Origin of the sequence: Bradyrhizobium sp. 191, from assembly GCF_023100985.1 — a bacterium.
In the GTDB taxonomy this organism is placed as follows: Bacteria; Pseudomonadota; Alphaproteobacteria; order Rhizobiales; family Xanthobacteraceae; genus Bradyrhizobium; species Bradyrhizobium diversitatis.
In genome coordinates this window covers 3,760,001-3,985,443 of sequence record NZ_CP064692.1, presented here as the reverse complement: position 1 = coordinate 3,985,443, position 225,443 = coordinate 3,760,001, and the positions used below count along the sequence as shown (strand labels likewise).

Annotated in this window: 206 protein-coding genes, 3 tRNA genes, 1 rRNA gene, 1 pseudogene and 1 riboswitch (1 of these 212 cut by a window edge); of the genes and pseudogenes, 100 read left to right on the top strand and 111 right to left on the bottom strand. The window is 64.9% G+C overall.

What is annotated here, in order from left to right; all coding sequences use genetic code 11:
• Both IVB23_RS18495 and IVB23_RS18490 read left to right on the top strand, forming a co-directional pair.
• A protein-coding gene (locus IVB23_RS18495; RefSeq protein WP_194391116.1) for a ferredoxin--NADP reductase crosses the window boundary here: on the top strand, window positions 1-633 show its 3' portion. The gene continues 141 nt to the left of window position 1, outside the view; only the last 633 of its 774 coding nucleotides appear in the window; its start codon lies beyond the left edge, outside the window; the stop codon is at window positions 631-633.
• A gap of 410 nt (window positions 634-1,043) precedes the next feature.
• The gene (locus IVB23_RS18490; protein ID WP_247804572.1) at window positions 1,044-2,756 is read left to right on the top strand and encodes an FMN-binding glutamate synthase family protein; all 1,713 of its coding nucleotides are present in this window, start codon (window positions 1,044-1,046) and stop codon (window positions 2,754-2,756) included.
• 279 nt (window positions 2,757-3,035) lie between these two features.
• Here the strand turns inward: IVB23_RS18490 and IVB23_RS18485 are convergent, their stop codons facing one another.
• A complete protein-coding gene (locus tag IVB23_RS18485; RefSeq protein WP_061882551.1) occupies window positions 3,036-4,331 on the bottom strand; it encodes a hemolysin family protein in 1,296 nt (431 codons plus the stop codon).
• 244 nt (window positions 4,332-4,575) lie between these two features.
• On the opposite strand from IVB23_RS18485, the gene IVB23_RS18480 reads away from it, so the two are divergent.
• Window positions 4,576-6,651 carry a HAMP domain-containing methyl-accepting chemotaxis protein gene (locus IVB23_RS18480; protein ID WP_247804570.1) on the top strand — a complete coding sequence of 692 codons (2,076 nt, stop codon included), beginning with the start codon at window positions 4,576-4,578 and terminating at the stop codon, window positions 6,649-6,651.
• 183 nt (window positions 6,652-6,834) lie between these two features.
• Here IVB23_RS18480 and IVB23_RS18475 read toward each other — a convergent pair whose 3' ends face one another.
• The 4 genes from IVB23_RS18475 to IVB23_RS18460 all read right to left on the bottom strand — a co-directional run bounded on the left by IVB23_RS18475 (window position 6,835) and on the right by IVB23_RS18460 (window position 10,665).
• Window positions 6,835-8,757: a carbohydrate porin gene (locus IVB23_RS18475; RefSeq protein ID WP_247804569.1), complete on the bottom strand. Its 1,923-nt coding sequence runs from the start codon at window positions 8,755-8,757 to the stop codon at window positions 6,835-6,837.
• A gap of 409 nt (window positions 8,758-9,166) precedes the next feature.
• Entirely contained in the window at window positions 9,167-9,340 is a 174-nt protein-coding gene (locus IVB23_RS18470) for a hypothetical protein (RefSeq protein ID WP_247804567.1), read from the bottom strand.
• Between the two features lie 112 nt (window positions 9,341-9,452).
• Window positions 9,453-9,716 (bottom strand): hypothetical protein, encoded by a 264-nt coding sequence (locus IVB23_RS18465; protein WP_165936273.1) that lies wholly within the window; start codon window positions 9,714-9,716, stop codon window positions 9,453-9,455.
• Between the two features lie 139 nt (window positions 9,717-9,855).
• The gene (locus IVB23_RS18460) at window positions 9,856-10,665 is read right to left on the bottom strand and encodes a creatininase family protein (RefSeq protein ID WP_247804565.1); all 810 of its coding nucleotides are present in this window, start codon (window positions 10,663-10,665) and stop codon (window positions 9,856-9,858) included.
• 150 nt (window positions 10,666-10,815) lie between these two features.
• Between IVB23_RS18460 and IVB23_RS18455 the strand changes: the two genes are divergently transcribed.
• The 5 genes from IVB23_RS18455 (at window position 10,816) to IVB23_RS18435 (ending at window position 15,485) form a co-directional block, all read left to right on the top strand.
• Window positions 10,816-11,838, top strand: a complete 1,023-nt coding sequence (locus IVB23_RS18455; protein ID WP_247804564.1) for an ABC transporter substrate-binding protein — start codon at window positions 10,816-10,818, stop codon at window positions 11,836-11,838.
• 275 nt (window positions 11,839-12,113) lie between these two features.
• A complete protein-coding gene (locus tag IVB23_RS18450; RefSeq protein ID WP_247804563.1) occupies window positions 12,114-12,959 on the top strand; it encodes an ABC transporter ATP-binding protein in 846 nt (281 codons plus the stop codon).
• On the top strand, window positions 12,956-13,774 hold the full coding sequence (locus IVB23_RS18445; RefSeq protein WP_247804561.1) for an ABC transporter permease: 819 nt from the start codon (window positions 12,956-12,958) through the stop codon (window positions 13,772-13,774). The genes IVB23_RS18450 and IVB23_RS18445 overlap by 4 nt, the downstream gene beginning before the upstream one ends.
• Window positions 13,774-14,763 (top strand): 2-hydroxyacid dehydrogenase, encoded by a 990-nt coding sequence (locus IVB23_RS18440; protein WP_197969030.1) that lies wholly within the window; start codon window positions 13,774-13,776, stop codon window positions 14,761-14,763. The genes IVB23_RS18445 and IVB23_RS18440 overlap by 1 nt, the downstream gene beginning before the upstream one ends.
• Window positions 14,763-15,485, top strand: a complete 723-nt coding sequence (locus IVB23_RS18435) for an AprI/Inh family metalloprotease inhibitor (RefSeq protein WP_061882540.1) — start codon at window positions 14,763-14,765, stop codon at window positions 15,483-15,485. The genes IVB23_RS18440 and IVB23_RS18435 overlap by 1 nt, the downstream gene beginning before the upstream one ends.
• A gap of 201 nt (window positions 15,486-15,686) precedes the next feature.
• Here IVB23_RS18435 and IVB23_RS18430 read toward each other — a convergent pair whose 3' ends face one another.
• Window positions 15,687-17,078 (bottom strand): peptidoglycan-binding protein, encoded by a 1,392-nt coding sequence (locus IVB23_RS18430; protein ID WP_247804560.1) that lies wholly within the window; start codon window positions 17,076-17,078, stop codon window positions 15,687-15,689.
• Between the two features lie 249 nt (window positions 17,079-17,327).
• Between IVB23_RS18430 and IVB23_RS18425 the strand changes: the two genes are divergently transcribed.
• Window positions 17,328-17,702, top strand: a complete 375-nt coding sequence (locus tag IVB23_RS18425) for a hypothetical protein (protein WP_247804558.1) — start codon at window positions 17,328-17,330, stop codon at window positions 17,700-17,702.
• Between the two features lie 12 nt (window positions 17,703-17,714).
• Here the strand turns inward: IVB23_RS18425 and IVB23_RS18420 are convergent, their stop codons facing one another.
• From IVB23_RS18420 to IVB23_RS18410, 3 genes are read right to left on the bottom strand one after another with little or no spacing between them, the layout of a single operon-like run.
• Complete coding sequence (locus IVB23_RS18420; RefSeq protein WP_061882537.1) at window positions 17,715-18,191, bottom strand: hypothetical protein; 477 nt, start codon at window positions 18,189-18,191, stop codon at window positions 17,715-17,717.
• Between the two features lie 29 nt (window positions 18,192-18,220).
• Entirely contained in the window at window positions 18,221-18,934 is a 714-nt protein-coding gene (gene radC / locus IVB23_RS18415) for a DNA repair protein RadC (RefSeq protein WP_061882536.1), read from the bottom strand.
• Between the two features lie 55 nt (window positions 18,935-18,989).
• Window positions 18,990-19,910, bottom strand: a complete 921-nt coding sequence (locus IVB23_RS18410) for an EamA family transporter (RefSeq protein WP_061882710.1) — start codon at window positions 19,908-19,910, stop codon at window positions 18,990-18,992.
• A gap of 131 nt (window positions 19,911-20,041) precedes the next feature.
• On the opposite strand from IVB23_RS18410, the gene IVB23_RS18405 reads away from it, so the two are divergent.
• Window positions 20,042-20,635, top strand: coding sequence for an Ada metal-binding domain-containing protein (locus tag IVB23_RS18405; protein WP_247804556.1), 594 nt, complete (start codon window positions 20,042-20,044; stop codon window positions 20,633-20,635).
• Window positions 20,636-20,948: 313 nt separating this feature from the next.
• Here the strand turns inward: IVB23_RS18405 and map are convergent, their stop codons facing one another.
• Window positions 20,949-21,767, bottom strand: coding sequence for a type I methionyl aminopeptidase (gene map, locus IVB23_RS18400; protein ID WP_061882709.1), 819 nt, complete (start codon window positions 21,765-21,767; stop codon window positions 20,949-20,951).
• Between the two features lie 110 nt (window positions 21,768-21,877).
• Window positions 21,878-23,194, bottom strand: a complete 1,317-nt coding sequence (locus tag IVB23_RS18395) for a mechanosensitive ion channel domain-containing protein (RefSeq protein ID WP_247804554.1) — start codon at window positions 23,192-23,194, stop codon at window positions 21,878-21,880.
• 437 nt (window positions 23,195-23,631) lie between these two features.
• Between IVB23_RS18395 and IVB23_RS18390 the strand changes: the two genes are divergently transcribed.
• Entirely contained in the window at window positions 23,632-25,425 is a 1,794-nt protein-coding gene (locus IVB23_RS18390; RefSeq protein WP_061882533.1) for a potassium/proton antiporter, read from the top strand.
• Window positions 25,426-25,670: 245 nt separating this feature from the next.
• A complete protein-coding gene (locus IVB23_RS18385) occupies window positions 25,671-25,931 on the top strand; it encodes a PepSY domain-containing protein (RefSeq protein ID WP_061882532.1) in 261 nt (86 codons plus the stop codon).
• A 60-nt stretch (window positions 25,932-25,991) separates the two neighbouring features.
• Here IVB23_RS18385 and modC read toward each other — a convergent pair whose 3' ends face one another.
• From modC to mepA, 5 genes are all read right to left on the bottom strand, one after another.
• The gene (gene modC / locus IVB23_RS18380; protein ID WP_061882531.1) at window positions 25,992-26,654 is read right to left on the bottom strand and encodes a molybdenum ABC transporter ATP-binding protein; all 663 of its coding nucleotides are present in this window, start codon (window positions 26,652-26,654) and stop codon (window positions 25,992-25,994) included.
• Window positions 26,655-26,656: 2 nt separating this feature from the next.
• Window positions 26,657-27,352: a molybdate ABC transporter permease subunit gene (modB, locus tag IVB23_RS18375; RefSeq protein WP_061882530.1), complete on the bottom strand. Its 696-nt coding sequence runs from the start codon at window positions 27,350-27,352 to the stop codon at window positions 26,657-26,659.
• A gap of 13 nt (window positions 27,353-27,365) precedes the next feature.
• Window positions 27,366-28,151 carry a molybdate ABC transporter substrate-binding protein gene (gene modA / locus IVB23_RS18370; RefSeq protein ID WP_061882529.1) on the bottom strand — a complete coding sequence of 262 codons (786 nt, stop codon included), beginning with the start codon at window positions 28,149-28,151 and terminating at the stop codon, window positions 27,366-27,368.
• 250 nt (window positions 28,152-28,401) lie between these two features.
• A complete protein-coding gene (locus IVB23_RS18365; protein WP_247804552.1) occupies window positions 28,402-28,905 on the bottom strand; it encodes a hypothetical protein in 504 nt (167 codons plus the stop codon).
• 383 nt (window positions 28,906-29,288) lie between these two features.
• Entirely contained in the window at window positions 29,289-30,233 is a 945-nt protein-coding gene (gene mepA / locus IVB23_RS18360; RefSeq protein WP_247804550.1) for a penicillin-insensitive murein endopeptidase, read from the bottom strand.
• A 414-nt stretch (window positions 30,234-30,647) separates the two neighbouring features.
• Between mepA and IVB23_RS18355 the strand changes: the two genes are divergently transcribed.
• Window positions 30,648-32,846 carry an EAL domain-containing protein gene (locus IVB23_RS18355; protein ID WP_247804549.1) on the top strand — a complete coding sequence of 733 codons (2,199 nt, stop codon included), beginning with the start codon at window positions 30,648-30,650 and terminating at the stop codon, window positions 32,844-32,846.
• 217 nt (window positions 32,847-33,063) lie between these two features.
• On the opposite strand, the gene IVB23_RS18350 is transcribed toward IVB23_RS18355, so the two are convergent.
• Window positions 33,064-34,215, bottom strand: a complete 1,152-nt coding sequence (locus IVB23_RS18350; protein ID WP_247804547.1) for an acyl-CoA dehydrogenase family protein — start codon at window positions 34,213-34,215, stop codon at window positions 33,064-33,066.
• 301 nt (window positions 34,216-34,516) lie between these two features.
• Here IVB23_RS18350 and IVB23_RS18345 point away from each other — a divergent pair, with 301 nt between their 5' ends.
• Window positions 34,517-35,665, top strand: coding sequence for an OpgC domain-containing protein (locus tag IVB23_RS18345; RefSeq protein WP_247804546.1), 1,149 nt, complete (start codon window positions 34,517-34,519; stop codon window positions 35,663-35,665).
• A gap of 36 nt (window positions 35,666-35,701) precedes the next feature.
• On the opposite strand, the gene IVB23_RS18340 is transcribed toward IVB23_RS18345, so the two are convergent.
• From IVB23_RS18340 to IVB23_RS18330, 3 genes are all read right to left on the bottom strand, one after another.
• Window positions 35,702-36,922, bottom strand: coding sequence for an MFS transporter (locus tag IVB23_RS18340; protein ID WP_247804545.1), 1,221 nt, complete (start codon window positions 36,920-36,922; stop codon window positions 35,702-35,704).
• A 146-nt stretch (window positions 36,923-37,068) separates the two neighbouring features.
• A complete protein-coding gene (locus tag IVB23_RS18335; RefSeq protein WP_247804544.1) occupies window positions 37,069-38,181 on the bottom strand; it encodes a winged helix-turn-helix domain-containing protein in 1,113 nt (370 codons plus the stop codon).
• A gap of 111 nt (window positions 38,182-38,292) precedes the next feature.
• Entirely contained in the window at window positions 38,293-39,879 is a 1,587-nt protein-coding gene (locus IVB23_RS18330; protein WP_247804542.1) for a winged helix-turn-helix domain-containing protein, read from the bottom strand.
• A 164-nt stretch (window positions 39,880-40,043) separates the two neighbouring features.
• Between IVB23_RS18330 and IVB23_RS18325 the strand changes: the two genes are divergently transcribed.
• The 3 genes from IVB23_RS18325 to IVB23_RS18315 are packed head-to-tail and all read left to right on the top strand — an operon-like array spanning window position 40,044 to window position 43,015.
• Window positions 40,044-40,961: a DUF1127 domain-containing protein gene (locus tag IVB23_RS18325; protein ID WP_346659150.1), complete on the top strand. Its 918-nt coding sequence runs from the start codon at window positions 40,044-40,046 to the stop codon at window positions 40,959-40,961.
• A 37-nt stretch (window positions 40,962-40,998) separates the two neighbouring features.
• Window positions 40,999-41,973 carry a tripartite tricarboxylate transporter substrate-binding protein gene (locus IVB23_RS18320; protein WP_247804540.1) on the top strand — a complete coding sequence of 325 codons (975 nt, stop codon included), beginning with the start codon at window positions 40,999-41,001 and terminating at the stop codon, window positions 41,971-41,973.
• A 25-nt stretch (window positions 41,974-41,998) separates the two neighbouring features.
• Window positions 41,999-43,015: an acetylserotonin O-methyltransferase gene (locus IVB23_RS18315; protein ID WP_247804538.1), complete on the top strand. Its 1,017-nt coding sequence runs from the start codon at window positions 41,999-42,001 to the stop codon at window positions 43,013-43,015.
• A 225-nt stretch (window positions 43,016-43,240) separates the two neighbouring features.
• Here IVB23_RS18315 and lepA read toward each other — a convergent pair whose 3' ends face one another.
• Complete coding sequence (gene lepA / locus IVB23_RS18310; protein WP_061882520.1) at window positions 43,241-45,052, bottom strand: translation elongation factor 4; 1,812 nt, start codon at window positions 45,050-45,052, stop codon at window positions 43,241-43,243.
• A gap of 114 nt (window positions 45,053-45,166) precedes the next feature.
• Here lepA and IVB23_RS18305 point away from each other — a divergent pair, with 114 nt between their 5' ends.
• Window positions 45,167-46,792: a glycosyltransferase family 39 protein gene (locus IVB23_RS18305; protein ID WP_247804536.1), complete on the top strand. Its 1,626-nt coding sequence runs from the start codon at window positions 45,167-45,169 to the stop codon at window positions 46,790-46,792.
• Window positions 46,793-46,907: 115 nt separating this feature from the next.
• On the opposite strand, the gene IVB23_RS18300 is transcribed toward IVB23_RS18305, so the two are convergent.
• From IVB23_RS18300 to IVB23_RS18280, 5 genes are all read right to left on the bottom strand, one after another.
• A complete protein-coding gene (locus IVB23_RS18300; RefSeq protein ID WP_197968562.1) occupies window positions 46,908-47,225 on the bottom strand; it encodes an HPr family phosphocarrier protein in 318 nt (105 codons plus the stop codon).
• A complete protein-coding gene (locus tag IVB23_RS18295; protein WP_024339151.1) occupies window positions 47,222-47,623 on the bottom strand; it encodes a PTS sugar transporter subunit IIA in 402 nt (133 codons plus the stop codon). The genes IVB23_RS18300 and IVB23_RS18295 overlap by 4 nt, the downstream gene beginning before the upstream one ends.
• A 133-nt stretch (window positions 47,624-47,756) precedes the next feature.
• Complete coding sequence (locus IVB23_RS18290; protein WP_247804535.1) at window positions 47,757-48,281, bottom strand: HPr kinase/phosphatase C-terminal domain-containing protein; 525 nt, start codon at window positions 48,279-48,281, stop codon at window positions 47,757-47,759.
• On the bottom strand, window positions 48,278-50,074 hold the full coding sequence (locus IVB23_RS18285) for a sensor histidine kinase (protein ID WP_247804533.1): 1,797 nt from the start codon (window positions 50,072-50,074) through the stop codon (window positions 48,278-48,280). Before IVB23_RS18285 ends, IVB23_RS18290 begins: the two co-directional genes overlap by 4 nt.
• A gap of 117 nt (window positions 50,075-50,191) precedes the next feature.
• Window positions 50,192-50,893: a response regulator transcription factor gene (locus tag IVB23_RS18280; RefSeq protein WP_008542552.1), complete on the bottom strand. Its 702-nt coding sequence runs from the start codon at window positions 50,891-50,893 to the stop codon at window positions 50,192-50,194.
• Between the two features lie 245 nt (window positions 50,894-51,138).
• On the opposite strand from IVB23_RS18280, the gene IVB23_RS18275 reads away from it, so the two are divergent.
• The 3 genes from IVB23_RS18275 (at window position 51,139) to IVB23_RS18265 (ending at window position 56,449) form a co-directional block, all read left to right on the top strand.
• Complete coding sequence (locus tag IVB23_RS18275; protein WP_197968565.1) at window positions 51,139-51,888, top strand: DUF2470 domain-containing protein; 750 nt, start codon at window positions 51,139-51,141, stop codon at window positions 51,886-51,888.
• A gap of 64 nt (window positions 51,889-51,952) precedes the next feature.
• On the top strand, window positions 51,953-54,547 hold the full coding sequence (locus IVB23_RS18270; protein ID WP_247804531.1) for a tetratricopeptide repeat protein: 2,595 nt from the start codon (window positions 51,953-51,955) through the stop codon (window positions 54,545-54,547).
• Window positions 54,548-54,832: 285 nt separating this feature from the next.
• A complete protein-coding gene (locus tag IVB23_RS18265) occupies window positions 54,833-56,449 on the top strand; it encodes a phosphoenolpyruvate carboxykinase (RefSeq protein ID WP_061882513.1) in 1,617 nt (538 codons plus the stop codon).
• A gap of 234 nt (window positions 56,450-56,683) precedes the next feature.
• Here IVB23_RS18265 and IVB23_RS18260 read toward each other — a convergent pair whose 3' ends face one another.
• Both IVB23_RS18260 and IVB23_RS18255 read right to left on the bottom strand, forming a co-directional pair.
• The gene (locus tag IVB23_RS18260; RefSeq protein WP_197968567.1) at window positions 56,684-57,499 is read right to left on the bottom strand and encodes a thioesterase family protein; all 816 of its coding nucleotides are present in this window, start codon (window positions 57,497-57,499) and stop codon (window positions 56,684-56,686) included.
• A 225-nt stretch (window positions 57,500-57,724) separates the two neighbouring features.
• Complete coding sequence (locus tag IVB23_RS18255; RefSeq protein WP_061882511.1) at window positions 57,725-60,241, bottom strand: glycogen/starch/alpha-glucan phosphorylase; 2,517 nt, start codon at window positions 60,239-60,241, stop codon at window positions 57,725-57,727.
• A gap of 205 nt (window positions 60,242-60,446) precedes the next feature.
• Between IVB23_RS18255 and IVB23_RS18250 the strand changes: the two genes are divergently transcribed.
• Window positions 60,447-60,692, top strand: coding sequence for a hypothetical protein (locus IVB23_RS18250; protein ID WP_061882510.1), 246 nt, complete (start codon window positions 60,447-60,449; stop codon window positions 60,690-60,692).
• Window positions 60,693-60,715: 23 nt separating this feature from the next.
• Here the strand turns inward: IVB23_RS18250 and IVB23_RS18245 are convergent, their stop codons facing one another.
• Window positions 60,716-61,579, bottom strand: coding sequence for a LysR substrate-binding domain-containing protein (locus IVB23_RS18245; RefSeq protein ID WP_247804529.1), 864 nt, complete (start codon window positions 61,577-61,579; stop codon window positions 60,716-60,718).
• 99 nt (window positions 61,580-61,678) lie between these two features.
• Between IVB23_RS18245 and IVB23_RS18240 the strand changes: the two genes are divergently transcribed.
• A complete protein-coding gene (locus IVB23_RS18240) occupies window positions 61,679-62,590 on the top strand; it encodes a DMT family transporter (protein ID WP_247804527.1) in 912 nt (303 codons plus the stop codon).
• Between the two features lie 117 nt (window positions 62,591-62,707).
• Here IVB23_RS18240 and IVB23_RS18235 read toward each other — a convergent pair whose 3' ends face one another.
• The 6 genes from IVB23_RS18235 to IVB23_RS18210 form a co-directional block, all read right to left on the bottom strand.
• Window positions 62,708-63,478, bottom strand: coding sequence for a TIGR02186 family protein (locus tag IVB23_RS18235; protein WP_247804525.1), 771 nt, complete (start codon window positions 63,476-63,478; stop codon window positions 62,708-62,710).
• Window positions 63,475-64,392, bottom strand: coding sequence for a sulfite exporter TauE/SafE family protein (locus IVB23_RS18230; protein ID WP_061882507.1), 918 nt, complete (start codon window positions 64,390-64,392; stop codon window positions 63,475-63,477). The genes IVB23_RS18235 and IVB23_RS18230 overlap by 4 nt, the downstream gene beginning before the upstream one ends.
• 339 nt (window positions 64,393-64,731) lie before the next feature.
• Window positions 64,732-68,142, bottom strand: a complete 3,411-nt coding sequence (locus tag IVB23_RS18225; RefSeq protein WP_247804523.1) for a tetratricopeptide repeat protein — start codon at window positions 68,140-68,142, stop codon at window positions 64,732-64,734.
• 361 nt (window positions 68,143-68,503) lie between these two features.
• Complete coding sequence (locus IVB23_RS18220; protein WP_061882505.1) at window positions 68,504-69,007, bottom strand: RES domain-containing protein; 504 nt, start codon at window positions 69,005-69,007, stop codon at window positions 68,504-68,506.
• Entirely contained in the window at window positions 69,004-69,483 is a 480-nt protein-coding gene (locus tag IVB23_RS18215; protein WP_156505423.1) for an antitoxin Xre/MbcA/ParS toxin-binding domain-containing protein, read from the bottom strand. Before IVB23_RS18215 ends, IVB23_RS18220 begins: the two co-directional genes overlap by 4 nt.
• 88 nt (window positions 69,484-69,571) lie before the next feature.
• The gene (locus tag IVB23_RS18210; protein ID WP_061882704.1) at window positions 69,572-70,162 is read right to left on the bottom strand and encodes a PadR family transcriptional regulator; all 591 of its coding nucleotides are present in this window, start codon (window positions 70,160-70,162) and stop codon (window positions 69,572-69,574) included.
• Between the two features lie 190 nt (window positions 70,163-70,352).
• On the opposite strand from IVB23_RS18210, the gene IVB23_RS18205 reads away from it, so the two are divergent.
• From IVB23_RS18205 to IVB23_RS18190, 4 genes are all read left to right on the top strand, one after another.
• Window positions 70,353-70,739, top strand: a complete 387-nt coding sequence (locus IVB23_RS18205; RefSeq protein WP_197968573.1) for a nuclear transport factor 2 family protein — start codon at window positions 70,353-70,355, stop codon at window positions 70,737-70,739.
• A gap of 40 nt (window positions 70,740-70,779) precedes the next feature.
• On the top strand, window positions 70,780-72,570 hold the full coding sequence (locus IVB23_RS18200; protein WP_247804521.1) for an acyl-CoA dehydrogenase C-terminal domain-containing protein: 1,791 nt from the start codon (window positions 70,780-70,782) through the stop codon (window positions 72,568-72,570).
• 56 nt (window positions 72,571-72,626) lie between these two features.
• Window positions 72,627-73,835 carry an acetyl-CoA C-acetyltransferase gene (locus IVB23_RS18195; protein ID WP_197968575.1) on the top strand — a complete coding sequence of 403 codons (1,209 nt, stop codon included), beginning with the start codon at window positions 72,627-72,629 and terminating at the stop codon, window positions 73,833-73,835.
• Between the two features lie 150 nt (window positions 73,836-73,985).
• Entirely contained in the window at window positions 73,986-76,199 is a 2,214-nt protein-coding gene (locus IVB23_RS18190; protein ID WP_247804519.1) for an FAD-dependent oxidoreductase, read from the top strand.
• Window positions 76,200-76,743: 544 nt separating this feature from the next.
• On the opposite strand, the gene IVB23_RS18185 is transcribed toward IVB23_RS18190, so the two are convergent.
• A complete protein-coding gene (locus IVB23_RS18185; RefSeq protein ID WP_247804516.1) occupies window positions 76,744-77,052 on the bottom strand; it encodes a hypothetical protein in 309 nt (102 codons plus the stop codon).
• Between the two features lie 678 nt (window positions 77,053-77,730).
• Between IVB23_RS18185 and IVB23_RS18180 the strand changes: the two genes are divergently transcribed.
• The 3 genes from IVB23_RS18180 (at window position 77,731) to IVB23_RS18170 (ending at window position 80,427) form a co-directional block, all read left to right on the top strand.
• Complete coding sequence (locus IVB23_RS18180; protein ID WP_061882499.1) at window positions 77,731-78,225, top strand: MarR family winged helix-turn-helix transcriptional regulator; 495 nt, start codon at window positions 77,731-77,733, stop codon at window positions 78,223-78,225.
• Between the two features lie 98 nt (window positions 78,226-78,323).
• Complete coding sequence (locus tag IVB23_RS18175) at window positions 78,324-79,694, top strand: glutamate--cysteine ligase (protein WP_247804515.1); 1,371 nt, start codon at window positions 78,324-78,326, stop codon at window positions 79,692-79,694.
• Between the two features lie 166 nt (window positions 79,695-79,860).
• Entirely contained in the window at window positions 79,861-80,427 is a 567-nt protein-coding gene (locus IVB23_RS18170; RefSeq protein WP_247804513.1) for a PAN domain-containing protein, read from the top strand.
• Between the two features lie 150 nt (window positions 80,428-80,577).
• On the opposite strand, the gene IVB23_RS18165 is transcribed toward IVB23_RS18170, so the two are convergent.
• The 4 genes from IVB23_RS18165 to IVB23_RS18150 form a co-directional block, all read right to left on the bottom strand.
• Entirely contained in the window at window positions 80,578-81,147 is a 570-nt protein-coding gene (locus IVB23_RS18165; protein WP_247804511.1) for a nucleotidyltransferase family protein, read from the bottom strand.
• Window positions 81,148-81,169: 22 nt separating this feature from the next.
• Entirely contained in the window at window positions 81,170-81,949 is a 780-nt protein-coding gene (lepB, locus tag IVB23_RS18160) for a signal peptidase I (RefSeq protein ID WP_061882496.1), read from the bottom strand.
• The gene (gene tldD / locus IVB23_RS18155) at window positions 81,946-83,373 is read right to left on the bottom strand and encodes a metalloprotease TldD (protein ID WP_247804509.1); all 1,428 of its coding nucleotides are present in this window, start codon (window positions 83,371-83,373) and stop codon (window positions 81,946-81,948) included. Before tldD ends, lepB begins: the two co-directional genes overlap by 4 nt.
• A gap of 118 nt (window positions 83,374-83,491) precedes the next feature.
• Window positions 83,492-84,025, bottom strand: coding sequence for an invasion associated locus B family protein (locus IVB23_RS18150; protein ID WP_247804502.1), 534 nt, complete (start codon window positions 84,023-84,025; stop codon window positions 83,492-83,494).
• Window positions 84,026-84,484: 459 nt separating this feature from the next.
• Here IVB23_RS18150 and coxB point away from each other — a divergent pair, with 459 nt between their 5' ends.
• The 9 genes from coxB to IVB23_RS18105 all read left to right on the top strand — a co-directional run bounded on the left by coxB (window position 84,485) and on the right by IVB23_RS18105 (window position 91,606).
• Entirely contained in the window at window positions 84,485-85,339 is an 855-nt protein-coding gene (gene coxB, locus IVB23_RS18145; RefSeq protein ID WP_061882495.1) for a cytochrome c oxidase subunit II, read from the top strand.
• An 81-nt stretch (window positions 85,340-85,420) separates the two neighbouring features.
• Entirely contained in the window at window positions 85,421-87,046 is a 1,626-nt protein-coding gene (gene ctaD / locus IVB23_RS18140) for a cytochrome c oxidase subunit I (protein ID WP_061882494.1), read from the top strand.
• 61 nt (window positions 87,047-87,107) lie between these two features.
• On the top strand, window positions 87,108-88,052 hold the full coding sequence (locus IVB23_RS18135; protein WP_061882493.1) for a heme o synthase: 945 nt from the start codon (window positions 87,108-87,110) through the stop codon (window positions 88,050-88,052).
• A 7-nt stretch (window positions 88,053-88,059) separates the two neighbouring features.
• On the top strand, window positions 88,060-88,224 hold the full coding sequence (locus IVB23_RS18130; RefSeq protein WP_131872116.1) for a CoxF protein: 165 nt from the start codon (window positions 88,060-88,062) through the stop codon (window positions 88,222-88,224).
• Window positions 88,225-88,229: 5 nt separating this feature from the next.
• Window positions 88,230-88,904 carry a cytochrome c oxidase assembly protein gene (locus IVB23_RS18125; RefSeq protein WP_247804500.1) on the top strand — a complete coding sequence of 225 codons (675 nt, stop codon included), beginning with the start codon at window positions 88,230-88,232 and terminating at the stop codon, window positions 88,902-88,904.
• A gap of 77 nt (window positions 88,905-88,981) precedes the next feature.
• On the top strand, window positions 88,982-89,878 hold the full coding sequence (locus IVB23_RS18120; RefSeq protein WP_197968579.1) for a cytochrome c oxidase subunit 3: 897 nt from the start codon (window positions 88,982-88,984) through the stop codon (window positions 89,876-89,878).
• 96 nt (window positions 89,879-89,974) lie between these two features.
• Window positions 89,975-90,376, top strand: coding sequence for a DUF983 domain-containing protein (locus IVB23_RS18115; RefSeq protein ID WP_061882490.1), 402 nt, complete (start codon window positions 89,975-89,977; stop codon window positions 90,374-90,376).
• Window positions 90,373-91,125, top strand: a complete 753-nt coding sequence (locus tag IVB23_RS18110; RefSeq protein ID WP_247804494.1) for an SURF1 family protein — start codon at window positions 90,373-90,375, stop codon at window positions 91,123-91,125. The genes IVB23_RS18115 and IVB23_RS18110 overlap by 4 nt, the downstream gene beginning before the upstream one ends.
• Window positions 91,126-91,240: 115 nt before the next feature.
• Window positions 91,241-91,606 carry a nuclear transport factor 2 family protein gene (locus IVB23_RS18105; RefSeq protein WP_061882488.1) on the top strand — a complete coding sequence of 122 codons (366 nt, stop codon included), beginning with the start codon at window positions 91,241-91,243 and terminating at the stop codon, window positions 91,604-91,606.
• A gap of 1 nt (window position 91,607) precedes the next feature.
• Here IVB23_RS18105 and IVB23_RS18100 read toward each other — a convergent pair whose 3' ends face one another.
• A complete protein-coding gene (locus tag IVB23_RS18100) occupies window positions 91,608-92,948 on the bottom strand; it encodes a histidine kinase (protein ID WP_247804492.1) in 1,341 nt (446 codons plus the stop codon).
• A gap of 86 nt (window positions 92,949-93,034) precedes the next feature.
• Here IVB23_RS18100 and IVB23_RS18095 point away from each other — a divergent pair, with 86 nt between their 5' ends.
• From IVB23_RS18095 to IVB23_RS18075, 5 genes are all read left to right on the top strand, one after another.
• Window positions 93,035-93,679, top strand: a complete 645-nt coding sequence (locus tag IVB23_RS18095; RefSeq protein ID WP_028178165.1) for a response regulator transcription factor — start codon at window positions 93,035-93,037, stop codon at window positions 93,677-93,679.
• Between the two features lie 546 nt (window positions 93,680-94,225).
• Window positions 94,226-95,644, top strand: a complete 1,419-nt coding sequence (thrC, locus tag IVB23_RS18090; protein ID WP_247804490.1) for a threonine synthase — start codon at window positions 94,226-94,228, stop codon at window positions 95,642-95,644.
• A complete protein-coding gene (locus IVB23_RS18085) occupies window positions 95,641-96,930 on the top strand; it encodes a pitrilysin family protein (RefSeq protein ID WP_061882485.1) in 1,290 nt (429 codons plus the stop codon). The genes thrC and IVB23_RS18085 overlap by 4 nt, the downstream gene beginning before the upstream one ends.
• Window positions 96,931-96,968: 38 nt before the next feature.
• Entirely contained in the window at window positions 96,969-97,556 is a 588-nt protein-coding gene (locus IVB23_RS18080) for a GNAT family protein (protein WP_028178162.1), read from the top strand.
• A gap of 133 nt (window positions 97,557-97,689) precedes the next feature.
• Window positions 97,690-98,346, top strand: coding sequence for a hypothetical protein (locus IVB23_RS18075; protein WP_247804927.1), 657 nt, complete (start codon window positions 97,690-97,692; stop codon window positions 98,344-98,346).
• 128 nt (window positions 98,347-98,474) lie between these two features.
• Here the strand turns inward: IVB23_RS18075 and IVB23_RS18070 are convergent, their stop codons facing one another.
• From IVB23_RS18070 to IVB23_RS18050, 5 genes are all read right to left on the bottom strand, one after another.
• Window positions 98,475-98,960 (bottom strand): ATP F0F1 synthase subunit B, encoded by a 486-nt coding sequence (locus IVB23_RS18070; protein WP_061882483.1) that lies wholly within the window; start codon window positions 98,958-98,960, stop codon window positions 98,475-98,477.
• A gap of 5 nt (window positions 98,961-98,965) precedes the next feature.
• On the bottom strand, window positions 98,966-99,532 hold the full coding sequence (locus tag IVB23_RS18065; protein ID WP_061882482.1) for a F0F1 ATP synthase subunit B: 567 nt from the start codon (window positions 99,530-99,532) through the stop codon (window positions 98,966-98,968).
• 65 nt (window positions 99,533-99,597) lie between these two features.
• Complete coding sequence (locus tag IVB23_RS18060; RefSeq protein ID WP_007599451.1) at window positions 99,598-99,828, bottom strand: F0F1 ATP synthase subunit C; 231 nt, start codon at window positions 99,826-99,828, stop codon at window positions 99,598-99,600.
• Window positions 99,829-99,881: 53 nt separating this feature from the next.
• Window positions 99,882-100,631 carry a F0F1 ATP synthase subunit A gene (locus IVB23_RS18055; RefSeq protein WP_061882481.1) on the bottom strand — a complete coding sequence of 250 codons (750 nt, stop codon included), beginning with the start codon at window positions 100,629-100,631 and terminating at the stop codon, window positions 99,882-99,884.
• Between the two features lie 111 nt (window positions 100,632-100,742).
• Complete coding sequence (locus tag IVB23_RS18050) at window positions 100,743-101,117, bottom strand: AtpZ/AtpI family protein (RefSeq protein ID WP_061882480.1); 375 nt, start codon at window positions 101,115-101,117, stop codon at window positions 100,743-100,745.
• A 75-nt stretch (window positions 101,118-101,192) separates the two neighbouring features.
• On the opposite strand from IVB23_RS18050, the gene IVB23_RS18045 reads away from it, so the two are divergent.
• From IVB23_RS18045 to IVB23_RS18035, 3 genes are read left to right on the top strand one after another with little or no spacing between them, the layout of a single operon-like run.
• Complete coding sequence (locus IVB23_RS18045) at window positions 101,193-101,435, top strand: hypothetical protein (RefSeq protein WP_197488799.1); 243 nt, start codon at window positions 101,193-101,195, stop codon at window positions 101,433-101,435.
• 41 nt (window positions 101,436-101,476) lie between these two features.
• Entirely contained in the window at window positions 101,477-101,989 is a 513-nt protein-coding gene (locus tag IVB23_RS18040; RefSeq protein WP_247804488.1) for a hypothetical protein, read from the top strand.
• 8 nt (window positions 101,990-101,997) lie between these two features.
• Window positions 101,998-102,471, top strand: a complete 474-nt coding sequence (locus IVB23_RS18035; protein WP_061882479.1) for a secondary thiamine-phosphate synthase enzyme YjbQ — start codon at window positions 101,998-102,000, stop codon at window positions 102,469-102,471.
• Window positions 102,472-102,635: 164 nt separating this feature from the next.
• Here the strand turns inward: IVB23_RS18035 and IVB23_RS18030 are convergent, their stop codons facing one another.
• The 6 genes from IVB23_RS18030 to IVB23_RS18005 form a co-directional block, all read right to left on the bottom strand.
• Entirely contained in the window at window positions 102,636-104,306 is a 1,671-nt protein-coding gene (locus tag IVB23_RS18030; protein ID WP_061882478.1) for an MFS transporter, read from the bottom strand.
• Between the two features lie 201 nt (window positions 104,307-104,507).
• On the bottom strand, window positions 104,508-104,876 hold the full coding sequence (locus tag IVB23_RS18025) for a hypothetical protein (protein ID WP_247804486.1): 369 nt from the start codon (window positions 104,874-104,876) through the stop codon (window positions 104,508-104,510).
• A gap of 102 nt (window positions 104,877-104,978) precedes the next feature.
• Window positions 104,979-105,302, bottom strand: a complete 324-nt coding sequence (locus IVB23_RS18020; protein WP_061882476.1) for a hypothetical protein — start codon at window positions 105,300-105,302, stop codon at window positions 104,979-104,981.
• A complete protein-coding gene (locus IVB23_RS18015) occupies window positions 105,299-105,619 on the bottom strand; it encodes a YggT family protein (protein ID WP_061882475.1) in 321 nt (106 codons plus the stop codon). Before IVB23_RS18015 ends, IVB23_RS18020 begins: the two co-directional genes overlap by 4 nt.
• Window positions 105,620-105,820: 201 nt before the next feature.
• Window positions 105,821-107,806, bottom strand: a complete 1,986-nt coding sequence (locus IVB23_RS18010) for a sodium:solute symporter family protein (RefSeq protein ID WP_131872152.1) — start codon at window positions 107,804-107,806, stop codon at window positions 105,821-105,823.
• Between the two features lie 2 nt (window positions 107,807-107,808).
• Window positions 107,809-108,096, bottom strand: a complete 288-nt coding sequence (locus tag IVB23_RS18005) for a DUF4212 domain-containing protein (RefSeq protein WP_061882699.1) — start codon at window positions 108,094-108,096, stop codon at window positions 107,809-107,811.
• A 267-nt stretch (window positions 108,097-108,363) separates the two neighbouring features.
• On the opposite strand from IVB23_RS18005, the gene IVB23_RS18000 reads away from it, so the two are divergent.
• From IVB23_RS18000 to IVB23_RS17990, 3 genes are all read left to right on the top strand, one after another.
• Window positions 108,364-108,972 carry a hypothetical protein gene (locus IVB23_RS18000; RefSeq protein WP_247804484.1) on the top strand — a complete coding sequence of 203 codons (609 nt, stop codon included), beginning with the start codon at window positions 108,364-108,366 and terminating at the stop codon, window positions 108,970-108,972.
• A 102-nt stretch (window positions 108,973-109,074) separates the two neighbouring features.
• Complete coding sequence (locus IVB23_RS17995; protein WP_247804482.1) at window positions 109,075-111,183, top strand: DUF294 nucleotidyltransferase-like domain-containing protein; 2,109 nt, start codon at window positions 109,075-109,077, stop codon at window positions 111,181-111,183.
• 182 nt (window positions 111,184-111,365) lie between these two features.
• Window positions 111,366-112,046, top strand: coding sequence for a response regulator transcription factor (locus IVB23_RS17990; protein ID WP_061882471.1), 681 nt, complete (start codon window positions 111,366-111,368; stop codon window positions 112,044-112,046).
• A 5-nt stretch (window positions 112,047-112,051) separates the two neighbouring features.
• On the opposite strand, the gene IVB23_RS17985 is transcribed toward IVB23_RS17990, so the two are convergent.
• Window positions 112,052-114,892: a winged helix-turn-helix domain-containing protein gene (locus IVB23_RS17985; protein WP_247804481.1), complete on the bottom strand. Its 2,841-nt coding sequence runs from the start codon at window positions 114,890-114,892 to the stop codon at window positions 112,052-112,054.
• A 198-nt stretch (window positions 114,893-115,090) separates the two neighbouring features.
• On the opposite strand from IVB23_RS17985, the gene IVB23_RS17980 reads away from it, so the two are divergent.
• The 4 genes from IVB23_RS17980 (at window position 115,091) to IVB23_RS17965 (ending at window position 118,053) form a co-directional block, all read left to right on the top strand.
• Window positions 115,091-115,510, top strand: coding sequence for an organic hydroperoxide resistance protein (locus IVB23_RS17980; protein ID WP_061882698.1), 420 nt, complete (start codon window positions 115,091-115,093; stop codon window positions 115,508-115,510).
• Window positions 115,511-115,545: 35 nt separating this feature from the next.
• The gene (locus IVB23_RS17975) at window positions 115,546-116,574 is read left to right on the top strand and encodes an alpha/beta hydrolase (RefSeq protein ID WP_061882469.1); all 1,029 of its coding nucleotides are present in this window, start codon (window positions 115,546-115,548) and stop codon (window positions 116,572-116,574) included.
• A 72-nt stretch (window positions 116,575-116,646) separates the two neighbouring features.
• Window positions 116,647-117,210, top strand: a complete 564-nt coding sequence (locus IVB23_RS17970; protein WP_156505421.1) for a cytochrome P460 family protein — start codon at window positions 116,647-116,649, stop codon at window positions 117,208-117,210.
• Window positions 117,211-117,228: 18 nt separating this feature from the next.
• Window positions 117,229-118,053, top strand: a complete 825-nt coding sequence (locus IVB23_RS17965) for an SDR family NAD(P)-dependent oxidoreductase (protein WP_061882468.1) — start codon at window positions 117,229-117,231, stop codon at window positions 118,051-118,053.
• A gap of 10 nt (window positions 118,054-118,063) precedes the next feature.
• Here the strand turns inward: IVB23_RS17965 and IVB23_RS17960 are convergent, their stop codons facing one another.
• Window positions 118,064-121,573: a PAS domain-containing hybrid sensor histidine kinase/response regulator gene (locus IVB23_RS17960; protein WP_247804480.1), complete on the bottom strand. Its 3,510-nt coding sequence runs from the start codon at window positions 121,571-121,573 to the stop codon at window positions 118,064-118,066.
• 358 nt (window positions 121,574-121,931) lie between these two features.
• A complete protein-coding gene (gene hemA / locus IVB23_RS17955; protein WP_061882696.1) occupies window positions 121,932-123,161 on the bottom strand; it encodes a 5-aminolevulinate synthase in 1,230 nt (409 codons plus the stop codon).
• Window positions 123,162-123,497: 336 nt separating this feature from the next.
• Here hemA and aroQ point away from each other — a divergent pair, with 336 nt between their 5' ends.
• Window positions 123,498-123,929 (top strand): type II 3-dehydroquinate dehydratase, encoded by a 432-nt coding sequence (gene aroQ / locus IVB23_RS17950; RefSeq protein ID WP_247804479.1) that lies wholly within the window; start codon window positions 123,498-123,500, stop codon window positions 123,927-123,929.
• Window positions 123,930-124,107: 178 nt separating this feature from the next.
• Here aroQ and IVB23_RS17945 read toward each other — a convergent pair whose 3' ends face one another.
• From IVB23_RS17945 to IVB23_RS17895, 11 genes are all read right to left on the bottom strand, one after another.
• Entirely contained in the window at window positions 124,108-125,169 is a 1,062-nt protein-coding gene (locus tag IVB23_RS17945; protein ID WP_061882465.1) for an MBL fold metallo-hydrolase, read from the bottom strand.
• 235 nt (window positions 125,170-125,404) lie between these two features.
• Window positions 125,405-127,561: a methyl-accepting chemotaxis protein gene (locus tag IVB23_RS17940; RefSeq protein WP_061882464.1), complete on the bottom strand. Its 2,157-nt coding sequence runs from the start codon at window positions 127,559-127,561 to the stop codon at window positions 125,405-125,407.
• Window positions 127,562-127,725: 164 nt separating this feature from the next.
• Window positions 127,726-128,451, bottom strand: a complete 726-nt coding sequence (locus IVB23_RS17935) for an outer membrane protein (RefSeq protein WP_061882695.1) — start codon at window positions 128,449-128,451, stop codon at window positions 127,726-127,728.
• Between the two features lie 226 nt (window positions 128,452-128,677).
• Window positions 128,678-128,998 (bottom strand): hypothetical protein, encoded by a 321-nt coding sequence (locus IVB23_RS17930; protein ID WP_131872177.1) that lies wholly within the window; start codon window positions 128,996-128,998, stop codon window positions 128,678-128,680.
• A 182-nt stretch (window positions 128,999-129,180) separates the two neighbouring features.
• Complete coding sequence (locus IVB23_RS17925) at window positions 129,181-130,122, bottom strand: AEC family transporter (protein WP_247804478.1); 942 nt, start codon at window positions 130,120-130,122, stop codon at window positions 129,181-129,183.
• Window positions 130,123-130,399: 277 nt separating this feature from the next.
• A complete protein-coding gene (locus IVB23_RS17920) occupies window positions 130,400-130,609 on the bottom strand; it encodes a hypothetical protein (protein WP_197969085.1) in 210 nt (69 codons plus the stop codon).
• Between the two features lie 6 nt (window positions 130,610-130,615).
• Window positions 130,616-130,783 (bottom strand): hypothetical protein, encoded by a 168-nt coding sequence (locus IVB23_RS17915; protein WP_197488797.1) that lies wholly within the window; start codon window positions 130,781-130,783, stop codon window positions 130,616-130,618.
• Window positions 130,784-131,140: 357 nt separating this feature from the next.
• Window positions 131,141-132,760: an ABC transporter ATP-binding protein gene (locus IVB23_RS17910; RefSeq protein WP_247804477.1), complete on the bottom strand. Its 1,620-nt coding sequence runs from the start codon at window positions 132,758-132,760 to the stop codon at window positions 131,141-131,143.
• 1 nt (window position 132,761) lies between these two features.
• On the bottom strand, window positions 132,762-133,601 hold the full coding sequence (locus tag IVB23_RS17905; protein WP_247804476.1) for an ABC transporter permease: 840 nt from the start codon (window positions 133,599-133,601) through the stop codon (window positions 132,762-132,764).
• On the bottom strand, window positions 133,598-134,569 hold the full coding sequence (locus IVB23_RS17900; protein ID WP_247804475.1) for an ABC transporter permease: 972 nt from the start codon (window positions 134,567-134,569) through the stop codon (window positions 133,598-133,600). Before IVB23_RS17900 ends, IVB23_RS17905 begins: the two co-directional genes overlap by 4 nt.
• Before the next feature lie 205 nt (window positions 134,570-134,774).
• Complete coding sequence (locus tag IVB23_RS17895; protein WP_247804474.1) at window positions 134,775-136,325, bottom strand: ABC transporter substrate-binding protein; 1,551 nt, start codon at window positions 136,323-136,325, stop codon at window positions 134,775-134,777.
• A 511-nt stretch (window positions 136,326-136,836) separates the two neighbouring features.
• On the opposite strand from IVB23_RS17895, the gene irr reads away from it, so the two are divergent.
• Window positions 136,837-137,322: a Fur family transcriptional regulator Irr gene (gene irr / locus IVB23_RS17890; protein WP_247804473.1), complete on the top strand. Its 486-nt coding sequence runs from the start codon at window positions 136,837-136,839 to the stop codon at window positions 137,320-137,322.
• Between the two features lie 9 nt (window positions 137,323-137,331).
• Here irr and IVB23_RS17885 read toward each other — a convergent pair whose 3' ends face one another.
• Complete coding sequence (locus IVB23_RS17885) at window positions 137,332-138,879, bottom strand: winged helix-turn-helix domain-containing tetratricopeptide repeat protein (RefSeq protein ID WP_247804472.1); 1,548 nt, start codon at window positions 138,877-138,879, stop codon at window positions 137,332-137,334.
• A gap of 133 nt (window positions 138,880-139,012) precedes the next feature.
• Here IVB23_RS17885 and mddA point away from each other — a divergent pair, with 133 nt between their 5' ends.
• Together mddA and IVB23_RS17875 are read left to right on the top strand one after the other, a co-directional pair.
• Complete coding sequence (mddA, locus tag IVB23_RS17880; RefSeq protein WP_197969080.1) at window positions 139,013-139,801, top strand: methanethiol S-methyltransferase; 789 nt, start codon at window positions 139,013-139,015, stop codon at window positions 139,799-139,801.
• Window positions 139,802-139,892: 91 nt separating this feature from the next.
• Window positions 139,893-140,315 (top strand): GFA family protein, encoded by a 423-nt coding sequence (locus IVB23_RS17875; protein ID WP_247804471.1) that lies wholly within the window; start codon window positions 139,893-139,895, stop codon window positions 140,313-140,315.
• 241 nt (window positions 140,316-140,556) lie between these two features.
• Here IVB23_RS17875 and IVB23_RS17870 read toward each other — a convergent pair whose 3' ends face one another.
• Window positions 140,557-140,781, bottom strand: coding sequence for a hypothetical protein (locus IVB23_RS17870; RefSeq protein ID WP_247804470.1), 225 nt, complete (start codon window positions 140,779-140,781; stop codon window positions 140,557-140,559).
• Window positions 140,782-141,193: 412 nt separating this feature from the next.
• Between IVB23_RS17870 and IVB23_RS17865 the strand changes: the two genes are divergently transcribed.
• On the top strand, window positions 141,194-141,484 hold the full coding sequence (locus IVB23_RS17865; RefSeq protein ID WP_061882694.1) for a hypothetical protein: 291 nt from the start codon (window positions 141,194-141,196) through the stop codon (window positions 141,482-141,484).
• 259 nt (window positions 141,485-141,743) lie between these two features.
• Here IVB23_RS17865 and IVB23_RS17860 read toward each other — a convergent pair whose 3' ends face one another.
• A complete protein-coding gene (locus IVB23_RS17860; RefSeq protein ID WP_247804469.1) occupies window positions 141,744-143,654 on the bottom strand; it encodes an ATP-binding protein in 1,911 nt (636 codons plus the stop codon).
• A gap of 35 nt (window positions 143,655-143,689) precedes the next feature.
• The gene (locus IVB23_RS17855; protein WP_061882693.1) at window positions 143,690-144,373 is read right to left on the bottom strand and encodes a response regulator transcription factor; all 684 of its coding nucleotides are present in this window, start codon (window positions 144,371-144,373) and stop codon (window positions 143,690-143,692) included.
• A gap of 1,099 nt (window positions 144,374-145,472) precedes the next feature.
• Here IVB23_RS17855 and IVB23_RS17850 point away from each other — a divergent pair.
• Window positions 145,473-145,622 carry a hypothetical protein gene (locus IVB23_RS17850; protein WP_247804468.1) on the top strand — a complete coding sequence of 50 codons (150 nt, stop codon included), beginning with the start codon at window positions 145,473-145,475 and terminating at the stop codon, window positions 145,620-145,622.
• A 226-nt stretch (window positions 145,623-145,848) separates the two neighbouring features.
• Here the strand turns inward: IVB23_RS17850 and IVB23_RS17845 are convergent.
• From IVB23_RS17845 to IVB23_RS17825, 5 genes are all read right to left on the bottom strand, one after another.
• Window positions 145,849-147,002, bottom strand: a protein-coding gene (locus IVB23_RS17845; protein WP_247800703.1) for an IS3 family transposase whose coding sequence is annotated in 2 segments (ribosomal slippage) — window positions 145,849-146,753 and window positions 146,753-147,002 — 1,155 coding nt in all. Because the reading frame shifts where the segments join, the coding sequence is not laid out codon by codon here.
• Window positions 147,003-147,332: 330 nt separating this feature from the next.
• Window positions 147,333-148,772: an IS1182 family transposase gene (locus IVB23_RS17840; protein ID WP_247803554.1), complete on the bottom strand. Its 1,440-nt coding sequence runs from the start codon at window positions 148,770-148,772 to the stop codon at window positions 147,333-147,335.
• Window positions 148,773-148,919: 147 nt separating this feature from the next.
• Complete coding sequence (locus IVB23_RS17835) at window positions 148,920-149,147, bottom strand: hypothetical protein (RefSeq protein WP_197969414.1); 228 nt, start codon at window positions 149,145-149,147, stop codon at window positions 148,920-148,922.
• Window positions 149,148-150,089: 942 nt separating this feature from the next.
• Window positions 150,090-150,392 carry a hypothetical protein gene (locus IVB23_RS17830; RefSeq protein WP_247804467.1) on the bottom strand — a complete coding sequence of 101 codons (303 nt, stop codon included), beginning with the start codon at window positions 150,390-150,392 and terminating at the stop codon, window positions 150,090-150,092.
• A 180-nt stretch (window positions 150,393-150,572) separates the two neighbouring features.
• Window positions 150,573-150,657, bottom strand: a tRNA-Leu gene (locus tag IVB23_RS17825).
• A 154-nt stretch (window positions 150,658-150,811) separates the two neighbouring features.
• Here IVB23_RS17825 and IVB23_RS17820 point away from each other — a divergent pair.
• Window positions 150,812-151,351, top strand: coding sequence for a disulfide bond formation protein B (locus IVB23_RS17820; RefSeq protein WP_247804466.1), 540 nt, complete (start codon window positions 150,812-150,814; stop codon window positions 151,349-151,351).
• Between the two features lie 3 nt (window positions 151,352-151,354).
• Here the strand turns inward: IVB23_RS17820 and IVB23_RS17815 are convergent, their stop codons facing one another.
• A complete protein-coding gene (locus tag IVB23_RS17815) occupies window positions 151,355-152,440 on the bottom strand; it encodes an AbrB family transcriptional regulator (protein ID WP_247804465.1) in 1,086 nt (361 codons plus the stop codon).
• Between the two features lie 100 nt (window positions 152,441-152,540).
• Entirely contained in the window at window positions 152,541-152,843 is a 303-nt protein-coding gene (locus IVB23_RS17810) for a PsiF family protein (protein WP_247804464.1), read from the bottom strand.
• Window positions 152,844-153,042: 199 nt separating this feature from the next.
• Between IVB23_RS17810 and IVB23_RS17805 the strand changes: the two genes are divergently transcribed.
• Window positions 153,043-153,522, top strand: coding sequence for a hypothetical protein (locus IVB23_RS17805; RefSeq protein WP_247804463.1), 480 nt, complete (start codon window positions 153,043-153,045; stop codon window positions 153,520-153,522).
• A gap of 141 nt (window positions 153,523-153,663) precedes the next feature.
• On the opposite strand, the gene IVB23_RS17800 is transcribed toward IVB23_RS17805, so the two are convergent.
• Window positions 153,664-154,212, bottom strand: a complete 549-nt coding sequence (locus IVB23_RS17800) for a TetR/AcrR family transcriptional regulator (RefSeq protein ID WP_247804462.1) — start codon at window positions 154,210-154,212, stop codon at window positions 153,664-153,666.
• A gap of 107 nt (window positions 154,213-154,319) precedes the next feature.
• On the opposite strand from IVB23_RS17800, the gene IVB23_RS17795 reads away from it, so the two are divergent.
• From IVB23_RS17795 to IVB23_RS17775, 5 genes are all read left to right on the top strand, one after another.
• Window positions 154,320-154,748: an acyl-CoA thioesterase gene (locus IVB23_RS17795; protein ID WP_061880660.1), complete on the top strand. Its 429-nt coding sequence runs from the start codon at window positions 154,320-154,322 to the stop codon at window positions 154,746-154,748.
• 3 nt (window positions 154,749-154,751) lie between these two features.
• Entirely contained in the window at window positions 154,752-155,237 is a 486-nt protein-coding gene (locus IVB23_RS17790) for a PaaI family thioesterase (RefSeq protein ID WP_061880661.1), read from the top strand.
• A 34-nt stretch (window positions 155,238-155,271) separates the two neighbouring features.
• Entirely contained in the window at window positions 155,272-155,655 is a 384-nt protein-coding gene (locus IVB23_RS17785; RefSeq protein WP_247804461.1) for a CidA/LrgA family protein, read from the top strand.
• Window positions 155,652-156,374, top strand: coding sequence for an LrgB family protein (locus IVB23_RS17780; RefSeq protein ID WP_028178485.1), 723 nt, complete (start codon window positions 155,652-155,654; stop codon window positions 156,372-156,374). Before IVB23_RS17785 ends, IVB23_RS17780 begins: the two co-directional genes overlap by 4 nt.
• Window positions 156,375-156,460: 86 nt before the next feature.
• Window positions 156,461-157,123 (top strand): DsbA family protein, encoded by a 663-nt coding sequence (locus IVB23_RS17775; RefSeq protein WP_061880662.1) that lies wholly within the window; start codon window positions 156,461-156,463, stop codon window positions 157,121-157,123.
• Between the two features lie 80 nt (window positions 157,124-157,203).
• Here IVB23_RS17775 and IVB23_RS17770 read toward each other — a convergent pair whose 3' ends face one another.
• From IVB23_RS17770 to IVB23_RS17760, 3 genes and pseudogenes are all read right to left on the bottom strand, one after another.
• On the bottom strand, window positions 157,204-157,410 hold the full coding sequence (locus IVB23_RS17770) for a hypothetical protein (RefSeq protein WP_018316294.1): 207 nt from the start codon (window positions 157,408-157,410) through the stop codon (window positions 157,204-157,206).
• Between the two features lie 81 nt (window positions 157,411-157,491).
• Window positions 157,492-158,561: pseudogene (locus IVB23_RS17765) on the bottom strand (phospholipase).
• 50 nt (window positions 158,562-158,611) lie between these two features.
• Window positions 158,612-159,583, bottom strand: a complete 972-nt coding sequence (locus IVB23_RS17760) for a S1C family serine protease (RefSeq protein WP_247804460.1) — start codon at window positions 159,581-159,583, stop codon at window positions 158,612-158,614.
• 278 nt (window positions 159,584-159,861) lie between these two features.
• Between IVB23_RS17760 and IVB23_RS17755 the strand changes: the two genes are divergently transcribed.
• From IVB23_RS17755 to IVB23_RS17730, 6 genes are all read left to right on the top strand, one after another.
• A complete protein-coding gene (locus IVB23_RS17755; protein ID WP_061880665.1) occupies window positions 159,862-161,280 on the top strand; it encodes a M20 family metallopeptidase in 1,419 nt (472 codons plus the stop codon).
• 259 nt (window positions 161,281-161,539) lie between these two features.
• Window positions 161,540-163,330: a peptide ABC transporter substrate-binding protein gene (locus IVB23_RS17750; RefSeq protein ID WP_247804459.1), complete on the top strand. Its 1,791-nt coding sequence runs from the start codon at window positions 161,540-161,542 to the stop codon at window positions 163,328-163,330.
• 29 nt (window positions 163,331-163,359) lie between these two features.
• Window positions 163,360-164,319, top strand: coding sequence for an ABC transporter permease (locus tag IVB23_RS17745; RefSeq protein WP_028178491.1), 960 nt, complete (start codon window positions 163,360-163,362; stop codon window positions 164,317-164,319).
• Window positions 164,285-165,202: an ABC transporter permease gene (locus IVB23_RS17740; protein ID WP_061880667.1), complete on the top strand. Its 918-nt coding sequence runs from the start codon at window positions 164,285-164,287 to the stop codon at window positions 165,200-165,202. Before IVB23_RS17745 ends, IVB23_RS17740 begins: the two co-directional genes overlap by 35 nt.
• Entirely contained in the window at window positions 165,202-166,197 is a 996-nt protein-coding gene (locus IVB23_RS17735) for an ABC transporter ATP-binding protein (protein WP_061880668.1), read from the top strand. Before IVB23_RS17740 ends, IVB23_RS17735 begins: the two co-directional genes overlap by 1 nt.
• Window positions 166,194-167,162, top strand: coding sequence for a dipeptide ABC transporter ATP-binding protein (locus IVB23_RS17730; protein WP_061880669.1), 969 nt, complete (start codon window positions 166,194-166,196; stop codon window positions 167,160-167,162). Before IVB23_RS17735 ends, IVB23_RS17730 begins: the two co-directional genes overlap by 4 nt.
• A gap of 41 nt (window positions 167,163-167,203) precedes the next feature.
• On the opposite strand, the gene IVB23_RS17725 is transcribed toward IVB23_RS17730, so the two are convergent.
• The 7 genes from IVB23_RS17725 to IVB23_RS17695 form a co-directional block, all read right to left on the bottom strand.
• Window positions 167,204-167,377, bottom strand: coding sequence for a hypothetical protein (locus tag IVB23_RS17725; RefSeq protein ID WP_156505161.1), 174 nt, complete (start codon window positions 167,375-167,377; stop codon window positions 167,204-167,206).
• The gene (locus tag IVB23_RS17720) at window positions 167,374-168,774 is read right to left on the bottom strand and encodes an amidase (RefSeq protein ID WP_247804458.1); all 1,401 of its coding nucleotides are present in this window, start codon (window positions 168,772-168,774) and stop codon (window positions 167,374-167,376) included. Before IVB23_RS17720 ends, IVB23_RS17725 begins: the two co-directional genes overlap by 4 nt.
• Window positions 168,775-168,805: 31 nt before the next feature.
• On the bottom strand, window positions 168,806-170,155 hold the full coding sequence (locus tag IVB23_RS17715; RefSeq protein WP_197969406.1) for a TRAP transporter large permease subunit: 1,350 nt from the start codon (window positions 170,153-170,155) through the stop codon (window positions 168,806-168,808).
• Window positions 170,152-170,754, bottom strand: a complete 603-nt coding sequence (locus tag IVB23_RS17710; RefSeq protein WP_194391297.1) for a TRAP transporter small permease subunit — start codon at window positions 170,752-170,754, stop codon at window positions 170,152-170,154. Before IVB23_RS17710 ends, IVB23_RS17715 begins: the two co-directional genes overlap by 4 nt.
• A gap of 117 nt (window positions 170,755-170,871) precedes the next feature.
• The gene (locus tag IVB23_RS17705) at window positions 170,872-171,999 is read right to left on the bottom strand and encodes a TRAP transporter substrate-binding protein (protein WP_061880672.1); all 1,128 of its coding nucleotides are present in this window, start codon (window positions 171,997-171,999) and stop codon (window positions 170,872-170,874) included.
• A gap of 302 nt (window positions 172,000-172,301) precedes the next feature.
• The gene (locus IVB23_RS17700) at window positions 172,302-172,967 is read right to left on the bottom strand and encodes a phosphoribosylanthranilate isomerase (RefSeq protein WP_247804457.1); all 666 of its coding nucleotides are present in this window, start codon (window positions 172,965-172,967) and stop codon (window positions 172,302-172,304) included.
• A gap of 33 nt (window positions 172,968-173,000) precedes the next feature.
• A complete protein-coding gene (locus IVB23_RS17695) occupies window positions 173,001-173,222 on the bottom strand; it encodes a dodecin (protein ID WP_061880674.1) in 222 nt (73 codons plus the stop codon).
• A gap of 147 nt (window positions 173,223-173,369) precedes the next feature.
• Here IVB23_RS17695 and IVB23_RS17690 point away from each other — a divergent pair, with 147 nt between their 5' ends.
• Entirely contained in the window at window positions 173,370-174,251 is an 882-nt protein-coding gene (locus IVB23_RS17690; protein WP_247804456.1) for a DMT family transporter, read from the top strand.
• Between the two features lie 17 nt (window positions 174,252-174,268).
• Here IVB23_RS17690 and IVB23_RS17685 read toward each other — a convergent pair whose 3' ends face one another.
• From IVB23_RS17685 to IVB23_RS17655, 7 genes are all read right to left on the bottom strand, one after another.
• On the bottom strand, window positions 174,269-174,826 hold the full coding sequence (locus IVB23_RS17685) for an HNH endonuclease (RefSeq protein ID WP_061880676.1): 558 nt from the start codon (window positions 174,824-174,826) through the stop codon (window positions 174,269-174,271).
• Window positions 174,827-175,028: 202 nt separating this feature from the next.
• Window positions 175,029-176,006 (bottom strand): peptidyl-alpha-hydroxyglycine alpha-amidating lyase family protein, encoded by a 978-nt coding sequence (locus IVB23_RS17680; RefSeq protein ID WP_061880677.1) that lies wholly within the window; start codon window positions 176,004-176,006, stop codon window positions 175,029-175,031.
• Window positions 176,007-176,156: 150 nt separating this feature from the next.
• Window positions 176,157-177,920 (bottom strand): NAD(P)/FAD-dependent oxidoreductase, encoded by a 1,764-nt coding sequence (locus IVB23_RS17675; RefSeq protein ID WP_247804455.1) that lies wholly within the window; start codon window positions 177,918-177,920, stop codon window positions 176,157-176,159.
• A 79-nt stretch (window positions 177,921-177,999) separates the two neighbouring features.
• Window positions 178,000-179,079, bottom strand: coding sequence for a DUF2855 family protein (locus tag IVB23_RS17670; protein WP_247804454.1), 1,080 nt, complete (start codon window positions 179,077-179,079; stop codon window positions 178,000-178,002).
• Window positions 179,080-179,179: 100 nt separating this feature from the next.
• Entirely contained in the window at window positions 179,180-180,694 is a 1,515-nt protein-coding gene (locus IVB23_RS17665; RefSeq protein ID WP_247804453.1) for an acyl-CoA synthetase, read from the bottom strand.
• A 23-nt stretch (window positions 180,695-180,717) separates the two neighbouring features.
• Window positions 180,718-181,902: an ABC transporter substrate-binding protein gene (locus IVB23_RS17660; protein WP_061880679.1), complete on the bottom strand. Its 1,185-nt coding sequence runs from the start codon at window positions 181,900-181,902 to the stop codon at window positions 180,718-180,720.
• 32 nt (window positions 181,903-181,934) lie between these two features.
• The gene (locus IVB23_RS17655) at window positions 181,935-182,909 is read right to left on the bottom strand and encodes a nitronate monooxygenase family protein (protein WP_061880689.1); all 975 of its coding nucleotides are present in this window, start codon (window positions 182,907-182,909) and stop codon (window positions 181,935-181,937) included.
• Between the two features lie 180 nt (window positions 182,910-183,089).
• Between IVB23_RS17655 and IVB23_RS17650 the strand changes: the two genes are divergently transcribed.
• Window positions 183,090-183,977 carry a LysR family transcriptional regulator gene (locus IVB23_RS17650; RefSeq protein WP_197969705.1) on the top strand — a complete coding sequence of 296 codons (888 nt, stop codon included), beginning with the start codon at window positions 183,090-183,092 and terminating at the stop codon, window positions 183,975-183,977.
• Here IVB23_RS17650 and IVB23_RS17645 read toward each other — a convergent pair.
• Window positions 183,974-184,627 carry a DNA-3-methyladenine glycosylase 2 family protein gene (locus IVB23_RS17645; protein ID WP_247804452.1) on the bottom strand — a complete coding sequence of 218 codons (654 nt, stop codon included), beginning with the start codon at window positions 184,625-184,627 and terminating at the stop codon, window positions 183,974-183,976. The two genes, IVB23_RS17650 and IVB23_RS17645, sit on opposite strands and share 4 nt — an antisense overlap.
• Before the next feature lie 190 nt (window positions 184,628-184,817).
• Between IVB23_RS17645 and gluQRS the strand changes: the two genes are divergently transcribed.
• Both gluQRS and IVB23_RS17635 read left to right on the top strand, forming a co-directional pair.
• Window positions 184,818-185,687, top strand: coding sequence for a tRNA glutamyl-Q(34) synthetase GluQRS (gene gluQRS / locus IVB23_RS17640; RefSeq protein WP_247804451.1), 870 nt, complete (start codon window positions 184,818-184,820; stop codon window positions 185,685-185,687).
• 101 nt (window positions 185,688-185,788) lie between these two features.
• A complete protein-coding gene (locus tag IVB23_RS17635; RefSeq protein WP_247804450.1) occupies window positions 185,789-187,054 on the top strand; it encodes an ATP-binding protein in 1,266 nt (421 codons plus the stop codon).
• Here the strand turns inward: IVB23_RS17635 and IVB23_RS17630 are convergent.
• Window positions 186,981-187,874 (bottom strand): YihY/virulence factor BrkB family protein, encoded by an 894-nt coding sequence (locus tag IVB23_RS17630; protein WP_061880683.1) that lies wholly within the window; start codon window positions 187,872-187,874, stop codon window positions 186,981-186,983. The two genes, IVB23_RS17635 and IVB23_RS17630, sit on opposite strands and share 74 nt — an antisense overlap.
• Window positions 187,875-188,171: 297 nt before the next feature.
• Here IVB23_RS17630 and IVB23_RS17625 point away from each other — a divergent pair, with 297 nt between their 5' ends.
• The 6 genes from IVB23_RS17625 (at window position 188,172) to IVB23_RS17600 (ending at window position 192,101) form a co-directional block, all read left to right on the top strand.
• The gene (locus tag IVB23_RS17625; RefSeq protein WP_035711572.1) at window positions 188,172-188,366 is read left to right on the top strand and encodes a twin transmembrane helix small protein; all 195 of its coding nucleotides are present in this window, start codon (window positions 188,172-188,174) and stop codon (window positions 188,364-188,366) included.
• Window positions 188,367-188,939, top strand: coding sequence for a cob(I)yrinic acid a,c-diamide adenosyltransferase (locus tag IVB23_RS17620; protein ID WP_197969698.1), 573 nt, complete (start codon window positions 188,367-188,369; stop codon window positions 188,937-188,939).
• Between the two features lie 126 nt (window positions 188,940-189,065).
• Entirely contained in the window at window positions 189,066-189,815 is a 750-nt protein-coding gene (locus IVB23_RS17615; protein WP_061877868.1) for an electron transfer flavoprotein subunit beta/FixA family protein, read from the top strand.
• On the top strand, window positions 189,815-190,759 hold the full coding sequence (locus tag IVB23_RS17610; RefSeq protein ID WP_247804449.1) for an FAD-binding protein: 945 nt from the start codon (window positions 189,815-189,817) through the stop codon (window positions 190,757-190,759). The genes IVB23_RS17615 and IVB23_RS17610 overlap by 1 nt, the downstream gene beginning before the upstream one ends.
• Before the next feature lie 194 nt (window positions 190,760-190,953).
• Window positions 190,954-191,835, top strand: a complete 882-nt coding sequence (locus IVB23_RS17605) for a 3-hydroxybutyryl-CoA dehydrogenase (protein ID WP_247804926.1) — start codon at window positions 190,954-190,956, stop codon at window positions 191,833-191,835.
• A gap of 71 nt (window positions 191,836-191,906) precedes the next feature.
• Window positions 191,907-192,101 carry a hypothetical protein gene (locus IVB23_RS17600; RefSeq protein ID WP_028182113.1) on the top strand — a complete coding sequence of 65 codons (195 nt, stop codon included), beginning with the start codon at window positions 191,907-191,909 and terminating at the stop codon, window positions 192,099-192,101.
• Window positions 192,102-192,105: 4 nt separating this feature from the next.
• Here the strand turns inward: IVB23_RS17600 and IVB23_RS17595 are convergent, their stop codons facing one another.
• Window positions 192,106-192,771 carry a TlpA disulfide reductase family protein gene (locus tag IVB23_RS17595; RefSeq protein ID WP_247804925.1) on the bottom strand — a complete coding sequence of 222 codons (666 nt, stop codon included), beginning with the start codon at window positions 192,769-192,771 and terminating at the stop codon, window positions 192,106-192,108.
• 105 nt (window positions 192,772-192,876) lie between these two features.
• Between IVB23_RS17595 and argH the strand changes: the two genes are divergently transcribed.
• The 3 genes from argH to lysA all read left to right on the top strand — a co-directional run bounded on the left by argH (window position 192,877) and on the right by lysA (window position 195,939).
• Entirely contained in the window at window positions 192,877-194,274 is a 1,398-nt protein-coding gene (gene argH / locus IVB23_RS17590; protein ID WP_247804448.1) for an argininosuccinate lyase, read from the top strand.
• Window positions 194,275-194,365: 91 nt separating this feature from the next.
• Window positions 194,366-194,650, top strand: coding sequence for a lipoprotein (locus tag IVB23_RS17585; protein WP_197965983.1), 285 nt, complete (start codon window positions 194,366-194,368; stop codon window positions 194,648-194,650).
• Window positions 194,651-194,673: 23 nt separating this feature from the next.
• Window positions 194,674-195,939: a diaminopimelate decarboxylase gene (lysA, locus tag IVB23_RS17580; RefSeq protein WP_247804447.1), complete on the top strand. Its 1,266-nt coding sequence runs from the start codon at window positions 194,674-194,676 to the stop codon at window positions 195,937-195,939.
• Between the two features lie 4 nt (window positions 195,940-195,943).
• On the opposite strand, the gene IVB23_RS17575 is transcribed toward lysA, so the two are convergent.
• Both IVB23_RS17575 and IVB23_RS17570 read right to left on the bottom strand, forming a co-directional pair.
• Window positions 195,944-196,852, bottom strand: a complete 909-nt coding sequence (locus tag IVB23_RS17575) for an NAD(P)-dependent oxidoreductase (protein ID WP_197965985.1) — start codon at window positions 196,850-196,852, stop codon at window positions 195,944-195,946.
• Window positions 196,853-197,085: 233 nt separating this feature from the next.
• Window positions 197,086-197,469, bottom strand: coding sequence for a carboxymuconolactone decarboxylase family protein (locus IVB23_RS17570; RefSeq protein WP_028134137.1), 384 nt, complete (start codon window positions 197,467-197,469; stop codon window positions 197,086-197,088).
• 169 nt (window positions 197,470-197,638) lie between these two features.
• On the opposite strand from IVB23_RS17570, the gene IVB23_RS17565 reads away from it, so the two are divergent.
• Window positions 197,639-200,299: a TIGR02302 family protein gene (locus IVB23_RS17565; protein ID WP_247804446.1), complete on the top strand. Its 2,661-nt coding sequence runs from the start codon at window positions 197,639-197,641 to the stop codon at window positions 200,297-200,299.
• A gap of 98 nt (window positions 200,300-200,397) precedes the next feature.
• Here IVB23_RS17565 and IVB23_RS17560 read toward each other — a convergent pair whose 3' ends face one another.
• On the bottom strand, window positions 200,398-200,772 hold the full coding sequence (locus tag IVB23_RS17560) for a response regulator (RefSeq protein WP_247804445.1): 375 nt from the start codon (window positions 200,770-200,772) through the stop codon (window positions 200,398-200,400).
• Window positions 200,773-200,879: 107 nt separating this feature from the next.
• Entirely contained in the window at window positions 200,880-201,758 is an 879-nt protein-coding gene (locus tag IVB23_RS17555; protein WP_247804444.1) for an MJ0042-type zinc finger domain-containing protein, read from the bottom strand.
• Between the two features lie 203 nt (window positions 201,759-201,961).
• Here IVB23_RS17555 and ftsE point away from each other — a divergent pair, with 203 nt between their 5' ends.
• The 4 genes from ftsE (at window position 201,962) to IVB23_RS17535 (ending at window position 205,273) form a co-directional block, all read left to right on the top strand.
• A complete protein-coding gene (gene ftsE / locus IVB23_RS17550) occupies window positions 201,962-202,621 on the top strand; it encodes a cell division ATP-binding protein FtsE (protein ID WP_028178893.1) in 660 nt (219 codons plus the stop codon).
• On the top strand, window positions 202,614-203,582 hold the full coding sequence (locus IVB23_RS17545; protein WP_247804443.1) for an ABC transporter permease: 969 nt from the start codon (window positions 202,614-202,616) through the stop codon (window positions 203,580-203,582). The genes ftsE and IVB23_RS17545 overlap by 8 nt, the downstream gene beginning before the upstream one ends.
• A 201-nt stretch (window positions 203,583-203,783) precedes the next feature.
• Window positions 203,784-204,488, top strand: a complete 705-nt coding sequence (locus IVB23_RS17540) for a YdcF family protein (RefSeq protein WP_061881260.1) — start codon at window positions 203,784-203,786, stop codon at window positions 204,486-204,488.
• 11 nt (window positions 204,489-204,499) lie between these two features.
• Complete coding sequence (locus IVB23_RS17535) at window positions 204,500-205,273, top strand: lysophospholipid acyltransferase family protein (RefSeq protein ID WP_061881261.1); 774 nt, start codon at window positions 204,500-204,502, stop codon at window positions 205,271-205,273.
• On the opposite strand, the gene IVB23_RS17530 is transcribed toward IVB23_RS17535, so the two are convergent.
• The gene (locus IVB23_RS17530) at window positions 205,270-205,881 is read right to left on the bottom strand and encodes a gamma-glutamylcyclotransferase (RefSeq protein WP_247804924.1); all 612 of its coding nucleotides are present in this window, start codon (window positions 205,879-205,881) and stop codon (window positions 205,270-205,272) included. The genes IVB23_RS17535 and IVB23_RS17530 overlap by 4 nt on opposite strands.
• Window positions 205,882-205,991: 110 nt before the next feature.
• On the opposite strand from IVB23_RS17530, the gene IVB23_RS17525 reads away from it, so the two are divergent.
• Complete coding sequence (locus IVB23_RS17525; protein ID WP_247804442.1) at window positions 205,992-207,176, top strand: DUF2125 domain-containing protein; 1,185 nt, start codon at window positions 205,992-205,994, stop codon at window positions 207,174-207,176.
• A 120-nt stretch (window positions 207,177-207,296) separates the two neighbouring features.
• Here IVB23_RS17525 and IVB23_RS17520 read toward each other — a convergent pair whose 3' ends face one another.
• The 3 genes from IVB23_RS17520 to IVB23_RS17510 are packed head-to-tail and all read right to left on the bottom strand — an operon-like array spanning window position 207,297 to window position 210,205.
• Window positions 207,297-208,232: a prephenate/arogenate dehydrogenase family protein gene (locus tag IVB23_RS17520; protein ID WP_247804441.1), complete on the bottom strand. Its 936-nt coding sequence runs from the start codon at window positions 208,230-208,232 to the stop codon at window positions 207,297-207,299.
• A complete protein-coding gene (gene hisC, locus IVB23_RS17515; RefSeq protein WP_061881264.1) occupies window positions 208,229-209,326 on the bottom strand; it encodes a histidinol-phosphate transaminase in 1,098 nt (365 codons plus the stop codon). The genes IVB23_RS17520 and hisC overlap by 4 nt, the downstream gene beginning before the upstream one ends.
• 30 nt (window positions 209,327-209,356) lie before the next feature.
• Window positions 209,357-210,205: a chorismate mutase gene (locus IVB23_RS17510; RefSeq protein WP_247804440.1), complete on the bottom strand. Its 849-nt coding sequence runs from the start codon at window positions 210,203-210,205 to the stop codon at window positions 209,357-209,359.
• Between the two features lie 156 nt (window positions 210,206-210,361).
• Window positions 210,362-210,441, top strand: a riboswitch (SAM riboswitch).
• A gap of 85 nt (window positions 210,442-210,526) precedes the next feature.
• Here IVB23_RS17510 and IVB23_RS17505 point away from each other — a divergent pair.
• Both IVB23_RS17505 and metW read left to right on the top strand, forming a co-directional pair.
• The gene (locus tag IVB23_RS17505) at window positions 210,527-211,723 is read left to right on the top strand and encodes a homoserine O-acetyltransferase (RefSeq protein ID WP_247804923.1); all 1,197 of its coding nucleotides are present in this window, start codon (window positions 210,527-210,529) and stop codon (window positions 211,721-211,723) included.
• A gap of 1 nt (window position 211,724) precedes the next feature.
• Window positions 211,725-212,387 carry a methionine biosynthesis protein MetW gene (gene metW, locus IVB23_RS17500; protein WP_061881266.1) on the top strand — a complete coding sequence of 221 codons (663 nt, stop codon included), beginning with the start codon at window positions 211,725-211,727 and terminating at the stop codon, window positions 212,385-212,387.
• Between the two features lie 138 nt (window positions 212,388-212,525).
• On the opposite strand, the gene IVB23_RS17495 is transcribed toward metW, so the two are convergent.
• The gene (locus IVB23_RS17495; protein ID WP_197965993.1) at window positions 212,526-213,389 is read right to left on the bottom strand and encodes an alpha/beta hydrolase; all 864 of its coding nucleotides are present in this window, start codon (window positions 213,387-213,389) and stop codon (window positions 212,526-212,528) included.
• Between the two features lie 214 nt (window positions 213,390-213,603).
• Between IVB23_RS17495 and IVB23_RS17490 the strand changes: the two genes are divergently transcribed.
• A complete protein-coding gene (locus IVB23_RS17490) occupies window positions 213,604-214,248 on the top strand; it encodes a TIGR02594 family protein (RefSeq protein WP_247804439.1) in 645 nt (214 codons plus the stop codon).
• A 211-nt stretch (window positions 214,249-214,459) separates the two neighbouring features.
• Here IVB23_RS17490 and IVB23_RS17485 read toward each other — a convergent pair whose 3' ends face one another.
• The gene (locus IVB23_RS17485; RefSeq protein WP_247804438.1) at window positions 214,460-215,248 is read right to left on the bottom strand and encodes an MOSC domain-containing protein; all 789 of its coding nucleotides are present in this window, start codon (window positions 215,246-215,248) and stop codon (window positions 214,460-214,462) included.
• A 241-nt stretch (window positions 215,249-215,489) separates the two neighbouring features.
• On the opposite strand from IVB23_RS17485, the gene clpB reads away from it, so the two are divergent.
• Window positions 215,490-218,129 (top strand): ATP-dependent chaperone ClpB, encoded by a 2,640-nt coding sequence (gene clpB / locus IVB23_RS17480; protein WP_247804437.1) that lies wholly within the window; start codon window positions 215,490-215,492, stop codon window positions 218,127-218,129.
• A gap of 77 nt (window positions 218,130-218,206) precedes the next feature.
• Here clpB and IVB23_RS17475 read toward each other — a convergent pair whose 3' ends face one another.
• The 3 genes from IVB23_RS17475 to IVB23_RS17465 all read right to left on the bottom strand — a co-directional run bounded on the left by IVB23_RS17475 (window position 218,207) and on the right by IVB23_RS17465 (window position 222,391).
• A complete protein-coding gene (locus IVB23_RS17475; RefSeq protein ID WP_061881270.1) occupies window positions 218,207-218,470 on the bottom strand; it encodes a hypothetical protein in 264 nt (87 codons plus the stop codon).
• Window positions 218,471-218,555: 85 nt separating this feature from the next.
• Complete coding sequence (locus tag IVB23_RS17470; protein ID WP_247804436.1) at window positions 218,556-220,181, bottom strand: hypothetical protein; 1,626 nt, start codon at window positions 220,179-220,181, stop codon at window positions 218,556-218,558.
• A gap of 146 nt (window positions 220,182-220,327) precedes the next feature.
• Window positions 220,328-222,391: a M23 family metallopeptidase gene (locus IVB23_RS17465; protein WP_197965998.1), complete on the bottom strand. Its 2,064-nt coding sequence runs from the start codon at window positions 222,389-222,391 to the stop codon at window positions 220,328-220,330.
• Window positions 222,392-223,022: 631 nt separating this feature from the next.
• Here IVB23_RS17465 and IVB23_RS17460 point away from each other — a divergent pair.
• The 4 genes from IVB23_RS17460 (at window position 223,023) to IVB23_RS17445 (ending at window position 225,243) form a co-directional block, all read left to right on the top strand.
• Window positions 223,023-223,328, top strand: coding sequence for a hypothetical protein (locus tag IVB23_RS17460; protein WP_061881273.1), 306 nt, complete (start codon window positions 223,023-223,025; stop codon window positions 223,326-223,328).
• A 53-nt stretch (window positions 223,329-223,381) separates the two neighbouring features.
• Window positions 223,382-224,870 (top strand): 16S ribosomal RNA (locus IVB23_RS17455).
• A 187-nt stretch (window positions 224,871-225,057) separates the two neighbouring features.
• Window positions 225,058-225,134, top strand: a tRNA-Ile gene (locus IVB23_RS17450).
• Window positions 225,135-225,167: 33 nt separating this feature from the next.
• Window positions 225,168-225,243, top strand: a tRNA-Ala gene (locus tag IVB23_RS17445).
• Window positions 225,244-225,443 lie beyond the last annotated feature (200 nt).

Genomic DNA, 225,443 nt, shown 5'->3' with positions numbered 1-225,443 from the left:
CCGCTGCTGCGCGCCTACAGCATGGCGAGCGCCAACCACGAGGAAGAACTCGAGTTCTTCTCGATCAAGGTTCAGGACGGCCCGCTCACCTCGCGCCTCCAAAAGATCAAGGAAGGCGACACCATCCTGGTCGGCCGCAAGGCGACCGGCACTCTGATCACCGACAATTTGCTTCCCGGCAAGCGGCTGATGCTGCTCTCGACCGGCACGGGCCTCGCGCCCTTCGCGAGCCTGATCAAGGATCCCGAGGTCTACGACCAGTTCGAGTCGATCGTCCTGGTGCACGGCTGCCGCCAGGTCTCCGAGCTCGCCTATGGCGAGAAGCTCGTCGCGACCTTGCGCGAGGATGAGCTGTTCGGCGAGCTGCTCGCGGACAAGCTCGTCTATTATCCGACCGTGACCCGTGAGCCGTTCAAGAACCGCGGCCGCATCACCGACCTCATCAGCTCCGAGCAGATCTTCAACGACATCGGCCAGGGCCCGCTCGATATCGAGACCGACCGCATCATGATGTGCGGCAGCCCGGCGATGCTCGAAGAGCTCAAGGCGATGTTCGAGAGCCGCGACTTCGTCGAGGGAAGCGGCAACAAGCCTGGCCATTTCGTGATCGAGAAGGCCTTCGTCGAGCGGTAAGCTCTGTCGAGGAAGTGGCGTGATCGCGCGCCACACCCAACTCGTCGTCCCGGACAAGCGCGCCTAAGCGCGCGTAGATCCGGGACCCATAACCACAGGCCGTGATTATGCGACGAGTCGGAGCGGACAGCTTTCCCAGCCCCAAAATCTCGTGGTTATGGATCCCGGGTCTGCGCTGACGCTTGCCCGGGACGACGGCTGAGCTTGTGGATCCAGTCTGGCCCGCTCGCGGCCTCCTAGGAGCCTTGCGGCCTGCGGTCTCTTCCTCCCAACCCTTCTGTTGCGGTGCAGCAGCCCGCGATCGAGGCTGATTGATTTGTCTCCGCCGAATTCGCTAGCCTGAAACAAGGGCCACGTCATATCCGTATGACAGGCGCAGGCGTATCGTACCGCCTCATGCTGGCGAGAGGATGGGAATCGTGGCCGACGACAACAAGACGCGGGAATCGCCCGAACACTCATCCCCCAAACGCCTGCCGCTGGCGGAAGAAGGGATCATGGAAACCCTGCTGCTGCCCTTCTCGCCGCGCTACATCGTGCTGACGATTTGCGCGGTGGTCACCGCTCTCCTGATCGGCATCGGCCTCGCGGATCGCAAGATCTTCGACATCATGCTGGTCCCGATCCTGATCTTCGGCGCGCTGACGCTGCTCGGCATCCGCGATCTCCTGCAGAAGAGCCACGCGGTGCTGCGCAACTACCCGATCTCCGCGCATATCCGCTTCCTGCTGGAAGAAATCCGGCCCGAGATGCGGCAATATTTCTTCGAGAGCGAGAAGGACGGCATGCCGTTCTCGCGCGACACCCGCGCGGTGGTCTATCAGCGCGCCAAGATGGAGCTCGACAAGCGTCCTTTCGGCACGCAGGAGGACGTCTACCGCGACGGCTACGAGTGGATGCATCACTCGGTCGCGCCGAAGACGCATGCCACGGAGAAATTCCGCATCACCATCGGCGGCCCCGATTGCACCAAGCCCTATTCGGCTTCGGTGTTCAACATTTCGGCGATGAGCTTTGGCGCGCTCAGCCCGAACGCGGTGCGGGCGCTGAATGCCGGCGCCAGGAAGGGCGGCTTCGCGCACGACACCGGCGAGGGCGGTGTCAGCCCCTATCACCGCGAGATGGGCGGCGACATCATCTGGGAGATCGGCTCCGGCTATTTCGGCTGCCGTCGTCTCGACGGTACGTTTGATCCCGAGGCGTTCGCGCGCGTCGCCGGCGACGACCAGATCAAGATGGTCGAGCTCAAGATCAGCCAGGGCGCCAAGCCCGGCCATGGCGGCGTGCTGCCGGCGGCCAAGGTCTCTGAGGAGATCTCCAAGATCCGCGGCGTCGCCATGGGCGAGGACTGCATCTCGCCGGCCTCGCACCGCGTCTTCTCCACGCCAACAGGCATGATGCAGTTCATCGCCGAGATGCGCCGCTTGTCCGGCGGCAAGCCGGCCGGCTTCAAGCTGTGCATCGGCCATCCCTGGGAATTCCTGGCTATCTGCAAGGCGATGATCGAGACCGGCATCTACCCTGATTTCATCGTCGTCGATGGCAATGAGGGTGGCACGGGCGCGGCCCCGCTGGAGTTCATGGATCATCTGGGCATGCCGATGCGCGAGGGCGTCAATTTCGTCCACAACGCGCTGGTCGGCATCAACGCGCGCGATCGCATCAAGATCGGCGCCTCCGGCAAGATCGCGACCGCCTTCGACATGGCGCGCGCCATGGCGATCGGCGCCGACTGGTGCAATTCGGCACGCGGGTTCATGTTCTCGCTCGGCTGCATCCAGTCGCTGAGCTGCCACACCGACCGCTGCCCGACCGGGGTTGCGACGCAGGACCCGACGCGGGCGCGCGCGCTCTACGTGCCGCTCAAGATCGACCGCGTACAAAATTACCATCATGCGACGCTGCACTCGCTGACGGAGCTCATTGCCGCCGCCGGCCTCGAACATCCGCAGCAGCTGCGCCCGATTCACTTCAGCCAGCGGACGTCGACGACCCAGGTGCAATCCTTTGCGCAGCTCTATCCGGCACTGCGCCCGGGCGAGCTGCTCGAAGGTACGGAAGACCCGCGCTTCCGCGACGCCTGGCGCATGGCGCGCGCCGAGACGTTCCAGCCGGCGCTGTAGGATTCTGGTCGCGTAATTCATCGCGATCGCGGCTGGTGCGGATCGGGGTGAGGTTCGGGTGACGCTCGCTGTGTGACGCGCGCTCGAGCCACAACTCAGCTGTCGTCCCGGACAAGCGCCAGCGCAGATCCGGGACCCATACCGCGTGATCTGGCGAGTGCGGCTGGTGGCAGTACCGAACTGCGGGTCTTCGCCAAACCCCTCCCTGTGGTTATGGGTCCTGGATCGGCGCGCGCTTGAGGCGCGCTTGTCCGGGACGACAGCTTGCTATCGCTCAATTCACCCCGTCTCGACCTCACTCAACCGGCTCGCCAGGATCTTGTCGATCCTCCGCCCGTCGAGATCGACCACCTCGATGTGCCAGCCGCGGAAATCGAAGGCGTCGCCGGGGCTGGGGAGCGCGTTGAACTGTTGCAGCACCAGGCCCGCCACCGTGTTGTAGCGGTGCGGCGGCAGTTCGACGCCGAGCAGCTCGCCGAATTCGTCGGCCGGCATCCAGCCGGAGATCAGGAGCGAGTCGTCGGCGCGCCTGACATAGGCCGGCTCCGGCGGCCCCGCCTCGGAATGGAAGGCGCCGACGATCGACTCGAGGATGTCGGTGGCGGTCACCACGCCTTCGAAGGCACCGTATTCGTCGTAGACGAAGCCGACGTGAACCGGAGCCGCTTTCAGGATGGTCAGCACGTCGCGCGCATCGGCGGACACCGGGATGCCGGGCGCCTCGCGCACGAGCGCGCGCAGATCCGGCGTGCGTTCGTTCATATAGGCCACCAGCAGGTCCTTGGCCTGGAGCACGCCGATCGGCTTGTCGCGGTCGCCGTCGGAAACGGGAAAGCGCGAATGCGGGCTGCCCGCGATGATCTCCCGGATCGCGGCCGGATCGTCGTTCAGGTCGATCTCGTCGACCTCCGTGCGCGGCGTCATGACGGCGCCGACAGGACGATCGCCGAGCCGCATCACGCCCGCGATCATCTCCTTCTCGCCCGGCTCGAGCACGCCAGCGCTCTCGGCCTCGCTGACGAGGTGATGGATCTCGTCCTCCGACACCTTCTCCTCGGCCTTGCCGCCGCGGCCGAGCAGCGTGAGGATCAGCCTTCCGGAGACGTCGAGCAGGAAGACGAGCGGCAGCGATATCTTCGCCAACACATGCATCGCCGGCGCGACGCGGACCGCGATGCTTTCGGGATCGCGCAGCGCCACCTGCTTCGGCACCAGCTCGCCGACGATGAGGGTGGCGTAGGTGATGAGCGTGACCACGAGCCCGACCCCGACGATGTCGGCAATGCCCTTGGAGAGGCCGAGCTCGAGCAGCCATTGCGTCAGCCGCTGCCCGAGCGTCGCGCCCGAGAACGCGCCGGAGAGCACACCGACCAGCGTGATCCCGATCTGCACCGTCGACAGGAACTTGCCGGGATCGGCGGCCAGCGTCAGCGCCCGCTCGGCGCCGCGCACGCCCTTGGCCGCGAGCAGCGACAGCCGCGCCGGACGCGACGAGACCACGGCCAGCTCGGACATGGAGAGCAGGCCGTTGATGACGATCAGGATGACGACGATGACGAGTTCGAGCGAGAGCATTGACCTTCCGGAGGTAAGCAAGTGCGGCGCAGATGACAGCGCAAGCCATCGATATAGGTATTCGGTGAGGAGATGCTGGCGATTCCGCGCATTCGAGCACTGAAGGAACTGGCGTCCGGCAGTGTTCCCGAGGCCGTCCGCGACGACCTGACACTCCGCGGAACTACGGATCGTTGCTTAACGCCCCCTTAGTGGCCGCCCGCTAGATTTTCGACATTGCAGAAATCAATTGGGGGAAATCAGGATGCGGATCGGGAAGCTCTTCGCGCTGTCGATGCTGACGGTGACGGTATTTGCGGTCATCCTTGGCGCCGAGGTGCTGATACCCCAGACGCGCATCTTCGCGAACCGCTCCGACGCGATCAAGACCGTCGATGCCTTTGGTGCGACCCTGATGGCCAGCCAGCACGTCGCCAGCCTTCGCGCACCCTATATCGGACCGATCTTCCAGGAGGGCGCCGCGACCCAGGCGCAGCTCGACGCTGCCACGAAGGCTACGAAAACGGCCGAGGCGGGCTTCGAGGCGGCAAGGCGGGCCGTGATGGTGCTGGATGACGGCGGCGCGATTGCCGAGAATCTCGATCGTGCTGCGCGGCGTCTGAAAGACATCACCGCCGCTGCCGATCGTGCGATGAGTGTTCCCCTCGCCACGCGCGACAGTGCCGCGACAAAGGGCTTCCTGCCCGGTGTTGCCGAGGTCCTCGCCAATCTCGAGCCTGTCATGAACCGGCTCGAGGCGAAGGTGATCAACGCCGATTCCTCGCTTGCGGCGCTGTTGAGCCTGGCGCGAACGGCGCAGGATCTGCGCGTGTCGGCCGGCAGCCGCGCGGCAACGCTGTCGCCTGCGCTCTCCGCGCGCCGCCCACTCACCGCTGCTGAACTGACGCTGATGGACCGGATGCAGGGACGCGTGGAGGCCGACCGCGAGCGTATCGAGGCCGGGATCGACCAGCTCGGAAAGCCCGCCCGTATCGCTGCCGCGTTCAAGGCGGCAATGGACTCCTATTTTGGGCAAGCAGCGGTTGCCGTGGACAAGGAGCTTCCTGCGGCCCGGAGCGACGGCAAATACGTTGCCACCGCCGAAGAACTGGCGAAGGTCATCGTGCCGGCCATCCAGATGTTCTACGGCGTGCGCGATGCCGCGCTGGCGGAAGCCGCCGAGCGTGCCTCGGCCGCGCGCGACGGCGCGCTGGCGATGCTCGCGCTCGCCGGCGTCGCCGTGTTGGCCCTGCTCGGCACGCTGGCTGGCGTGACCATGATGCTGCGCAGGCGCGTGGTGACGCCGCTCGGCCGGATCGCCGACGTGATCGGCGCCCTCGCCGCCGGGCAGCACGAGGTCGAGATTCCGGCGACGGGCCGCAACGACGAGATCGGCCAGGTCGCAGGCTCGCTCCAGCACTTCAAGGATTCGCTGCTTGCCAAGAAGTCCGCCGACGAGGCGGCCGCGATCGAAGCGGAAGCCAAGCTGAAGCGCAGCCAGCGCATGGATCAGATCGCGCGCGAGTTCGAAGCCATGATCGGTGACGTGATCAACACCGTCTCGTCGGCCTCCTCGGAGCTGGAAGCGTCCGCGGGAACGCTGACGAGCACCGCCGCGCAATCCGAAACGGTCACCGCGACCGTCGCGGCCGCCTCCGAACAGGCCTCCACCAACGTGCAGACCGTTGCAGCGGCGGCCGAGGAGATGGCCTCGTCGGTCGACGAGATCAGCCGTCAGGTCCAGGATTCCGCGCGCATCGCCGGCGAGGCGGTGCAGCAGGCCGGGCGCACCAACGACCATGTCGGCGAGCTCGCCAGGGCCGCGGGCCGGATCGGCGACGTCGTCGAGCTCATCAGCCAGATCGCGGGCCAGACCAATCTTCTGGCGCTCAATGCCACCATCGAGGCGGCGCGCGCCGGCGAGGCCGGTCGCGGCTTCGCCGTCGTCGCTTCCGAGGTCAAGGCACTGGCCGAGCAGACCGCCAAGGCCACCGGCGAGATCAGCCAGCAGATCGCAGGGATTCAAGCTGCGACCGAAGACTCCGTCGGCGCCATCAAGGCGATCGGCGACACCATCTCCCGCATGTCCGAGATCGCGTCGGCCATCGCCGCGGCGGTCGAGGAGCAGGGCGCGGCGACGCGGGAGATCTCCCGCAACGTGCAGCAGGCCGCGCGCGGCACCCAGCAGGTCTCCGCCAGCATCGTCGACGTGCAGCGCGGCGCGAGCCAAACCGGGTCGGCCTCCTCCAACGTGCTCGCGTCGGCCAGATCGCTCTCGGGCGAAAGCAGCCGTCTCAAGACCGAGGTCGGAAAATTCCTCGACGCGATCCGGGCCGCTTAGGCGGGATCAGACACCCTCGCCCGGATTCTCCAGGCTGAACGTCTCGGACTGCTCGTCATAGGCGAACAGTTCGCGCGCTGGGCTAAAGCATGATCCGGAAAAGTGTGCAGCGGTTTTCCGAAAAGATCATGCTTAAACAACAACCTAAAGCGCGATGACGATTCATCCTAATCGCATCGCGCTTTAGAACTCGGCGTGCAGGCGGCCCGAGAAGATCGAGACCGGGCCGCGGTCGGCGTTATAGGCCGGGTTCGTGATGAACTGGTAATCGAACGTCATCGTCGTCCAGGAATTGAGCTTCCAGGCATAGTAGGCTTCGAGGATGCGTTCCGGACTGTAGTTGAGCCGCCCGTCGCCGATCAGCAGGCCGGTGCCGCCGGCGGCAAGAAAGTCGCGATGCGCGTCGGAAAGCCCGTTGACGGCGCCGCCGATGCCGATCGTATCGTCCGGCCGCCCCCAATGGCTGCCCTTGATCGACAGGCCGCCCGATACGCTGCGGTCGATGTCGGTGAAGGACAGGATCTGGTTCTGGCCGTCATTCCAGCTTGCGCGCGCGAACAGCCCGACGTCCTTGACGATCTGCTGCTCGAGGTTGACGTAGAAGCCGTACTTCGAACGGTCGCGCTGGTTGGCGATCGTGATGTCATTGATGTCGAGCGCAGGGTTGGCAGCGGCGATCGCGACCACCTCGCGGTAGTTGGCGGTATTGCCGCTGTTGTAGAACGTGCCGACCCGCAGCTTGCCGGGTTGGTCGAAGATCGAATGGCGCTCTTCGAGCTCGACGACGGCGCCGCCGGTCTTGAAGACCAGCACGTCGCTGTTGGGCGCATCGGGGACCTGGAACAGCCCGGCGCGCACCGCCCAGTCCTTGCGGTTGAGCTCGACCACGGCGCCACGGGTGTAGCCGGGCAAATCGGCGGGGAAGTCGTAAGCGGCCGACGACCACATCGCCCAGTTCATGAAGTCGGCGCGCGGGTCCTTGGCGTAGGCATTGCCGTCGAAGAAATCGCCGACGGCGAAGCGGCCGACGATCAGAGTAACGCGGTCGACATCACGCTTGCCGGCAAGCTGGTTCGGAGCGTCGGGCACTTCCTCCTGCTCGCCGCCGAGGCCAAAGGTCTGCCTGAGATAGTAGCGTTGCGCGCGGATTTTCGGGAATGGCGCGCCGGCCTTCTGCGCCTCGCCGTTGGAGAAGCCGGCGAGGCCGAGCGTGCCGTTGAGGCCGGAACCCTGCGCCAGTTCGGGATTGAAGTAGAACTCGCCGCCGTCCCACAGCCGCGCGCCGAGGAAGGCCGTGGTCGTCCATGTCGCCTGAAACTGGCCGCCGCCGGGAAGGCTCAGCGGGCTCGCATAGGGCGAGCGGATCGGCCCGTAGCCCTGCGGCAGCATGGTGGTCTGGGCGTGGACGTTCCAGTCGCCGGACTCCGGGAGCTTCGTCCTGCCGTTGACCGGCGCCATCCAGGGCGTGTCGCCGAAATTGTAGTTGAGGCCGAGCTTGAACAGATGGATGCGCGGATCGACGTCGACGTTGGCCATGCCGAAGGTGCCGAGATCGTAGGTCCGGCGCGACAATGCGACGTAATCGTATTCGGCCTTCGCGCTCCAATTGCCGCTGACGGCGAATTCGAGGCCAAGTCCCGCCGTCCATCCGGTCTGGTAGTGGCCGACCGGAGAAAGCTCGGTGACGCCATCGGCGTCGTTGACGTTGATATGCGTGTGACCCCAGGCGAAACCGCCGGTGACGAAGGGCATGAAGCGATCGAAGGCATAGCCCAGACGGCCGCGCACGGTGCCGACATAGTCGATGGTGGTGTTGAACGGAGCCGGTGCGCGCTCGTGCGCGGGAAAATCGAGCGGACTGGTGAACGTGGCGTCCGCTTCGACGCCGAGAACGACGCGGTTCGCAAGCTGGCGGTTGTAGCCGAGCTGGTAGCCGCCGGTGAGGCCGGTGGCGCTGTGCGGCAGGCCCGCGCCCTGCAAGGGCAGCGGGTTGGTGCCCGGTCCGAAGCCGGCGTCGCCATAGCCGAAATGACCGCCCACATAGAACCCGGTCCAGTCATAGACGGTTTTCGCCGCGCGCGCCTTCAGCGGCAGGTCGGCTGCCAAGCTTGCGCACGGCAGTGCCAGTACGCCCGTGGCAATTGCCGCGGCCGTCCGCAAGTACCGTTGTCGGTAACCCCTCAACGTCAAACGCACGCCCCCAAACGCGAATGTCCAACTCGCCGCACGATCCCTGCCGATTCGCAACGGCTTTGTCTCAGGTCTCGCCTGCTCCCGCGCAAGATGATTTCGATCCCGCGTGACCACTTCCTTATTGCAATTAATTCGCAATAGCAACTAGCATGCTGTCGTTGAGAATAGTTGGCACTGCTCTGTGACGGGACTGTTACATGGCAGGGACGTCTGGAATCCGGAGCAGCCGAGCGGATGCTTGGGACCGATCCAAGGCAGGGACGAGCGCGGGAGGCGGCGGAATCGCGTAAATCGACGGTCGGCTGCCGGCTAGCGGAAGCACTTAGCAGCCGTGGCAGATGCCCTTGATCTTCTTGTTGAGCAACGCGTCATCATCGCTGGCCGCACTGCTCTTGTCCTTGGCTGGCGTGTTGGTTTCCGAGCCTGGACTGTTCGTGGCCTTGGTCGCTGGACTGACCGAGCCCCACCGTTGCTGCCAGAGTTTCTCGCCGATCATGGATGACCCCGCCCGGGGGGACAGCCGGGCGGGGTCGGGGGCACGACACGGGGTGGATGAGGCGCCCGTGTCGGACGCAGGAGCCAGGAGAGATCGGCCTCAGATACCCAGATCAGTAGCAGGTACGAACGCGGCCGACGTACTGGCCGAAGGCGTTGTACTGGGCGACCCAGCCGCAGCGGTGATAGCCGTGGTAATAGGGGTCGTTCGTGGCGGCGATCGCGGAGCCGACGACGGCGGCGGTGGCGATGCCGGCGCCGACGCCCCAGACCCAGCCGGGCTGCTTGGCTTCGGCGGAAGAGGTGGTGGACACGATGCTGCCGGTGACGGCGAGGGCAGCGAGAGCTGCGGCGGCAATCCTGGTCTTGATCGACATGTGAAACTCCATCCGGGTTGAGGCGGTCCGTTGTGGCCTGCGTGCCCAGTTGGACGGAGGTTCTTCGCGTCCGGTTCGAAGATCGCAGATGTGGCCGCGAAGACTCGACCTTTCCCGAGTGAATCCAGGAGGATGCCGGCTAGCCGAGGGGGCCCTTGGCGAGCCTGTTCACGTCGAAGTTATCGACTTCACTCAGCAGCTCGCAGAAGGCGCGCGCACCCTGGTCGATCAGCCGCTCGCCCTTCTCGGCCACGGCCAGCGTCGCATTGCCGACCGCGCCGCTGGGGTTGAGATCCTGCGCCTGCCAGGCGAATGGCGCGGGGCGCTGCGTCGAGAGCCAGCGATACTGCTGCTCCATCGCGACGCTGCTCGCAGGGAAATCCGCGATCGCATCCATGCGCACCTGATCGGGATAGCGCGCCAGCATGATCGAGGTCTCGACCGCACCGCCGTGAATGCCGTGGCGCACTTCCTCGGCCGGGAACAATCCGTCCGCGCCGGAGAGCCGCGACCATGACGTCGTCACCACGAAAAGCTTGTGATGCGCGCGCAGATCTTGCGCGACCAGCATCATGGCCGCGCTGTTGCCGCCATGGCTGGTGACGATGACGAGCTTCTTCACGCCGCGGCGTGCAACGTCCTCGCCGATCCCTGTCCATTTCTTCAGCGCAATTTCGGTCGGCAGCGTCTGCGTGCCCGGATAGTCGATATGCTCGGTGGAAATCCCGACCGGTTCAACCGGCAGAAATCCGGCGGGAATGCTCTCAGGCAGCAGCTCGCGCACGCGCGCGAGATAGGCCTCCGCGATCAGTATGTCGGTCGTGAGCGGCAGATGCGGACCGTGCTGCTCGGTCGCCGCCAGCGGCAGCACCGCGATCCAGCGCGACACCTCCGCAGGACTCGCATCGGGCCAGTTGATATCGATCCAGTCGCGGGAGGGCGTCTTCAAGGTTTCTTTGCCCGAATTTGTCACGTAATTTGGAGTATGAGGGGGCGCGGGCCTGGCCGGTTCGCGTCCCCTCATGTCATGCGGTTCTATCGCGTTGCCTTCCCTTGAGCCAGACACGATTGGGCCAGCCACGATCGACGGAGTGCCATCATGACCCCCTCTCATCTGCGGCGAGCGCTAATTGCGGGCTTGCTGGCCGCTTTCGCCTCCCTTGCACCGGCGCGCGCCGAAACGCTCGACAAGGTCACCTTCGGCACCAACTGGGTCGCCGAGGCCGAGCATGGTGGCTTCTTTCAGGCGGTCGCCGACGGCACCTACAGGAAATACGGGCTCGACGTGACCATCGTCCCCGGCGGTCCCAACGAGAACAACCGCATGCTGCTGATTGCCGGCAAGATCGATTTCTTCATGGCCGCGAACACGCTGATGTCGTTCGACGCCGTCGCCAACAACGTCCCCGTCGTGACCATCGCTGCGATCTTCCAGAAGGATCCGCAGGTGATGCTGACGCATCCCGACGCCAAGGTCACGAAGATCGAGGATCTCAAGCCGCTGACGCTGTTCGTCTCCAAGGAGGGCATGGGCAGCTACTTCCAATGGCTGAAGTCCGAATACGGTTTCAACGAGAAGAACGTCCGCCCCTATAATTTCAATCCGCAGCCCTTCATCGCGAACCCGAAGAGCGCCATGCAGGGCTACGTCACCTCCGAGCCGTTCGCGGTCGAGAAGGCCGCCGGCTTCAAGCCCAACGTGCTGCTGCTCGCCGATTACGGCTTCAACACGTATTCGACGCTGATCGAGACACGCCGCGACATCGTCGAGAAGAAGCCCGATCTGGTCCAGCGCTTCGTCGATGCCTCCATGATCGGCTGGTACAATTACATCTACCGCGACAATTCCGCCGGCAATGCCCTGATCAAGCAGCTCAATCCGGAGATGACCGACGATCTGCTCGCCTATTCCGTCGCCAAGATGAAGGAACACGGCATCGTCGATTCCGGCGACAGCTTGAAGAACGGCATCGGCGCGATGAGCGACGAGCGCTACACCTCCTTCTTCAACAAGATGGTGAAGGCCGGCGTCGTGAAGGCGGATCTCGACTTCCGCAAGTCCTATACGCTGCGCTTCATCAACAAGGGCGTCGGCATCGAGCTGCGCCCGAACAAGCCGTAACGGATGTTGAGATCAGGCACTGCGGTGCGGCTGGGGCCTACCCCCTCTCCCCGTCGGGGACAGGGCTATCGCATATTAGATGTAGCCATGGGCACCGACTGTATCCACGGCGTCATGGCCGGGCTTGACCCGGCCATCCACGCCTTTTCACGCAGCACAAAGAACGTGGATGCCCGGGACAAGCCCGGGCATGACGACCTCTGCAAAATTCAAACGCGATTGCCCTGCCGTCGGGGAGAGATGAAGGGGGCCCGAAACACAGCAGCCCGCTCTCAATGGTAGAGCGCAACACCCCGCCCACCGTCGAGGCCAGCCTGACGGCTCTTGCCGTCAGTCTGCGCGGCGTGACGAAAGCCTATGACAACGGCATCACGGCACTCGGCCCGTTCGACCTCACTGTGCGCAAGGGCGAGTTCATCTCGCTGCTCGGCCCGTCCGGCTGCGGCAAGTCGACCGCGCTGCGCATCATCGCCGGGCTCAGTGCGCCGTCATCGGGCACTGTGCGGGTGGCGCGTCACGAGGGCTCGGTGCAGCCCGGCCATGTTCAACCAGGTCATGTTCAACCAGGTCATGGCATCGGCTTCGTGTTTCAGGAGCCGACCCTGATGCCCTGGACCAGCGTCCGCGAGAACGTGCGGCTGCCCTTGAGGCTCGCACGCGTGCCGAAGGCAGACGCGCGCGCGCGTGCCGACGAGGCGCTGGCGAGCGTCGGGCTCGCCGATTTCGCCGATGCCTATCCGCGCGAGCTCTCCGGCGGCATGAAGATGCGGGTATCGCTGGCGCGCGCGCTCGTCACCGACCCCGAGATCCTCCTGATGGACGAGCCGTTTGCAGCCCTCGACGAGATCACGCGCTTCCGCCTCAACAACGATCTGCTCGCCCTGTGGCGCCGCCTTGGCAAGACCGTCATCTTCGTCACCCATTCGGTGTTCGAGTCCGTCTATCTGTCGCAGCGCGTGGTGGTGATGACGGCCCGGCCCGGCCGCATCCAGGCTGACATCCGCATCGAGACGGTCGAGCCGCGCGGGGAGGAGTTTCGGACCTCAGCCGCCTATTCTGATTACTGCCGAAGAGTGTCAGCCGCGCTGGCGCCGTCGTATTCGGGACAGTCGACGCTATGAGCGCGCAAGCGCCCATCACCGCGGGATCGTCCCGCGCGCAGCGCGCGATGCGCTTCGTGCTTCCCGTCATGGTGTTCGCGGCCGGCCTCGTCGCCTGGGAACTCGTGGTCCGCATCAAGGGGATCCCGCCTTACGTGCTGCCGGCGCCGTCCGTCATCGTCCTGACGCTGATCAGGGACTGGGCGGTTCTGTCACAATCGCTCGCCACCACGCTCCTGACCACGCTCGAGGGGTTCCTAGCGGCGAGTATCGGCGGCATCGCGCTGGCGCTGCTGTTCAACCAGTCGAAATGGGTGGAATATTCGCTGTTCCCCTATGCCGTGGTCCTGCAGGTGACGCCTGTCATCGCGATCGCGCCGCTGCTGCTGATCTATCTGGACCAGCAGACCGCGGTCGTGGTCTGCGCCTTCATCGTCGCCTTCTTTCCGGTGCTGTCCAACACCACGCTCGGGCTGAATTCGGTGGATCGCAATCTCGCCGGCCTGTTCCAGCTCTATGGTGCCTCGCCACAGCAGACGCTGCGCTTTCTCAAGCTGCCCGCGGCACTGCCCTACATTCTCGGGGGCCTGCGCATTGCCGGCGGCCTGTCGCTGATCGGCGCGGTCGTGGCCGAGATCGCGGCGGGAACAGCGGGCGCCGGCTCCGGCCTCGCCTACAGAATCGCCGAGTCCAGCTATCGCCTGAACATACCCCGCATGTTCGCGGCGCTGCTTCTGTTGTCGCTGGCCGGGATTGTCATCTATGGGGTGCTGGCGCTAGTTTCCCACCTCGTTTTACGGCGCTGGCATGAGAGCGCGCTTGGAAAGGAAAACTGATGGCTGCCGGTTCGATTTCGTCCGAAAAGATCGACCTCCTGATCTATGGGCCGGTGCGGCCGATCCTCGAGAACGGCTTTTCCGATCATTTCGTCGTGCACAAGGCGGAGACGCGCGGCGATCTCGAGCGCCTGACGCCGGCGGTTCGCGACAGGATCCGCGGCGTCGCCGTGACCTATCACACCGTGCGTGCGGACAGGGATTCGCTGTCACAGCTGCCGAAGCTGGAGATGGTGGCGAGCTTCGGCGTCGGCTACGACCATGTCGACGCCAAATACGCGGCCGAGAACAATATCGTCGTCACCAATACGCCCGACGTGCTGACCGAGGAGGTCGCCGACGTCGCGATGGGTCTTCTGATCGCGACCTTGCGCGAGTTCGTCAAGGCCGACCGTTACGTCCGCTCCGGCCTCTGGCAGACGCAGAACTATCCGCTCAGCGTCGGCTCGCTGCGCGACCGCAAGGTCGGCATCGTCGGCATGGGCCGGATCGGCCAGGCCATCGCGCGCCGGCTCGACGCCTCGCTGGTGCCGGTGGTGTACCACTCGCGCAATCCGTCCAAGGACGTCTCCTACAAGCACTACCCTGACCTGCTCGAGATGGCGAAGGCGGTGGACACGCTGATGGTGATCGTGCCCGGAGGCGCCGCCACGAACAAGATGATCAATGAAGAGGTGCTGAAGGCGCTCGGTCCGCGCGGCGTGCTGGTCAACGTGGCGCGCGGCTCGGTGGTGGACGAGCCGGCGCTGATCCAGGCGCTGAAATCCGGCACCATCCTCGCCGCCGGCCTCGACGTGTTCGCGGCCGAGCCGAACGTGCCGGACGAGCTCAAGACCATGCAGAACGTCGTGCTGCTGCCGCATATCGGTTCGGCCTCGGTGGTGACGCGCAACGCGATGGACCAGCTCGTGGTCGACAATCTCAAGGCCTGGTTTGCCGGCAAGGCGCCGCTGACGCCGGTTGCGGAAACGCCGGTCAAGGGGCGCTGATGAGAGCTCTTCGGGTCGTTGCATCCGCCGTCGCGGCCTCCTTGGCCGCGATCGGCGCCGTAGCGGCCTCCCTGGCCGCGATCGGCCTTGCGCATGCACAGGATGCGACGAGCCTGAAGAAGCAGATGCCCGGCCAGTGGGAGCTCTCGACCACCGAGCGCAGCAAGACCTGCGTCGTCACGCTCAAGAGCGACGCGGCGGCGCAGGGCTTCAAGCTGGAGCTGGAGCCGGCCTGCAAGACCGCGCTGCCCTTCACGAAAGATATCGTCGCCTGGAACGTCAGGGGCCTCGACATCGTCCGCTTGCAGGACGCGACCGGGGAAGCCGTGATCGACTTCACCGAGGTCGAGGCCGGCATCTTCGAGGGCCTGCGCCAGGGCGAGGGCGTCTATATCCTGCAGGATCTCGCGGCCGCGCGTTCGATGGCCAAGTCGATGGACCAGATGATCGGCGACTGGTCGATGGTGCGCGGCAACGGCCAGCCGGTCTGCGGGCTGACGCTGACCAACACCGAAGCGGACTCGGACAATTTCCAGGTCTTCCTCAAGCCGAAATGCGACGCGACGATCGCGCAGTTCAACCCGACGCAATGGCGCCTCGAACGCGGCCAGATCATCCTGATGTCGAAATCAGGCGAGGCCTGGCAGTTCGAGGCCGACGACCACGCGCAGTGGCGGCGCGTCCCCGACACCGCCGATCCCCTGATCATGCTGCGTCAGTAGGCGCGGGCAGGCCGCGAGCTCTCCGGCCTTCCCCCGCAAGCGCAGGGCAATCGCTTATAAAGACTTACAAGAGGTCGTCATGCCCGGGCTTGTCCCGGGCATCCACGTTCTTTGTGCCGTGTAGCCAGGCGTGGATGGCCGGGACAGGCCCGGCCATGACGCTGTGGAAACTGTCGACGTCCCTCGCGCCTCATCCGTGTTCTACGTCGTCACCCTCGGTGGCGGTGCGGTGCCTTGCGACCATTTCTCCATCTTGCCGAGCACGCCCCAGACGGCGAGCGCGAGCGAGATCGGCATCGCGAACTGGCTGATGCCGGGCACGGCGGTCACGATCGTTCCGAGCAGTCCGGCGAGGCCGCCGGCGTTGGGGCTCGCCGTCACCGACGAGAGCAGCGCGGTGAGCAGCGAGCCGCCGATGCCGAGCGCGGTCTTCTTGCCGTCGAGCAGCTTGCCGACGGTCTCGCCGAGCGCGCCGTTGACCTGGCCCAGCATGGGCTTGCCTCTGCTCGTGTTGAGGAGAGTGCTGAGCAGGTCGACGACCTGCTTCAGCTGATCGACCGGGGCGGGGTTCGCTGGGGCGACCGGTCCCGGCACGGGCGCCGTCCGGTTGATGAGCGAGAAAAGCCGCTCGAACAGGCTGATCGGGTCATTCGTGGCAGGCGAGGTCCTGCTCGGCACGGTCGCCGGCAGCGTCGTGCCGCCGGCTGGCGGTCGCAGCAATTGCGCGAGGTCCTCCAGCCGCTTCAGGATCTGCGACAGGTCGACCGCCTGCACCGGGCCTCCAGGCTGCGTCGCGCGCGTGATCGCGGCGACCGTGGCCGCATCGAGAAGCCCGGTATCCCTCAGGCCGTTCTGTTCCTGAAACTGCGAGACGGCGGCCCTCGTCTTTGGTCCGCTGATGCCGTCCTCGGCGAGCGGCGGATTGGCACCGAGCTTGTTGAGCGCCTGCTGCATGAGAATGACCGTCGAGGCCACGTCGTCCTCGGGCTCGCCGCGGCCGGCGAATTGCGGGTTGCCGTCGAGCGTGATCGAGGAGTCGAGTGACACCATCGCATGCAGGATCACCGCCGTGCCGAGCTGCGAATCGACGTGATCGGAGTCGAACACATGGTCGCGAACGAATTTTCCCGCCCTTGCCTCCGGCGGGCCGTACAGCGTCGAGCCGCCATAGAGATAGGGCGAGTTGACGCCCTTGGCGTGATAGCCGAAGCCGTTGAACGCCTCGAGCCGGAACATCATCCGCGCGATGCTCCAATCGTTCGCGCCAATGAAGTTCTGGATTCTGAACGCGTCCACGGCGCCGTCCACGAACGTGGCAAAGGGGCCGCGCCCTTTCGGAACGAGCTTCGTCACGCGATGAAGCGACTCGCCGTTGCCGAGATACGTGTCGAAATCAAAGTTGGACTCGCGGTAGTGGCAAAGCGCGGTGAAGAACCAGGGGACGCCCGTCAACCGCTCGATCTGCTGATACGTCGCCTTGCCGTTGAGGGCCTTGCGGGCGACTGCATTCGCCTCGGCCAGGCGTCCGGCCCGGATCTCGAGACCGGCCCAATTCCGCTCATACTCGTTTTTCAATCTTTCGAATGAGATCATTTTCCGCTCCCGCAAATGACTGAATGATCGACTCTCCGTGCAAGCCAAAGTGAACCAGGTGCCGTGATCAGCGTGACTCCAGCGTGATCTCCCGAAATCTGGCAGGTCGCCGGCCCAGCGCATGTGAAATGGCTTACAGCTTCGGCGGGAAATCATTGGTAGAACCGGGAGCGTGCGACCACCATTCGGGGGGAACCGGCTCGGCCCTCCACCCGTTAGCGATGAGACGGTCCGGCAAGGGAATCCTGCATGGCCAAGCGCGTCCTCGCGATCGGCATCGAACCCGGCAATGCGGACTACAGCGCGTTTCCGCAGATCACGCCGGAGCTCGTGCGCGGCCATATCGAGGCGCAGCTGTTGCGCCTGCGCGATCTCGGCTTTGAGGTCACGAGCTGCCTGATCGATCTCGACGCGACAGCCGAAGCCGGCGTCACGGCGGCGCTGCAGGACGAGAGTTTCGACTGCATCGTCATCGGCGCCGGCCTGCGTGAGCCGAAGGAGCGCCTGCTGCTGTTCGAGAAGGTGCTCAACCTCGTCCATCGCATGGCGCCGAACGCCGCGATCTGCTTCTACACCACGCCTGCCGACACCGCGGAGGCGGTGCAGCGCTGGGTCGAGCCGTGAAGTCAATCCGCTTTAGGAATAACCCCGCCCGTGCGGCAATCCGTCGAAAACATGGGGAAAGACTATTGAGGCGAGAGCGAGGATAACGGCAGCCCAAAAGGCAGCGTGCTCAACGTAAGTCCAGTACTCGGCCTTCATTTTCCTACACCAGGCGGGTCCGATGGACGAATCCCAGAATTTTTTATAGCTGCTAAAGCCGGGAATGCTGCTAGCAATAATACCTCCAGCGCCGCCCGCTATGCACACCAACACAGCGGAGCACAGGAGAAGTACGGGGCTGAAACGGATTGGGGCTTTGTCACTCGCCGCGAATAGCGCACCAAAAATCGTTGCTATGGTGGTGTACAGCCCGATGTGAAACTTCGTATAGTCAAACAAGAGCTTTAATTGCTCAAACTCGATATTCGCATCGTGAGGTTCCCCATCCGTGTCCACGGTTGCCTCCAGATCATGAGTCGAGTTGCCACTGATTCCGTCGACTGAACCCATCACGTTCGCCTCCGCGTCATGAAAGATCGCTAGATCAACCGCATCCCCCGCAGGCTGGCGTGCCCGTTCTTGCCGACGATGATGTGGTCGTGCACGGAAATGCCGAGCGGCTTGGCGATGTCGATGATCGCCTTCGTCATCTGGATGTCGGCTTGCGATGGCGAGGGATCACCCGAGGGGTGATTGTGCACCAGGATCAGCGCGGTCGCGGAGAGTTCGAGCGCGCGCTTGATCACCTCGCGCGGATAGACCGGGGTGTGGTCGACCGTGCCGGTCTGCTGCACCTCGTCGGCGATCAGCTGGTTGCGCTTGTCGAGGAAGAGCAGGCGGAATTGCTCCTTCTCGGCAAACGCCATGCTGGTCCGGCAATAGTCGATCACCTCGTTCCAGGACGACAGTGCATTGCGGCTGTTGACCCCGCCCTTGGCGACGCGATGCGCCGCTGCGGCGATCAGCTTCAGCTGGTTGATCGCGGACTCGCCGATACCGTCGACCTCGCGCAGCCGCGCCACCGGGGCATGGACAACCTCGGCGAACGAGCCGAACGTCTTGATCAGGATTTTCGCCAGCGGCTTGGTGTCCCGCCGCGGCAGCGCCGGAAACAGCGCCATCTCGAGCAGCTCGTAGTCGCTGAGCGCATCCGCGCCCGCGCTGTAGAAGCGTTCGCGCAGCCGCTCGCGATGGCCGTGATAGTGCGGCACGTCCTCAGGCTTGCTCTTGTCGTGGTCGGACTTGGCGGGCATCGGCCGCCAGCATTGCCCTGTCGGAGGAATTTTTCAATCGGCAATTGTAATCGCTTCAAGGCTTCCGCATGGGTGCAGTCACCGCTATGACCCCAATGACGATGAGCAACATTCCGGCCAGCATCGACCAGGTGAAGCTCTCGCCAAGGAGCGTGGTCCCGAGCGCCACGGCGAAGCCCGCGCGCAGATAGCTGCCGCTCGTCGTGCCGAGCGGGCCCAGTGTGCGGATCAGGTGGAAATAGATCACCATTGCGAGCGCGGTGCAGACGATGGCAAGGCCGAGCACGGCTGCGATCGCCTGGCTCGTCGGTGCCAGCGTCCAGGGCCGGTCGAGGACGGTGGCGATGGGCAGCATCAGGGCGGCGGCGCAGCTCATCGCGCCGGCTGCCGTGACGACCGCGGGAAGCCCCGCGAACCGCTGCCCCCAGATCGGTGCGAGCGCATAGCAGAAGCTCGCAGCCAGGACGGCGGCCTGCGCCAGCGGCGCGGTGGCGCCGATCCCTGAGAACGCGTCAACCCCCATGGTCAGGGCGACGCCCGCGAGGCCCAGCGCAACACCGATGATCTTGCGGCCGCTGATCGTCTCTCGTCCGCGCCCGGTCAACATCGCGATCGCAAGCACGAACATCGGCGGGGTCGCGTTGAGCACGCCGGCGAGACCGCTGGTGATGTGCGTCTCGCCCCAACTGATCAGGGTGAAGGGCAGCGCGCTTTGCAGCAGCCCTTGCACGACGAAAGCCGCCCACACCGGCCCTTGGCGCGGCAGGGCGTGCCCCTGCGCGAGAGCGATCATGATCAAGAGAACAGCGGCGATCGTCACCCGTACGGCGACCATGGTGAAGGGCGGAATCGTCGGGATCGCGACCTTGATCAGCGTGAACGAGCTGCCCCAGATCAGGGACAGCAGCAGCAGCAGCCCGATCTCGAATGCGAGACGGGTTTGCCCTGACGACGTCTGTTGCGCCTGTATGCTCATGCGATCTGCTCCGGGATCCGTCGACACCATGATCGGGAACGGCGATGCAGGCTGGCTGAATTCGGACCTCATCGCCCGGTCGAGTCCGAATTCAGCTACTCGGTGTCGCGCCTTGAAACTATAGTTTCGGCATGACGACAGGCTCTTCGCATCGGCAAACGCTGCCACCGCATCTCGATTGGGAAACCTGCGACCGGGCGCGGCTCGCACGGGCGCGCGCCTTCGACGGCCTGTTCTTCTCCGGCGTCCGTTCGACGCGCATCTATTGCCGGCCGGTGTGTCCGGTTCGGCCGGCCCGCTCCGAGAATGTCACCTTCTATGCGACCGCGGCGGCCGCCGAGCGGGCCGGCTTTCGCCCGTGCCTGCGCTGCCGGCCGGAAGCCGCGCCGGGCTCTCCGGCCTGGATGGGGACGGCCACGACCGTTGCGCGCGGCATGCGGCTGATCCACGACGGTTTTCTGGATCGGGCGTCCATGACGGATCTCGCGGACGCGCTTGGCGTCGGACCGCGCCATCTCCTGCGTCTTTTCATGCGCCATGCCGGGGCGAGCCCCAGCGAGATTGCGGCAACGCGGCGCGTGCAGGAAGCCAAGCGTCTGATCGACCGGACTGACATGACGTTGGCGGAGATCGCCTTCGCCGCGGGCTTCGGCAGCGTTCGGCGATTCAACGATGCGCTTATCGCGACCTACAAGAGGACGCCATCATCCTTCCGCCGCCGGTAGGGGCGCGATGAGTCTTGGTTGAATCGATGCTAGCGCGGGCAGAGGCATCGCGACACACTCCGGTGTCGTCCCGGACAAGCGTAAGCGCAGATCCGGGACCCATATCCTCAGGAGAAAATTGTTCGAGCGAGCTGACAACCACGAGTTTTCGCCAAATCCAATCCTGTGGCTATGGGTCCCGGATCTGCGCGCGCTTAAGAGCGCGCTTGTCCGGGACGACAGCGGAGGGACGGGAACGGCCACCACCCTGGCGCGCGGCATGCGCTTGATCAATGATATCGCAACAGCGCCAGGGGAATTCTGGCGATCGGAATCACCCGATCTGCTTCTCGCCGTGCCGCTCCGACAGCGTGAAGATCTCGACGCCATCAGCGGTGACGCCGACCGAGTGCTCGAACTGCGCCGACAGCGAGCGGTCGCGGGTGACCGCGGTCCAGCCGTCGGAGAGAATCTTCACGTGCGGCTTGCCGAGATTGATCATCGGCTCGATGGTGAAGAACATGCCGGGCTTGAGCTGAACGCCTTCGCCGGGCCGGCCGACATGGATGATGTTCGGCTCGTCGTGGAACATGCGCCCGAGGCCATGGCCGCAGAAATCGCGCACCACGCTCATGCCCTGCGGCTCCACGAAACTCTGGATGGCGTGGCCGATGTCGCCGGTGGTTGCGCCGGGCTTCACGGCGGCGATGCCGCGCATCATCGCTTCATAGGTGACCTCGATCAGCCGCTCGGCCTTGCGCGCGATCGGGCCGATCGCATACATCCGGCTGGAATCGCCATACCAGCCGTCGACGATGAAGGTGACGTCGATGTTGACGATGTCGCCTTCCTTCAGCGGACGGTCGCCCGGCATGCCGTGGCAGACCACGTGGTTGAGCGAGGTGCAGGTCGAGTAGCGGTAGCCGCGATACATCAGCGTCGCCGGATAGGCGCCATGGCTGAAGGCGAAGTCGCGGACGAATTCGTCGATCCTCGATGTCGGCACGCCCGGCCCGACGATGTCGGTGAGCTCGTCGAGGCATTTTGCCACCAGCGCGCCCGCCTTGCGCATGCCGGCAAAGGCGCTCGGCCCATGCAGCTTGATCTGTCCGGTCTTGCGCAGGGAGGTCTCGGTGGCTTCGACGTAGCTCATGCGGATGCGGTCTTCCTCGATGTCGGTGGAAAGGCTTGATTTCAGGCCCCAATTTAATGATTGGCGGCCTTCATGCAAGCCGAGCCTACCGGCCCCGGCCCGAAAGCGTCCTAATTCGGGACTTCCACGGTGGTTTCCACCGGCAGGGCGCCGCCGCGGATGCGGATTTCGCGGACCGGATAGGGAACCCGGATGCCCTCGCGCTTGAACGCCTCCCACAGCTCCAGCATCACGTCGCTCTTGACCTTGTCCATGCCGTCGGGGTCGGCGATCCAGAAGGTCAGCGAGAACTTCATGCCGGCTTCCGCGAACTCGGTCAGGATGCAGGTCGGCGGCTTGCCCTTCTGCGCGCGCGGATGGGCGGCGGCGGTCTCGGCGGCGAGCGTGCAGACGAGGCGCGGGTCGGCATCGTAATTGGTGCCGAAGGCGATCTTCACCAGCGTGTTCTTGTCGGTATAGGTCCAGTTGACGACCTTCTGCGTCACCAGATCCTCGTTCGGCACCAGGAATTCGCGGCCGTCGCCGGCGGCGACGGAAATATAGCGCGTCTTCATCGCGCTGATGCGACCGGTATTGTCGCCGATGGTGACGAGATCGCCGGGCTTCACTGATTTGTCGGCGAGCAGGATGATGCCCGAGATGAAATTGGCCACGATCTTCTGCAGGCCGATACCGATGCCGACGCCGACCGCGCCGGAGAACACCGCGAGCGCCGACAGGTCGATCCCGACGGCGCCGAGCGCGATCACGATCGCGACGGTGAGTAGCCCGATACGGATGATCTTGACCAGCAGCACCTGCACCGACGGCGTTAGGTCGGTGGTCGCGTTGATCCGGCTCTCGGCAAAATTGCTCGCGATGTTGGTGGCCCAGAGTGCGATGAGGAGGAGCGCGCCGGCCTTGAGGGCCAGCAGCGGGGTCAGCCTGAGGCCGCCGAGCACGATTGCGAAGGAATCGAGCGCGTCGACCGTCGCGTCGAGCTGGCCGAGGATGGAGAGCGCAGCGACGAACCACGCCGCGATCGACACCAGCTTGACGATGAAGGCGTTGCGCAGCACCGAGGTCACGAGCCGGATCACGAGCCAGGCGAAGGCCAGCTTGGCTGCGACCATCAGGAGATAGCTGCGGCTCGGCCAGGTCGCGTGGTACATCACCACGCGCGAGATGATCACGAGCAGCGTGAACACCGCCGTCGACACGCTGGAGACCATCACCCGGACGAAATGCCGGAGCGGCAGCGGCAAGCGCATCGCCAGCGAGGTCATGTCGATGCGGCTGCGAATCGTGGTTTCCGCGGCATAGGCGATGCCGGCGGCCGCCAGGATGAGACCGAATTGCAGGTAGAACCAGGGTGAGGAGATTTCCGCCCCGACGCTGCGTGCGGTCGTCTGCACGAACTCCATGAAGTCTTTGAGGTCCATGTCCATCGGTCTCGTCGGCAAGCGGGGGAGGAATTGATTCGAGGGAGCCGCAGAATCCCACAAGGGGCGCGGCCGGACCATCGATACACCGTCAAGTGAAGCGCGTTAAGGCCGCAAAATGCGGGCAGATTGCCGCGAACCGCAGAAAATAGGTTGGCGCGCGAGTCCGCCGACGATAAGGATGCAGGAGCAGGATGATTGTTGGTTGAACAGGTCTGTCGGCAAGCGCGCTCGTCGCCTCTCCCCGCTTGCGGGGAGAGGCCGGATCGCATCGTCAGATGCGATCCGGGTGAGGGGGACTCTCCGCGAGTCCATCCGTCACCACCCCCGTGGAGAGTCCCCCTCACCCCAACCCTCTCCCCGCAGGCGAGGCGAGGGGGCGCGCAGCCGCTGCCTCCCTGACCGATATCGTGTCCGTTTCCCGGAGTAACCGCAGCACCCGCATGGCCTCTCTCGACTCCGTCAGTCTCGCCATATTGCTCGGCGCCGTTCTCGTCATGGCCGGCATCCTCTCCAGCCTGCTTGCGCTGCGCTTCGGTGCGCCGCTGCTGCTGGTGTTCCTTGTCATCGGCATGCTCGCCGGCGATTCCGGCCCCGGCCAGCTCCAGTTCGACGACGTCCGCACCACCTATCTGGTCGGCTCCGTCGCGCTCGCCCTGATTCTGTTCGACGGCGGCCTGCGGACGCGCTTTGCCAGCATCCGCACTGTGCTCGCCCCGTCCGTGATGCTCGCGACCGTCGGCGTGCTGCTGACCGCGCTTGTCACGGCGCCGTTCGCCAAATACGCGCTCGATCTCAACTGGTCGGAATCGCTGCTGGTCGGCGCCGTGGTGGCCTCGACCGATGCGGCCGCGGTGTTTCTGCTGGTGCACACCCAGGGCCTGCGCCTGCGCCCGCGCGTCGGCGCGACGCTGGAGGCGGAATCCGGCACCAACGACCCGTTCGCGATCTTCCTCACGCTCATGCTGGTGGAATACATCTCGGTCGGCTCGAGCTCGCCCGGCCATGTGCTGGTGGAGTTCATTCAGGAGGCGGTCCTGGGCGCCATCGTCGGTGTCATCGGCGGACGCCTGGTCGTGATCGCCCTCAACAAGGTGGCGTTGCCGCAGGGCCTGCATGCCCCGTTCGTGACCACAGCTGCGCTCGTGATCTTCGGCGGTTCGCAGATCATGCACGCCTCCGGCTTCCTCGCGGTTTATCTCGCCGGCATCATCATCGGCAATCGGCCGACGCGCGCGCATAATTCGGTGGTGACGTTCCTCGATGCCGCGACGTGGCTGGCGCAGATCGTGATGTTCGTGCTGCTCGGCCTCTTGGTCTCGCCGAGCCGGCTCGGCACCAGCGTGCTGCCGGCCGTCGCCGTCGCGCTCGTGCTGATGCTGGTGGCGCGGCCGCTCGCGGTGTTCGTGTGCCTTTCTCCGTTCCGCTTCAACTGGCGCGAGAAGATCTTCATCGCCTGGACCGGCCTGCGCGGCGCGGTCGCGATCTTCCTGGCCTCGATCCCGATGCTGGTCGGGCTCTCCAAGGCCTATCTCTATTTCGACGTCGCCTTCGTCGTCGTCATCATCTCGCTCCTGCTGCAGGGCTGGACGCTGGCACCCGCGGCACGCAAGCTGCACGTGGCGCTGCCGCGCGCCGAGCGCGGCCCGCGGCGCGTCGAACTGGATCTGCCCGGCCAGCTCGAGCAGCAGCTGGTCGGCTATCCGGTGCGGCCCAAGAGCCTGTACTTCCGCCGCGGCCTGATCCCGTCCTGGTCCAAGCCGACGCTCGTCATCCGCAACGAGAACATCCTGACGCCGGCGGAAGCCGACCCGATCGCGCCCGGCGACTACATCTATCTGCTGGCCCCGCCGGAAAAGGCCGAGTCGCTCGACCGCTTCTTCGTCGACATGCAGCCGAGCACGGCGCCGGATCCGCATCTGCTCGGCGACTTCATGGTCTCCGGCGACCACACGCTTGCCGAGCTCGCCGAGATCTACGGCGTCAAGGTCGGTGAAGACGAAGGCAAGCTGACCTTGGCCGACTATTTCGACGTCCATCTCGACCGCGCGCCGAAGGAGGGCGCCGAGCTCGCGCTGGACGAAATCGTTCTTGTCGCGCGCTCGATCTCGGGCGGTCGCGTCAATCTCGTCGGCTTGCGTCTGCCGGAAGAAGACGAGACGCCCGAGCCGCTGACGCGCGCGCAGGCGCTGCGGAAGAAACTTGCGGAGCTGTGGACCTCGGTGGCGGGGGTCTAGCCTCCTCTCGTCATTCCGGGGCGCGCGTCGGCGCGAACCCGGAATCCATTTATCCTTTGAACGAGCGGCGAGATGGATTCCGGGCTCGCCCTTCGGGCGCCCCGGAATGACATGATGGGGCAACCGCCACCAAATCGCCGCAACCGCTGAAGATTCGCGCAGCCTCGTGACCGTGGAACCCGGAACGCTCCGCGGCGCCGCTCGTTTTTCGCGTGACAGTCAACGTCTTTGACAGGAGCAGTTCCATGCGCAAGTTCATCTTGCCCGCCATCGTCGCCATCGGTCTCGGCGCAGCGACGCCGGCGATGGCCTATGACACCGGCGATCAGATCTCGATGCAGGTCGCGCTCGATGTCGCGAGCGATCTCGGTGTTGTGACGGTCTCGCACACGAACTTCCTTGGCGATGAATGGGAGATCGAGGGGCGCGACCGCGCCGGTCGCTGGATGCAGGTCGACGTCGATGCCCGAACGGGCGAGGTTCGCAATGTCGACCGCGGCTGGTAGCTGAAAAGGAGCACTGTGGCCCGGATGGAGCCCAGCAGCGAAATCCGGGTTACCGCCGCCTCACGTCAGCACCTTCACCCCGCCGAAACTGGTCACGCGGCCCTGCTTCAGCATCACGATCTGCGTCGCGAGCTGGCGCAGCTCGGCGGCGTCGTGGCTGACATAGACCATCGGCACGTTGGCTTCATCCCGCAGCCGCACCAGATAAGGCAGGATCTCGAGCTTGCGGCCCTCGTCGAGCGCGCCGAGCGGCTCGTCGAGCAGCAGCAGCCGCGGCTTCGACAGCAGCGCGCGTCCGAGCGCGACGCGCTGGCGTTCGCCGCCGGAGAGCTTTCCGGGCCGGCGATCGAGCAGCGCACCGATGTCGAGCAGGTCGACGATGCGCTTGTGCTGGGAGGCATCGGGCGGCAGGCGGTTCATCCGCCGTCCATAGTCGAGATTCTGCGCGACGTTGAGATGCGGAAACAGCCGCGCGTCCTGGAACACATAGCCGATGCGGCGGCGCCAGGCTGGGACATGGATGCCGGCCGCGGTGTCGTCGACGGTTTCGCCGTCGATCACGATGGTGCCGCGGTCCGGCCGCAACAGCCCTGCGATCATGTTGACCAGTGACGTCTTGCCGGCGCCCGAGGCGCCGAACAGGCCAATGGCACGGCCTTCGCTGGCGAAGGATGCATGCAGCGAGAATTCGCCGAGCTGCTTTTCGATGTCGACGCGCAGCATGGTCAGTTTCCGTGCAGCCGCGCGGTGGCGCGGCGGGCGAACCACTCGGCGGCGATCAACGCGCCCAGCGCCAGCACGATCGAGACGATCACCAGCCGTCCCGCCGCGGCATCGCCGTCCGGGGTCTGGATCAGCGAATAGATCGCCGAGGATATCGTCTGGGTCTCGCCGGGAATGTTGGAGACGAAGGTGATCGTCGCGCCGAACTCGCCGATCGCCTTGGCGAAGCCGAGCACCATGCCGGCGAGCACGCCGGGCAGCGCGAGCGGCAGCGTCACCGTGAAGAACACTTTCCAGGGCGCGGCGCCAAGCGTTTCGGCCGCCTGCTCGAGCCGGCGATCGATCGCCTCGATCGACAGCCGCATCGGGCGCACCAGCAGCGGAAATGCCATCACGCCGCAGGCCAGTGCCGCGCCGGTCCAGCGGAATGAAAAGACGATGCCGAGATGGTCGGCGAGGAAGCCGCCGACGAGGCCGCGGCGGCCGAAGGTCAGCAGCAGCAGATAGCCGGTGACGACAGGCGGCAGCACCAGAGGCAGATGCACGACCGCGTCGAGCAGCGACTTGCCCCAGAAATCACGCCGCGCGAGCAGCCACGCCAGCGCGATGCCGAATGGCGTCGCCACCAGCGTTGCGATGATGGCGACCCTGAGCGAGAGCAGGATCGCCGTCCATTCGGCGGGAGAGATGTCGGACATCAAGCCGCAGGCATCAAGTCGTGGGACTGACCAGGAACCTGAAGCCGTACTTTTCAAAAATGGACTTGGCCGCCGAGGAGCGCAGGAAGGCCAGATAGCCGCTGGTTTCACCCTTGGCGGTCATGGTCGCGGCGACGGGATAGACGATCGCGGGATGCGAAGCCGCCGGGAAGGTGCCGATGGTCTTCACGCCGGGCTCGACCTTCGCGTCGGTCGAGTAGACGATGCCGAGGCCGGCTTCGCCGCGGGCGACCAGCGTCAGCGCAGCGCGGACGCTCTCGGCCATGGCGAATTTCGGCTCCGCGGCCTGCCAGGCGCCGAGCTTCTCCAGCGCGGCCTTGGCATATTTGCCTGCTGGCACGGACTTGACGTCGCCGGTCGCGATCCTGCCGTCGCCGGCGAGCTTGGCGAGATCGAAGCCTTGCGCGATGTCGACGTTGTCGATCCTGGCATCCTTCGGCGCGATCAGCACGATGCTGTTGCCGAGCAGATTGACTCTGGAAGGTTCGTTGATGGTCTTCTTGGCGATCGCGTAGTCCATCCAGTCGGTATCGGCCGAGACGAACACGTCGGCCGGCGCGCCCTGCTCGATCTGCTTGGCCAGCACCGAGCTTGCCGCATAGCTGACGCTGAACTTGACGCCGGTCCTGGCGGTGTAGGCGGCGTCGATCTCGTCCAGCGCGTTCTTCATCGAGGCGGCGGCGAACACGGTGATGGTCTTGTCCTCGGCGGCGGCGGGCGAGAGGGCCGCGCCCGCGAGGATCATGAAGGCGGTGAAAAGTCCTGAAATGCGTAACATCGGGAGCGCTCCGTGCAAGTCCGCGCGCGGCAAGATGCACGCGCAAGTCTGGCGTTGGTTGGGTTGATGCGATGGGTGGAAGCGCTGCTCCACGGGGCCCGGCAGCGGCTTACGACCGGCAGGGATATCGCAAATGCGAAGATAGCAGGCTTGCGCCTCCGGTCAAAGGCGACCGTTGGTCTGACCGCATGACCCGGAAGACGCGCAGCGATTTTCCGGAAAGGTCATGCGCAAACAACAACGTACCCGTTTATTGCGCCGGCAGGATCGCAATGGAGACCGAATTTTCCTTGGCACCGCTGACCTGCAGGACGAAAGGCTGTGCCGACAGCTCGTATTTCATGGTCTTGCGGATGCCATCGCAATCGGTCGCGCCGCTGAAGTCCACAGGCTTGAGGGCATGCCCGTCCTGGATCACGTCGACCCAGGCGCCGGCCGACAGGCTGATCGTGTAGAGCCCGGCCTTCGGCGCCTTGATGCTGGTGAAGCCGGCAAAGGTGCCGTCCTTCGGGGCCCGCTCCGGCGGCGCGGGCAATTTCGCTTCGCTCGGGGCGACCAGCCCCAGCGTGATGGCCGATGCGGGCAGCGCAGCCTGCTCGCTTCCCGTGGCGAGCTTGGCGCGATCGGATGCGGTCAGCGCGGTGCGCTCGCGTTCGATCGGCCATTTGAACTTGTCGCAGCCGCTGGGCTCCTCGGCGGCGAAGGCGGAAGTCGCGCTGATTGTGAGCGCAGCGAGGAAGGTAACGGTGCGCATGTGAAATCCCATCGTTGGCCACGCGACGGCGCGAGGCTTGCGGTCAGGCTTGTTGGCAGATGGGATGCACATCCCGGGATGCCGCGGGCTTACGGCTCGGCGGCAAAGTGATCGTAGCGCATATAGGCGTTGCGAACCAATCAACTCGTTCGTCATCCCAGACAAGCGCGCCGCAATCACCGTTGTCCCGGACAAGCGCAGCCCCGAACAACGCGCAGCGTTGTCCGGAGCGGAGCGCCGATCCGGGACCCATAATCACAGGCGGGTGTGGTAACGGAGATTCGGAGTTACCAGCTCGCGCCACAACCACTCCCTGTGGTTATGGATCCCGGGTTCGCTTCGCGCCCCGGGACGACAGCGGTAGGTGAGGCGGCAGCTTTACACTACGGTTTCGCGTCGCCTGCGTGCAGCACCACCTTGCAGGCCGCGGGCATCTGCGCCAGCGTCATCGGCGGCTTCGGCTTTGGCGGCTCCGGCGGCGGCTTGGGGTGCAGCACCGCGTCGGAGAACCAGTAGGCGAGATCGGCGGGTTTGCAGCCTTCGCCGTCGGCCTGTGACGGCTGGCCCTCGCATTCGCCGGCCCCCGGCGGGCAGTGCATGCGGATGTGGAAATGGTAGTCATGGCCCCACCACGGCCGGATCTTCGACAGCCACGCGCGATCGCCCTTGGCCTCGCGGCACAACGCCTTCTTGATCGCGGCGTTGACGAAGATGCGCTGCACGGCGGGCTCCCGCGCGGCATCACGCAGCACCAGCACATGGCCGGGCGTGAACACCTTGGGATCGACGTCGAGCCGGTCCTGGCGCACCATCATCACCGCCGACATGTCCTCGCGCTCCTCGCGCGAGAGCCGGCGGCTGGGCATCGGCGTCAGCCAGATGTCGGCGTCGAGGCCGATCTGGTGGCTGGCATGGCCTGACAGCGCCGGCCCGCCGCGCGGCTGGGCGATGTCGCCGACCAGGATGCCGGGCCAGCCCGCGTCCTTGTGCGCCTTTGCCGCGAGCCGCTTGATCAGCGCGATCATGTCGGGATGGCCGTAGCTGCGATTGCGCGACAGCCGCATCACCTGCCAATGGTCGCCGTTGACCGGAATCTGCTCCGCGCCGCCGATGCAGCCCCTGGCGTAGGAGCCGATGACATGGGCCGGCCCCTTCGACGGCAGCAGCTTTCGCGCGAACAGCTCCTTGGCGGCCAGATCAGGGTCGTTCGGATTGGCGAGCGGCGGCAGCGGCTTCGGATTGGTGCTGCCCTTGTCCTGGGCCAGCGCGCCGCCGGCAGCCAGGAGAGCGAGCGAGAGCAGGAGGAGGGTGATGCTGCGGCGACTCATGCTGACGTCCTTATAGCCCAATGCGCCATCAGGGTTAAGAACGAGGCATTGAGCGGACCGCAACGTCGCGGCGCACGGTCGAAATCGCGTCTAAAATTGCCGCTTTTTAACGGCGCAATAACCGTATCCTGCATTGACCAAAATTCGTGCGTGGAGGGAGGAATATCTGCGGTTCGCATGCAATCGCGGGCAATTTCGGAACGGATTCAGGTGCGCGCGCAGTTTTGCGCCAGATCGCCCGTTGATTGCGATGCCGGACTCGGTCCGAAGGCGCTTGCCGCCGCAGCCGCGCCGCGCAAACAGGCAGCAAGGTGTGCTTCGCGCGGACCGCGGCCGGGCTAAGATTACTTTTTTTTCAGACACTTGCCTCAAGACTGCGGCCGCCGGGCGCGACTGGGACGAGTGAAGTTGAGTTTGGGGTCTCGAAAGACGAAAAAGCGAAAGCAAGACGCGCTTGTCCGCGCCGGCAGGAAGGCGCGCAAGCCGCGTTTCGCGTGCGCGCCGCGAGACCTTGTCGAGCGCGACGAAGTCCTGCGCGGCCGCGCCGAGGCGGAAGCCGCGATTGCGGAAGCGCGCAAATCCCATGAGCGCCTGCGCCAGGCCATCGACATCCTGCCGCAGGGCATCGTGTTCCTCGATGCCGAAGGCCGCTACGTCCTCTGGAACAAGAAATACGCCGAGATCTACAGCAAGACCGCCGATCTGTTCGAGGAAGGCGCGCGCCTCGAAGACACGCTGCGCATCGGCGTCGCCCGCGGCGACTATCCCGAGGCCGCCGGTCATGAGGACGAGTGGATCGCCGAACGTCTGCAAAAGCTCTATCAGCCCGGTGCGCGCCACGAGCAGAAGCTGTCGGACGGCCGCGTCATCCTGATCGACGAGCGCCTGACCGACGACGGCGGCGTCGTCGGCCTGCGCGTCGACATCACCGAATTGAAGCAGCGCGAGGCCTCGTTCCGCCTGCTGTTCGACGGCAATCCCGTGCCCATGATCGTCTGCGCGCTGGATGACGAGCGCATCATCGCCGTCAACGACGCCGCGGTCGCGCATTACGGCTACGGCCGGGCCGAGTTCGAGAGGCTGAAGATCCGCTCCCTGCAGGCCTTCGACAGCGAACCGCCCTGGACCGCCGACGCGGCCGGCGAGGAACAGGCCGGCCGCACCTGGAAGCATGTCAAGGCCGACGGGACGCTGATCGACCTTGCGATCTACTCCCGCGAACTGACCTATGCCGAGCGCCCCGCGGTGCTGCTCGCGCTGATGGACATCACCGAGCGCAAGCGCGCCGAGGCGCGGCTCGCCTTCATGGCCCAGCATGACACCCTGACCGGCCTGCCCAATCGCAGCCTGCTGCGGCAGCAGATGGACGAAATGCTGCTGCACACGCGGCGCGGCGCCGAGAAGGTCGCGCTCCTGATGCTGGGGCTCGACAATTTCAAGGCGGTCAACGATACGCTGGGGCATGCGGTCGGCGACAAGCTCCTGCGCGGTGTCGCCAAGCGGTTGCGCTCGACCCTGCGCGAAGAGGACGCGCTGGCACGGCTCAATTCCGACGAGTTCGCGATCGTGCAAGGCGGACTGACCCGTCCCGAGGACGCGGTGATGCTGGCCAAGCGCCTGCTGGAAGCCATCGCCGATCCCTATCTGCTCGACGGCCATTCCGTGGTGATCGGCGCCTCGATCGGCATCGCCATGTCGCCCGGCGACGGCGACGATTCCGAGAAGCTGCTCAAGAGCGCCGACATGGCACTGTCGCGCGCCAAGCTGGACGCGCGCGGCACCTTCGCCTTCTTCGAGGCCGCTCTGGATGCGAAGGCGCAGAGCCGCCGCAAGACCGAGGTCGAGCTGCGCGACGCGATCCAGAACGACGTGCTCCGTCCCTATTACCAGCCGCTGATCGATCTCCAGAGTGGCCGCATCACCGGCTTCGAGGCGCTGGTGCGCTGGCCGCATGCCGAGCGGGGCATGGTCTCGCCGGCCGAATTCATTCCGGTCGCCGAGGACACCGGCCTGATCAATCCGCTCGGCGGGCAGATGCTGCGCCGCGCCTGCCTCGATGCCGCGGCCTGGCCCGACCAAGTTCGCGTCGCCGTCAATCTGTCGCCGCTCCAGTTCCGCAGCGGCAATCTGCTCTCGGTGGTGACGGACGCGCTGAAACATTCCGGCCTGCCGCCGCGCCGGCTCGAGCTCGAGATCACCGAGACGCTGCTCCTGGAAAAGAGCGCGCAGGTGCTGGCGACGCTGCACGCGCTGCGCGCGCTCGGGGTGCGCATCTCGATGGACGATTTCGGCACCGGCTATTCCAGCCTCAGCTATTTGCGCAGCTTCCCGTTCGACAAGATCAAGATCGACCAGTCCTTCGTGCGTGACCTCGGCGCCAACCGCGAGGCGCAGGCGATCATCCGCTCCATCGTCAGCCTCGGCAAGAGTCTTGGCGTCACCATCACCGCCGAAGGCGTCGAGACCGAAGCCGAGCTGAGCTGTCTTCGTGCCGAAGGCTGCCACGAGGGCCAGGGCTTTCTGTTCAGCAAGGCCCGTCCCAATGCAGAGATCGTCAGCCTGCTCGCGGCACAGCGCGGCATCGACGGTGATCACGCCGCGATGGTGGCGTGAGCGGCGGTACTCCTTCAGAGTCATTCCTTCGCGCTCGCAAATATCTCGTTGTGAGGGACGCGCCGCTCTCTCCGTTAACCTCTCCCGCTTGCGGGAGAGGTCGCGCCGGAGGCGCGGGTGAGGGCTCTCTCCTCTAGGGGCTCGCCCGGAGGAGACACCCTCTCCCCAGCCCTCCCCCGCAAGCGGGGGAGGGAGCGCAGCACCGCTTGGGCTGCCATCAACTTCCCGCCAGGAGCGTCTTCCCCACATCCTCATAGTGCGCGTCGCGCGCCTGGATCTGCTGCGCGATGGCGTGCATGTCGCGGAAGCGGCGCTCGAACGGATTGCTGCGGAACACCGCGGTCGCGCCGGCCATGTGATAGGCCGTGTCGACCACGCGTGCGGATTGATGGATGGTCCAGGTCGCGGCGAGGCGGACCGCGGTCCGATGGGCCGCGCTGAATTCGCCGGTCGCAGCGAGGTCGCGCCACATCGCGTTCGCGGCCGCATAGAGATAGGCGCGGGCGGCACGCAAATCACCCTCGGTGCGGCCGATCAGCCCCTGGACCGCCCCGTTGTCGCGCATCGGGCCGACCGCCAGCGATTGGTGCTTCTCCCGTGCCAGCGTGATAGCGGCATCCAGCGTGGCGCGCGCGACGCCCAGCGACACTGCGGCAAAGCCGAGGCTGAAGGTCGAGCCGGTGCCGATCTTGTAGAGCGGGCCCGGCTCGCGCAGCGCCGACGGCACGTCGCGAAACGCCGTGAAGCGCTCGGGGATGAAGAGGTCGTTGACCTCGTAGGAGTCCGTGCCGGTGCCGGCGAGCCCGATCGCCTGCCAGACGTCGTGCAGGGTCGCGCGCGCAACCGGAAACAGGATGGTGCGCAGCTCCGGCGATCCATCGGCATTCCTGCGCGGCGCGCCGTCAGCGCCGACGATGCGGACATGTGCGCCCAGCCAGCTCGCCTGCCGCGAGCCCGAGGCGAAGTCCCAGCGCGCCGTGACGCGATAGCCGCCCTCGACGATGCGTGCCTCATGCGCGATCGCGCCCCAGGCGAGGATGCCGGGCGGGGTGTTGAAGATTTCCCGCGCGGTGTCCTGGTCGAGCCAGGCCGCGATCATCGCGCAGACACTGCACTGGCCGAGACACCAAGCCGTCGAGGCATCCGCCTTGGCGATTTCCTCCAGCATCTGCATGAAGGCTTCCGGCGCGGCCTGCGCGCCGCCGAGGCTCTGCGGCAACAGCGCCCGGTAGAGGCCGTTCTCGGTCAGCGCGGCCACGACGCCCGGCGTCAGCCGTCGGCTCCGCTCGATCGCGTCGGCTTCGCGAGCCACCAAAGGGGCGATCGCGCGCGCCCGCTCGACCAGGCCAAATCCGGAAAGCTCGGACATTCGCGCTTCTTCGCTCCTTCTGCCGTGAGCGGTAGAAGCCAGATGTTGATCCATTTGGCTGATGGGATCAAGGCGATGCGGTCGGTTGACCGCCGAGACCATCGTTCGGGAATGAGGGCTTCGCCGCTACTCCTGGTGGGCCCCTCGACGACGATGGCACCGCGGCGATGGCGTTCTGGACCATCGCAGCGCCGCAATGTACCTTCACCGGCTGCTTGAATTGACAATACTGCGGCGACCACGGTCACCCGGGCCGATCGGGTCAGCAAGCGCCGACGCGGCGAGACGCTCCGATGACGAAATGCAGTACGCGGAAGTGAAGTGGATGTCGGGCATACCGGCCCCCCTGAAGGAGCGCGATCTTCGGATCGATCTCTTTCGGGGCCTTTCCCTGTGGTGGATCTATATCAATCACATCCCGGAAAGCTATCTGAACCGGTTCACGCCCAAGAATTTCGGCTTCAGCGATGCGGCGGAGATTCTCGTATTCCTGTCCGGCCTTGCGTCCGGCATCGTATACGGCGACCTGATGCGTCAGTCCGGCTTTGCGGCCGCGAGCTTGCGCATGTTGCGGCGTTCGTTCGAAATCTATGTCGCGCAGATCATGACTGTCGTCCTGTTGCTGGCGGAAGTGGCGTACATCGCGGCATGGCAGCCCGACATGTTCGATCACGCCAACCTGGCCATCCTGCTGCAGGAGCCTGCAGAGACACTGCTTCAGGTGGCACTGCTGCGCTATTCCCCGGTCAATCTCGACCCTCTGCTCCTGATGGTCATACTCCACTTCGCGCTCATTCTCATCGTGCCGCTGACGATACGCGCCTGGCCGCTGGCCCTGACCGGATCCGTTGCGCTCTATGTTCTCGCCCATCAGTTCGATTGGTACATCCCGGCCTATCCGAGGGGGCAGCTCTATTTCAATCCGCTGAACTGGCAGCTGCTGTTCGTGATCGGCATCTGCTGGGGAGCAAACCGCGGCGATTGGCAGCTTGCCGTCCTCAATTCCCGGGCTCTTGCCGTTCTAGCGGCGGGCTACGTGCTGTTCTCGTTCGTGATCACCCTGGGCTGGCAGATCCACGCGATCGAAGCCTATGTGCCGGAGTGGCTGTCGCGCCTGATCTATCCGGTCGACAAGACCAATCTCGATATCCTGCGATTGCTGCATTTTGCTGCGCTCGCGCTGCTCTGCTGGCGCCTTCTTCCAAGCAATGCCAGCATCTTGAAAGCCGGAGCACTGCGGCCGCTGATACGATGCGGCGAATATTCGCTCGCGATCTATTGCGCCAGTGTTCTGCTGTCCTTCGCAGCTCATGCCCTGCTTAGCCTGGGCTGGAACAGCCTGGCATGGCAGACGCTGATCACTCTCCTGGGCCTGGGCCTGATGAGCGCGTTGGCGATATTGCTCGCCACCATCGATCGCGGCATGTTTCCCAATCTCAGGCCGTTGTAATTTCGAACACGAATGCGCAGGCGCATTGTTCCGGTGTCAGGCCGCGATGCGGCCGAGATCGAGCGATGGCCGGCGCCTGGTCGGGAAGCTCAGCGCCACCGCGACGGCGGCGAGGCCGATCGCGAACGAGCCGGCGTGCAGCCATGTGTAGCGCTGGAAATTGTCGAACACGAGCCCGCCGGCCCAGGGACCGAGCGCCATGCCGAGACTGGCGAAGGCCGACACGGCGCCGAACACCGTGCCCATGATGCGCGCGCCGAAGAATTCGCGGACCAGCACCGCATAGAGCGGCATCACCCCGCCATAGGCGAGGCCGAACACCACCGAGAGCGCGTAGAATTCGCCGAGCTGCCCCACCGCCAGATAGGCCGCGATGCACATCGCCTGCACCAGCAAGCCGCCGACCAGCACGGGCTTTGCACCGATGCGATCGGCAGCCGCGCCCAGCAGCAGGCGCCCGCCGAGGCCGGAGACGCCGGCCACGCTGTAGACCGTCACCGCCGTGAGCGGAGCGATGCCGCAGACCATCGCATAGGACACCATGTGGAAGATCGGGCCGGAATGCGCGGCGCAGCAGGCGAAATGCGCCGCCGCGAGCGCGATGAACTGCGGCGTGCGCAGCGCCTGCGCCGCGCTCAGCTCCACGTCAGGAGCGGCGTCCGCATTCGTGTTGCCTGCCGCTGCCGGAGCCGGACGCACCAGGAAGCAGGCGGGGATCAAGAGCGCCCAGGCAGCACAGCCGATCACCAGCATCGCGGTCCGCCAGTCATAGGCCGTGATCAGCCAGCTCGCGGCCGGTGCGATCGTCACCGGCGACACGCCCATGCCGGCGGAGACCAGCGCCACCGCAAGGCTGCGGTTCTTCTCGATCCAGGCGCTCGCGAGCGCCATCATCGGCGCGTAGAAGCTGCCGGCGGCAACGCCGATCAGGACGCCGAAGCTCAGCTGGAATTGCCACAGATGTGTGGCCTGGCTCGCGGTGACGAGGCCGAGCCCCAGCAGCAGGCTGCCCGAAAGCACCACGATGCGGGTGCCGAACCGGTCCGACAGCGCGCCCCATAGGAATGCGGCAAATCCCATGCAGAGGAAATCCAGCGTCGCCGCCGCCGACACGCCGGCGCGCGACCAGCCCATCGCCTCCGAGATCGGCTGCAGGAACACCGCCAGCGACAGCATCGTGCCGAACCCGACGCAAGTCATCAGCGCACCCGCGGCGACAACGACCCAGCCATAGTCGAAGCGTGATGCCTTGCTCATGCGTTTCCTCGGCGATCTTGGTTTTGTTGACGGTGCGCGGGAGGGATGGTGGCCTATCCGCAGGCGGAGGGCAAGGTTACTCGCAATACGCGGGCACAGAGCTTGCTATCCTGCAATTGCCATGATCTGGCATTCGGCGCGCCTGGTTAGGATGTGTCCTGTGCCGCGGTTACATGACCTCCGCGTGTCCGTTCCGTTTGCCACGTCCACCCGTAGGCCGAGATCAGACTCATGTAAGCCTGAAAATCCGTGCCGGTCATATTCAGCGAGCGGCTGCACTGTTGGATAGCTTCTTCATATTGACGGAGGTGCAAGTGTGCGACGCACAGAAGCCGCGCTGTGATGGTATCCTGCAAGACGGTCAGATTCGCGAGGTCTCCGTCGAACCGATCCGACCAGATGTCGCGGGCAGTCTGGAGATCGGTCAGAGATACGTTGACTCGCACCTGCTCCCCGTTGCGTCTCACCGCGCCCCGCACGGCCCAACGTATGCCGAGATCCGTCCCGAGCTGCTTCAAATCAATCGACTTCTTCTTGTAGGTCAAAGCGGTCTCGCGTCCAATAACGAGGGTGGCGGGCATTCTCGCCAGATCGGTCGTCAAATCTGTCGAGATAGAGTCGGCAAAGGAATCCTGCGCTTGATCGTCATTGAGGCTGGCGAAGGGCAACACGACGAGAGAGAGGCGAGGCGCGATCTTGGGCCCGACTGTCGGTTGTCCCCGGATATTTTGAGATTCTCGTTGGGCGTCGGCACGGACAGTCTTCCAGGCATTCCAGTATCCGGCAACGCCGCCGGCAATTGCGCCGATGGCGGCGACCGACGCCAACACGCTGCCGACGAGCTTTAAACGACGTCTGAGGTTCTCAAGCCGGCCGGTGAATCGCCGTTCGCCAACAGCGTTTGAAGAGGCAACCGGGACCGTAATGGCGGCGGTTCCCGGCCTCCGATCCTCATCGTACACAGCCCCCACGAAACGAAAGCCCTTTCGTGGAAATGTCTTGATAAGACGTTGTTGCTGACCGGAGTCACCGATCGCGCGTCGGACAGCGTTCAGCCGGGTCGTCAGCGCCGCATCGGATACGATCCGGCCATTCCAAATCGCGTTGACGAGATCGTCCTTGCTGGCGACGCGGTCCTTGTTGCGGATCAGATATTCGAGCAGATCGAGAACCTGGGGTGTCGTGGGCACGACATCGAGGCCGCGCCGCAATTCGCGTCGCTCGGTGTCAAACGCACAGTCCTCGAAGAAATAGCGCATGGCACCATTCCCCAAGCCCGCCCTCTACCCTCCGAGGGCGCGGGAGCAGTTACCTGACGACAATAGGCCTTCGGTACCGAAAATGTAAGCCGCGAACATCGGTCCACCCCCTCACGGGGTGCCGGCACCGTGCTTTTCCGGAAGGCCCGCTTGGCAGAGACCCTTCTCGAAGATTACGAAGTCATCTGCCCGCCGAAACGGTGCCAGATTGCTGAGATTTTCACGAAGATCCGGATTGCATTCGAGCGCTTGCAGCAGAGGGCGTTGCGCTCGCTCACGCCGCCCGGCGAGTGCGTTGCCGGCTGCGGAAATGCAGGTCACGAGAAGAAGGTTTATCTGACCACGCAATGCGCTCTCGGCGCATGATACTGCCGCGTCATACCGGCCCGCCAGAAAATGCGCATACGCCATGGCGCCGTGCGCGTCGTAGTATATGGGCGGATCGAGCGGGCTAAGTCTCACGGCAAGTGCGGAGTGCTCAAGGGCGAGATCAGGCTCTCCCCTCCAAACTCTCAACCAGGCACTCGTGGCCCAGCCCTGAGCGAGATTCGGGTTGTCAGCCAACGCCCGGTCCACGTAGGCCGCTGCGTCGTCGAATTCACGGGCTATGAAGGCGAGTGCATATCCACCCACCGACAGTGCGACCTGATCATTCGTCCCCAGTTCTACAGCCTTCCGGGCCAGCCGAGTGGCTTCCGCAATTTCCTTTGCCGGATCGCTGATCCAGCCATTCGCCTTGCGCCGGACATAGCACCAGGCGGCCATCGCGTAGCCACAAGCCAGCCGAGGGTCGAGTTCGGTCGCCTTGCAGAAAAGCTGCAGCGCCTCGGTGTTTGCGTTGTTGGACCAACGTGATTTCGCCAGCCCACGCAGATAATGGTCATAGGCGTCCAGATTTTCGGGTGGCTTTCGCCTTGCCCGCTTGATCTCCTCACGCTGCAGTTTCGGGGCGATTGCACCTACGACGCAGGACGTCAGATTGTCCTGCAGATCGAGCATGTCCTCGATCGGGCCCTCAAAGCGCTCTGCCCAGAGGTGCGTTCCAGTTTCGGAATCGATCAGCTGTCCCGCGATTCGAATGCGATTTCCGGCTTTGCGCACGCTGCCTTCAAGGACGTAGCGTACACCAAGTTCGCGGCCGACCTGTTTTACGTCAACGACCCGTCCCTTGTATGCAAAGCTCGAATTGCGTGCGATCACGAACAGCCAGCGAAAATGAGCGAGGGCCATCGTGATTTCCTCCACGATGCCATCTGCGAAATACTCCTGTTCGGGATCGGAGCTGAGGCTGACGAAAGGGAGCACGGCGATCGAGGGCTTATCGGGCAGTGGGAGGACCGCTGTCCTCCCGTCTGGCTGGAACGGGGCGGCCGAAGAATCCGGCACCTGTACTTCCTGAACGGCTCCGACGAAACGGAAGCCCTTGCGCGGGATGGTCTTGATCAGTCGCTGCGCTCCCCCGCAATCGCCGACCGCGGTGCGGGCGGCATTCATGCGGGTCGTGAGCGCAGCCTCGGACACGATGCGCCCTTTCCAAATCGCGTTTATGATGTCGTCTTTGCTGACGACGCGCTGCCGGTTGCGGATCAAGTATTCGAGAATGTCGAAGACCTGTGGCGCAACGGAAACGAGATCAGTGCCGCGACGCAGCTCGCGCCGATCTGTGTCGAACACGTGTTCATCAAAGAGATAGCGCAAGTTGCCACTCCTGTAGCCACACTCCGCTGGATGACGCCGCCTCCACAACAATTGGGCCATAAAAATAAGCCGCCGGTAAGGAAAATGTAAGCCGCACGTCAAGCGTGCCCGACGAAGTCCTGACAGCCTGTCACCAGGAGAGTGATTGCCGAGGGAAATCGCCGATGAGCGCCATCTACGGCCCTGCACAGATGCGACGGACTGCCACATCCCTGCAGCAAGCCGTCAGCCTGTTCCTGCAATTCCGGACCGCATGGCGGAAGCGCCGCGCGCGGCAGAGGGTGCGAGCCGCCCTTGGTGCCCTCAGCGATCGGGAACTGATGGATATCGGCGTGACGCGCGGCGAGATTGACTACGTTACCTCGCAACGAAGCATTGCAAGGCCGCATCGTTCGACACTCCGAGACATTGGCGATGCGCTTCAGATCTTGTTGCTCGCCAATCTGTTCAGCTTGATCTCTGTAGATCGCACCGAGGCTCAATGCACTGCGCAGGATGTTCTGCGGCGAGACTTGACGGTCAAGGGAGCTCCGCCAGGTCAAAAAACGGAGATTCCGGTCAACTCCGCAGCAGATGTCCTGGTGTGGAAGACGATCCGGATAGGGACATTCACGGATACTTTTGCGCTTCGCGACGCGTTGAGCGCGATCGGGTGCGGAGTCGGAAACTCGGCCGCTGAGATACTGGCTCGACCGGCCTTTACGCTGAACCACGGGCAGGCGGAGGTTGCGCTCGTCGCCGTGTCGGTTGCCGAGCTCGGTTTTCGAGACGCTGCTTCGCTGCGGGAGACCTATCTGCGTGCACAAGAGCTCGGTTTCGTCCTTGCGCCCGCCGAAATCGCGCCGCAGCTGAGACTTCAATATTTGGACCAGCCGATCGGTGAGTTTCTCACTATTGGCATGGAGCCCATCAGGACATGGGCGGGTGAAGCTATACTTCTCACCGTGGCGAATGGCGGAGCAGGCCTCATCCTGATCGGTCAGGACGGCCGCGATGATGCGCAGATATCTGTGATGTCCCGTTTTGTGTTCGTGCGACCCCACACAGCTCCAGCTGTGGAAGCCGCCGCGATGGTGAGGTAGTTCGCCGTCTTTTCGGGCTGGGTCAGGGAGACAGTCGATGATCACACGTCGCGACGTGTTGTCGGCGGCCGCTGCCGCGCTCTCCGCCACGCAACTTGTGCCGCGGGCGCTCGCACAGCCGATCGGGAGAACCGTGCATATCCTGACGGGATTCACGCCTGGGCTGCAGGACGGATTGGCGCGACTCGTGGCCGGCCAGATGGGCGGGTATGCCGACACCATCGTGGTCGCGAGCCGGCCGGGCGCAGCCGGTCGCATCGCGGTGGAGGCGGTGAAGAACGCCGACGCGGATGGATCGGTCATGCTGTTCGCGCCGCTCGGCTTCATGATGTTCTTTCCGCACGTCTACAAGACGCTGAGATACCAGCCGCGGGATTTCACGCCAGTGTCGACCGTCGCCTCGACCCCGACCTTGCTGACGGTCGGTCCCAAGGTGCCGGCCGACGTCAAGACGCTGGCGGATTTCGTGGCCTGGTGCCGCGTCAATCCGAAGCAAGCCACTTTTGGCACGCCGGGCGCCGGTACCACCTTGCATTTTCTCGGTGCGATGCTGGGCCGCGCCGCCGGCTTCGATTTTCTTCACGTGCCCTATCAGGGCGGTGGCGCGATTCAGGATCTGGTCAAGGGCGTGATTGCTGCGACCGTCATGCCGATCGGCAGCTCGCTCGGGCTCGTTCAGTCCGGTGATCTCCGCGCGCTGGCGACCACCGGACCGCGCCGCTGCCCCTTTGTTCCGGCGGTGCCGACGGCGCGGGAGGCCGGATATCCGTCGCTCGAGGACCTCACATGGTTTGCGTTTTTCGTTCCGGCCAAGACACCGGCGCCGATCGTCGATAAGCTCAACGCCGCGATCCAGGCGGCCTTGCGCACCGACGAAGTCAAGGCCGGCATGGCAAAGCTGGCGGTCGAGCCCGACGCGATCGCCATGGAAGACTTCGCCAGGCTGATCGCATCCGAATCCGACCGGTGGAAGGCGATCGTGGAGGCAACGGGGTTCGTCCCGACCGATTGAACCCGGCATCGACAGGAGGCAACACATGAGCGGGCCGGCATCCGTGCATGATCTCGTGCAGTCGCATCGCATCACCGCGGTGATCTATGCCGCGGCCAAGCTCAATCTCGCCGAGGCCATCGGCGATGAGGCGAAATCGGTGGCCGAACTCGCCCGGCTGGTAAGCGCCGACGAAGATGCGCTGCGCAGGCTGCTCGTCGGCCTGACGACAATTGGCCTGTGCAGGCAGGCCGATCGGGACCGGTTTGCCATGACCGAACTCGGTCGGCAGCTCGACGAGACCGCCGACCCGTCCTTCAAGGATTGGGTTCTCTTCGAGGGCGAGACGCTCGCGCAAGTCTGGAGCGGACTGGTCGAGTCGGTTCGTTCCGGGAAGAGCGCGGGCGCCTTGCGCGGCGATGGCGACGATCGCTATGCCGCGACGAGCAATGCGCCGGAATGGACCCGTCTGTTCAATGCCGCGATGGTCAACCTCACGCGGACCATCGTTCCAAAGATCGTTGTGGCGCACGACTTCACGGCTGCACGCGTTGTCATGGATGTCGGCGGCGGCACCGGCGAATTGATCGGCGGCCTGCTCCAGCACAATCCGCATCTTGGGGGCATCGCCTTCGATCTGGCGCGCTGCGAGGCAGGAGCGCGGGCGCATTTTGATCGGCTTGGCATTGCCGATCGCTGCCGGTTCGTCGCCGGTAGTTTCTTCGAGAAGGTCCCGGGCGGCGCCGACACGATCCTGATGAAGAGCATCCTGCACAATTGGAAAGACGATCGTTGCGAGGTCATTCTGCGGAACTGCCGGGACGCGCTGCCGGCCAGTGGAACGTTGATCGTGATCGAGCGGATCATGCCGGAGCTTGCCACGACTGAGCCACAAGATCACTCCTGCGCCATGAGCGATCTCAATATGCTGAGGGGACCTGGCGGCCGCGAGCGGACGGAAGCCGAGTACCGCAGGCTCGGCGTCCTGGCCGGCTTCGCCTTCGTGGTAACCAGCAATATCGGCTCGTTCAGCCTCGTCCAATTCAGAAAGGTTGGAAACTGACTGCCGCGTGGCTTCCTTGAGCCGGTCACGTCAGCTGCGATGATGCCATCATGCCAGTGTTTTGCCCGACGCTTCAACTGCAATTTGGAAACATCGAAAAATGTAAGGCCTGCAAGCCCCCCTGCTACTGTGCATGGGGTTGTTTTCTACTGTGCATGGGGTTGTTTTCGCATTTTTGTTTGAGGGGGCTCGTGGGGGCAGAGGGAAGCGGGCGACGCCCCCGCCTCAGCTATCCACCTTCAGCGCGGCAATAAAAGCTTCCTGCGGGATGTCGACCTTGCCGAACTGCCGCATCTTCTTCTTGCCTTCCTTCTGCTTCTCCAGAAGCTTGCGCTTGCGCGTGATGTCGCCGCCGTAGCATTTTGCGGTGACGTCCTTGCGCAGCGCGCGCACCGTCTCGCGGGCGATCACCTTGCCGCCGATCGCCGCCTGGATCGGGATCTGGAACATGTGCGGCGGGATCAGCTCCTTCATCTTCTCGACCATGGCGCGGCCGCGGCCCTCCGCGCGGGTGCGGTGGACCAGCATCGAGAGCGCGTCGACCGGCTCGGCATTGACCAGGATCTGCATCTTGACGAGATCGGCCGGCTTGTAGTCGGTCAGGTGATAGTCGAACGAGGCGTAGCCCTTGGACACCGACTTCAGGCGGTCGTAGAAGTCGAACACGACCTCGTTGAGCGGCAGGTCGTATTTCACCATGGCGCGGGAGCCGACATAGGTCAGCTCCTTCTGCGCGCCGCGGCGGTCCTGGCACAGTTTCAGCACGCTGCCGAGATATTCGTCGGGTGTCATGATCGTGGCCTCGATCCAGGGCTCCTGGATCTCGGCGATCTTGACCACGTCGGGCATGTCGACGGGATTGTGGATCTCGAGCTCGCTGCCGTCGGTGAGCTTCATCTTGTAGATGACGCTCGGCGCGGTCGCGATCAGGTTCAGGTCGAATTCGCGCGACAGCCGCTCCTGGATGATCTCGAGGTGCAAGAGGCCGAGGAAGCCGCAGCGGAAGCCGAAGCCGAGCGCGGCGGAAGTCTCCATCTCGAAGGAGAAGCTGGCGTCGTTCAGGCGCAGCTTGCCCATCGCCGCGCGCAGCGTTTCGAAGTCGTCGGCATCGACCGGGAACAGGCCGCAGAACACCACGGGGATCGCCGGCTTGAAGCCCGGCAGCATTTCCGTAACAGGCTTCCTGTCGTCGGTGATGGTGTCGCCGACGCGGGTGTCGGCGACTTCCTTGATCGCGGCGGTGATGAAGCCGATCTCGCCGGGACCGAGCTCGTCGACCTGCTGCATCTTCGGCGTGAAGAAGCCGACGCGCTCGACGTCATAGGCGGCGCCGGTGCCCATCATGCGCACGCGCTGGCCCTTCTTCATGGTGCCGTCGACGATGCGCACCAGGACGACGACGCCGAGATAGACGTCGTACCAGCTGTCGACCAGCAGCGCCTTCAGCGTGGCGTCGCGATCGCCCTTTGGCGGCGGCAGACGCGTGACGATGGCCTCCAGCACGTCGGGGACGCCGAGGCCGGTCTTGGCCGAGATCATCACCGCATCCGAAGCGTCGATGCCGATGACGTCCTCGATCTGCTGCTTGACCTTGTCGGGCTCGGCGGCGGGCAGGTCGACCTTGTTCAGGACCGGGACGATCTCGTGATTGTTGTCGAGCGCCTGGTAGACGTTGGCGAGCGTCTGCGCCTCGACGCCCTGGCTGGCGTCGACCACCAGGAGGGAACCCTCGCACGCCGCCAGCGACCGCGAGACTTCGTAGGCGAAGTCGACATGGCCGGGCGTGTCCATCAGGTTGAAGATGTAATCCTTGCCGTCCTTGGCCCGGTACTGAAGGCGCACCGTCTGCGCCTTGATGGTGATGCCGCGCTCGCGCTCGATGTCCATGGAATCGAGCACCTGCTCCTTGCCCGCCATCTCGCGGTCGGAGAGGCCGCCCGTCATCTGGATCAGGCGGTCGGCCAGCGTCGATTTGCCATGGTCGATATGGGCGACGATGGAGAAATTGCGGATGTTGGAAATGGGGACGGTCGTCATGGGCGCGGGATACCACTCACATCCTCGTGCGGCAACCATATTGCTGTATTTTCAGGGCCTTTCTTCACGCCAAGCTGATTCCACGGCAGGCCAAAACGCGCTACGCAACGGCTCATGTCCACCACCTCGATCCCATCCGCCAGAGCGCGGGCGAAGACCCGCTTGAGTTACAACCGCTTCCGGGCCTGGCTGGTTGCCTGCGCAGTCCGTCCCGAGGCGCGCCTGTGGCTGGTGATCCAGCTCGCCATCCTGCATGCCGTGCTCTGGACCTTCATCCTGATCAATATCAAGGCGGCGCAGGACGTTCACATGGACGTCGCAGAAGCCTATGGCTGGGGCCAGAAATTCCTCTGGGGTTATGGCAAGCACCCGCCGCTGTCGGGCTGGGTGGCCGGCCTCTGGTTCAAGGTGTTCCCGGCGGCAGACTGGGCGACCTATGCGCTCGCGATGGCGACGGTGAGCGTCGGCATGGTGATCTGCTGGCTCGTGAGCTTGCGCGTGGTGGATGCGCGGCGCGCATTCCTCGTCGTGGTGATGATCGCACTCTACCCGATCTTCAATTTCAAGGGCTTCAAGTACAACCCGGACCTGCTCCAGCTCGTCACGCTGCCGCTCCTGGTGCTCGCTTATCTCAACGCATTCGAGAAGCGGACCTGGCAATCCGGACTCCTGCTCGGCCTAGCCGGCGCGATGGCGCTGATGACCAAATATTGGGTGCTGACCATGGTCGGCGCCATCGGCCTCGCCGCGCTGATCCATCCCGACCGGTTGCGATTCCTGTCGTCGCCCGCACCGTGGGTGGCGATCGTGACCATGATCGCGGCGATGATCCCGCACATCGTCTGGCTGGCGGACGCGCATTTCGTGCCGCTGACCTATGCCGGCGACACCTACAGCCTCCAGGACAGCGGTCAGGTGCATCAGCTCGTCGCCGGCTACGTGCTGCATAATCTCGGCCTGCTGGCATTGCCGGTCGCGCTCGCGGCGCTGGCCATGGCGCTGGTGCCGCCCTGGGTCAAGTTGCTGCTGCGCGCGCCCTCGCGCATCGTCACGCGGGCCTGGGCGCGCGGCGGCAATCCCGGCGTCAATCTTTCGCAGGCGCTGAACGTCTGGATGATCCAGATCATCGTCGCGGTCGGCCCGCCGCTCGGCGCGCTGGTCTTCAGCATCTACATGAAGACCGATTGGGGCATCTCGCTGTTCTTCCTGGTCCCGCTCGCGCTGGTCGCGATTCCTGCGCTGCGGGTGCAGAGCGCCGTGCTGTTCAACATCGCCGCGATCTGGCTCGTGCTCAGCGCTGCGACGCTCGCCGCTTCGCCCTGGATCGCCGCGCGCGAGATGGCGGTTAATGGCGGCAACACCGCGACTTATGGCGCGCGCTCGGAGCTGGCGCGCGAGCTGACCCAGGCCTGGCACGCGCGCTTCGCGTCGCGCTGGGCCGTCGTCGCGGGAACGATGGAGACGATACAGCCGATGGTGTTCTACAGCCCCGATCACCCCAGCCCGTTCACGCCGAACGAAGCCTGGGCTTCCGGGCTGACCTCGCTCGACGACATCAAGAGATACGGCTTCATCGGCGTGTTCGATGCGACCGACGAACGCCTGCCCAAGTTCGAGAAATGGGTGTCCGAGACCGCGCCGAACGCCGAGCGCATCGTGATGACGACGCGCCGCTTCACCCACGGCAAGGCGGGCCCGTCGATGACCTGGAACGTCTATATCGCAGCGCCGGGGAAGTGAGGGTTATTGTCGTTCCGGGGCACGCGAAGCGTGAGCTACGGTGCGCATTTGCGCACCTGAGAACCTCGAGATTCCGGGTTCGATGCTGCGCATCGCCCCGGAATGACAATCGGGCCTAAGTCCCTTCCTCGTTGAACTTGCTCTCGACGAGCTCGGTGATCGCCGCGAGCGCGGCTTCGGCATCCGTGCCGGCGGCGGATACCGTGATCGTCGTGCCGGGACCGGCGGCGAGCATCATCAGGCCCATGATCGAGGTGCCGCCGACGGTCTCGCCGCCGCGCGTCACCCACACCTGCGCATCGAAGCGCTCGACCGCCTGGACGAATTTCGCGGAGGCGCGGGCGTGCAGGCCGCGCTTGTTGATGATCAGGAGATCCTTGGAGATCGCGCCCGCGGGCACGCCTGTCCCCGCTTGTGGCGCCTCGCCGCTCATTTGCCGGCGAGCACGCGGCTGGCGATGGTGACGTATTTGCGGCCCGCTTCCTGAGCCATCGCGATCGCGTCGGGCAGCGAACGCTCCTCGCGCACCTTGGCGAGCTTGACCAGCATGGGAAGGTTGATCCCTGCGAGCACTTCGACCTTGGGCCGGCTCATGCAGGATATTGCAAGGTTTGACGGCGTGCCGCCGAACATGTCGGTGAGGATCGCAACGCCGTCGCCGGAATCGACGCGATTGACCGCCTCGATGATGTCGCTTCGGCAGAGATCGGAATCGTCTTCGGCACCGATCGTGATCGCTTCGATTTGCTTTTGTGGACCCATGACATGCTCAAGCGCTGCCTTGAATTCGTCGGCAAGGCGCCCGTGGGTCACAAGTACTAGACCAATCATCGGAAAACTCCTCGCGGGCGCTTTTGGTGCACCGCACGAACGCGCCACTTTGACCATCCAGAGCCCCCGCGCAAGAGGGGATGTTGCGTATCTCCCTGAATATAGACGGATGGATAATGGGAGCTGCGCCGGTCTACTCGGTCGCGATACTGGGGTTCATATGGTTACCATTTCCCTTCGAACAATCGCCGGTAGGGTTAACGGAAGATGAACTCTTGGTAGTGGTCAAGGCCGCAACAACCAGCGGGAGGGGCGAATGGTCGCGGCCGACCGGGACTCGCGGTATTTCGACACCAAAAATGCTGGTTTTCAACGATTCCGCCGCAGGCAGGCGCTCCGCGTCCGCCGCGTCAAGATCGACCACGAGACCGACGGTCGCATGCTCCACGAAGTCGCAGCGACGAATTCCCAAGCCCCGGATCTCGATCAAGCCAGCCAATACCGGCGCGGGGCGCACCTCAATTTCATCGCCGACTGTCGCCAGATGGACACGGTCATCACCGACCAGAACGGCCCTTTCGACCACGCCCGAGCGTCCCGCCATGATCAAATCAAAGGCAAGGCGCGACTTGCCGGAGCCCGACGGCCCGCGGATCAGCACCGCCAGAGATCCGACCTTGACCGCGGAGGCGTGAACGCTTGGCCCGCCGTCGCTCATAGAGCCGGCAGCCTGACCACGAAGCGCGCGCCGGCAACCGTCGGAGCCCCTTCGGCATCCAGCGGGCCAGGGCGGTTCTCCGCCCAGATGCGTCCGCCATGGGCGTCGATGATCTGCTTGGAGATCGACAGGCCGAGGCCGGAGTTTTGGCCGAAACCCTGATGCGGACGGTCGGTGTAGAAGCGCTCGAAGATGCGCTCCAGCGCGTCGTCGCGAATGCCGGGGCCGTCGTCGTCGACCACGATCTCGATCTCGCCGCGGACGCGGCGGCAGGTGAGACGCACCTTGCTGCCGGCTTCCGAGAACGATTGCGCATTGGAGAGCAGGTTGGAGACCACCTGCCCCAACCGTGAATCATGGCCGCTCACGGCGAAGGAGTCGGTCGGGCTGCGGCCCTCGAAGCGCGTCTCGACCGCGACGTCGTGGCCGAGCTTGGTCTCGTTGGCGACGGACACCAGCGTCGTCAGCAGGCGGCGCAGATCGACGGAGATCGCATCCTGGCGCTGCAATTCGGCATCGAGGCGGCTGGCGTCGGAGATGTCGGAGATCAGCCGGTCGAGCCGCTTGACGTCGTGCTCGATCACCTCGAGCAGGCGCGCGCGGCTGGTCTCGTTGCGCGCCAGCGGCAGCGTCTCGACCGCCGAGCGCAGCGAGGTCAGCGGGTTCTTCAATTCATGGGCGACGTCGGCGGCGAACATCTCGATCGCCTCGATGCGGCTGTAGAGCGCGCTGGTCATGTCGCGCAGCGCGCCGGAGAGGTGCCCGATCTCGTCACGGCGGCGCGTGAAGTCGGGAATCTCGATGCGGGCCTTGATGCGGCGGCGGACGCGCTCGGCGCTGTCGGCGAGCCGGCGCACGGGTCCGGCGATCGTGCTCGCGAGCAGCAGCGACAGCATGATCATGACGGCGGCGGCGACGCCGCCGACCTTCAGGATGGCGAGGCGCTCGGCGGTGACCATCTGGTCGATGTCGTCGCCTTGCGTCGACAGCATCAAGGCGCCGTGGATCGCGCGCGAGCGCAGCACCGGGACCGCGACCGACACGATCACCTCGCCGCGTGCATTGACCCGCACCATCGAGCGTTTCTGGCCCTGCAGCGCGTCCCCCACCTCCGCATAGCCATTGCCGTTCTCGGGCCCGAGCTCGCGATAAAGCGGCAGGTCGCCGCGGTTCAGCCAGGTGCGCACCGCGACCATGCCGCGCTCGACGAAACCGGGCTTCTCAGCCGGAGGCGGCAGATCGAAGCGCAGAACGTTTTCGAGGTTGCGGCTGTCGAGCAGCAGGCTGCCGTTCGGATCGTAGATGCGGGCGCGCGTCTTGGTCGGCGAGATCAGCGTGCGCAGCACCGGCGCCACGCGCTCCGGATTGATCGGGAAGTCCAGCGGCGAATATTCGTCCGAGCCGCCATAGGTCTCGCCCGGCTTGAGGTCGAGCAGCCGGTCGGGGTCGATGGTGATGGCGTTGGTCTGCACGGTCGCGGAGGCCGCGATCGCGCCGGCGATGATCTCGGCCTGCACCAAAAGGCTCTGTGCGCGCGCGTCGATCAGCCCGGCACGAAATTGCGACAGGTACAGGATGCTCGCCACCAGCGCGACGAGGCCGGCAAGGTTGAGCGAGACGATGCGGCGGGTCAGGCTCGAGAAGGACAGCGCGAAGAAGAACTGCCCGGCGCGCTTCAGCCAGTTCAGCGGTCGCCAGCCCTGCTGCTTTTCATCAATGACGTGCTCCGGAACGCCGTTGGATGCAAGATCCCCGGCGCTCCGGTCTGAGTCAGGCTGCGTTCGGTCAAGCAATGCTCACGCCCGCGTTAGGACAGCTCGTGCGAAGGTCCCCGCATCCTAGAGCGATCCTGGTCCCGATGGAACGAGAACCGGAGATGACATCGATCTTCGTGAAGGGTGCCAGCCGCTTCAGGCTTCCTTGAAACGGTAGCCGACGCCGTAGAGCGTTTCGATCATCTCGAACTCGTTGTCGACCACCTTGAACTTCTTGCGCAGCCGCTTGATGTGGCTGTCGATGGTGCGGTCGTCGACATAGACCTGGTCGTCATAGGCGGCGTCCATCAGCGCGTTGCGGCTCTTCACCACGCCGGGCCGGGTCGCGAGCGCCTGCAGGATCAGGAATTCGGTGACGGTCAGCGTCACCGGCTCGTTCTTCCAGGTGCAGGTGTGGCGTTCAGGATCCATGCGCAGCAGGCCGCGGTCGAGCGCCTTGGCGTCGTTCTCCTTCGGCGCGACGGTCGGGTCCTTCGGCGCCGAGCGGCGCAGCACGGCCTTGACGCGCTCGACCAGCAGGCGCTGCGAGAACGGTTTGCGGATGAAGTCGTCGGCGCCCATCTTGAGGCCGAACAGCTCGTCGATTTCCTCGTCCTTGGAGGTGAGGAAGATCACGGGCAGGTCGGATTTCTGCCGCAGGCGGCGCAGCGTCTCCATGCCGTCCATGCGCGGCATCTTGATGTCGAGGATGGCGAGATCGGGCTGGGTGGTGCGGAAACCGTCGAGCGCGGAGGCGCCGTCGGTGTAGGTCATGATGCGGTAGCCTTCGGCTTCCAGCGCGATCGAGACAGATGTGAGAATGTTGCGGTCGTCGTCGACCAAAGCGATTGTGGGCATGAGCCTCTGCTTTCTGCTTTCCGTTTGGGTCGTGGCTTGAAACGGCGAGCAATCCAGTGATGCGCCGCATACATACATGGGTGCCGAAGTTGGCGTTCGAACCTTGTCACCGAGCAATGCAAGCTGGGCTGAAGTGTGACCAAGTTCCACGAAACGCGGCAGATTCGCCGCATCTCGACCCATAACCGGACTCTCGTTTACCCGAAAGAAGGCCCTTCATGCAACCACCTGACCCGAGAAAGCCGATGCAGCCGACTCCCGATTTCGACCCCGGAAAGCTCGCCAAATCGCTGCTGCGGCGGTCCCGGCAGGGGGCTCTGGCGACGCTGATGACCGGCAGCGGCGATCCCTATTGTTCCCTGGTCAATCTCGCCAGCCACCCCGATGGATCGCCGATCCTGCTGATCTCGCGCCTCGCCGTGCACACAAGGAACATCCTCGCCGACAACCGGGTCTCGCTGATGCTGGACGAGCGCGTGGCCGGCGATCCCCTAGAAGGCGCCCGGATCATGCTGTCCGGCCGGGCGGAGGAGGCCGATAGCGACAAGGATCTGGTGCGGCGACGGTATCTCAGTGCCCATCCATCGGCGGAGGGCTTTGTTTCGTTTAAGGATTTCGCCTTCTTCCGGATCCGTCCCACGGGGACCCATCTGGTTGCCGGCTTCGGCCGGATCGTCGACCTCAGGCCCGATCAGTTTCTCACGGACCTCACGGGCGCCGACGACCTGCTGGCGGCGGAAGAGGGCGCCGTCGAGCACATGAATGCCGACCATCGCGACACCATGAACCTCTATGCAACGAAGCTCCTCGACGCCGCCGAGGGCGACTGGCGCTGCACCGGCTGCGACCCCGAGGGCCTCGACATGCAGGACGGCCAGACCACACTGCGGCTGGACTTCCCGGAGCGGGTGACGGATGGCACGGGCTTGCGCAAGATGCTGGTCCGCCTCGCTGGCGAAGCGCGCATGAAGATGGACCAGAGCGCAACGACTTGAACGCCGCGACCCGTCGCTGCGACCCATGACCGTGATGGTTTTCGGGCTTGCAGCGAGAGGGGTCATGGCGCGTCATCGTATGGCATGGGCCGTGGGTCTGGCGCTCGCGATCACCATCTTGCTTGCCACCCCGGCCCTCGCCCAGAAGGGCGATCTCGCCGCACAGGGGGCGCGGATCAACGCGCTCAATCAGGCCGGCAGATATGCGGAAGCGTTGCCCCTGGCGCAGGCCATGGTCGCGAGCCTGGAGAAGGCCAACGACGGTCGCGAATTGTCCGCCGCGCTCAACAATCTCGGCCAGGTCCATGCCGGCCAGGGCCGCGACGATCTGGCCGAGCCGGTCTACAAGCGCGCCATCGCGCTGATGGAGAAGTCGCTCGGCCTCGACACCGGCTTGATCGCGCCCGAGCTGAACAATCTCGCCGCGCTGTATCAACGGCAGGGCCGCTTCGCTGAAGCCGAGCCGCTGTTCAAGCGCGCGCTCGCGGTCAGCGAAAAGAGCCTGTCGCGCGAGCATCCCGATGTCGGCCGGGCCCTCAACAATCTCGCCGCGCTCTATGTGAAGCAGGAGCGCTTTGCCGACGCCGAGCCGCTGTTCCGGCGTGCACTTGCGATCTATCAGAAAGCCGCCGGGCCCGAGCATCCCGCGGTCGCGACCGTCCTGAACAACATCGGTCAGGTCGATCGCGACCTCCATCGCGACGCCGATGCCGAAGCTCCGATCAAGCGCTCGCTCGCGATCCGCGAAAAGGTGCTGGGGCCGGAACATCCCGATGTCGCGCGCTCGCTCAACAATCTTGCCGGGCTCTACCAGCACCAGAAGCGCCATGCCGAGGCCGAGCCGCTTTATCGTCGCGCCCTGGCGATCCGCGAGCGTGCACTCGGACCGGATCATCCCGATGTCGCGACTTCCGCGAGCAATCTCGCCCATTTCCTACAGGCGACGGGACGCACTGCGGACGCTCTGCCATTCGCGCAGAAGACGCTCGCCGCCAATCGTGCCCAGCTGCGTGTGGTGTTGCCGATCCTGTTCGCAGCGCGGCAGCAATCGCTACTGACGAACGACAGGGCGCTCGATGACGCGCTCGGTGCGATCCAGCGCGGCACGCAATCGTCCGCCGCCTCCGCCGTGAACAAGCTCGCGGTGCGGCTCGCTGCCGGCAGCGACCGGCTCGCGGAGCTCGTGCGCAAGGATCAGGATCTTGCGGCCGAATCTGACGCGCTCGACAAGGCGATCGTCGCCGCGGTGTCGAAGCCGCCCGCGCAGCGCGACGTCGCGGCCGAGCAGCGCAGCCGCGCGCGGATCGCGGCGATCGCGAGCGCGCGCAATGGATTGCAGAAGACGCTCGCTGTCGAGTTTCCCGACTATGCCTCGCTCTCCAACCCGCTGCCTCTGACGGTGAAGGAGATCCAGCCGCTGCTCTCGGCCGACGAGGCGATGGTGATCTACTCCGTCGTCGACAGTCAGAGCCATGTCGTCGCGATCACGCGCGAGGGCGTCGACTGGAAGGAGATTTCTCTCGGAGCGGATGCGCTGGCGCAGAAGGTGGCCGCCTTCCGCAGCGGCCTGGATGTCGGCAAGGCGCTTGATGCCTCCGGCAAATCGGGACTGTTCGATCTTGCGCTTGCGAGCGAGCTCTATGCCGCGCTGCTCGGCCCGGTCGAGGCGCTGACGAAGGACAAGCGCAGCTTGCTGGTCGTACCGTCGGCCGCGCTGACCGCATTGCCGTTTCATCTGCTGGTCACGGAGAAGCCGCAGGCGGCGATTCCGGACAGGCCCGAAGGCTATCGCGATGCCGCCTGGCTGCTGCGGCGGCAGGCCGTCTCGGTGCTGCCGTCGGTGATCAGCCTGAAATCGCTGCGCGGCTTTGCCCGCAGGGACCACGGCGTCAAGCCGATGACCGGTTTCGGCGATCCCGTGTTCAACCCTGCAGCCGAAGGTCCTGCCGACCGGCGCACCGCGAGCAGCAAGATCGCCGCGCGCAGCATCGCGACGATGGCCTATGCCGAGTTCTGGCGCGGCGCAGGCGTCGATCGCGCGCGGCTGGCGCAGGCGCTGCCGCAGCTGCCCGACACCGCCGACGAGCTGAATGCGGTGGCGAGGGACGTCGGCGCCGCCGCGGCCGATATCCATCTCGGACGCGATGCCAGCGAAACGACGCTGAAGCGTGCAGCGCTTGCCCAATACGGCATCATCTACTTTGCCACCCACGGCCTCGTTGCCGGCGACGTCAAGGGACTGGGCGAGCCCTCGCTTGCACTCTCCATCCCGGATCAGCCGTCGGAGCTCGACGATGGTCTGCTCACCGCGAGTGAAGTGGCCCAGCTCAGGCTCAACGCCGATTGGGTGGTACTGTCGGCCTGCAACACCATTGCGGGCGACAAGCCCGGCGCCGAGGCGCTGTCGGGATTGGCGCGCTCGTTCTTCTATGCAGGTGCCCGCGCGCTGCTGGTTTCGCATTGGGCCGTGGATTCGGAAGCTGCCACCCGCCTGACCACATCGACGTTCGCGCTGCTCAAGAACGAACCAAGGATCGGTCGTGCCGAAGCCTTGCGCCGTGCGATGTTAACCTATCTCGACGACGCCTCGTCGCCGCGCAATGCCTATCCCGCGATGTGGGGGCCGTTCGCACTGATCGGCGAAGGTGAGGTCAGGTGAGATTGCGCCGCGGCGATTGTGCATCGCAATAACCCCGAGTAACGCGCAAATGCACGTTTGGTTGCGCGATCATTCGTACTTTTTTGCCGCGGCTGCTCAGAGCTGACATGCGTGACGTTTGGCGCGGTCCTTGAATAAACCAAATCCTGCGGGATCAGCTTGGCAAGGCCAGCGTTCATGATTATTACGTCGTTCAGCCGAGGCTGAACGGCCCATTGATCAAGGTGACCGTGGTGGCGCCAAACTTGTCGCGCTGAGTGTCGCGGGTTCTAGGAGGATTCTTTCGTGCAAGAGACGGGCGTGCGCAACGGTGCCTTCGGCGCCGACAAATTCGGCTTAAGGAATCTCAAGCAGCTGCACTGGAATCTCCGTGCGCCGCAACTCTATCAATACTCGCTCGCAGCGGGTGAGGCGGTGCTGTCCGCTGACGGTGCGCTCTGCGCCGACACGGGCGAGTTCACCGGCCGCAGCCCGAAGGACAAGTTCACGGTCCGTGACGCCACCACCGACAAGAAGATGTGGTGGGCCGGCAACCAGTCGATCACCGCGGAGCAGTTCGAAACGCTCTACCAGGACTTCCTCAAGCACGCCGAAGGCAAGAAGCTGTTTGCGCAGGATCTCTACGGTGGTGCCGACCCGGCCTACCGGATCAAGACGCGCGTCTTCACCGAGCTCGCCTGGCACTCTCTGTTCATCCGCACCCTGTTGATCCGCCCCGAGGCGATCGAGCTGTCGACCTTCGTGCCGGAGCTCACCATCATCGACATGCCGAGCTTCCGCGCCGATCCTAAACGCCACGGCGTGCGCTCGGAGAACGTGGTCGCGATCGATTTCACCCGCAAGATCGTCCTGATCGGCGGGTCTTATTATGCCGGGGAGATGAAGAAGTCGGTCTTCACCACGCTGAACTACTATCTGCCCGAGCGCGGCGTGATGCCGATGCACTGCTCGGCCAATGTCGGCGCCAAGGGCGACGCCGCGATCTTCTTCGGCCTGTCGGGCACCGGCAAGACCACGCTGTCGGCCGATCCCAACCGCACGCTGATCGGCGACGACGAGCACGGCTGGGGCCCGAACGGCGTCTTCAATTTCGAGGGCGGCTGCTATGCCAAGTGCATCAAGCTCTCGAAGGAGGCCGAGCCGGAGATCTATGCGGCCTCGACCCGCTTCGGCGCGGTGCTCGAGAACTGCGTGCTCGACGAAGACACCCGCGTGGTCGATTTCGACGATGGCTCCAAGACCGAGAACACGCGTTCGGCGTACCCGCTCGAGTTCATCCCGAACGCCTCGCGCACCGGCCGCGCGCCGCAGCCGAAGAACGTGGTGATGCTCGCCGCCGACGCCTTCGGCGTGCTGCCGCCGATCGCAAAGCTGTCGCCGGCGCAGGCGATGTATCACTTCCTCTCCGGCTACACCGCCAAGGTCGCGGGCACCGAGCGCGGTCTCGGCAACGAGCCGCAGCCGGAATTCTCCACCTGCTTCGGCTCGCCCTTCCTGCCGCTCGACCCCAGCGTCTACGGCAACATGCTGCGTGACCTCATCGCCCAGCACAATGTCGATTGCTGGCTGGTCAATACGGGCTGGACCGGCGGCAAGTACGGCACAGGCAGCCGCATGCCGATCAAGGTGACGCGCGCGCTGCTCACCGCCGCGCTCGACGGAAGCTTGCGCAACGTCGAATTCCGCACCGACAAATATTTCGGCTTCGCGGTCCCGACCGCGCTGCCGGGCGTGCCGAGCGAGATCCTCAACCCGGTCAACACCTGGAAGGACAAGGACGAGTTCGACAAGACCGCCCGTGCCCTGGTCGGCATGTTCCAGAAGAACTTTGCCAAGTTCGAAGCCCAGGTCGACGCCGAGGTACGCGCCGCCGCGCCGGAGGTGAAGCTGGCGGCGGAGTAATCGTTGCTCCGTCTTCAATGCAAAAGGGCGGCTGAATGGCCGCCCTTTTTGTTTGGAGTCGCCAGAGCGAACCGCACCCTCGGTGTCGTCCCCGCGAAGGCGGGGACCCATAACCCCAGGGAGAAGTTGTTGCGCGAGCTGGCAACTCCGAGTCTTCGTCAAACCACTTCCTGTGGCTATGGGTCCCGGATCTGCGCTTCGCTTCGCTGCGCTTGTCCGGGACGACGAGTGTGGCTACGCCTTGAAATACGCGATCTGTGTGCTCGTCGCGAGCAACCTGCCGTTCGGCGACCACAGCTCGGCGTTCTGGTCGGCGTAGCTCTTGTGCATGATCTTCGAATCCGCCGTCGCGAGCACGCGCGTGATGTCTTCAGTGGCGAGCTCTGCGCTGTCGGTGTGGAAATAGGTCGTCAGCGACACCGTGCCGAACGGCACCAGCTCGCGGCGCGCGTGGAAGATGCGGCCGAAGAAGGCATCGGACATCGACATCAGCGACAGCATGTCGAGCTTGCGCGGCGTGCGGTCGCTGATCCAGATCTTGGAGTAGGTGCTGGCGAGCTCGGGCTGCGGCGGGCCGATCCGCATCTCGCCCTCGACGAAGCGGAATTCGTACTGGTTGGCCCAGGACGCCGAGATCTTCGGGAACGGCAGCGTCTGCTCGAACGGCCTGGCGTCCGGATATTGCGCCACCCGGTGTTCCCAGGACGGGCGCCGCTCGGCGAACACCGCGGTGGCGAGCGTTGCCACCTCGCCGCCGCCCTGGCTGAGCTCGACGCTCCAGTGCTGGCTGGAGCGGTTGGCCTTCACCAGCCGCACGTCGAGATCGAACGGCCCCTTTGCGATCGGCGCGCAGTAGTTGACGGTGAGTGCGAGCGGATCGCCGGCGGCTTGCGGATGCTCGATCAGCGCGCGCAAGATGGTCGCGGCGGTGGCGCCGCCGAACGGGCCGACGAAGGCCCAGTAGTCATCGCTGGTGTGCCCCTGCCAGCTGCTGTCACCGGCGGTGATGCGCGTGGCGTCGTCGAAGGGGTGGGGAAGCTTGGCGTGCATTGGAATCCTCGGTGTCTCCCCGCCGGTCATTGCGAGCGCAGCGAAGCAATCCAGACTGTCTCCTAGGAAAGATTCTGGATTGCTTCGCTGCGCTCGCAATGACGCTGGTCGAGGTTGCTGCGGCGTGTCACCGGCGCCGCCTTGGGGATGATAACGATCATATCATCATCCCGCGCGAAGGATGCAATAACCTCGCAGGTAAACGCCGTTTCACGCCGCGGAAAATCAGCCCGCGGCGTCGCGCAGATCCGGCAGCAGCGGCGTCGTCGGGTTCACCGGCACGTTCCAGATTTCCTCGGCATATTCGCGGATGGTGCGGTCGGAGGAGAACCACGCCATACGCGCGACGTTGAGGATGGAGGCGCGGGTCCAGGCCGACGAGACCAGCCAGCGCGCATCGACCGCGCGCTGCGCCTCGTAATAGGAATCGAAATCGGCGCTGACCATGTAATGGTCGAGATAGCGCAGCGCATGCGCGATCGATTCGAAGCGGCCGGGGTCGCCGGGCGAGAACTCGCCGGCGCCGACTGCATTGATGGCGCGCTGCAGCTTCGGCGACCGGCGGATCACGTCGGAGGCATCCAGCCCTTGCTTGCGCCGGATCATCACGTCGCCGGCCTCCATGCCGAAGATCGCGATGTTCTCCGCGCCGACATGGTCGCGGATCTCGATATTGGCGCCGTCGAGCGTGCCGATGGTGATGGCGCCGTTCAGCGCCAGCTTCATGTTGCCGGTGCCCGAGGCTTCCATGCCCGCGGTTGAGATCTGCTCGGACAGATCGGCGGCGGGAATGATCACCTCGGCGAGGCTGACATTGTAGTCGGGCAGGAACACGACCTTGAGCTTGCCGCCGATCGCGGGATCGTTGTTGACGATTTCGGCGACGTCGTTGATCAGCTTGATGATCAGCTTGGCGTAGCGGTAGCTCGCCGCCGCCTTGCCGGCGAAGATCTTCACCCGCGGCACCCAATTGCCGTTGGGGTCGTCCTTGATCGCCTGGTACAGCGCGACCGTCTCGATGACGTTGAGCAGCTGGCGCTTGTACTCGTGGATGCGCTTGATCTGCACGTCGAACAGCGCGCTCGGATCGACCTTGATGCCGAGCCGCTCGCCGATCAGGCGGGCGAGCTGAGTCTTGTTGTGGTGCTTGACGCTGCGGAATTTCTTCTGGAACTCGACGTCGCTGGCGCGCGCCTCGATCAGCGAGAGCTGAGTGGGATCGTCGAGCACGGCCTCGCCGCAGGTCTCGCGCAAGAGGTCGGTCAGCTTCGGGTTCGCCAGCATCAGCCAGCGGCGGAAGGTGATGCCGTTGGTCTTGTTGGTGATGCGGCCGGGATAGAGATGGTTGAGATCGTGGAACACGGTCTCGCGCATCAGGTCTGAATGCATCGCCGAGACGCCGTTGATGCGGTGCGAGCCGACGAAGGCGAGCTGGCCCATGCGCACGCGGCGGCCGCTCTTCTCGTCGATCAGCGAGACCGAGGCGCGGAAGTCGATGTCGCCGGGGCAGCGCGCCTCCGCAAGCGCCAGATGCTGCACGTTGATCCGGTAGATGATCTCCAGATGCCGCGGCAACAGCCGCTCGAACAGCTCGACCGGCCAGGTCTCCAGTGCCTCGGGCAGCAGCGTGTGGTTGGTGTAGGAGAGGGTGGCGACGGTGATCTTCCAGGCCTCGTCCCAGCGGAAATTGTGGAGGTCGACCAGGATGCGCATCAGCTCGGTGACGGCAAGGCTCGGATGGGTGTCGTTAAGCTGCACCGCGACCTTGCCTGCGAGGTTGCGCAGCTGGCCGTCGGAGGCGAGATGCCGTTTCACCAGGTCCTGGAGCGAGGCGGAGACGAAGAAATATTCCTGGCGCAGCCGCAGCTCGCGGCCCGCCGGGCTCTCGTCGTTCGGATAGAGGAACTTGCAGATCGCCTCCGCGCGCGACTGCTCGGCGCTGGCGCTGACATAGTCGCCCTTGTTGAAGGCATCGAGCTTCAACGGATCGGGCGAGCGCGCCGACCACAGGCGTAGCGCATTGACGTGATGGCCGCGCCAGCCGACGATCGGCGTGTCATAGGCGATCGCCTGCACGGTCTCGCCCGGATGCCAGATCGCGCGGTCGCGGCCCTTGTCGTCGACATGCTCGACGCCGCCGCCGAAATTGACGTCGTAGATCACCTCGGGCCGCTGCAATTCCCAGGGGTTGCCGAAGCTCAGCCATTCATCGGGATATTCCTGTTGCCAGCCCTGGTTGATGATCTGGCGGAACAGGCCGTAATCGTAGCGGATGCCGTAGCCGATCGCGGGAATCGACAGCGTCGCCATGCTTTCCATGAAGCAGGCGGCGAGGCGGCCGAGGCCGCCATTGCCGAGCGCAGCGTCCGGCTCGCATTTGCGCAGCTCCGGCAGCGAGACGCCGAGATCGCCGAGCGCGACCTCGAAGATCTTCAGCAGCCCCATGTTGTTGAGCGCGTCGGTGAACAGGCGGCCGATCAGGAATTCGAGCGAGAGATAATAGACCCGCTTGCGTCCCGCATCGTAGCTGTGCTTCTCGGCCGTCAGCCAGCGATGCACGATGCGGTCGCGCAGCGCCAGCGCCGCGGCCTGGTACCAGTCGTGTTTCGTCGCCATGCCCGCGTCCTTGCCGATGGCAAGGCGCAGCTTTGCCAGGATCGCGCCCTTGATCTCAGCCAGCGCGAGTTCGTCGATGGGCTGTCCGGGGGCCGGAGAACTGGGTTGGAACGATGAATCCTGCAAAGCCGTCACTTCCTGGGTCGAAAGAACTCTTACCAATCTACGCGTCCTGCCCTTGCACCGGAACTGCCGCCCGTGCGCTGGTGCACTGCGCTGGCGCAAATTTATGCAAGGAACGGGCCGAATTGGGAACCCGGGCGAGCACGGAGAAACCGGGATTTCCGTGCTAGATTACGAAAGATTCAGCCATCAGTGTGGAGAACACCCCATGAGACTGCTGACGCGACTGCCGATCGAAATCGCCGCTGCGGCCCTGCTCGTCGTCTGCATCGGCGCCTCCGGCGCGGCTTTTGCCGCTGGCAAATCCGGTCGCAGCGCCGACGGTCTCAGTTGCGGATTCACGGTCCCGCAGAACGCGTCGCCCGCAGCCCGCTGCGCCGCGATCAAGCGCCAATGCGGCGGCAAGTTCTACGCAAATGCGTGCGGCGACAAGCTGCTGTCCGCGGCGAATTGAAAGCCGTCGGAGGTCCGGCGGACTCAAGCCGCCTTCGTCTGCACCGTGTCGCAAAACTCCGCGAGACGATTCGCAAGCTGCAGCGTTGCCGGGCTCGCATTCGGCGAAGCCATCAGTGCGAGCTCGGTCTTGTTGATCGGCGCAAAGCCTTCCTTCGCCGTCAGCACGCGGTGCTCCGACTGGATCGACATCTCCGACAGGATGCTCAAGCCCATGCCGGCGGCGACGGCGGCCTGGATGCCGGCGAGATTCGATGACGTATAAGCGGTGTGCCAGGCGCGGCCGGCGCTTTCCAGCGCGTGGATGGCGCCGGCACGATAGAGGCAGCCGAGCGGAAAGCCGATCAGCGGCACCGACGACACGGCGACGTCGACCGGATGGCTCTTGCTGGTGACCCAGTGCACGCGCTCGGGCCATACCGCGATCGCGTCCTTTCCGCCGGCCTCGCGCTTGTAGAGCGCAAGATCGAGCTCGCCGCGTTCGAGATCGCGGGCGAGGTGCTTGCTCTGGTCGGCGCGCACGTCGAGCCGCAGCCCCGGATGCGAGCGCGAGAACGCACCCAGCAATCTGGGCAGCCGGTACGCCGCGAAATCCTCGGGGATGCCGAGCCGCATCGCGCCTTCGCTGTCAGGCTGGCGCAGCACGTCGCGCGCCTCCTCGGCGAGCGAGAGCAATCGGCGCGCATAGGAGAGCAGCCGCTCGCCGGCCTCGGTCGGCCGCACGTCCTTGCCGTCGCGGTGCAGCAGCAGCTGGCCGACATCCTCCTCCAGCCGCTTGATCTGCTGGCTCACGGTCGACTGCGTGCGGTGGACGCGGGCGCCGGCGCGGGTGAAGCCGCCGGCCTCGACCACCGAGACGAAGCTGCGCAGGAGCTCCAGATCGAGCATGCCGGCCTCCATTGGAAAATCCACTGATATGGAGTTAATCATTTAATTTCCAAATGACAAGCGGCCTCTCTAGATGAGGGCATTCTGGAGAATGCCCTCATGTCGCTCGCCACCTCGCTTCCCGCAGCCCCCAGCCGTTTCAACACGCTGCCGCTCGCCATCGGCCTGTTCTGCCTGCTCTGGAGCTACGCCTTCGTCGCCGGCAAGATCGGGGTCACCCATTGCCCGCCGCTGCTCCTGCTCGCCGCGCGTTTCTCGCTCGCCGGCATCCTGATCCTGGGCGCCACGCTGATCCGCGGCGAGGCCTGGTCGTTGTCCTGGCGCGACGCCGCCATCTTCGCCGTGATCGGCATCGCCAACAACGCGCTCTATCTCGGCCTCGGCTATACCGGGCTGCAATCGGTCTCCGCCGGTCTCGGCGGCCTGATCGTCTCGGCCAATCCGGTGTTCACGGCGGCGCTCGCCGCGATCCTGCTCGGCGAAGGCATGACCTGGCGCAAGGCGAGCGGCCTCCTGCTCGGCGTGCTCGGCATGACGGCGATCGTCTGGCACCGCCTCTCGGTCGGCACCGATTCCCTGCACGGCATCGTCTTCACGCTGGCCTCGCTGGCCTCGCTCGTGGCCGGCACCATCCTGTTCAAGCTGCTGGCGCCGAAGGGGTCATTGTGGATCGGTAACGGCGTGCAGAACCTCGCCGCGGGCATTGTGCTGACGCCGGTCGCGCTCACCTTCGCCGATATCCATGCGGTCGACTATACGCCGAGCCTGATCGGCGCCTTCGCCTTCCTCGTGCTCGGCGGCTCGATCCTCGCCTATTGGCTCTGGTTTCACCTGCTCAAGGTGTGCGGCGCCACCGCCGCCAGCGCCTATCATTTCCTGATGCCGCCGCTCGGCATGCTGTTCGCCTTCCTCGTGCTCGGCGAGCACGTCGAGGCGCCGGACCTGCTCGGCATCATTCCGGTCGCGCTCGGCATCTATCTGGTGACGCGGCCGGCGAAGGCGGCGTCGTGAGTTGAAGGCTTCGCTATCTCCACAATCGTCATTGCGGGCGCAGCGAAGCAATCCAGAATCTCTCTGTGGAGGCAGCCTGGATTGCTTCGCTGCGCTCGCAATGACGGAGTGTGTGGCTCAATCCTTCCGGAACACGATCGACGCCATCCAGCCCGTCATCAGCGCCATCGCCACTGTGGCAAGACCGTACAGCAACCCGTTGTGCCGCGCCGTGGTGGCCACGAACTGCTCGAATCCGATCTTGACGATCTCGAACGCGGTCTCGGTCTTGCCGATGAATGCGCCGTTCGCAAACAGCTTGATCTCGATCTCATAGGTCCCGATCGGCACCTCACCGGGCAGCGGAATGCCGGTGCGGAACAGCGTCGGCGTCAGGAACGTCACCGCGCTCGGGTCCTCGCGATAGAGGCCGCGCTGGGTGCGCAAGCGAATGAAGGCCGAGCGGAACGCATCGTTCGGCACCACGTCGGCGTAATCGCCGCCGACCCGCTGCGTCAGCAGCACGTTGTTGAGCCCGATCTGCTGCCGCCGGGCGATCTCGGGCGAGGTGATGGCGTCGAAGGGACGGTTGGCGAACAGCGCGAGATAGCTCGGCACCTGCAGGAACTGCCGGTAGTCGGTGTTGATCCAGATGCCGAAGGTGCGCTCCTTGCGCCGTGTCACCATGTCGGCGCGCGGGCCCCTCACGGTGACGACGAGATCGTAAGCCGTGCGGTCGGCGGGCGTCGTGGCGTCCCTCTCGACCGAGCCGAACAGCACCAGCTCCTCGCCGGAATAGTTCGGTGTGACCGTGACGCGGTGGTTGGAGACCGACACGATCAGCCGCTCGGCCCGCGCGGCGCCGCCGAGCAGCAGGACGAGAACGATTGCGAGAAGCGTGCGCGTCATCCGCTCACTCCCAGCTCGCGAATGGTGAAGAGATCCGAGGGCTGGATCACCAGCTCGATCGCAAAGCGGATTCCGACCGAGAGGATCAAAAGGCCGAGCAGCAACCGCAGCTGCTCGCCGCGGATCTTCTGGCCGGCGCGGGCGCCGAACTGTGCGCCGGTGACGCCGCCGACCATCAGGATCAGCGCCAGCACGGCGTCGACGAGGTGATTGGTCACCGCGTGCAACATGGTCGCGAACAACATCGTGACCAGCGTCAGCACCATCGAGGTCCCGATCACCGTCGAGGTCGGCACCCTCAAGAGATAGATCATGATCGGCACCAGGATGAAGCCGCCGCCGATGCCCATGATGGCGCCGATGAAGCCGATCACGATGCCGACCACCACAACCGGAATCACCGAGAGATAGATCTTCGAGCGCTTGAACCGCATCTTTAGCGGCAGGCCGTGGATCCAGTTGTGGCTGCGTCGCGGCGGCAGCGCGCCGCGCCGGGTCCGCATCAAGGCGCGCAGGCCTTCGGAAAACATCAGGCTGCCGACCGTGGTGAGCAGCACGACGTAGGACAGCGCGATCATCAGGTCGAGCTGGCCGAGCGCGCGCAGCTGGGTGAAGGCCCACACGCCGAGCGTGGTGCCGGTGACGCCGCCGCAGAGCAGCACGCTCGCCAGCGCCGGATCGATCGCGCGCCGCCGCCAATATGAGAGCGCGCCGGAAAAGGACGAGGCCGCGATGTGGCTCGCGACGGAAGCGACCGCCACCGCCGGCGTGATGCCGATGAAGATCAGCAGCGGCGTCATCAGGAAGCCGCCGCCGATTCCGAACATGCCCGAGACGAAGCCGACCGCGGCGCCCATGGCGAGCACCAGGAAGACGTTGACCGGAAGATCGGCGATCGGAAGGTAGAGCTGCATTGAACCACGCACCGGCGAGACGGATCGACGAACGCGGAATGCTCGCGGAAAGGACGGAACGATTGCCGCGCCCCTCAATAGCGGACTTTGCCTGCGGGCGGGACCGGGAACTTCGCGCGTGGTGAATGGGCGTGTGCGTGGTGATATCGCGATCGTCAGCACAACCCAGGTGAGCTGCCTCCCCCGCTTGCGGGGGAGGGCTGGGGAGAGGGTATCTCCGCAGTGGGACTCTCCCAGAGGAGAAAACCCTCACCCGGCGCTAAGCGCCGACCTCTCCCGCGTGCGGGCGAGGTGCACCGGGTCCGTGGCTGGCTTGGTTCGATCTCGTTACTATGCGGCTCAATTCGCCGCCGAAGCCGAGCGCTTGGTCGCGACGGCCTTCGGCGCCGGCTTTGCGCTTGCCTGCGGCGCGGTGTCCCAGCCGCCGGCGGGCGCTGCGACATTGACGGCGTCGTCGGGCTGCGGCTCGGCGCTGAAAGTCTGGATCGCGAGCTTAGCGGCGGCGAGCGATTGCGGGTCGAGGCGCTTGGCGACGTCGTCGCGCTTGCCGGCCGCGTCCGCATCGCCCTGAGCGGCCGCCAGGCTGAACCATTTGTAGGATTCGGCGAGGTTCTGCTCGACGCCGATGCCGCGGGCATAGAGGATGCCGAGGTTGAACTGGCTGTCGGCGACGCCGCGATCGGCCGCCTTGCGGAACCACTGCGCAGCGCTCTTGTAATTGGCGCCGCGCCCACCGCCGTCGGCGTCGAGCACCGCGAGATTGTGCATCGCCTTGGCGTTGCCGCGCTCGGCGGCCTGGGTGTAGTAGCGGCGGGCGATGTCGGCGTCCTTCTTCACGCCAAGACCCTTTTCGTAGAGCGTGCCGAGGCGGAAGATCGCGGGCACCACGCCGGCCTGCGCGGCGCGGTCGTACCACTTCGCCGCTTCGTCGTAGTTCGTGGCGACACCCTTTCCTTCGGCAAAGCGCACGCCGATCTCGTAGGCCGCGGTTGCATCGCCCTTCATCGCGGCGGTGCGCAAGGCCGGGCCGCCGATGCCGTCAGGCAGTCTCTCGCTCGGCGGCACCTGGACGAGGCCGAGCCTGGCGCGGCTCGTGCCCGACAGCGCGCCGGTAACGTCGCTGGAGGCCGGCGGCGGCGGGGCCGCGGCAGGCGCCGGCGGGATTTCGACCGAGGCCGAGCTGGCTGGATTGGCGGCGGGCGGCGGCGCGGCATTGTTCTGGGATTGCCGTCCGATCGGCGTCGGCGACGTCATCGACGGCGTAACCTGCTCGGGCGCGGCCGGCCTGGTCTCGACCGGCGGTGGCGCGGCCTGCGGTGCCGGCTCGCTCGGTATATCCTGCATCGCCTGCGGCGCCGGCGGTGCGCTACCGCCTTCGAGCAGGTTCATCGCCATCTTGAAGGTGCCGAGCACGATGACGACCACGCTCGCGCCGACCAGCAGCGAGCGGATCTTCGCGGTGATGGTCGAACCGCCGTCCTTGCCCTTGTCCTTGGACCGGTCAGCCCCTGCCTTGGCGGCGCGGCCGGTCTTTTCCGGCTGCGCGGCGGCGGCTTGCGCGGCGCGACGTGCGGCCGCGATGAAGCTCGACGACGACACCGGCTCTTTCGGCGCGGTGGCGATTCCGCTGATCGCGCTCTCGGAGGCGGCGATGCGCTCCGACGGCGTGGCAAGGCGTCCGCCCGGCCGTGTGCCCGGCTCGAGCGGATGATCCGGTGGCAATTCCGGCGCGAGCGCGGCCCGCGCGGGCGCGGTATGCGGCTCCAGGATTTCGCTGATCGCACGCGGCGGCAAGGGTGGTGCGACTTGCGGTGCCGCCGGCACCGGCGGCGGCGCAACCGGCGCAGCTGCGTGGAATTCGCGCGGCGCGGCGACGAAGGCGGCTTGCGCACCCTGCGCGGCGGCGGGATTGGGCAGCTCGGGCTTTGGATCGTATTTCGGCTGCTGCGGTTGAGGCCGCGGCTCGCGCGCCATCGGCGCCGGCTCCATCGGAGCGGCCATCGACATCGGCTGCGGCGCCGGCACGGTGCGCACCGCGCGCAGATCGCCCTCGATCATCGAGAGGCGATCGACGACGTGGCCGAGCGCGCTGTGGACGGCCTCGAGCGAGTCCTGGGTGTGCCGGTTGGTCTCGGCCTGGCTGAAGCGGATGTCGGAGAGCTCGCGCTTGACGAGATCGACCATGCCGGAATCTGCGGGCGGTGCGGAGTTGCGGCTCTCGGCCAGCGCGGCATAAGTCGCCTGCTGCCGCTCGAGATGCCGCAGGATGTCGTGCAGCCCGTCCTCGACGCGGCTCAGATTGCCGTTGTGCGGATCGGAGGCGGCTTCGATCCGTTCCAGCAGATAGGAGACGCGCTGTTCGAGATGCGCGAAGGTGGACGCGGAATCGCTGCCGACCTGCATGCGGTCGAAACGGTCCGACAGCGCGCGGATCGCGGCTTCGAGGTGCTCGGTGCTCTCGGATGGCTGAGGCCGTTCGCGGGTTTCGAGCGCGGCGGTGAGCGCGGCGATGCGCTGCTCCAGCACCGCGAAGCTGTCGCCGTGGCCAGAGGCGCGGGTGATCTGGTCGACCTTGGACGACAGCAGCTGCACGTCCTCGGAAAGCCGTGCCAGCGCTTCGTTGGAAGCGACGTTGGAGACGATGCCGCGCAGCGCCGAGATCGCGCCTTCGAGCTGCTGCACGGTCGAGGGATCGTCATTGGCGCGCAGGATCAGATCGAGCTTGGCGCCGAGATTGCGGATCGCCTCGTCGTAGCCGGTGAGCTGCTCGGCCGGCGTCAGCGTGCGCAGCACCTGCTTGATGTCGGACAGCGCATGCTCGATGCCGGAGAGGACCTGGCCGTCGGTGCCGTTGGACCGGGTCTCGTCGATGCGACGGTGCAGCGAGCGGATCTCGTTCTCGATCGATTCGATCGCGCGGCGCGGCATCGCCTCGGTGATGGCGGCACGGATTTCGGCAAGCTCGCTGCGGAAGGCGTCGATCGCCTGCTCGGTATTATCGGGACGCTGCAGCGACTCGATCTGGCTCGTGATCTTGAGCAGGTGGCGCTCGAGCGATGAGAAATCCGGCCCCGGCTGCGGTGGCGGCGGCGCGTAGGCAGGCGCCGGCGGGGCCATGGGCGGTGCGTAAGGAGCGGCAGGCGCAAGCGACGGCGCGGCACGCGGCGGCATCTGCCTGGGCGCAAAGCCGTCGAGCTCGCTCTGGCGCGCGGTGATCTCGGCAACCGCGACGTCGAACGAAGCCGGGCTCAGGGGAGGTGAGCTGCGATAGACCTGCGCGGCCGCGCGCTCGACCGCATCGGCCTGGCTCTGGCGCGTGTCGGCCGGGGCGGGGCGCGGAGCCTGCGGCTGCTGCAGTTGCCGCTGCGGGCGGGAGATTTGCGACAGGCGCGCATCGAGCCGCGAGATCGCATCGTTGAGTTGACGCGCGACGCCCTGCTCGCGCGAGACGTCTGGTCTTGAAGAGTCCTGGCGCGGGACGGGCTTGGAAATCCGTTCGATCTGCTGGGTGATCGCATCGAGCCGCTGGTGGATGTCGGCGACTTCGCGGCTCTCCTGACTGGGCCCTTGGCTCGGCATGTGCTGCGGACGCTGGTCGTAGGCTGCGCGAAAGTTCGGCGGGGCTGTCTCGCCGAGCGTGGAGCTCAGCCAATCGTTGAGTGACATGCCGGCTCTGCGCGCAGCAGCTTCGGCCCGCTCCCGGACGGATGGATCGATGCCGTCAACACTCCACGATACGCGCGAATTCATGACTCTGTCCGGTTCCGACTCCGGCGCCCCACCCGGCGCCTCCAGCCTCCCCACGCGCCCCGGTTGCAAAGACAATCGAATTTGGCGCGGGTCGTCTGCCTCGAAAACCGACTTTTTCCTGTTACGGTAAATAACGAGTTAAGGAATGCGGCGCGGGTGTCTTAAAGTTGGGCGGGGGAACCTTCGGTGCTCGTCATGCCCGGGCTTGTCCCGGGCATCCACGTTCTTCTGTGCTGCGCGACAGGTCGTGGATGGCCGGGACAAGCCCGGCCATGACGCTTGGGAGAGAGTTCAGCCCTTCCCTTGCGCTTGCCGTCTTCCGGCGGCAACACCATGGTCTTGCCGCTGATCGCAGACGCACCTACCGGCCCGGCGGATGCAGCCGCGTGTCCAGCGCAAACGGATCCTGCGATCTCAGCTTGTAGGCTCCGGTGGCCTTTGCAGCGATGAAGATCAAATTCCAGCTCGCCGTCGAGACCACGCTCGGAATCACGATGAACCTGTGTTTCGCAAGCAGCTCATCCCCGAATGCCTGCTGGCCGGCGCTCGGTATCCCCGGCCTCAGCCAGTTGGGATTTGGAACGGTATTGGGCTCGACGACGAATACACCCGCTGGATCGATCGCTGCGGCCGTGATCACATGGGACACCATGTCCAACGCGCGAAATCCCTTATGAACGGCGACCTCCAGAATCGCCGTCGCGGGATCAATCGAACAGTAAACCGTGCGAACTCCTTTGCTGTTCCAGCGGCCTCCGACGAGAAACGCGCCCTCTCCACTGTCCCAGGTCGCAGCATATTTGGATTGATCCAGACGCCAGGCCACCAGCTCGGAGCCGCCGAGCGATGCGGGGAGCGGTGTCACGCGTAAACGCCATACTCAAGGCGTGCGAGAAAATCCTCGACGAGTTCAACACCGGCAGGTGTGGCTAACAGATCAATCGGCCTGCGTTGATCGAGGCCAATGGCCGGGCGCTCCAGCCACTGCTCAGCCTCCTCCTTCGATCCGAAGACCGAAGTGGCTTTCGCCAAAATTTCTGCGAGCTTCCACGCGCGCCCGCTCTGTTCAGGGCTGAGCTGCCGGATATTTTCAGCCGTGTGCCGCTGGTAGGTTCTATGGCTCATTCCGATCGCCTTGGCGAAAGAATCGTCCCAGCGGAGAAATGCGAAATTTGCGACCAGATACACCAGCGCCTTGGATGGGAGGCCACTCACGAGAATTTCGTGAGCCTCTAGTGGGCTCTTGGGCATCTTCCGAAAGGTGGAGGTTCCCCCGAGAAGCCGTGTGACGGCCGCCAGCCGGGCAATTTCAGGGGATTGAGCAAGTTCGTCCATCAGCATCAGTCTCGCCACTTGTCGCTCAAAATATGACAAGTGTCGGAATGATATTCAAGGGCGGGGCGCCAATTCTTGGTCGGGCTCGGCAGCCTCAGCCCTTCCCCTCGCGCTTGCCATCCTCCAGCGGCACCACCGTGGCCTTGCCGCTCATCGCCGACAGCGCCTCCAGTGCCTCCTCGCAGAAATCGGCCACCATCTGCTCGTGCCGGGCCCCCAGGCGGAGCAGGAGCAGGTTGCCGAGGTCGAGCTTGCCTTCTGCCGTGCCGTCCGGAAAACGCTTCTTCAGGATGCGCTCGTAATTGGCGTGGCGGTCGCGGTGGTGCTCGAGCCGAGCCATCAAATCGGCGCGAAGCGGCTCGATGTCGATGCTGTCGAGCGCGTGGAGGCGGACCAGGAGGTCGTCCTTGGTCGAGGCCGGCGTACTGGGCCGCGCGGCCCAGTGCCGCAGCGCTGTTCGGCCCTCCGGAGTGAGCGTATAAACCAGCTTGTTGGGCTTGCCCGATTGGACGACCTCGCGGCCCTGGATGTAGCCGCGGTCGCGCAGCTTGGAGAGTTCGCGGTAGATCTGCTGGTGGTCGGCCTTCCAGAAGAAGCCGATCGAGGAATCGAACGTCTTGGCGAGCTCATAGCCCGTCATCGGACGTTCCGTCAGGCATGCGAGGATTGCGTCGCCCAGTGCCATGACCGGTCTCCTGTTCTCGACCTTGTGGCTTGACTTTATGCGCATCGGCGCATATGCGTCAATGTGCATATGAGGCAGTGAGCAGTCGAGACAAGTCCCGACTGAAAAAATCCAGCAGAATCAACCCGACTGCTACTGTGCATGGGGTTGTTTTCGCACTTTTGCCCTTGGCCTAGGGAGGCACCTGAAAATGACCGGCCTCGATTCCTGGTACGCCTACATGAAGTCTCATGACCGCGCCGCGCTCTGGGACCTCCTGCACCCCGACGCCGTGTTCGAAAGCCCCGTGGTGCACACGCCGCAGCGCGGCCGCGACATCACCTTCAAATACCTCGCCAGCGCCGAGAAGGTGCTCGGCGGCCCCGGCTTCACCTATGTCGGTGAATGGCGCAGCGACAACGGCGCCGTGCTCGAATTCAAGGCCATGATCGACGGCATCGAGATCAACGGCGTCGATATCATCAGCTTCGACGGTGAGGGACGCATCACGCACTTCAAGGTGATGGTGCGTCCGCTCAAGGCGATCAACATGCTGCACCGCCTGATGGCGGAGCAGCTGGCCGCCGCCCAATCATAAGCGCAACATCATCCCCTCGAGGCTATGCCGGGAGAACCCCATGCCGATCTATAAAGCCCCCGTCGAAGACGTGAACTTCCTGCTCAACGACGTCTTCCAGATTGACCGCTACGACAATCTGCCGGGCTTCTCCGATGCGTCGAGCGACGTGCGCGAGGCGATCCTCGGCGAAGCCGCCAAGCTCGCCGAAGAGGTGCTGCAGCCGCTCAATCGTGTGGGCGATCTCGAAGGCTGCAAGCGCACTGAGGACGGCAGCGTCACCACGCCGAAAGGCTTCAAGGAAGCGTTCAAGCAGGTGGTCGAGGGCGGCTGGCTCGGCCTGTCGGCGCCGACCGAATATGGCGGCCAGGGCCTGCCGGTGACGCTGAGCCAGGCGGTCAACGAATTCCAGATTTCCGCCAACATGGCGTTCTCGATGTATGGCGGTCTCACCATGGGCGCGACCGCCGCCCTGCTGGTGCACGGCACGCCCGAGCAGAAGAAGACCTACGTCCCGAAGATGGTTGCCGGCGAATGGACCGGCACCATGAACCTCACCGAGCCGCATTGCGGCACCGACCTCGGCATGCTCCGCACCAAGGCGGTGCGCCAGGCGGACGGCAGCTTCAGGATCACCGGCACCAAGATCTTCATCTCGGCCGGCGAGCACGATCTCGCCGACAACATCATCCACCTCGTGCTCGCCCGCATCGAGGGCGCGCCGGCCGGCATCAAGGGCGTGTCGCTGTTCGTGGTGCCGAAATTCCTGGTGAACGCCGACGGCTCGGTGGGCGCCCGCAACGGCGTCGTCTGCGGCTCGATCGAGCACAAGATGGGCATCCACGGCAATTCCACCTGCGTGATGAACTACGACAACGCCACCGGCTGGCTGATCGGCGAAGAGAACAAGGGCATGCAGGGCATGTTCGTGATGATGAACGAGGCTAGGCTCGGCGTCGCCGTGCAGGGCCTCGCGCAGTCCGAGGTGGCGTATCAGAACGCCGTCGCCTATGCCCGCGAGCGCATCCAGGGCCGCGCGCTCACCGGCGCGAAAGCGCCGGACAAGCCGGCCGATCCGATCATCGTGCATCCCGACGTGCGCCGCACGCTGCTGTCGATCCGCGCCTTCAACGAGGCCGCGCGCGCCTTCGTGATCTGGACCGCGCTGAAGAGCGACGTCGCCCACCGCTCCGAGGATCCCAAGGACCGCCAGGCCGCGGACGACCATATGGGCCTGATGACGCCGGTGCTGAAGGGCTTCCTCACCGACTACGGCTTCGCCAACGCGGTGCAGGCGCAGCAGATGTATGGCGGCCACGGCTACATCGCCGAGCAGGGCATGGAGCAGTTCGTGCGCGATGCGCGTATCGCCATGATCTATGAAGGCGCCAACGGCATCCAGGCGCTCGACCTCGTCGGCCGCAAGCTGCCGCGCGACGGCGGCCGCGCCATCATGGCCTTCTTCGGCGAGGTGATGGCCTTCGCCAAGGAGAATGGCGGCGACGAGGGGCTCAAGCCCTTCATCACGCCGCTCTCCACCTCGCTCGGCCATCTCCAGCAGGCCACCACCTGGCTGATGCAGAACGCGATGGCAAAGCCGGACAATGCCGGCGCGGCCGCCACCGACTACCTGCATCTCTTCGGCTTCGTCGCGCTCGGCTATATGTGGGCGAAGATGGCGAAGGTGACGAATGCCAAGATTGCCGAGAGCGGGGCGACGCCCTATCTCTCGACCAAGCTCGTCACCGGCCGCTTCTTCATGGAGCGGATGCTGCCGGAGACGGCCGCCAATCTGGCGCGTATCCAGGCCGGTTGCGCCACCATCATGGAATTGCCGGCGGAAGCGTTCTGAGCCTGCGTTCCGCTGCCTGCTCCCAATCGTATCGAACAACACACCAGGAGGGCGTCATGCCTGAGGCATTCATCTACGACCACGTTCGCACCCCGCGCGGCCGCGGCAAGCCGGACGGTGCGCTGCACGAGGTCACGGCGCTCGCGCTGGCCACCGTGCCGCTGAAGGCGCTGAAGGACCGCAACAACCTTCCGGAAGATTCAGTCGACGACGTCATCCTCGGCGTGGTCGATCCGGTCGGTGAAGCCGGATCCGACATCGCGCGCTTTGCTGCGCTGAAGGCCGGCCTCGGAGAAGCCGTTCCCGGCGTGCAGATCAGCCGCTTCTGCGCCTCCGGCCTCGACGCCGTGAACTTCGCTGCGGCGCAGATCATGTCCGGCCAGCATGAGCTCGTGATCGGCGGCGGCGCCGAATCGATGAGCCGCGTCGGCATCGGCGCCTCCGGCGGCGCCTGGCCGGTGGACCCCTCGATCGCGGTGCCGGCCTATTTCATGCCGCAGGGCGTGTCAGCCGATCTGATCGCGACCAAATACGGCTTCTCGCGCGACGACGTCGACGCCTACGCGGTGCAGAGCCAGCAGCGCGCGGGCAAGGCCTGGGACGAGGGCCGCTTCAACAAGTCGGTGGTGCCGGTGAAGGACATCAACGGCCTCACCATCCTCGCCAAGGACGAGCACATGCGTCCCTCGACCACGATGCAGTCGCTGGCGCAGCTGCAGCCGTCGTTCACCATGATGGCGCAGATGGGTGGCTTTGACGGTGTCGCGGTGCAGTCGCATCCCGAGATCGAGCGCGTCAACTACGTGCACCACGCCGGCAATTCGTCGGGCATCGTCGACGGCGCCGGCGCCGTGCTGCTCGGCAGCAAGGAAGCGGGCGCGAAGTACGGCATGAAGCCGCGCGCAAAAATCCGCGCCTTCGCCAATATCGGCTCGGAGCCGGCGATGATGCTGACCGGTCCGGTCGACGTCACCGAGAAGCTGTTTGCGCGCTCGGGCATGAAGAAGTCGGACATCGACCTGTTCGAGCTCAACGAGGCTTTCGCCTCCGTCGTGCTGCGCTACATCCAGGCCTTCGACATCGACAGCGCCAAGATCAACGTCAATGGCGGCGCCATCGCGCTCGGCCATCCGCTTGGCGCGACCGGCGCGATGATCCTCGGCACCGTGCTCGACGAACTCGAGCGCACCAACAAGTCGACCGCCCTGGTCACGCTGTGCATCGGCGGCGGCATGGGCACCGCGACCATCATCGAGCGGGTGTAGGTTCGTAGGGTGGGTTAGCCGCAGGCGTAACCCACCTCTTCTGTCCCCGCAGCGAAAGACCGTGGTGGGTTACGCTTCGCTAACCCACCCTACGAATTCAGAGTCAACCGCCGCGCCTGGGATCGGCTGCGGCACCGAGGAGCAACCAACATGTCGTACAAGAACTTCAAGGTTGAGACCGACGCAGACGGCATCGCGCTCGTCACCTGGGACATCCCGGGCCGGTCGATGAACGTGCTCGACGAAACCTCGACCAACGAGCTCGAGGCGATCGTCAAGGCGACCACGGCGGATGCCGCGGTGAAGGGCGTCGTCATCACCTCCGCGAAAGAGGCGTTCTGTGCGGGCGCCGACCTGTCGATGCTCGAAGGCATGAACCAGGCCTATGCGAAGGTCTTCAAGGAACAGGGCGAGACCGCGGCGAACCAGATGCTGTTCGAGCAGAGCCGCCGCTTCTCGCTGGTGCTGCGTTCGATCGAGACGTCGGGCAAGCCGTGGGCGGCCGCGATCAACGGCCTCGCGCTCGGCGGCGGTTTCGAGATCACGCTGTGCTGCCATTATCGCGTTGCGGCCGAGAATCCCAAGACGCGCCTCGGCCTGCCCGAGGTCAAGGTCGGCCTTTTCCCCGGCGCCGGCGGCACGCAGCGCGTGCCGCGCCTGGTGCCTCCGCAGGATGCGATGACGATCCTGCTCAAGGGCGATCCTGTTACGGTCGAGAAGGCCAAGGCGCTGAATTTGATTCACGACGTCGTTCCCGCTGCCGATCTCGTCAAGGCCGCCAAGGACTGGATCAAGGGCGGCGGCAAGGCCGTCGCGCCCTGGGACGAGAAAGGCTTCAAGCTTCCGGGCGGTCCGGTGTTCTCCAAGGCCGGCATGATGATGTTCCCGGCCGGCAACGCCATCTACCGCCGCGAGACCTACGACAATTATCCGGCCGCGCGCGCCATCATGAGCTGCGTCTATGAGGGCCTGCAGCTGCCGATCGACGCCGCGCTGCGCGTCGAGTCGCGCTACTTCGCCTCGGTGCTGCGCTCGAAGGAAGCGGCGGCGATGATCCGCAGCCTGTTCCTGTCGATGCAGGAGCTCAACAAGGGCGCGCGCCGTCCCAAGGACGTGCCGCCGACCAAGGTGAAGAAGATCGCGGTGATCGGCGCCGGCTTCATGGGCGCCAGCGTCGGCTACGTCTCGGCCCGCGCCGGCCTCGACGTCATCCTGATCGACCGCGACCAGGAGAGCGCCGACAAGGGCAAGGCGCATGCGCAGAAGGTGATCGAGGAGCAGATCAAGAAGGGTCGCGCCAAGCCCACCGATGCCGAAGCGCTGCTCGCGCGCATCACGCCGACCGCGGACTATGCCGCGCTGAAGGACGTCGACCTCGTCATCGAGGCCGTGTTCGAGGACCGCAAGGTGAAGGCGGACACCTTCGCCAAGGCGCAGCAATATCTGAAGCCGGACGTGATCTTCGCCTCGAACACCTCGACGCTGCCGATCACCTCGCTGGCCGAGGGCTTCAGGGACCAGGGCAAGTTCATCGGCATCCACTTCTTCTCGCCGGTCGAGAAGATGATGCTGGTCGAGATCATCCTCGGCAAGAACACCGGCGATGTCGCGCTCGCGACAGCGCTCGACTACGTCCGGCAGATCGGCAAGACGCCGATTGTCGTGAACGACTCTCGCGGCTTCTTCGCCAACCGCTGCGTCGGCCGCTACGTCGCCGAAGGCAACGAGATGTTCCTGGAGGGCGTGCCGCCGGCGATGATCGAGAACTGCGCCAAGATGGCCGGCATGCCGGTCGGCCCGCTCTCGTTGTCGGACGAAGTCGCGCTCGACCTCGGCCTCAAGATCATGAAGGCGACGGAGGCCGATCTCGGCCCCAACGCCATCAATCCCGATCAGAAGAAGCTGATGGTGGAGATGGTCGAGAAGCAGGGCCGCCTCGGCCGCAAGAACAGCAAGGGCTTCTACGATTACCCCGAGAAGGGCAAAGGCCAGAAGAGCCTGTGGCCGGGCTTGTCAGCGCTGCAGCCGAAGCAGCTCGACCCTGATACGCTCGACATCGAGGAGCTGAAGCAGCGCTTCCTGGTGGTGCAGGCGGTGGAAGCGGCGCGCACGGTGGAGGACCACGTCATCACCGATCCGCGCGAGGCGGATGTCGGCTCGATCCTCGGTTTCGGTTTCGCGCCTTTCACCGGCGGCACGCTGTCCTACATCGACTTCATGGGTACGAAGAAGTTCGTCGAGCTCTGCCGCAAGCTCGAGGCGAAATACGGCTCGCGCTTCACCCCGCCGAAGCTGCTCGAGGAGATGGCGGCGAAGGACGAGACCTTCTACGGCCGCTTCGCGCCGAAGAAGGCGGCGGCCTGAGAGAGACCTGCAGCCCGGATGGAGCGCGAGCGAAATCCGGGCACGCAAAGCCAAGAGGCCGGATCATTGATCCGGCCTTTTTATTGTCCGTCGCCGAACGGCGAGAATGCGCGCCCCGATACGGTCTCGCCGGCGAGACTGGCCGTCCAGCTGCCTTCGTCGCCGCGGCCGATGCGCACTTCAAAACGCCCGCTATTCTGGTTGGTGAAAGCGATGTCTGCGCCGCGCTTCGTCTTGGCGTAGCTGCACCGATATTCGGTCGGCCGGTCCGTCGCCGATCACATCGCTCACGATGAAGAAGGGCCGGATCATCCACGCCAAATTCCTGCCGCAGCCGCGCTCCGCCCTGGCACCGCTCTTGCTGATGTTTCCCCGGATGGCCCATTGGCATTGAAGGTGTCCCGCAATGATCCCCACGGTGTCTCAAGACAGCGCAGCCGGCGTTGCGGTAAGATACGCGCCCCTGCTGCTTCTGGGCCGGTCGTGGCGACGCCGCGGGCTCCTCCGGCGGCGCAGAAAAATTCCCTCGTGGTTCGGCCTGGTCCTACTCGTTCTCCTTCTCGATATCGCGATGGCCGTGCTCGCCTGGTTCGCCGTCGATGTCGTCCTGCATTGAGAGCTCGCCCCTGCACAGGTAGAACGTCGCCGCCAAATAGGCGAGCTGGCCGGCAATCAGGCAGCCGACGACGATCGGAACGCCCGTCCAAAATCCAAAGCCTGAGCTCTGAAGGACCGTTGCTGTAACGATCGCGGTCGCCGGCGAGACCAGCAGCAGAGTCCAGACTCGGAAGATGAGCCCCGTCGCAAGGCCAGTGATTGCGCTCGCGAGCAGGAGAAGGAGTACAGCCGTCACAATAGCTTCCCGGTCCAGTGATCTGCGTCGTGTTCTCGCGCTGAAGCTGAGCCAAGTGGAGTGCTCTCACAAGGATGGTGACGGCCGCGGAGTGCACAACGCAGAGTTATTGTTAACCCTGACAATGCTCGTAAAATTGAAGTCAGTGCATCGCGAATCTTCGGATTCAACGAATGGCGCAAGCACAGCGCCGGATCATCGATCCCGGTCTTCGTCGCTTCGCCTGTCCTGTCGAACGGCGGACCAAAGCTCCTGCGCAGCTCGGAGGTGAGGAATTTCAGCTGGTGGTGCTGGAACTGTCGCGGGCCGGCGCCAGCGCCTCGGCTGTGGCCTGGCGGCGATCTTCTGGACAATCGCCGGGCCTTCGGTCACGATCTCGCCGCTGTCGAGGCCCGGCGCAGGGCCTGGCCTCCAGGGGTCAAGCTTCAGATAGTCCTCGCCCATTTTCGAGCTTCCTGGCGCCGATTCGACCTCGACCATCTCATAGGGCAGGCCGGCTGACAGGAGGGCCATGGGGGGACGGCGAGCAGGCACCGGTCGAATCCTACGGTTTCGCGGAATTCCGCCTGATGCTTGGTTCGGCCGAAAGAGCAACTACATGCACCTGCTTGAAATAGTCAAGATTGATGCAGGTGCATCAAATGGAGTAAGAGACGGGCGACGAACTTGAGCGGGACCATGAAACGCAAACCATCGACCGAGGCAACGGCTGCCTGGATCCGCCTGATGCGGGTGCAGAGCCGCGTGCTCGATTGCGTCGAGCAGGACTTGAAGAAGGCCGGCTTCCCACCGCTGGCCTGGTATGATGCGCTGCTCGAATTGTCGCGGGCGCCCTCGGGCGAGCTGCGGCCGGTCGAACTCGAGCGGCAGATGCTGATCCCGCAATATTCCACCTCGCGGCTGATCGATCGCCTGGTCGACGAGGGCCTTGCCTCGCGGCGCGAATGCAAGATCGACAAGCGCGGCCAGTTCGTCGAGATCACGGAAGCCGGCCGCGAGTTGCAGAAGCGGATGTGGGGCGCCTATTCGGCTGCGATCGAGAAATATGTCGGCTCGAAACTGTCCGATGCCGACGCCGTCAAGCTCAGCAATCTGCTCGATCGCCTGGGCTGCTCGTGCGGCGAGGTGAAACTGCCGCCCGCGGGCGTCAACGAAAGCATGCCGTCGCGATGATCGCGCGGCAAACCGCTCGTCCGCGCAACCGGTGGGTTCGCGGGCCATCCCTGTCACCGCGCGCGTTCGGTCGAAGCGCCTTTTGATTAGAGTTTGATATGGCGCGAGACCAGATCGATATGACGCCGCTGCAGTCACGCGACGAACTCGTCGCGTGGTTCGAGGCCGGCTGCAAGGACCCGTCCGAATTCCGCATGGGCACCGAGCACGAGAAGACGCCGTTCACGCTCGACGGCCACCGTCCGGTGCCTTACGAGGGCGCGCGCGGCATCGGTGCGCTGCTCGAAGGCATGAAGCTCCTGCTCGGCTGGGAGCCGATCATGGAGAGGGGCAACATCATCGGTCTCTACGACGTCACCGGTGGCGGCGCGATCTCGCTCGAGCCCGGCGGACAGTTCGAGCTGTCCGGCGCGCCGGTCGAGAACGTGCACCAGACCCAGGGCGAGTTGATGGCGCATCTGGCACAGGTGCGCGAGATCGCAACGCCGCTCGGCATCGGCTTCCTCGGGCTCGGCATGACGCCGTCCTGGTCGCGCGCCGATATCCCGGTGATGCCCAAGGGCCGCTACAAGATCATGACCAATTACATGCCGAAGGTCGGTCAGTACGGCCTCGACATGATGTACCGGACCTGTACCGTGCAGACCAATCTCGACTTCTCCTCCGAAGCCGACATGGTCAAGAAGCTGCGCGTCTCGCTCGCGCTCCAGCCGGTCGCGACGGCGCTGTTCGCCAATTCGCCGTTCACTGAGGGCAAGCCGAATGGCTTCCTGTCTTTCCGGTCCGAGATCTGGCGTGACACTGACAACGCGCGCTCAGGCATGATGCCGTGGGCCTTCGAGGACGGCATGGGGTTCGAGCGCTATGTCGACTACGCGCTCGACGTGCCCATGTATTTCGTCAAGCGCGGCGAGGAATACATCGACGTGTCCGGCTCCTCGTTCCGCGCGTTCTTCGAGGGCCGCAACAACAATCTTCCCGGCGAGCGTCCGACGCTGTCGGACTGGGCCAACCATCTCTCGACGATCTTTCCGGAAGTGCGGCTCAAGCGCTATCTCGAGATGCGCGGCTCCGATGGCGGTCCGTGGGGCCGCTTGCCGGCGCTGCCGGCGTTCTGGGTTGGGCTGCTCTACGACGACGTTTCGCTCGACGCCGCCTGGGACATGGTGAAGCTCTGGACCGCGCATGAGCGGCAGGCCCTGCGCGATGACGTGCCGCGCTTCGGCTTCAAGGCCCGAATCAAGGATCGCTATCTGTTCGAGATCGCCAAGGAGTGCCTCGTTCTGGCACATGCCGGCCTGCGCCGGCGCGGCCGGATCGACCAGCTTGGCCGCGACGAGACCCGACACCTCGAGCCGCTCGATCGCATCATCGATTCCGGCCGGACGCCGGCGGAGGAGATGCTGGAGAAGTTCAACGGTCCCTGGAAGGGCTCGGTGGAACCGGTCTACGCGGAGTATGCGTTCTAGAGCTTGTTTGCGCATGATCTTCTCGGAAAACCGCGTCACACTTTTCCGGATCATGCTTTAGGCCAACGATCGGGATTCGAGCCGTTCATCGCCCATACAGGTTTGCGGCGATCAAATGGCCGGCCGAAAAAACCTGAGCGCCGTCAATAACTCGAAAGCTGTTCCGATGAGGAAGGGCCGCCTGTCCGGGGCCGTCATGGCCAGCGTCGCGGCATGTGTGACGCTGCTTTCGCTTGCATTTGTGAGCGTGCCGGCGCCTGCCCAGACGGCGTTCGATCGCCCCGGCGGCGACTACTTCAGCACGCCGGTCACGTCGGGCGATCCCGAGGATTGCGCGCTGCTTTGCGAGCGTGATCGCCGCTGCCGCTCCTGGAGCTTCAGCTATCCCGACGTCGAAGGCGGCTCGGCGGTCTGCTGGCTGAAGAACACCGTGCCGCCGCGCGTGCCGGGAAGTTGCTGCATCTCCGGGGTGCGCGGCGCCGGCGTGATCGAGCCGCGCGTCGAGGGCGTCGAGACCTCGATCGACCGCCCGGGTGGTGATTTGCGCAATTTCGAGCTCAAGGACGGCGAAAGCGTAGAGGCCTGCAAGGCCGCCTGCACCGCCGACAACAAATGCCGTGCCTTCACCTATGCCCGCCCCGGCTACACCGGGCGCGAGGCGCGCTGTTTCCTGAAGAAGGAGATCAAGCCGCCGCGCCGTAAGGCGGGGTTCACGTCGGGCGTGGTGCGGTAATATTCGTACTGGTGCCCCGGACGCCATCAGCGCGTTTACGCGCGGCTGCGCTGCAGAGTCGGGGCCCATGCCACACTGCATTCTGTTGCGCATGGGTCCCGGCTCGGCGCCGCATCGTTCACGATGCGTCTTGTCCGGGACACGTGGGGCTTATGCGTCCGCCGCAACCACCGTGAGCTCGGGCCACAGTGCCTTCCATCGCGCGGCTTTCGTCTCGTAATTAGCGATTGAAAAATTCGGCGCCCGGTTGGGCCGCACGATCAGCCTTGCGACGTCATCGAATCCGTGGGGCGCATAGACGTCGAAACTCTCGCCCGCGCGTCTCACTCCGATTTGCGTATTCTCGGTGAGGAAACGGTCGATGCCGTCCGTCGAGCACGTCAGCGGCGGATAGGGCAGGCCATGCTTGTCAGGGTACCACAGATGCACCCGCGCCTGGTTGCGGATCTCGATCTTGGCACCGAGATGCGCGAGCCGCGCATGCAGCCTGCGGATCACTGCATCTTCCGCCTCCCACGACGTATCGGGATCGAAGTAGAACACGTCGTAGTCGGCGATGCCGTGACCGATCGCACGGCCGGTGAGCACGTTCCACACCGTCTGCACCAGGCAACCCGCGACCAGCCAGGCATCCGGCAGCGCAAGCTGCGCGAGGGCGTCGGCAATCGCAGCGTTGACGGGATTTCTCAGGGCAAGCGTGAGGAATTCGTCACGGTTCATCGTGAAGGGGAGAGACTTCCGCTCAATGCACGGCGGTGAAGAACCGGGCGAGCCTGAACCCGGACAGCCAGGTCCACACTGGCTGACCGCGCATGCCGAGATCCCAGGAGCCAAGCACGGCATCGGCACGGCCGATCAGATTGTCGATCGGCAACAGGCCGACGCCGCCGGCGCGTAGCGGCACGCGGCTGTCGGCGGAATTGTCGCGGTTGTCGCCGAGCACGAAGAGATGCCCGGCCGGCACCGTCACTTCAGGCGTGTTGTCGAGCGGGCCGTTGTCGCGCATCTTGAAGATCAAATGCGAGACGCCGTTCGGCAGCGTCTCGACATAGCGATAGGCAGGCTCGCTGCCGCCACGGTCGTCCTCGGCGGCGCCGACGCCGTCGGGCTTCAGCTCGGCCGGGCGGTCGTTGATGAAGAGCTGGCCCTGCCGCATCTGGATGCGATCGCCGGGCAGCCCCACGACGCGTTTGACCCAGGCCTGCGAGCGGTCGCCGGGCCAGCGGAACACGACGACGTCGCCGAGCTTTGGCGTCTCCGCGAACACCCGGCCGCTCTCGGGCAGGCTGATCTGAATCGGCAGCGACGAGGTGCCGTAGCCATAGGGGAATTTCGAGGCGAGCAGCGCATCGCCGATCAGCAGCGTCGGCTCCATCGAGCCCGACGGCACGTAGAACGGCTCGGCGAGCGCGCCCTTGGCGATGAAGACCGCGGCGACGATGCCGGCGAGCTGCACGAGTTGGCCACCCCAGCCGCTGCTTTTCCGCTTGGGGGTGACAGTCACTTTGTCTTCCACGCTCATGCGCCCGTTCCACCCACCGTGATGCGTTCCATCAGCAGCGACGGCTGGCCGACGCCGACCGGCACGCCCTGACCGTTCTTGCCGCAGGTCCCGATGCCGGTATCGAGCGCAAGGTCGTTGCCGATCATGCGGATGCGATGCAGGTCGGTCGGCCCGTTGCCGATCAGCATGGCGCCCTTCAGCGGTGCGCCGATCTTGCCGTTCTCGATCTTGTAGGCCTCGGTGCACTGGAACACGTACTTGCCCGAGGTGATGTCGACCTGGCCGCCACCGAAATTCGCGGCAAACACGCCGTTCTTGACCGAGGCGAGGATCTCGGCGGGATCGCGGTCGCCCGCGAGCATGTAGGTGTTGGTCATGCGCGGCATCGGCACATGGGCGTAGCCCTGACGACGGCCGTTTCCGGTCGGCTTCATGTTCATCAGCCGCGCGTTCTGGCGGTCCTGCATGTAGCCGACGAGGATGCCATCCTCGATCAGCACGGTGCGGTTGGTCGGCGTGCCCTCGTCGTCGATCGACAGCGAGCCGCGCCGCGAGGCGATGGTGCCGTCGTCGACGACCGTGACGCCCTTGGCCGCGACCTGCTGGCCCATCAGGCCGGCAAAGGCGGAGGTCTTCTTGCGGTTGAAATCGCCCTCCAGGCCATGGCCGACGGCTTCATGCAGCATCACGCCGGGCCAGCCGGCGCCCAGCACGACGTCCATCTCGCCGGCCGGCGCTGGAATCGATTCCAGATTGACCAGCGCCTCGCGCAGCGCGCCGTCGGCGGCCTCGCGCCAGGATCTACTCTCGATGAACTCGGCATAGCCGGCACGGCCGCCATAGCCCTTGCTGCCGCTCTCCTGGCGGTCACCCTGGCCGGCGACGACGGAAATGTTGACGCGCACCAGCGGACGGATGTCGCGATAGCTCTCGCCGTCGGGCCGCAGGATCTCGACGACCTGCCAGGTCGCGCCAAGGCTGACGCTGACCTGCCGCACTCGCGGATCCTTGTCGCGCAGGTAAGCGTCGATCTCGGCGAGCAGCTTGACCTTGGTCTCGAAGCCGGGCGCATCGAGCGGATTGTCGTCACTATAAAGCCGCACGTTGGTATGCGCCGGCGGCGCCGCGAAGCTGCCGGAGTAGCCGCCGCGCACGGCGGCGACCGCGTCGGCGGCGCGAATCAGCGCCGGCAGCGACACGTCGGAGGAATGGGCGTAGCCAACCGCATCGTCCTTGACGGCGCGTAGGCCAAAGCCTTGCGAGGTGTCGTAGGTCGCCTGCTTCAGCCGCCCATTGTCGAACATCAGCGCTTCGGTCTGGCTGTATTCCAGGAACAATTCGCCATCGTCGGCACCCGAAAGCCCGCGCGCGACCTCGTGGCGAACCTGGTCGCGGTCGAGATTGGCACGGTCGAGCAGGGAGGTTGTTGCAGGGTTGGTCATGCGTCCGTCCATTATCGGGGGGCTGTGAGGCAAGATAATGGTTTCGGACCGGTTCCGCGAGGCGCCAAGCCTCACATTACGGAAACAATAGGATCGCTCACCGGTGCCCTATCCGCCGCTACGGCAGCTTGTCGTAGCCCTCGCCGAGCCCGTTCAGGCTGAGCGGGAAGCCGATGCCTTCTTCCGGGGTCTCGAAGATGATGAAGGTCGCGGTCTTGGCGTTCCGCAGCTGGCCCAGCAGCTTGTCGTCCATCACCACTTCCGCCACGCAGCCGTTGGGCAGGCATCTGACGAAACCGGCGCGGCCGACGTCCTGGTTGTCGAGCTTGAGGCCGAGGCCGGAGGGCAGCAGAACACCCAGCGGCGCCACCACGCGCATCAGGCGGCTCTTCTGGTCTGCGGTTTTCAGCACGATCACGGTCAGGCCGGCATTGGAGCGGTCTTCCGCCACCACGCTCTGGATCAGCGCGCATTGCTCGGTCTGGGCGCCGGGCGGGGTATCGCAGCGGATCTGCCAGTCGCCATGGACGGAGCGCACCGCGCCCTGCGCATGGGCGAGGCCGGGGAGCGCCGGGAGGACGATCGCGGTCAGGAGGGCGGTCAGCGCCAGGAGGCCGCTAGCCGGTTTTGCCATCGATCTCGAAAGCCCCATCGGGTCGGTCCCTCTGCTCGCCTGGGTCGCTCGCGCTGGCAGGCCAATCTGGCGGACTGATACGGGAATGACGGCGTCTTGAAGGCGCTTCCCAAGCAAATTCCGCGCCGCCTCGCGCCGCCGCCGCCGGCACGAATCAGGCTCCTGCGCGGCCATCCGCCAGTGCCTACCGCGGGCAATTCCGCTGTCAAGCCGCGGCATCCCGGCAAACGGTATTTTTGTTTGATGTTGCTGGGAAATATCTTGCCGGTGATGGCTGACAGACCGAGCTCAAGACTGCATTGCGATAGATCAAGAATTATGGTTTGAGAGGCTTGATTTCGCGTTCTAGCGATCTGGCCCCAATTCCTCTTAGAGGTATTCTTGCGTGGCGGTTTGTCGGACTGGCGGATCGAATAAGCGTTTCCCGGAAGCAGGGGAATGCACTTGGGGTGATTTCGTAAGGGGAGCGCGAACGGCATGAGGATGTCGATGGGTCGGGTGGGCCGGCAATTGCTGGGATTGGCCACCATCGCCTTGGTGGCGGCTGGCGTCACGCTGGGGACGGGTGGTGCGGCGTTCGCCGAGCTCGGGCAGCCGGCGCCGTGGGAGTGGACGCTGCAGCAGTCCGGTTCCCCGGTGATGGACAATATCGTCTGGTTCCACAATTTCCTGTTCGTGCTGATCACCCTGATCACGCTGTTCGTTCTGGCGCTGCTGGTGATCGTGGTCATCAAGTTCAACGCGAAGGCCAATCCGGTGCCGTCGCGGACCACTCACAACACGCTGATCGAGGTGGCCTGGACGCTGGTTCCGGTGCTGATCCTGGTCGGCATCTCGGTGCCGTCGTTCCGGCTTCTGTTCCTCCAGCTCGACATTCCGAAGGCGGACCTGACCGTCAAGGCGACGGGCAAGCAGTGGTACTGGTCCTACGCCTATCCCGACAACGGCAAGTTCGAGTTCGACTCGCTGATGGCCCAGGACAAGCAGCCCCGCCTGCTCGGCGTCGACAACGAGATGGTGGTGCCGGTCAACAAGGTGATTCGGGTCCAGACCACGGGCGCGGACGTCATCCACGCCTTCGCGCTGCCGGCTTTCGGCGTCAAGATCGACGCCATTCCGGGCCGGCTGAACGAGACCTGGTTCAAGGCCACCAAGACCGGCATGTATTACGGCCAGTGCTCGGAATTGTGCGGCAAGGATCATGCCTTCATGCCGATTGCCATCCGCGTGGTCAACGACCAGGAGTTCGCCTCCTGGGTCGAGGCGGCCAAGAAGAAATTTGCGAGCGGCGGCACCAGCACCTACGCCTCCGCGGCCGGCCCGACGCAGTAAGCGTCGGGGCTTGAGGGACTGAAAGCGATAAAAGGGCGGGACCTCCAAAGGTCCGAATGGGACGCAAGGCAGGATTTGAAAATGGCAACGAGCGCAGCGGCACACGGCGATCACGCGCAAGACCACGGACATGACGAGCACGCCCATCCGACCGGGTGGCGGCGCTACGTCTACTCGACCAACCACAAGGACATCGGCACGATGTACCTCGTCTTCGCGGTCATCGCCGGCGTCATCGGCGCCCTGATGTCGATCGCGATCCGCGCCGAGCTGATGTACCCGGGCGTGCAGATCTTCCACGAGACGCACACCTACAATGTGTTCGTGACCTCCCACGGCCTGATCATGATCTTCTTCATGGTCATGCCCGCGATGATCGGCGGCTTCGGCAACTGGTTCGTGCCGCTAATGATCGGCGCCCCCGACATGGCGTTCCCGCGGATGAACAACATCTCGTTCTGGCTGCTGCCGGCGTCCTTCGCGCTGCTCCTGATGTCGACCTTCGTCGAGGGCGAGCCGGGCGCCAACGGCGTCGGCGCCGGCTGGACCATGTACGTGCCGCTGTCGAGCTCCGGCCATCCGGGCCCGGCCGTCGACTTCGCGATCCTGTCGCTGCATCTGGCGGGCGCCTCGTCGATCCTCGGTGCCATCAACTTCATCACCACCATCTTCAACATGCGCGCGCCGGGCATGACCTTGCACAAGATGCCGCTGTTCGTGTGGTCGATCCTGGTGACGGTGTTCCTGCTGCTGTTGTCGCTGCCCGTTCTCGCCGGTGCGATCACCATGCTGCTCACCGACCGCAATTTCGGCACGACGTTCTTCGCCCCCGACGGCGGCGGCGACCCCGTGCTGTTCCAGCATCTGTTCTGGTTCTTCGGTCACCCCGAGGTGTACATCCTGATCCTGCCCGGCTTCGGCATGATCAGCCAGATCGTCTCGACCTTCTCGCGCAAGCCCGTGTTCGGCTATCTCGGCATGGCCTACGCCATGGTCGCGATCGGCGGCATCGGCTTCGTGGTGTGGGCGCACCACATGTACACGGTCGGCATGTCCTCGGCGACGCAGGCCTACTTCGTCGCGGCGACGATGGTCATCGCGGTTCCGACCGGGGTGAAGATCTTCTCCTGGATCGCCACGATGTGGGGCGGCTCGATCGAATTCCGGGCGCCGATGATCTGGGCGGTGGGCTTCATCTTCCTGTTCACGATCGGCGGCGTCACCGGCGTCGTGCTGGCGAACGCGGGTGTCGATCGCGTGCTGCAGGAGACCTACTACGTCGTCGCGCACTTCCATTACGTGCTGTCGCTCGGCGCGGTGTTCGCGATCTTCGCGGGCTGGTACTACTGGTTCCCGAAGATGTCGGGCTACATGTACAATGAAGGGCTCGCCAAAGCGCACTTCTGGGTCACCTTCATCGGCGTCAACCTGGTGTTCTTCCCGCAGCACTTCCTCGGCCTGTCGGGCATGCCGCGCCGCTACGTCGACTATCCCGACGCCTTCGCGGGCTGGAATCTGATCTCGTCGCTCGGCTCCTACATCTCCGGCTTCGGCGTGCTGATCTTCCTCTACTGCGTGATCGACGCTTTCGCCCGCAAGGTACCGGCGGGCAACAACCCCTGGGGTGCCGGCGCGACCACGCTGGAGTGGACGCTGTCCTCGCCGCCGCCCTTCCACCAGTTCGAAGTGCTGCCCCGCGTGCAGTAAGCAATCTTCCGCGGCGCCCGTGACGGGCGCCGCGGTGCTACAACGAAGCGAGTAGATCTAAGTGTCCGTCCTCGACCAGAACGCCATCGACATCAATCCCCGCATCTCCGAAGCGGAGGTTGGCGATTACATCGCGCTGCTCAAGCCCCGCGTGATGTCGCTGGTCATCTTCACCGCGCTGGTCGGGATGGCGATGGCGCCCGGGCATTTCCACCCCGTGCTGGCGATCACCTCGCTGCTCTGCATCGCGGTCGGTGCGGGCGCCTCCGGGGCCCTCAACATGGCGCTCGAAGGCGACATCGACGCCAAGATGTCGCGCACCGCGAACCGGCCGATCCCGCGCGGCCGCATCACCCGTCCCGAAGCCATGGCGTTCGGCATGACGCTCGCCTTCTTCTCGGTGATGACGCTCGGCATTCTCGTCAACTGGATCGCAGGCAGCCTGCTTGCTTTCACCATCTTCTTCTACGTCGTGATCTATACGATGTGCCTCAAACGCTGGACCGCGCAGAACATCGTGATCGGCGGCGCCGCCGGCGCGCTGCCACCGGTGGTAGCCTGGGCTGCGGTAACGGGCACGGTCGACGTCGAGCCGCTGCTGCTGTTCGCCATCATCTTCTTCTGGACCCCGCCGCATTTCTGGGCGCTGGCACTGTTTCGCTCCGACGACTACGCACGCGCCGGCGTTCCGATGCTGCCCAACGTCGCCGGGCCCGACGCGACCCGTCTCCAGATCCTGCTCTACACCATCGTGTTGATCGCGGTCGCCGCGGCGCCCTGGGCGCTCGGCTATTTCGATGCCGTCTACGGCATCGTCTCGCTGATCCTCGGCGCCGGCATGCTGGTGCTCGCGATCAACGTCTATATGCGTCGCGAACGCAGCCAGTCGCTGCGCGCGACCCGCAAGCTGTTTGCCTTCTCGATCCTGTATCTGTTCGCGCTGTTCGCGACCCTGCTGGCCGAGGTCGTGTACCGGGCGCTTGCTCCGATGGTTGGGGGCGCATGAGGCAGGAATGGCTGACAAACCCGAGCCAGATGGAATCGTCCTCACAGAGGCGCAGCGGAGGAGCCGTCGTCAGCGTTCGATCGCAATCGCGCTCGCGCTCGGCGTGCTCGTGGTGCTGTTCTTCGCCGTCACTATGGTCAAGGGACCGGCAGTGCTAGTGCGGCCGATGTAGGTAACATGGATCACGAGCCGACCATATCGCGGGATCAGAACCGGACGGACACGAAGCGTCGTCTCGGCGGCCTTGGTTTCAGTGGCCTTGGTTTCAGTGGCCTTGGCCGCGACGCGCTGGTCGCCTCGATCTGCGGCGGCGTGGTCGCGCTGATGGTCGGTGCGTCCTACGCGGCGGTGCCGTTCTACAACTGGTTCTGCCGTGCCACGGGCTTCAACGGCACGACGCAGGTCGCGACCTCCGCGCCGGCCACCGGCCCGATCTCGCGGAGGATTTCGGTGCGCTTTGATTCCAACGTCGCGCCCGGCCTGCCCTGGAAGTTCGAGCCGGAGCAGAGCGAGATCGAGGTCAATATCGGCCAAGTCGTGACCGTCTTCTACACCGTGACCAACCAGGCCGCGCGCACCACCGCGGGCCAGGCCGCCTACAACGTCGCGCCGCTGACGGTCGGCTCCTATTTCCAGAAGATCAACTGCTTCTGCTTCACCGAGCAGACCATGGCGCCCGGCGAGAAGCGCGAGATGCCGGTCGTGTTCTACGTCGATCCCTCGATCGTCGACGACCACGAGAATGACGGGCTGAGCTCGATCACGCTGTCCTACACGTTCTATCCGGTGCGCGATCCCGTGGTGAAGCCGCTCGCCGCCAGCGAGGACAACAAACGCAAGGGAAATCTTTGACCGCCAGGCTCACGGTCAGGCGGTTGGAAACAAGGGGATAAGTGCCTGACAGGCACGGGATTGAGGAGAGAGACGGAATGGCTACGGCGCACACCAAGCATCACGACTATCACCTGGTCGATCCCTCTCCCTGGCCGGCTGTCGGTTCGCTCTCGGCCTTCATCATGGCGGTCGGCGCGATCGCCTGGATGCACCACATGTTCTCGGCCGCGCCGATCGTGTTCGGCGTCGGCACCGTGGGCGTGCTCTACACCATGGCGAGCTGGTGGGGCGATGTGATCAAGGAAGCCCAGTACAAGGGCGACCACACCCGGGTCGTGCAGCTGCACCACCGTTACGGCATGATCCTGTTCATCGCCTCGGAGGTGATGTTCTTCGTCGCCTGGTTCTGGGCCTATTTCAATGCCGCGCTGTTTCCGGCCGACGCCGTCCATGCCACCCGCGATGCTGTGTTCGGCTGCGGCCTCGGCACGCAGCCCGGCGCCTGCTCTGTTCCCGGCACCTGGCCGCCGAAGGGCATCGAGACGTTCGATCCCTGGCATCTGCCGCTCCTGAACACGCTGATCCTGCTCACTTCCGGCACCACCGTGACCTGGGCGCACCATGCGCTGCTCGAGAACGACCGCCAGGGCCTGAAATACGGCCTGATCCTCACCGTCGTGCTCGGCGCGCTCTTCACCTGCGTGCAGGCCTATGAGTATAGCCACGCGGCGTTCTCCTTCGCCGGCAATGTCTATGGCGCGACCTTCTTCATGGCGACCGGCTTCCACGGCTTCCACGTGCTGGTCGGGACCATCTTCCTGCTGGTCTGCCTGTTCCGCGCCTATGCCGGCCATTTCACGCCGAAGCAGCATCTCGGCTTCGAGTTCGCCGCCTGGTACTGGCACTTCGTCGACGTGGTCTGGCTGTTCCTGTTCCTCTGCATTTACGTCTGGGGACGCGGCGCCGAGACCATGGCCCACGCCGCCCATTAAGTTGCATCGAACCGATCAGAAAGGGCGGCCCCAGGGCCGCCCTTTCGCTTGCCGGCCGCCGAACGTTCGGCGGAAACTGTGATAGGGTCCGCCATCATGAACGACACCGCCGGCCCACCGCAGCCCGAAACCACCGTCCTGCAAAGCGCGATGCGCGGGCTCGCCTGCAAATGCCCGCGCTGCGGCCAGGGCAAGCTTTATGCGGGCTTCCTGACGCTCGCGCCCGCGTGCGACCGCTGCGGCCTCGACTATGCCTTCATCGATACCGGCGACGGCCCGGCGATCTTCATCATCATGCTCGCCGGCGGCATCGTTGTTGCGTGCGCACTCATCGTCGAAGTCAAATACCAGCCGCCATATTGGCTTCATGCCGTGCTCTGGCTTCCGCTGATCCTCGCCACCACGCTGCTGCCGCTGCGTGCGATGAAATCGCTGCTGATCGCGCTGCAGTTCCACCACAAGGCGGCGCCGGGCCGGTTGGTCGACCGCGCAAAATGAGCGAGCCCGCGCGCAAGGCCCGCGTGGGCGGCTTCGCGCTGTTCACGCTGTTCCTGACGGCTGCGTTCGTCGCGCTCGGTGTCTGGCAGTTGCAGCGCCGGACCGCCAAGCACGAGCTGATCGCGGCACTCACCGAGCGGCTTGCGGCGGCGCCCGTCGCACTGCCGCCGCCGGCGCTGTGGACCGCGCTGAATCCTGCTCGCGACGAATTCCGCCGCGTCAGCTTCACGGCCACCTACGCGGCCCTGCCCGATGCGATGGTCTATTCCTCCGGCTCCGCGGTGCGCAAGGACGCTTCCAGCCCCGGCACCTGGGCGTTTCTGCCGGCGCGGCTATCCACGGGCGAGACGGTCGTGATCGATGCGGGCTTCGTCGAGAACACGATGCAGGATCGCGGTGTCGAGGACCGCGCGGTGAAGAAGCTCGTCACGGGCCAACCGGTGGCGCTCACCGGCTATCTGCGCTTTCCCGAGGCGCCGGGCTGGCTGACGCCGGCGGAGAATCGCGACAAGCGGCTCTGGTTCGTGCGCGATCACCTGGGAATCGCGAGTGCGCTCGGCTGGGGTACGGTGGCGCCGTTCTATGTCGATCTCGAGCATCCCGCGCCCGCGAACAGCATTCCGCGCCCGGGACCGCTCGACGTGAATCTGAAGGACGATCACCTGCAATATGCGGTGACCTGGTTCACGCTGGCCGGCGCGGTTCTGATCGCCTTTGCCGTATGGGCAAGAGGCCGGCGGCAGGGCTGAGCTTGTTCGGAACCATCTTGAGGAACCCGGTATCGCCCGGGGTTTATTATTCAGCGCATATTCACGAGTGTGGTCCTAAGCCGCTGGTTCTTTTCGCGGCAGACAGGATTGCGGCGTGAGCGATTTCGACCAGATGGGAATTATCGTCGATTGGGTGGACGCCTGCCGGAAGGGCGACCTCACGGCGCTGCTCGATCTCTATGCCGATGACGCCCAGCTCGAATGCGCGTGCAACGGCACGCAGCGATATCAGGGACGGAGCGAGCTCGAAGCCTATTGGCAGCCGCGGCTCAGCGCCTTCTCCTCGGCAGGTTTCGGGCTGGAGGAAATCCATCCGACGCCCCACGGCGTCGATCTCGAATATTCCGTCGCCGGCGCGCTGCGCATTCAGGCCTCGTTTCGTTTCAACCCGGAAGGCAAGATCCGCAGCACAATATGCGAGCCCGCGCGCCAGAACGCGCATGACGGCTGCGTATGCTAGTCTAGCCTGCTGACGGCGCGTCCCGCGTCGTTTCGACAGGAAGACGGCAGCGGACGTAAGTTCGCTCATCCACGCGCAACAGGGACAGCGATCCGCTGAGCGCGCGCACGCGCTCATGCATGCCGGTCAAGCCCCGGCCGAAGACGTTGCCCGCAGGAAGGCCGCCGCCGTCGTCGGAGATCTCGATCGCGAGCGTCTCGCCGGCGACGGTCGCCCTTACATGGGCGTTGCTGGCGTTGGCATGGCGCAGCACGTTGGTCAGTGCCTCCTGGATCAGCCGATACATGGTTTGGGCCGCCGGCCCGTCGATCGCGTTCAGATCGGCGTCGATCGTGTCCGTCAGGATGATGTGCGGTGCCTGATTGCGAAAGGTCCGGAGCAGCGTCTGCACGCTGGTCGAAAGGCCGAGTTCCTCGATATAGAGCGGCCGCAGCCGGTCGAGGATACGACGATTGGTCTGCTGGAGCGCCTCGACCGATTGCAGCAGGCTCTGTGCGGAATTACCGAACTTTCCCGCCGCCGGCGCAGCCTCGACCAGCGCGATCGTGCCGGCGCGGATGCTGAACAGCAGCGGTCCGAGTTCGTCGTGCAGTTCGCGGGCGAGATCGCGCCTCTCGTCGTCCTGGAGCGACACCAGCCGGTGCATCAGATCGCGATTGTCCTGGCTCAGTTGCGCCAGCGTTGCAGCCAGCGCATTCGCCTCTTCGCAGCCTTGCCGGATTTCCGGCGGACCCCCGACCGGAATCGGCCTGGTGTAATCGCCCCGTCGTATCCGCGTGAGACCTTGGCCGAGATCTTGCAGAGGCCGCAGGACGGATCCCGCCAAGACATAGGCGATCGTGCCGGTAAGAACCATCAGCACGGCGACCAGGCTGGTGAGCGCGAGAAAGCCGATCCATTTCTCGAACAGATCGGCCGACATGTCCTGCAGGAATACGATATCGCCGATGCGTCTGCCGTCGATCATCACCGGGGATGCCGCGTCCATGTCGGGGGTGGCGAGAAGATCGATGAACCATTGCGGCACGCCATGCGGCTTGTGCAGGCCGTCCTTCGGTGACGGTGCGGGACCCGCATCCAAGGCGCGGAATTGGATATCGGAGGAGGTGTCCAAGGAATGGACAAAGGCGTCGAGCGTCCGCCGTGGATTGTCCGATGTGCGCAGCGTGTCGTTGAGCGCGGCGGCGATGGCCTCTGTCGAACGCCGCCTCGGCTCGTTCTCCGCCGCCAGTTGGTCCGTTGCGAATATATGGAGCAGCACGCCCGCCAGGATCAGCGCCGCCAGAAAGCTGGCGCCGAGCGGAAGAAACAGTTGCGTCCTGAACGAAAGTCGTTGCCACATTAGGTCAATTCTAACGCGCCCCGGCGGGATTTACCCTTTCCATTTATTCCCGCCGGTCTATGAGTCGAAAAACAAGAGAGTGCGCGATGCAAGATACCGCCAAGCTAGCGACCAGGGTCCTGATCGTCGACGACCATCCCGTGGTGCTGTCCGGTTGCCGCACCCTGTTCGCGTCCGACCATTCAATTCGCATTGACGAGGCGAGCGACGCCAAATCCGGGCATCGCGCCTATGTCAGCAAGCGGCCCGACGTCACCGTGATTGACATCAGCCTGCCCGATGTCTCCGGCTTCGAGCTGATGCGACGCATCCGCAAGGACGATCCCGACGCCAAGATCATCATGTTCAGCATGAACGACGATCCGGCCTTCGTGGTGCGGGCAGTCGAGCTCGGGGCGCAGGGCTATGTCTCCAAGGGCGACGATCCCCGGATCCTGCTGAAAGCGGTACGCAAGGTGGTCGCGGGCGACAATTTCATCTCGCCGCAACTCGCCGAGGCCGTGACGTTTTCCGGTGCGGCCATCAAAGCCAATCCGGCCTCACAGATGACGCCGCGGGAGCTTGAGATCCTGCGCCTGCTTGGACGTGGCGACAAGATCGTCGAGGTCGCCGAGGCGCTCGGCATCTCTTACAAAACCGTGGCCAACACCACATCCCTGCTCAAGCAGAAGCTGGGCGCCAAGAACCACTCCGACCTGATCCGGATCGCGGTGGAAATCGGGATGAACTGATCTTCTGCCAGCGACCGAACCGGCTGCTCCAGGATGCAGCGGTTCGGTCGACGGATCGACGCCGCCGTTGGCCGGGCAATGCATGGGCAACGGGCGGCACCCATCCGCGGACACAATGAGCCGGACCTGTATTCGTTCCTGCAGCAGAAGGTGCTTCGGGAAAGAGTAGCATTCTGAAATAAGCCTCCGGCTGAATTGCATCAGTCGGCGCCCGGAACGATTCGGGAAAAACAGGAACATTTTACGGCCGGCACGGTTTTGGCCTTGACGACTTCGTGGCAGGCGACGAATGCTTGCCGGAACAGTTTTGACGGGCGCGACCCTGACGAGGCAAACCGGTCTGCACACAACGACAGACCTTCCAAGAGAAGGGCTGCGGCAATGCCGCAGCCCTTTTTCATTGGGCGACGGAAGGGCCGGAAGCGGTTTCCCGATGCCGCAAAACACTTTATGGTGGCCCAAAGCCTCTGGCTGTTATCAAGTAGTTTCGTAAGATCAAAGGCTTAAGGATCGAGCCTCGGTTCGGCCCGGCCTTTGGAGGGCAGTTTGACTCGTTATATCTCGACCCGGGGCGAGGCCCCCGAACTCGGCTTCTGTGACGTGATGCTGACCGGGCTTGCCCGCGACGGGGGCCTGTATGTGCCGGCGACCTGGCCACAGCTCCCGACCGAGACGATCGCCGGCTTCTTCGGCCGGCCCTATTGGGAGGTCGCGGTCGACCTGATTCGTCCCTTCGCCGGCGGCGAGATTTCGGACGCCGAGCTTGGTCGTATGGCGAACGAGGCCTATGCCACCTTCCGCCATCCTGCGGTGGTGCCGCTGCGCCAGATGTCGCCGCACCAGTTCGTGCTCGAGCTGTTCCACGGCCCGACGCTCGCCTTCAAGGACGTCGCGATGCAGCTGATCTCGCGGCTGATGGACCACGTGCTCGCCAAGCGTGGACAGCGCACCACCATCGTGGTCGCCACCTCCGGCGACACCGGCGGCGCAGCGGTCGAAGCCTTTGCGGGACTCGAGAATGTCGATCTCGTCGTGCTGTTTCCGCACGGCCGCATCTCCGAGGTGCAGCGGCGAATGATGACGTCGACGGGCGCGGCCAACGTCCATGCGCTCGCCATCGAGGGCACCTTCGACGATTGCCAGGCGATCGTGAAGGGGATGTTCAACAACCATCGCTTCCGCGATGCGACCTCGCTGTCCGGCGTGAATTCCATCAACTGGGCGCGCATCGTCGCCCAGGTGGTCTACTATTTCACCTCCGCCGTTGCCGTTGGGGCGCCAGCGCGCGCGGTCGATTTCGTCGTGCCGACAGGCAATTTCGGCGACATCTTCGCCGGCTACGTCGCCAAGCGCATGGGGCTGCCGGTGCGGACCCTGCGCATCGCCGCCAACGTCAACGACATCCTGGCGCGGACGCTGAAGACCGGAATCTACGAGGTGCGCGAGGTGCACGCGACGGCGTCGCCGTCGATGGACATCCAGATCTCGTCCAATTTCGAGCGGTTGCTGTTCGAGGCCAGTCGGCGCGATGCAGCAGGCGTGCGCCGTCTGATGGAGTCGCTGAAGCAGTCCGGACGTTTCGTGCTGCCCGACGCGACGCTCGCCGCGATCCGCGAGGAGTTCGATGCAGGGCGCGCCGACGAGACCGAGACTGCGGCTGCGATCCGCGCCGCCTGGCGCGAAGCAGGCGAACTGGTCGATCCCCACACGGCGGTGGCGCTCGCCGTTGCGGACCGCGATACCACCGACACGAGGGTGCCGAGCATCGTACTCTCCACTGCCCATCCGGCCAAATTCCCCGACGCTGTCGAGGCGGCCTGCGGCCAGCGGCCGCAATTGCCGGCCTGGCTGGACGGCTTGATGACCAAATCCGAACACATGAGGGTGATGAAGAACGATCAGGCCGAGGTCGAGCGGTTCGTGCTGTCGGTCAGCCGCGCCGCAAAGCAGGGAGTTGCCGGATGAGCGTCGAGATGACCAAACTTGCCTCCGGCCTGACCGTCGTCACCGACGAGATGCCCCATCTCGAGACTGCAGCGCTCGGGGTCTGGGCCGGCGTCGGCGGACGCGATGAGAAGCCGAACGAGCATGGCATCTCGCACCTGCTCGAGCACATGGCGTTCAAGGGCACGACCAAGCGCTCCTCGCGCGAGATCGTCGAGGAGATCGAGGCGGTCGGCGGTGACCTCAATGCCGGCACCTCGACCGAGACCACGTCCTATTACGCGCGGGTGCTGAAGGCCGACGTGCCGCTCGCGCTCGACGTGCTCGCCGACATCCTCGCCAATCCAGCCTTCGAGCCCGACGAGCTGGAGCGCGAGAAGAACGTGATCGTGCAGGAGATCGGTGCCGCGCAGGACACGCCCGACGATGTCGTGTTCGAGCATCTGAACGAGCTCTGCTATCCTGACCAGCCGATGGGCCGTTCCCTGCTCGGCACGGCCAAGACGCTGCGCGCCTTCAACCGCGACATGCTGCGCGGCTACCTCTCGACCCACTATCGCGGGCCCGACATGGTGGTGGCGGCCGCCGGCGCGGTCGATCACGGTCAGGTCGTCGCCGAGGTCGAGAGACGCTTTGCCAGCTTCGAGGGGACGCCGGGGCCGAAGCCGCAGACCGCTCAGTTCGGCAAGGGCGGCGCCAAGGTGGTGCATCGCGAGCTCGAGCAGGCGCATCTGACGCTGGCCCTGGAAGGCGTGCCGCAGAGCGATGCGTCGCTGTTCTCGCTCCAGGTCTTCACCAACATCCTCGGCGGCGGAATGTCGTCGCGCCTGTTCCAGGAGGTGCGCGAGAAGCGCGGCCTCTGCTACTCCATCTATACCTTCCACGCGCCTTATTCCGACACCGGCTTCTTCGGCCTCTACACCGGCACCGACCCGGCCGACGCGCCGGAGATGATGGAGGTCGTGGTCGACATCATGAATGATTCGGTGGAGACGCTGACCGACGCCGAGATCGCCCGGGCCAAGGCGCAGATGAAGGCGGGCCTGCTGATGGCCCTGGAGAGCTGCTCCTCCCGTGCCGAGCAGCTTGCCCGGCATGTGCTCGCCTATGGGCGGCCGCAGACGGTGCAGGAACTGGTGGCCCGGATCGATGCCGTCAGCATCGAATCGACGAGGGACGCGGCGCGTGCGCTGCTGTCGCGGAGCCGGCCCGCCGTTGTCGCATTGGGCAGTGGCAGGGGTCTGGACACGGCCGTATCTTTTGCGGAAGGATTGACCCGGGCGCGCGCCAAGGCGCGGCTGCATTAGGAGCTGTGCTAGGGAGCCCCGCCCCGGAAAGCATCACCATGGCCCTCTTTCGCCTGCCATCCAGTGGACCCGCCACCCTCGCCCCACGCGGCAACGGGCTGCTGCTGCGCGCGCCGCAAATGTCGGACTTCCTGCAATGGGCTCATTTGCGCGAAACCAGCCGCGACTATCTCACGCCCTGGGAGCCGATCTGGCCGTCCGACGATCTCACCCGGTCCGGCTTCCGGCGGCGCCTGCGCCGCTATTCCGAGGACATTGCCGCGGACCGCTCCTATCCCTTCCTGATCTTCCGTGAGCTCGACGGCGCCCTGGTCGGCGGCATCACGCTTGCCAATGTCCGGCGCGGCATCGTGCAGGCCGGCACCATCGGCTATTGGGTCGGCCAGCCTCATGCCCATCGCGGCTACATGACGGCCGCGCTGCGGGTGTTGCTGCCGACGCTGTTCGGCGAGCTCAATCTGCACCGGGTCGAGGCCGCCTGCATCCCCACCAATGCGCCGTCGATCCGGGTGCTGGAGAAGTGCGGCTTCTCGCGCGAGGGCCTGGCGCGCCGTTATCTCTGCATCAACGGGGTCTGGCAGGATCACCTGCTGTTCGGCCTGCTGCACGAGGATTTCCGCGGCTGAGCCGCCATCCCGTGAGGGCTAGGTCTCCCTTCCTGCCATCTTTTTGCTGCCTTGGGTTCGCCGATTTTGACGATATAACGGCGCAGGCCGGCCGGTGGTTGGGTCCGGACATTGTGATGGAGTATGGGTGTCGATGGTGAAGGAGCTTCGGTCATCGCGGAGGGCGTTGCGGCGGGGGACAGCGGTCGCGTTGGCGCTGTCGATTGCGCTCGTGTGCGTCTCGCCGGTGGCGGCCCAATCCTTGAGCGACCGCTTCAAGAGCCTGTTCGGCGGCAAGTCGGACGAACCGGCGCAGCCCAATCCGGCGCCCGCGCCCGCGCCCGGCCAGCCAGCCGATGACGAGCTCGATTGCCCGCAGGTCACCGTGCGCGCCGGCGCCTCTACCTATGCCGTCGGTGCGAACGGCAAGCAGGCTGTCGGTAACGAGATCCGCTTCCAGGCCACGATCACCAAAATGGCGCGCGAATGCGCCCGGAATGGCGGCGACATCACCGCCAGGATCGGAATCCAGGGCCGCGTCATCGCAGGTCCCGCGGGTGCGCCTGCTACAGTCGACGTCCCATTACGTATCGCGGTGGTGCAGGGCGGCGTCGGCGAGAAGGTGATCGCCTCGAAGGCCTACCGGACCACGGTCGCGATGTCGGAGGGCGGCAGCGTGCCCTTCACCTTTGTCGCCGAGGATATGAGCTATCCGGTGCCCTCGGCCAAGGATGCCGATTCCTACATCTTCTATGTCGGCTTCGACCCGCAGGCGCTCGCGCCCGAGCCGAAGGGGCGGAAGAAGAGATAGGCGACGTGTTGCGGCAATCTCAACTGTCATTGCCCGCGGGCGATGACACCCAGTTTGCGGCTGCAGATCGACCAACAAAAAAGCCGGCGCTCATCGCGCCGGCATTTTGATTGGTGAGAGCGCACCCCTCAGTTCAGCTTCTGCCTGACTTCGTTGATGCCCTTGGCGAGCAGGTCGTCGGCGACCTGGCCTCTGACCGACTGCGACAGGATCGTGGAAGCGGCCTGGACAGCGGCTTCCGCGGCTGCGGCGCGGACGTCGGCCAGCGCCTGGGCCTCGGCGAGCGCGATCTTGCTCTCCGCGGTCTTGGTCCGGCGGGCGACGAAGTCTTCCATCTTCGCCTTGGCCTCGGTCGCGATGCGCTCGGCTTCGGCCCTGGCGTTGGCGATGATGTCGGCAGCCTCGCGCTCGGCCGTGGCACTGCGCGACTTGTAGTCGGCGAGCACCTTCGCCGCCTCCTGCTTGAGGCGTGCGGCGTCGTCGAGCTCGGCCTTGATGCGTTCGGCGCGATGATCCAGCGCCGTCATCGCCGTCTTGAAGACCCCGAGATAGCCGAACACGACCATCAGGATCACGAAGGCGACGGCGACCCAAAATTCAGGTTCGAAGAACATCTCGACTAACCCTTCAAGGACGCATCGACCGCGGCATTGACCGACGCGGCGTCCGGAACGACCCCGGTGAGCTGTTGCACGATCTGACCTGCCGCATCGGCCGCGATGCCGCGGACGTTGCTCATGGCGGCGGCGCGGGTCGAGGCGATGGTCTTCTCCGCCCCGGCGAGCTTGGCTGCCAATTGTTCTTCCAGCGCCTTGCGCTCGGCGTCCGCCTGCGCATTCGCCTTGTCGCGGGATTCGTTGCCGATTGCCTGCGCCCGCGTGCGCGCCGCAGCGAGCTCGCTTTCATAGGCCTTCAGCGCCGCGTCGGACTGGTCCTTCAGCTTCTGCGCTTCGGCGAGGTCGCCCTCGATCTTGTTCTGACGCGCCTCGATCGCACCGCCGATGCGCGGCAGGGCGAGCTTGGACACGATCACGTAAAGCAGGACGAAGAAGATCGCGAGCGACACCAGCTGTGAAGCAAAGCTGCTGCTCTCGAACGGCGGAAAACCGCCACCGTGGTGACCACCGTCAGCCTCGGTGTGAGCGCCCGCCGCCGGACCTTTCGCGCCGCCATGACTCTCAGCCATGGAGTTCTCCTGTTGCTGTCACACGCGCCGTTCCAAGGACTGGAACGGCGCGAAAAACGTCGTCCTCAGAGCGGAACGAACAGCAGCAGCAGCGCGATCAGCAGCGAGAAGATGCCGAGCGCTTCGGTCACGGCGAAGCCGAAGATCAGGTTGCCGAACTGGCCCTGAGCGGCCGACGGGTTGCGCACGGCTGCGGCGAGGTAGTTGCCGAAGATCACGCCCACGCCGACGCCCGCACCGCCCATGCCGATGCACGCGATGCCCGCGCCGATAAGTTTTGCTGCTGCCGGATCCATTTTAGACTCCTTGGAAGAAAGATGGGGTTGTGGGTGGAAATTCCCCGGACCGCTCAGTGTCCCGGATGAATGGCGTCGTTGAGGTAGATGCAGGTCAGGATCGCGAACACATAGGCCTGGAGGAACGCGACCAGGATTTCCAGCGAGGTCAGCGCGACCGTGAGCGCCAGCGGCAGCACGCCGCCGATCCAGCCTATGGCGCCGAGCGAGAAGCCGAGCATGGCGACGAAGCCCGCGAACACCTTCAGCGCGATGTGGCCGGCCAGCATGTTGGCGAAGAGACGAACGCTGTGGGAGACCGGCCGCAGGAAGAACGACAGGATCTCGATGAACATGACCAGCGGCAGGATGTAGATGGGGACGCCGTGGGGAACGAAGATCTTGAAGAATTTCAGGCCGTTCTTGTAGAGGCCGTAGATCAGGACCGTGAAGAAGACCAGCAGCGCGAGCGCTGCGGTAACGATCAAATGGCTCGACACCGTGAAGGTGTAGGGGATGATGCCGACCAGGTTCGAGACGCAGATGAACATGAACAGCGAGAAGATCAGCGGGAAGAACTTCATGCCTTCCGCGCCGGCCGTCGAACGGATGGTCGAGGCGACGAATTCGTAGGAGATTTCAGCGACCGACTGCAGGCGTCCGGGAACCAGCTGCGTGCCGCTGGCAAGCATCAGGAGCGAGATGATCGCCACCGCCACCAGCATGTAGAGCGACGAATTGGTGAAGGCGATCGTGTGATTGCCGATGTGGCCCAGGGTGAAGAGAGGCTCGATGTTGAACTGGTGGATCGGATCGATTTTCATCAGCGCGGCATCTCTTGGTCTGCCGGGCAATGCCGGCGGGTCTCGGTCTGCCGGCCGGGCCGGCCCGTACCGGCGAAGCCGGCACGATCATTCCTCTCCTGGTGGGATCCGCTACGAATCGCCGCGCCTGTTTTGACCCGCGCCCGCCGTTCTCACCACATTCACCACGCCAGCCACGAAGCCCAGCAGCAGGAACACGATAAATCCGAAAGGCGACGTCGACAGCAAGCGGTCGAACCCCCAGCCAATCCCCGCTCCGACGACGACGCCGGCGATCAACTCCGAGGATAACCGGAAACCAAGCGCCATCGCCGAGGCTCTGGCCGCTCTGTCTCCACCGTCACCTGCGGGTTGCTCGGTCTTGGTCCGGCGGTCGCGAAATTCGGACAACCGCTGATCAAGACTTCCGAGCCGTTCGGAAAGCGCGGCTTCCTCGGGCGATCTATCGCGATCTCCATCCTCGCCGTGTCCCGTGCCCTGTGTCATGCAACGAAGACCCGAAACGCTGCGGCTGAATGGAAATTGCGCCCGTCACCCTCAAAAGCCGCGCGGACCATACTGATGGCCCATAATCAAGTCAAGCCAAGTCACGATTGCGTCGCTTTCGGTTATGTATCTGATTTGTTTGATGATATCGGCGTGCGCGGCAGCGCTGCACACAGCGTGACGCCGCACCGCAGCAGGTCTCCTCACGATCGGCGGACGCGACTGTCCTTTCGCCTCACGGCCTGGATCAAAGGAGCCACCGCGTTCGTTGATTTCAGAGGCGGGTTTTTGGCGGCGGATTGCCTGACGCGGGTGTAGAATTACACAAGAGCCGCACCAACGCCGTGGCGGAGAGGGCGATGAGACCAGCGACGTCATCCACAACATCATGGCTTGCGGCGGCCGCGGTGATGGTCGTCAGCGGCGGCCTCGTGGCCGCGCAATCCGCGCCCGACGGCGAAAATGGTCGCTACAGCATGACACCCATCCCCGAGGGCGTGCTGCGGCTCGACACGCGCACCGGCACGGTGTCGACCTGCACCAAGAACGGCGCCGGCTGGGCCTGCTACGCGGTGCCCGACGAGCGGACCGCACTCGACGCCGAGATCGGCAGGCTCCAGGCCGAGGTCGAGAGGCTGAAGGGACAGCTCGCGGCGGGGCCGACGGTGTCGGGCAAGATCGACGAGGCGCTGCCGAAATCCGACCAGTTGAAGAAGGCGGAGCCCAAGGCCGTCGAGGGCGAGCGCAAGATCGAGATCCCGCTGCCGAGCGACCAGGACGTCGATCGTGTGATGTCGTTCCTGGAAAAGGCCTGGCGGCGGCTGATCGACATGGCCAACCGCGTGCAGAAGGACGTGTCGGGCAAGATTTGAGAGTTTGAATGACGCCTGAGAAACAGCTGACGCGTTCGGTGCCATCGACCGTGCAGGCCACGGCCATCGGTACCGCCCTGTTGACGGTGCCGACGCCCGGGCGAACCTTCGTCGATCTCACCGCGGAAGCGGCGAAGTTCATCAAGGACGTTCACGCGCGGGACGGCGCGCTGACGCTGTTCGTCCGCCACACCTCGGCCTCGCTGACCATTCAGGAGAACGCCGATCCCTCCGTGCTGGTCGATCTCACCACGGCACTGTCACGGCTCGCACCGGAGAACGCCGGGTGGACCCATGACACCGAGGGGCCCGACGACATGCCCGCGCACATCAAGACCATGCTGACGGGGACCTCTTGCCAGGTCCCGGTCCTCAACGGGAAGCTCGCGCTCGGCACCTGGCAGGCGATCTATCTGGTCGAGCATCGCAGCCGCCCGCACCGCCGCGAGATCGTGCTGCAATTCATCGGCAGCAATCAGTAAGCGCACAAGACAAAACCGGCCGCGGAGACCGCGGCCGGTTCGTGTCGTCGATCGCTGCTAAAGCATGATCCGGAAAAGTGCGAAGCGGTTTTCCGGAAAGATCATGCGTAAACAACAACCTGAAGCGCGATGACGATTCATCCAAATCGCATCGCGCTTTAGGATCAGGTCGCCTTGATGTCGACGTCCTTGGTCTCGGGCAGGAAGAAGAAACCGATCACGACGGTGATGGACGCGAAGATGATCGGGTACCAGAGGCCGGCATAGATGTCGCCGGTCGAGGCCACGATGGCGAAGGCGGTCGCCGGCAAGAGGCCGCCGAACCAGCCGTTGCCGATGTGGTAGGGCAGCGACATCGAGGTGTAGCGGATGCGGGTCGGGAACAGTTCGACCAGCATCGCCGCGATCGGGCCGTACACCATGGTGACGAACAGCACCAGGATGAACAGCAGGCCGACGATCGCCGCCACCTGCGGACGGAAGATGTCGAAGGGATGCGACATCTTCACGATGCCGGCGTCACCCGCCTTCGGATAACCGGCCGCCTGCACCGCGGCGAGGACCGCCGGGTTGCCGTCCTTGGCATTGGCGTAGGGCACTTCCTTGCCGTTGACCATCACCTTCACGTCCGAACCGGCCGCACCGGGCGTGGTCGAGTACTTGACCGACGACTGCGACAGGTAGGCGCGTGCGGTGTCGCAAGGCGCGGTGAAGACGCGAGTGCCGACCGGGTTGAACAGGTCGCCGCAGCCCTTGGGATCGGCCACCACCTCGACCTTGACCGTCTCGATGGCCTTTTCCAGCGCCGGGTTGGCGTTGGTGGTGATCATCTTGAAGATCGGGAAGAAGGTCAGTGCCGCGATCAGGCAGCCGCCGAGAATGATCGGCTTGCGGCCGATCTTGTCGGACAGCATGCCGAATACGATGAAGAAGCCGGTGCCGAGCAGCAGCGACCAGGCGATCAGCAGGTTGGCGGTATAGCCGTCGACCTTCAGGATCGATTGCAGGAAGAACAGCGCGTAGAACTGGCCAGTGTACCAGACCACGCCCTGGCCCATCACGCCGCCGAGCAGGGCGAGCAGCACGAGCTTGCCGTTCTGCCAGTTGCCGAAGGCTTCCGTCAGCGGCGCCTTCGAACCCTTCCCCTCTTCCTTCATCTTCTGGAAGATCGGCGATTCGTTGAGGCGAAGCCGGATCCAGACCGAGATTCCGAGCAGCAGGACCGACACCAGGAACGGAATGCGCCAGCCCCAGGCCGCGAAGTCCGCTTCGCCGACCGCGGTGCGGGTGAACAGGATCACCAGCAGCGACAGGAACAGGCCGAGCGTCGCGGTGGTCTGGATGAAGGAAGTGTAGTAGCCGCGCTTGCCGTTCGGCGCATGCTCCGCGACGTAGGTCGCAGCGCCGCCGTATTCGCCGCCGAGCGCCAGACCCTGGGCAAGACGCAAGATGATCAGGATGATCGGCGCCGCGATGCCGATGGTCGCGGCGTTGGGCAGCAGGCCGACGATGAAGGTCGACAGACCCATGATCAGGATGGTGACGAGGAAGGTGTATTTGCGGCCGACGATGTCGCCGATGCGGCCGAACACGATGGCGCCGAAGGGGCGGACCAGGAAGCCGGCGGCGAACGCCAGCAACGCGAAGATGTCGCGGGTTGCCGGCGGATAGGCCGAGAAGAACTGGGCGCCGATGATGCTTGCCAGCGAACCGTAGAGATAGAAGTCGTACCACTCGAACACGGTACCGAGCGAGGAGGCGAGAATGACGAAACGTTCGTCCTTCGTCATCCCGGCGCCGGCAGATGGTGCCGATGTTGCAGTTATTGTCGTCATTCCGATTCGCTCCCGCTTGTTTTCTTTTCAAGAACCGATCCGCGCCACGTGGGCGCGCCACCAATCGGGAGCGAGCAATGACATGCCTACCGCATCCGGCCCAATAGTACTTTCGACGCGAATCGGGAGCACCGCGGAGATATCGGACGGGAAATCACGGAGCCGCGAGAGCGAAATACCGTGGGGTCCGCAACCCTCAAACTAAAGTCCAAGGACGGAAAAGCCAATCGCGACAATCCACATCACGACGGACACCAGCGCAGACCAGTATGCGAACACCAGATAGGTCTCTCGCATCACCGCCGAGACTGTTTTTTGTGCATGCGGCTGAGGCGGGCGCCTGTCTTTTGGAAGATACAGCCACATCTCGGTGCGCCGGTGGTCTTTGGTCCGCGCCTCCTCCGCCTTCAGGAGCAGCACCAGTGTCATGAGCAGGCTCAGAAAGCCTCCCGCCTGAAACGCGGAGCGCGGCAGAAACGAAAGGGCGATCATGACGCAGAATATGGCGAGCGAGGCAAATCCGCACGCGCGCAGGACCGTTTCAAAGGCGATGCGGCGCATTTCTTCCATGAGGAGGGGACTCCGTCGCCTGGCTCATTGGGGTCGAGAGGATCGGGATGCGGCCTAGGGTAGTCCCTGCGGGGCCTGCCTTCAATGGTTCCCGCCCGCCGTTCAGAGGCCGATGCTGATGAAATTGCCGGCGGCGGGGAGCGCCAGAATGGCCGTGCCGGCCAGCCAGATCCAAAGCGAGACGCCGTTCGACTCCTGTGCGCCGGTGACGCGTTCGTAGATGGCGGCGGGAATGCCGCCCAGGATGACGGTCGCGGTCGAGACCATCAGCGAGGCGAACATCAGCGTCAGCGACATGCTTCCGAACAGAAGAGGGCCTGCGAGCGGCTGGACATAGAGCAGGGCGAAGATCAGCCAGAGCTGGTTGAAGAGGCCATTGATCATTCCGAAGAAGGCAATACCGATCAGGAAGAAGTTGCGGTTCATGATCCGCCTCCCGCAAGCCGCGGCGCGAGATTGAGCACGAGCAATGTGTAGTGGAGCACGATCCGCAACCAGAACATCCAGACGAAACCGAACAGCCACACGACGGCTGGAGGAACTGCCTTCGGCGTGACGATCGCAATGGCGGTGAGCACCGGATCGGTGAGGCGGCAGAAGAAGCGCCAGATATAGTTCGGCGAGTCGGCGTCGACGAAGAGGCCGAGCAGGAAGCGGCCGAGCATGGTGTACATCAGAGCCGCCAGAACGAAGTTCGGCAGGTGAAAATACCAGTATCTGGCCAACGAGTCGGCAATGTCCAAAATCGGTCCTCCTCCGGGCGTCGCTCTGGAAGCAGTATGGTCCTGCGAGGACGTTCGCTCCGTCCACGCCGTCGGGCATTCTGCGCCAGCCTCCGCACGCAACAATGTCAAGGCAGGCGGTTCGGGGCAAGCGAGCGCTGGCGGTCGCAAACAAAAACGGGGCCTCGCAAGGCCCCGTTTGGCGCAACGTGTCCGATCCGCTCAGGTCGTTTTCTCTTCGAGCACCGTGCGGCCTCGCGGCTTGCGAATCTCGTCGACATAGGCCTGCATTTCCCGCGACGGCGCCCGTCCCAGCAGGCTCACGATGATGATCACCGCGAAGCCGAAGGGCGCACCCAGCAAGCCGCAGGCGATGTTGCTGAGGTTGAACCACCCCACCTTGTTGGCAAGCGGGTGGGCCAGTGTCGGCCAACTTTCCATCGCGTTGGGCAACGCCATGGCCTTGGCGATGTCGACCAGCGGTGCGCCAGTGGCCGGATTGAGCAACGACGTCATACCGAAGTACTTGACGCCCGCGCCTGGGAAGTAGCGCGTGGTCACGAGGTAGAACAGGCAGAGCCCGAACCCGGCGATGATGCCGCAGACCGCGCCCGTGGACGTCGTGCGCTTCCACCAGACGCCCATCACGAGTGCCGGGAAGTTGCCCGCCATCGCCAGGGAGAATGCCCAGCCGACCATGGCCAGGATATCCCCGGGCTTGGTGGCGGCCGTTGCCGCGGCGACCACCGCGACTATCAGCAGGAGCACGCGCGCGACGATCAGCCGGCGTGCCGTCGGCGCGTTCGGATCGATCATCTTGTAGTAGACGTCATGCGACAATGCGTTGGCGATTGCCAGCAGCAGCCCGTCGGCGGTGGACAGAGCCGCAGCCAGGCCGCCGGCCGCGACGAGACCGGAGATGACGTAGGGAAGCCCCGCGATCTCCGGTGTCGACAGCACGATCACGTCCGTGTTGATGACGAAGTCCTGCAGCCGGACCACGCCGGGGTGACCGGCAACGGCCTTGCACGCGGCAATGACGGCGTCGATGTTGACGGCGTTCTTGCCGCAGATCTGGATCAGCCCGAGTTCGCCCCAGTTGAACAGCCAGGGCCTGATCGCGGACAGATCGCGCCCGATGATGTTCGTGTACACCTCCAGCTTGGAGAACGCTGCGTAGGCAGGCGCCGAGAAGTACAGCAGGAAGATGAACAGCAGTGACCATGCCACGGACTGCCGCGCCTCACGCACCGACGGTGTCGTGAAGTAGCGCATCAGGATGTGCGGCAGCGAGGCCGTGCCGACCATCATGCACAGGATGATCGCAAAGAAGTTCAGCGGACTGTAGTTGATGAAGGGCTGAATGTGCGGCTTGAGGCTTGCTGCCGCCGCCAGTCCGTTGGCGAGCATCTCCTGTTCGCGCGCCGTAATGTCCGCGATCGCATGTCCATAGGTCAGCTGCGGAATCGGTATCCCGTAGATCTTGGTCGACAGGATCACGATCGGAGTCAGGTAGGCTATGATCAGCACGATGTACTGGGCCACCTGCGTCCAGGTCACCGCTCGCATGCCGCCCAGCATCGAGCAGACCAGGATGCCGACCAGTCCTGCGAAAACTGCGATTTCGAACTGCATTCCGAGGAAGCGCGAGGCAATGATGCCCGTGCCGTAGATCTGCGCCGTCACATAGGTGAACGAACAGGCGACGAGCACGACGACGCCCAGCGCCCGGGCGAAATTGCCGCCGTAACGGAAGGACAGGAAGTCGGGTACCGTATAGGCGCCGAATTTGCGCAGATAGGGTCCGATCAGGATGGAGACCAGCACGAAGCCGCCGGTCCATCCGAGCACCCAGGCGAGGCCGTCATAGCCAAGCAGGAACAGCGTGCCCGCCATGCCGACGAAGGACGCCGCCGACATCCAATCGGCACCCGTAGCCATGCCGTTGTAGAACGCTGGCACGCTGCGGCCTGCCACGTAGTATTCGGACACCTGCGCCGTTCGCGACAGAACGCCGATGATCGCGTAGACCGCGAGCGTGAAGAACACGAACAGGTAGCCGAGAATCTTGTTCGGCACCCCGATGATCTCGAGGACGGCGAGCAGAAGGACAAACGCGACGAATCCTCCGGTGTAGAAGCCGTAGATCCGCCCAAGGTTGCTGAGAAAGTCGGAACCGCCGGTTGTTGTGGCCTGTTGCGTAGCCATGTTCAACCCTCCTGATCGTCTTCGGCGAAGCCGAATTCACGGTCGATCCTGTCCTGCTGTCTGGCGAACACGAACAGAATGACCACGAAGGCGATCAGCGAACCCTGCGCGGCCATATAGAAGCCGAGCGGGAAGCCAAGGATCGGCAACTTGATGGTGTTGAGCGGAACCACGAACATGTGGATGACGTATCCGAACAAGAACCAGATGCCGAGGTTGATCAGCATCAGGCGCGAGGTCTTGCGCCAGTGGGCTTCTTCTCGTTCTCTGAGATTGTGGGAGTCAGGCATGGGCTGCATTTCCTCTGTAAGCACTCCGGCATGCGAGCCGGAGGATCGAGGGGTTGCATACCCTTCGTTGCGGCCCCCCCTGCCGCCTTCCAACCGGTCTTTCGCCAATTTGGAATGTCGGAGGCTAACACTGGGAGTGCCGAGGTCTTTCTAATACTTTCGGAGGGAACCGATGCTGCGGATGCGAACGGCGTCGCGGCCGTTGACAATTCGGGCGCGGCGAGCGCGGGATAGCACGGCGATTCCGTCTGGCAGGATCGGACTGCGATGAAGCTGCTGCAGAAATTCTTTCGTCCCCGGCCGCCGATTGGCGACCGCGAGGCGCTTGCCGACTTCATCGACGCACAATCTGCGTTCATCGTGCAAAAGGGCATTTACGAGTATTCGCGTGCCCGTGCCGGCCATTATTCCAAGGTCCTGTTTGCCGAGGAAGGGTTTGCGCTGGCCGTCGAACGTTCGCGCTGGCAGGCTTATCCGCTCGGGCTTGCGATGGTCGGCGAGATGGTCGAGGGGGTATTGCGCCCACATGCCGGCGTGCAGCGCCGGGCGGTTCTCGACCGGATGATCCTCGTCGTCCTCTCGGTTTTCGACCGCTATCCGGTGCCGCCGTCGATCGGCGAGGATGGCTGGTTTCAGGCCCGGCGCGAGCTGGAGCAGCGGCTCGACCTTGTTGGCGGGCATGCGCCCAAGCGCGTGATGGACATTCCCGAGCCGCTGGCGGAAACCTATTTTGCGATGATGCCGATCCACGAAAAACTGCGCGGACGGGATTTCGAGACGATACGCAATTACCTGCGCGTCAGCCTGTGCAACATCCATGACGAATTGGTCGATCGCATCGATGCGGCCGCGGTGACCAACACGCTGCTGGCGTAGGATCGCCCGGCCTCTGCCAATGCCCGGCTTGCCGGCCGGCATCGCACGGTCCGGGCCTTCCGAGGGAGGACAATGGATACGACGAGTGGTGCTGCCCCGCTTTTGTCGCTCGACGCCGTTGTCATCGATGCCGAAACGACCGGGCTCGATCCGCGCAAGGCGCGGGTGATCGAGCTTGCCGGCGTGCGTCTGTCGGCCGGAAAGCTGGTCGACGGCGGTTCGTTCGTTCAATTGCTGCGGCCGGCCGATCAACCGATCCCCGCCGAGACGACGCGCATTCACGGCATCGATGATGCCACGGTCGCTGAATCGCCGCTGTTCGTGGACGTCTGGCCGCGTTTCGAGGCGTTCCTCGGCCGGGCTGTCGTCATCGGGCACATGATCGGTTTCGATCTGGCGGTCCTGAAGCGCGAATGCGATCTGGCGGGATTGCCATGGTCCCGGCCTCGAACGCTCGACACCAGACTGCTCGCGGAGATCGTTGCGCCGGACCTCGGCGGATACCAGCTGGAGAATCTTGCGGCCTGGCTTGGCATCGAAGCGGCAGGCCGGCATTCCGCTCTCGGCGATGCGGTCACGACGGCACGGATCTTCCTGGCGCTGCTGCCGAGGCTGCGCGAGCATGGCATCCGGACCGTTGTTCAAGCCGAGCGGGTCTGTCGCGCGCTCACCGCCGTGCTCGACGATCAGGTGCGGATGGGCTGGATCGAGGCGGTCGAAGCGACAGCCCGCATCGATGCAGAACAAACGCTGAAGCGGTTCGACGCCTATGCCTATCGCCACCGCAACCGCGACATCATGCGGTATCCCGCCATTTTCGTCGGTGCGCACGTTTTGGTAGGCGATGCCCTGGCGCGAATGACGAGCGAGAGAATATCGGCTGTGTACGTCGGCGCGCCGGATGCGGCCGCAGACGACGTCAAGGCCGTCGAGGCCGGGATCGTGACCGAGCGCGACGTGCTGCGGGCGATCGCCCGGCTCGGTGCCCCGGCGCTGGAGCTGCCGGTCCGCCGGATCATGAGCAGGCCGCTGGCGGCGATTCCCGAGGACGCGCTCGTCTATCGCGCGATTGGCCGGATGAATCGCCTCAAGACCCGTCATCTCGGCGTTGTCGATGAGGCCGGCCGGGTGGTCGGTGCGTTGTCCGCGCGGGACCTGCTGCGTCTGCGGGCAGGGGAGGCCATCTCGCTCGGGGACGAGATCGAGGATGCCGCGGATACGCAAGCATTGGCGCTGGCCTGGGCGAAGCTGCCGCGGGTTGCGGAGGTGCTCCTCGCGGAAGGATTGTCCGGCCGTCAGATCGCGGACGTGATTTCCAGCGAGCTCTGCGCCCTCACCCGTCAGGCCGCCGTGATGGCCGAACGGCTCATGCGGGAGCGCGGCGAGGGCGATCCCCCAACGCCATACACGCTGGTCGTGCTCGGGTCTGCCGGACGCGGCGAAAGCCTGCTGGCGATGGATCAGGACAATGCCGTGATCTTCGCGCAAGGCGAACCGGGAGGCGAAGAGGATCGCTGGTTTGAGGCGTTCGGGGCGCACGTTGCAGATATTCTGCACGAGGCCGGCGTGCCCTATTGCAAGGGGGGCGTCATGGCGAAAAACCCGCCCTGGCGTGGCTCGGTTGCAACGTGGCAGGACCGCATCGAGCAGTGGGTCTGGCGCTCCAGTCCAAAGGATCTGCTGTCGGTGGATATCTTCTTCGATCTGCGGGCCGTTCATGGCGACGGCAGCCTTGCCGTCTCCGTCAGGCAGGCGGCCTTCGCGGCAGCGGAGGGGCAGGTCGCATTCGCTAAGCTTCTGGTCGAGGGGATCAGCATCCCCGCGAGCCTGAAATTCTTCGGCGGCATCCGCACTGAAGGCGGTCGCATCGATCTCAAGGCGGCCGGGCTGTTCGGCCTGGTCGCTGCAGCGCGTGCGATGGCGATTCGCTATCATGTGATGGACCGGTCGACATCGCAGCGACTCGCGGGTGTAAAGGCCGTGGTTGGCCGTGGTGAGACCGATCTTGATGCGCTCGACGAGGCCCATGGTGTCTTTCTGGAGCTGATCGTGTCGCAACAGATTGCGGATGTGGCGCAGGGAACGCCGCCCTCCAATGCGGTGTTGGTCAAGCGATTGTCGGCCCGCGACCGCGAACGATTGAGGGCAGCGCTTCAGGCGGTCGCCGTGATCGATGATTTGACCAGGGACCTGCTGTTCAGGGATTCATGAAACCCGTCAGCGGCTTTTTGCGCTGCAGCATCAACCGGTTCGCGCCTGTGATTAACTGCCTTGCGACTACGGGCGGAAGGTTGCCTTGCAAGACGGGTCCAGTCAGTGAACAATCGTCAATTGCTGCTTGATCAGCAACGAGTTGATATTCTTTCCCGATCTTTCGTCGGCCTGCGGAACAGATGACTGCAACAACCAATGCAAACACCCATCTCGTCATCGCCGATGACCATCCGCTGTTCCGCGACGCGTTGCGGCAGGCGGTGGCAGGTGTCCTCCCGTCGGCCAGGATCGACGAGGCCGGATCCTTCGAGGACCTGACCGGGCTGCTGGAACAGACCTCCGAGGTCGACCTGATTCTGCTCGACCTCTCGATGCCCGGGATCTCCGGCTTTTCCGGCCTGATCTATCTGCGCGCGCAATACCCGGCGATTCCGGTCGTGATCGTTTCGGCGTCCGACGACAGCGCCACGATCCGCCGCTCGCTCGATTTCGGTGCCTCCGGCTTCATTCCAAAGCGTTTCGGCGTCGAGACGTTGCGTGACGCCATCCTCAAGGTGATGGAAGGCGACGTCTGGGTTCCCGCGGACACCGACCTGTCCGCAGCTAGCGACCCCGACATGACGCGCCTGCGCGACCGCCTGGTAACGCTGACGCCGCAGCAAGTCCGGGTCCTGATGATGCTGTCGGAGGGACTTCTCAACAAGCAGATCGCCTACGAGCTCGGCGTGTCCGAGGCCACGATCAAGGCGCATGTCTCGGCCATCCTGCAAAAGCTCGGCGTCGAGAGCCGCACCCAGGCCGTGATTGCCGCGTCAAAGATCGCCGGCGGCCAGTGGAACCAGGGCACGCCGACGGGGTGAGGCCGCTACAGTGTGGTCAAAAGCACGTTGGCCGCTCTGATATCCGCCGTTTCGGAGTCCTCGGCAAAGCCCTCGAGGGACGATTGGAGCAATCGCCTCGCATCCTCGCGCTGCCCGCGTTCGGCAAATAGTCCGGCAAGATCGATCGCGGCGCGCAGCTCCCAGGCTGTGGCGCCTTGGCGGCGGCTCAAACCCAGGGATTGCATCAGGTAGACCTCTGCTTGCTCAGCCCTGGGCTGCGGCAGCGACAGCAGGACCTTGCCCTTCATTCGCAACAGCTCGGGCATGTAGAGATGATCGCCGCTCTGCTCGACGAGCCGGATCGCGTCGTCGATCAGGCCCGCGCTCTGCTCGAACTGTCCAAGCGCCAACGAACCCTGAACCAGCGCGATGTTGAAGGTCGTGGTGAGCAATTCGTAGCCGGCCTCGTGGAGCTCGCGCAGGCAAGCCCTGATCGTCTCGACGCCATGCGCGGCGTCTCCCCGCCGGATCGCCAGCTCGCCTTTCACGCCGCGGCCGACCACGAGATAGGGACCCATCGACCGAGATTCGGCATGGGCGATGAACTGGTCGATGCTCTCTTCCGCGCCGTCGAGATCGCCGCCCCAGAGCGAGATCGAGACCGCCCAGATCAGCGCGATACAGAGCGTGATCGGGTGCTCCATCTGCGCGGCCTCGGTGACGGTCTGTTGCGCCAGTTGCAGCGCGTCCGCGGGCCGACCCTGCAACCAGAATTCACGCGCCAGCGTGATGCCGGCCCGGTTGCGATGATCGAAGCCGTGAATCGTGCTGATTCGTTCCGTGCCCGGCGCTTGCCAGGCGACTTCCAGCATCTTCATCGCGTCGCGATGCTGGCCGGCCAGGTGGAGCGAGACTCCGAGGAGCGAATGGGCGAGGGCGGTCGAACCGGGATCGCCAAGCGAGCCCGCGACCGCAAGGCTCTGCTGCGCATAGCCAAGCGCGGTGTCGAACTGTCCCATCCGTTCGTGGAAGATATGCATGCGGCCGAGCAGCTGGAGTTGGTTCGGCGTGTCGCCGCGCGCCTCGGCGATCGCAAGACTCCTGCTCAAAGCCAAGCGCGCCGCCTCGCTACCGCCGCGCGTGAACATCAGCGTCAGTCCGAGGGCGGCCTGGATGTGCATTTCCTCGGCGCCGCCGCGCGAGGAGGGAGCAATCGCAAGCAGCGCCCGTTCCGACCAGCGCCGGCATTCGATCAAGAGGGACATCGCGAGGAAGATCGGCGCTGCCGCGGCGGCGAGCGCAATGGCGGTGTTGGCGTCGCCCCCCGTGCCAAAACACCAGTCCAGCGCGGCACGCACGTTGTGAAGCGCGGAGAAGTGGATCGCCCGTTCGTCCGCATTCGGTGTCGCCGTCCATGTGCTGCCGGCCTGTTCCAGCCATCGCCGGTAGTAGCTCGCGTGGCGGGCGGCGAGCGCGGCGTCGTTCGGCTCGATCTCGAGCAGATAGGCGCGCGTGGTATCGAGCAGACGGTAGCGCATCATCGCGCCGATCGGCCGCGGTGCGACCATCGATTTGGCGACGAGACTGTCGATCGCATCGAACAAGTGGGAGCGGTCGGCGCGCTCATCCGGCACGACCTCAAGGACCGCGTCGATGGTGAAGTGACCTGCGAAGACCGCCAGCCTTCGCAGCACGAGGCGCTCGATGTCGGACAGGAGCCCGTAGCTCCAGTCCAAGGTCGCCCGCAACGTCTTCTGTCGCGGTGGCGCAGTGCGTTGGCCCTGCCAAAGCAGATTGAGACGCTCGTCGAGCAGCGCGGCGGTCTGCTCCAGGCCGTAAGCTTCGACACGGCCGGCGGCGAGCTCGATCGCCAGAGCCATGCCGTCGAGCTTGCGACAGATCCGCGCGATGATCGCGGCGTTGGCATCGTCGAGCACGATCTGCGCGCCGCCGGCCGTGGCACGTTCGAGGAAGAGCTGAAGTGCGGGGTAGGTCTGCGCCGCGGCGACTGTCAGACCGGAGCCGTCGGGCGGAACCGCGAGCGGTGCCAGCCGATAGACCTGCTCGCCCTCGACGCGCAGGGCTTCGCGGCTGGTGGCGAGGATATGGACATCCGGCGCAGCGTGGAAGATCTCCGAGGCAAGCGGTGCCGCCGCGGCGATGACATGCTCGCAATTGTCGAGGATCAGCAGTATGCGCTTGTCCCTGACATGCGCGAGCAGCGCGGGCAGGGGATCGTCGGTCTCGGCCGGCAAGCCAAGCATCAGCAGGATCGAGGTGATCACGAGATCGGGATCGCTGAGTGCGGCAAGGTCCACGAAGTGAGCGGCATCGGAGAATGTCTCGAGCAGGTCGTGGGCGATCGCCACCGCGACGGCGGTCTTGCCGACGCCGCCCGGGCCGGCGATCGTGACGAAGCGCGAGGTGAGGAGCTTGTCGGAGATCGCGACGATCGCCTCGTTGCGTCCGACCATCCGTTGCAGCCGGTTCGGCAGCTTGACCGGCGGCAATTCCATCCGCGGTGCGGAGCGCCGTGCTGCCGGAAGGCTCGCCTGCGAGATCGGCGCCACGAAGCAATAGCCGCGGCCTGAGAGCGTGGTGATGTATCGCGCGCCGTCCTTGCCGTCGCCGAGCGCCTTGCGCAGGGCCGCGATGTGAAAGCGCAGGCTGGCTTCTTCGACGGTCAGGCCAGGCCACACCAGCGCCATCAGATCCCACTTGCTGACGACCTCGTTCGGCCGCGACATCAGCGCGATCAGCATATCGAAGGCTTTTGCGCCGAGCGGCAGCGTAACGCCGTCCCGCGTTACGAGCCGTTGATGCGGCGTCACGATGAATGGTCCGAACGACAATGTCCCCGTCGTGGTGCCGGCCGGCTCGGTCATGACGAAATCCTGATCCTCTCGAACGGACCGGATAGCCAGATGATGGCGATCCGGCAAGTGGGCCGCTGCATCGACACCAGACCACGCATGCAAGCCTTGTGAGGCGCGCACATGGCGACCTCACAATTTCTCACAAGTCCAAACGGGCGTCCTGCGGTCACCGCTGCTAGTCAGTTGCGCGACGGCAAGGAGACATTCATGACGCAAGCGGCAAAAGCACTCTACACGGCCAAGACCCACACCAGTGGCGGCCGACACGACGGCATATCGCGCAGTTCCGACGGCCGCCTCGACGTCAAGCTCTCGCCGCCGGGTGGCGCAGGCATCGGCACCAATCCCGAGCAATTGTTCGCAGCCGGCTGGTCGGCCTGCTTCCAAGGCGCGATGGAAATGGCAGCCCGCAAGCGGAAAATCGTGCTTCCCAGGAAAAGTGCGATCGATGCGGAAATCGATCTTCTTCTCGATGATGGCACTTATGCCCTCCGGGCGCGCCTCAATGTCAGCCTGCCGGGTCTCGATCGCGAGACCGCACAGGGCATCGTCGCTGAAGCGCATCAAACCTGCCCCTACTCCAAGGCCGTCCGCGGCAACATCGACGTCACGGTCGCGCTGGTCTGACGCAGCATCATCAACCACCAGGAGGTCGCAACGCCATGAAGCAGATCATCGATGAGCACCGCCGCCAGTTTCTCGGCATCGCCACAGGAGCCGTCGCCGTCGGCCTCGGCGTGATCGATCTCGCACGCGCCGAGACGGAACCGCTACGATCCTCCGCGTCGAATGCGTCCTTCGGGGCGATCAAGCAGATCGACGCCGGCGTTCTCAACGTCGGTTATGCGGAGGTGGGGCCCTCGAACGGTCCCGTCGCGATCCTGCTGCACGGCTGGCCCTACGACATTCACGCCTTCGTCGATGTCGCGCCGATCCTGGCGAAGGCCGGCTATCGCGTGATCATTCCCTATCTGCGCGGCTACGGCACGACGCATTTCCTCTCCAGTGAGACGCCGCGCAACGGCGAGCCTGCGGCAATGGCCGCCGACATCATCGCTCTGATGGACAAGCTCGACATCAAGAAGGCCGTCGTCGCCGGCTTCGACTGGGGTGCGCGGACCGCCGACATCATCGCCGCGCTGTGGCCGGACCGCTGCCGCGCGCTGGTGTCGGTCAGCGGCTATCTGATCTCCAGCCAGGCTGCCGGCAACGCGCCGTTGCCGCCGCAGGCGGAGCTGCAATGGTGGTACCAGTTCTACTTCGCGACCGAACGCGGCCGCGCCGGATACGAGAAGTACACGCACGATTTCGCCAAGCTGATCTGGAAGCTCGCCTCGCCGCAGTGGAAGTTCGACGACGCCACCTTCAATCGCAGCGCGGCGGCGCTCGACAACAAGGATCACGTCGCGATCACGATCCACAATTACCGCTGGCGGCTCGGACTCGCCGAGGGCGAAGCGAAATACGAGCATCTCGAAAAGAAGCTGGCCGCAGCCCCTCAGATCGATGTGCCGACGATCACGATGGAAGGCGACGCCAACGGCGCGCCGCATCCCGATCCGAGCGCCTATGCCAGCAAATTCTCGGGCCGTTACGAGTTTCGCCTGATCACCGGCGGCATTGGCCATAATCTGCCGCAGGAAGCACCGCAAGCCTTTGCCAAGGCCGTCATCGACGCCGATGGCGCCTGAGCATCTGTCAGCACCTCGGTCCAGCCCGGCTGGATCGAGGATCGCCCCGTTGATCCCAGCTTGAAGAACGTCATGCCGCCAACCGAACCTGAAAAGAAGAAGTCCTTCTACGCCACGATGATCGTGCTGACGGTGGTCCTGCTTGTCGTGCTCCTGACCTGCGTGCCGTATCTCGTCACGATCGCCTCCGCAGAGGGGCCGGCAGAACGCAGCGCGGCGGATGCTTCGCCGATCTTCGGCGTCACGATTCCGCAAGGCTACAAGCAGTGGGAGCTGGTCGCGCCGGCCGAGGAGGCGGCGCCACTCGACGAGCTTCGCGCTGTGGTCGGCAACCAGACCGCAATCGACGCCTATCAAGCCGGGACACTCCCGTTCCCGGACGGCACCATTCTGGTCAAGCGCGCCTGGAAGCGGAAGCAATCGCCGGAGTTCGCGTCCGCAACCATTCCCGGCGCCGCCACCACGGTCCAGGTGATGGTCAAGGATTCCAAGAAATACGCTGCCACCGGCGGCTGGGGTTTCGGCCGCTTCATCAACGGCAGGCCGGTGGACGAGGCCCAGCATCGCACCTGCTTCGCCTGCCACGAGGCCCGCGCCAGGAGCCGCGATTACGTCTTCACGCGCCTGGCGCCCTGAGGTCATCCGGAGACCGTCATGTCCAAGACTTGGTTCATCAGCGGGAGCTCGCGCGGGCTTGGCCGGGCCATCGTGGAAGCCGCGCTCACGACGGGAGATCGCGTGCTTGCGTCGGCCCGGGATCCAGAGCCACTCGAACCGTTGCTTGAGCGCTTCGGTGAAAGGCTTCGGCTTGCAACCCTCGACGTGACCGACGAGGCGGCAGCGCAAGCAGCGGTCGGCTTGGCGGTACAGACATTTGGCGGCGTCGATGTGGTCGTGAACAACGCAGGTTACGGCGATCTCGGATCGGTCGAGGACACCAGCCTGGAGACGTTCCGCCATCAGATCGAGGTCAACCTGATCGGCACCATCATCGTCACCAAGGCGGCGATTCCCGTGCTGCGTCGGCAGCACCGCGGCCACATCGTGCAAGTCTCATCCGTCGGTGGGCGCATTGGTGCTCCGGCCCGCGCGGGCTATTCGGCCGCGAAATGGGGGATCGAGGGCTTTTCGGAATCGCTGGCGCGGGAGATGGCGTTGATCGGCGTGAACGTCACGATCGTCGAGCCCGGCGGCTTTCGCACCGGCTTTGCGCAAGCCGCACATGGGACCGGCGAAGGACGCCCGGAATACGATGCGGTCGTCGGCGCTGCCGTCAGGATGCAACGCGATTACGACGGCCGGCAGCCCGGCGATCCAGCCAAAGCCGCGGCCGTGGTGCTGAAGCTTGCCGATATGGAGCGCCCGCCTCTGCGCATTGCGCTCGGAAGCGATGCCGTCGACGCCATCGCTGCGATCGATAGGCTCCGCCTCGAAGAGCTGGAGAGGTGGCGAACGCTCAGCGTATCGACCGACTACTGACCCCTGCGCCTCACTCCGCCGCCACCATCTGCTGCGTGCGCCACTGACCCAGCAGGGCACGGAGCGAAGCCGGCTTCACGGGCTTGTTGAGCACCGCGATCTTCTCGTCCCGCGCGGCGACCTGCACGGCGGGGCTGCGATCGGCGGTGATCAGGATCGCGGGTATGGCGTCGCCGAAGCGGCGGCGGATCTCGCGGATGGCGGCAATGCCGTTGCCGCGATCGAGGTGATAGTCGACGAGCAGGCCGGTGACGCGCCGTCCGGCTGTTTCGATTGCGGCGATCGCGCCTTCGGGGTCGGCGACCGCGATCACCTCGGCGTCCCAGGCCTTCAGGAGCGTGCGCATGCCGTCGAGGATGGCCGCATCGTTCTCGATGCAGACGATCAGTGCGCCCGAGATCGGCGTGCGCGCCAGCGGCGTCGCGCTGGTCACGGCCGCGGTATGGGTAATTGCCTTGGCCGTCGGCACCGTCACGGAGAACACCGAGCCGCCGCTGGCATTGGCGTCGATGGCGATGCCGTGCTTGAGCACGCGTGCCAGCCGCTCGACGATCGATAACCCCAGCCCCAGGCCGCGCGCGATCCGCGCCCCCTGCTCCAGGCGATGGAATTCCTTGAAGATCTCGCCGCGCTTGACCGGGGGGATGCCGACGCCGGTGTCGTAGACGCAGATCTTGAGCGAGGCGCCACGGCGGCGGCAGCCGACCAGCACGCGGCCGCGCGGGGTGTACTTGATCGCGTTCGAGATCAGGTTCTGGAGCAGGCGCCGCAGCAGGAGCCGGTCCGACTCGACCGGCAGCGAGCAGGGCACGAAGCTGAGCTCCAGGCCCTTGGCACGCGCGATCGGCGCGAACTCGATCTCCAGCGAGCGCATCAGATCGGCCATCTTGAAGCTCGAGATCGAGGTCGTCATCGCGCCGGCATCGAGCCTGGAGATGTCGAGCAGCGCGCCGAGGATCTCCTCGATGGCCTGCAGCGATTCGTCGATGTTCTCGACCAGCCGCGTCTCCTCGCCTTCGTGCTGACGCTCGACCAGGCTCGTGACATAGAGCCGTGCCGCGTTCAGCGGCTGGAGGATGTCGTGGCTGGCGGCGGCGAGGAAGCGCGTCTTGGAGATGCTGGCGTCTTCCGCCGCGCTCTTGGCCAGTGCCAGCTCGGAGTTCAGCCGCGTCAGCTCCTCGGTGCGGTCGCGCACGCGCTTTTCCAGCGTCGCATTGGCGCGCTCCAGGGCTTCCGCGGCTTCGAAAGTGGGCGTGACGTCGGTGAAAGTGATGACGAAGCCGCCGCCGGGCATATGGTTGGTAAGCACTTCGATCACCATGTGGCGTTCCGGCAGGCGTTCGAGATAAGGCTCGCTGTCGGTGGTGTAGGCGGCGAGGCGCCGCTCCAGCAGGGCCTCGCTCTCCTGCGGATGCTCCGGATCGCCCACGCCGATGAATTCCAGGATTTCGCGCAGGGGCGTGCCGAACTGGATCAGATGCGGGGGAACGTTGAGGAGATCGCCGAACTGCCGGTTGGAGCAGATCAGTTGCAGATCGGCATCGAACACGGCGATGCCCTGGCGCACGTGGTTGAGCGCGGTCTGGAGGATCTCGCGGTTGAAATGCAGCGCCGCGTGCGAGTCGTCGAGCAGCTTCAGCGCGGCCTTGGCCGAGACCGTCCGCTTGCGCAGCAGCAGCGACATCACGAGGCGGGAGGAGGCCGCGCCGATCGAGGACGCGATCAGGTGCTCGGCGTGCTGCAGCAGCTCGAAATCGGCGGGTGCTCCGGGCTCCAGCCGCATGTTTCGCCGCGCCGAGAATGCCTCGAAGGAATGCCGCGCACGGTCGGGTCCGAGATATTGCGCCACCGTGGTCTGGATGTCCTGCACGGTGATGCTGGTGCGCCAGCGGCGGAAGCTCGGGGAGATCGGTGCGAGCGTATTGGGCACGAACAGATCGGCCTGCAACAGCTCGATGGACGACGGCTGGCGCGCCAGCGACAGCAGCACATAGGTCAGGATGTTGAGCGACAGCGACCAGATGACGCCGTGCATCAGCGGCGGCAGGTCGGCGCCGAACAGCGCCTGAGGCCGCAGCGCCTCGATGCCGAACGGGCCGTGCTGGAGCAGCATGATGCCTGATGTCGAGGAATCCATGAAGCTCGGAATGAACAGCGTGTAGAGCCACACCACGAAGCCCACAAGCATGCCGCCGATGGCGCCGCGCGCGGTCGCGCGCCGCCAGAGCAGCCCGCCGAAGAAGCTCGGTGCAAGCTGGGCGATGGCGGCAAAGGAGAGCAGACCGATGGCCGCGAGCTGGGTATTGCCGAGCGCGCGATAGTAGAAATAGGCCATCACCATGATGGCGAAGATCGCGAGCCGGCGCGAGCGCAGCAGGAAGTTGCTGAAATCGGCGCCGCCGGCGCGCCCCTCCGGCCGGCGTTTCAGCACCAGCGGCACCACGAGGTCGTTCGAGACCATGATGGAGAGCGCGACGCATTCGACGATCACCATCGCGGTCGCCGCCGACAGGCCGCCGACGAAGATGACGACGCTGAGCAGATCGGCGCCGCCTTCCATCGGCAGCGCCAGCACGTACATGTCGGGTTCGGCCGCGCCGAACGGGAAGGTCACGAGGCCGGCGATCGCGATCGGGATCACGAACAGATTGATGGCGACGAGGTAGAGCGGAAACAGCCATCGCGCGCGGCCGACCTCGGCATCGGAGGAATTCTCCACCACGCTGACGTGGAACTGGCGCGGCAGCAGCATGATCGCGCACAGCGACAGCAGCGTCATGGTCAGGAAGTTGCCGATCGACGGCGAATAGTTGATCGCGCGCACCGCTTCCGGCGTCTTCATCGCCCGCTCGATCAGCTCATGCGGTGAGAACATCCAGAAGGTGACGAAGATGCCGGCGGCGAGGAAGGCGATCAGCTTGATGATGGATTCGGTCGCGACCGCCAGCATCAGGCCGTGCTGGTGCTCGGTGGCATCGGTCTGCCGCGTGCCGAACAGCACCGCGAAGGCGGCCATCGACAGCGTCACCATCAGCGCCACGTCGCCGACGATCGGGATGTGGGAGAAGGCCTGGTCCTCGCTCAGGATCGTCTCGAGCGAGGAGGCAACCGCCTTGAGCTGGAGCGCGATGTAGGGCACCGAGCCGATGATCGCCATCAGCGCGACGGTCGCCGCCACCGCCTGGCTCTTGCCGTAGCGGGCCCCGATGAAGTCGGCGATCGAGGTGATGTTGTGGGTTTTGGCGAGCTGGATCACGCGGCGGAGCACGCCGGCCCCTAACCCGATCATCAGGATCGGGCCGAGATAGATCGCGAGGAAGTCGGTCGAGGTGCGGGTGGCGAAGCCGACCGAGCCGAAGAAGGTCCAGGAGGTGCAGTAGATCGCCAGCGACAGCGGATAGATCAGCCCGGAGGCGCGACCGCGCCCGGCCGGCGAGCGGCGGTCGCCATGGCTCGCCACCAGGAACAGGAAGCCGATATAACCGAACGCGGCGGCGATCACGCCCCAGTCGTGCAGCATGGTGAGCGTGCTTCTCTCCCTGGGCGCTGTCCGCGCCCATGCTCATTTTCCCTGCAAACCTAGCGCGTTGAGCGGTCGCAAGCGACAGCGAAATGCCGGGGGTGGGCGAGGAACCGGGGTTGTCGTTAAGGTGCGGCCGGGAGGTGGCCCTTACTTACTGGAGGACAGGGGAACGCTACATGCGGACTTGTGGAGCACCGACGGTCTCCACAGCGTCATGGCCGGGCCTTGTCCCGGCCATCCACGCCTTCCATGCAGCACAAAGAACATGGATGCCCGGGACAAGCCCGGGCATGACGACCTCTGCAAAATCTCAAATGCACTCCGCCTCGCCATCCGGAGGAGGGTGGCAGGGGGTCTACTCCGCTGCCAGCGACTTCTCGCGCAGCGGCAGGCCGAGGCGGTCCCACACCTGGAGCAGCGCTTCGGCGAGCTGATCGATCAGGCCGTCGTCGTGATAGGGCGAGGGCGTGATGCGCAGGCGCTCGGTGCCCTTGGCGACGGTCGGATAGTTGATCGGCTGGATGTAGATACCGTGCTCTTCGAGCAGGAGGTCGGAGGCCTGCTTGCACTTCTCGGGATCGCCGACGAACAGCGGCACGATGTGGGTGTCGCTCGACATGACGGGTAGGCCGGCGGCATTGAGGATCGCCTTGACGCGGGCGGCGCGGTCCTGGTGGCGCTCGCGCTCCCAGTTCGAGCTCTTCAGGTGCCGGATCGCGGCAGTCGCGGCCGAGCAGACCGCCGGCGGCAGCGCGGTGGTGAAGATGAAGCCCGGCGCGTAGGAGCGCACGGCGTCGATGATCTGGCCATTGGCGGCGATATAGCCGCCGAGACAGCCGAACGCCTTGGCGAGCGTGCCCTCGAGAACGTCGATGCGATGCATGACGCCGTCACGCTCGGCGATGCCGCCGCCGCGCGGGCCGTACATGCCGACGGCATGGACCTCGTCGACATAGGTCATCGCGCCATACGTCTCGGCGAGATCGCAGATCCTGGCGAGCGGCGCGACATCGCCGTCCATGGAATAGAGACTCTCGCAGACGATCAGCTTCGGCCGATTCGGGCCGGCCGCTTTCAACAGCTCTTCGAGATGCGCAACGTCATTGTGGCGGAACACGACCCGCTCGCAGCCGGACTGCCGGATGCCCTCGATCATCGAATTGTGGTTGAGCTCGTCGGACAGGATCAGGCAGTTCGGAATGAGCTTTGCGATTGTGGGGATGCCGGTCTGGTTCGAGACATAGCCCGAGGTGAACAGCAGCGCGGCTTCCTTGCCGTGGAGGTCGGCGAGTTCGGCTTCGAGTTGGACCAGCGGATGGTGCGTGCCGGCAATGTTGCGGGTGCCGCCGGCACCGGTGCCGACGCGCGTCGCGGTCTCGACCATGGCGCCGACCACCTTCGGGTGCTGGCCCATGCCGAGATAGTCGTTGGAGCACCAGATCACGACGTCGCGCTTGCCCTTGGACGAGTGCCACACCGCGTGCGGAAACCGGCCGGCCGTGCGTTCGAGGTCGGCGAACACGCGATAGCGCCGCTCAGTGTGGAGGCGGTCGAGAGCGGAATTGAAGAACTGGTTGTAATCCATCGGCAAGACCCGCAACGGAACCCGGCCATGACGGCCGCTCATTTTTTAGAGCTTTTCAAGCTCCAATGTCTATGCGCCAGCGCACATTTGAGGCAAGGCGAGCGTGCCAATTGATAACCGCCGGTCCGGCGGCGATTGTTGATTTGGATCAAGCGCCTAGCACAGGACTGCCGGCCGCGACCGGCCCGACCGGGGGGAGGCAGGGCTGCCGTGGACATTTTGTCCATGGCGCGCGCACCATCCATAATGGCCAAGCTGGCTGCACCAACGCCATAGCCTTGCCCGGCTAGGGCTGCGCGCCGGTCAGTCGGACAGCCCATGCGAAAGGAAGCCCCGATGAAGCGTGTCATGATCCTCAACGGTCCCAACCTCAACATGCTCGGCATCCGCGAGCCGCACATCTACGGTACGACGACGCTCGCAGAGATCAACGCGAGCTGCGAGGACGCCGCCGCCAAGCTCGGGCTCAAGCTCGCCTTCCACCAGTCCAACCACGAGGGCGTGCTCGTCGACCTGATCCAGTCGGCGCGGCAGGATGCCGATGCCATCGTCATCAACCCGGCCGGTCTCTCCTTCACCTCGGTTTCGATCATGGACGCGATCAAGACATTCGAGGGCCCGGTGCTGGAGGTCCACATCTCCAACATCCACGCCCGCGACGAATATCACCGGCACTCCAAGATCTCGTTCGTGGCGACCGGCGTGATCTGCGGGCTGGGACCGTTCGGCTACGTCGCGGCGCTGCACGCGATTGCGAACATGAAGTGAGTGGTAGCCGCGGCGGTGGTGGTCTGCTCCCTCGCCCCGCTTGCGGGGAGAGGGTTGGGGTGAGGGGGACTCTCCGCGGAGACGGTGAGAATTGAGTTCGTGGAGAGTCCCCCTCACCCGGAATCCGCGCTACGCGCGCATTCCGGCCTCTCCCCGCAGGCGGGGAGAGGCGAAGAACTCACGTCGTCCGAAACTGCAGCACGCCGTCCTTTGTCTCGGCCGTCAGCCGGCCCTCGACGATCATATAGTTGACGTGGGCGACGAGTTCGCCGGCGGCAAAGCCCATCTGGTGCTCGTCCAGCACGTGCTTGTTGAACACGACAGGCACCAAGGCGCGCGATGTCTGCGGCATCTCGCGGCAGGCTTCCGCGATCAGGCGGCAGCGCTCCTCGTGATGGTCGGCGAGCTGCTTGATGCGGGTCTTCAGTCCATAGAACGGCACGCCATGGCCGGGCAGCACCAGCAGATCATAGGGCAGGGTGGTGGTGAGGCTCGCGAGCGAGGCCAGGTATTCGCCGAGCGAGTTCTGGTCGGGCTCGACCGCCCAGACGCTGACATTCGGCGAGATCTTGCTCAGCACCTGGTCGGCGGAGAGGAACAGCTTGTCGTCGGCGCAATACAGCATGACCTGGTCGAGCGCGTGGCCGCCGCCGGTGATCACCTTGAAGCGGCGCGTGCCGATCACGACCTCGTCGCCATGCGAGATGCGGCGGTAGGACGGCGGCAGCACCGAGACGCGCTTGAGATAATCCTGGCCGCGCCCGAGCAGCTTCTCGGTCAGCGACTCGTCCATGCCGTGACGGCGGAAGAACAGCCGCTGCGCCTCGCGCCGCTCCTCGGTGCCGCGGTTCTGGTGATAGACCGATTGCAGATATTCGACCTGCGACATCACCAGCGGACAGTCGAAGCGCTCGACGATCCAGCCGGCGAGGCCGACATGGTCCGGGTGGGAGTGGGTGACGATCAGGCGCGTGATGTTGACGCCCTTCAGCGGCCCCTCGAACAGTTTCGTCCAGGCCTCGATCGTCTCCTCGTTGCCGAACCCGGCATCGATCATCGCATAGCCGTCGCCGTCGGCGAGCAGGTAGATGTTCACGTGGTTGAGGCGGAACGGCAGTTTCAGCCGCGCCCACAACACGCCGGGCCTGATCTCCACAACCTCTTCGGGGCCGGGGTGCTGTTCCCAGGGATAGCGCAGGGCCTCGGCCGAGGACTGTGCGATGTCGGTTTTTGAGCTCATGCTACCCGCTTAAACCCAGCGCGCGCATGGCGCCAGCCGAAAAAGCACGCATGGCGGGCGCCGCATGGCCGTCATACCGGCCGTGTTTTCCGCCTCCCGGTTTGAAGTCGCCAAAATATGCCGTCATTCCGGGCTCGCATGAGCGCGACCTCTGGTGCGCGGTTGCGCACCTGAGAATCCGGAGATCGTGGTGCGGGATCCCGGCGTCGCCGCTTCGAAGTCGCCGGAATGACGATCAGGCCGCCCGCATGTCGTTGAGGAACGCGTCGATTTCCCCACGCAGCATATCGGCCTCGCGCCGCAGCGCGTCCGAGGCGCTCAGCACGTCGCCTGCCGCAGCGCCCGCTTCGGCGGACGCAGTGGAGACGCCGACGATGTTGCTGGAGACTTCGCTGGTGCCGCCGGCGGCATGCTGGATGTTGCGGGCGATTTCGCGCGTGGCGGCGCCCTGTTCCTCGACAGCGGCTGCGATCGTCGTGGTGACGTCGTTGATCTCGCCGATGATCCGGCCGATGCCCTGGATGGCGCCGACCGCGGAGGTCGTGACTGACTGCATGCTGGCGATCTGGGTGCGGATCTCGTCTGTCGCCTTGGCGGTCTGGCTCGCCAGGCTCTTCACTTCGGAGGCGACCACGGCAAAGCCGCGGCCGGCCTCGCCTGCGCGTGCGGCCTCGATGGTGGCGTTCAGCGCGAGCAGGTTGGTCTGCGAGGCGATGGTCTGGATCAGGTCGACGACGACGCTGATGCGGCTCGCGCTGTCGGCGAGGCTCTGCACGGTGGCGTCGGTCGCTCCCGCTTCGTCGACCGCCTTCTTGGCGATCTCGGCGGAGGTCACGACCTGGCGGCTGATCTCCTGGATCGAGGAGGACAGCTGCTCGGTGCCGGCCGACACGGTCTGTACGTTGACAGACGTTTCCTCCGCGGCGGAGGCGACTGCGTTCACGAGCGCGTTGGACTGGTCGGCGGTGTTCGACATGCTCTGCGCGGTCGATTGCATCGAATTGGCTGACTGCGCCAGATTGTCGAGCGCGGAGCGCACCGCGCTTTCGAATTCGGCGATCTTCGCTTCCATGCGCGCGGCACGCTCGGTCTTGGCGATACGGTCCCTGTCCTGCTCGCTCGCCAGCGCACGGGCCTCGATCATGCTCTCCCGGAACACTTGCAGCGTGTTCGCCATCACCGAGATCTCGTCGTTGTGGTTCTTCGAGCGGTAGATGTCGGTTTCGAGGTCGCCGTTCGCGAGCAGTTGCATCGACTGATGCAGGGCGCCGATCCGGCGCAGGATGCTGCGTCCGACATAGAGCCAGACGAACAGCGCCGAGCCGACCAGCATCAACGCGCCCATCGCCAGCATGACCGACGTCGCGAGCGAAATCTCCTGCCGCGCCTGGAAGGTCGAGGCGTTGGTCTCCTTCTGCACGCCGTCGACGAGCTGCTGCACGCTGATGCCGAGACCGACATTGAGCTTGCGGGTCTCGTCCAGGATGGTCTGGCCATAGTCGATGGAGTCGAGCTCCTTCTCGCGCAGATTGAACACGCCGGTCTTGCCGGTGCCGAGCGCGAGCAGCTTTTCCGCCGTCTCGCGCAGCATCTTGTTGCCCTGGTTGTCCGGCAGCAGGTCGAGGTTGGAGCGCAGGCGTCCCTGCGCGGTCTTGAACTCCTTCTGGATGTCGTCGAGCTTGTCGCTCGTGTTCGCCGACAGCGCGGCGCTCATGTTGGCGGCGGCGAGATTGCCGCTGGCGACGACGTTGCCGAGCTGACCGACGGTCTGCGCGGCGTCGGTCGCGTCTGCGGCTGACAGATCGGCTGAACCGAGAATGGCATTGACACGGGTCTGCGCGTCCAGCATCGCCGGGCTCGCTGCGCCGACGAACGCGCCCTGCGCGCCGCGAAGGGCGTCATATTGTTTGTCGTGGAGGGCCGCGATGTCGAGCCGTTCGCGGGCGGCCTTCGCCAGGCTCTGAGCCGCCTCGTTGATGCTCTTCATCGTGTCGCTGAGGCCGGAGACGACGCTCTTGTCGCCGCCGAGCTCGATGATCTCGTTGAGCTTTTGCTGCGTCTGCTCCTGCAATTCCTTGAGCTTCTTGGTGCGCTCGCTCAGGGCGTCCTCGCTTTGCGCCGCTAGCAGGGCAGGCCCCTGGGCCGCAAGGCTGGCGCTCAGCGCCGATAGTTGCAGGCTGGCGGCAAGGCGCGGAATGTCCCGCCCGCTCAGTTCGGTCATGCGTCCGCCGAGATTCTGCAGCGCCAGGCCGGCGCCGGCCGCGATCACGAGGCCCATGCCCGCGATCACTGCAAAGGCCGCGAACAGGCTGCCGCGCACGCCCCATTTCGGCATTCTGAAACGAGGACGGAAACGGCCAAGGAAACGGCCAAGGCCCAGACGGATCGCCATCGAAAATTCCCCCAATGTTCTTGCTTCTGTTTGTGAGCGCAGTATCGGCAGCACCGGTTAAAAAATCGCGCTTGGCACAATTGGTTGCGCATGTTCCGCAGAGCGAAAAAAGAAGGGCCGGCAACGAGGCCGGCCCTTCATCGTGATAAGGTTTTGATAACCGGTCAGTAGGGCCCGGCCGCCGAGCCTGCCCAGTTGAAGCGGTAGTTGACACCTGCCTTGAAGGTATGGTCGTCGGTGGTGAAGTTGCCGGTGCCCACCAGCGGCCCCGCCGTGAAGTGCGCATCGCCGAAATTGTAGTACTGGTACTCGGCCTTGGCCGACCAGTTCGGGGCGAACATGTATTCCAGGCCGGCGCCGACGGTGTAGCCGTTGCGGTGATCGCCATCGATGATGAAGCCGGTCGGCACGCCGCCCACAGTCACCTTCTCGTTGTTGTCCGAATAGGCGTAGCCGCCCTTCACGTAGAGCAGGCCGGGGCCCCAGGTATAGCCGACGCGGCCGGTGATCGAGCCGAGGCCGCGCTGGTCATTGGTATAGGCGATGCCGCCCGGAAACACTGCGCCGACGCTGCCCGTGAGCCAGGAATACTGGCCTTCGACGCCGACCACGAAGTTCGGGTTGAACTGCCAGTCCGCGCCGACCTGCACGCCGCCGAGGAAGCGGCCGTTGCCGTTGCTGCCGGTGGAGAGGCCGTTGAAATTGTTGTCGCTGGAGAACGCGCCGCCGACATGGCCGCCGATATAGAAGCCGGTCCAATTGTAGATCGGCGCGGCGTAGGCCGGCGCGGGCGACTTGTAGTAGCTGCGGTTGCCGAGGTCGGCGCCGACGGCCGGCGCAGCCGCGCCCACCACGAGCAGCGCCACGGTCGCAAACAGAATCTTCTTCATCGTCTTGAACTCCAACACGTAAGGTCCCCGGCAGGCGCGCTTTCCTGCGCCGTCGTTGGTTTTGCAGATAGCTCGCTTTTGATGAAAATGCTGTCACATGCATGGCACGGCGACAGCCAACCTAACTTATTGGGCTGTAAATGATTTTCGTGCTTAATGGCGGCTTAAGAAGTGATGAAGGAAGGCTTAACTTCGCGCAACCCAGGTAACTTGCGCGCGCCTCTTGTTAACCAAGACGCCGCCGCACCTCATCGCGCATCTGTTCGCGAAAGGCCGCGCGCTTTGCCGGCCGGTCTTCCTCGCGCACGTCATGACGATCGAAGATGTCGAACTTCTCCAGGATTGGATAGCGCTCGCTCGCCATCGCGAGCACGCGCAGTACCCTGGTCGCCGCCGGCGTCGGGCCACTGACCTCCCAGCGCCGGATGGTGTCGGCGCCACCCTTCTCAGGCAATCCGCACAGCTTCGCCATATCGGCCGCCGAGAGCTTGCGCTCGAGGGCATCGGAGAGGTCGCTGCGAAGCTGCTTCAGTTCGGGGCCGGTCATGCTGCTCGCGTCCAGGGAAGTGGCTGAACGCAATGCACTAGCGCTGATTCGGGTCCATCCGAAGGCGGCGGGTGCGTGCCCCGCGCTCCGTCTTGAAATTGGCCCTCGGTCGGCATGTCCAACTCGGTCTCCACCTGCAGCAATACTACGAGATAGAGCGAGGCGGGACCCCCGGTGGCCGATCAACCCGCGCCACTCACCGGTCCGGAGAGCAGATAGAACGCGATCAGCAATGTCGCGACCGACAGCATCGTCGTGATCGAGACCGTGGCCGCAACCAGCTTCTCCTCCACCTTGTGCTCGTGCGCGAGGACATACACGGTTTTCGCCGTCGGTACGGCGGCGCAGACGACCGCCGCAACCGTGTACAGAGGGTTGAGGCCCATGACGACGCAGAGTCCGTACACGATGAGTGGCATGACCACCAGTTTCACCGCCGCGAGTGCAAACGACGCTTTCAGGTTAGACCGCAGGCCCTCGACGGACAGGCCGAGCCCGATGGCAAACAGCGCGCACGGCGTGAGCGCGGCAGCGATCATGTTGAGGTAGGCCGCGACCGGCGCCGGAATCGGCAATCCCGTCATCGCCCACGCGAGGCCAATGAACGTCGACAGCACCATGGGATTGAGCAGGATTTGCTTTGCCAGTCCCGTAGAAAGCGCGGACCGCCCGCGAGAATCGCGCTTTTCCAGCAGGATCACCGTGATCGGAAACATCACCGCGGCCACGAACACCGTCGCGACAGCCGCGGGCAGGACGGCGGGTTGGCCGTAGATCGCATGCAGGATCGGCAGCGCGACGAACCCGGTATTGGTCATCGCGGCTGCCATCCCATGGATGGTGCTGCTGGCGAGATCGTGTTTGCCACTCGTGCGGACCGGCAGGAACACCAGGGCGAAGCAGATGAGTGAGCCGCCGCCGAATGCGAGCAGAAAGCGCCATTCCAACAGATTGCGCGCCGGCTCCTGGGCGATCGTGACGATCAGCAGCGCCGGCATCGCCACGTTGTAGGCAAAGTGGACCAGGGCATCGGCAAGCGAGCGGGAGAGATAGCCAACCTCGCCCGCGAGCCAGCCGGTGACGATGATCGCGAATACGGGAAGAACGAGGCTGGCGACCTCCATCCGGCTTCCCCCTCGCTGCCAATGACCGCAACGAGAGGTTACCCCGGCAATGGAATGACGTCACTGCCCAACGTTCAGCGAGGAGCAGGTCTAGTGGCGTGTCCCGGACGCGCGAAGCGCGAGCCGGGACCCAGGGTCTGCAAGGCCCGGCGCTGCGATGGGCCCCGGCTCTGCAGCACACCGCTGCACCGGACGATGCTTCGCATCGCCGGGGGAAGCGCTGCGCTGCGTCCGGGGCACGAGAACGGCTTACTCCGCCGAATCGAGACGCCCCGGCTCAGATTCCACGGGCGGTCTGTTGACCGATCACGCAGCGCCATCCAGCGAGTCGCTCGGCCGGATGCTGGTTCATCCATTCGGCGAGTTGCGGCGCGCCCATCAGGCAGGACTGCACCGAGATTTGCGCAAAGTCCGATGTGGTGACGATCTGCTCGTGACAATTAGAGGGAGAGGCGAGGCTGCAAAGCACGGCGATGATCTTGATCACGATACGTTACTCCCCGTCGCGGCCGATGAACGTGCGACCGATCGCCGGTTCGTCCTGCGCCTCGGCGGCCGAGTTCGCCGGAGGAAAGATGCTGTCGTAGATGGCGCGCGCCTCCTGGATGAGACGCGCTCGCTCGCGCTCGGACTTTGAGACAAATCGAATGACTTCGCCCATGGTCGCTCCAAATCTCAACTCATGTGTCTGTCATGAGATGACGCAAAACATCCAATCGTCATCTATGGTGCCGCCGTCGACCTTGAAGCGGCGCGGCAGTCACGACCGAATAAAAAGCGCGTGACCGCACATCCCAACGTCCCGGTGTCGTTGGGTTGCAAGGCTGGTCCGCCACTTCATGTCAGTTGCGCAGCTCCAGCAGCCGAGTGGGAAATGCTAGTGTCGGCCTGTCCTTGCGCCGTCGGCAAGGAAGGTCGCACGAAGCAAATGCTGCCGGAGCGAATCTGTTTCGCCTCTTGCGGCGTCCAAGTTTTTGGAACGATCTCGAAATTCGGTGCATCCGCCCCGGCCAGTACCTCAGGCTGCCGGCGCTTGCTCCTTTCGACCCGGCACCGCCGCGAGCAGCTCGCGCGTATAGGCATGCTCGGGCGCGGCGAACAGCTGCGTGGTCGGTTTCAGCTCGACGATGGCGCCGCGTTGCATCACCGCGATGCGGTCGCAGATCTGGGCTGCGACGCGCAGATCGTGGGTGATGAACAGCATCGAGAGGCCAAGACGCGCCTTGAGGTCTTCGAGCAGTCTCAACACCTGCGCCTGCACCGAGACGTCGAGTGCGGAGACGGCCTCGTCGGCGACGATGATCTCCGGCTCGAGCGCAAGCGCGCGCGCAATGCCGATGCGCTGACGCTGGCCGCCGGAGAATTCGTGCGGATAGCGTTCGAGCGCGCCGGCGTCCAGGCCGACCATCTTGAGGAGGTCGCGGGCGCGGTGGAACGCGACCTTCGGATCGACGCCGGCCGCGATCGGGCCGTCGGCGATGATGTGACCGATCTTGCGGCGCGGATTGAGCGAGGCGAATGGATCCTGAAAGATCATCTGGATGCGATGACGCTCGGCGCGCAGCGCCTTGCCGGAAAGCGAGGTCAGGTCGGTCTCACCGATCCGCACCGTGCCGCGGTCGGCCTCGATCAGCCGCATCACCAGGCGCGCCACGGACGATTTGCCGGAGCCGGATTCGCCGACCAGGCCGAGCGTCTCGCCCTTGAGGATGTTGAAATTGACCGCGCGCGCCGCATCGACGCGGCGGTCCTCGCGAAACCAGCCGCCCGAGGTGACATAGGTCTTGTCCAGCCCGATCACCTCGACGGCCCTAGCCCGATCGTCGAGAGGAGCGCGCGCTGGCGGATCCATCGACGGCACGGCGGCGAGCAGCGCCTTGGTGTAGTCGTGCTGCGGCGCGCTGAAGACGGTCGCGGCGGGACCTTCCTCGACGACCTTGCCGTGCCTGAGCACCACGACTTGGTCGGCAATGTCGGCGACGACGCCGAAATCATGGGTGATGAACATCACCGCCATGTTGCGGTTGCGCTGGAGATTGCGGATCAGCTTCAGGATCTGCGCCTGCGTGGTGACGTCGAGCGCGGTGGTCGGCTCGTCCGCGACCAGCACGGCCGGCTCGAGCGCGAGGGCCATCGCGATCATGGCGCGCTGGCGCTGGCCGCCGGAGAGCTGGTGCGGGTAGGCGCGCACGATTCGTTCCGGGTCGGGCAGGCCGACTTCGCGTGCCAACGCGAGCGCCCTCGCGCGGCGTTCCCTCGGCGTCAGCAGGCCGTGCGCCTCGAACATCTCCGCCATCTGGTCGCCGATCCGCATCAACGGATTGAGCGCGGTCATCGGCTCCTGGAAGATCATAGCCAGCCGGCGGCCGCGCAGGTCGCGCCAGCCGTCATCGTCGAGCTTGAGCAGGTCGCGGCCCTCGAACATGATCTCGCCGGCCGTGACGTCGACCGTGTCGGGCAAGAGGCCCATCAGCGCGTGCGCGCACATCGATTTGCCGGAACCGGATTCGCCGACCACGCAGACGATCTTGCCGGCCCGCAGGTCCAGCGAGATGCCGTCGACGGCGTACGGCCGTTCGGCGCTCTTGGGCAGCGCGATCCGCAGGTTCTTGATGGAGACGGCGGCGGGGGCGGTCATGTCAGCGTCCCTCGCGCGACAGGCGCGGATTGAGCGCATCGTTGAGGCCTTCGCCGATCAGATTGAGGCCGAGCACCGAGATCAGGATGGCGACACCGGGAAACACGGTGATCCACCACGCCTGGCGGATCACGGTGCGGCCGGCGCCGACCATGTAGCCCCAGGAAATCAGGTTGGGATCGCCGAGGCCGAGGAACGACAGCGAGGATTCCAGGAGGATCGCGGTCGCCACCATCAGCGAGGCCAGCACGATCACGGGCGACAACGCGTTCGGCAGGATCTCGCGCAGGATGATCCAGCTGTTGCTCTGGCCGGTGACCACGGCGGCCTGGACATATTCGCGTGTGCGCAGCGACAGCACCTCGCCGCGGACGAGGCGTGCCACCGGCGGCCAGCTCACGATGGCGATCGAGGCCACGATCGAATAGATCGAGGGCTGCAGGATCGCGACCAGCACGATCGCCAGCGCGAAGCTCGGAATGGTCTGGAAGAACTCGGTGAAGCGCATCAGGGCGTCATCGACCTTACCGCCGAAGTAGCCGGCCATGGCGCCGATCGGCACGCCGACGATCAGTGCGACCAGCGTGGAGACGAGGCCGACCAGCAGCGAGACCCGTGCGCCGAAGATCATGCCGGCGAACACGTCGCGGCCGAGCGCGTCAGTGCCGAGCGGGACGGTCGAGAGCGTGAACGGCGGGAGGAACGGGCGCTGCACCATGCGCCACGGCGAGTTCGGGAACAGCATCGGTCCGAACATCGCGACGGAGATCGCAAGCAGGAGGATGACGAGCCCGACGACCCCGCTCGGGCTCTTCAGCATCGATTTCCAGAACTGTTTCATGAGGCGAATTCGATGCGTGGGTCGACCAGCCGGTAGACCAGGTCGGTGATGAGGTTGAAGATCAGGACCATGGCGGAGCAGATCACGAAGACGCCGAGCAGCAGATTGTAGTCCCGCTGCAGCAGCGCGTCGTACATCAGGCGCCCGATGCCCGGCCAGGCGAACACGGTCTCGGTGATGACGGCGCCGCCGATCAGCGTGCCGGAATGGACGCCGGCGAGCGTCACGACGGGAAGCAGCGCGTTGCGCAGCACGTGGCGGCGCTGGATCACGGCATCGGAGAGACCTTTCGCACGCGCGGTCTTGACGAAGTCGAGCCGTTTCACCTCCAGCATCGAGGCGCGCGTCATGCGGGTATAGGTCGCCATGAAGAACAGGCCGAGCGTCATCGCCGGCATGATCAGATGTTTTGCGACGTCGAGCGCATGAGCAGGGCCGGTGAGATTGGCGCCGACCGTCTCGTAACCGAAGCTCGGCAACCAATCCATGGTGACCGAGAACAGCAGGATGCCCATCAGCGCCACCCAGAAGATCGGCATGGCGTAGAAGATCAGCGCGAACACAGTGATGGCGGTGTCCAGGAAGGTGCCGGCAAAGCGCGCGGCGAAGGTGCCGAACAGGACGCCGAGCGCGAGCGAGATCGCGAAGGCGGTTAGTGTCAGCAGCAGCGTCGCCGGCAGCCGCTCGCCGATCAGCTTTGCGACCGGTGCCTGCTGGCGGAAGGAGAAGCCGAGGTCAAGCGTCACGACGCCCTTGACGTAGATGAAGAGCTGCTCGGGCAATGGCTTGTCGAGCCCGAACTTCTCCCGGAGCTGCTTGACGAAGACCTGATCGGTGGCCCCGGCCTCGCCCGCCATCACCACCGCGGGGTCGCCGGGCGCAAGGCGAATCAGGAAGAAATTGAGGACGACGATCGCGAGCAGGACGATCACGCCCTTCACGACACGCTGAGTAACAAAGGAGAGCATCTAGAGAGTCATGTCTTGGAGCATGGCCTAGAGCCACGGTGACGGTGAACTCCCTCGCCCCGCTTGCGGGGAGAGGGTCGGGGTGAGGGGGATTCTCCGCGGGGACGGCGAGAATTGGACTCGCGGAGACTCCCCCTCACCCGAATGCGCGCAAAGCGCACATTCGACCTCTCCCCGCAAGCGGGGAGAGGTGAAAGGCAGCGCCTCACTTGTCGAGCCATGCGTCCTTGAAGCCGTCATTGACCCCGATCCCCGTGGTGATCAGGTTCTTGACCTTGCAACGCATGATGGTCGGGAACTGCAGCTCGAGCATCCAGGCCACCGGCACGTCCTCGACCAGGATCTTCTGCGCCTTCTCGTAGATCTCCTTGCGCTTGGAATCCGGCGTCGCGACCGCGCCGTCGGCGAACAGCTTGTCGATCTCCGGGTTGGAATAGCCCTCGACGTTGTTGAACATCTGGCCCTTGGCGATGGCACTGGAGACGTAGTTGCGCCCCACGCCGAGCGCGGGATCGCCGTACTGGTACAGATAGGTGAAGGCGATGTCGTAGTCCCACTCGGCGATCTTCTGGTTGCCGCCGGCAACGTCGGTGGCGATCGTCTCGATGGTCATGCCGACGTCCTGGAGATTCTGCTTCACCGCTTCGCCCCAGCGCTGCCAGGTCTCGCCATAGGCGAGCGGCAGCAGGCGGATCTTCTCGCCCTTGTAGCCGGCTTCCTTCAGCAGCGCCTTGGCCTTGGCCGGATCGTACGGATATTTCTTCACGTCGTCGGTGTAGAACTTGATGGTCGAGGCTGACGGGCCGGTCGCGACCTTGCCGAGCCCGTTCCAGATCACGTCCTTGGCGAAGTCGCGGTCGATCGCGTACATGATCGCCTGCCGCACCCGCTTGTCCGCGAGCGGCCCCTGGCGGTTGTTCAGCCACAGCCACGCCAGCGGCGAGAAGAACTCCCAGCCGGCGCCGGTGACGCAGGTGTCCTTCAGCTTGGACAGCCGCGGCACGTCGAAATTCTCGACCGAGCCGCCGGGCAGCACGTCCACCTTGCCGGTCTCATACGCCACCGCGCGCGCCGCGGCGTCGGGAATGACCTGCCAGTAGATCTCGTCGAGATAGGGCTTGCCCTTCTCGTGGTAGTTCGGGTTCTTGACTAGGCGGATGAACGAGCCCTTCTGCCATTCCTTGAACATGAAGGGGCCGGTGCCGACAGGCGCGTTGTTGTAGGGATTGGTCTTCCAGTCGGTGCCTTCGTAGAGATGCTTCGGCACCATCGGCATCGAGCCGACCTCGAAGATGCCGAGGAAGGGCCCGAACGGCTGTTTCAACGTGAACACCACCGTGTAGTCGTCGGGCGCCTCGACCTTCTCGACCTGCGCGAGATTGTTGCGGGCGCGCGCGTGGGTCTGCTTCAGCATCTCGATCGAAAACAGAACGTCGGCGGCGGTGAAGGGCTTGCCGTCATGCCAGGTCACGCCCTTCTTGAGCTTGAAGGTGTAGGTCTTGGCGTCCTCGCTGACGCTCCAGCTCTCGGCAAGCTCCGGCTGCGGCTCGAGCTTGGGGCTGTAGCGCAGCAGGCCTTCGAAGATGTTGCCCGACACCATCTGGGTCGGGCCGTTCTGGATCTGCGCAAGCATCAGGCCGGGTGGCTCGGGCTGGATCACGGCATTGATCGTGCCCCCTGTTTTCGGCGCTTGTGCCAGCGCCGGGGCCGTGAGGCCGCAAGCCAGGAGAAGACCAAGCAACACTCGTTTTGACATGTCGTATCTTTCTCAAGCGAGGCCAGCCGCACACGCTTCGCAACGTCCTGGCGCGCAAAGCGACGGTCGGCCCATCCCAGTCCCCATCCGATATCGAGGCTCACACAGTCTCGTTCGGCGCCGCAAGATGAAAGTCTCGACAGTGTTCGCACAAAAAATGTACAGCGCGTCCTGTTTCTGCCGCGGGTCCTTCTGCGACGTCAGGCTGGCTCGCGCCGGGCGACCAGGCGGCCTCGCGGCAATGCCGGTCGTGATTGCACAAGCCTGCGCCTGCGACCAAAAGCATCAGGCCGCCTCGCCCGAGCACCCACTGCAGCTTCGCAAGCGCCTTCTTCCAATTTGTCCGCGGTGCGAAATATCGTCCTCGGAAAGGGCCGCGACGCCGCCGGTGAGTTCATGATGTGCTGCGAATTTGATCCGGATCAAAGCCGAGCCACCGCTTTTGCGATCGAATGGCAACTGGCGGGACGCGGCACTGCGCGTCCCGTTTCCTTGAGCCGTGAGACGATCCATGGACATTCTGGCCACGACGATCCCTGGGGATGACGATAGCGGGCCTGACGTCGCCGGCCTCGATCCATCGTCGAAGGCGGGCGTGCAGCACTGCCTGCAATTGCTGAACAATGCCGGCCTGCGTCCGACGCGCCAGCGCCTGGCGCTCGGCCAATTGCTGTTCCTGGGCGGCCATCGTCACGTCACCGCGGAGAGCCTCTACGAAGAGGCGATGGCGACGAGCGCGTACCTGTCGCTCGCGACCGTCTACAACACGCTGAACCAGTTCACCGAAGCCGGCCTGCTGCGCCGGATCGCGGCCGACGGCATCAAGTCGTTCTTCGACACCGACACGTCCGTGCATCCGCACTTCTATCTCGAAGGCGAGGATATGCTGGTCGACGTTGCCGACGGCCTGGCCTTCACAAAAGTGCCCGAGGCGCTTCCCGGCCACGAGATCGCGCGGCTCGACGTCATCGTCCACCTGCGCCGGAAGAGAACGTAGCGCCGCGCCTTACCGTAACCCCGCCCGCCGAAATCCCTCCAGATAGTGCTCGCGATCCCCGTCATTGGCCCACGGTAGTTGCGTCGCGATCCAGTGCAGCGAGATGCCCGGTTGGGTGCGACGGAGCTCGCCGAGCGCCATCTCCGCAAGCGATCCGTCGCCCGTCATGCCGGCGGAGACCGCGAGCACGCGGTAGGCGCCGGTGAGGTCGCCGCGATGGCGGATCGCCTCGCGCGCCAGCGCGATGGCCTCGTCATAATGCCGCTCGGTGAAGCGGGCATAGGCGGCGATGCCGTGATAGATCGCCAGTGACGGATCGCGCGGTGACAGCCGGATCGCCCTTTGCGCGGCCTCGAACGAATCCCGGGAACGTCCGGCATAGGACAGCGCCAGCGCGTAGTAGCCCTGCGCCAGCGAGAAATTCGGATTGAGCGCGAGCGCCTGCTCGAACTCGGACAGCGCGTCCGCAAGCCTGCGTGTCGAGAAGCAGACGCTGCCGAGCGCGGCATGGGCCCAGGCGTCCTCATGGTCGCAGCGCACCGCAGCGAGCGCGGCGGCTTCCGCGACCGGGGCAACCGCGGCCAGCTCGGCCCAGCCGAGATGCACGCCGAACATGGCGTTCACGGCCAGCACCGACAGCGCCTGGCCGTAGTTCGGATCGATGGCAATTGCGTGCTCGAGCAGCCCCCGGGCGGCGTCGTGATCCTGCCGGGTCACGCGCCAGTAATGCGACAGCGCACGCATCAGCAGGTCCCAGGCGTCCAGGCTCGCGGGCGGCTTGCGATGGGCGCGAAAATTCTCGGCCGCGTGGATCTGCGGCTCGATCGCCGCGGCGATCGCGTTGGTGATTTCGTCCTGCACGGCGAAGACGTCGACGAGCTCGCGGTCATAACGCTCGGCCCAGAGATGATTTCCCGACACGGCGTCGTTGAGCTGCGCGGTGATGCGCACCCTTTTGTCCGCCTTGCGCACGCTGCCTTCGACGACGTAGCGGACGCCGAGCTCCTCGGCGATCTGCCTGATGTGGACCGCGCGCCCCTTGTAGGTGAAGGACGAGTTGCGGGCGATCACCATGAACCAGCGCTGCTTCGACAGTGCGGTGAGGATGTCTTCGCTGATCCCGTCGCCGAAATAGTCCTGCGCGGGATCGCCGCTCATGTTCTCGAAGGCGAGCACCGCGATTCCAGGGCGGTCCGTCACGCGCGGAGGAGCCGGCTTTCCTTCCGTCCGGGCGGGCGAGGCTGCCGCTTCTTCCCGGACCTCGCCGACGAAACGAAAGCCCTTGCGAGGAATGGTCTTGATCAGCCGCTGGGCCGCGCCGTCGTCGCCAATCGCCTTGCGCACGGCGTTGATCCGGCTGTTCAGGGCGGAATCCGAGACGATGCGGTCGCCCCAGATCTGGCTGATCAGGTCACCCTTGCTGACCACACGTGCGCGTTGCGTGACCAGATAAAGCAAGAGATCGAACACTTGCGGCTGCAATGGAACGGCTGCTCCGGCGCAGGTCAATTCGCGCAGATCGCCGTCCAGCACGTTGTTTTCAAAGAGAAATCGCACGTTTCCGTCGTCTCAAGCAAAAATCAAAGTCGTCTCAGGCGAAAATCAACCCTCCGCGAAAGTCCCGGGACGACCGATCCGGCATGGTGCGACGACCAAACCGTGTCGATGTCTCGGCACAACGGAGCATTTCATGACCCAACTTGATCAACAGGTTCATTCTATCGGCCCGGAGGTGACGGGCTCTCGCATTTTCAAGTTCATCGCCTTTCTGTACGGAATTGCGGCATACCTCGTGTTTTTCGTCACCATTCTCTACGCCATCGGCTTCGTCATGGGGGTGATGGTGCCAAAGACCATCGACACCGGAAGCGACTCGTCGACGGTCGAGGCCCTCATCGTCAACCTCCTCCTGATGTCGCTGTTCGCCCTTCAGCACAGCGTGATGGCACGCAAGCAGTTCAAGGCCTGGTGGACGCAATTCGTGCCCAAGCCGGTTGAGCGCTCGACCTATGTACTGTTCGCGAGCCTGTCATTGCTGCTCCTGTTCTGGCAATGGCGCCCGCTGCCGTCGGTCATATGGAGCGTCGAGAATCCGGATGTTGCCGTGACACTGGTCACGCTGTCCTTCGCCGGCTGGGTGCTGGTCTTCACCTCGACCTTCATGATCAACCATTTCGAGCTGTTCGGACTGCATCAGGTGACCGACCATCTCGCCGGCAAGGAGGCGGCGCCGCCGCGCTTCAAGACGCCGCTGCTCTACAAGTTCGTCCGCCATCCGATCTATCTCGGCTTCATCATCGCGTTCTGGGCGGCGCCGACCATGACCGCTGGCCACCTGCTGTTCGCGGCCGTGACCACGCTCTACATCTTCGTCGGCATCGCGCTGGAGGAGAACGATCTCGTCGATCTCTTCGGCGAGGAGTATCGGCAGTACAGGCAACGCGTCTCCATGCTTATCCCCTGGCGCCGGTCAGTATAGTCTCGGCCTCGCCCCGCGCGTCCACCGAAAGGAGAACGCGCGGGGCGCCGACGCGCAATGATGATCCCAAAAAAAGAACGGAGACGCCCAAATGAAACATGTCGGAAACTGCTTCTGTGGCGCGGTCACGGTCGAGGTCACGGGTGCACCGGAGGCGATGGGCTATTGCCATTGCCGCTCCTGCCGCTCCTGGTCGGGCGGTCCGGTCAACGCCTTCAGCCTGTGGAAGCCCGAGGCAGTGCGCATCACCGAAGGCGCTCAGAATGTCGAGACCTTCGTCAAGACGCCGCTCAGCCAGCGCAAATATTGCAGGAAGTGCGGTGGTCATCTCATGACCAACCATCCGCCGCTCGGTCTGGTCGACGTCTTCGCCGCCACCGTCCCGACGCTCGCGTTCACGCCCGGCGTCCACGTCAACTATGCCGAGACCGTGCTGCCGATGCGCGACGGCCTGCCCAAGCTGAAGGATTTTCCGGCCGAGTTCGGCGGCAGCGGAGAGATGATCCAGGAGTAGCGGCGCCTTCAGTTGAAGGCTCCTCCCTGCGGCCATCCTTCGAGACGCCCGCTTCAGGCGGGCTCTTCAGGATGAGGACGGAGTGTGCGGGAGCAGTTTCAACGAGCACTGATGCCGATTAGCCTCATCCTGAGGAGGCGCGTCAGCGCCGTCTCGAAGGATGAGGCGTACGCACAGGTCTTCAAGAGGGCGGCAGAGCGCCGCCCTCGCTGCCTTCTCCAATGGGGAGAGGGACGAAAGACTAGCCTCCGCGCGATTCAACGACCTTGCGGCAGGAATCCGAGAGCTTCGACTTGTTCTCGCGCAGGCAGGCGTTCATCTGCGGCGGCTTGCCGATATGCTCGGCGCAGAATTTGCCGGCGTCGCCGCGGCAGGCCATTTGCTCCTGGATCGATGGGCCGGACTGTGCAGCAGCCGGCAGGGCGGCAGCAGTGAGCAGCAGCGCGGCAAGAACCGAAATTTTCATAAGGCACCTCTCTGGAATCGTCGTTGGTCCCGACCGGGATCACGCGGCCGGACCATCTCGCGAAGTTCCGGCGCGGGTCCATGCCATGTTCATGGCGTCGGCTAATCCTCCCGTCCGGGCAGCGCTATCGCATTTGCACCTTCACCAGAGGTCGTCATGCCCGGGCTTGTCCCGGGCATCCACGTTTTGTGCTGCGTGGCAAGGCGTGGATGGCCGGGACAAGCCCGGCCATGACGATGTGGAGACTATCGTGCCCAAAAGTGTGCTGCTCATATGCGATAGCCCCGCCCGACCGCGGTACCCCCATCTTCATGGCATGTATCCCAGCACCGACTTTTGCCATTCAGGCTGCACCTCGGCTGCGAAACCCGGTGATTGCATCGGGACGCCGAACGGGAAGCAGGAGAACAAGATGTCGAAGAGAGCTGGAGCGCTGAGCGCCGGGCTGACGATCGTGGCCCTGGCGGGCGCGGCGATGGTGTCGCTGGGCACGAGCCCGGCGCAGGCGGTGGTCTATTGCAAGACCGTCGGGGTGCCCAAGGGCTGCGTGGTGCGGCCGACTGCGGCGGTGGTGGTCGCGCCGGGAGCTCCGGTTGCGCGGGCTGCGGTCGCGACCCCCGGTGTCGGCGCGCCCGGCGTCGGCGTGCGCGCAGGTACGCCGATGAATCGCGGCGGTCCGGTCAATCGCGTCGGCGTGCGCTGACCTGTCTTTCACCTTGCCCCGCTTGCGGGGAGAGGTCGAATTCGGGCGTAGCTCGAATTCGGGTGAGGGGGACTCTCCACGAGTCCAACTGCGTCCGTCCTCGCGGAGACCCCCTCACCCCGACCCTCTCCCCGCAAGCGGGGCGAGGGAGAAGAGTTCGGGCCAACGGAGCCTGCGGAAGAACCCCCCGTCCTCCGCAGGCAATCACCCGGCCCGTCCCCTCTCTCCGTGCGCCCCACACGTCCGGAGAGGGGGCTTTTCAGCCCGCAGCCATGTCGCTGTCGGGAAAACGCTGCGGCAATTGCAGCCGCACGCGCGTGCCGGAGGCATCCGAGCTCAGGTCGAGCACCGCGCCGCAGCGCGCGGCACGGCTTCTCATGTTGCGCAGGCCGCGCGCGGTCTGGCCCGCGCCCGCGGCCTCGCAATCGCCGGCCAGCGCAAAGCCCCGGCCGTCATCCGTGACGCTGATCACGCCGTAAGGCCCCTGGCTTCCGTCATGCGTCTCGATGGTGACTGCGACGTGGCGGGCCTGTGCGTGCTTGGCCGCGTTGGTCACGGCCTCGTCGAGGATGCGCACGATCTGGATGACGTGCCATGGCCTCAGCTCGGGATGCAGCGGCAGGCCCTGCGGCGTCGCCACGCGCCAGTCGAGCGCGATGTCGTGCGGCCGCAATTGCGCGGTCGCGCGCTCGCGCCAGGAGCCGAGCGCGAGCATCAGGTCGCCGCCGATGTCGTCCATGGAGTCGATGACGAGGCGCAGATCCTTCAGCGCCGCGCGGGCGGCGTCCGTGATGGTCGTGCCCTCACTGCCGCGCTCGGACAATGCGACGATGCTCACGAGCTGACCGCCGAGACCGTCATGCAGGTCCCGCATCAGGCGCGTGCGCTCGTTGGCGAGCGCGGCGGCGCGGGCGCGCTCCTCCTCGCGGGCAAAGCTCGCCTTCAGCCGTTCCTCGGCTTCGCGCACGCGCGTCACGAGCTGCCCGGCAAAGCTGTCGACCTGGTTCAACGCGCGGGCAAAGCGCCAGGTCAGCCCGGCGCCGATCGCGACCAGCATCGCCGAATAGGACAGGCGCGAGACGAAGATGCGATCGTTGGTCTCGATCTCAAGCACCGTGAGCATGTCCTGGATCCAGCAGACCAGCACGATGGTCACCGCGCAGCCGATCATGAAGCTCGCCGCGTCCTGCCGCCGTACCACCGCGGCAGCCGTGACGCAGGCCATCAGGAACAGGCAGAGCCCGACGGTGGGAATGCCGAGCACCAGGAAGAGGATCCGCGGCAGCGGCGGGCCCCCGATCAGCCCGACCACGAAGACGAGGACGCCGGGCACGAACAGCAGCGTGCCGTAGCGCGGCCAGCGCCAGCCGAAGAACAACACGCCGAACACGACGACCAGCGCACTCTCGATCGGCGCGGACGCCAGCAGCACCGCGGCGAGCCGGGATGCGGTGGCCGGCGGCACCGGCGCCTGCGCGAACGCCTGCACCACGCCGAGCACCATCGCCACCGCCAGCACGCCATAGACCGGCTCGCGGCGCCGCATCAGCCACATGATCGCGAGGATGACGGCCAGGATCGCCTGCCAGGCGGAGAACACCACCGGCAGCGTGACGAACAGCAGCGTGCGTGTCTCATAGGCCGGGCGCAGGGCGGCGTCCGGCCCGACATAGACGGTGTCGAGGAAGCCCTTGAGCGGTCCCCACACGAACAGCCGCACCGTGATCTCGTTGCCGCCCTCGCGCAGCAGCGAAGCGGGGATGAGTGCGATCTGCGGCGTGTTGCGGTCGGGCCGGTTGGCGTTGGCGTCGCGCCGGGAGTCGAGCACGACGACGCCGTTGACGGCGACCTCGACCGCGTTGCTGAAGCGCGGCAGGAACACCGACCAGCCCGAGGCCGCATCGCCGCTCTGGAAGGTGAAGGCGCCGGTGTAGAACGGCGGGTCGGCCAGGGAGTAGCGCGACGAGGTGAAATGCGGCAGCGTCACGGGGCGCGTGACGCCGTCCTCCCGCAGCGCGAATCCGCCGAGCGCAAAATCCTCGGGGTCGCTCGGCTGGAGCAGCCGCAAGCCGAGAATGGTGGCGATCACGATCAGCACCTGGAACAGCAGATAGGGCACGAGGCGCGAGGCCAGCAGCCGGCGCCGCGCGGGTGTGGCCGGTGCCTTCATAGGTGCCTTCGTAGGTGCTTTGGCCGCGGTCTCGCTCACAGCTTGATCAGGCCCTGCTGCACCGCCTCGAACACCGCTTCGCTACGCGTGTGCACTTCGAGCTTGCGATAGATGTTCTTGATGTGGCCGGGCACGGTCTGCCTGGACAGGCCGAGATGGCTCGCGATCTCGGCATAGCTGAAGCCCTTCGCGATGCCCCAGAGGATGTCGATCTCGCGCGGGGTGAGCCTCGCGGTGTTGAGCGCGGGCCCGGGCGGCGGCTCGGCCGAATTCTGTGCGACGCCTTGCGTTCTGCGCACGATGAAACGGGCGATCGAGGCCGAGATCGGCGAATGTCCCGCGACCAGGTCGCGCACGGTGGTGGCGATGTCGGTGGGGAAGGCGTCCTTGAGCAGATAGCCGGTGGCGCCGACCGTGATCGCTGAGATCACGCTCTCCTCGTCGCCGAGCGCGGAGATCACCATGATCTCGGTGTCGGGGAAGCGCTGGCGGGTTTCGCGGATCAGCTCGACGCCGTGGCCGTCGGGCAGCCGCAGGTCGGTCAGCAGCACGCGCGGCGCGCCGACGCCCAGAGCCTGCCGCGCCTCCGCAAGCGTGCCGGCGCTACGCACCTCGTAACCGGCCTTGACCAGCGCATCCTGGAGCCGCCAGCAGGTCGGCGCGTCGTCTTCGACGAGGAGGATGGTGATGGCCTCACCCGTCTCGCCCTGTTCGGTCATGATCATCGTCCCGCGACCCGCGTGTCCCCCGCGGCGCGAAGCAAGTCTACCCGCAGCGCGGATGCCGCGACACCCATAATCATGGGGGCGGCGACAACTTGGTCCCGAGGTCAGGCGCGGATGGACGGTCGTTGGTTGCGCCGAGGCTAGAGCGCGTACTCATCCGCGCCGCACTCAGGGCGCGGATGAATCCACTCTGCCTCCGACACCGGCCCATGACGGCATCTCACCAGATGTCCGAGTTGTCACATCAGCAGACTTAAACGGTCTGCAAACCTCATTCCTGGAGAGGCGCGAACCTAGACGACGTTGTGTTACCATGGCTAGCATGTTTCGCTTCAGAATCCCGCCCACCGTTCTGCTCGTCCTTATCGTTGGGGGCACGTCCTGCATTTACGTGTTTTTCGGCCTCTATCTACTGATCGCACTGATTGCGTTAAACTTGGCCTGCCTGCTGCGGGCCCCGATCGCGAGATGGCGCGGGTGGGGCGCTGAAGGGCGGCTCACGAGACACCTCAGTCGTCCCCGGTTCGAAGACGAAAGCCGCAGAGCCAGTTAAGCGCGAGCGCATACGTACTCCTAAGGACGAGGGATGACGGTTTCAGAGGAAGTCCGAGTTTGGCGGTTGCGAGCGCGAGGCTTTGCAGTTGCTGGAGCTCTATGTCTCGCGTTGATTTTCTTGCTGAAGATTCTCGGTCCAACCGAGTTCGTGAAAAGCTCGATTGGTCCGCTTGTTCTGGTGCTCGTCTTGCTTTGGCTCTACGGGCTATATTGCACCTACCGATATTGGAAAGATTTTAGAGAAGATGAAATACGACGCGGCGGATCAGCGGAAACCGCTCGCGAAAAATGGCATAATCTGCACCCGCCCCCAGGCTAGATGCTGGTGGGCGGCAATGGCTCAACAGCGCCGGTTTGACCGGCGCCGTATCACTTCCGGTCTGCCCGATCAGGGACCATATATCTGAGCGGAACCGAGCTTCGCCTTCGGGCCACAATCTGCCGTCCAGTTTTTAGATAAACTTGAGATTGCTCAGCGGATACAAGCTTAAGCTTGAGTGGGCTAAAAGGATTTGGGTCTTGCTATCGGAGAGGCTCGATGACGCTCTTCCAAGGGCTAGTGGTTCTCGGTGGGATCGCTTTGTTAGCCATCATTTTTGTAGGGTTCGTCAAAGGCGACAGCGTCAAACCGGATGATACCCCAGAGAGGTTTTCCGGTGGAAGTCCCGGCGGCGATTTCTCGAACTAGCATGTTTGTCCGTTTCGTAGTTGGCACCGACCGTGAGAATCACCGATGGCTGACGGGTATCATCACTGAGGCGCGCCTGCTTCGCGATGGCGGGCAACTCGCCCCTTATCAAGCGGCTTGGCTGGAAGATGCGTATGCGTGGCTGAATGCCCATCTACCTTGTCCGCCATTCTCAACGAGCAACTGGGGACCAGAATGAGCTGCTGCCGGTTTGATGGACACCGGGTTAAGCTAATCCTACCTTGCGCTCGAACTCAACCGGGCTGAGATAGCCGATGGTCGAGTGCCTGCGGGTGGTGTTGTAGAATCTTTCGATGTAGTCGAACACATCGGCTCGTGCCTCGTCTCTGGTCCTGTAGGTTTTGCTTTCCGTACGCTCGGTCTTGAGCGAGGAGAAGAAGCTTTCCATCGCCGCGTTGTCCCAGACGTTGCCGGATCGGCTCATGCTGCAAACGATGCCGTGGTCGGCCATCAGGCGCTGGAACTGCTCGCTTGTGTACTGGCTGCCCTGGTCGGAGTGATGCAACAGCGCATCCGGCTTGCCGCGTCGCCAGACGGCCATCAACAATGCGTCCGTCACGAGCTGTGCGGTCATGGCGGCACTCATCGACCAGCCCACCACCCGGCGCGAGAACAGGTCGATCACCGCCGCCACATAGAGCCAGCCTTCGGCCGTCCAGAGATAGGTGAAGTCGGCGATCCATTTCTGGTTCGGACGCTCGGCGGCGAACTGCCGGTCAAGGAGGTTCGCCGGTACGGTCTCAAGCTGTCGATCGCCGCTGTCCTTCGGCAAGCGTCGACGTCGCGGCCGCGCCCGCAAGCCTTGCAGCCGCATCAGCCGCTCAATCCGGTGCAGGCCACAATCCGCCCCTTCGGCGAGCAGGTCGCGCCACACCCGGCGTGCGCCATAGGTGCGGTCGCTGGCGGCGAAGCTGGCCTTGACCTTGCCGCCGAGCTCCTCGTCGCTGCGGGATCTGGCGCTGGGAGAGCGGTTGAGCCAGGCATGGAAGCCCGACCGCGATACTCCGAGCGCATCGCATAGCCATGCCACCGGCCAGATCGTCCGGTGCTTCGCGATGAAGACGAACTTCATGTCGCTTCCTTCGCGAAGAAGGCTGCGGCCTTTTTTAGGATGTCGCGCTCGGCCTTCAGCTTGGCGACCTCACGGCGCAGCCGCTCGATCTCCTGCTGCTCCGGCTTCATCTGGCCGTGACCGGGAAAGGCCTGCACCGGATCGGAGCCGAACTCTTTCACCCATTTGCGCAGAACGTTCTCATGGACATCCAGGTCGCGCCCGGCCTGCGCCACCGACACCCCACGCTCCCTAACCAGCTTGACCGCCTCGATCTTGAACTCGCGACTGAACTTCCGTCTCTTCATCGCCCACCTCCGGCTTCATGAAACACCTAATCTCGGTGTCCATCAAACCAGCAGCAGCTCAGAAGCGGTTTCTTGGTTTAAGGACACGGCCGAACCCTCGATCAAAAAAATGTGGGAAATCGCGGTTCTGCTTGAGGAGCATGGCACCGCAGTGCGCCTTCTCAGATCGAAGAACCCAGGAAAGATTATCTATGAGGACGACTTCCAGATCGTAGTTCGTGAGTGGAAGCGCCTTTAGGCGGGAGCCGAACGCCCATGTCTCCTTTGGGTCTTGGTCGTGTAAAAACGCCGGTCGCTAGGCAGTCGAGCGGAAGTCATGATCGCTTGGTGTCAGGCCGCGATCGCAGCCATCAGCGGCTTGACCCCGACGATGTTCATGACCCGTGTCAGATTGTAGGCCAGGACGGAGAGCGCCATTTCGGCCGCCACTTTCGGAAGCGTTTTGGTCAGGAAGTGTGTCGCTCCCATGCGGGCTTTCATGGTGCCGAACGGATGTTCGACTGTTTCGCGACGCTGACGCATGGCGTGCGGGTTTGCATCAAGGCGATGCTGCACAGCCTCGAGCAGATGCTCATGCTCCCATCGCGTAAGCCGCCGTTCTGACCCAGGCGTGCATTGGGTCTTGAGCGAACAGCTTTGACAGGCCGTCGTCCAGTAGCGCCGCAGCACCTTGCCGTCTTCTTCATTCGTATAGCGATATGACAGCCGCTCCCCGGCCGGGCAGCGATAGGCGTCCTCCTCTGGCAAATAGGCAAAGTCCTGTTTACCGAAGCGTCCGTCTGCCTTAGCGCCGGACGTTAGCGGTTTGGGCAGAGTTACTGTGATGCCTGCTTCGTGGCACGCGAGGATCTCTGGGCTGTTGAAGTAGCCGCGATCGGCTACCGCTTCGAGCGTCTCGGTCTTGAGAACAGCCTTCGCCTGCTTGGCCATATTGGCAAGTTGTGCCCGATCCGAGCCGCTGTTCGTCACCTCATGCGTCACAATCAGATGGTGCTCGGTGTCTACGGCGACCTGTACGTTGTAGCCAACAACGCCAGAGCCGCGGCCGCTCGTTGCCATCGAGCGGCTGTCGGGGTCGGTCAGCGAGATTTGCTGGTCAGGCGAAGCAAGCATTTGCTTCTCGTAGACGGCAAGCTTGCCCATTTCCTCCTTCAGCTTTGTCAGCTTCTCGGTAAGCCTCGTCACCTTCGTGGCCAGCGCCTCCGTCGGCTCCTGGCGGTCGGCCGTGTCAAGTTGGCTCAGATAGCGCGCGACGCTCTCCTCCAACTGAGCACGCCGTCGCTCCATCTTCGCGCGCGTGAAGTTCCTGTCCCGGTTGTTCACGGCCTTGAACTTGCTGCCATCGATGGCGACGCTCGCCGTCGCCAGCAGACCAATGTCTCGGCAGAGTTCGACGAAGCGCGCACATACCTTGCGCGGCGCCAGGCCGTTGTCCTTCCGGAAGTCCGCAATCGTCTTGTGATCGGGAGCGAGCCGACCCAGCAGCCACATCACCTCGACATTGCGCCCGGCCTCTCGTTCCAGCCGCCGACTCGACTGTATCCGGTTCAGATAGCCGTAGATGTAAAGCTTAAGGAGCACCGAGGGATGGTGCGACGGCCGACCCGTGGCCGCCGGCTCCACACCCTCAAAGCCCATCTCAGCCAAACCGAGCGCATCGACAAATACGTCGATCACGCGAACTGGGTTGCTCTCGTCAATGAAGTCATCGAGGCATTCGGGCAACAGCGTCCGCTGCCCACGATCCGCCTCTTCAACGAAGCGCCTCATCGATTCCCCCAAAGAATCACAGGAGAATCATAACAGCAGTCCAGTGTTTTCACACAGCCAGGGTCGCCAGCCGCCGATCACGTTCAGGCAGGTGACTTCCGCCTTGACTTGCGGAGCCGACGCTTATGAGTACACACCCTAGCCCGGCTACGAAAGATCGACCCGCGGCGGCGGATAGCGCCGGGCCAGCACCGACAAGGATAGAGGCCGTTCGTCCTCCGGCAGCTCCAGATAGGCCAGCACGAGCGGCCGCTTCCAGTCGCCGATGCCGAAATCCATCGCCGTCCATTTCTGCGGCTCGGGGCCTTCCAGGCCCCGCACCCAGACGAAATAGCGGGGAAGATCGTCGGCATCCGTCCTGCGTGTCCTGGCCATCGAAGCTGCTCACTGCATCCCATCGTATGCGAGAGGATATAGGCAGCGACCGCGCGAAGTCGAATGCCTCGCGGCGGTAGGGGATCTAACTTCTATCGACGCTCGAACAGCAGATGCCGCTTCGCTCCTGGGGCTCCGCGCCGATACGGCAGTTGGGCGCGCAATCTCTCCTCCTCGTCATTGCGAGGAGCTCTTGTGACGAAGCAATCCAGGCTAGCTCCGTGGGTGCATTCCTGGATTGCTTCGCTGCGCTCGCAATGACGATGCGGAGACACGCGGGGCAAGAATGAAGCTGTGGCTGCCGCAGATGGTTCTCGGCCGGAACAAGGTCTGTCCGAACGCTCGCCGCTTCGTGGCTCGAAAATTCTTATTGACCGAAATTCGGAAATAGCGTATATATGCTGCGCCCCGGCCCAAGGATAGGGGCGTTTCGCGATCGTCACGATACGCGGGCCGGGTGGCGGTGGGCGCGGAGCGCATCGGCGCGCATGCAATCGCAGGGCGGGCCTGGCCCGTGAGCGGTTGCGCGGCGCGCACACGACCGGTGCGATTCGCGTACGGCAAAAGCGTGTGGTCCTGACGCCCGGGGTCTGTGCGTCAAGGCTTGCGGTGATGTGGCGGCCCGACCGGGCGCGCGCATCGGTCATCCGCAAGGCGACGGGGGCAATAGTGCATCGCTCCCCGGGGAGAGCGCGCCATAAGCCGTCAAACCACTGCGCAGGGAAGGCCGGTATGTCCAGGCTGCCCTGTATGCCGCTGTGCATCTGTCTTCGCGCAATTTGCGCACAGCGGACCGCGGGTGCCAGCCGGCGCCCGGTCTTCCCTGCGCCCTTTCCAACGAAGGGGCGTCGAGAGAAGCACAAGGCTCGGGCGTGATGCGTCGCGAGGCCGTACGGGCGTGTCCTGTTGCCTGAAAATTGAACGGTGCCCGCATCCTGCCAATCACCGCCACAAGTCGCAGATCGCCACGCGGTTGATGTCGGCGAGGCGGCGGTCGGCGTTTCCGTGCGGATCGAGGCTGCCGACCAGCGTCAGCAGGCGTCGGTAAGCGCGATCGGCGACGTCGACCGGCAGCGGGGCCTCGTCAAAGGCCTCGACATAGCTGCCGACGAGGCCGCTCAACAGACGGCACAAGCCGCGCTGGGCGGGATCGTCCCGGCCGAGCGTCTCGAGCAATTGCTGAAAGGTCTGGAAGGTCCGCAAGCCGTGGTGCTGCTGCGAAAGCCACGCGTGCAGGTCGTTCATGTGAGCTCCTTCGAGTGACGGAAGAAGCTACCGGTTTATACAGGGGGCATGGGAAGATGGCTAGGGAGGGGAAGATTGAGTGTGTTGAGCCAGTCCGTCTTCGCCAAGAGGCTTCGCCGGACACGCTTCGCCCTTCGAGCTTCGCATGGCCGCGCCACGCGTAGCCCGAAGGGCGAAGCGTGGTGCCCCTGGCCGGAATCGAACCAGCACTCCTTGCGGAACTCGATTTTGAGTCGAGCGCGTCTACCAGTTCCGCCACAGGGGCCCTCGGTCGGCCCCAAAGGGGCGTCGCGAAGCCGGCGGACTATAGCCATGGACAAAGCGGGGTCAACCCGCGCCAAAGTGATCCCGGCCGTTCTCGACAGACGCACGGGCCGGGGCTAGAGGCTTGTGGATCCGACCACCGGAAAGAGGCTGCCGTGACGACCCAGAGTGCTGTCATACCAGCGTTCAAGCAGGCCAGTGCGGGCCCCGCGCTGACCGCCTCGCTGCTGGTCACGCTGATCGCCGCAGTCACGATCGCCGGCGCCTGGTTCTTCCAGCTCGTGTTGGAGATCCTGCCCTGTCCGCTCTGCCTGGAGCAGCGCTACGCCTATTACCTCGTGATCCCGCTCGGCGCGCTGACGGCGCTGGCGGCGAGGAGCGGCGCGCCGCGGCCGCTGCTGCTGGCGGGGCTCGCGATCCTGGCGCTGGCGACGCTCGCCAATGCCGGCCTCGGCACCTATCACGCCGGCGTCGAATGGGGTTTCTGGAAGGGGCCGACCGATTGCTCCGGGCCCGTCGTCAATCTCGGCAGCGCCGCTGATCTGCTGTCGAAGCTCGACACCGTGAAGGTGGTGCGCTGCGACGAGGTGCAGTGGCGCTTCCTCGGCCTGTCGCTCGCCGGCTACAACGTGCTGATCTCGTTGCTGATGGCCGCGATCGCCGCGTGGGGTTTTGCGCGGACGGCGAAACGCTAAGGCCTAATCATCCACATCGTCCTGCGTGCGTCCGAACAGATGCACGATGCCCGGGGTTGCGATCGTCACGAAGACGAAGCGCGAGAGGTGGTGGGCGCCGACGAAGATCGGGTCGATGTGCAACGTCAGGGCCAGCGCCAGCATCGCATCCATCGCGCCCGGCGCGAAGGCGACGACGACGTCGGAGAATTTCACCTGCGTGGTCAGGGCCACGATCCCGACGAAGATGGCGGAGACGGCGATGGCCACGGCAAACGAGCCCAGTGCCGCGCTGAGGTGGCCGGCGAGCGTCTTGATCCGCATCCGCGCGAAGCGGCTGCCGATCAGTGCGCCGATGCCGACCAGCGCCACGCCGCGGACCCAGTCCGGCAGGCCGCCCTCGACCCATCCGGCGCCGTGCAGCAGGCTGGAGGCGATCATCGCGCCGAACATCCAGCTCGCCGGAAACCTGATCAGCCGCAAGACCAGCGCGGCGGCCAGCGACGCCGCGGCCAGTTCGAGGAGGTCGAGCGGCGAGGCGATCGTCGTCGTCAGCGACGGCGCAGCAGAGGACGCTACGCCCGCAAGCGCCAGCACCATCGGCAGCGCGGCGGTCAGGATGATGACGCGCATGGTCTGCACCACCGCGATGCCCGGCAGGTCGGCGCCGCGCTCGACCGCAAGGATGGTGATCTGCGACAGCGCGCCGGGACTGCCGGCCAGGAAAGCCGAGGTGCGATCCCAGCCATGGATCCGCTGGAGGTAATAGCTCGAGCCGAACGTCGAGCAGAAGGTGGCGAGCGCCAGCAACCCGATGGTGACGGGATAGGCGCCAACCTGCTGAAGCAAATGGCGCGAGACCACCGACCCCAGCGAAATGCCCAGCAGCACCAGCACGGTCTGGGTCAGGATCGGCGGCAGCGTCAGCTGGCGGCCGGCGATTGCAGCGATCCCGACCGCGATCATCGAGCCCGAGATCAGCCCGCCGGGAAGGTTCGCGACGAGAAACACCAGACCGCCGGCGGTGCCGATGACGAGCGTCTCCACCGTGCTCAATATGCTGGCACGGCTCGGCCATTCGAATGTCAGGGAGGCGGCGATCTGCTTCACGCCACCTTATCGCAAATCGGCGGGAGGCGCACAATTGCAGGCTCGTCATGCCGCAATGCGCGCGCCTCTCGCGGATGCTCGCGGAGGGTCGTGACGGGACTTACTTCTTGTCTGAGGCAGGAGCGGCGGGGGCGGCGGGAGCGACGCTGCCGGCCTTCGCCTCCTTCTTGCACTCACGGCGAAACTTCCTGCGCTCCTTGCCCTTCAATCCCTTGGCGTCCGCCCGCCTGGAGCATTCGAGCGACTCGGCCGAACGCTCCTTCGGTGCCTTCTTGTCGGCGGTGGCAGCGGTATCGGTCTTTGTTTCGCTCTTGGCTGCCGGCGCTGCGGTCTGTGCGAAGGCGGTGCCGGTGGCGAGCAGCGAGGCGAGGGCGACGACGGCGAGGCGAGACGTGAAGGTCATGTGTTGCACTCTGCTTGGAAGAATGACGAAGGGCTGGACGGTCGGCCTGCATTGCTGAACGCGACATGAATGAGCTGAGCGACGGGATCACTATATTTTGGCGGCGATTGCGATCGCATCCTTGTCGCAAGCGGCCGACACGCTAGGATAGCAATGTTCGTTTCACTTCCGTCGGGAAGACCAAGCAGGAGACCCAGGGATGATCATTCAGACGAGATTGTTGTGTGCGATTGCAGTGTCCGGTGTCGCGGCATTGCTGGCGAGCGCGCCGGCGCAGGCACTGACCGCGCAGGAATGCAGCGCGAAATATCAGGCTGCCAAGAAGGACGGCTCGCTCGGGACCATGAAGTGGAATGACTTCCGCAAGGCCGAGTGCGGTGCCGATGCGAAGCCCGCCGCTGCACCGACCGCAGCTGCTCCGGCTGCGCCCGCCGCTCCTGCCGAGCCGAAGCAGGCGGCACCCGCCGCCGCGCCGGCCCTGCCAGCCGGACCGGCGGTCTATCCGAACGCGGTCGATCCGAAATATACCAAGGAGACCCCCGGCAAGGCGCGGCTGCACACCTGCGTCGACCAGTATAATGCCAACAAGGCCACCAACGGCAATGGCGGCTTGAAGTGGATCCAGAAGGGCGGCGGCTATTACAGCGAATGCACCAAGAAGCTGAAGGGCGCCGCCTGAGCTTCGAATCGAGACGATGGCCGGAGCAGCGCTCCGGCCATTTCGCCTGGAGCGTTTTCGAGCGAAGTGGACAGCGGTTCGCGTCAAGAAAACGAGTCAAAACAAGAAGCTGGAGCCGCGTTCCGATTCCATCCGAAGGCTCTAGTCGAGCAGCTTCTCGGCCGATCTCGCCACGAGCTGCGATCGCTTCCGCGCGCCGCTCTCGACGAACAACAAGCTCTGGCCGAAGATGAAGCAGTAGAACAGGAAGGCCTGCGCCTCGGCCGCCTCGGCCGCTAGGCCGGTCGCACGATAGAGTTCGCTGACGTGCTTGAGCCGTGCCGCGTCGACGCTCGCCACCGCCCCAGCGGCGTTCTCGTCCGAGCGGGCCCATTGCCGGATCGCGAGCTCGATCGCCATGCCCTCCGGATTGAGGCGCTCGGAATAGAGCTGGATCAGAGCCTTCAGGCGCTCGCGGGGTTCTTGCCCGTCGAGACTGGTCTGCTGCGCGATTGCGGCGATGCGTCCCTCGCGCCAGCCTTCCAGCATGGCATCGAGCAGCGCGGCGCGGTCGGCAAAGCGGCGGTAGAAGCCGCCCTTGGTGACGCCGAGATTCTTGGCGAGCACCTCGACCCGGACGCCCTCGACCCCCGCGCGGGCGAGCTCGGCAAAGCCTGCCTCGACCCAGACATCTCCCTTGCCGTCACTCATGAAGGAAACCCCACCGGCCGTTGATACGGTACCGTATTGCTAACGCGACACGGGTTTGATACGCTACCGTATCAACGATCAAAGACGACATTGCGGGAGGAAGTGCGATGGAGCAGGAGGCGACCTATCGCGGTACGGTCTATCCGTGGCAATGCGATCACGTCGGCCACATGAACATCATGTGGTATGTCGGCAAGTTCGACGAGGCCAACTGGAATCTGTTCGCCCGCCTGGGCCTGACGCCGAGCTATCTGCGCAGCTCCGGCCGCGGCATGGCCGCCGTGCAGCAGAACATCGCCTACCGGCGCGAGCTGCTCGCCGGCGACATCGTCGAGATCCGCAGCCATCTGCTTGAGCTTCACGACAAGTCGATCCGCTTCCGGCATGACATGACGAATGCCGAGACCGGCGAACTCGCAGCGACGTGCGAGATCACCGGCGTCCACATGGACCGCCAATTGCGGAAGTCCGCACCCTTCGCCGATGCCATCCGGGAGATCGCGGTGAAGCACCTTTCCGAGCCGGCGGAGGCATGAGCGATGGCCACATTCGAGCCGAGAAACCCTGGGTACCGCACGGCCACGACCGCGATGTTCGCCGCCCAGCCGGCGATGCGCACGCTGGGCATATCGATCGTCTCTCTCGCGCCGGGCCAGATCGAACTGGCGATGCCGTATGCGTCCGCCTTTACGCAGCAGAACGGCTTCGTGCACGCCGGTATCATCACGGCAGGCCTGGACAATGCCTGCGGCGTCGCCGCCTTCACCCTGATGCCGCGCGAAGCCGACATCCTCACCGTCGAGTTCAAGACCACGCTGCTTGCGCCGGCCCGGGGCGAGCGCTTCGTCTTCCGGGCCGAAGTCGTCAAGCCCGGCCGCACGCTGACCTTCTGCGAGGCCAAGGCGTTTGCCGAGCATGACGGCAAGACCACGCTGATCGCGACCATGACCGGGACCTTGATGGCGATGCTGCCCCGCATTGCGGCCTCGGACATGCCGCACACGTCCGCGCATGGCGGCGATTGACAAGCATGCCCGCGCATCCCTTGATGCGACGGTCATGCTTGCAAGTCTCGGCCTCATCCTGCTCTGCCAATTAATCGGCGAAGCCGTCGTGCGCGGTCTCGGCCTGCCGTTGCCGGGACCCGTGCTCGGTCTGCTGCTGCTTCTGATCCTGCTGCTCGCCCGCGACCGCTTTGCGCTGCTCGCGCGCGGGCCGCTGCGCAATGACGGTATCGAGACGGCGAGCAAGGGCCTGCTGGCCCATCTCTCGTTGCTATTCGTGCCGGCCGGTGTTGGCGTCGTGCAGGAGCTCGATCTGCTCGCGTCTCACGGCATTGCCATCATCCTCGTGCTCGCGCTGTCCGTGGTCGTCACGCTGCTCGCGACCGTGCTGACCTTTCGCCTCGTCAGCCGCTTGCTGAAGCAACAGGACGCGCGATGAAGGACAATCCGTTCTCGCTGTGGGTCTATCTCTCGCAATCGCCGCTGCTCTGGCTGACCGTGACGCTGCTGGTCTATGCCGCCACGGACGCGGTCTCGCTGGCGACCCGGCGTCATCCGCTGGCCAATCCCGTGCTGCACGCGATGTGGATCATCGGCGCGTTCCTGCTGTTGACCGGCACCTCCTACACGACCTACTTCGCCGGCGCGCAATTCGTGCACTTCTTGTTGGGGCCGGCGACCGTCGCGCTCGCGGTGCCGCTCTACGAGAACCGCAGGCGCGTCGTCTCATCGATCGTTCCGATGCTGGTGGCGCTGGTCGCTGGCTCGGTCACCGCGGTGGTGTCGGTCGTGTTGCTGGCCGAACTTGCCGGCCTGCCGCGCGACGTGGTGCTGTCGCTGGCGCCGAAATCAGTCACCGCCGGCGTCGCCATGGGTATCGCCGAATCCCTGCATGCCGATCCTTCGCTCGCGGCGGTCGCGGTCATCCTCACCGGCATCATGGGCGCCATCATCGTGACGCCGCTGATGAACCGCACCGGCGTCACCGACTACCGGGCTCGCGGCTTTGCCGCCGGCCTTGCCGCGCACGGCATCGGCACCGCGCGCGCGTTCCAGGTCGACGAGATTGCCGGTGTCTTTTCCGGCATCGCCATGAGCCTGAACGCCTTGGTGACCTCGTTCCTGGTCCCTCTGGCGGTGACACTGCTGGTGCGATGACATCGCTGCGGCGACGCTCTATATGTCTGTAACATTTCCTGGTCCCGAGCCGTATTTGCGGTGATGGGGCCGAAACGGGACAAGATATGACCGAATTTGGGAACAAGGGCCGTCTGATGGCGACCCGGCGTGCGGCGCTGACGTTGATCGGAGCGGGTGCCGTCGCAGCGAGCGGGATCAACCTTGCGCGCGCGGCGACCGGTGAGGACGAGGTGCTGACCGAAGCCAAGGTGCTGCGCGATCCCGACACGCCCGTCGCGGGCAATCCCGGCGGCAACATCACGATCGTCGAATGGTCCGACTACAATTGTCCCTATTGCCGCAAGCTCGAGCCCGAGCTGCGCCAGGTCGTCCAGGACGATGGCAAGGTGCGGCTGGTGATGAAGGACTGGCCGATCCTCGGGCCGGTGTCGGTCACGGCGGCGCGGACTGCGCTGGCGGCAAAATTCCAGGACAAGTACCATCAGGCCCACGACGCCATGATGGGCGTCAGCTCGCGCCTGACCGAGCCGCGCATCAACGAGCTGCTCGCGGCCGCCGGCGTCGACATGGACCGGTTGAAGCGCGATCTTACCGGCCGCGCCAAGGACATCGACGCCATCCTCAAGCGCAACAACGAGCAGGCTGAAGCTTTCGGTTTCAGTGGTACGCCGTCATTCATCGTCGGCAAGTACCGTGTGCCCGGCGTGCTCAGCATGGCCGAGTTCGAGCAGGTCATCGCCGACGCCCGCAAGGCCAAGATGAACTGAGCCGCATCTTTTTTGATCGTGGCCAACGCAAAGGCGCCGCCGCGGAGTTCGCGACGGCGCCTCATTCATGTCGGGCGATATTACTTCGACGAGATCCGGACCCAGTCCTTGTGCGCGCGGTCGCGCAGTGCGTCCCAATCGGCCTTGGCGACATCCCAGTTCACGATGGTGCGATTGGTGGTCGCGACCTCGCCATTGGCGACCGACGACGTCTGCATGGAATCATAGACGTAGACGCCGCCCGCAAGCAGCAATGCGCCCAGGATCATTCCGAAAAAAGTCTGCATGGCGAACCTCCGGTGACGGGCGATAACGTCGGCCCGGAGTGATGGTTCCCCGGCCATGCGGCGCATCTAAGGAGAGATCGTTCATCCTCCATTCAGCCACTGCAGCAATTCCGCATTGATCTCGCGCGGATAGGTGTGGCTGAGGTCGTCGATCTCGCGATAGGTGACATTGGCGCCGGCGGTGGAGAGCGCCGCCTGCGTCTGCCGTGCGGTCTGCACCGGAAACATCCAGTCGAGCTTGCCGTGAGTGATGAAGACCGGCAGGCCTTGCAAGCGCGTCGCGTCGGCCATTTCCGCCATCAGCGGATGGAAGGTCGCCGCAACAGGGGCGAGATGAGTGAACGGCGAGGCGCCGTCGAGACCGCTGACGTAGCAGAAGGTGCCGCCGTCGCTCATGCGGTCAGAAGCATGCGCGAGGCGTCGATGCTCCAGCGGCCGCGCACCGTCTCAAGGATGCGCATGAGGTTCGGCGTGTCGGCATCGTCGCCCATCAGAGCCCAGGTCGGGCCGGTCGCGGTCGGCGCCACCAGGACCGCGCCGAGACTGCGCGCGTCGCGCAGCCAGCTCCACAGAAAGCCGCGCCCGTTGCCGCTGCCGCCATGCAGCGCCATCACCAGCGGCATTGGCCGGCCGGGCACGTAGTATTCGGGCACATAGGCTGAGAAGCCGCCACGGCTGCCGGGCTCATTGTGATCGTGGAAGATGCCGGTGTGCTCGCCCGCGCCGGCTTCCAGTCGCGACAGCAGATCGTGATTCTCGCGATTGGCGGCGTTGAGAAAGAAGCTGCTCACGGGCGGGAACTGCACCGCCAGCGGATACAGCGCCTCCTGCGCGCGGGGGAAATGGCGCAGGGCCCGGAAGATCGCGACGAGATCGCCATTGCCACGCTCGACCTCGCGGATCCCGGCAAAGGCGGCGAGGGCCTCGTCGCAGGCGCGATCGAGTCGTTCATGCAAGCCGGCGAATTGTTCAGGCCAGTCGCCGATCGCCGCTCGTGCCGTCTGCAGCGTCGCGTCCGGTGTACCGATTGCGTTCATCACCGAGGCGAAGGCCGGCGGGTGCAAATGCCGCTGGAAGAAGCCGAGTGCTTCCAGCGCATTGAGCAGCGGTGGCAGCACGGCAACGATGTCGTCGACCACGGCCTCGGTCATCGCCCGCTTCCTCAAGCCTTGGGATCAGTTCCTGGGATCAGTCCTTGGGGTTAGTGCAGCTTCGGCGCCTTCAACAGCTTGAAGCGATCGGTCGACGTCACGGTGACGTCGAAGGTGACGCCTTCATGATGCACGGTGAGCGGCACGTCGACGCCGGCAGCGCCGAGCGTCCACATCTTCCTGTAGAACGCGCTCTGGCTCGTGACCTTCTCGCCGTCCACGGCGAGGATGACATCGCCGGTCTTGAGCTCGGCCCGGGCGGCCGGGCCGTTGGTGGAGATCCCGATCACCACCACGCGGTTGTCGATCTCGGTCGAGAAGAGCCCAAGCCAGGGCCGCGCCGGCCTGTTGACCCGGCCGAATTTGCGCAAGTCCTCGAGGATCGGCTTCAAGAGGTCGATCGGCACGATCATATTGACGTGCTCGGCCTTGCCGTCACGTTCCCGGTCGAGCTGGAGCGAGCCGATGCCGATTAACTCGCCACGTTCGTTGAGAAGGGCCGTGCCGCCCCAGTTCGGATGTGCGGGACAGGTGAAGATGGCCTCATCCAGCAGATACTCCCAGTAGCCGGCGAATTCCTGCTTGGCCACGATTTGGCTTGCGACCGAGCGCGTGCGCCCGCCGGCGCCGCCGACCACGACGCGATCGCCGATCCGGGTTGCCGCCGACGAGCCGAGCGGGAGCGGCGCGACGTCGAGCTGGCCGAGTGCCTGCACCAGCCCGAACCCGGTCTCGGAATCGAAGCCGAGCGCATGACCCTCCACCACGCGTCCGTCGGCGCGGTGCAGCCAGACTGTCTCTGCCTCAGTGATGAGATAACCTATCGTGAGCACCAGCCCGTCGTCGATCACGACGCCGTTGCCGGCGCGTTCGGTGCCCAGCGTCTCGGCGCTGAAGGCGTCCGGCGGGACGATGGCGTGCAGGCCGACGATGGATGCGAGCGCGCGGTCGAGATCGAAGCCGTAGTCGCTCGTCCGCGGCTGGTTCGCCGGCGGCACTCTCCATTCGGTCAGAGCGGGCATGGAGTTCTCCTGGCTGAGAGCATCGCTCCGGTATGGCTAGCGGAACGACGAGCAAGCATAATTTAGGCCGGGGCAGGCCGTCTTGAAAGCCTCGTCGCCAACTATTCCGGAGAACGCCGCGTGAAATCTTCGAAAGGCGCGAAGATACCTCGTGGATCGGACGTCCGTGCGAACCGGCACCGGCCGCATGGCTGCTGTCCGGCGGAATGCTAGGCGCCGCATAGCGAAGCTGCTAACCATTGCCGCTTCGTTTGACCTTGGGATCACGGACGACAAGCATGGACAATCGCAGCGACATCTGGCGTGGCATCGATACGATCAAGGCACGTTTCATCGACCTCAGCGACAGGGTCTGGGGCATGCCCGAGGTCTGCTACACTGAGGCGCGGTCCGCCGCCGAGCATCTCGCCGAGCTGCGCCATCAGGGATTCCGGATCACCGAGAACGTCGCCGGCATCCCGACTGCGGTGATGGGCGAGTGGGGCGAGGGTGGTCCGGTCATCGCCTTCATGGGTGAATACGACGCGCTGCCGGGCCTCAGCCAGGAAGCGGGTGTCGCCGAGCATCGCCCGGTCGAGACCGGCGGCCATGGCCATGGTTGCGGTCACAATCTGCTCGGTTCCGCCGCGCTGCTCGCCGCGACCGCGGTGAAGGACTGGCTGGCCAAGAACAAGGTGCCGGGCCGCGTGCGCTATTACGGCTGCCCCGCGGAAGAAGGCGGCGCGGCAAAGGCCTTCATGGTGCGCTCCGGCGCGTTCGAAGACGCCGACATCGCCATCACCTGGCATCCGCACAGCTTCTGGGAAGTCGCGGTGACGCCGTCGCTCGCCAATACGCGCGCTGATTTCATCTTCACCGGCCGTACCTCGCATGCGGCCGCCTCGCCGCATCTCGGCCGCTCGGCGCTCGACGCGGTGGAATTGATGAATGTCGGCGTGAACTACATGCGCGAGCACATGCCGAGCGATGCCCGCGTGCACTATGCTTTGCTCGATACCGGCGGCATCGCGCCGAACGTGGTGCAGGCGCATGCGCGCGTGCGCTATTCGATTCGCGCCCGTGACCTTCCCGGCATGAACGAGCTGGTCGAGCGCGTCTCCAAGATCGCGCAGGGCGCCGCGTTGATGACCGAGACCAAGGTCGAGATGAAGATCATCTCGGCGGTCTCCAACATCCTGCCGAACGCGCCGCTGGAACAGGCACTGCACCAGGTGATGGAAGAACTCGGACCGCCGCATTTCGACGACGCGGACAAGAGCTTTGCCAGCCAGATCCGTGCGACGCTGAGCGACAAGGACATCTCGTCGGTCTATTATGCGATCGGCATGGAGCCGACCGACCGGCCGCTGGCCGACTTCCTGGTGCCGCTCGATGCCAAGCGCAACCCGCTGGTCGGTTCGACCGATGTCGGCGACGTGAGCTGGGTGGTGCCGACCGTGCAGGTTCACGCACCCACGGTTGCGATCGGCACGCCCTTCCACACCTGGCAGGTGGTCGCGCAGGGCAAGAGCTCACATGCCCACAAGGCCATGGTGCAGGCGGCCAAGGCGATGGCTGGTCTCGGGATCAAGGCGCTGACGGAACCGGAGCTGATCAAGGCCGCCAAGGCGGACCTTCAAAAGCGGACGGCCAAGACACCTTATATCTGTCCGCTGCCGGATCACGTCGCGCCGCCGCTCGACATGTCCGTCGGGTAATTTCGCCTCGATACTTCGTCGGATGCGGCGAACAAATTTTCCGCAGTGCAGCGCGCAATCCGGCACGTTTTGATGCTGGATTGCCGAACGGATGGGCTGCGGAACGCGATTTTGCCCAACGGACAGCCAGAAGACCGTTTGCATACACACGGTCCCAGTTGACGTGCACCCCATTCGGTGTGCCATCTACCGCCAGCCAAACCGGCGGTCGCCTCTTGCGGCCGCCTGCATCCATGTCGGAACCAGACGGGGGACAACCATGCTGGATAAAGATCTGCGTTCGATGATCGGCCAGGTGAAGGACGGGCGGATGGATCGCCGCGCCTTTATCCAGCGCATGGCCGCCGTTGGCCTGACCGCACCGCTGGCCAACCAGATCCTCGCGCTCGGCGGTGTCGCCATGGCCCAGGGCGCGTCCACCTACAAGCCGACCAAACGCGGCGGCGGCGGTGCGCTGAAGCTGTTGTGGTGGCAGGGCCCGACCTTGCTCAATCCGCATTTCGCCACCGGCACCAAGGACCAGGACGGCTCGCGCCTGTTCTACGAACCGCTTGCCTGCTGGGATCCCGACGGCAACATGAAGCTGGTGCTGGCGACCGAAATTCCCTCGGTCCAGAACGGCCAGCTCGCCGCCGACGGCAAGTCGGTGACGTGGAAGCTGAAGCCTGGCGTGAAGTGGCATGACGGCAAGCCGTTCTCGGCCGACGATGTCGTATTCACGTGGCAGTACATCAAGGATCCGGCCACTGCGGCCGTGACCATCGCAACCTATCGCGACCTCACTGTCGAGAAGATCGACGATCTCACGGTCAAGATTACTTTCCCGAAACCGACGCCATTTTGGGCCGACGCTTTCGTCGGTGCGACCGGGCAAATCCTGCCGAAGCATCTCTTTGCCGATTTCATCGGCTCCAAATCGCGCGAGGCTCCGACCAACCTCGCGCCTGTGGGGACCGGGCCCTACAAGTTCGTCGAGTTCAAGCCGGGCGATCTCATCCGCGGCGTGATCAATCCCGACTATCACATGGCCAACCGGCCCTATTTCGATACGCTCGAGATGAAGGGCGGCGGTGACGCCGTCTCGGCGGCACGCGCCGTGATCCAGACCGGCGAGTATGATTTCGGCTGGAATATCCAAGTCGAGGACGACGTGCTGCTGCGTCTGGAAAAGGGCGGCAAGGGCAAGACCGTCTATGCCGTCGGCGGCGATACCGAGTTCATCGCGCTCAATTTCACCGATCCGAACGTCGAGGTCGACGGCGAACGTTCGTCGATGAAGACCAAGCATCCGCTGTTCTCGGATCCCGTCGTGCGCAAGGCGCTGTCGCTGCTGGTCGATCGCGAGTCCGTCAAGAAGGCGATCTACGGCCGCGCCGGCCGCACCACCGCGAACTTCCTCAACGGCCCTGAAAAGTTCGTCTCCAAGAACACGAGCTGGGAATTCAACATCGAGAAAGCCGCCAAGATGCTCGACGACGCCGGCTGGAAGCCCGGTGCCGACGGCATCCGCGAGAAGGACGGCAAGAAGCTGAAGATCCTGTACCAGACCTCCATCAATGGTCCGCGCCAGAAGACCCAGGCCATCGTCAAGCAGGCCTGCCAGAAGGCCGGCATCGAGGTCGAGCTGAAGTCGGTGGTAGCTTCGGTGTTTTTCTCGTCCGACGTCGCCAACCCCGACACCTATCCAAAGTTCTACGCCGACATCGAGATGTTCCAGATCCCGCTCAGCCAACCGGATCCGTCGCAGCACATGCGCCGCTACCTGTCCACCAGCGTCGCGACCAAGGAGAACAAGTGGCAGGGCACGAACTTCCCGCGCTGGGTCAACAAGGACTATGACGCGGTGATCAACGCTGCCGATATGGAGATGGATCCGGTCAAGCGCGCGGCGCTCTATATCAAGGCTAACGATCTGATGTGGCAGGACACGGTGTTCATCCCCGTGATGCATCGTCTCAAGGTGGAGGCGGCCGCGAACAATCTGCGTCCGGTGATCTCGGGTTGGGCCAACGAAACCGACAACCTGTTCGACTGGTACCGCGAGGAATGATCCCCCAGCTCTAGACGGGGCCTTCCCTCATGAGTCAATACGTCCTGCGTCGCCTCCTGATCGCGATTCCGAGCCTGCTCGGAATCTCGGTCGTGCTGTTCGTCGTGCTTGCGCTCGCCCCCGGCGATCCGTTCTCTGAACTGGCGACCAACCCGAACGTGCCGCCCGAAGTGCAGGCCGCGCTTCGGGCCAAGTTCGGCCTCGACGATCCGATCTACCTCCGTTACCTGCACTGGCTGAACGCCATGCTGCACGGCGACTGGGGCTTCTCCTTCGTCAGCCGGATGGACGTCGACCAGTTGATCCTCCAGCGCCTGCCGGCCACGCTCTACGTGATCGGCTCGGCGCAGATCCTGGCACTCCTGATCGCGATCCCCGTCGGGGTCTATGCCGCGACCAGGCCGTATTCGCTGTTCGACCAGATCGCGAATACGCTCGCCTTCGTCGGCTTCTCGCTGCCGACCTTCTTCACCGGCATTCTGTTCATCCTGATCTTTTCGGTCACGCTGGACTGGCTGCCTTTCGTCTATACCACCGACATCAAGGCAACCGGCATCCGCTGGGTGCTGGAGATGATCAGGCAGGCGATCATGCCGGTGGCGGTGCTCGGCCTGTTCCAGGCGGCGTCGATGACGCGCTTCGTCCGTTCGGCGATGCTCGACGTGATCCGGCTCGACTACGTGACCACGGCCCGTGCCAAGGGACTTGGCCAGGCCACGGTCATCGTCAAGCATGTGATGCGCAACGCCATGATCCCGGTCGTGACGCTGATCGCGTTGCAGATGCCCGCGGTGTTCGGCGGCGCCATCGTCACCGAGCAGATCTTCCGAATCCCGGGCATCGGCTCGCTGCTGATCTCCTCCATTCTTTCCAACGACACGCCGGTGGTGATGGCCGTCACCTTCGTCTTCGCGTGCCTGGTCGTGCTGTTCAATCTCATCGCGGACGTCCTTTATGGCTGGCTTGACCCTCGCATCTCCCTCCGCTGAGCGGCGGGTCTACTCGCCCTGGCGCGAGACGTGGCGGCGCTACAGCCGCCACAAGCTTGCCGTCGTCAGCGCGTTCCTGCTCCTGGTTCTTGTCCTGGCGGTGGTGTTCGGTCCGTTCGTCTGGCGGGTCAAGATCGACGAGATCGACATTGTGGCGGGTATGCAGGGGCCGTCGCTGGCCCATCCGTTCGGCACCGACGATCTCGGGCAGGACATCCTCGCCCGCATGATCTATGGCGGGCGCATCTCGCTCGCCGTCGGCCTTGCCGCGATGCTGGTCTCGGTCTTTATCGGCGTGCTGATCGGCGCGCTGGCCGGCATGTCGCGCGGCGCGCTCGGCCATGGCCTGATGTGGCTCACGGATCTGTTCCTGTCGCTGCCGCAACTGCCGCTGCTCTTGCTGCTGATCTATCTCTTCCGCGACGGGCTGAAGCAGGTGTTCGGCCCCGAGGGCGGCATCTTCATCCTGATCGTGCTGGTGATCGGAGGGCTCCGCTGGATGCCGGTCGCGCGCCTGGTGCGCGCGCAGTTCCTGTCGATCCGCGAAAAGGAATTCGTGGAGGCTGCACGTGCGCTCGGTGCAAGTCCGCTGCGGCAGGTGGTCAAGCACATCCTGCCAAATGCGCTCGGTCCGGTGATCATCGCCGGCACCATCGACGTTGCGGCCGCCATCATCGCGGAATCGACGCTGTCCTTCCTCGGCCTCGGCTTTCCGCCTGACACCCCGACCTGGGGCCGACTGCTGTACGATGCCAAGGATTTCCTCGATATCGGCCCGCACTGGGCGCTGTTTCCGGGCGGCGCGATCTTCATCGCGGTGGTCGCCATCAACTTCATCGGCGACGGCCTGCGTGACGCGCTCGATGCGCGACGGGTGATCTGATGGCGCCGCTGCTCGAGATCAAGGGCCTGAAAACCCACTTTTCCACCGACGACGGTATCCTCCAGGCCGTCGACGGCGTCGACATCTCCATCAACAGGGGGGAGACGCTCTGCGTCGTCGGCGAGTCCGGCTGCGGCAAGACCGTCACCGCGATGTCGATCCTGAAGCTGATCGCGATGCCGCCGGGCCGGATCGCGGCGGGCCAGATCATTTTCGAGGGGCGCGATCTCGTGCCGCTGACCAGCAATCAGCTCGACGAGATCCGCGCCAAGGAGATCGGCTTCATCTTCCAGGAGCCGATGACCTCGCTCAATCCGGTGCTCACCATCGGCGAGCAGATCGCCGAGAGCCTGCGCCGCCACGAGGCGGTGACGAGAAAGCAGGCCCTGGAACGCACCATCGAGATGCTGAAGCTGGTGCAGATCCCCAATGCCGAAGGTCGCGTGCACAATTATCCGCACCAGTTCTCCGGCGGCATGCGTCAGCGCGTGATGATCGCGATGGCGCTCGCCTGCAAGCCGAAGCTGATCATCGCCGACGAGCCGACCACCGCGCTCGACGTCACCATCCAGGCGCAGATCCTCGACCTCTTGCAGGACATGAAGGAACGCTTCGGCATGGCGGTGATGTTGATCACCCATGCCATGGGCGTCGTCGCGGAGACGGCGCAGCGCGTCGTCGTGATGTATGCCGGCAAGGTGGTGGAGGAGGCGCCCGTCGACGATCTCTTCGGCGATCCCCGCCATCCCTATACGCAAGGCCTGATCCGCTCGATCCCGCGCATCGATCTCGACAGCGAGCACAAGACGCGGCTGGAAGCGATCGGCGGCTCGGTACCGATACTGATCAACCCGCCGGTCGGCTGCCGTTTTGCCCCGCGCTGCAAGTTCGCGATGAACGTCTGCACCGAGAAGGAGCCGCTGCTGCGCGAGATCGCGCCCGGTCACCGCATGGCCTGTCATCTCGGCGATCCGAACCTGGGAGCCGCGTCATGAGCGAGCCCTTGCTCCGCGTCAGCGGCCTGAAGAAACATTTCCCTGTGCTCGGCGGCCTCTTGTCACGCCAGGTCGGCACTGTCTATGCGGTCGACGGCGTGTCGTTCTCGGTCAATCGCGGCGAGACGCTCGGTCTCGTCGGCGAATCCGGTTGCGGCAAGTCGACGACGGGCCGCTGCGTGCTGCGCCTGATCGAGCCGACCGACGGCGAGGTCACCTTCGACGGCCAGGACGTACGCCAGCTCAGCGGCAACGATCTGCGCGCGATGCGGCGGAACATGCAGCTGGTGTTCCAGGACCCGTTCGCTTCGCTCAATCCGCGCATGACGGTCGGCGCCATCCTCGGCGAGGCCTTCACCATCCATAATCTCGCGACCTCCACCAAGGAGCGCGAGGAGCGCGTCGCGAGCCTGCTGGTCAAGGTCGGGCTCAAGGCCGAGCACATGCGGCGCTATCCGCACGAGTTCTCCGGCGGCCAGCGCCAGCGCATCGTGATCGCGCGCGCGCTGGCGGTCGAGCCGAAGCTGATCGTCTGCGACGAGCCGGTCTCCGCGCTCGACGTGTCGATCCAGGCCCAGGTGATCAACCTCCTGGAAGACCTCCAGGCCGAGTTGAACCTGACCTATCTCTTCGTCGCGCACGATCTCTCGGTGGTCGAGCACATCTCCGATCGCGTCGCGGTGATGTATCTCGGACGCATCGTGGAGCTGGCGAAGGCGAGCGATCTCTACCGCAATCCGCAGCATCCCTACACCAGGGCGCTGTTGTCGGCGGTGCCGGTGCCCGATCCCAAGCTGAAGCGCGAGCGTATCCGCCTCAAGGGCGACGTGCCGAGCCCGATGAAGCCGCCATCGGGCTGCCACTTCCACACCCGCTGCCCGATCGCCCAGCCGCGTTGCGCGGAGAGCGCGCCGGTGCTGAAGGAGGGGGCGGCGGGGCATTTTGCGGCGTGTCACCTGGTGTGACGGTGCGGCGCGACATGCCGTGCGAGGACGATTTCTGGCGGTCAGCGAGGCGTGCCGTTCGTCGTCCGCAGTGACTGGACGAAATCGATCACCGCCAGGATCACCACGCCAACCACAATGACGATGAGCGGGATGGCCTTGATCCAAACCACCAGGATTCCAAGAAAGGTCATCATAAGCGAAAGGCCGATGAGTCCGGTGATCAGATTGGTCATCGCACTTTCCTTTTCTCCGCGCCGGGAGCCGAGCTCGTCCCGGCGCTCGGGACGTTGCGCCGAGCGCTGCCACGAGCGCGCCCGATATTCCTGACGAGCCAGCTTGCCGTGCGCAAGAGGCGGGCATCGTTGCCGGGGCGGCCGACGAGCTGGACGCCCAACGGAAGGCCGGCTTCGGAACGCATCAATGGCAGGCTGATGGCGGGTACGCCGAGATAGGTCCAGAGCGTGCAGAAAACCGGGTTGCCGGTCGTTTCAATGCCGGGCGCCGCACCCGGCGCCGCGGGCGTCAGGACGGCGTCGTACTCGTCGAAAATTTGGTCCAGAGCCTGGTTGAGCGGCGCAATCCCGGCCAGGGCGCTGCAGTAGTCCACCGCGAGATGCGCGCGGCCGCGCTCGATCGCCTGGCGTAGACGCGTGCTCAGCTTGTCGCCGCCTCGCTGGTAGTCGCGCCGCAGATTGTGCGCCATGTCAACTTCCATGATGATACGGTGCATATCGACGGCTCTATCGAAGCTCGGCCCAAGCTCGACTTCGCTGCAAGCCTCGCCCAAAGCCTCGACAAGCTCGGCAAAGGCCTCACGTGCCACTGGCTCGGCCTGATCCCAGACCGGAGAGCGCACGAAGGCAAATCGCGGTGGCAATGGCGGCTCGCTCGCCGCTACCGCAGAGAATGGCGGGCGGGCAACAGGTCGCGTGTCTAAATCCTCCCGGTCAAAGTCGACCATGACCTCGGCCAGCAGGGCCGCGTCCTCCACGCTGCGCCCGAACACGCCGACATGATCGAGTGTGCGCGACAATTCGAGCGCGCCGCTGCGCGGAATGAGGCCGTGCGAAGGCTTGAAACCGACCACGCCGCAGAAGGCGGCAGGACGGATCACCGAGCCGTTGGTCTGCGATCCGACAGCGCCTGGCACCATCAGCGCCGCGACGGCCGCGGCTGAGCCGGAGGACGATCCGCCGGGCGTGTGATCTGGGTTGTGCGGATTTCGGGTCTTGCCCGGATTGTAGTACGCGTACTCGGTGGTAACCGTCTTGCCGAGGATCACCGCGCCTGCCGCCCGCAGACGCGCCACGGCCGCCGCATCGCGGCGCGGCGTCCGTCCGGCCCACAGCTCCGATCCGAATTCCGTCGGCATGTCGCCGGTGTCGAAGATATCCTTGATGCCCACGGGCACGCCATGCAGCGGGCCTGTGGCCTTGCCCTGCTTGCGATGATCGTCGGCAGCCTCGGCCTGTCGCATCGCGTGGTCGCGATCGAGGAACGCCCATGCATGGATATCGCGATCGACCTCGTCGATGCGCTTGAGGCAGTCGCCGACGAGCTCAGCCGAACTGAGCCGGCCGTCGCGGATGCCAGCCGCAGCTTCCATGAGGCCGAGCGCGTTGAGACTCATGCGCGGCCTTTCGTCGGTTTGCCAGGCGCGTTCATCGCGATCCATAGAGATAGGTGGGCAACCACAATGCGATCCCCGGGAAGATGTAGACCAGTGCCATGGTGAGGAAGACCAGGCCGACAAAGGGAAGTGCGCCGGAGAAGATGTCGGTCAGCTTCACTTGAGGCGGCGCTACGCCCTTCAGATAGAAGGCCGCCATCGCAACCGGCGGCGTGTTGAACGCCGTCTGTGTGTTCAGTGCCACCAGGATGCCGAAGAAGATCGGATCGATGCCGTATTGGGGCAGCAGCGGCAGGAAGATCGGCACGAAGATGATAATGATCTCGGTCCATTCCAGCGGCCAGCCGAGCAGGAAGATGATCAGCTGGGTCAACAGCAGGAACCCGATCGGCGACAGGTTCATCGCGGCGAAGAACTGCTCGACCACGGTCTGTCCGCCGAGGACGGCAAACACCGCCGAGAACGTCCACGACCCGATGAACAGGTAACAGACCATCGCGGTGGCACGCACGGTCAGATAGACCGATTCGCGCATCATCGTGAAGTTGAGCGAACGGTAGGCGGCGGCCAGAACGATGCTCATGAGGGCGCCTACCGCGGCCGCCTCGGATGGCGTCGCCAGGCCGAACAGGATCGCCCCGAGCACCGAAACGATCAGCAACGCCAGCGGCAGGAACGATGTGGCGAGCGCCCAGATTACCGTGCTGAGCGGCACGTCGGTCTGCTCACGCGGCAGCTTCGGCGCGAGCGCGGGATTGATGATCGCGCGTGTCATCGCATAGAGGACGTAGAAGCCGGCCAGCATGAATCCCGGAAAGAACGCGGCCGCGTAAAGCTTGACCGCCGAGACGCCGGCGGTTGCCGCATAGACGATCAGGAGAATGCTCGGCGGAATCAGGATGCCGAGGCAGCCGCCGGCGCAGACGACGCCTGCCGACAGCTTGACGTCGTAGCCGGCGCGCAGCATCGCCGGCAAGGCCAGCAGGCCCATCAGCGTGACAACCGCGCCGACGATGCCGGTCGCAGTCGCGAACATCGCGCAGGTGATCAGCGTTGCCACCGCCAGCGCGCCCGGCACGTTCTTCATCGACAGCTGCAGCGAGTAGAACAGGCGGTCGAGGATGTTTGCGCGCTCGATCAGATAGCCCATGAACAGGAACAGCGGAACCGCAACCAGCACATCGCTGGATGTGACCTCGAACGTCTTCTGCACCAGAAGCGTGAAGATGCGGTTCTGGAAGAAGTCCTGACCGGGAGTGTAGTAGGCATAGTAGCCGAACGAGACGCCCATCGCCATCAGCGTGAACGCGATCGGGAAGCCGAGCATGATGATGAAGATGAAGAGGCCGAGCATCAGCATGCCGAGTTGAGGATCGGTCATGCGCCTGGTCCCTTCTCGCTCTGCGGCTCAGCCGCGTGCTGCTGATGTTCGCGGATGACGAGGCTCTCGGTCTCTTCCACGTCGTGCAGGCGTTGCGGCCATCGGCCGGTGCGGATGCAGAGCACACAGCGAATGATTTCGGCGAACCCTTGCAGGAACAGAAGGAAACCGGTGAGAGGGATCAGCGCCTTCAGCGGAAACACCGGCACGCCGGCCGGACTGAAGATGCTGACTTCGCGGAAGCGAACCGACATCTGGGCGTAGTTCCAGCCCGAATACATCAGCGCGGCGATCGCCGGCAGGAAGAACAGGATATACAGGACGAGGTCCATCGTCGCCTGGGTGCGCGGCGACCACAGGCGGTAGACCACGTCGGCCCGAACATGGCCGTTTCGCGAGAGCGTATACGCGCCGGCCATCAGGAACATCGCGCCATAGGTGATGTAGCTGATGTCGAAAGCCCATGTGGTCGGCGCACGCAGGACGTAGCGCACGAACACCTCGTAGCTGACACCCAGCGTAAGGACGAGGATCAGCCAGGCGAATGCCTTGCCCACCCACGTGCTGAGCTCATCGATGAAGAACAGGAATTTCGTCATGCGAGCCGAACTCGCTGCGAGCAGACCATCCGGATGTCCCCCTCCCAATTCGCGGGCGGCGCTTCAATTGCGCCGCCCCCTCACGATACGGCCCCACGCGGTGCGCTGCGGCAGCTGTCAGACCTTGAGCACGCCCGGGAAGTGATGCTCGAAGGCGCCGCGGTAGTCCGTCGCGTTGTTCATGTTGTAGTAAACCACGCGGCGGACCCATTCCTTCTGCGAGTCCATCACCTTCTTCATGAACGGGTCCGAGCCGAGCTGGGCGATCAAACCGTCCCACGCCTTGATCTGCGCGTCGAACACCGACTTCGGCGTTCGCTGGACGTTGACCTTGTCCTTGTTGATCAGCTCCTGCAGGTCCTTCGAATAATAATCCATGGCCTTCCATTCGTTGGCGGACGACACGGCTTCGGCGGCGTATTGCAGGATCGCCTGCTGTTCCTTCGGCAGCGCGTTGAATTTGGTCCGGTTGAACATGATCTCGAAATATTCCGTCGCCTGATGATGACTGCCCATCATGTAGTTCTTGGCGACATCCTGCGCGCCGAAGCGCCGGTCAGAGGTCGGATTGTTGAACTCGAATCCGTCGATCACGCCGCGCTCCATCGCGGGCACGATCTCGCCACCGGGGAGCTGCGCGACGGATGCACCCATCGCCTGGAAGAGATCGGCGGCCAGACCCACCGTGCGATACTTCAAGCCCTTGAGATCGGCGTCGCTGGTGATCGGCTTCTTGAACCAGCCGAGCGGCTGGGTCGGCATCGGCATGGCGAAGAAGCTCTTGATGTTGACGTTCATGATCTTGGTCTGGAGCTCCTCGAACAGCTCCTTGCCGCCGCCGTTGTGGATCCAGCCAAGACCTTCGTTGGCGTTGAAGCCGAACACCGGGCCCGTGCCGAACAGCGAGGCGGCCTTGTGCTTGCCGTACCAGTAGACCGTCACCGTGTGTGCCGCGTCGATCTGGCCGCCATGAACGCCGTCGAAGACCTGGAACGGATGCACGACCGAGCCGCCGACCAGATAGTCGATGCGCAGCCGACCTCCGGCCATATCGTTGACGCGCTTCACATAATCTTCGGCCATTTCGTTGAAGACATCGGCCTTGCCCCACGAGCCCTGCATCTTGAGGGCCACCGTTTGCGCGCGGCTGACTTGCGGCATGGCGATGGCAGCAGCGCCGGTCGCGCCGGCGGCCAGCAGGAATTTGCGACGAGTTGTTCTGGTCTTTTCGGACTTTGCAGTCATGGACGTCCTCCCTGGCGGCCTGATTGTTCGAACGCGTTTCGACGCGCTTGTCGTTGTTGACCGCTGGAGGTATGCCGCATTCCAGCGACTTTGATCACAGTCTGGACGCATTGTCGGCATCCGACAAGCCTCGCGATGTCGCATCTTGGATGTTGGCGAGCTTTCGATTTGCAGCAGCCGCATAGAGCGGTCGCGTGTCGCAGCGCAGCAAATATGCAGACGTCCTCTCAGACTTCGGAAAGCCGCGTGCAGGGCCGAAGAGAAGCTGTCAGCGCGGCAGGAGGGACGGAAGGGTAGGCCAGCTAATTGCCCCCGGCGGCTCGCGCAGCTTCATGGAATAGCCGCACGCGCGCCAGATCCTTGGCGTGCGTGCCTTCCCTGTCTGTCCTTGTCTTCGAGTCCACGCCCGCCGGCCCGACCACGCTGATGGCCTTTGCGACGTTGTCAGGACCCAAGCCTCCGGCCAGGATGATGGGGATACCGACCAGTTCGACGATCCGGCGGCTGATGCTCCAGTCGTGCGGCACGCCGATCGCACCGATCTGCCTGTCGGAGGGGCGATGACTGTCGAGCAGAAGATAGTCCGCTATGTGCGCATAGCTCCGGGCGATCTCGACGCTCTCCTCGCCATAAACCGGCACGCTCCGCATGATCAGACGATCGGGCAGCGCGGCCTTGATCATGGCGACCTCTGCGGGCCCGAGCAGTTCGGGGGCCGCTCCGAGATGAACGATCGCAGGCTTCAACATCCTTGCCCATTCGATGATCAACGCCGCTCGCGCCGTGAGAAACAGCGCTGAAAATCTTGCCGGCGTCACGATCGTAGCGGCGATGTCCGCCGCCAGAGCGAGCGGCAGTTCGCGCGGAAATTCGCCGTCGCCGACCAGGATACCGACGTGATCAATTCCGATCTCCGAGACGGCGCGCGCTTCGTCCGGGCTGGAAATTTCGTAGATCTGGGTCAGCATGGTGAAGTGTCGGCCGCAACGGCGAAGATGAAATCACTCTTCCAGCGTGAATCCGACACGCAAGGTCACCTGATAGTGCCGAACCGCGCCATTCTCGATGTGGCCGCGGGTCTGCACCACCTCGAACCATTTCATCTCGCGAATGGTCTTCGACGCGCGGCTGATCGCGTTCTTGATCGCGTCCTCGATCGAGGTCTCGGACGATCCGACCAGGTCCAGGATCTTGTAGACATGATCTCTCTCGGCTGCAGGCATGATGGCCTCCCTGGTTGCGCTGCGGCACGCATCGACGCGTGTGCTCCCATTTGAACGAGCGCCAGGCGGTCCGGTTCCGTCCTGCGCGATGGCCCGCATGCACCAGCCGAGGTGGAGCGGCCGGCGTCCGCCTGCTAAGCGCTATCCATGGATTCGGCGCGGCGCGACAGGACGATCGGCTCTCTCTGCCTCTGCGCGACGGCGTTCGGCTGGGCGTTGAACTGGCCGCTCATGAAGCTGTTGCTCCAGCAATGGCCGCCCCTGTTCGCACGTGGCCTTGCCGGGATCTGCGCCTCCCTCATTCTCGGCACCCTCGCGCTGAGCCGGAAGGAATCGTTCGCCGTGCCGCGCGAGGCCATCCCGAGGCTGCTGTTTGCGACCTTCACCAACGTCTTTGCCTGGATGGGTCTCGGCACGGTCGCCATGAAATATGTCACCGTGAGCGAGGGCGCTCTGCTCGCCTATACGATGCCGATCTGGGCGATGCTGTTTGCCTGGCCGGTGCTGCATACGCGGCCTGCCGCAAGGGATATTTTCGGGCTGGTCCTTGGCGTTGCCGGCGTCACGCTGCTTCTGAGCGGCAACGGCTTTGCGTTCGGCGCCGACAAGTTGCTGGGCATCGTGCTGGCGCTACTCTGTGCCATCCTGTTCGCGCTCGGCAACGTGCTCAACCGCAAGCCGCTGCCGATGCCGCCGCTGGTCGTCGTCGCCTGGCAGGTCGGTCTCGGCTGCGCCGCGATGCTGATCCTCGGCGTCCTGTTCGAGCGTCCTGATATCACTGCGATTACCCCGCGGGGGCTCGGCTGCTTCGTCTATATGACGCTGGTGCCGATGGGCATCTGCTACGTCACCTGGTTCGAGACGCTGCGCCGTCTGCCACCGACCTCGGCCTCGACCGGCATGCTTATCGTGCCCGTGATCGGCGTGATCTCCGCCGCCATCATCCTGGGCGAGCCGCTGGGCTATCGCGAATGGACGGCGATGGCGCTCACGCTCGGCGGCGTGACGCTCGCCTTGCAACGGGGATAAGGCGCGGAGGCTCGCCCCTACGGATCCAGCTCCGTATCCCAGTACAGATAGTCGAGCCAGCTGTCGTGTAGGTAGTTCGGCGGGAAGAGACGGCCGTTGCGGTGGAGCTGGTGCACGGTGGGGGCGAACGCGTTCTGGCGCGGAAACATCCTTGCCTGCGCCGGGGTGAGATTGCCCTTGCGCAGGTTACACGGCGAGCACGCCGCGACCACGTTCTCCCAGGTGGTCTGGCCGCCTTTGCTGCGCGGGATGATGTGATCGAAGGTGAGGTCTTCGGGCGAGCCGCAATATTGGCAGGCGAAACGATCGCGCAGGAAGACGTTGAACCGGGTGAAGGCGGGGTGGGTGGTCGGCTTGACGAAGGATTTGAGCGAGACGACGCTCGGCAGCTGCATCTGCAGCGTGGGACTGTGGACCGCCTGATCGTAGTGAGCGACGATATTGACGCGGTCGAGGAACACCGCCTTGATCGCGTCCTGCCACGACCACAACGACAGTGGGTAGTAACTCAGCGGCCGGAAGTCCGCATTCAGCACCAACACCGGCCAACTGCCTTGCGAGACATGTGCGTTCAAGTAACGCTCCCGGCCTCCAATATACGCTGCGAAGCAGCATGTACTGACATACTACATGCAGCGTGACGGGATTGTGAAGCCCGTTGAGCGACTTATTCAGGCGCAAGCAATGCGGCGGCGGGGTGGCAAAAGCGCTCAAAATGCCGCGATCTGGGGGCGCACGGAACCGCCAGCCCCGCGTCGTGACCGCCTCCCGCGGCAGCTACTCCCGTACCCGCTCCAGCTTCTGCAAGCAGCGGCTCGCGCGCACGACGGGCGGCATCTCCTCGTCCGGAAAGCTCGTCTCCCAATTGGTGACGCCGACCTCGCCGACATAGATGTCGCCCTTCGAGTCCAGCGCGATACCATGTGGGGCGAGGAATTTGCCGCTGGCGACACCCGGCCCCTGCTCGCCGCCTAGCCGCGCGATGCGCTTACCCCTGGCGTCCACGATCGACAGCCGCGGGCCGAGATTGGGCACATTGCGGTTGATGGCCAGGCCGGGGCCGAGCTCGCCGATGACGAAGGTCGGCTTCTTGGGCCCGCCGCAGCAGCACAGCGCACAGGGGCGGTGCAGGTTGTTCCACTGCGCCTCATACTTGCCCTCGCCATTGAACACCTGCACGCGGTGGTTCTCGCGGTCGGCGACATAGACCCAGCCGTCGGCATCGGTCGCGATATTGTGCACGATGTTGAACTGGCCGGGATCGGTGCCCGGCTCGCCCCAGCTTTTGATCAGCTTGCCATCGGGGGTGAATTTGTGCACGCGCGCGTTGCCGTAGCCGTCGGAGACGTAGATCTCGCCCTTCGGCGACAGCGCGGTGTGGGTGCAGCGGTGGAACGGCTCGCCGCTCATGAACGGCGCCGGCTTTGCCGGTATCCCGATCGTCAGCAGCACCTTGCCGTCGGTGGTGCATTTGCGCACGGTGTGGTCGCCGTCGTCAGTGCAATAGAGATTGTCGTCGGCATCGATGTGCAGGCCGTGCGCACGGGAGAACAGTCCTTCGCCCCAGCTGCGCAGGAAATTGCCGTCGCGGTCCAGCACCACCATCGGATGGGCGCCGCGGTTGAAGACGTAGACGCGATCCTTGCTGTCGACCGCGACCGAGGCGACGTCGGTGAGCTGCCAGCCGTCGGGAAGTTTCGCGAAGTTTTCAACGACGCGGTAGCGGTGTTCGCCGGTGCCGAGAATGGCTGGCATGGGTGGTCTCTCCTTTTGTCGTTCCGGGGCGCGACGAAGTCGCGAACTATGATGCGCAATTGCGCATCTGAGAATCCATTGTGCAGCAGGTTTCGCGATGGGATAGATTCCGGGCTCGCGCTGACGCGCGCCCCGGAATGACGGCTGTAGCTATGTTCGCCCCAAAATCCCTTCCTCGACCGCCTTGATCTGGAGCGCGAGATATTTCGAGTTGATCCGGCATTGTGCGAGGCTGCCGGCGATGAACCAGAGGCCGGGCTGCTTCGTGCGGGTATACATGTTGCGGAGCTCGAAGCCGTCGCCGAAGCCCCAGATCGGACCGACCCGGTCGGCGATGAAATCGCCGAACAGCTGACGCACCAGATATTCCTGCGGCTTGTAGCCGGTCGAGAGCACGATGAGGTCGGCGGCAATGATCGAGCCGTCCGTCATCCGCGCGCCGTTCGTGACGAAGCTCTCGATGTCGGAGAACTGCCTGAGCTTGATCTTGCCCTCGACGATCAGGTTGGAGCAGCCGACGTTGAAATAATAGCCGCCGCCGCGGGTGAGGTACTTGAACTGCCAGCCCGTGCCGGCCTCGCCGAAATCGAGCTTGAAGCCGACGCGCGAGAGGCCATCGAGCAGCTCCTTGTCGAGCTCCCTGGATTGCTCGGTCAGCATCACATGCGTTGTCTTCGCCAGCGGCGTCGGCATCGAGGCCGCGATCAGATCATTGTCCTCGAGCGTGCCTTCATTATAGGTCGCATAGGCGAGCTGCGCCGACGGCTCGATATTGGTGACCAGCGTCGGCGAACGCTGCACCAGCGTCACCTCGGCGCCGCTGGAATAGAGATCCTGCGCGATGTCGTGGCCGCTGTTGCCGGTACCGATGACGATGGCGCGCTTGCCTGTCCAGTTCTCGCCGTCCTCGTAGCGGCTGGAATGCAGCAGCGCGCCGTTGAAATTGTCGAGGGTCGGGATATCGGGCACATTGGCGATGCCGCTGACGCCGGTCGCCATCACCACGTGACGAGGATGCATGGTACGCTTGCTGCCGTCGGAGCGGCGTAGCGTCACGGTCCAGTGGCCGCTGGCCTCGTCATAGGCGCCGCCTTCGAACTCGGTGCCGGTCCAGAAGTTCAGCTCCATGGCATCGACATAGGCTTCGAACCAGTTGGCGAGCTTGTCCTTGGGGATGTAGACCGGCCAGCTCGGCGGAAACGGCATGTAGGGCAGGTGATTGACCTGCACCTGGTTGTGCAGGGTCAGTGCGTGGTAGCGCTTGCGCCAATTGTCGCCGATCCGCGCCTCGCGATCGACGATCAGCGTGTCGACCTTCAACTGTTTCAGCCGCGCCGCGATCGCGAGCCCGGCCTGGCCGCCGCCGACTACCAGCACGGCTGGATCGCGGTCGGCATAGTCGCGCGAGGCATTGCGCAGGTCGAGCCAGTTCGGCCCGCGAAAGTCGCGCGAATAGGCCTGGCCGCGCGGGCGCGAGGCGCCGAGCTGTTCTTCGAAGCCCTTGAGCTCGTCGAGCGCGGTCAGCAGCGTCCATGCCTTCAACCGGTCGCCGTCGGCCGTGTCAGGGACGAGCCTCACGATGCCGCTGCCGCGGCCGATCGCGGTCTCGAAGTGGAAGATCGCTTCGATGGTGTTGGTGCCGGCCCGCGTCACCCAGCGCGGCGGCGCCCGGTTCGGAGCGATATTCAAACTAGTCGGCGCCGCCTTGGGCGCGCGCGCCGTCAGCTCCTGCGTGATCGCATCGCGGCCCGCGATTGTCTGCAGGTTCCAGCTCAGCGCCAGCACGTCGCGCCAGAAGCCGTCGGCGAGGAAGAGCGGGTCTAGCGTCGCGGGATCAGGTCTGCCCAGGATGCGCTCGAATTCGTCGAGCCAGTCTTGCGCGGCGATGGAAATATCCTGCGTCCGGTCCAGCATGCGCGACCTCATGGCCGCCTTCGCGGCGTTTCCTCGGAGGGGCAAACGCTATACCGGTTCTCAGGTCGTCGAAAGCGCCTTACCCGAGCAGTGAGAGCATGTGGCCCTGCTCCGGCGGAATGCGGCCCTTCAGAGTGTCGAGATAGACCTGCCGCACCGCCTCGGGTCCGCGGCTCTCGACGACGGTCAGGCATCCCTCCAACAGCGGCGCGAAGCCGGACCATGCCGCGCCAAAACGCTGCTCGATACCACCCGGGCCCCATTCCTTGGCACGCTTGCGGATCTGGTCGGGCGCGAAGAACCAGCGCGGTTTTGCACCGGGTAGCTCGCCTTCGTCGGCCTCGGTGGCACGATGCGTCAGACCGACGCGCACCGAGCATTTCATCTGCTCGCCGAAATGCCGGTGCAGCGCGGCCCGCAGTGCGCTGTTGCCGGCCATGTCGACGAAGGCGACCGGGGCCTCCGTTGGCAACGACGTCACGCGGTCATAGGTGATGACCTCGTCATAGCAGCCGAGCGACGTCACGAAGCCCGTGTTTCCAGCCGATGTCAGCCCGATCACCTTGCGCCCGCGCGTGTGCAGCAGATGCGCGAGCCCGAACGCGGTCTTGCTCGAGGCGCTCGACAGCAGCACGGTTCGCGCGCTGAAGTCGTCGTTCTCGGCGAGAAAGTCGTCGACCAGGAACGACAGCATGAACAGCGGCCGCAGCAGCGCCTGGTAATCGCCCTGCCGCCCGGCGTAAGCGGGATCGCCGCCGACGCGCGCATAGGCGTTGTAGACCGGCGCTACGCCCTGCCGGTGGGCGGCACCGTCGCGCAAGCCGCGCTTGCTGACGTCGGTGGCCCCGATGACAAGATGCGTCGCCATCGGAAAATAGCCGAACAGGCGATCGCCGACGGGTACGTTCGGATGTGTTGAGGCGATGACCTCGCCAAAGCCCCATACCGGAATGTTGCCGAAGCCAGTCGGCGCCGGAAACAGCTGCCAGTATTTCAGCTCGTCGCCGAGCACTGCATAGGTGATGTTGTTGGCGGTCAGCGCAAAGCGGTCGACCTTCACCAGCAGGGCGTCCTGCGGCAGCGCATCCGGAAGCGCGGTCGCGACCGTCCTGCAATTTTCGAAATCGTCGCGCGCAACGATGAAATCGGTGGCTGTCATGATGTCGATCCCGGCTCGTGTCCGTGCCGGCATCTCATCGGTCATGGGCGCGTCGTTTGCAACCGCAACATAGTTTTAAACGCTGTTTGTCAGCGTCCCGCTAGGTGCGGTCCGCCCAGTGGGGATCCCGCAGCTTGCGCTTGAAGATCTTCCCGGTTGCCTCCCGTGGCAACGCATCCAGGAACTGGATCTCCTTCGGCACCTTGAAGTTGGCCAGCCGCTCGCGCAGAAACGACTGCACGGCAGCGGCGGAGAGCTCTTCGGCCAGATCGGGCTCGATGCAGGCGCACAACCGCTCGCCATATTCCGCGTCCGGGATGCCGAACACGGCGCAATCGCGGACGCCGGGCATGGTGATCAGCACGTTCTCGATCTCGGCAGGATAGATGTTGACGCCGCCCGAGATCACCATGTCGCGCTTGCGGTCGCACAGGAACAGATAGCCGTCCTCGTCGAGATAGCCGACGTCGCCGACGCTGACGAGACCGTCGCGCCCGGCCTCGGCGCGCGCCTGCGCCTTGCCGTGATAGTCGAAATCGGGCACCGCGCTCTGGCGCATGTAGATCTCGCCGATCTCATTGACATCGCACAGGCTGCCGTCGTCGCGAAAAATCTTGACGATGCCGCCTTCGATGGCGCGGCCGACCGTGCCGGGCTTCCTCAGCGCCTCTTCGGCCGAGTGCCACACCGGTATGCCGGTCTCGGTCGAGCCGAAATATTCGTTGATGACCGGTCCCCACCACTCGATCATGGCCCGCTTCACCTCGGGCGGGCACGGCGCCGCGCCGTGCACGACGAAGCGCAGCGACGACAGGTCGTAACGCTGCCTGACGGCCTCGGGCAGGCGGAGCAGGCGCACGAACATGGTCGGCACCATGTGGATGTGCGTCACACGGTGACGTTCGATCAGCGCCAAGAGCTCCTCGGCGTCGAACCGGGCCTGGAGAACGATGGTGCAGCCGTTGCGGAAAGCCATCATGCCATAGGAATGTGGCGCCGAGTGATACATCGGCCCGTTGATGAGCACGACCTGGTCCTCGCGCGGCTTGATGCCGTAGGCGATCGCGCCGACGCGTTCGGAGGCGGCGGCCTGTTCGGGCCGCATCGGCATGCGCCGCACGCCTTTCGGCATGCCCGTGGTCCCCGAAGTGTAGATCATTGCCGCGGCCCGGCGCGGCGGCTCCTGCGATTCCGGATGGCCGTCGCGCCAGCGGTCCCAATCCATCGATCCCGCCGGGACGTCGGTCAGATCGGTGGGAATTGCGAAGGTTGCCGCGACCTCGGGCGGGGTTGCGACGACGAGCAGGCGGACATCCTCGGGAATGCCGCCGCGGATCTGCGGCAGCAGGTCGGCGTGGCAGACCAGGATCCTGGCGCCGCTGTCGGTCAGGATGTAGCGGACCTCCTCGGCCTTCAGGTGCCAGTTGATCGGCACCACCGGGCTGCCCAGTGCGGCGGAGGCCGCAACCACCTCGAACAGGGCGAAGTCGTTGCGCAGCATCATCGCGACCGGCGCGCCTTCGGCAACGCCGAGGGCGCGAAACCCGCTCGCGGCGCGTTTGATGCGCGCCTGGATCTCGTCATAGCCGATCCGGCGTTCGCCGCTGATGATCATGGTCCGTCCCTGTTCCACTGGAGTCAGCGATCGTCGAGCACGTCGCCGAAGCCCACCCAGCTCTTGCCGTTGAAGCGCCGGAGCTGAAGCTGCTGGAACGGCAGATAGTCGTCTGGCCCGGTCGAAACGGTGATGCCCGGCAGCAGCAGCGGCAGCTTCACCTCCTTCAGCGAGGCCGCCTGGCGCATGATATTTTCGCGGCTGAAATCACCCTTGCAGGCCTTCAGCACGGTCATCAGCAGCGTCGCGTAGTGGTAGCCGGCCCCGTAGTTGGAGTTGGAGAGGTCCGCGTTCGGCATGTATTGCTTCATGAAGGCGAAGTATTCCTTCACGCCAGGATCGCTGGCCCATTGCGGGTCCATCGTGTCCTTCTGATTGCTCGACGAGATCAGGCCGACCGCGTTGTCGAGCCCGGCCGGCTCCAGGAACGAGATCGACGAGGCCGAGGTCGGCACGAAGAACAGCTCGGGCTTCCAGCCGATCTCGGCGACGCCCTTGATCATCTGCGAGGTGAACTTTCCGAGCACGACGCCGAACAGCACATCGGCACCCGATGCCTTCAGGGTCGAGAGCTGCGAGCTGATCGTCGGTGCGCTGGTCTCGTAGGTCTGCTCGGCGATGATCATGCTGGCGGCCTTGTCGCCGAGCGCGCGCTTGAAGCCGGCGACATAGTCGCGGCCGAAATCGTCATTCTGGGAGAGAATGGCGATCCTAGCGCCCGGCTTGGTGCGCAGCACGTGCTTGGCATAGACCACGCCTTCGGATTCATAGGCGGCCATGCCGGGCATGGTCCATGGGTATTTCTGCGGATCGGCCCATTTGGTCGCGCCCGAGAGCACGAACAGCTGCGGCACCTTCTTGCCGTTGAGGTAGCGCTGCACGGCGCTGTTGGTGGCGGTGCCGAGCGAGCCGAACATCATCAGCACCTCGTCCTGCTCCACCAGCTTGCGGGTCTGCTCGACCGTCTTCGGCGGCGAGTAGGCATCGTCCAGCGTGATGAACCTGACCTTGCGGCCGTTGATGCCGCCATCGGCATTGATCTTCTCGAAGAAGGCTTCCTGCGTTCGCCCGATCGCGCCGAAGCCGGATGCCGGCCCGCTATAGGGCAGAGTCTGGCCGATGCGGATCTCGTCGGCGCCTTCGGCATGCGCGCTGCCGCCGGCGAGCGCCAGCAGGGACAGGCCGATCAGTGCGGCTACAAGCTTCATTGTATCCTCCCGTTGTTTGCCAGTCCGAAACGTCAGGCGCTCGCGCGCATCAGGAAATCCTGCCGGGCCTGATCGAATTCACCCTTCATCCGATCGACGAGCTCCGCGACGGGAGGGACATCGGTGATCTGGCCGATGCCCTGGCCCGATCCCCAGATGTCGCGCCATGCCTTCGATTTCATGTTGCCGCCGGAGCCGAAATTCATCTTCGATTTGTCGGCGGCCGGCAGATTGTCCGGGTCCAATCCGGCGGCGGCGATCGATGGGCCGAGATAGTTGCCGTGCACGCCGGTGAACAGGTTGGTGTAGACGATGTCGTGCGCGGCATGCTGCGTCAGCGCCGACTTGTAGGCTGCGTCGGCATTGGCTTCCTTCGTGGCGATGAAGCGCGTGCCCATATAGGCGAGGTCGGCGCCCAACGTCAGCGCCGAGGCGATGCCGAAGCCGTCGCTGATCGCACCCGACAGCAGGATCGCTCCGTCGAACCATTGCTTGACCTCGCGCACCAGCGCGAAGGGCGACAGCGTGCCGGCATGTCCGCCCGCACCGGCGCAGACCAGGATCAGGCCGTCGACGCCCTGTTCCGCGGCCTTGCGCGCATGCTTGACGTTGATGACGTCGTGGAACACCAGCCCGCCATAGGAGTGCGCGGCCTCGACGATCTCCGCCGGAGGCCGCAGCGAGGTGATGATGATGGGCGCCTTGTGCTTTACGCAGGTCTCCATGTCCTTCATCAGCCGGTCATTGGAGGCATGGCAGATCTGGTTGACGGCGTAGGGCGCAACCTTCTTGCCGGGATTGCGCGATTTGTATTCGCCGAGTTCGTCCTCGATGCGGCTCAGCCACGCGTCCAGCTTCTCGACCGGACGGGCATTGAGCGCCGGAAACGAGCCGACAACGCCCGCCTTGCACTGGGCGATCACCAGCTCCGGCCCGGAAACGATGAAGAGGGGCGAGCCGACCACGGGCAGCTCGAGCGAATCCTTCAAGAGAGTGGGCAGCGCCATCATGTCCTCCTGAAACGCGGCCCCGCCGGCGGGCGGATGACGAGGCGTTTCCCTGTTGATTGTTGCGCGGGCGACTGCCGCCCGCGTTTGCGGATTTGATCCCACTATAAGGTTGGACGGCGCGCTCGGGCCGTTCAATAATGAACGGATGGTCATTCAGCTATGAACCGGGGCCTGCCGATGGACTGGGACCTTTGCAAGACCTTCGTCGCGGTCGCCGATACCGGCAGCTTCACCGCCGCCGCCCGCCGGCTGCACACCAGCCATCCCACCGTCAGCCGCAAGATCGCGGCGCTGGAAGCCCAGCTCGGCACCCGATTGGTGGCGCGCGCCGCCGACGGCCTGGCGCTGACGGCGGATGGAAGGACGCTGCGCGAGCACGCCGAGGCAATGGCGGCCGCGGCGCTGCGGGCCGAGACCGCGGTCGCGGCGGGAGGACACAAGGCGCGGGGCATCGTCAAGCTGTCGATCGGCGCGACGCTGGCCTCGCATTGGCTGATGCCGCGCCTGCCCGCCTTCCTGCGTGCGCACGATCATATCCAGCTCGAGATCATCACCCATCCGTTTCCGGCGAGCGTGCGCCGTCGCGAGGCGGACGTGGTGCTGCGGCCCTTCGACAGCGGCGAGGAGAACCTGGTCGGCCGCAAGATCGGCCGTCTCGGCACGGGATTCTATGCCTCGCGCGATTATGTCGCCGGGCGGTCCTTGCCCGAACGGCGCGGCGAGTGGAAGGAGCACAGCGTCATCGGCTTCGCCGACCAGACGTCCAATGCGCAGCTCGCGCGCTGGAGCGACGTCGTCACGCGGCAGGCGAGGGTGGTGATGCGCTGCTCGTCCCAGGGGGACATGCTGGCGGCGGTCCGCGCCGGGATCGGAATCTCCGCGCTCTCGTGCTTCGTTGCCGAAGCCTATTCCGATCTCGTGCGCGTCGCCCCGCAGAAGCTCGCCAGCGTCGCGGATCTATGGCTGCTGGCCCATCCCGACCTCGTCGAGCTTCCGGCGGTGCGCGCCGTGGTCGACTTCGTCGCCGAATGCGCCCGGGCCGACCGCGCGAGGCTGCGCGGTTAGCCCGACCCCGCGAGCACGCCCTCGCGCTTCTTCACGGCGCGATAGTAGCTCCACCACAGATGCGCGGCCGCGCCGCGCAGCGGACGCCAGGGTTCTGCGAGCGGCGCCATCTGCTTCTCGGTCGGCCGCGCCTTCAGACCGAGCCCGATACGGATGCCCTCCTGCACGGCGAGGTCGCCGGCCGGCCAGGCGTCGCCGTGGCCGAGGCAGAACAGCAGGTAGACGTCGGCGGTCCAGGGGCCGATACCGGGCAATGCGATCAGCGTGTGATGGGCGGCATCGGCATCTTCCTCCGCGAGCACGTCGAGGTTCAGCCGCTCGGCGGCGATCTCGCGCGCCAGATGCTTCAGCGTCTTGATCTTCGCGGCGGAGAGGCCGAGCCGCCCCAGCCGGTCGGTGCGGGCGCGGCGCACCGCATCATGGTCGAACGGATCGAACGCCGCCGTCAGCCGACCCCAGATCGCCGCGGCACTCGCGGTCGAGAGCTGCTGCCCGCAGACGATGTGCGCAAGGCCCGTAAAGCCCGGCTCGCGCCGCCGCAGCGCCGGCATGCCCGCGATCTCGAGCACGGGCCTGAGGCGCGGATCGCGCTTGATCAGCGCGTGGACGGCCTCTTCGAGATCGGACTGGGTTTCGAGGTGGATGGTCATGATGGTCCGACAAGCTCTCCGACGTCATGGCCGGGCTTGTCCCGGCCATCCACGTCTTTCTAACCGTGACGTATTGTCTAGCATGAGCGGTGGTTGTGGTGTTTGTCCGGCACCTTGACATGATCGGCAGGCGGGCTCGAAGAACGTGGATGGCCGGGACAAGCCCGGCCATGACGAGATATGTCGACTGATGCCACCCGTTTTCCGATTTGCCCCCAGCCCCAACGGCCTCCTGCATCTCGGCCACGCCTATTCCGCGCTGCTCAACTTCGATCGCGCGCGCAAGACCGGCGGGCGGCTGTTGCTGCGGATCGAGGACATCGACACGACGCGCTGCCGGCCGGCATACGAGACTGCGATCTACGAGGATCTCGCCTGGCTCGGAATTGCCTGGGAAACGCCGGTGCGCCGGCAGTCGGAGCACCTCGCCGATTATCGTGCCGCGTTGGACAGACTGTCAGCGCTTGGTCTCGTCTATCCCGCCTTCGAGAGCCGGGCAGAGATCGCAAGGCTCGTTGCCGTGCGCGAGGCGAATGGGCCATGGCCGCGCGATCCCGACGGCGCGCCGCTTTATCCCGGCGAGGCGAAGTTGCTCCCAGCTCCCGAGCGTGACCGTCTCGTCGCATCGGGCAGGCCTTACGCGTTGCGGCTCGACATGATTGCGGCCTGCCGGCACGTCACCGGCCTGACCTGGAGTGAGCTGGGCGAGGGACCGGATGGCGAGCGCGGCATCGTCCCGGCGCGGCCGGAGGCGTGGGGCGACGTGATTTTGGCCCGCAAGGAGACGCCGACCAGCTACCATCTGTCGGTGGTCGTCGACGACGCCCTCCAGGGCATCAGCGAGATCGTGCGGGGCCAGGACCTGTTTTACGCCACCGCGGTGCACCGCCTGCTCCAGGTGCTGCTCGGCCTGCCCGAGCCCGCCTACCGCCACCACCCGCTGATTCGCGATGAGGCGGGCCGGAAGCTGTCGAAATCGAGCCAGTCGACCGGTCTATGCGCCTTGCGCGCGGCCGGCATCACGCCGGCCGGCGTCCGCCAGCTGGTGGGATTAGGTTAAGTTTCTCTGGGGGTTAGCAAAACGTCGCCGTGACTCCGGGTGTTCCTCCGTGCCATGCTCGGTCCGCGCGGGGTTCGAAGAGAGTACTTCGAAGGGGATTCATGGCGGCGAAAACGCGTCCAGTGCGCACCACGCGGACGTCCAGGCGGCTGCCTCGGAAGCGGTCCAGGATGGCCGGAAAGGTGCGCAAGCGCAGCACCAAGGTGGTCGCGCCCGACGTGGTCCAGGCGGCGCTGGCCGCCTTTGCCCATGAGGTCCGCACCCCCCTGACCGGCATTCTGGCAATCAGCGATCTGCTCGCGACTTCCGATCTCGGCGAACGGGAGCGGCGGTGGGCCGATACCATCAAGGCCGGTGCCGAGCATCTGGCGAGCCTTGCCACGCTGTTCGTGGATGCCGCCAGAACCGGCAAGGGAACGGGGAAGGGCGGCAGCACGCTGCGGCAGGACCTGTTCGATCTACGGACCCTCGCCCGCAGCGCCGGCGATTCGCTGGCCGGCCGCGCCGCGGCCAAGGGTCTCCAGTCCGAGGTCGAGATCTCCGACAAGCTGCCTGGACTCGTGGTCGGTGATCCCGTCCGCCTGCGCGCCGCGCTTGAGAACCTGATCGACAATGCCGTGAAGTTCACAGACCAGGGCGGCGTGGCGCTCGCAGTCGAGCCGTGGCGTCCCGCCAAAGCCAAAGCAAAGGGCAAGGGCAGGGTCGGTGTCTCCTTTGCCGTGTCCGACAGCGGCATCGGCCTCACTATGGCGGAGATCAAGCGGCTGTTCCGCCCGTTCACCCAGGCCAATGTCACCATCGCCTCGCGCTTCGGCGGCGCCGGCTTGGGGCTCTCTTCGGTCAAGCAATTGGCGCGTGCGATGGGCGGCGACATCACCGTCGCTCCGCGCCGCGGTGGTGGCGCCACCTTCACGTTGACGGTGTCGCTGGATGCCACGGGATCGGACAAGAGCAGCGAGGCGGAGGGTAGCGGGCCCGAGGCGGTCGCGGGCCTTCGCGTGCTCAGCGTCGAGGACAATCCGTTCGGCCGCGTCGTGCTCAACACGATCCTGACCGAGCTCGGCCATCAAGCCGAGTTCATCGGGCGCGGCGAGGACGCGGTCGGCCGGCTGGAGCAGGGCGCGTTCGACGCGGTGCTGATGGACATGGTGCTGCCGGGCATCGACGGTATCGAGGCCATCAGGCGGATCCGCGCGCTGTCGACGCCGCTGGCTCGGATCCCGATCATCGGGGTGTCCGGCCGCGGCGAGGACGAGGCAGCATCGCGCGCGGCCGGCGCCGACGCGTTCCTGGTCAAGCCTGTGTCTCCGCGGGCTTTAGCGACTGCGCTGCTTGAAGCGACACGCCATGAGGAAGCCGCGACTTGATGATCGCGGCGTTGAGCTCACCGCCGTAAACGAAGATCGCGGCGATGAAATACAGGAACACCAGCGCGATGATCACCGAGGCGAGCCCCGCATACATGGTCACGTAGTTGTTGGCGAAGCGCGCCAGATACTGTCCGAAGACCACGCCGGAGACCAGCGACGCCACCACCGTGAAGATGATGCCCGGCATGATCTGGAGGAAGCTGCGTCGTCCCGCCGGCAGCCAGGCGTGCAGGATGAACAGCGCAACCACGAGCGCGCCGATGGTGATCCCGTAGCGCAGCCAGGTGAGGATGCTTTCGTTCGATTCGACGAACAGCGGAATGTGGCGCCGCGCGGCCTCGATGATCAGCGGACCGAGCACGATCAGGAACGCCATGGCAAGCGCAGTGAAGGCGGCGATCAGCGTGTAGGCAATCGATTCCAACCGCAGCCAGTACCAGCGCCGCATCTCCACAACCGCGTAGGCGCGGTTGAGCGCGACCCGCAGCGCCTCGACGCCGTTGGAGGCGAAATAGACCGACAGCGCCGCGCCGATGGTCAGAATGCCGGTGCGGGTCGTGGTCAGCACGTCATGCACCTCGCCCGAGATCGAATCGGCGACCTGCTTGGGCCAGACCTGGAGCATCAGGCTGGCCGCCTGGTCGGCGAGTTCCTTGGAGCCGAAGACGCCGGCGAGCGAGGTCAGCACGATCAGGAACGGGAATAGCGCCATCAGCGTCGACAGCGCGATGTGGCTTGCGATCGCCCAGCCGTCATCGGCGAGGAAGGTGTAGAACGCATCCATCACGACGACGTAGATGTAGCGGATCGCTTTCACGGCTTGCCCCAGCTTCGCCTCTCCCCGCTTGCGGGGAGAGGCCGGAATGCGCGCGCAGCGCGGATTCCGGGTGAGGGGGAGTCTCCGCGAATCCCACTGTCACTATACTCGCGGAGAGTCCCCCTCACCCGCCGTGCGTTCCGCACGTCGGCCTCTCCCCGCAAGCGGGGAGAGGCGAAGAACGCCGGCAATGATCGCAGATCGACATTCATCCGGCTAGCTTCTGATATTATTGGCATAAAAGCCAGATCGGGAACGCCATAGCGAACCGCCGCGCACGGTGTTATCTACCCTCAGATGGCATCTCTCCTGAGTACTTTCATCCTGCCGGCGGCCGCCGGCGCCGTGGCGTTGGTGCTGCTGCTCGGGCTCGTCAACATGATGCGCGGCGGCTCGCCCAACACCTCGCAGAAACTGATGCGCTGGCGCGTGCTGCTGCAGTTCGTGGCGATCATCATCGCGATGCTCGCGGTCTGGGCGATGGGGCGCTAAATGGTCACGTTGAACCGTATCTATACCAAGACCGGTGACGACGGCACGACGGCGCTCGGAACCGGCGAGCGGCGTCCGAAATACGATCTGCGCATCGAAGCCTACGGCACCGTCGACGAGACCAATGCCGCGATCGGCGTGGTCAGGCTCCATACCCGGGACACGCCCGAACTCGATGCGATGCTCGGCCGCATCCAGAATGATCTGTTCGATCTCGGCGCCGATCTCGCCGTGCCCGAACGGGAGGGCAAGGCTGAGCGGCTGCGGGTGGTGACGAGCCAGGTCGAGCGGCTCGAGCGCGACATCGACACGCTGAACGAAAAGCTCGCGCCGCTGACCTCCTTCGTGCTTCCCGGCGGCACGCCCGTCGCAGCCCATCTGCATGTGGCGCGCACGATATGCCGCAGGGCGGAACGTGTGATTGTGGAACTGGCGGCCCGGCCCGGCGAGCCGGTCAGCGCGGCTGGCATCCAATATATGAATCGCCTGTCCGACTTCCTGTTCGTGGCGAGCCGGACGGCTAACGGCAATGGCGCCGGCGACGTGCTCTGGGTTCCCGGCCAGAACCGCTGACCCATCGTGCTCCCGCATTTCAGAAGGCCAAAATTAGACCCGTTCGCGCGTTGACCGGGGCAGATCAGGCCTTTAGGTTCCGCGCCAGTTGATAACCCCCCTCCTAGATTGAGTGAAAGAGGATCGATGAAGGTCTTAGTGCCGGTAAAGCGGGTGGTCGATTACAACGTCAAGGTCCGCGTCAAGGGCGATGGATCGGGCGTTGAACTCGCCAACGTCAAGATGTCCATGAACCCGTTCGACGAAATCGCAGTCGAGGAAGCGCTGCGCCTGAAGGAAGGCGGCAAGGCCACCGAGGTTGTGGTGGTCTCCATCGGACCTGCGCAGGCGTCGGAGACGATCCGCACCGGCCTCGCCATGGGCGCCGACCGCGGCATCCTGGTGAAGGCCGAAGGCGCCGTCGAGCCGCTCGCCGTCGCCAAGATCCTGAAGAAGGTTGCCGACGAAGAGCAGCCGGGCCTGATCATCCTCGGCAAGCAGGCGATCGACGACGACTCGAACCAGACCGGCCAGATGCTGGCTGCGCTGCTCGGCTGGTCGCAGGCGACCTTCGCTTCGAAGCTCGAGGTCGAAGGGGCCGACTTCAAGGTCACGCGCGAAGTCGATGGCGGCCTTCAGACCGTCAAGCTGAAGGGACCGGCGATCGTCACCACCGATCTCCGCCTCAACGAGCCGCGCTATGCCTCGCTGCCCAACATCATGAAGGCCAAGAAGAAGCCGATCGCGGAGAAGACCGTCGCCGATTACGGCGTCGACGTCGCCGCGCGTCTCGAGGTTCTCAAGACGACGGAGCCGGCGGGCCGCAAGGCAGGCGTCAAGGTCAAGGACGTCGCCGAGCTGGTGTCGAAACTCAAGAACGAAGCCGGGGTGCTCTGATGACGACGCTTCTGATTGCCGAACACGACAATGCGTCGCTCAAGGATGCGACCAACAAGGCCCTGACCGCAGCTGCCGCGCTCGGCGCGGATGTCGAGGTGCTGGTCGCCGGCCAGAACGCCAAGGGCGCGGCGGATGCCGCCGCCAAGCTCGCAGGCGTCAAGAAGGTGCTGCTCGCCGATGGCGACCTCTACGCGCACGATCTCGCCGAGCCGCTGGCTGCGCTGATCGTCTCGCTGGCTTCCGGCTATGACGCGATCGTTGCGCCGGCGACCTCGCGCTTCAAGAACGTGATGCCCCGCGTCGCCGCTCTGCTCGACGTGATGCAGGTCTCCGAGATCATCAAGGTGGTCGCGCCCGATACCTTCGAGCGCCCGATCTATGCCGGCAACGCCATCCAGACGGTGAAGTCGAAGGACGCCAAGAAGGTCATCACGGTGCGGACCTCGACCTTCGCCGCAGCGGGCGAGGGCGGCAGCGCTGCGGTGGAGAACGTGGCGGCGGCCGCCGATCCGGGCTTGTCGTCGTTCATCGGCGAGGAGGTTGCCAAGAGCGATCGTCCCGAGCTGACCTCGGCCAAGATCATCGTCTCCGGTGGCCGGGCCATGCAGAGCCGCGAGAACTTCGCCAAATACATCGAGCCGCTCGCCGACAAGCTCGGCGCCGGCGTCGGTGCCTCGCGCGCGGCGGTCGATGCGGGCTATGCGCCGAACGACTGGCAGGTCGGGCAGACAGGCAAGGTCGTGGCGCCCGAGCTCTATGTTGCGGTCGGCATTTCCGGCGCCATCCAGCATCTGGCCGGCATGAAGGACTCCAAGGTGATCGTTGCGATCAACAAGGACGAGGACGCACCGATCTTCCAGGTTGCCGATTACGGCCTGGTCGCCGATCTCTACCAGGCGGTTCCGGAGCTGACGGCCGAACTCGGCAAGCTCGGCAAGTAAAAGGCATCGAAAACACCGGCCGGAGGTATACACTCCGGCCGGTGTTGCATTTCTGAGGCGTTTTCTTTGGCGTGGGCGCGCCTTCGAAGCGATCCAATCTAGGTTTCGAGCCGAGGTTCTGATTAAATCGGACCTCCCGGCTCAAGGGGATAGGCAGGGTGCGCTCGTCGCGCGCCGTTCCGGTGGATGACATGATGGCGGCAGTGATCAAGAAGGTCGGCGTGATCGGCGCGGGTCAGATGGGCAATGGCATCGCGCATGTCGCGGCGCTCGCCGGCTTCGACGTGGTGCTCAACGACGTCTCGGCCGACCGCCTCAAGTCGGGCATGGCCACCATCAACGGCAATCTGGCGCGCCAGGTCTCCAAGAAGGCCATCACCGAGGACGACAAGGTCAAGGCGACGGCGCGCATCACGCCCGCCGAAAAACTGGACGATCTCGCCGATTGCGACCTCGTCATCGAGACCGCGGTCGAGAAGGAAGAGGTCAAGCGCAAGATCTTCCACGAGCTCTGCGCGGTGTTGAAGCCGGAGGCGATCGTGGCCTCCGATACGTCCTCGATCTCGATCACGCGGCTTGCCGCCGCCACCGACCGCCCGGAGCGTTTCATCGGCATTCACTTCATGAACCCGGTGCCGCTGATGGAGCTGGTCGAGCTGATCCGCGGCATCGCCACCGACGACTCCACCTTCGAGACCGCCAAGGAATTCGTCGGCAAGCTCGGCAAGCAGGTCGCGGTCTCCGAGGATTTCCCGGCCTTCATCGTCAACCGCATCCTGCTGCCGATGATCAACGAGGCGATCTACACGCTGTATGAAGGCGTCGGCAATGTCGAGGCGATCGACGCCGCGATGAAGCTCGGGGCTCACCATCCCATGGGCCCGCTCGAACTCGCCGATTTCATCGGCCTCGATACCTGCCTCTCCATCATGCAGGTGCTGCACGAGGGGCTGGCGGACTCCAAGTACCGCCCGTGTCCGCTGCTGGTGAAATACGTCGAGGCCGGCTGGCTCGGCCGCAAGACCCAGCGCGGCTTCTACGACTACCGCGGCGCCAAGCCGGTTCCGACGCGCTGATCCGCTTTGTGTCAATTCATGTCGCGTTAACCTCTCGCGCCTAGGTTACGGCCGGTAAGAGGGTTCGCGTAATGGACATGATGGCGATGGTCAGCACCATGCTGGCCGCTCAGCAAGGCGCGCTGCAATCGAATATCGCAGCGACGCTGACGAAGCAGAACATGGACATGGAAAAGTCGACCGTCCTGACGCTGATGGGCGCGGGCCAACCGTCGCTGGCCAATGTCGGCCCCGGCGTCGGCGGCAATCTCAACGTCACCGCCTGAATTCCTAAAGCGATGCGGCGGCCTTGCCGGTCGCGGCGCGGAGCAGCTTGAGCGCGTCCTCGCTCGCCCATTCCGCCGGCCCCGCGATCGTCGCGATCTCGCAGCCCTGAGGATCGACCAGCACCGAGGTCGGCATGCCCAGCGCCCGGCCTATGGCCTTAAGGTCCTGGAACACCTTGGCTTTCGGATCGCTGAAATAGCCGAGCCGGGTCAAATTGGCCTCTTTCAGGAAGCTCTTGGGCTTGTCCGGGTCGCGGGTGTCGATATTGATCGCCACCACCTCGAAATTCGGGCCCGCCAGCTTGCCCTGGAGCTCGTCCAGCGCCGGCATCTCTTTCCGGCAGGGCACGCACCAGGTGGCCCAGAGATTTACCAGCAGCGTCTTGCCGCGGAAGTCGGACAGCTTTTTCGGCTTGCCGTCGGCGTCCTCGAAGGCGAGGTCGGGCAGCTTCAGCGGGGCGCTCGCCATGGTCAGCGCCGCCACCTCGCCATGGGCGAGCGGGGCGATCCTCGAGGCCGTTGCCACCGCCGACCGGCAGGCGGGATCGCCGCTGGGCGACCGGCCCAGACCGAGCCCATACAGCGCGGCGAAGCCGGCCAGCCCTCCGATCGCCACGGTGGAGATGACGAGGGGGATGCGGCGCGTGGCGGAGGGCTTCTTGTCGAGCATATCGTTTGTCATCCGGTCGCAGATATGGCTATCAGGGGCCTCTTAATACGGCTGGCCGAGGCCAGCAAACGTGGCTAGCGACAGGCAAGGCGTGAGCAGGGGATCATGAGCAACAAGATGTGGGGCGGCCGGTTCTCGGAACGTCCCGACGAGATCATGGAAGAGATCAACGTCTCCATCGACGTCGATCGTCACCTCTTCGCCCAGGACATTGCCGCGTCCAAGGCCCACGCTGCCATGCTGGCCACGCAGGGCATCATTACGGCCTCTGATGCGAAAAATATCGGCAAGGGTCTAGACACGATTTTGTCAGAGATCGGCAAGGGCGGCTTCGCGTTCAAGCGCGCGCTCGAGGACATCCATATGAATGTCGAGAGCCGCCTGTCGGAGCTGATCGGCCCGGCCGCCGGCCGCCTGCATACCGCGCGTTCGCGCAACGACCAGGTCGCGACAGATTTCCGCCTGTTCGTCCGCGACGTCATCGACGAGACCGATGCCGCGCTCGCCGCGTTCCAGCAGGCGCTGGTCGGGCGTGCCCTGGAGCATGCCGGCACCGTGATGCCCGGCTTCACGCATCTGCAGACCGCGCAGCCCGTCACCTTCGGCCACCATTTGCTCGCTTATGTCGAGATGGCCGCGCGCGACCGCGGCCGTTTCCAGGACGCGCGCAAGCGGCTGAACGAATCCCCGCTCGGCGCGGCCGCGCTCGCCGGGACTTCGTTCCCGATCGACCGCCACGCCACCGCCAAGGCGCTCCTGTTCGACCGCCCGATGGCGAACTCGCTCGACGCGGTCTCCGATCGAGATTTCGTGCTGGAGACGCTGTCGGCGGCCTCGATCTGCGCCGTGCACATGTCGCGCTTTGCCGAGGAGATCGTGATCTGGACCTCGCCGCTGGTCGGACTGATCCGCCTCAGCGACAAGTTCACCACCGGCTCCTCGATCATGCCGCAGAAGCGCAACCCCGATGCCGCCGAGCTCGTGCGCGCCAAGACCGGCCGCGTCATCGGCGCGCTCAACGGCCTCTTGATCGTCATGAAGGGCCTGCCGCTCGCCTATCAAAAGGACATGCAGGAGGACAAGCAGGGTGCCATGGAGGGTTTTGCCGCGCTGTCCCTGGCGATCCGCGCCATGACCGGCATGGTCCGCGACCTCGTGCCGGATGAAGCCAAGATGAAAGCGGCGGCGGGCGAGGGGTACGCCACCGCGACCGACCTCGCCGACTGGCTGGTGCGGACGCTGAAAATGCCGTTCCGCGAGGCCCATCACGTCACCGGCCGCATCGTCGCCAAGGCCGCCGAGGGCGGCGTCGCGCTGCATGAGGTGCCACTGAGCGAGATGCAGGCGATCGAGCCCAAAATCACCAAGGACGTGTTCGGCGTGCTCTCGGTCGAATCGTCGGTGAAGAGCCGCACCAGCTTCGGCGGCACCGCGCCGAAGAACGTCGCGTCCCAGGCCAAGGCCTGGGCGAAGCGGCTAGAAAAAGAGCGAAAATTGGGCTGAGGGCAAAATTTCGCTTATGTTTCATGGTCATCCGGCTCTCGCCAGAGCGCGCCAATCTCTGTATGGTGCGCCGCGTAGTGGGGATTTCGTCGTGACGTCAAAGTTTCGCCCGGCCGGCTCGGGGTGGGCCATCATTGTCTTGAGCCTGACGGCGCTCGCGCTTGCCGGCTGCGGCCGAAAGGGCCCGCTCGACTTGCCGCCGACCGCCTCCACGGCCGGCGGCGCGGCACCTGTTGATACCGAGACCGAAGTCCAGAGGACGCCGAGCGTGTTCAACCCGACCTACGGTGTGGACGCTGCGCCCGCGGCTGCCAAGGGCAGGAAGAAACCGTTTATTCTCGACCCGCTCCTGGACGAACCTCCCGGCAGGAAATAAGCCGGGACAAGCGAGCCTGCGCCATGAACCATTTCGACTATCGCAACGGCGTGCTGCACGCCGAGGCGGTGAACCTGTCCGAGCTGGCCGCCACCGTCGGCACGCCGTTCTATTGCTATTCGACCGCGACGCTGGAGCGGCACTACCGCGTCTTCGCCGATGCCTTCGCCGGCGAGAAGGCGCTGGTCTGCTACGCCATGAAGGCGAACTCCAACCAGTCGGTGCTGCGCACGCTGGCCAGGCTCGGCGCCGGCGCCGACGTCGTCTCCGGCGGTGAATTAAAGCGTGCGCTGGCCGCCGGATTCCCGGCCAGCAAGATCGTCTTCTCCGGTGTCGGCAAGACGAAGGAGGAGCTGCGCGCCGCGCTTGCCGCCGACATCCTCTGCCTCAACGTGGAATCCGAGCCCGAGCTCGAATTGTTGTCGCGCCTTGCGACCGCGATGGGCAAGACCGCGCGGATCTCGCTCCGCGTCAATCCGGACGTCGATGCCGGCACGCATGCCAAGATTTCGACCGGCAAGTCCGAGAACAAGTTCGGCATCCCGATCGCGCATGCGCGCGAGGTCTATGCGCGCGCCGCCAGGCTGTCCGGTATCGAAGTGACCGGCACCGACGTGCATATCGGCAGCCAGATCACCGACCTCTCCAACATGGAGACCGCGTTCCGCATCCTCGCCGAATTCGTGCAGACGCTGCGCGCCGACGGCCACAACATCAGCCACGTCGATTTCGGCGGCGGTCTCGGCATCCCATATTACATGGACCGAGAGGCGCCGCCGGAGCCCGCCGCCTATGCCGCCATGGTCAAGCGCGTCAGCCACAATCTCGGCTGCACGCTGATGTTCGAGCCGGGCCGCATGATCGTCGGCAATGCCGGCATCCTGGTTGCCAAGGTCATCTATGTGAAGCACGGCGACGGCAAGAACTTCGTGATCATCGACGCCGCGATGAACGATCTGATCCGCCCGACGCTGTATGAGGCCTATCACGACATCCTGCCGGTGAAGCAGGTGGCCAAGGGCGCGGCGACGATCATGGCCGACGTCGTCGGCCCGGTCTGCGAGACCGGCGACTATCTCGCGCTCGACCGCACGCTGCCGGCGCCGAAGGCCGGCGACCTGCTCGCCATCATGACCGCGGGCGCCTATGGCGCCGTCCAGGCCGGCACCTACAACACCCGGCCGCTGGTGCCCGAGGTGCTGGTAAAGGACGATCAATACGCCGTGGTGCGCCCGCGCATCGAGGTCGAGCAGCTCATCGCGATGGACAAGCCCGCGCCCTGGCTGTGAGGCGCTACTTCCCCGCCAAACCACCCTGCGCGCCGCCGACCACAACTCCCGCCTTCCTCTCGATCGGCTTGATCGCGGCGGTGAAATCGGACTCGGCGCCTTCCGAGCTGATCACGGTCTCCCATAGCCGCCCAACCGCATCGGCAACCTCCATCGACAGGCCGAGCTGCTTCATCTCCTCCAGCGCCAGCCGCACGTCCTTGACCATCAGCCCCGTGGCGAAGCCGAAGTCGAACGTGCGCGGCAGCACCGAGCGCGGAAACTTGTCGCGGCTCGCCGTGTTCATGCCGGAGCCCGCATTGATGACGTCGATCATCACGGCGGGATCGAGCCCCGCCTTCACGCCCATCACCACCGCTTCCGAGGTCGCCACGATCGCTGTAGCCGACAGGAAATTGTTGGCGAGCTTCATGGTCTGCGCCGCGCCGGGCTTCTCGCCGATGAAGAACACTTTTCCGATGACGTCGAGCGCGGGCTTCAGCAGCTCGAACTCGGCGTTCGGTCCTGACACCATCACCGCCAGCGTGCCCTTCTCGGCGCCGCCGACCCCGCCGGAGACGGGGCAGTCGACCTGCACGATGTTGCGCTTGGCGAGCAGGCCGTGAATCTTCGCTGCCATCGTCGAGCCGACGGTGGAGAGATCGACGAAGCGTTTTGCGCGCCTGCCCTCGATCACGCCGTTCGCCCCCGTTGCGACGTCGAGTGAAGCCTGCAGCGAAGGCAAACTCGCCATTACGGTCTCGACCTGATCGGCGACGTCCTTTGGCGACGCCGCCGCGGTCGCGCCAAGCGCCACGAGCCTGCCTGCGACGTCCTTGCGCGTGTCGAACACGACGAGCTTGTGTCCCGCCTCGATCAGCCGCCGCGCCATCGGGAAGCCCATGTTTCCGAGCCCGATGAATCCGATGTCCATGGTGTTTCCTCTTGGTGGTTGCTCGCTATTGAAAAAAATACGCGCTGCACCCTGGGCGTCGTCCCGGACAAGCGCGCCCTAAGCGCGCGCAGATCCGGGACCCATAACCACAGGGAGGAGTCGTCGTGCAAAGGCGGTCACTCCGAGTCTTCGTAACCACATCGTCCTGTGGCTACGGGTCCCGGATCAGCGATGCGCTTGTCCGGGACGACAGCGGAGATTGGTGCTGCTCCTCACGCCTTCCCGTCGATCTCCGCGAACACCTCGCGCGCGATCCGGAAGCTGTCGACCGCGGCCGGCATGCCGCCGTAGATCGCGACCTGCATCAGGATCTCGCGGATCTCCTCGCGCGTCACGCCATTGGTCAGCGCACCCTTGAGATGCGCGCGAAACTCGTGCTGGCGGTTGAGGATCGCGATCATGGCGATGTTGAGCATGCTGCGGGTCTTGCGCGGCAGCTCCTCGCGGCCCCACACCGTGCCCCAGCAATATTCGTTGAGCATCTCCTGGAACGGGCGGTTGAAATCGTCGACGTTTTTCAGGGCGTTGTTGACATAGGCTTCGCCCAGCACCGCTTTGCGGACTTCCAGGCCCTTGTCGTGCATCTTCTTGTCCATGGCGTTTCCTTCGTTTCCCTCAGGGATGGCGCGCGGAAATTACGGGGTTGCACCGGGCCAGTCACGTCCTCGTGTTATGCGGGAAAAGGGGGTTCTCCCGTACAGGAACGGATGCCTCAGTGCTGCCGTTGTGATAGGCTCTTCTCTACCGGGCAACCTGGAGAGCTGATTGAACGGCGTCACCCCCGACCCGTCAGACCCGATCCGCAGCAGCGATGCGCTGTCGCGGCTGAAGCTGGCGCAGGCCCTTGATCGGGCTATTTATGCCATCGCGTGGGAGCGTGCCTGGCCCAATGCGGCGCGCCTTCTGACCGTCGTCGGCCTGTTCCTGGTGGTGTCCTGGGCCGGTCTCTGGTTGGCACTGCCGTTCATGGCCCGGGCTGTCGGTCTTGCCCTCTTTGCCGCGGTCGCGGTGGCCGCCCTGTTCCCGTTGCTTGGCTTCCGCTGGCCGAGCCGCGCGGAAGCGCTCGCCCGGCTCGACCGTGGCTCCGGCATCCGTCACCGCCCGGCCACCACGCTCACGGACACGCTGACCTCGCAAGATCCGGTCGCGCAGGCGCTGTGGCAGGCGCAGCGCGAGCGGACGCTGGCTTCCCTCAAGCGCATCCGCGCCGGTGTACCACACCCCCGGCTCGCGCTTCACGACCCCTGGGCGCTGCGCGCGCTGGTCATGGTGATGCTGGTTGCGACCTTCTTCGCCGCCGGCGATGAGCGTGCGATGCGGCTTGGCGCCGCCTTCGACTGGAACGGGGTGCTGGCGCCGAGCAATGTTCGCGTCGATGCCTGGGTCACGCCGCCGCTGTACACCGGCAGGCCTCCGGTCATTCTGTCGGCCGCCAACAAGGAAGCTGCGGCCCTGCCCGCCAGCGGTCCGCTCGCCGTTCCCGCCGGCTCGACCCTGATCGTGCGCTCCTCCGGCGGCAACCTGGATGTCGCCGTCTCGGGCGGCCTCAAGGAGGTCGCCCCGACTGAAGCCAGCCCCAAGGGGACCAACGAAAAGCATTTCGCGATTTCCGGGGATGGCACCGCCCATGTCCGGGCGCCCTCCGGCCAGCCGCAATGGGCCTTTGCGGCCACGCCGGATCGTCCGCCGACGATCGCGCTGGCCAAGGATCCGGAGCGTCAGGCGCGCGGCGCGCTCCAGCTCGCCTATAAGATCGAGGACGATTACGGCGTCACCGGCGCCGAGGCGAAATTCGCGCCGCGGTCCACCGACGCCAAAGATAGCGCCAAGGATGGTCCCAAGGATGGTCCGAAGGCGGCTGCCGGCGCTGGCGACACCAGGACGGCTCCGCGTCCGCTGTTCCAGCCGCCGCACTTTCCGCTCGCGCTGCCGAATGCGCGGACCCGGAACGGCGTCGGACAGTCGGTGAAGGATCTCAGCGAGGATCCCTATGCCGGCGCCGAGGTCACGCTCACCCTCACGGCCAAGGACGAGGCCGGCAACGAGGCCACAAGCGAACCGTTCAACATGCGCCTGCCCGAACGGCTCTTCACCAAGCCGCTGGCCCGTGCACTGATTGAGCAGCGCCGCATTCTCGCGCTCGACGCCAACAAGAATTCGGACGTGTATGCCGCGCTCGACGCGCTGATGATCGCGCCCGAGATGTTCACGCCGGAGCCCGGACAATATCTCGGCCTGCACAGCGTTGCGCGACAGCTCGAGGCCGCACGCACCGATGATGCCCTGCGCGAGGTCGTGGCGAGCCTGTGGGCGCTTGCGGTGACGATCGAGGACGGCAAGATCTCCGATGTTGAGAAGGCGTTGCGGGCCGCTCAGGATGCGCTGAAGCAGGCGCTGGAGCGCGGCGCCAGCGACGAAGAGATCAAGAAGCTGACGCAGGACCTGCGTCAGGCGCTGAACGACTTCATGCGCCAGCTCGCCGAGCAGTTCCGCAACAACAATGATCCGCAGCAGCTGGCGCGGCCGCTCGACCCGAACACCAAGGTCCTGCGCCAGCAGGATTTGCAGAACATGATCGACCGGATGGAGCGCCTGTCGCGCTCCGGCGACAAGGATGCCGCCAAACAGTTGCTCGAGCAGCTCCAGCAGATGCTGGAAGGCCTCCAGATGGCGCAGCCGGGGCAGTCCGGCGAGAGCGACATGGAGCAGGCGCTCAACGAGCTCGGCGACATGATCCGCAAGCAGCAGCAATTGCGCGACAAGACCTTCAAGCAGGGCCAGGATTCCCGGCGCGAACGCTCGCGCGGCAAGCAGCAGGGCGATCAGTCCATGTCGGAGCTGCAGCAGGACCAGCAAGGACTGCGCGACCGCCTGAAGAAGCTGCAGGACGAGCTTGCCAAGCGCGGCCTCACGCAGAAGGGCGAAAAAGGGCAGAAAGGCCAACAGGGACAGAAGGGTCAGCAAGGGGATCAGGGCCAGCCCGGCCAGAACGGCGATCAGGACGGCGACCAGGGCGATGACGACGGCAGTCTGGACGCCGCCGACGGCGCCATGGGCGATGCGGGATCAAAGCTCGGCGAGGGCAATGCCGACGGCGCCGTGGACTCGCAGGGCAAGGCGCTCGACGCGATGCGCAAGGGCGCGCAGAAGATGGCCGAGGCGATGCAGCAGGGCGATGGTGACGGTCAGGGCGACGGCCCCGGCCAGCGCGCCGGCCGCCAGCAGAGCGGCGGCAACCAGACCGACCCGCTGGGCCGTCCGCTGCATGGGCGCGAATATGGCGACGATTACACGGTCAAGATTCCCGGCGAGATCGACACCCAGCGTGTCCGCCGCATTCTCGAAGAGCTCCGCCGTCGTCTCGGCGATCCCTCGCGCCCGCGGATCGAGCTCGACTATCTCGAGCGGCTGCTGAAGGAGTTTTGAGGCGATAGCCCCTCTTGTAGCCCGGATGAGCGAAGCGATATCCGGGGGCGCCGGTCCCGCATGTCGCTGCGCTCATGCGGGCTACGAAGTCGACGACGCTACCCCTTCCTCGCCGCCAGCGCATCCGCCACCGCGGTGCGGATATCCGCGACCGAGAACGGCTTGGTCACGACATCATGCACCAGCGCATTCAGGTTCGAGGCGCGCTCGCGCTGGTCGGCAAAGCCGGTCATCAGCAAAATGGTCAAATCAGGGAAGTCGCGGGCGGCGGAGAGTGCCAGCGCGATGCCGTCCATGACCGGCATCTGGATGTCGGTGAGCAACAGATCGAAAGCGCCGCCCTCGCGAATCAGGATCTCCAGCGCCTCGGCGCCGTCCTGGGCGGTGACGGTCTCGTGGCCGTCCATGGCGATGGCGCGCGCCACCAGCTGGCGCATCGAATCCTCGTCGTCGGCGATCAGGATTTTCGGCATGAGACCAACCTTGGGATCAACCTTCCGTGCGGGACCTCGAGCATGATCCGGAAAAAAGTGCGTAGCGGTCTTCCGCAAAGATCATGCTCCAATAATAGCCTGATCGGTTATGCGCTGCCTCCGGCAATGTCGCGCCGGTTGAAGAAGCGAACGTCGATATTGCGGCCCTCCGGCGGCGGCGAGGCCAGGCGCGAGCGGAAGAAGGCGCGCTCGCCGGGCCGCAGCACGGTCTGTTCCAGCACCGTATTCCAGGCGTAGATCTCGGCTCCTTGGGCGTCGCGCACGGCAAAGCGCAGCCGCGGGATGTCGTGCGGCTTCTTGCCCTCCCCGACGATCACGCCCTCGATCACCAGCACCTGCTTACCGTCTACGGTCTCGCTGGAGAGCTTGACGTCCTTGAAGGCCAGGCCCCGCAGATTCACCTCGAGCCCGACCACCTTGTAGAATGCCGCCGTCTGGGGCAGCAGCCGCACGACGTCGCCACGCCAGACCACAAGGGCCAGCACCAGCGCGCCCATCGCGGTGCAGGCGGTCGGCAGGCCAAGATAGGATCTCCGCGGAGCCGTGGTGGGGGTCGGGCGGCTCACGCGGGCGCCGCGGCGGCGGAACAGGCCGCGGAACCAGGACTGGTGCTGCGCGCCGGCGGTCTCCTCTTCGGCCTCACGGGCTGCCGCTGACCATTCATCCTCGGTCTCGCGGACCTCTTCATCCGGCCAGTCGCTGGCGATCGACGGGCTGTCGACGACAGGCGCGCTCGCGGCGCCGTCGTCCTTGGCATAGGAGTTCCATTGCTCGGCGAGGTCGGATTGGTCGTCGGCTCGGCTGGCAGCGGCCATGGCCGGAACGGAGGCCTCCTCGATGGCATCCTCGGCGTGGGCGATCCAGGTCTCCTTGCAACGGGAGCAGCGGACCGCCCGTCCGTTGGCCCCAAGGCTCGCAAGCTTGATGGCGTAGGATGTCATACAATGGGGGCAGACGATATGCATGGACGAGCCTTGATGCATGAACGAGGTCTTGGACGAATCTTGACGACCAGCCGGTCGCGGCGAACCGGGCGGCCGGGATGCTGCCAACCATGCTACCGGCCGACCGTTAACGAACCGGAAACCATAACGGCGGCAAAACCCGTTGATCGCGCGTGGCGGAGCGCCGCGCTGCGGCCCGCGCCCCCTCTCGAACGGAGCTGAGCTTGGTTCGGTTCGAAAATGTCGGATTGCGTTACGGTCTGGGGCCGGAGATCCTGCGCGATCTCAGCTTCCAGATCCCGGCGCATTCCTTCCAGTTTCTCACCGGACCGTCCGGCGCCGGCAAGACGTCCCTGCTGCGCCTGCTGTTTCTGTCGCATCGGCCGACGCGGGGCCTCGTCACTCTGTTCGGCCACGACATCTCGCAGCTCGGCAAGGACGAGATCGCGGACCTGCGCAAGCGCATCGGTATCGTGCTCCAGGATTTCCGCCTGCTCGACCACATGACGACCTATGAGAATGTCGCGCTGCCGTTCCGCGTCATGGGCCGCAGCGAGTCGAGCTACCGCAAGGAGGTGATCGACCTCCTGCGCTGGGTCGGCCTCGGCGACCGCATGGATGCGCTGCCGCCGATCCTGTCGGGCGGCGAGAAGCAGCGCGCGGCGATCGCGCGCGCCGTGATCTCGCGGCCGCAGCTGCTGCTCGCGGACGAGCCGACCGGCAGCGTCGACCCGACGCTCGGCCGCCGCCTGCTGCGGCTCTTCATCGAGCTCAACAAGTCAGGCACCGCCGTCATCATCGCAACTCACGACATCGGCCTGATGGACCAGTACGAAGCACGGCGGCTGGTGCTGCACCAGGGACGGCTGCACGTCTATGAGTAGGACCGACGAGCGCGGCGTGCTGGTCGATCTCGGGCAGGAGCGTCCGCAGCTTCCGGCCAGGGCACGCAACATGTCGCCGATCGTGCCGCGCGCCTCGATCCATGGCAGAGCGCTGGTCGCCGTCGTCGCCATCATGAGCTTCCTCGCCTCGATGGCCACGGGTACGGTGCTGCTGGTGAGTGCCTCCGCCGCCGAATGGCAGTCGGACGTCGCGAGCGAAATCACCATCCAGGTTCGACCGCAGGCCGGCCGTGATCTCGATCGCGACACCGCGGCCGTGACGGAGGCGATGCGCACGCAAGCCGGCATCGTCGAGGTCAGGCCGTTCACCAGGGAGGAGAGCGGCAAGCTGCTCGAACCCTGGCTCGGCACCGGCCTGTCCATGGACGATCTGCCGGTGCCGCGCATGATCATCGCGCGCGTGCAGCCGGGCACGCCGCTCGATCTCGGCGCCCTGCGCGCGCGCGTGATGCAGGTCGCGCCGGGCGCCAGCGTCGACGATCACCGCGCCTGGATCGAGCGCATGCGCTCGATGACCAATGCCATCGTGCTGGCCGGACTCGGCATTCTCGCGCTTGTCATCATCGCCACCATCATCTCGGTTTCGTTCGCGACCCGCGGCGCCATGGCGGCGAATCGTCCGATCGTCGAGGTTCTGCATTTCGTCGGCGCCGGCGACCGTTACATCGCCAATCACTTCCTGCGCCATTTCCTCAGGCTGGGCCTGGAGGGCGGCGTGATCGGCGGCGGCGCCGCCATGCTGATGTTCGGCTTCTCAGAGTCCATCGCAGGCTGGTTTTCCGGTACCCCCGTCGGCGACCAGTTTGCCGCGCTGCTCGGCACCTTCTCGCTGCGGCCATCCGGCTACATCGTGCTCGCGGTCCAGGCCGTGCTGATCGGCGGCATCACCGCGGTGGCCTCACGCCAGACGCTGTTCGCGACGCTGAACGATGTTGATTGAGTTGCTTTCTTCCTTCTCCCCTTGTGGGAGAAGGTGGCGCGCCGGATGAGGGGTCTCTATCCGTGCGCACGGACGTCGAGGCGAATGTGCGGAGAGAAACCCCTCACCCGTCTCTCACAAGGGGAGAGGGTGAAGAAACCGGACTCCACTTCGCCTCAAAACGTCTTAAAATCGCTTCAGGGAAGGGATCACTGATATCGCATGAGCTCGCCGACCGACGATCGATCGCCGAAACTGCCGCGCGGCTGGCTGCGCGCGACAATCGTGTCGACGATCGCGCTTGCCTTCGTTGCCGCGGCCGCAGGCTTCGTTGCATTCCTGTCGCATTTGCGCGGTGCCGAGACGGTGCCCGACCGCAAGGCCGACGGCATCGTGGTGCTGACCGGCGGCTCCTCGCGGGTATCGGACGCGATGGAGCTGCTCGCTGCGGGCTACGGCAGGCGGCTCCTGATCTCCGGCGTGCACCCGACCTCGAGGGCGAGCGACATCTCCCGGACCTTGCCGGAGAACCAGTCCTTCATGACCTGTTGCGTCGACCTCGACCGCACCGCGCTCTCGACCCGCGGCAACGCAGCGGAAGCGCGGCGCTGGGCCGAGGGGCGCCGGTTCAAATCGCTGATCGTGGTCACCTCCAACTATCACATGCCGCGCGCGCTGGTGGAATTCTCGCATGCGATGCCACAGATGACGCTGATCCCGTTCGCGGTGGTCGGCGACAAATGGCGTGAGGAGCCGTGGTGGACCTCGGGATCGACGCTGCGGCTGCTCCTGTCGGAATATGTCAAATACATCGCGGCCGAGCTCAGGGTGCGGCTGGAGCATTTCGGGATTGACCTCTGGCCCGAGATATCGGAGCAGCCTGCGGGTCAGCAGCCGAAGCGGCCCGCTACCGCACAGGCCAATTGATCGGACTATCGATGTTCCCAATCTTTCTGCGCTCGCTCGTGTTCAACGTGTTGTTCTACGCCGTGCTGGTGTGCCTTGCGATCGTGGCGCTGCCGACCTTCGCATTGCCGCCGCGCGCCATGCTGACGGTGGCGGAATGGTGGGCCAAGGCAACGCTGTTCCTGATGCGCGTGGTCTGCAACATCAAGGTGGAATTCCGCGGTGTCGAGAACATCCCGAAAGGCCCGCTGCTGATCGTGGCAAAGCATCAGTCGTTCTGGGAGACCTTCGTGCTGCCGGGCTTCTTCAACCGGCCGATCTTCATCCTCAAGCGCCAGCTCATGCAGATCCCGGTGTTCGGTCAGTTCCTGGTCAAGACCGGGATGATTGCGATCGACCGCAATGCCGGCGTGAAGGCGCTGCTGGAGATGACGCGGCGGGCGCGCGTGGCCGTGCGCAGCGGAAAGCAACTTGTCATCTTTCCGGAAGGCACGCGCCGCGCGCCGGGCGCGCCGCCCGACTACAAGACCGGCTTTGCACAGATCTATTCGTCGTGCGGCGTGCCGTGCCTGCCGGTCGCGCTCAACTCCGGCCTGTTCTGGCCCCGCCGCACCTTCATGCGCTATCCCGGCACGCTGGTTGTGGAATTTCTCGAACCGTTGCCGCCGGGCCTGCCGAAGGACGAGTTTCTCTCCCGCGTGCAAGCCGCGATCGAGGACGCGACCGGTCGTCTCGTAGAGGCGGGGCGGAAAGAGCAGGAGCAGTTGATCGGCTCCGCACCGAGCTACGCACCGACCGGCGGCTAGCGGCTTTCTCGATCTTCGTCCCGATCCGCCGCGTGCAGCGAATGCGCATCCCCATGCAGCATCAATGCAAGCTGATGCAATTGCGTGTCGCGAAAACCTTCGGCCTCGATCGCCTTCACCGTCGCGGTGACGTAGTCGCGGTTGGCGCCGGACTGGCCGTGGCCCTGGACGACATGGCGGTGCTGCTCGGCGAGCGACAGCCGGCCGGCATATTGCGCGTGGCCACGGTCGACGACGTAAGCGAGTGCAGAGACGCGCTGGCGCGCATCATTCTCAAGCCACACCGAGCGCACCACCTCGCGATAGACCGACGTGACCTGCTCGCGTGCGCGCAAATAGGCGACGACATCGGCGCGGTTCTTCTCGGCGACGCGGAAGGCGATGCCGCGGCAGGCGCCGCCGCGGTCGAGCCCGAGCACCAGGCCAGGCTTTTCCGGCGTGCCGCGATGCACGAACGAGTAGACGCAGAGCGCGCGATGCTCGCCGACCAGCCGGGCCGGGATGCGTTCCTCGAACTCGAAGCCCGGCCGCCACATCAGCGAGCCGTAGCCGAACACCCAGAGGTCGCCCTTGGCGGTGGTGACGGAAGGGACGGTGATTTCCGACATTTCGGGCACGGCTACCAGAACCATGCCCCGAAGCGAAGCGAATTCTCCGCCTTTCGTCGCAGGCCGTCCCCGCTTACATTTGCCAAAATCCGGGATCAAAGGGTCGCCGCATGTCCAATATGACCGTTGCCGCAGGCCGTCGCTCCCGTTGGGGCCTTTTCATCGCACCCGTTCTCGTCCTGATCCTCGCGGTCGCGTGGAGCGGTTTCTGGTTCTACGCGGCGTCGCAGGCCGAAATCGCCGCCGACGCCTGGCGGGCGCAGGAGGCCAAGTCCGGCCGCATCTATGATTGCGCCAAGCGCTCGATCGCGGGCTTCCCGTTCCGCTTCGAGGTCCAGTGTTCCGGCGCCAGCGTCGCCCTGGTGTCGCAGAACGCGAGCAAGACGCCGTTCACGGCGAAGCTCGACAACATCCTGGTCGTGGCTCAGGTCTACGATCCCAAGCGCATCATCGCCGAATTCTCCGCGCCTGCGACGCTGACCGACGGCATCACGCAAAACACCTTCGTGGTGAACTGGAGCAAGGGCCGTGCCAGCGTGGCTGGTCTGCCTGCCGTGCCGGATCGCGCCTCCATCGTGTTCGACGACCCCGCCCTCAACCGTGTCGACGGCAGCGTGCAGGTGCCGCTCGCGCGCGCCAAGCAGGTCGAGCTGCACGGCCGCCTCGCGGATGGATCACCGTCCGATCACCCCGTGATCGAGACCGTGGTCCATGTCGCGCAGGGCAGCATCCAGGGCGTTCATCCCCTGCTCGCCGAGCCGTTCGAGGCGGACACCCGCGCCAAGATCACCGGCCTCTCCGACCTCACGCCGAAGCCCTGGCCGCAGCGCTTCCGCGAGATCCAGGCTGCCGGCGGCAATATCGAGATCGTGCAGTCGCGGATCCAGCAGGGCGAGATGATCGCGGTCGCGGCCGGCACGCTCGGCCTCTCGGCCAACGGCCGGCTCGACGGCGAATTGCAGATGACGGTGACCGGCCTCGAGCGGGTGATCCCGGCGCTCGGCATCGAGAAGATGCTGGAGGAGGGCGTGCCGCAGGCAACGCTCGACCGCGTCGCCCCCGGCGTGAAGTCGCAGGACCTCAACAATCTGTTCGGCGCGCTCGACCGCGCCGTGCCCGGGCTCGGCAAGGTCATCAAGCAGAACGCCAATGCCGGCGTCGCCGCCGGCATCAATTCGATCGGCACCGAGAGCACGCTCGAAGGCAGGAAAGCGAGAAGCTTCCCGCTGAAATTCGTCGACGGCGCCGTGCTGCTCGGCCCGGTCAAGGTCGGTCAGATCCCGCCGCTGTATTGAACAAGATACGCCCGCCAAACACTCCGTCGTCATGCCCGGGCTTGTCCCGGGCATCCACGTCTTTCGTCAATCGCGGATGCGCGTGGATGGCCGGGACAAGCCCGGCCATGACGGAGAGAGCTACGGCTTCTTCAGCGCCGCGTGCGGCCGGCCGAAATCGGGCGCGGCGGAATCCTGGCCGATCTCGACGATGCCGCGCCGGATGGCGCGGGTGCGGGTGAAGTGATCGAACAGTGCTTCGCCGTCGCCGCGGCGGATCGCGCGGGTGAGCTTGGCGAGATCCTCGGTGAAGGTGCCGAGCATCTCCAGCACGGCTTCCTTGTTGGCGAGGAAGACGTCGCGCCACATCGTCGGGTCGGAGGCCGCGATGCGGGTGAAATCGCGAAAGCCGCCGGCGGAGAATTTGATCACCTCGGATTCCGTCACCTGCGCCAGCTCGTCGGCGGTCCCGACGATGGTGTAGGCGATCAGATGCGGCAGATGGCTGGTGATCGCGAGCACGAGATCATGATGATCCGGCGTCATGACCTCGACCTTGGCGCCCATCGCCGCCCAGAACGCGCGCAGATGCTCCGTGGCCGCCGTCTCGGTGCCATCAGGCGGCGTCAGGATGCACCAGCGGTTGATGAAGAGCTCGGCAAATCCCGAATCCGGGCCCGAATGCTCGGTGCCTGCGACCGGATGCGCCGGCACGAAATGGATGCCTTTCGGCAGATGCGGGGCCATGTCCCTGACCACCGCGCCCTTGACCGAGCCGACGTCGGAGATGATCGCACCCGGCTTCAGATGCGCGGCGATCTCCTGCGCCACGGCACCGCAGGCGCCGACGGGAATGCAGAGGATGACGAGATCGGCATCCTTGACGGCCTCCGCATTGGTCGCCACGACCTGATCGACGACGCCGAGCTCGGCGACCCGCGCGCGTGTCTTCTCCGAGCGCGCGGTGGTGACGATCTCGCCAGCCAGGCCCTGGAGCTTCGCAGCGCGCGCGATCGAGCCGCCGATCAGGCCGAAGCCGATCAGCGCGACGCGCCGGAAGTGCGGATCAGCATTCATTTGCCGCCCATGAAGTCGTGCAAGGCCTCGATCACGAGACGGTTGGCCTCCTCGGTGCCGATGGTCATGCGCAGCGCATGCGGAAGGCCGTAATTCTTCAGCGCGCGCAGCACGAGACCCCGCTTGGTCAGGAAGGCGTCGGCGTCGTCGGCGGTCTTGCCCTTGTCGGTCGGGAAGTGGATCAGCACGAAATTGGCGACGCTCGGCGTCACCTTCAGCCCGAGCTTGCCGATCTCCTCGGTGAGCCGGTTGCGCCAGGTCTCGGTGAACTGCTTCGACATCGCCTGGTGCGCGGTGTCCTCGATCGCGGCGACCGCGGCATACATCGCCGGCGTCGACACGTTGAAGGGGCCGCGGATGCGGTTGACGGCGTCGATGATGTGCTCGGGGCCGAACATCCAGCCGATGCGCAGCGCAGCCAGGCCGTGGATCTTGGAGAAGGTGTGCGTCACCACCGTGTTCTCGGTCGTGGCGACGAGCTCGATCCCCATCTCGTAATCGTTGCGCGAGACGTAGTCGGAATAGGCGGCGTCCAGCACCAGCAGCACGTGCGAGGGCAGGCCGGCGCGCAGCCGCTTGACCTCGTCGAACGGAATATAGGTGCCGGTCGGGTTGTTCGGATTGGCGAGCCAGACCAGCTTCGTCTTCGGCGTTACCGCCTTGAGGATGGCGTCGACGTTGCAGGTGAGGTTGGTCTCCTCGGCGATCACGTTCCTGGCGCCGACCGCCATGGTCGCGATCGGGTAGACCAGGAAGCCGTGCGTGGTGGAGATCGCCTCGTCGCCGTGGCTGAGATAGGTGTGGGCGAGCAGGTTGAGGATCTCGTCCGAGCCGGCGCCGCAGATGATGCGGTTGGGATCGAGCCCGAAAGAACGGCCGATCGCCTCGCGCAGCACGCGCGAGGTGCCTTCCGGATAGTCCTCCAGATGATCCGCCACGCGCTTGAACGCCTCGATCGCCTTGGGCGAGGGGCCGAACGGCGTCTCGTTGGCCGAGAGCTTGAACACCTTGCGGCCCGGCTCCGGCACCGGGCTCTTGCCGGGGGTGTAGGGCGCAATATCGAGAATGCCGGGATTCGGCACGGGGCGGGACATCTTCAACTCCGAAATGGCGAGGCGCGCGATTTACGATTTCGCCCCGGTCGGGGGCACCGTATAGCGTGTTGCGTGGCTGCCGACGAGAGCCGTGGAGCGTACCGAGGCCCCCGCCTCGATCAGGGCAGCCCTGATCTTGTCGATGCTGGTCGTGCTGGTGACCGAGACCAGCAGCGCCGCGCCATCGAAGGCGGTATCGGGCACCGCCACGATCTCGGCGAGCGGCGACAGGGCGCGCGCGACCTCGGCGTTCCACCCGGAGACGCGCACGCTGAAGGTCTCGACCTCCGTCACCAGGGCGCTGTCGGGGACGCGCGAGACCGCGAACACCGGCATCGCCGCCGGATGATCGGCACGTTCGACGAAGGGCATTCGCGCGATGATCTTCGGCGCGCCAGCTTCCTCCAGCGAGAGCCACCACGGCGTGCGGCTGGAGGTCGCCGAGACCAGCGCCAGGTCGCCCTTGGATTTCGCCACCGCCTCGACCGCGGCCTGCGCACTGAAATGCGCGACGTAAGGCACCGTGAAGCCGAAATGGAAGCGCGCGGAATCACGCATCGCCGGCTCGCTCACCGAGATGTCGGCATGCACGGAGAACGGCGCCTGCACATAGGTGAAGGTCGAGATGATGACGCGCCAGATGCTCTCGACCGTGTCGAGCGGCAGGATGCCGCGATGACGCTGCACGATCTCGCGCATCATGGAGGCCTCGCGCGCAGGCCGAAATGCCGAGCCGACCTCCTGGGTCTGCTTCACCTGGATCAGGCGGTCGATGATGTCGCCGCGCTGCATCAGCAGGCGATGCATGCTCTCGTCGATCGCGTCGATCTCCTTGCGCAATTCCTGGAGCGATGGTGGCGCGGGCGGACGTTGGGACATGTCTGGTCGTCGATCATTGCGATGGGGGATGTCCTGATTAGGCAGTCGGGGCGGCGAAAGCAAAGAGAAATGAGGTCCTTTCCGGTCGACGCGAGACAGGCGAATTGGGCCGATCCGGACCGCGACTTGACGAAAACCGCCCAAGACGGTAGCTTTTGCTTGTTCCGTGGTCATTTGAGCCGGCCGGCTTGCAGCCACGTTAAAAAACTCGCTAAACAGGCCGGGGACGCTTCCGATCCCGGCCGAACCTATCGTTCAGGCCGGGTTTTTCATGGCCTGATTCCAGCGGCGGTCTGACGGCAGTCGCAAACGAGGTCGATGATGGTTGGCGTCAAGTCTGTACCCAGTCCTGCGATCAGCGCCGACGAACGGTCGCACGAGGTGGATCACCCGAGCTCGCAGGTCGTGCATTTCGGCACCGAGCAGCCGCTGCGGCTCGATTGCGGCGTCGATCTCACCCCGTTCCAGATCGCCTACCAGACCTATGGCGAGCTCAACGCCGATCGCTCTAACGCCGTTCTGATCTGCCATGCGCTGACTGGCGACCAGCACGTCGCCAATGTGCATCCCGTCACCGGCAAGCCTGGCTGGTGGGAGACGCTGGTCGGCCCCGGCCGGCCCATCGATCCCAAGCACTACTTCATCATCTGCTCCAACGTGATCGGCGGCTGCATGGGCTCGACCGGGCCGGCGTCGATCAATCCCGCCACCGGCAAGGTCTGGGGCCTGGATTTCCCCGTCATCACCATCCCCGACATGGTGCGCGCGCAGGCGATGCTGATCGACCGGCTCGGCATCGACACGCTGTTTGCCGTCGTCGGCGGCTCGATGGGCGGCATGCAGGTGCTGCAATGGACCTCGGCCTATCCTGCCCGCGTGTTCTCCGCGCTGGCGATTGCCTGCGCGACGCGGCACTCGGCGCAGAACATCGCCTTCCACGAACTCGGGCGGCAGGCCGTGATGGCCGACCCCGATTGGCATGGCGGCGGCTATGCCGATCAGGGCATCCATCCGCATCGCGGGCTCGCGGTGGCGCGGATGGCGGCGCACATCACCTATCTCTCGGACGCGGCACTGCATCGCAAGTTCGGCCGGCGCATGCAGGACCGCGAGCTGCCGACCTTCTCGTTCGACGCGGATTTCCAGGTCGAAAGCTATCTGCGTTACCAGGGCTCGTCCTTCGTCGAGCGCTTCGACGCCAACTCCTATCTCTATCTGACGCGCGCGATGGACTATTTCGACATCGCGGCCGACCATGGCGGCGTGCTGGCGAAGGCGTTTGCGGGAATCCAGACCCGCTTCTGCGTGGTCTCCTTCACCAGCGACTGGCTGTTCCCGACCTCGGAATCGCGCGCGCTGGTGCACGCGCTGAACGCGTCGAGCGCGCGGGTGTCGTTCGCGGAGATTGAAACCGATCGCGGCCACGACGCCTTCCTGCTCGACGTGCCCGAATTCTTCGACATCTCCCGCGCCTTCCTGCAATCGGCAGGCAAGGCCCGCGGATTGAAGGGTAGCTAAGATGCCCGTGCAGGAAGTGTTGCCGCTGGACGGTGCCGCGACCAAGCCGCCCGGTGATTATCGCGCCGATCATCTGCTGGTCGCCGAGATGGTCAAGCCGGGCTCGAAGGTGCTCGACGTCGGCTGCGGCGAGGGCGACCTGCTTCAGCTGCTTGAGACCCGCGGCATCGACGGGCGTGGCATCGAGCTGTCGCGCGAGGGCGTCAACCGCTGCGTCGCCAAGGGGCTCGCGGTGGTGCAGGGCGACGCCGACACCGACCTCGTCAACTATCCCGACGACGCCTTCGACTACGTGATCCTGTCGCAGACGCTGCAGGCGACGCGGCAGCCGCGCGTGGTGCTGGAGAATCTGTTGCGCATCGGCCGCCGGGCCATCGTCTCGTTCCCGAATTTTGGCTTCTGGAAGATGCGGCTGCAGCTCCTGATCGGCGGCCACATGCCGCGCACGGAGAACCTGCCGGCGACCTGGTACGACACCGCCAACATCCATTTCTGTACGATCAAGGATTTCGTCGAGCTCTGCGACGAGATCAACGTCAAGATGGAGCGCTCCGTCGCGCTCGATCTCTACGGCCGCCCGGTGCCGCTGAACCTGCCCTGGTGGGTGTGGAACATGTTCGGCGAACAGGCGGTGTTCTTGCTGAGCAGGGGCGGGGGGAGATGACGCCGTAGGCGTCATTCCGGGGCGATGCGAAGCATCGAGCTATGATGCGCAATTGCGCATCTGAGAATCCATCGCGCCACAGCGTTTGCGGCCCGATGGATTCCGGGCCTGCGCCTTCGGCGCATCCCGGAATGACGGCTAGTGCGGAGCCAAAGATCTCGGATCGCGCACCGGCCACCGTCCAGCTTCCACCAGCGTGACGAACCGCTCCACGCTCTCGTTGAACAGCGCGGGCTCTTCGAGGTTGAGCACGTGGCCCGACTTCGGAAACATCGCGAGGCCCGCGGCCGGCAGGTGCTTTTTCAGGAAAAGGCTCGGCCCGATGCAGGGATCGTCCTCGTCGCCACAGATGATGAGCGCGGGCGTTGCCACCTTCGCGATCGCGTCCGTCATCGTGTAGATCGAGGGACGTCCGCCCTGGAAGCCGCGCATCGTGCGCGCCGAACCCTTGGCGTCGTGCCGCGCCAGCGCGGCATAGAAATCGGCGTGGCCGCGCGGGTCTTTCACCAGGAAGGGAATCCGGCTCGGCGCCTCGCGCGTGACCTTTGCGACCTCCACCGAGCCCAGCGTCTCGAACTGCTCGGCATTGGCGCGGCACTGCTGGCGCCAGGCCTCCAGATTCTCGATCTCCGAGCCGGAGCCGACGCCGGCGAGCGTCATCGACAACGCGCGCCGCGGGGCGTTGAGCCCGATCTGGAGCGACGAATAGGCGCCCATCGACAGCCCGACGAGATGCGCGCGCTCGATGCCGAGATGGTCAAGCACCGCGAGCGCATCGGCGTAGAAATGCGTGTAGGTGTAGACTTCACCTTCGGGTACATCCGAAGGCGCGTAGCCGCGCGCCGAATAGGCGATGCAGCGATGGCCGCGCGAAAAGTAGCGCATCTGCGGCTCCCAATTGGTGTAGTCGGCCGCGAACTCGTGCAGAAAAAGTATCGGCGTTCCCTGACCCGCCTCTTCGAAATAGATGCGGACGTCGTCCCTTGTCGTGGCGTGGGGCATTAACTCTTTCCCTCTGTCAAGCCGTCTTTGCAGGATCGCAGTTAACGCTGTTGTCCGCAATGCGGCAGCATCGAACCAGCACCGATACAAAATCATCGCAGCTATTCGCCGACGCGGTGTCTTTTTCTCGCCACATCGGGCGGCTTAACGGCCTGACCTATGTCGGCCACTTCACCGGCCGATCGGAAAGTAGGGGTGTAACGAAGGATGAAGAATGGTTGAGTTGTTTGCGTTCCGCCTGTCGCGTTGTGTTGTCGCGTTGGCGTTCTTCTTTGCGGCGGTCGCCGCGTTCGTTTCTCCGGCCTCGGCACGGCCGCATCATCGTCATAGCGCAGAGCGGCACGCTTACGTGCACCACGCCAGACATCATCACTACCGTCATCGTGCACGCAGCTCGCGCTTCGAGCGCAGCGCGGCGCAGTTGCAGGCGAGTGGCTTCGCCAACACCCAGGCCAGCTATGATCCGAATGCCAATGCCGGCGGTGCTGGCATGAGCGGCGGCCTCAGTGGCGGCTCAGGCCTCGTGTCCGAGGCGCGCCGCTATCTCGGCGGCAATCCGACCGGGCGCGGCCGCCTGTGGTGCGCGCGCTTCATGAACATGGTGCTCGAGCAGACCGGCCATCGTGGCACCGGCTCGGACATGGCGAACTCGTTCGCGCATTATGGCACGCGCATCTCCGGTCCGCAGGTCGGCGCCATCGCGGTGATGTCGCGCGGCCGCCGGGGCGGCCATGTCGGAATCATCACCGGCATCGATGCGCAGGGCAATCCGATCATGATCTCCGGCAACAGCGGCAACCGCGTCCGCGAAGCGCCGGTCTCGCGCGGCCGGATCTATGCGTATGTGATGCCGAATTGAGGTGACGGTGCATGGAGTGGGTGGACCCTCGCGTCATGTGAGGTTGTCGTCCCGGACAAGCGTCAGCGCAGATCCGGGACCCATAACCACAGGCGCGTGCTGTCGCGCGAGCCGGTGACCACGAGTCTTCGCCAAACCACTCCCTGTGGCTATGGATCCCGGATCGGCGCGCGCTTGAGGAGCGCGCTTGTCCGGGACGACGAGAGAGGGCTCACACCAATCTCGGCTCTTCCACTGCCACCACATCGCCGACGCCGACGTCACCGTCGGCGATCACCTCGGCGTAGATGCCGCAATCCATGTGGCCGAGATGGCGCGAGAGCGTGGGCGGGATTTCGAGATCGCGCTTGGCGGTTTCAGGATCGACATTGGTGGCGGGGCAGCGGACGATGCGCTTGATCACCTTCAGCCGCGCCGGCCCGACCGCAAGTGTCTGGCCCACGAGATCGAGCTCCGACCAGGCCGGCCAGCCCTTGACGTAGAGATTGGCGCGGAAGCGCAGCGGATGCACGGCGGCGCCGCCGAGCATGGTCTCGATCGCGCGGACGCTGCCGAGATTGATGATCGAGACGACCTTGCGGGCGACGTCGGAGAAGCTGTGGTCGCGGCCGGACAGAACCTTGGGCGGGCCCTTCAGCTCCCGTTGGAAGTTCTCGCTGAAATAGGCCTCGATCGCGGCGCGCCCGGCGGCGGTCTCGAGATCGCCGCTGGCGACGATCTGGCCGTCCTTGCGGATGGTCAGGATATTGGTGGCGTCGTCGAACCGGCTGTCGAGCTCGGCCAGCCGCTCATTGCGCGCGAGCATCAGAAACTGGATCTTCGGTTTCCACTCGGGCGCATCGGGGTTGAACCCGCTCGGGCCGTTCTCGATGGCGTAGCGGCGGTCGGCTGGCAGGGTCTGGCCGACCCGCAAAGGGACCCGCGACAGGGGTTCCGGCGTCAGGCCCTTGATCGGGTAGCGGTAGAGGCCGGTGATCTCGGCAGTGTGGCTGGCTGTCATGCCACTACTTAGGGGATTCGGCCCGCCAGCGCCAAGGCCGTCCAAGAGCGCACGAATTTGTGAACCGGCCTCTTTCGCATCCGCAACCCGCTTCCCACATCTGCCTCAGGCTGGCGGCAACGTCGGCAAAAAGACGGCCGTTCTCGCTTGAGAAACCTCAATGCGATGAGCGGAAACCCAATGAAGATGCCGTATTGGGGTGCCTGAGAGGGCCCCAAGGGCAGGCCGAGGGACAGAAAAGATGAACATCGAGAAGTATACCGAACGCTCCAGGGGCTTCATTCAGTCTGCGCAGTCGCTCGCGATGCGCGAGGGGCACCAGCAGTTTTCCACCCTGCACCTCCTGAAAGTCCTCTTGGACGACAATGAGGGGCTCGCTGCCGGCCTGATCGACCGCGCCGGCGGCAATTCCCGTGCAATCCTGAAGGCGACCGAGGACGCCCTCGGCAAGGTGCCGAAGGTTTCCGGCGGCGGCGCCGGCCAGATCTACCTCGCACCCGAGCTCGCCCGCACCTTCGACGCCGCCGAAAAGGCCGGCGAGAAGGCCGGTGACAGCTTCGTCACCGTCGAGCGGCTGCTGCTTGGCCTCACGCTGGAGAAGTCCAGCGAAGCCGGCACCATCCTCAACAAGGGCGGCGTCACCCCGCAGAACCTCAACGCGGCGATCGAGGCGCTGCGCAAGGGCCGCACCGCGGATTCCGCGACCGCCGAGAACGCGTATGACGCGCTGAAGAAATATGCCCGCGACCTCACTCAGGCCGCGCGCGACGGCAAGCTCGATCCGGTCATCGGCCGTGACGAGGAGATCCGTCGCACCATCCAGGTGCTGTCGCGCCGGACCAAGAACAACCCCGTCCTGATCGGCGAGCCCGGCGTCGGCAAGACCGCGATTGCGGAAGGGTTGGCGCTGCGCATCGTCAACGGCGACGTGCCGGAGAGCCTCAAGGACAAGAAGCTGCTCTCGCTCGACCTCGGTGCGCTGATCGCCGGCGCAAAATACCGCGGCGAGTTCGAGGAGCGGCTGAAGGCCGTGCTCCAGGAAGTGACCGGAAGCGAAGGCACCTTCATCCTGTTCATCGACGAGATGCACACGCTGATCGGTGCCGGCAAGGGCGACGGCGCGATGGACGCCTCCAACCTGCTCAAGCCGGCGCTCGCCCGCGGCGAGCTGCACTGCATCGGTGCGACCACGCTCGACGAGTACCAGAAGCATGTCGAGAAGGACGCCGCGCTGGCGCGGCGCTTCCAGCCGATCTTCGTCAGCGAGCCCTCGGTCGAGGACACCATCTCGATCCTGCGCGGCCTGAAGGACAAGTATGAGCAGCACCATGGCGTGCGGATCACCGATTCCGCGCTCGTGGCCGCCACGACGCTGTCCAACCGCTACATCACCGACCGTTTCCTGCCCGACAAGGCGATCGACCTCATGGACGAGGCCGCGGCGCGGCTGAAGATGCAGGTCGATTCCAAGCCGGAAGAGCTGGATTCGCTCGACCGCGAGATCATCCGTCTCAAGATCGAGCAGGAGGCGCTGAAGAAGGAGAGCGATCCCGGCTCCAGGACCCGGCTCCAGATCCTTGAGAAGGACCTTGCCGAGCTCGCGGAAAAGTCTGCTGGGCTGACGGCGCGCTGGAGCGCGGAGAAGAACAAGCTCTCCGATGCCCAGAAGCTCAAGGCCGAGCTCGACGGCCTGCGTGTCGAGCTCGCCAACGCGCAGCGGCGCGGCGAATTCCAGAAGGCCGGCGAGCTGGCCTATGGCCGGATCCCGGAATTGGAGAAGCAGCTGGCGGATATCGAGGCGCGTGAAGGCTCCGGCGAGATGATGGAGGAGGCGGTCACCGCCAATCACATCGCGCAGGTGGTTTCGCGCTGGACCGGCGTGCCCGTCGACAAGATGCTGGAAGGCGAGAAGGAGAAGCTCCTGAAGATGGAGGAGCAGCTCGGCAAGCGTGTCGTCGGCCAGGCCGAGGCCGTGCGTGCGGTCGCAACCGCCGTGCGCCGCTCGCGCGCGGGCTTGCAGGACCCGAACCGGCCGACCGGCTCGTTCATGTTCCTGGGGCCCACCGGCGTCGGCAAGACCGAGCTGACGAAAGCTCTCGCGGAATACCTGTTCAACGACGAGACCGCGATGGTCCGCCTCGACATGTCCGAATACATGGAGAAGCACTCGGTCTCGCGGCTGATCGGCGCGCCTCCGGGTTATGTCGGTTATGACGAGGGCGGTGCGCTCACCGAAGCGGTGCGGCGCCGGCCTTATCAGGTGGTGCTGTTCGACGAGATCGAGAAGGCGCACCCTGACGTCTTCAACGTCCTGCTGCAGGTGCTCGACGACGGCCGCCTGACCGACGGCCAGGGCCGTACCGTCGACTTCCGCAACACGCTGATCATCATGACCTCGAACCTCGGTTCGGAATTCCTGGTGAACCAGCCGGAGGGCGAGGACACCTCGGCCGTGCGCGAGCAGGTCATGGGAATGGTGCGGGCGCACTTCCGCCCCGAATTCCTCAACCGCGTGGACGAGATCATCCTGTTCCACCGCTTGCAGCGGAGCGAGATGGGCCGGATCGTCGAGATCCAGTTCGCACGGCTCCAGAAGCTGCTGACCGATCGCAAGATCGTGCTGACGCTCGATGCCGCAGGCCGCGACTGGCTCGCTGCCAAGGGCTGGGATCCCGCCTATGGCGCAAGGCCGCTGAAGCGGGTGATCCAGCGCTACCTCCAGGATCCGCTCGCCGAGATGATCCTGGCCGGCGACGTCAGGGACGGCGACACGGTCGCGATCTCGTCCGAAGGCAACGTGCTGACCTTCAACGGCAAGGCCCCGCAGACCGCCGAGATCACCCAGTTCGAGGCACCGGTGGCGAAGCGGAAGCTGAACTGAGGGTACGGCGCTTGAAGCAACAGGACGCCCCGGAGAGGCCAACCGCTCTGGGGCGTTTTCCTTTGTCGGTGTCTCGGCTAACCGACTGCGGGCGCGGAACCAGGACCCGCCGGGCCTTCCTCCTCGTCCTCGTCAAGCTCCGAAAGAATATCGACCAGCTCGCGCACCCGGCCCTGTGCCAGCGGACGCAGATCGTTGATCATGGGCTCGTCATTGGCGAGCCAGGCCTGGGCTTCGGCGAGTTCCTCGACCGTCGCTCCGGTCCCGATGATCTGGGCAATGGTGACGTCGTCGGCCCGGTCCACGGCCTTGACGACATCGTCCCGTGAGAGGCGCGTCATGGGGCGATCCTCCTGCTGGTCGGCTTCCGTCAGCTAACAGAGAATCCGCCTGCGGGTTCCGGGGCCAGGTCTTGGCCGACGAACGCTACTTCTTCACCACCTTGTAGATCGCGTTCTCCACGTCCGAGCTGAAGTAGATCGTGCCCGTTGCGCCGATCGCGACGCCCGTGGGGATATGCGTCGGCAGGCCGCTGGGCGCGCCGGTCAGGCCGATCGGGAGGTTGGCGGCGATCTCGGTGATCTCGCCGGTTTCTGGCGCGATCGCGATCAGCCGTTTGGCGCCGACCTCTGCCACGATCAACTGGCCGTCGCTGGTGCGCGCGATGCCTTCGGGCATCTTCAGGTCCTTGGCGATCACGGTCTTTTCGCCATTGCTGCCGATCCTGGAAACGATGCCGGCAAAGGCTTCGGTGACGTAGACCTCGCCGCCAGGTCCACCGACGAGTCCCACCGGTCCCTCGAGGTCGCCGATCAGCGTGACGCGATCCTTGCCGTGCTCACCACTCACCTTAACCAGCGATTTGGTGCCGAGTTCGGCCACCAGGATGCTGCCGTCCGCGAGCACGACGGCGTCATGCGGCGCCTTGAAGCCGTGCAGCATGTCGCGCGTTGCGCCGGTCTTGCCGTCGATCACCTGCACGGTGCCGGTGAACCAGCTCGACAGGACCACGTCGTTGCCCTTTGCCGTCGCGCTCATGGGATATTCGAGCGTGACGCCGGCGGCATGCATGCGCGCCTTTTCGGTGACCTCGCCGGTCGCTCCATTCACGGTGCGATAGGCGAACACGTCGGCGACGTGGATCGTGTCCCTGCCGTTCTCCGAGGTGACGCCGATGCCGCCGGGCAGAGCGAGCTTGCCGATGATGATCTGCCTGGCCTGGCCGGTCGCGGGGTCGACCTCCTGGATGCCGTTGTCAGCCATGTTGGAGATGTAAATGCGGTCCTTGTCGTCGATGGCGAGATTGTCCAGCGAGGGCTTCAGCTGCGCGACCATGGTCCTGGCGCCCGATTTGGGATCGACCCGGACGAGCTGGCCGAGCGCGGTGTCGACCACGAAGAGATTGCCTTTGGAATCGAAGTTCACGGCGGCCGGGACCTTGAAGCCGTCGGCAACGACGGTCAGCTCGGCCTTGTCGACGTCGACCCTGGCGACCTGGCCCTTGAACCAGAGCGGACCGTAGAGCTTGTCGTCGGGACCGAACTCGAAGCCGTTGAGGCCGCCCATCTTCTCCATGATCTGGCGCGGCGGTTTGACGCCCTCGACGTCGATCTCGTAGAGCGCGTCGCCGAGGAAGACGGTGGTGGCGTAGAGCCTGCCGTCCTTGCGGAAGGCCAGCGAGTTGATGCCGGGAAGACCGGAAGCGAGCTTCTTGATCGGGCCGTCGCCCTTGCGCGCATAGAGGTCGCCGGCGAGGAATCCGGTCCAGGCCATGGTGCCGTCGGGCGCGAACGCGATGTCATCGGCCATTCCGACCGGTGCCGGGATTGCAACCTTGGCGCTACTGCCCGCAACCTCGTAGAGCGCCGCGCCTGCGACGCTGCCGGCAAACAGATGGCCGGCCTTGTCGACAGCGAGCCCGTGCACGCCGTGGAATGCCGAGCCGGGGACGAGCTTGGTGACTTCCCAGGTTGCCGGCACGGTCTCTGCCGACAGGCTCGTGACGGAAAACAGCGCAGCGACGAAGGCTGCGCAGGCGAGCCTGTTGTTCATGGCGAGACCTCCCGTTTTTTGGGAAGTATTCGCTCCTCACGCCGCTTTGGCAAACGAAACTTGACGTTGTGACGCCGCAAAGCGGCCTCGCGACGACGTCGAATTCGGATCGTGTTTGGAGATGTTCGGGGCGGCCAGTTCCCGACTTAGCGGTTGGTGACCTGCAGTGGCCCGCCGGTGGCGTCCGACATCCGGGCGATGGCGCCGCCGCGGCCGCTCATCATGCCGTCGAGCCGGTCGCGCTCCTTCTCGAAGCTGGCCAGCATCGGGCCTTCCAGCGAACGGCCGCGCGGCAGCTTCACGCGCATCGGGTCGACGAAGCGGCCGTTGACCAGGATCTCGTAATGGACGTGCGGGCCGGTCGACAGGCCCGATGAGCCGACGAAGCCGATCACCTGGCCCTGCCGCACCTTCTTGCCGGGCTCCATGCCCTTGGCGAAAGCCGACATATGGCCGTAGGCGGTCTCGTAGCCGTTGGAATGCTTGATGCGGATGTACTTGCCGTAGCCGCCCTCGGGGCCGGCCTTCTCGATCATGCCGTTGCCGGAGGCGAAGATCGGCGTGCCGTAGGCGGTGGCCCAGTCGACGCCGGTATGCATCTTCACGTAGCCCAGGATCGGGTGGCGGCGGCCGCCGAAGCCGGAGCGCATGATGGCGTTGTTGACGGGCTTTCTGACCAGGAACTTCTTCGCGCTCTTGCCCGTCTCGTCGTAGTAGTCGACGACGCCGTCGTCGGGGCTCTGGTAGCGGTAGTATTTCTTGGTCTCGCCGCCGACGGTGAGGGAGGCGAACAGCACCTCGTTCTTCTCGCTCGACGTCACGCCTTCGTCCTCGCCGGCGTAGAACACGTCGAAGGAATCCCCGGGCTGCACCTTGCGCTGGAAATCGACGTCGTAGGAGTAGATCTTGATCATGTCCTCGATGACGGGCATCGGGACCTTGTTGCGCATCGCCGTCTCGTAGATGCTCTGGTACAGCCGCACGCCGCTGCCGTCATCCTCGTCATCGTCTTCGCTGCTGGCGTTGGCCGCGGCGTCGGCGACGGTGTTCATGCTGGAGACGTCGACGGCGACGTATTTGCCGAGATCGGACAGCGCCGCGATCGCTTCCACCATGGTGTCGTTTGCAACCACGACGCGATAGGGCTGCAGCCGGGCGCCGGGGCTGGCGGGCGCCATCAGGATGCGGAGCTTCTCGCCTTCCTTGAGGCCGCCGTCGCGGCCGCGCGGGCCGAGCGTTGCGGTGATCGCCTTGATCTCGTCAGCCGTCGCGCCGAGATCGCGCAGCACCGAGCCGACGCTGTCGCCCTTCCTGACCAGATGGACCCGCTCGCCGTTGGGATTGCCGCCGGTGATCTGCTCCTTGGTCTTGGGCAGCAGCGTGACGTTCTCCGGCACCACGCGCGTCTCGAAACCGGCATAGGGATCGGAGGACGATGCCTCGGCGGCGTAGGCCATCTTGATGTCGGACGGGCCGGTCGTGCCGGAGACGTCGGCTGTGGCATTGGCGAGCGAGGCGTAGCGCACCCCGCCATTGCCGCGCCAGTTGGCGGCATCGCGGACCCGCATCAGGATGTCGTCGAGCGCCACCACCGCGGAAATCTTCGCCTTCGGCAGCACCGACGACAGGTCCTTGGTGACGAAGGACACCTCCGCGTCGGGCTCGACGGCCTCCGGATTGTTGGGATCGTCGGATGCCGTCTTGGGATCGGAGCCGACGTCGGTGAGCAGGCGCTGGGCGTTGAAAGGCGGGATCTTCGCCGACAGGTCGCTCGTCGTCATCGACAAATTGCCGGCGATCCGGACGAAGGGGCGCACCCGCATCACGTCGCGGTTGCCGACACGGGCGACCGTCGAGACGCGCATGATGTTGCGCGATGCCGTGGATTCGCTCGGCGGCGGCAACCGGTCGCTCTTGTGCAGCGTGGCGGCGCGATCGGCGGCGCCGAATGCGCCGCGCAGCGCGCCTTCGACCCGCTCCGGTACCTTGGCGAAGGTCATCTCGCCGTCGAGCGACGCGAAAACGGCGCCGCCGATCAGGGCCGCGCCGCAGAGTCCGGTCAGAATTGTGCCGCTGAACCATTGCACCGAGACGCGGCGGCGGTCGATGACGGCGGCTTCAGAACCATCGACGGACAGCGGCGGCTCGTGGCCGAGATCGATGATCCCGGTCTCACGCCCGTAGGTGCCGCGTGACGTCCTGTGGTTCAACCCAAGTCCCCCAATCAACGACCCAAGAAAGCCCGCTTCGAACCTTGTCCCTGGCCGCCCTCTTGAACGGGGATCGCCGGAAAAGGCAAGCCGCACAGACGCCCGCGCTCAGAAAGCCCCGGAACAGGGCTGGCCGAAATTACGAACAACTGGACGGATGAAACTCTCTCGATGTCTTTCGAACGTCGAAGGAAGGCCGCGTCATCTGCAAGATGCCTTCCCCTGACCCCATGGAAATCGCCGGCAGCCCCCATCGGCATCCCCGCGATTCAAGCTCGTCTCTTACCAGAACGCCGCGGGATTGTGGCTCAAGTACGGCGCCAAATATGGAAAAAACTTCCTCAAGGAGCCGGCGCGAGGAGCCTCGCCGGAGCGGCGCCGCAAGCCGCCTCTGGAGCCCCTCCGGAGCCTCCAGGGCCGCAAACTTTTTTCCAGTTTTTCTTCGCGCGGGACCCGCCCGCTCACTCCGTGCCGCTCTAAGCGTCTGGAATCGCGTGATTTTTCTCGATGATCCACTGTGCGACGATTTGTTGACGATTGGCGTTGACAGCCCGGAAGGTGGGGCCTATAACCCCAACCACTGAGCGCGGCGCCGCCGGGTCACTGACCAAGGCGAGCGAACGCGCCACTGATGCTCCTCACCTTGTTGAGTGACACAACAATCGACACCAGTCGGTTGGAGTCATTTTTCGTCGGTAAGGGTATCGGAACCCTTCCACTCTGGAAGGTTGGGGCCTCCGCGGTCCCGGGCTGTTTGACAAGTGAAGATGAAGAAAGAGAAACGTGGACGGCGGAGTCCTTGCGGGTCTCGCTTCTGGAAAGCTTCGGCTTTTCTGATCGAGACCGGACGAAAGACTTCGGCGGTACACGTTTCAAAGGTTACACCATCGTTGCCAGCGATGTGAATCGCGGGCAGCTCGTCGACTTCGGTCGATGAAAAATGGTGGGACCTCGTCAAACGTTGTGATCAGCCGGTTCAAAGTTCAAGTCCAACTTGAGAGTTTGATCCTGGCTCAGAGCGAACGCTGGCGGCAGGCTTAACACATGCAAGTCGAGCGGGCGTAGCAATACGTCAGCGGCAGACGGGTGAGTAACGCGTGGGAACGTACCTTTTGGTTCGGAACAACACAGGGAAACTTGTGCTAATACCGGATAAGCCCTTACGGGGAAAGATTTATCGCCGAAAGATCGGCCCGCGTCTGATTAGCTAGTTGGTGAGGTAATGGCTCACCAAGGCGACGATCAGTAGCTGGTCTGAGAGGATGATCAGCCACATTGGGACTGAGACACGGCCCAAACTCCTACGGGAGGCAGCAGTGGGGAATATTGGACAATGGGGGCAACCCTGATCCAGCCATGCCGCGTGAGTGATGAAGGCCCTAGGGTTGTAAAGCTCTTTTGTGCGGGAAGATAATGACGGTACCGCAAGAATAAGCCCCGGCTAACTTCGTGCCAGCAGCCGCGGTAATACGAAGGGGGCTAGCGTTGCTCGGAATCACTGGGCGTAAAGGGTGCGTAGGCGGGTCTTTAAGTCAGGGGTGAAATCCTGGAGCTCAACTCCAGAACTGCCTTTGATACTGAAGATCTTGAGTTCGGGAGAGGTGAGTGGAACTGCGAGTGTAGAGGTGAAATTCGTAGATATTCGCAAGAACACCAGTGGCGAAGGCGGCTCACTGGCCCGATACTGACGCTGAGGCACGAAAGCGTGGGGAGCAAACAGGATTAGATACCCTGGTAGTCCACGCCGTAAACGATGAATGCCAGCCGTTAGTGGGTTTACTCACTAGTGGCGCAGCTAACGCTTTAAGCATTCCGCCTGGGGAGTACGGTCGCAAGATTAAAACTCAAAGGAATTGACGGGGGCCCGCACAAGCGGTGGAGCATGTGGTTTAATTCGACGCAACGCGCAGAACCTTACCAGCCCTTGACATGTCCAGGACCGGTCGCAGAGATGTGACCCTCTCTTCGGAGCCTGGAACACAGGTGCTGCATGGCTGTCGTCAGCTCGTGTCGTGAGATGTTGGGTTAAGTCCCGCAACGAGCGCAACCCCCGTCCTTAGTTGCTACCATTTAGTTGAGCACTCTAAGGAGACTGCCGGTGATAAGCCGCGAGGAAGGTGGGGATGACGTCAAGTCCTCATGGCCCTTACGGGCTGGGCTACACACGTGCTACAATGGCGGTGACAATGGGATGCTAAGGGGCGACCCTTCGCAAATCTCAAAAAGCCGTCTCAGTTCGGATTGGGCTCTGCAACTCGAGCCCATGAAGTTGGAATCGCTAGTAATCGTGGATCAGCACGCCACGGTGAATACGTTCCCGGGCCTTGTACACACCGCCCGTCACACCATGGGAGTTGGTTTTACCTGAAGACGGTGCGCTAACCCGCAAGGGAGGCAGCCGGCCACGGTAGGGTCAGCGACTGGGGTGAAGTCGTAACAAGGTAGCCGTAGGGGAACCTGCGGCTGGATCACCTCCTTTCTAAGGATGGTTCTTCAGAAGCTTGCTTCTATCGAACCGTTTTAGAAACATCAGTGGCCAACAGATCGCCAGATCGTTGAGCTGCATTGGCGGGATTTCGCCGTCTTCGTTTCTCTTTCTTCGCGGACGAACACGCGCTGGGGCTGCAGGCTTGCAGATCCCTGGTCCTTGACTGGATATGCGTTAGGGGCTTGTAGCTCAGTTGGTTAGAGCGCGCGCTTGATAAGCGTGAGGTCGGAAGTTCAAGTCTTCCCAGGCCCACCACTTTCATCGAGTGAGCATTCGTCTTCTGGTTACGGGGCCATAGCTCAGCTGGGAGAGCGCGTGCTTTGCAAGCATGAGGTCGTCGGTTCGATCCCGTCTGGCTCCACCAGATGGTTTGATCATCGAGATCTTGTACCGTCGTCCGCGAAACATCACTTCGCATCCTGCTAGTCTGGATAGACAGCAAGATGCGTGTTTTCTGACATCGTAAAGAGGAGATCGATCCGAGTTGGGTCGTGCAGCAGTTTGTTGCGCGGACCCTTCATTATCTCCGGATCATTTTCGGCGCTTGCCTTCGGCCGTGAGGTT

What these genes read in the sequence shown, in the direction of transcription:
- IVB23_RS18490 (WP_247804572.1), top strand. Translation starts at nt 1,044, where the DNA reads ATGGGAATCGTGGCCGACGACAACAAGACGCGGGAATCGCCCGAACAC.
- IVB23_RS18485 (WP_061882551.1), bottom strand. Translation starts at nt 4,331, where the DNA reads ATGCTCTCGCTCGAACTCGTCATCGTCGTCATCCTGATCGTCATCAAC.
- IVB23_RS18480 (WP_247804570.1), top strand. Translation starts at nt 4,576, where the DNA reads ATGCGGATCGGGAAGCTCTTCGCGCTGTCGATGCTGACGGTGACGGTA.
- IVB23_RS18470 (WP_247804567.1), bottom strand. Translation starts at nt 9,340, where the DNA reads ATGATCGGCGAGAAACTCTGGCAGCAACGGTGGGGCTCGGTCAGTCCA.
- IVB23_RS18465 (WP_165936273.1), bottom strand. Translation starts at nt 9,716, where the DNA reads ATGTCGATCAAGACCAGGATTGCCGCCGCAGCTCTCGCTGCCCTCGCC.
- IVB23_RS18455 (WP_247804564.1), top strand. Translation starts at nt 10,816, where the DNA reads ATGACCCCCTCTCATCTGCGGCGAGCGCTAATTGCGGGCTTGCTGGCC.
- IVB23_RS18450 (WP_247804563.1), top strand. Translation starts at nt 12,114, where the DNA reads ATGGTAGAGCGCAACACCCCGCCCACCGTCGAGGCCAGCCTGACGGCT.
- IVB23_RS18445 (WP_247804561.1), top strand. Translation starts at nt 12,956, where the DNA reads ATGAGCGCGCAAGCGCCCATCACCGCGGGATCGTCCCGCGCGCAGCGC.
- IVB23_RS18440 (WP_197969030.1), top strand. Translation starts at nt 13,774, where the DNA reads ATGGCTGCCGGTTCGATTTCGTCCGAAAAGATCGACCTCCTGATCTAT.
- IVB23_RS18435 (WP_061882540.1), top strand. Translation starts at nt 14,763, where the DNA reads ATGAGAGCTCTTCGGGTCGTTGCATCCGCCGTCGCGGCCTCCTTGGCC.
- IVB23_RS18430 (WP_247804560.1), bottom strand. Translation starts at nt 17,078, where the DNA reads ATGATCTCATTCGAAAGATTGAAAAACGAGTATGAGCGGAATTGGGCC.
- IVB23_RS18425 (WP_247804558.1), top strand. Translation starts at nt 17,328, where the DNA reads ATGGCCAAGCGCGTCCTCGCGATCGGCATCGAACCCGGCAATGCGGAC.
- IVB23_RS18420 (WP_061882537.1), bottom strand. Translation starts at nt 18,191, where the DNA reads ATGGGTTCAGTCGACGGAATCAGTGGCAACTCGACTCATGATCTGGAG.
- radC (WP_061882536.1), bottom strand. Translation starts at nt 18,934, where the DNA reads ATGCCCGCCAAGTCCGACCACGACAAGAGCAAGCCTGAGGACGTGCCG.
- IVB23_RS18410 (WP_061882710.1), bottom strand. Translation starts at nt 19,910, where the DNA reads ATGAGCATACAGGCGCAACAGACGTCGTCAGGGCAAACCCGTCTCGCA.
- IVB23_RS18405 (WP_247804556.1), top strand. Translation starts at nt 20,042, where the DNA reads ATGACGACAGGCTCTTCGCATCGGCAAACGCTGCCACCGCATCTCGAT.
- map (WP_061882709.1), bottom strand. Translation starts at nt 21,767, where the DNA reads ATGAGCTACGTCGAAGCCACCGAGACCTCCCTGCGCAAGACCGGACAG.
- IVB23_RS18395 (WP_247804554.1), bottom strand. Translation starts at nt 23,194, where the DNA reads ATGGACATGGACCTCAAAGACTTCATGGAGTTCGTGCAGACGACCGCA.
- IVB23_RS18390 (WP_061882533.1), top strand. Translation starts at nt 23,632, where the DNA reads ATGGCCTCTCTCGACTCCGTCAGTCTCGCCATATTGCTCGGCGCCGTT.
- IVB23_RS18385 (WP_061882532.1), top strand. Translation starts at nt 25,671, where the DNA reads ATGCGCAAGTTCATCTTGCCCGCCATCGTCGCCATCGGTCTCGGCGCA.
- modC (WP_061882531.1), bottom strand. Translation starts at nt 26,654, where the DNA reads ATGCTGCGCGTCGACATCGAAAAGCAGCTCGGCGAATTCTCGCTGCAT.
- modB (WP_061882530.1), bottom strand. Translation starts at nt 27,352, where the DNA reads ATGTCCGACATCTCTCCCGCCGAATGGACGGCGATCCTGCTCTCGCTC.
- modA (WP_061882529.1), bottom strand. Translation starts at nt 28,151, where the DNA reads ATGTTACGCATTTCAGGACTTTTCACCGCCTTCATGATCCTCGCGGGC.
- IVB23_RS18365 (WP_247804552.1), bottom strand. Translation starts at nt 28,905, where the DNA reads ATGCGCACCGTTACCTTCCTCGCTGCGCTCACAATCAGCGCGACTTCC.
- mepA (WP_247804550.1), bottom strand. Translation starts at nt 30,233, where the DNA reads ATGAGTCGCCGCAGCATCACCCTCCTCCTGCTCTCGCTCGCTCTCCTG.
- IVB23_RS18350 (WP_247804547.1), bottom strand. Translation starts at nt 34,215, where the DNA reads ATGTCCGAGCTTTCCGGATTTGGCCTGGTCGAGCGGGCGCGCGCGATC.
- IVB23_RS18345 (WP_247804546.1), top strand. Translation starts at nt 34,517, where the DNA reads ATGCAGTACGCGGAAGTGAAGTGGATGTCGGGCATACCGGCCCCCCTG.
- IVB23_RS18340 (WP_247804545.1), bottom strand. Translation starts at nt 36,922, where the DNA reads ATGAGCAAGGCATCACGCTTCGACTATGGCTGGGTCGTTGTCGCCGCG.
- IVB23_RS18335 (WP_247804544.1), bottom strand. Translation starts at nt 38,181, where the DNA reads ATGCGCTATTTCTTCGAGGACTGTGCGTTTGACACCGAGCGACGCGAA.
- IVB23_RS18325 (WP_346659150.1), top strand. Translation starts at nt 40,044, where the DNA reads ATGAGCGCCATCTACGGCCCTGCACAGATGCGACGGACTGCCACATCC.
- IVB23_RS18320 (WP_247804540.1), top strand. Translation starts at nt 40,999, where the DNA reads ATGATCACACGTCGCGACGTGTTGTCGGCGGCCGCTGCCGCGCTCTCC.
- IVB23_RS18315 (WP_247804538.1), top strand. Translation starts at nt 41,999, where the DNA reads ATGAGCGGGCCGGCATCCGTGCATGATCTCGTGCAGTCGCATCGCATC.
- lepA (WP_061882520.1), bottom strand. Translation starts at nt 45,052, where the DNA reads ATGACGACCGTCCCCATTTCCAACATCCGCAATTTCTCCATCGTCGCC.
- IVB23_RS18305 (WP_247804536.1), top strand. Translation starts at nt 45,167, where the DNA reads ATGTCCACCACCTCGATCCCATCCGCCAGAGCGCGGGCGAAGACCCGC.
- IVB23_RS18300 (WP_197968562.1), bottom strand. Translation starts at nt 47,225, where the DNA reads ATGAGCGGCGAGGCGCCACAAGCGGGGACAGGCGTGCCCGCGGGCGCG.
- IVB23_RS18295 (WP_024339151.1), bottom strand. Translation starts at nt 47,623, where the DNA reads ATGATTGGTCTAGTACTTGTGACCCACGGGCGCCTTGCCGACGAATTC.
- IVB23_RS18290 (WP_247804535.1), bottom strand. Translation starts at nt 48,281, where the DNA reads ATGAGCGACGGCGGGCCAAGCGTTCACGCCTCCGCGGTCAAGGTCGGA.
- IVB23_RS18280 (WP_008542552.1), bottom strand. Translation starts at nt 50,893, where the DNA reads ATGCCCACAATCGCTTTGGTCGACGACGACCGCAACATTCTCACATCT.
- IVB23_RS18275 (WP_197968565.1), top strand. Translation starts at nt 51,139, where the DNA reads ATGCAGCCGACTCCCGATTTCGACCCCGGAAAGCTCGCCAAATCGCTG.
- IVB23_RS18270 (WP_247804531.1), top strand. Translation starts at nt 51,953, where the DNA reads ATGGCGCGTCATCGTATGGCATGGGCCGTGGGTCTGGCGCTCGCGATC.
- IVB23_RS18260 (WP_197968567.1), bottom strand. Translation starts at nt 57,499, where the DNA reads ATGCACGCCAAGCTTCCCCACCCCTTCGACGACGCCACGCGCATCACC.
- IVB23_RS18250 (WP_061882510.1), top strand. Translation starts at nt 60,447, where the DNA reads ATGAGACTGCTGACGCGACTGCCGATCGAAATCGCCGCTGCGGCCCTG.
- IVB23_RS18245 (WP_247804529.1), bottom strand. Translation starts at nt 61,579, where the DNA reads ATGCTCGATCTGGAGCTCCTGCGCAGCTTCGTCTCGGTGGTCGAGGCC.
- IVB23_RS18240 (WP_247804527.1), top strand. Translation starts at nt 61,679, where the DNA reads ATGTCGCTCGCCACCTCGCTTCCCGCAGCCCCCAGCCGTTTCAACACG.
- IVB23_RS18235 (WP_247804525.1), bottom strand. Translation starts at nt 63,478, where the DNA reads ATGACGCGCACGCTTCTCGCAATCGTTCTCGTCCTGCTGCTCGGCGGC.
- IVB23_RS18230 (WP_061882507.1), bottom strand. Translation starts at nt 64,392, where the DNA reads ATGCAGCTCTACCTTCCGATCGCCGATCTTCCGGTCAACGTCTTCCTG.
- IVB23_RS18225 (WP_247804523.1), bottom strand. Translation starts at nt 68,142, where the DNA reads ATGAATTCGCGCGTATCGTGGAGTGTTGACGGCATCGATCCATCCGTC.
- IVB23_RS18215 (WP_156505423.1), bottom strand. Translation starts at nt 69,483, where the DNA reads ATGCTGATGGACGAACTTGCTCAATCCCCTGAAATTGCCCGGCTGGCG.
- IVB23_RS18210 (WP_061882704.1), bottom strand. Translation starts at nt 70,162, where the DNA reads ATGGCACTGGGCGACGCAATCCTCGCATGCCTGACGGAACGTCCGATG.
- IVB23_RS18205 (WP_197968573.1), top strand. Translation starts at nt 70,353, where the DNA reads ATGACCGGCCTCGATTCCTGGTACGCCTACATGAAGTCTCATGACCGC.
- IVB23_RS18200 (WP_247804521.1), top strand. Translation starts at nt 70,780, where the DNA reads ATGCCGATCTATAAAGCCCCCGTCGAAGACGTGAACTTCCTGCTCAAC.
- IVB23_RS18195 (WP_197968575.1), top strand. Translation starts at nt 72,627, where the DNA reads ATGCCTGAGGCATTCATCTACGACCACGTTCGCACCCCGCGCGGCCGC.
- IVB23_RS18190 (WP_247804519.1), top strand. Translation starts at nt 73,986, where the DNA reads ATGTCGTACAAGAACTTCAAGGTTGAGACCGACGCAGACGGCATCGCG.
- IVB23_RS18180 (WP_061882499.1), top strand. Translation starts at nt 77,731, where the DNA reads ATGAAACGCAAACCATCGACCGAGGCAACGGCTGCCTGGATCCGCCTG.
- IVB23_RS18175 (WP_247804515.1), top strand. Translation starts at nt 78,324, where the DNA reads ATGGCGCGAGACCAGATCGATATGACGCCGCTGCAGTCACGCGACGAA.
- IVB23_RS18170 (WP_247804513.1), top strand. Translation starts at nt 79,861, where the DNA reads ATGAGGAAGGGCCGCCTGTCCGGGGCCGTCATGGCCAGCGTCGCGGCA.
- IVB23_RS18165 (WP_247804511.1), bottom strand. Translation starts at nt 81,147, where the DNA reads ATGAACCGTGACGAATTCCTCACGCTTGCCCTGAGAAATCCCGTCAAC.
- lepB (WP_061882496.1), bottom strand. Translation starts at nt 81,949, where the DNA reads ATGAGCGTGGAAGACAAAGTGACTGTCACCCCCAAGCGGAAAAGCAGC.
- tldD (WP_247804509.1), bottom strand. Translation starts at nt 83,373, where the DNA reads ATGACCAACCCTGCAACAACCTCCCTGCTCGACCGTGCCAATCTCGAC.
- IVB23_RS18150 (WP_247804502.1), bottom strand. Translation starts at nt 84,025, where the DNA reads ATGGGGCTTTCGAGATCGATGGCAAAACCGGCTAGCGGCCTCCTGGCG.
- coxB (WP_061882495.1), top strand. Translation starts at nt 84,485, where the DNA reads ATGAGGATGTCGATGGGTCGGGTGGGCCGGCAATTGCTGGGATTGGCC.
- ctaD (WP_061882494.1), top strand. Translation starts at nt 85,421, where the DNA reads ATGGCAACGAGCGCAGCGGCACACGGCGATCACGCGCAAGACCACGGA.
- IVB23_RS18130 (WP_131872116.1), top strand. Translation starts at nt 88,060, where the DNA reads ATGGCTGACAAACCCGAGCCAGATGGAATCGTCCTCACAGAGGCGCAG.
- IVB23_RS18125 (WP_247804500.1), top strand. Translation starts at nt 88,230, where the DNA reads ATGGATCACGAGCCGACCATATCGCGGGATCAGAACCGGACGGACACG.
- IVB23_RS18120 (WP_197968579.1), top strand. Translation starts at nt 88,982, where the DNA reads ATGGCTACGGCGCACACCAAGCATCACGACTATCACCTGGTCGATCCC.
- IVB23_RS18115 (WP_061882490.1), top strand. Translation starts at nt 89,975, where the DNA reads ATGAACGACACCGCCGGCCCACCGCAGCCCGAAACCACCGTCCTGCAA.
- IVB23_RS18110 (WP_247804494.1), top strand. Translation starts at nt 90,373, where the DNA reads ATGAGCGAGCCCGCGCGCAAGGCCCGCGTGGGCGGCTTCGCGCTGTTC.
- IVB23_RS18100 (WP_247804492.1), bottom strand. Translation starts at nt 92,948, where the DNA reads ATGTGGCAACGACTTTCGTTCAGGACGCAACTGTTTCTTCCGCTCGGC.
- IVB23_RS18095 (WP_028178165.1), top strand. Translation starts at nt 93,035, where the DNA reads ATGCAAGATACCGCCAAGCTAGCGACCAGGGTCCTGATCGTCGACGAC.
- IVB23_RS18085 (WP_061882485.1), top strand. Translation starts at nt 95,641, where the DNA reads ATGAGCGTCGAGATGACCAAACTTGCCTCCGGCCTGACCGTCGTCACC.
- IVB23_RS18080 (WP_028178162.1), top strand. Translation starts at nt 96,969, where the DNA reads ATGGCCCTCTTTCGCCTGCCATCCAGTGGACCCGCCACCCTCGCCCCA.
- IVB23_RS18075 (WP_247804927.1), top strand. Translation starts at nt 97,690, where the DNA reads ATGGTGAAGGAGCTTCGGTCATCGCGGAGGGCGTTGCGGCGGGGGACA.
- IVB23_RS18070 (WP_061882483.1), bottom strand. Translation starts at nt 98,960, where the DNA reads ATGTTCTTCGAACCTGAATTTTGGGTCGCCGTCGCCTTCGTGATCCTG.
- IVB23_RS18065 (WP_061882482.1), bottom strand. Translation starts at nt 99,532, where the DNA reads ATGGCTGAGAGTCATGGCGGCGCGAAAGGTCCGGCGGCGGGCGCTCAC.
- IVB23_RS18060 (WP_007599451.1), bottom strand. Translation starts at nt 99,828, where the DNA reads ATGGATCCGGCAGCAGCAAAACTTATCGGCGCGGGCATCGCGTGCATC.
- IVB23_RS18055 (WP_061882481.1), bottom strand. Translation starts at nt 100,631, where the DNA reads ATGAAAATCGATCCGATCCACCAGTTCAACATCGAGCCTCTCTTCACC.
- IVB23_RS18050 (WP_061882480.1), bottom strand. Translation starts at nt 101,117, where the DNA reads ATGACACAGGGCACGGGACACGGCGAGGATGGAGATCGCGATAGATCG.
- IVB23_RS18045 (WP_197488799.1), top strand. Translation starts at nt 101,193, where the DNA reads ATGGCCCATAATCAAGTCAAGCCAAGTCACGATTGCGTCGCTTTCGGT.
- IVB23_RS18040 (WP_247804488.1), top strand. Translation starts at nt 101,477, where the DNA reads ATGAGACCAGCGACGTCATCCACAACATCATGGCTTGCGGCGGCCGCG.
- IVB23_RS18035 (WP_061882479.1), top strand. Translation starts at nt 101,998, where the DNA reads ATGACGCCTGAGAAACAGCTGACGCGTTCGGTGCCATCGACCGTGCAG.
- IVB23_RS18030 (WP_061882478.1), bottom strand. Translation starts at nt 104,306, where the DNA reads ATGACGACAATAACTGCAACATCGGCACCATCTGCCGGCGCCGGGATG.
- IVB23_RS18025 (WP_247804486.1), bottom strand. Translation starts at nt 104,876, where the DNA reads ATGGAAGAAATGCGCCGCATCGCCTTTGAAACGGTCCTGCGCGCGTGC.
- IVB23_RS18020 (WP_061882476.1), bottom strand. Translation starts at nt 105,302, where the DNA reads ATGAACCGCAACTTCTTCCTGATCGGTATTGCCTTCTTCGGAATGATC.
- IVB23_RS18010 (WP_131872152.1), bottom strand. Translation starts at nt 107,806, where the DNA reads ATGGCTACGCAACAGGCCACAACAACCGGCGGTTCCGACTTTCTCAGC.
- IVB23_RS18005 (WP_061882699.1), bottom strand. Translation starts at nt 108,096, where the DNA reads ATGCCTGACTCCCACAATCTCAGAGAACGAGAAGAAGCCCACTGGCGC.
- IVB23_RS18000 (WP_247804484.1), top strand. Translation starts at nt 108,364, where the DNA reads ATGAAGCTGCTGCAGAAATTCTTTCGTCCCCGGCCGCCGATTGGCGAC.
- IVB23_RS17990 (WP_061882471.1), top strand. Translation starts at nt 111,366, where the DNA reads ATGACTGCAACAACCAATGCAAACACCCATCTCGTCATCGCCGATGAC.
- IVB23_RS17985 (WP_247804481.1), bottom strand. Translation starts at nt 114,892, where the DNA reads ATGACCGAGCCGGCCGGCACCACGACGGGGACATTGTCGTTCGGACCA.
- IVB23_RS17980 (WP_061882698.1), top strand. Translation starts at nt 115,091, where the DNA reads ATGACGCAAGCGGCAAAAGCACTCTACACGGCCAAGACCCACACCAGT.
- IVB23_RS17975 (WP_061882469.1), top strand. Translation starts at nt 115,546, where the DNA reads ATGAAGCAGATCATCGATGAGCACCGCCGCCAGTTTCTCGGCATCGCC.
- IVB23_RS17970 (WP_156505421.1), top strand. Translation starts at nt 116,647, where the DNA reads ATGCCGCCAACCGAACCTGAAAAGAAGAAGTCCTTCTACGCCACGATG.
- IVB23_RS17965 (WP_061882468.1), top strand. Translation starts at nt 117,229, where the DNA reads ATGTCCAAGACTTGGTTCATCAGCGGGAGCTCGCGCGGGCTTGGCCGG.
- IVB23_RS17960 (WP_247804480.1), bottom strand. Translation starts at nt 121,573, where the DNA reads ATGCTGCACGACTGGGGCGTGATCGCCGCCGCGTTCGGTTATATCGGC.
- hemA (WP_061882696.1), bottom strand. Translation starts at nt 123,161, where the DNA reads ATGGATTACAACCAGTTCTTCAATTCCGCTCTCGACCGCCTCCACACT.
- aroQ (WP_247804479.1), top strand. Translation starts at nt 123,498, where the DNA reads ATGAAGCGTGTCATGATCCTCAACGGTCCCAACCTCAACATGCTCGGC.
- IVB23_RS17945 (WP_061882465.1), bottom strand. Translation starts at nt 125,169, where the DNA reads ATGAGCTCAAAAACCGACATCGCACAGTCCTCGGCCGAGGCCCTGCGC.
- IVB23_RS17940 (WP_061882464.1), bottom strand. Translation starts at nt 127,561, where the DNA reads ATGGCGATCCGTCTGGGCCTTGGCCGTTTCCTTGGCCGTTTCCGTCCT.
- IVB23_RS17935 (WP_061882695.1), bottom strand. Translation starts at nt 128,451, where the DNA reads ATGAAGAAGATTCTGTTTGCGACCGTGGCGCTGCTCGTGGTGGGCGCG.
- IVB23_RS17930 (WP_131872177.1), bottom strand. Translation starts at nt 128,998, where the DNA reads ATGACCGGCCCCGAACTGAAGCAGCTTCGCAGCGACCTCTCCGATGCC.
- IVB23_RS17925 (WP_247804478.1), bottom strand. Translation starts at nt 130,122, where the DNA reads ATGGAGGTCGCCAGCCTCGTTCTTCCCGTATTCGCGATCATCGTCACC.
- IVB23_RS17915 (WP_197488797.1), bottom strand. Translation starts at nt 130,783, where the DNA reads ATGGGCGAAGTCATTCGATTTGTCTCAAAGTCCGAGCGCGAGCGAGCG.
- IVB23_RS17910 (WP_247804477.1), bottom strand. Translation starts at nt 132,760, where the DNA reads ATGACCGCCCCCGCCGCCGTCTCCATCAAGAACCTGCGGATCGCGCTG.
- IVB23_RS17905 (WP_247804476.1), bottom strand. Translation starts at nt 133,601, where the DNA reads ATGAAACAGTTCTGGAAATCGATGCTGAAGAGCCCGAGCGGGGTCGTC.
- IVB23_RS17900 (WP_247804475.1), bottom strand. Translation starts at nt 134,569, where the DNA reads ATGCTCTCCTTTGTTACTCAGCGTGTCGTGAAGGGCGTGATCGTCCTG.
- IVB23_RS17895 (WP_247804474.1), bottom strand. Translation starts at nt 136,325, where the DNA reads ATGTCAAAACGAGTGTTGCTTGGTCTTCTCCTGGCTTGCGGCCTCACG.
- irr (WP_247804473.1), top strand. Translation starts at nt 136,837, where the DNA reads ATGGACATTCTGGCCACGACGATCCCTGGGGATGACGATAGCGGGCCT.
- mddA (WP_197969080.1), top strand. Translation starts at nt 139,013, where the DNA reads ATGACCCAACTTGATCAACAGGTTCATTCTATCGGCCCGGAGGTGACG.
- IVB23_RS17875 (WP_247804471.1), top strand. Translation starts at nt 139,893, where the DNA reads ATGAAACATGTCGGAAACTGCTTCTGTGGCGCGGTCACGGTCGAGGTC.
- IVB23_RS17870 (WP_247804470.1), bottom strand. Translation starts at nt 140,781, where the DNA reads ATGAAAATTTCGGTTCTTGCCGCGCTGCTGCTCACTGCTGCCGCCCTG.
- IVB23_RS17865 (WP_061882694.1), top strand. Translation starts at nt 141,194, where the DNA reads ATGTCGAAGAGAGCTGGAGCGCTGAGCGCCGGGCTGACGATCGTGGCC.
- IVB23_RS17860 (WP_247804469.1), bottom strand. Translation starts at nt 143,654, where the DNA reads ATGAAGGCACCGGCCACACCCGCGCGGCGCCGGCTGCTGGCCTCGCGC.
- IVB23_RS17855 (WP_061882693.1), bottom strand. Translation starts at nt 144,373, where the DNA reads ATGACCGAACAGGGCGAGACGGGTGAGGCCATCACCATCCTCCTCGTC.
- IVB23_RS17850 (WP_247804468.1), top strand. Translation starts at nt 145,473, where the DNA reads ATGACGCTCTTCCAAGGGCTAGTGGTTCTCGGTGGGATCGCTTTGTTA.
- IVB23_RS17840 (WP_247803554.1), bottom strand. Translation starts at nt 148,772, where the DNA reads ATGAGGCGCTTCGTTGAAGAGGCGGATCGTGGGCAGCGGACGCTGTTG.
- IVB23_RS17835 (WP_197969414.1), bottom strand. Translation starts at nt 149,147, where the DNA reads ATGGCCAGGACACGCAGGACGGATGCCGACGATCTTCCCCGCTATTTC.
- IVB23_RS17830 (WP_247804467.1), bottom strand. Translation starts at nt 150,392, where the DNA reads ATGAACGACCTGCACGCGTGGCTTTCGCAGCAGCACCACGGCTTGCGG.
- IVB23_RS17810 (WP_247804464.1), bottom strand. Translation starts at nt 152,843, where the DNA reads ATGACCTTCACGTCTCGCCTCGCCGTCGTCGCCCTCGCCTCGCTGCTC.
- IVB23_RS17805 (WP_247804463.1), top strand. Translation starts at nt 153,043, where the DNA reads ATGATCATTCAGACGAGATTGTTGTGTGCGATTGCAGTGTCCGGTGTC.
- IVB23_RS17800 (WP_247804462.1), bottom strand. Translation starts at nt 154,212, where the DNA reads ATGAGTGACGGCAAGGGAGATGTCTGGGTCGAGGCAGGCTTTGCCGAG.
- IVB23_RS17795 (WP_061880660.1), top strand. Translation starts at nt 154,320, where the DNA reads ATGGAGCAGGAGGCGACCTATCGCGGTACGGTCTATCCGTGGCAATGC.
- IVB23_RS17790 (WP_061880661.1), top strand. Translation starts at nt 154,752, where the DNA reads ATGGCCACATTCGAGCCGAGAAACCCTGGGTACCGCACGGCCACGACC.
- IVB23_RS17785 (WP_247804461.1), top strand. Translation starts at nt 155,272, where the DNA reads ATGCTTGCAAGTCTCGGCCTCATCCTGCTCTGCCAATTAATCGGCGAA.
- IVB23_RS17780 (WP_028178485.1), top strand. Translation starts at nt 155,652, where the DNA reads ATGAAGGACAATCCGTTCTCGCTGTGGGTCTATCTCTCGCAATCGCCG.
- IVB23_RS17775 (WP_061880662.1), top strand. Translation starts at nt 156,461, where the DNA reads ATGACCGAATTTGGGAACAAGGGCCGTCTGATGGCGACCCGGCGTGCG.
- IVB23_RS17770 (WP_018316294.1), bottom strand. Translation starts at nt 157,410, where the DNA reads ATGCAGACTTTTTTCGGAATGATCCTGGGCGCATTGCTGCTTGCGGGC.
- IVB23_RS17760 (WP_247804460.1), bottom strand. Translation starts at nt 159,583, where the DNA reads ATGCCCGCTCTGACCGAATGGAGAGTGCCGCCGGCGAACCAGCCGCGG.
- IVB23_RS17755 (WP_061880665.1), top strand. Translation starts at nt 159,862, where the DNA reads ATGGACAATCGCAGCGACATCTGGCGTGGCATCGATACGATCAAGGCA.
- IVB23_RS17750 (WP_247804459.1), top strand. Translation starts at nt 161,540, where the DNA reads ATGCTGGATAAAGATCTGCGTTCGATGATCGGCCAGGTGAAGGACGGG.
- IVB23_RS17745 (WP_028178491.1), top strand. Translation starts at nt 163,360, where the DNA reads ATGAGTCAATACGTCCTGCGTCGCCTCCTGATCGCGATTCCGAGCCTG.
- IVB23_RS17740 (WP_061880667.1), top strand. Translation starts at nt 164,285, where the DNA reads ATGGCTGGCTTGACCCTCGCATCTCCCTCCGCTGAGCGGCGGGTCTAC.
- IVB23_RS17735 (WP_061880668.1), top strand. Translation starts at nt 165,202, where the DNA reads ATGGCGCCGCTGCTCGAGATCAAGGGCCTGAAAACCCACTTTTCCACC.
- IVB23_RS17730 (WP_061880669.1), top strand. Translation starts at nt 166,194, where the DNA reads ATGAGCGAGCCCTTGCTCCGCGTCAGCGGCCTGAAGAAACATTTCCCT.
- IVB23_RS17725 (WP_156505161.1), bottom strand. Translation starts at nt 167,377, where the DNA reads ATGACCAATCTGATCACCGGACTCATCGGCCTTTCGCTTATGATGACC.
- IVB23_RS17720 (WP_247804458.1), bottom strand. Translation starts at nt 168,774, where the DNA reads ATGAGTCTCAACGCGCTCGGCCTCATGGAAGCTGCGGCTGGCATCCGC.
- IVB23_RS17715 (WP_197969406.1), bottom strand. Translation starts at nt 170,155, where the DNA reads ATGACCGATCCTCAACTCGGCATGCTGATGCTCGGCCTCTTCATCTTC.
- IVB23_RS17710 (WP_194391297.1), bottom strand. Translation starts at nt 170,754, where the DNA reads ATGACGAAATTCCTGTTCTTCATCGATGAGCTCAGCACGTGGGTGGGC.
- IVB23_RS17705 (WP_061880672.1), bottom strand. Translation starts at nt 171,999, where the DNA reads ATGACTGCAAAGTCCGAAAAGACCAGAACAACTCGTCGCAAATTCCTG.
- IVB23_RS17700 (WP_247804457.1), bottom strand. Translation starts at nt 172,967, where the DNA reads ATGCTGACCCAGATCTACGAAATTTCCAGCCCGGACGAAGCGCGCGCC.
- IVB23_RS17695 (WP_061880674.1), bottom strand. Translation starts at nt 173,222, where the DNA reads ATGCCTGCAGCCGAGAGAGATCATGTCTACAAGATCCTGGACCTGGTC.
- IVB23_RS17690 (WP_247804456.1), top strand. Translation starts at nt 173,370, where the DNA reads ATGGATTCGGCGCGGCGCGACAGGACGATCGGCTCTCTCTGCCTCTGC.
- IVB23_RS17680 (WP_061880677.1), bottom strand. Translation starts at nt 176,006, where the DNA reads ATGCCAGCCATTCTCGGCACCGGCGAACACCGCTACCGCGTCGTTGAA.
- IVB23_RS17675 (WP_247804455.1), bottom strand. Translation starts at nt 177,920, where the DNA reads ATGCTGGACCGGACGCAGGATATTTCCATCGCCGCGCAAGACTGGCTC.
- IVB23_RS17670 (WP_247804454.1), bottom strand. Translation starts at nt 179,079, where the DNA reads ATGACAGCCACCGATTTCATCGTTGCGCGCGACGATTTCGAAAATTGC.
- IVB23_RS17665 (WP_247804453.1), bottom strand. Translation starts at nt 180,694, where the DNA reads ATGATCATCAGCGGCGAACGCCGGATCGGCTATGACGAGATCCAGGCG.
- IVB23_RS17660 (WP_061880679.1), bottom strand. Translation starts at nt 181,902, where the DNA reads ATGAAGCTTGTAGCCGCACTGATCGGCCTGTCCCTGCTGGCGCTCGCC.
- IVB23_RS17655 (WP_061880689.1), bottom strand. Translation starts at nt 182,909, where the DNA reads ATGGCGCTGCCCACTCTCTTGAAGGATTCGCTCGAGCTGCCCGTGGTC.
- IVB23_RS17650 (WP_197969705.1), top strand. Translation starts at nt 183,090, where the DNA reads ATGGACTGGGACCTTTGCAAGACCTTCGTCGCGGTCGCCGATACCGGC.
- IVB23_RS17645 (WP_247804452.1), bottom strand. Translation starts at nt 184,627, where the DNA reads ATGACCATCCACCTCGAAACCCAGTCCGATCTCGAAGAGGCCGTCCAC.
- gluQRS (WP_247804451.1), top strand. Translation starts at nt 184,818, where the DNA reads ATGCCACCCGTTTTCCGATTTGCCCCCAGCCCCAACGGCCTCCTGCAT.
- IVB23_RS17635 (WP_247804450.1), top strand. Translation starts at nt 185,789, where the DNA reads ATGGCGGCGAAAACGCGTCCAGTGCGCACCACGCGGACGTCCAGGCGG.
- IVB23_RS17625 (WP_035711572.1), top strand. Translation starts at nt 188,172, where the DNA reads ATGGCATCTCTCCTGAGTACTTTCATCCTGCCGGCGGCCGCCGGCGCC.
- IVB23_RS17620 (WP_197969698.1), top strand. Translation starts at nt 188,367, where the DNA reads ATGGTCACGTTGAACCGTATCTATACCAAGACCGGTGACGACGGCACG.
- IVB23_RS17615 (WP_061877868.1), top strand. Translation starts at nt 189,066, where the DNA reads ATGAAGGTCTTAGTGCCGGTAAAGCGGGTGGTCGATTACAACGTCAAG.
- IVB23_RS17610 (WP_247804449.1), top strand. Translation starts at nt 189,815, where the DNA reads ATGACGACGCTTCTGATTGCCGAACACGACAATGCGTCGCTCAAGGAT.
- IVB23_RS17605 (WP_247804926.1), top strand. Translation starts at nt 190,954, where the DNA reads ATGGCGGCAGTGATCAAGAAGGTCGGCGTGATCGGCGCGGGTCAGATG.
- IVB23_RS17600 (WP_028182113.1), top strand. Translation starts at nt 191,907, where the DNA reads ATGGACATGATGGCGATGGTCAGCACCATGCTGGCCGCTCAGCAAGGC.
- IVB23_RS17595 (WP_247804925.1), bottom strand. Translation starts at nt 192,771, where the DNA reads ATGCTCGACAAGAAGCCCTCCGCCACGCGCCGCATCCCCCTCGTCATC.
- argH (WP_247804448.1), top strand. Translation starts at nt 192,877, where the DNA reads ATGAGCAACAAGATGTGGGGCGGCCGGTTCTCGGAACGTCCCGACGAG.
- lysA (WP_247804447.1), top strand. Translation starts at nt 194,674, where the DNA reads ATGAACCATTTCGACTATCGCAACGGCGTGCTGCACGCCGAGGCGGTG.
- IVB23_RS17575 (WP_197965985.1), bottom strand. Translation starts at nt 196,852, where the DNA reads ATGGACATCGGATTCATCGGGCTCGGAAACATGGGCTTCCCGATGGCG.
- IVB23_RS17570 (WP_028134137.1), bottom strand. Translation starts at nt 197,469, where the DNA reads ATGGACAAGAAGATGCACGACAAGGGCCTGGAAGTCCGCAAAGCGGTG.
- IVB23_RS17560 (WP_247804445.1), bottom strand. Translation starts at nt 200,772, where the DNA reads ATGCCGAAAATCCTGATCGCCGACGACGAGGATTCGATGCGCCAGCTG.
- IVB23_RS17555 (WP_247804444.1), bottom strand. Translation starts at nt 201,758, where the DNA reads ATGCATATCGTCTGCCCCCATTGTATGACATCCTACGCCATCAAGCTT.
- IVB23_RS17545 (WP_247804443.1), top strand. Translation starts at nt 202,614, where the DNA reads ATGAGTAGGACCGACGAGCGCGGCGTGCTGGTCGATCTCGGGCAGGAG.
- IVB23_RS17540 (WP_061881260.1), top strand. Translation starts at nt 203,784, where the DNA reads ATGAGCTCGCCGACCGACGATCGATCGCCGAAACTGCCGCGCGGCTGG.
- IVB23_RS17535 (WP_061881261.1), top strand. Translation starts at nt 204,500, where the DNA reads ATGTTCCCAATCTTTCTGCGCTCGCTCGTGTTCAACGTGTTGTTCTAC.
- IVB23_RS17530 (WP_247804924.1), bottom strand. Translation starts at nt 205,881, where the DNA reads ATGTCGGAAATCACCGTCCCTTCCGTCACCACCGCCAAGGGCGACCTC.
- IVB23_RS17525 (WP_247804442.1), top strand. Translation starts at nt 205,992, where the DNA reads ATGTCCAATATGACCGTTGCCGCAGGCCGTCGCTCCCGTTGGGGCCTT.
- IVB23_RS17520 (WP_247804441.1), bottom strand. Translation starts at nt 208,232, where the DNA reads ATGAATGCTGATCCGCACTTCCGGCGCGTCGCGCTGATCGGCTTCGGC.
- hisC (WP_061881264.1), bottom strand. Translation starts at nt 209,326, where the DNA reads ATGTCCCGCCCCGTGCCGAATCCCGGCATTCTCGATATTGCGCCCTAC.
- IVB23_RS17510 (WP_247804440.1), bottom strand. Translation starts at nt 210,205, where the DNA reads ATGTCCCAACGTCCGCCCGCGCCACCATCGCTCCAGGAATTGCGCAAG.
- IVB23_RS17505 (WP_247804923.1), top strand. Translation starts at nt 210,527, where the DNA reads ATGGTTGGCGTCAAGTCTGTACCCAGTCCTGCGATCAGCGCCGACGAA.
- metW (WP_061881266.1), top strand. Translation starts at nt 211,725, where the DNA reads ATGCCCGTGCAGGAAGTGTTGCCGCTGGACGGTGCCGCGACCAAGCCG.
- IVB23_RS17495 (WP_197965993.1), bottom strand. Translation starts at nt 213,389, where the DNA reads ATGCCCCACGCCACGACAAGGGACGACGTCCGCATCTATTTCGAAGAG.
- IVB23_RS17490 (WP_247804439.1), top strand. Translation starts at nt 213,604, where the DNA reads ATGGTTGAGTTGTTTGCGTTCCGCCTGTCGCGTTGTGTTGTCGCGTTG.
- IVB23_RS17485 (WP_247804438.1), bottom strand. Translation starts at nt 215,248, where the DNA reads ATGACAGCCAGCCACACTGCCGAGATCACCGGCCTCTACCGCTACCCG.
- clpB (WP_247804437.1), top strand. Translation starts at nt 215,490, where the DNA reads ATGAACATCGAGAAGTATACCGAACGCTCCAGGGGCTTCATTCAGTCT.
- IVB23_RS17475 (WP_061881270.1), bottom strand. Translation starts at nt 218,470, where the DNA reads ATGACGCGCCTCTCACGGGACGATGTCGTCAAGGCCGTGGACCGGGCC.
- IVB23_RS17470 (WP_247804436.1), bottom strand. Translation starts at nt 220,181, where the DNA reads ATGAACAACAGGCTCGCCTGCGCAGCCTTCGTCGCTGCGCTGTTTTCC.
- IVB23_RS17460 (WP_061881273.1), top strand. Translation starts at nt 223,023, where the DNA reads ATGCTCCTCACCTTGTTGAGTGACACAACAATCGACACCAGTCGGTTG.